At 60.3% G+C, this 230,686-nt stretch carries 194 protein-coding genes, 14 tRNA genes and 1 other RNA gene (2 of these 209 running past the window's edge); 93 read left to right on the top strand and 116 right to left on the bottom strand.

Annotated features, from left to right (window positions below; all coding sequences use genetic code 11):
* The 4 genes from I6L37_RS17470 to I6L37_RS17455 all read left to right on the top strand — a co-directional run.
* Window positions 1-1,017: the end of an FAD-binding and (Fe-S)-binding domain-containing protein gene (locus tag I6L37_RS17470; protein WP_216992529.1), read on the top strand. It extends 2,055 nt beyond the left edge of the window; only the last 1,017 of its 3,072 coding nucleotides appear in the window; the start codon falls outside the window, past its left edge; its stop codon occupies window positions 1,015-1,017.
* Complete coding sequence (locus tag I6L37_RS17465; RefSeq protein ID WP_216992528.1) at window positions 1,017-1,505, top strand: hypothetical protein; 489 nt, start codon at window positions 1,017-1,019, stop codon at window positions 1,503-1,505. The genes I6L37_RS17470 and I6L37_RS17465 overlap by 1 nt, the downstream gene beginning before the upstream one ends.
* A gap of 89 nt (window positions 1,506-1,594) precedes the next feature.
* The gene (locus I6L37_RS17460) at window positions 1,595-2,056 is read left to right on the top strand and encodes a hotdog fold thioesterase (RefSeq protein WP_042026542.1); all 462 of its coding nucleotides are present in this window, start codon (window positions 1,595-1,597) and stop codon (window positions 2,054-2,056) included.
* A gap of 180 nt (window positions 2,057-2,236) precedes the next feature.
* Window positions 2,237-4,129, top strand: a complete 1,893-nt coding sequence (locus tag I6L37_RS17455) for a DEAD/DEAH box helicase (protein WP_216992527.1) — start codon at window positions 2,237-2,239, stop codon at window positions 4,127-4,129.
* 46 nt (window positions 4,130-4,175) lie between these two features.
* Here the strand turns inward: I6L37_RS17455 and I6L37_RS17450 are convergent, their stop codons facing one another.
* From I6L37_RS17450 to I6L37_RS17310, 29 genes are all read right to left on the bottom strand, one after another.
* Window positions 4,176-5,717, bottom strand: a complete 1,542-nt coding sequence (locus tag I6L37_RS17450; protein WP_216992526.1) for an HD domain-containing phosphohydrolase — start codon at window positions 5,715-5,717, stop codon at window positions 4,176-4,178.
* A 1-nt stretch (window position 5,718) separates the two neighbouring features.
* Window positions 5,719-7,161, bottom strand: a complete 1,443-nt coding sequence (locus I6L37_RS17445) for an HD-GYP domain-containing protein (RefSeq protein WP_216992525.1) — start codon at window positions 7,159-7,161, stop codon at window positions 5,719-5,721.
* Window positions 7,158-8,291, bottom strand: coding sequence for an FIST signal transduction protein (locus I6L37_RS17440; protein ID WP_216994195.1), 1,134 nt, complete (start codon window positions 8,289-8,291; stop codon window positions 7,158-7,160). The genes I6L37_RS17445 and I6L37_RS17440 overlap by 4 nt, the downstream gene beginning before the upstream one ends.
* 208 nt (window positions 8,292-8,499) lie before the next feature.
* Window positions 8,500-9,963, bottom strand: coding sequence for an NADH-quinone oxidoreductase subunit NuoN (gene nuoN / locus I6L37_RS17435; protein WP_216992524.1), 1,464 nt, complete (start codon window positions 9,961-9,963; stop codon window positions 8,500-8,502).
* The gene (gene nuoM, locus I6L37_RS17430; protein ID WP_216992523.1) at window positions 9,960-11,498 is read right to left on the bottom strand and encodes an NADH-quinone oxidoreductase subunit M; all 1,539 of its coding nucleotides are present in this window, start codon (window positions 11,496-11,498) and stop codon (window positions 9,960-9,962) included. Before nuoM ends, nuoN begins: the two co-directional genes overlap by 4 nt.
* Before the next feature lie 97 nt (window positions 11,499-11,595).
* Entirely contained in the window at window positions 11,596-13,443 is a 1,848-nt protein-coding gene (nuoL, locus tag I6L37_RS17425; protein WP_216992522.1) for an NADH-quinone oxidoreductase subunit L, read from the bottom strand.
* Window positions 13,440-13,748, bottom strand: a complete 309-nt coding sequence (gene nuoK, locus I6L37_RS17420; protein ID WP_216992521.1) for an NADH-quinone oxidoreductase subunit NuoK — start codon at window positions 13,746-13,748, stop codon at window positions 13,440-13,442. Before nuoK ends, nuoL begins: the two co-directional genes overlap by 4 nt.
* Window positions 13,745-14,287, bottom strand: coding sequence for an NADH-quinone oxidoreductase subunit J (gene nuoJ / locus I6L37_RS17415; protein WP_216992520.1), 543 nt, complete (start codon window positions 14,285-14,287; stop codon window positions 13,745-13,747). The genes nuoK and nuoJ overlap by 4 nt, the downstream gene beginning before the upstream one ends.
* 10 nt (window positions 14,288-14,297) lie before the next feature.
* A complete protein-coding gene (gene nuoI / locus I6L37_RS17410) occupies window positions 14,298-14,840 on the bottom strand; it encodes an NADH-quinone oxidoreductase subunit NuoI (RefSeq protein ID WP_216992519.1) in 543 nt (180 codons plus the stop codon).
* A gap of 9 nt (window positions 14,841-14,849) precedes the next feature.
* Window positions 14,850-15,818, bottom strand: coding sequence for an NADH-quinone oxidoreductase subunit NuoH (gene nuoH / locus I6L37_RS17405; protein ID WP_042026528.1), 969 nt, complete (start codon window positions 15,816-15,818; stop codon window positions 14,850-14,852).
* Entirely contained in the window at window positions 15,815-18,544 is a 2,730-nt protein-coding gene (gene nuoG, locus I6L37_RS17400; RefSeq protein WP_216992518.1) for an NADH-quinone oxidoreductase subunit NuoG, read from the bottom strand. Before nuoG ends, nuoH begins: the two co-directional genes overlap by 4 nt.
* A gap of 41 nt (window positions 18,545-18,585) precedes the next feature.
* Entirely contained in the window at window positions 18,586-19,971 is a 1,386-nt protein-coding gene (gene nuoF / locus I6L37_RS17395) for an NADH-quinone oxidoreductase subunit NuoF (protein ID WP_216992517.1), read from the bottom strand.
* Window positions 19,968-20,510, bottom strand: a complete 543-nt coding sequence (gene nuoE, locus I6L37_RS17390; protein WP_254203503.1) for an NADH-quinone oxidoreductase subunit NuoE — start codon at window positions 20,508-20,510, stop codon at window positions 19,968-19,970. Before nuoE ends, nuoF begins: the two co-directional genes overlap by 4 nt.
* 75 nt (window positions 20,511-20,585) lie before the next feature.
* On the bottom strand, window positions 20,586-22,355 hold the full coding sequence (gene nuoC, locus I6L37_RS17385; protein WP_367948803.1) for an NADH-quinone oxidoreductase subunit C/D: 1,770 nt from the start codon (window positions 22,353-22,355) through the stop codon (window positions 20,586-20,588).
* A gap of 38 nt (window positions 22,356-22,393) precedes the next feature.
* Window positions 22,394-23,068, bottom strand: a complete 675-nt coding sequence (locus I6L37_RS17380; protein WP_124238268.1) for an NADH-quinone oxidoreductase subunit B family protein — start codon at window positions 23,066-23,068, stop codon at window positions 22,394-22,396.
* A gap of 29 nt (window positions 23,069-23,097) precedes the next feature.
* Entirely contained in the window at window positions 23,098-23,502 is a 405-nt protein-coding gene (locus I6L37_RS17375; protein ID WP_026457425.1) for an NADH-quinone oxidoreductase subunit A, read from the bottom strand.
* A 318-nt stretch (window positions 23,503-23,820) separates the two neighbouring features.
* Window positions 23,821-24,699, bottom strand: a complete 879-nt coding sequence (locus I6L37_RS17370) for a flagellar motor protein MotB (protein WP_216992515.1) — start codon at window positions 24,697-24,699, stop codon at window positions 23,821-23,823.
* Window positions 24,674-25,432 (bottom strand): flagellar motor protein, encoded by a 759-nt coding sequence (locus I6L37_RS17365; protein ID WP_042026519.1) that lies wholly within the window; start codon window positions 25,430-25,432, stop codon window positions 24,674-24,676. The genes I6L37_RS17370 and I6L37_RS17365 overlap by 26 nt, the downstream gene beginning before the upstream one ends.
* Before the next feature lie 237 nt (window positions 25,433-25,669).
* Complete coding sequence (locus I6L37_RS17360; protein WP_216992514.1) at window positions 25,670-26,890, bottom strand: DUF1254 domain-containing protein; 1,221 nt, start codon at window positions 26,888-26,890, stop codon at window positions 25,670-25,672.
* Between the two features lie 737 nt (window positions 26,891-27,627).
* A non-coding RNA gene (locus I6L37_RS17355) (RtT sRNA) lies at window positions 27,628-27,756 on the bottom strand.
* Window positions 27,757-27,960: 204 nt separating this feature from the next.
* Window positions 27,961-28,048 (bottom strand) — tRNA-Ser (locus I6L37_RS17350).
* A 177-nt stretch (window positions 28,049-28,225) separates the two neighbouring features.
* Window positions 28,226-28,843: a TPM domain-containing protein gene (locus tag I6L37_RS17345; RefSeq protein WP_216992513.1), complete on the bottom strand. Its 618-nt coding sequence runs from the start codon at window positions 28,841-28,843 to the stop codon at window positions 28,226-28,228.
* A gap of 21 nt (window positions 28,844-28,864) precedes the next feature.
* Window positions 28,865-29,614, bottom strand: a complete 750-nt coding sequence (locus tag I6L37_RS17340; protein WP_216992512.1) for a YgcG family protein — start codon at window positions 29,612-29,614, stop codon at window positions 28,865-28,867.
* On the bottom strand, window positions 29,611-30,216 hold the full coding sequence (locus tag I6L37_RS17335; RefSeq protein ID WP_216994194.1) for a LemA family protein: 606 nt from the start codon (window positions 30,214-30,216) through the stop codon (window positions 29,611-29,613). Before I6L37_RS17335 ends, I6L37_RS17340 begins: the two co-directional genes overlap by 4 nt.
* Before the next feature lie 78 nt (window positions 30,217-30,294).
* The gene (gene mepA / locus I6L37_RS17330; RefSeq protein ID WP_216992511.1) at window positions 30,295-31,035 is read right to left on the bottom strand and encodes a penicillin-insensitive murein endopeptidase; all 741 of its coding nucleotides are present in this window, start codon (window positions 31,033-31,035) and stop codon (window positions 30,295-30,297) included.
* Window positions 31,029-31,937, bottom strand: a complete 909-nt coding sequence (locus tag I6L37_RS17325; RefSeq protein WP_216992510.1) for an amino acid ABC transporter permease — start codon at window positions 31,935-31,937, stop codon at window positions 31,029-31,031. Before I6L37_RS17325 ends, mepA begins: the two co-directional genes overlap by 7 nt.
* On the bottom strand, window positions 31,910-32,734 hold the full coding sequence (locus I6L37_RS17320) for a transporter substrate-binding domain-containing protein (RefSeq protein WP_216992509.1): 825 nt from the start codon (window positions 32,732-32,734) through the stop codon (window positions 31,910-31,912). The genes I6L37_RS17325 and I6L37_RS17320 overlap by 28 nt, the downstream gene beginning before the upstream one ends.
* A gap of 2 nt (window positions 32,735-32,736) precedes the next feature.
* Window positions 32,737-33,534 (bottom strand): amino acid ABC transporter permease, encoded by a 798-nt coding sequence (locus tag I6L37_RS17315; RefSeq protein WP_216992508.1) that lies wholly within the window; start codon window positions 33,532-33,534, stop codon window positions 32,737-32,739.
* Window positions 33,527-34,306, bottom strand: coding sequence for an amino acid ABC transporter ATP-binding protein (locus tag I6L37_RS17310; protein ID WP_254203502.1), 780 nt, complete (start codon window positions 34,304-34,306; stop codon window positions 33,527-33,529). Before I6L37_RS17310 ends, I6L37_RS17315 begins: the two co-directional genes overlap by 8 nt.
* 97 nt (window positions 34,307-34,403) lie before the next feature.
* Between I6L37_RS17310 and I6L37_RS17305 the strand changes: the two genes are divergently transcribed.
* Window positions 34,404-34,946 (top strand): hypothetical protein, encoded by a 543-nt coding sequence (locus tag I6L37_RS17305; RefSeq protein WP_026456733.1) that lies wholly within the window; start codon window positions 34,404-34,406, stop codon window positions 34,944-34,946.
* Window positions 34,947-35,162: 216 nt separating this feature from the next.
* A complete protein-coding gene (locus tag I6L37_RS17300) occupies window positions 35,163-35,441 on the top strand; it encodes an RNA-binding protein (protein WP_026456734.1) in 279 nt (92 codons plus the stop codon).
* A gap of 79 nt (window positions 35,442-35,520) precedes the next feature.
* Here the strand turns inward: I6L37_RS17300 and I6L37_RS17295 are convergent, their stop codons facing one another.
* Window positions 35,521-36,420, bottom strand: a complete 900-nt coding sequence (locus I6L37_RS17295) for an aldo/keto reductase family oxidoreductase (protein ID WP_216992506.1) — start codon at window positions 36,418-36,420, stop codon at window positions 35,521-35,523.
* Between the two features lie 126 nt (window positions 36,421-36,546).
* On the opposite strand from I6L37_RS17295, the gene I6L37_RS17290 reads away from it, so the two are divergent.
* The 3 genes from I6L37_RS17290 (at window position 36,547) to ltaE (ending at window position 38,860) form a co-directional block, all read left to right on the top strand.
* A complete protein-coding gene (locus I6L37_RS17290) occupies window positions 36,547-36,954 on the top strand; it encodes a helix-turn-helix domain-containing protein (RefSeq protein WP_216992505.1) in 408 nt (135 codons plus the stop codon).
* 87 nt (window positions 36,955-37,041) lie between these two features.
* Window positions 37,042-37,743, top strand: coding sequence for an SDR family oxidoreductase (locus I6L37_RS17285; protein WP_216992504.1), 702 nt, complete (start codon window positions 37,042-37,044; stop codon window positions 37,741-37,743).
* A gap of 100 nt (window positions 37,744-37,843) precedes the next feature.
* A complete protein-coding gene (gene ltaE, locus I6L37_RS17280; protein ID WP_216992503.1) occupies window positions 37,844-38,860 on the top strand; it encodes a low-specificity L-threonine aldolase in 1,017 nt (338 codons plus the stop codon).
* A 66-nt stretch (window positions 38,861-38,926) separates the two neighbouring features.
* Here the strand turns inward: ltaE and I6L37_RS17275 are convergent, their stop codons facing one another.
* Genes I6L37_RS17275 through I6L37_RS17265 form a run of 3 tightly spaced genes read right to left on the bottom strand, consistent with a single transcriptional unit; the run spans window position 38,927 to window position 41,379 of the window.
* Window positions 38,927-39,358 carry a PAS domain-containing protein gene (locus I6L37_RS17275; RefSeq protein WP_042071613.1) on the bottom strand — a complete coding sequence of 144 codons (432 nt, stop codon included), beginning with the start codon at window positions 39,356-39,358 and terminating at the stop codon, window positions 38,927-38,929.
* 8 nt (window positions 39,359-39,366) lie between these two features.
* A complete protein-coding gene (locus tag I6L37_RS17270; protein WP_216992502.1) occupies window positions 39,367-40,386 on the bottom strand; it encodes a response regulator in 1,020 nt (339 codons plus the stop codon).
* A 54-nt stretch (window positions 40,387-40,440) separates the two neighbouring features.
* Complete coding sequence (locus I6L37_RS17265) at window positions 40,441-41,379, bottom strand: LysR family transcriptional regulator (protein ID WP_042028948.1); 939 nt, start codon at window positions 41,377-41,379, stop codon at window positions 40,441-40,443.
* Between the two features lie 840 nt (window positions 41,380-42,219).
* Here I6L37_RS17265 and I6L37_RS17260 point away from each other — a divergent pair.
* From I6L37_RS17260 to I6L37_RS17225, 8 genes are all read left to right on the top strand, one after another.
* Complete coding sequence (locus I6L37_RS17260) at window positions 42,220-44,175, top strand: bifunctional diguanylate cyclase/phosphodiesterase (protein ID WP_042028946.1); 1,956 nt, start codon at window positions 42,220-42,222, stop codon at window positions 44,173-44,175.
* Window positions 44,176-44,315: 140 nt separating this feature from the next.
* Window positions 44,316-45,881: an AbgT family transporter gene (locus tag I6L37_RS17255; protein WP_026457802.1), complete on the top strand. Its 1,566-nt coding sequence runs from the start codon at window positions 44,316-44,318 to the stop codon at window positions 45,879-45,881.
* Window positions 45,882-45,953: 72 nt separating this feature from the next.
* Window positions 45,954-46,679, top strand: coding sequence for an oxygen-insensitive NADPH nitroreductase (nfsA, locus tag I6L37_RS17250; RefSeq protein WP_216992501.1), 726 nt, complete (start codon window positions 45,954-45,956; stop codon window positions 46,677-46,679).
* Window positions 46,680-46,857: 178 nt separating this feature from the next.
* Entirely contained in the window at window positions 46,858-47,622 is a 765-nt protein-coding gene (locus tag I6L37_RS17245; protein ID WP_042028943.1) for a hypothetical protein, read from the top strand.
* Entirely contained in the window at window positions 47,616-48,170 is a 555-nt protein-coding gene (locus I6L37_RS17240; RefSeq protein ID WP_216992500.1) for a VOC family protein, read from the top strand. Before I6L37_RS17245 ends, I6L37_RS17240 begins: the two co-directional genes overlap by 7 nt.
* A gap of 196 nt (window positions 48,171-48,366) precedes the next feature.
* Window positions 48,367-49,245: an AraC family transcriptional regulator gene (locus I6L37_RS17235; RefSeq protein WP_216992499.1), complete on the top strand. Its 879-nt coding sequence runs from the start codon at window positions 48,367-48,369 to the stop codon at window positions 49,243-49,245.
* 272 nt (window positions 49,246-49,517) lie between these two features.
* The gene (locus tag I6L37_RS17230) at window positions 49,518-51,653 is read left to right on the top strand and encodes a TonB-dependent siderophore receptor (protein ID WP_216992498.1); all 2,136 of its coding nucleotides are present in this window, start codon (window positions 49,518-49,520) and stop codon (window positions 51,651-51,653) included.
* Between the two features lie 104 nt (window positions 51,654-51,757).
* On the top strand, window positions 51,758-52,549 hold the full coding sequence (locus I6L37_RS17225) for a siderophore ferric iron reductase (RefSeq protein ID WP_216992497.1): 792 nt from the start codon (window positions 51,758-51,760) through the stop codon (window positions 52,547-52,549).
* Between the two features lie 79 nt (window positions 52,550-52,628).
* On the opposite strand, the gene I6L37_RS17220 is transcribed toward I6L37_RS17225, so the two are convergent.
* Complete coding sequence (locus tag I6L37_RS17220) at window positions 52,629-53,543, bottom strand: LysR substrate-binding domain-containing protein (RefSeq protein ID WP_216992496.1); 915 nt, start codon at window positions 53,541-53,543, stop codon at window positions 52,629-52,631.
* 184 nt (window positions 53,544-53,727) lie between these two features.
* Between I6L37_RS17220 and metE the strand changes: the two genes are divergently transcribed.
* Window positions 53,728-56,007 (top strand): 5-methyltetrahydropteroyltriglutamate--homocysteine S-methyltransferase, encoded by a 2,280-nt coding sequence (gene metE / locus I6L37_RS17215; protein ID WP_216992495.1) that lies wholly within the window; start codon window positions 53,728-53,730, stop codon window positions 56,005-56,007.
* A 133-nt stretch (window positions 56,008-56,140) separates the two neighbouring features.
* On the opposite strand, the gene I6L37_RS17210 is transcribed toward metE, so the two are convergent.
* Window positions 56,141-57,058 carry a LysR family transcriptional regulator gene (locus I6L37_RS17210; protein WP_216992494.1) on the bottom strand — a complete coding sequence of 306 codons (918 nt, stop codon included), beginning with the start codon at window positions 57,056-57,058 and terminating at the stop codon, window positions 56,141-56,143.
* Window positions 57,059-57,214: 156 nt separating this feature from the next.
* Between I6L37_RS17210 and I6L37_RS17205 the strand changes: the two genes are divergently transcribed.
* The 4 genes from I6L37_RS17205 (at window position 57,215) to pflB (ending at window position 64,166) form a co-directional block, all read left to right on the top strand.
* A complete protein-coding gene (locus I6L37_RS17205) occupies window positions 57,215-58,648 on the top strand; it encodes a glycoside hydrolase family 1 protein (protein WP_216992493.1) in 1,434 nt (477 codons plus the stop codon).
* Between the two features lie 198 nt (window positions 58,649-58,846).
* Entirely contained in the window at window positions 58,847-60,607 is a 1,761-nt protein-coding gene (gene ycaO / locus I6L37_RS17200; protein ID WP_216992492.1) for a 30S ribosomal protein S12 methylthiotransferase accessory factor YcaO, read from the top strand.
* 381 nt (window positions 60,608-60,988) lie between these two features.
* The gene (gene focA / locus I6L37_RS17195) at window positions 60,989-61,837 is read left to right on the top strand and encodes a formate transporter FocA (RefSeq protein ID WP_042028928.1); all 849 of its coding nucleotides are present in this window, start codon (window positions 60,989-60,991) and stop codon (window positions 61,835-61,837) included.
* 46 nt (window positions 61,838-61,883) lie between these two features.
* A complete protein-coding gene (pflB, locus tag I6L37_RS17190) occupies window positions 61,884-64,166 on the top strand; it encodes a formate C-acetyltransferase (RefSeq protein ID WP_026456125.1) in 2,283 nt (760 codons plus the stop codon).
* Between the two features lie 298 nt (window positions 64,167-64,464).
* On the opposite strand, the gene I6L37_RS17185 is transcribed toward pflB, so the two are convergent.
* Both I6L37_RS17185 and I6L37_RS17180 read right to left on the bottom strand, forming a co-directional pair.
* Window positions 64,465-64,899, bottom strand: a complete 435-nt coding sequence (locus I6L37_RS17185) for a YcgN family cysteine cluster protein (protein WP_302057032.1) — start codon at window positions 64,897-64,899, stop codon at window positions 64,465-64,467.
* A 322-nt stretch (window positions 64,900-65,221) separates the two neighbouring features.
* Window positions 65,222-65,707, bottom strand: coding sequence for a cell division inhibitor (locus tag I6L37_RS17180; protein ID WP_216992491.1), 486 nt, complete (start codon window positions 65,705-65,707; stop codon window positions 65,222-65,224).
* Window positions 65,708-65,936: 229 nt separating this feature from the next.
* Between I6L37_RS17180 and I6L37_RS17175 the strand changes: the two genes are divergently transcribed.
* Window positions 65,937-66,134: a DUF4250 domain-containing protein gene (locus tag I6L37_RS17175; RefSeq protein ID WP_026456128.1), complete on the top strand. Its 198-nt coding sequence runs from the start codon at window positions 65,937-65,939 to the stop codon at window positions 66,132-66,134.
* 372 nt (window positions 66,135-66,506) lie between these two features.
* On the top strand, window positions 66,507-68,981 hold the full coding sequence (locus tag I6L37_RS17170; RefSeq protein ID WP_216992490.1) for a glycogen/starch/alpha-glucan phosphorylase: 2,475 nt from the start codon (window positions 66,507-66,509) through the stop codon (window positions 68,979-68,981).
* Between the two features lie 254 nt (window positions 68,982-69,235).
* Here I6L37_RS17170 and I6L37_RS17165 read toward each other — a convergent pair whose 3' ends face one another.
* Window positions 69,236-70,621, bottom strand: coding sequence for a DASS family sodium-coupled anion symporter (locus tag I6L37_RS17165; protein WP_042028921.1), 1,386 nt, complete (start codon window positions 70,619-70,621; stop codon window positions 69,236-69,238).
* Window positions 70,622-70,781: 160 nt separating this feature from the next.
* Window positions 70,782-71,216, bottom strand: a complete 435-nt coding sequence (trxC, locus tag I6L37_RS17160; RefSeq protein ID WP_216992489.1) for a thioredoxin TrxC — start codon at window positions 71,214-71,216, stop codon at window positions 70,782-70,784.
* A gap of 149 nt (window positions 71,217-71,365) precedes the next feature.
* Between trxC and I6L37_RS17155 the strand changes: the two genes are divergently transcribed.
* The 3 genes from I6L37_RS17155 (at window position 71,366) to I6L37_RS17145 (ending at window position 77,893) form a co-directional block, all read left to right on the top strand.
* Window positions 71,366-74,179, top strand: coding sequence for a response regulator (locus tag I6L37_RS17155; RefSeq protein WP_216992488.1), 2,814 nt, complete (start codon window positions 71,366-71,368; stop codon window positions 74,177-74,179).
* 149 nt (window positions 74,180-74,328) lie between these two features.
* Window positions 74,329-76,065, top strand: a complete 1,737-nt coding sequence (locus tag I6L37_RS17150) for an ABC transporter transmembrane domain-containing protein (protein ID WP_216992487.1) — start codon at window positions 74,329-74,331, stop codon at window positions 76,063-76,065.
* Between the two features lie 76 nt (window positions 76,066-76,141).
* Window positions 76,142-77,893 carry an ABC transporter transmembrane domain-containing protein gene (locus I6L37_RS17145; RefSeq protein ID WP_216992486.1) on the top strand — a complete coding sequence of 584 codons (1,752 nt, stop codon included), beginning with the start codon at window positions 76,142-76,144 and terminating at the stop codon, window positions 77,891-77,893.
* A gap of 74 nt (window positions 77,894-77,967) precedes the next feature.
* Here I6L37_RS17145 and I6L37_RS17140 read toward each other — a convergent pair whose 3' ends face one another.
* The 3 genes from I6L37_RS17140 to I6L37_RS17130 are packed head-to-tail and all read right to left on the bottom strand — an operon-like array spanning window position 77,968 to window position 83,616.
* On the bottom strand, window positions 77,968-79,446 hold the full coding sequence (locus I6L37_RS17140; protein WP_216992485.1) for an efflux transporter outer membrane subunit: 1,479 nt from the start codon (window positions 79,444-79,446) through the stop codon (window positions 77,968-77,970).
* The gene (locus I6L37_RS17135) at window positions 79,439-82,525 is read right to left on the bottom strand and encodes an efflux RND transporter permease subunit (protein ID WP_216992484.1); all 3,087 of its coding nucleotides are present in this window, start codon (window positions 82,523-82,525) and stop codon (window positions 79,439-79,441) included. The genes I6L37_RS17140 and I6L37_RS17135 overlap by 8 nt, the downstream gene beginning before the upstream one ends.
* On the bottom strand, window positions 82,522-83,616 hold the full coding sequence (locus I6L37_RS17130; RefSeq protein WP_216992483.1) for an efflux RND transporter periplasmic adaptor subunit: 1,095 nt from the start codon (window positions 83,614-83,616) through the stop codon (window positions 82,522-82,524). Before I6L37_RS17130 ends, I6L37_RS17135 begins: the two co-directional genes overlap by 4 nt.
* 162 nt (window positions 83,617-83,778) lie before the next feature.
* On the opposite strand from I6L37_RS17130, the gene I6L37_RS17125 reads away from it, so the two are divergent.
* Both I6L37_RS17125 and I6L37_RS17120 read left to right on the top strand, forming a co-directional pair.
* Window positions 83,779-84,705 carry a LysR family transcriptional regulator gene (locus tag I6L37_RS17125; protein ID WP_216992482.1) on the top strand — a complete coding sequence of 309 codons (927 nt, stop codon included), beginning with the start codon at window positions 83,779-83,781 and terminating at the stop codon, window positions 84,703-84,705.
* Between the two features lie 81 nt (window positions 84,706-84,786).
* Window positions 84,787-85,260, top strand: a complete 474-nt coding sequence (locus I6L37_RS17120; RefSeq protein WP_185378247.1) for a DUF4442 domain-containing protein — start codon at window positions 84,787-84,789, stop codon at window positions 85,258-85,260.
* 41 nt (window positions 85,261-85,301) lie between these two features.
* On the opposite strand, the gene ybcJ is transcribed toward I6L37_RS17120, so the two are convergent.
* Window positions 85,302-85,535, bottom strand: coding sequence for a ribosome-associated protein YbcJ (gene ybcJ, locus I6L37_RS17115; protein ID WP_026457996.1), 234 nt, complete (start codon window positions 85,533-85,535; stop codon window positions 85,302-85,304).
* A 240-nt stretch (window positions 85,536-85,775) separates the two neighbouring features.
* On the opposite strand from ybcJ, the gene I6L37_RS17110 reads away from it, so the two are divergent.
* The 3 genes from I6L37_RS17110 to pdxY all read left to right on the top strand — a co-directional run bounded on the left by I6L37_RS17110 (window position 85,776) and on the right by pdxY (window position 88,377).
* A complete protein-coding gene (locus I6L37_RS17110; protein WP_216992481.1) occupies window positions 85,776-86,342 on the top strand; it encodes a phaC PHA synthase in 567 nt (188 codons plus the stop codon).
* An 80-nt stretch (window positions 86,343-86,422) separates the two neighbouring features.
* The gene (locus I6L37_RS17105) at window positions 86,423-87,184 is read left to right on the top strand and encodes a DUF429 domain-containing protein (protein ID WP_216992480.1); all 762 of its coding nucleotides are present in this window, start codon (window positions 86,423-86,425) and stop codon (window positions 87,182-87,184) included.
* A gap of 329 nt (window positions 87,185-87,513) precedes the next feature.
* A complete protein-coding gene (gene pdxY / locus I6L37_RS17100; RefSeq protein WP_061477297.1) occupies window positions 87,514-88,377 on the top strand; it encodes a pyridoxal kinase PdxY in 864 nt (287 codons plus the stop codon).
* Between the two features lie 227 nt (window positions 88,378-88,604).
* On the opposite strand, the gene I6L37_RS17095 is transcribed toward pdxY, so the two are convergent.
* The gene (locus tag I6L37_RS17095) at window positions 88,605-89,612 is read right to left on the bottom strand and encodes an OmpG porin family protein (protein WP_216992479.1); all 1,008 of its coding nucleotides are present in this window, start codon (window positions 89,610-89,612) and stop codon (window positions 88,605-88,607) included.
* 424 nt (window positions 89,613-90,036) lie between these two features.
* Between I6L37_RS17095 and I6L37_RS17090 the strand changes: the two genes are divergently transcribed.
* Window positions 90,037-91,134 carry an ISAs1-like element ISAs1 family transposase gene (locus I6L37_RS17090; protein WP_010676219.1) on the top strand — a complete coding sequence of 366 codons (1,098 nt, stop codon included), beginning with the start codon at window positions 90,037-90,039 and terminating at the stop codon, window positions 91,132-91,134.
* Here the strand turns inward: I6L37_RS17090 and I6L37_RS17085 are convergent.
* The 11 genes from I6L37_RS17085 to cyaB all read right to left on the bottom strand — a co-directional run bounded on the left by I6L37_RS17085 (window position 91,120) and on the right by cyaB (window position 102,215).
* Window positions 91,120-92,118 (bottom strand): ABC transporter ATP-binding protein, encoded by a 999-nt coding sequence (locus I6L37_RS17085; RefSeq protein ID WP_216992478.1) that lies wholly within the window; start codon window positions 92,116-92,118, stop codon window positions 91,120-91,122. The two genes, I6L37_RS17090 and I6L37_RS17085, sit on opposite strands and share 15 nt — an antisense overlap.
* A 40-nt stretch (window positions 92,119-92,158) precedes the next feature.
* Entirely contained in the window at window positions 92,159-92,821 is a 663-nt protein-coding gene (gene pgmB, locus I6L37_RS17080; RefSeq protein WP_216992477.1) for a beta-phosphoglucomutase, read from the bottom strand.
* Window positions 92,814-95,144 carry a glycoside hydrolase family 65 protein gene (locus I6L37_RS17075; protein WP_216992476.1) on the bottom strand — a complete coding sequence of 777 codons (2,331 nt, stop codon included), beginning with the start codon at window positions 95,142-95,144 and terminating at the stop codon, window positions 92,814-92,816. The genes pgmB and I6L37_RS17075 overlap by 8 nt, the downstream gene beginning before the upstream one ends.
* Before the next feature lie 17 nt (window positions 95,145-95,161).
* A complete protein-coding gene (locus I6L37_RS17070) occupies window positions 95,162-96,577 on the bottom strand; it encodes a carbohydrate ABC transporter permease (protein WP_216992475.1) in 1,416 nt (471 codons plus the stop codon).
* Window positions 96,570-97,673: a carbohydrate ABC transporter permease gene (locus I6L37_RS17065; protein WP_216992474.1), complete on the bottom strand. Its 1,104-nt coding sequence runs from the start codon at window positions 97,671-97,673 to the stop codon at window positions 96,570-96,572. Before I6L37_RS17065 ends, I6L37_RS17070 begins: the two co-directional genes overlap by 8 nt.
* Entirely contained in the window at window positions 97,670-98,920 is a 1,251-nt protein-coding gene (locus I6L37_RS17060; protein WP_216992473.1) for an extracellular solute-binding protein, read from the bottom strand. Before I6L37_RS17060 ends, I6L37_RS17065 begins: the two co-directional genes overlap by 4 nt.
* Window positions 98,921-99,352: 432 nt before the next feature.
* A complete protein-coding gene (locus I6L37_RS17055; protein ID WP_216992472.1) occupies window positions 99,353-100,327 on the bottom strand; it encodes a LacI family DNA-binding transcriptional regulator in 975 nt (324 codons plus the stop codon).
* Between the two features lie 38 nt (window positions 100,328-100,365).
* A complete protein-coding gene (locus I6L37_RS17050; protein ID WP_216992471.1) occupies window positions 100,366-100,542 on the bottom strand; it encodes a hypothetical protein in 177 nt (58 codons plus the stop codon).
* Between the two features lie 44 nt (window positions 100,543-100,586).
* Window positions 100,587-101,093, bottom strand: a complete 507-nt coding sequence (locus tag I6L37_RS17045) for a GNAT family N-acetyltransferase (RefSeq protein WP_216992470.1) — start codon at window positions 101,091-101,093, stop codon at window positions 100,587-100,589.
* Window positions 101,094-101,253: 160 nt separating this feature from the next.
* Window positions 101,254-101,646, bottom strand: a complete 393-nt coding sequence (locus I6L37_RS17040) for an NUDIX domain-containing protein (protein WP_216992469.1) — start codon at window positions 101,644-101,646, stop codon at window positions 101,254-101,256.
* Window positions 101,643-102,215 carry a class IV adenylate cyclase gene (cyaB, locus tag I6L37_RS17035; RefSeq protein ID WP_216992468.1) on the bottom strand — a complete coding sequence of 191 codons (573 nt, stop codon included), beginning with the start codon at window positions 102,213-102,215 and terminating at the stop codon, window positions 101,643-101,645. Before cyaB ends, I6L37_RS17040 begins: the two co-directional genes overlap by 4 nt.
* Before the next feature lie 351 nt (window positions 102,216-102,566).
* Between cyaB and I6L37_RS17030 the strand changes: the two genes are divergently transcribed.
* Both I6L37_RS17030 and I6L37_RS17025 read left to right on the top strand, forming a co-directional pair.
* Window positions 102,567-103,412, top strand: coding sequence for a DUF5718 family protein (locus I6L37_RS17030; protein WP_201939881.1), 846 nt, complete (start codon window positions 102,567-102,569; stop codon window positions 103,410-103,412).
* 99 nt (window positions 103,413-103,511) lie between these two features.
* Window positions 103,512-103,985, top strand: a complete 474-nt coding sequence (locus I6L37_RS17025) for a GNAT family N-acetyltransferase (protein WP_216992467.1) — start codon at window positions 103,512-103,514, stop codon at window positions 103,983-103,985.
* Window positions 103,986-104,078: 93 nt separating this feature from the next.
* Here I6L37_RS17025 and I6L37_RS17020 read toward each other — a convergent pair whose 3' ends face one another.
* The 3 genes from I6L37_RS17020 to I6L37_RS17010 all read right to left on the bottom strand — a co-directional run bounded on the left by I6L37_RS17020 (window position 104,079) and on the right by I6L37_RS17010 (window position 106,153).
* A complete protein-coding gene (locus I6L37_RS17020) occupies window positions 104,079-104,405 on the bottom strand; it encodes a DUF4377 domain-containing protein (protein ID WP_216992466.1) in 327 nt (108 codons plus the stop codon).
* Between the two features lie 92 nt (window positions 104,406-104,497).
* Window positions 104,498-105,784 (bottom strand): citrate synthase, encoded by a 1,287-nt coding sequence (locus tag I6L37_RS17015; RefSeq protein WP_026456527.1) that lies wholly within the window; start codon window positions 105,782-105,784, stop codon window positions 104,498-104,500.
* Between the two features lie 153 nt (window positions 105,785-105,937).
* Window positions 105,938-106,153, bottom strand: a complete 216-nt coding sequence (locus tag I6L37_RS17010) for a hypothetical protein (RefSeq protein WP_124240398.1) — start codon at window positions 106,151-106,153, stop codon at window positions 105,938-105,940.
* A 64-nt stretch (window positions 106,154-106,217) separates the two neighbouring features.
* Between I6L37_RS17010 and sdhC the strand changes: the two genes are divergently transcribed.
* The 9 genes from sdhC to I6L37_RS16965 all read left to right on the top strand — a co-directional run bounded on the left by sdhC (window position 106,218) and on the right by I6L37_RS16965 (window position 116,760).
* Window positions 106,218-106,595 carry a succinate dehydrogenase cytochrome b556 subunit gene (sdhC, locus tag I6L37_RS17005; RefSeq protein WP_026456528.1) on the top strand — a complete coding sequence of 126 codons (378 nt, stop codon included), beginning with the start codon at window positions 106,218-106,220 and terminating at the stop codon, window positions 106,593-106,595.
* The gene (gene sdhD / locus I6L37_RS17000; RefSeq protein WP_026456529.1) at window positions 106,589-106,933 is read left to right on the top strand and encodes a succinate dehydrogenase, hydrophobic membrane anchor protein; all 345 of its coding nucleotides are present in this window, start codon (window positions 106,589-106,591) and stop codon (window positions 106,931-106,933) included. The genes sdhC and sdhD overlap by 7 nt, the downstream gene beginning before the upstream one ends.
* A 1-nt stretch (window position 106,934) precedes the next feature.
* Complete coding sequence (gene sdhA / locus I6L37_RS16995) at window positions 106,935-108,701, top strand: succinate dehydrogenase flavoprotein subunit (protein ID WP_026456530.1); 1,767 nt, start codon at window positions 106,935-106,937, stop codon at window positions 108,699-108,701.
* A gap of 17 nt (window positions 108,702-108,718) precedes the next feature.
* Window positions 108,719-109,435 carry a succinate dehydrogenase iron-sulfur subunit gene (locus I6L37_RS16990; protein ID WP_026456531.1) on the top strand — a complete coding sequence of 239 codons (717 nt, stop codon included), beginning with the start codon at window positions 108,719-108,721 and terminating at the stop codon, window positions 109,433-109,435.
* Between the two features lie 116 nt (window positions 109,436-109,551).
* Window positions 109,552-112,359, top strand: coding sequence for a 2-oxoglutarate dehydrogenase E1 component (gene sucA / locus I6L37_RS16985; RefSeq protein WP_042028891.1), 2,808 nt, complete (start codon window positions 109,552-109,554; stop codon window positions 112,357-112,359).
* Between the two features lie 37 nt (window positions 112,360-112,396).
* On the top strand, window positions 112,397-113,587 hold the full coding sequence (gene odhB / locus I6L37_RS16980) for a 2-oxoglutarate dehydrogenase complex dihydrolipoyllysine-residue succinyltransferase (protein ID WP_216992465.1): 1,191 nt from the start codon (window positions 112,397-112,399) through the stop codon (window positions 113,585-113,587).
* Window positions 113,588-113,695: 108 nt separating this feature from the next.
* On the top strand, window positions 113,696-114,862 hold the full coding sequence (gene sucC, locus I6L37_RS16975) for an ADP-forming succinate--CoA ligase subunit beta (protein WP_042071523.1): 1,167 nt from the start codon (window positions 113,696-113,698) through the stop codon (window positions 114,860-114,862).
* Window positions 114,862-115,734, top strand: coding sequence for a succinate--CoA ligase subunit alpha (gene sucD, locus I6L37_RS16970; RefSeq protein ID WP_042028888.1), 873 nt, complete (start codon window positions 114,862-114,864; stop codon window positions 115,732-115,734). Before sucC ends, sucD begins: the two co-directional genes overlap by 1 nt.
* Window positions 115,735-115,884: 150 nt before the next feature.
* Window positions 115,885-116,760, top strand: a complete 876-nt coding sequence (locus I6L37_RS16965) for a hypothetical protein (protein ID WP_216992464.1) — start codon at window positions 115,885-115,887, stop codon at window positions 116,758-116,760.
* A 297-nt stretch (window positions 116,761-117,057) separates the two neighbouring features.
* Here I6L37_RS16965 and I6L37_RS16960 read toward each other — a convergent pair whose 3' ends face one another.
* The 10 genes from I6L37_RS16960 to phnR all read right to left on the bottom strand — a co-directional run bounded on the left by I6L37_RS16960 (window position 117,058) and on the right by phnR (window position 130,802).
* Window positions 117,058-117,957: a DMT family transporter gene (locus I6L37_RS16960; protein ID WP_216992463.1), complete on the bottom strand. Its 900-nt coding sequence runs from the start codon at window positions 117,955-117,957 to the stop codon at window positions 117,058-117,060.
* A 454-nt stretch (window positions 117,958-118,411) separates the two neighbouring features.
* Complete coding sequence (locus tag I6L37_RS16955) at window positions 118,412-119,437, bottom strand: isoaspartyl peptidase/L-asparaginase family protein (protein ID WP_216992462.1); 1,026 nt, start codon at window positions 119,435-119,437, stop codon at window positions 118,412-118,414.
* 802 nt (window positions 119,438-120,239) lie between these two features.
* Window positions 120,240-120,764: a class I SAM-dependent methyltransferase gene (locus I6L37_RS16950; protein WP_216992461.1), complete on the bottom strand. Its 525-nt coding sequence runs from the start codon at window positions 120,762-120,764 to the stop codon at window positions 120,240-120,242.
* A gap of 727 nt (window positions 120,765-121,491) precedes the next feature.
* Window positions 121,492-122,913: an IS66-like element ISKpn15 family transposase gene (locus tag I6L37_RS16945; protein ID WP_032495448.1), complete on the bottom strand. Its 1,422-nt coding sequence runs from the start codon at window positions 122,911-122,913 to the stop codon at window positions 121,492-121,494.
* 271 nt (window positions 122,914-123,184) lie between these two features.
* The gene (locus tag I6L37_RS16940; RefSeq protein WP_216992461.1) at window positions 123,185-123,709 is read right to left on the bottom strand and encodes a class I SAM-dependent methyltransferase; all 525 of its coding nucleotides are present in this window, start codon (window positions 123,707-123,709) and stop codon (window positions 123,185-123,187) included.
* Window positions 123,710-124,430: 721 nt separating this feature from the next.
* Window positions 124,431-125,837: an FAD-dependent oxidoreductase gene (locus I6L37_RS16935; protein WP_216994192.1), complete on the bottom strand. Its 1,407-nt coding sequence runs from the start codon at window positions 125,835-125,837 to the stop codon at window positions 124,431-124,433.
* Window positions 125,838-125,855: 18 nt separating this feature from the next.
* Window positions 125,856-127,592, bottom strand: a complete 1,737-nt coding sequence (locus I6L37_RS16930; RefSeq protein WP_216992460.1) for a putative 2-aminoethylphosphonate ABC transporter permease subunit — start codon at window positions 127,590-127,592, stop codon at window positions 125,856-125,858.
* A complete protein-coding gene (locus tag I6L37_RS16925) occupies window positions 127,589-128,683 on the bottom strand; it encodes a putative 2-aminoethylphosphonate ABC transporter ATP-binding protein (protein WP_216992459.1) in 1,095 nt (364 codons plus the stop codon). The genes I6L37_RS16930 and I6L37_RS16925 overlap by 4 nt, the downstream gene beginning before the upstream one ends.
* A 272-nt stretch (window positions 128,684-128,955) precedes the next feature.
* Window positions 128,956-129,975, bottom strand: a complete 1,020-nt coding sequence (locus I6L37_RS16920) for a putative 2-aminoethylphosphonate ABC transporter substrate-binding protein (RefSeq protein WP_216992458.1) — start codon at window positions 129,973-129,975, stop codon at window positions 128,956-128,958.
* A gap of 119 nt (window positions 129,976-130,094) precedes the next feature.
* On the bottom strand, window positions 130,095-130,802 hold the full coding sequence (gene phnR, locus I6L37_RS16915; protein WP_216992457.1) for a phosphonate utilization transcriptional regulator PhnR: 708 nt from the start codon (window positions 130,800-130,802) through the stop codon (window positions 130,095-130,097).
* 253 nt (window positions 130,803-131,055) lie between these two features.
* Here phnR and phnW point away from each other — a divergent pair, with 253 nt between their 5' ends.
* The 3 genes from phnW to phnX are packed head-to-tail and all read left to right on the top strand — an operon-like array spanning window position 131,056 to window position 134,436.
* Window positions 131,056-132,198 carry a 2-aminoethylphosphonate--pyruvate transaminase gene (gene phnW / locus I6L37_RS16910; protein WP_216992456.1) on the top strand — a complete coding sequence of 381 codons (1,143 nt, stop codon included), beginning with the start codon at window positions 131,056-131,058 and terminating at the stop codon, window positions 132,196-132,198.
* A complete protein-coding gene (locus I6L37_RS16905; protein ID WP_216992455.1) occupies window positions 132,195-133,604 on the top strand; it encodes an aspartate aminotransferase family protein in 1,410 nt (469 codons plus the stop codon). Before phnW ends, I6L37_RS16905 begins: the two co-directional genes overlap by 4 nt.
* The gene (gene phnX, locus I6L37_RS16900) at window positions 133,597-134,436 is read left to right on the top strand and encodes a phosphonoacetaldehyde hydrolase (protein ID WP_216992454.1); all 840 of its coding nucleotides are present in this window, start codon (window positions 133,597-133,599) and stop codon (window positions 134,434-134,436) included. Before I6L37_RS16905 ends, phnX begins: the two co-directional genes overlap by 8 nt.
* A 145-nt stretch (window positions 134,437-134,581) precedes the next feature.
* On the opposite strand, the gene nrfF is transcribed toward phnX, so the two are convergent.
* The 7 genes from nrfF to nrfA form a co-directional block, all read right to left on the bottom strand.
* The gene (gene nrfF, locus I6L37_RS16895; RefSeq protein ID WP_216992453.1) at window positions 134,582-135,760 is read right to left on the bottom strand and encodes a heme lyase NrfEFG subunit NrfF; all 1,179 of its coding nucleotides are present in this window, start codon (window positions 135,758-135,760) and stop codon (window positions 134,582-134,584) included.
* Window positions 135,757-136,335 carry a DsbE family thiol:disulfide interchange protein gene (locus tag I6L37_RS16890; RefSeq protein WP_216992452.1) on the bottom strand — a complete coding sequence of 193 codons (579 nt, stop codon included), beginning with the start codon at window positions 136,333-136,335 and terminating at the stop codon, window positions 135,757-135,759. The genes nrfF and I6L37_RS16890 overlap by 4 nt, the downstream gene beginning before the upstream one ends.
* Window positions 136,332-138,287, bottom strand: coding sequence for a heme lyase NrfEFG subunit NrfE (nrfE, locus tag I6L37_RS16885; RefSeq protein WP_216992451.1), 1,956 nt, complete (start codon window positions 138,285-138,287; stop codon window positions 136,332-136,334). Before nrfE ends, I6L37_RS16890 begins: the two co-directional genes overlap by 4 nt.
* Window positions 138,288-138,461: 174 nt before the next feature.
* Window positions 138,462-139,418: a cytochrome c nitrite reductase subunit NrfD gene (gene nrfD / locus I6L37_RS16880; protein WP_216992450.1), complete on the bottom strand. Its 957-nt coding sequence runs from the start codon at window positions 139,416-139,418 to the stop codon at window positions 138,462-138,464.
* Window positions 139,415-140,095, bottom strand: coding sequence for a cytochrome c nitrite reductase Fe-S protein (gene nrfC, locus I6L37_RS16875; protein ID WP_201977909.1), 681 nt, complete (start codon window positions 140,093-140,095; stop codon window positions 139,415-139,417). The genes nrfD and nrfC overlap by 4 nt, the downstream gene beginning before the upstream one ends.
* Window positions 140,092-140,703, bottom strand: a complete 612-nt coding sequence (gene nrfB / locus I6L37_RS16870) for a cytochrome c nitrite reductase pentaheme subunit (RefSeq protein WP_216992449.1) — start codon at window positions 140,701-140,703, stop codon at window positions 140,092-140,094. The genes nrfC and nrfB overlap by 4 nt, the downstream gene beginning before the upstream one ends.
* A 51-nt stretch (window positions 140,704-140,754) precedes the next feature.
* The gene (gene nrfA, locus I6L37_RS16865; protein ID WP_216992448.1) at window positions 140,755-142,191 is read right to left on the bottom strand and encodes an ammonia-forming nitrite reductase cytochrome c552 subunit; all 1,437 of its coding nucleotides are present in this window, start codon (window positions 142,189-142,191) and stop codon (window positions 140,755-140,757) included.
* Between the two features lie 748 nt (window positions 142,192-142,939).
* On the opposite strand from nrfA, the gene I6L37_RS16860 reads away from it, so the two are divergent.
* Window positions 142,940-153,604: a retention module-containing protein gene (locus I6L37_RS16860; RefSeq protein ID WP_216992447.1), complete on the top strand. Its 10,665-nt coding sequence runs from the start codon at window positions 142,940-142,942 to the stop codon at window positions 153,602-153,604.
* A gap of 106 nt (window positions 153,605-153,710) precedes the next feature.
* Here the strand turns inward: I6L37_RS16860 and glpC are convergent, their stop codons facing one another.
* The 4 genes from glpC to I6L37_RS16840 form a co-directional block, all read right to left on the bottom strand.
* Window positions 153,711-154,913: an anaerobic glycerol-3-phosphate dehydrogenase subunit GlpC gene (gene glpC / locus I6L37_RS16855; protein WP_042028859.1), complete on the bottom strand. Its 1,203-nt coding sequence runs from the start codon at window positions 154,911-154,913 to the stop codon at window positions 153,711-153,713.
* A gap of 51 nt (window positions 154,914-154,964) precedes the next feature.
* Window positions 154,965-156,230 (bottom strand): glycerol-3-phosphate dehydrogenase subunit GlpB, encoded by a 1,266-nt coding sequence (gene glpB, locus I6L37_RS16850; RefSeq protein ID WP_216992446.1) that lies wholly within the window; start codon window positions 156,228-156,230, stop codon window positions 154,965-154,967.
* A complete protein-coding gene (gene glpA, locus I6L37_RS16845) occupies window positions 156,220-157,893 on the bottom strand; it encodes an anaerobic glycerol-3-phosphate dehydrogenase subunit A (protein ID WP_201939828.1) in 1,674 nt (557 codons plus the stop codon). Before glpA ends, glpB begins: the two co-directional genes overlap by 11 nt.
* A 233-nt stretch (window positions 157,894-158,126) precedes the next feature.
* Window positions 158,127-158,582: a YchJ family protein gene (locus I6L37_RS16840; RefSeq protein ID WP_216992445.1), complete on the bottom strand. Its 456-nt coding sequence runs from the start codon at window positions 158,580-158,582 to the stop codon at window positions 158,127-158,129.
* 143 nt (window positions 158,583-158,725) lie between these two features.
* On the opposite strand from I6L37_RS16840, the gene I6L37_RS16835 reads away from it, so the two are divergent.
* The 4 genes from I6L37_RS16835 (at window position 158,726) to I6L37_RS16820 (ending at window position 163,557) form a co-directional block, all read left to right on the top strand.
* Window positions 158,726-160,393 (top strand): methyl-accepting chemotaxis protein, encoded by a 1,668-nt coding sequence (locus I6L37_RS16835; RefSeq protein WP_042028852.1) that lies wholly within the window; start codon window positions 158,726-158,728, stop codon window positions 160,391-160,393.
* Between the two features lie 127 nt (window positions 160,394-160,520).
* The gene (locus tag I6L37_RS16830; RefSeq protein ID WP_042071475.1) at window positions 160,521-161,720 is read left to right on the top strand and encodes an ROK family transcriptional regulator; all 1,200 of its coding nucleotides are present in this window, start codon (window positions 160,521-160,523) and stop codon (window positions 161,718-161,720) included.
* 115 nt (window positions 161,721-161,835) lie between these two features.
* On the top strand, window positions 161,836-162,582 hold the full coding sequence (locus I6L37_RS16825; RefSeq protein ID WP_216992444.1) for a tRNA-uridine aminocarboxypropyltransferase: 747 nt from the start codon (window positions 161,836-161,838) through the stop codon (window positions 162,580-162,582).
* Between the two features lie 195 nt (window positions 162,583-162,777).
* Complete coding sequence (locus I6L37_RS16820; protein ID WP_042028846.1) at window positions 162,778-163,557, top strand: TSUP family transporter; 780 nt, start codon at window positions 162,778-162,780, stop codon at window positions 163,555-163,557.
* Here the strand turns inward: I6L37_RS16820 and I6L37_RS16815 are convergent.
* Together I6L37_RS16815 and I6L37_RS16810 are read right to left on the bottom strand one after the other, a co-directional pair.
* Window positions 163,551-164,432, bottom strand: a complete 882-nt coding sequence (locus I6L37_RS16815; RefSeq protein ID WP_216992443.1) for a LysR family transcriptional regulator — start codon at window positions 164,430-164,432, stop codon at window positions 163,551-163,553. The genes I6L37_RS16820 and I6L37_RS16815 overlap by 7 nt on opposite strands.
* A 57-nt stretch (window positions 164,433-164,489) precedes the next feature.
* Window positions 164,490-165,401: a DMT family transporter gene (locus I6L37_RS16810; RefSeq protein WP_216992442.1), complete on the bottom strand. Its 912-nt coding sequence runs from the start codon at window positions 165,399-165,401 to the stop codon at window positions 164,490-164,492.
* Between the two features lie 171 nt (window positions 165,402-165,572).
* Here I6L37_RS16810 and I6L37_RS16805 point away from each other — a divergent pair, with 171 nt between their 5' ends.
* The 4 genes from I6L37_RS16805 (at window position 165,573) to I6L37_RS16795 (ending at window position 169,204) form a co-directional block, all read left to right on the top strand.
* Window positions 165,573-166,457 carry a helix-turn-helix domain-containing protein gene (locus I6L37_RS16805; RefSeq protein WP_216992441.1) on the top strand — a complete coding sequence of 295 codons (885 nt, stop codon included), beginning with the start codon at window positions 165,573-165,575 and terminating at the stop codon, window positions 166,455-166,457.
* A gap of 51 nt (window positions 166,458-166,508) precedes the next feature.
* Window positions 166,509-166,631, top strand: a complete 123-nt coding sequence (locus tag I6L37_RS22190) for a hypothetical protein (protein WP_268746130.1) — start codon at window positions 166,509-166,511, stop codon at window positions 166,629-166,631.
* A gap of 77 nt (window positions 166,632-166,708) precedes the next feature.
* Window positions 166,709-168,349 carry an ATP-dependent endonuclease gene (locus I6L37_RS16800; protein ID WP_216992440.1) on the top strand — a complete coding sequence of 547 codons (1,641 nt, stop codon included), beginning with the start codon at window positions 166,709-166,711 and terminating at the stop codon, window positions 168,347-168,349.
* Between the two features lie 135 nt (window positions 168,350-168,484).
* Window positions 168,485-169,204: a hypothetical protein gene (locus tag I6L37_RS16795; protein WP_216992439.1), complete on the top strand. Its 720-nt coding sequence runs from the start codon at window positions 168,485-168,487 to the stop codon at window positions 169,202-169,204.
* An 88-nt stretch (window positions 169,205-169,292) separates the two neighbouring features.
* On the opposite strand, the gene glgX is transcribed toward I6L37_RS16795, so the two are convergent.
* Window positions 169,293-171,356, bottom strand: coding sequence for a glycogen debranching protein GlgX (gene glgX, locus I6L37_RS16790; protein WP_216992438.1), 2,064 nt, complete (start codon window positions 171,354-171,356; stop codon window positions 169,293-169,295).
* A 195-nt stretch (window positions 171,357-171,551) separates the two neighbouring features.
* Here glgX and I6L37_RS16785 point away from each other — a divergent pair.
* The 9 genes from I6L37_RS16785 to yjjG all read left to right on the top strand — a co-directional run bounded on the left by I6L37_RS16785 (window position 171,552) and on the right by yjjG (window position 174,974).
* A tRNA-Met gene (locus I6L37_RS16785) sits at window positions 171,552-171,628 on the top strand.
* A gap of 88 nt (window positions 171,629-171,716) precedes the next feature.
* Window positions 171,717-171,793 (top strand) — tRNA-Met (locus I6L37_RS16780).
* Between the two features lie 87 nt (window positions 171,794-171,880).
* Window positions 171,881-171,957, top strand: a tRNA-Met gene (locus I6L37_RS16775).
* Window positions 171,958-172,044: 87 nt separating this feature from the next.
* Window positions 172,045-172,121, top strand: a tRNA-Met gene (locus tag I6L37_RS16770).
* An 87-nt stretch (window positions 172,122-172,208) separates the two neighbouring features.
* A tRNA-Met gene (locus tag I6L37_RS16765) sits at window positions 172,209-172,285 on the top strand.
* Window positions 172,286-172,371: 86 nt separating this feature from the next.
* A tRNA-Met gene (locus I6L37_RS16760) sits at window positions 172,372-172,448 on the top strand.
* Between the two features lie 88 nt (window positions 172,449-172,536).
* Window positions 172,537-172,613, top strand: a tRNA-Met gene (locus I6L37_RS16755).
* Window positions 172,614-172,782: 169 nt separating this feature from the next.
* Window positions 172,783-174,282, top strand: coding sequence for a leucyl aminopeptidase family protein (locus tag I6L37_RS16750; RefSeq protein WP_216992437.1), 1,500 nt, complete (start codon window positions 172,783-172,785; stop codon window positions 174,280-174,282).
* A 14-nt stretch (window positions 174,283-174,296) separates the two neighbouring features.
* Window positions 174,297-174,974: a pyrimidine 5'-nucleotidase gene (gene yjjG, locus I6L37_RS16745; RefSeq protein ID WP_216992436.1), complete on the top strand. Its 678-nt coding sequence runs from the start codon at window positions 174,297-174,299 to the stop codon at window positions 174,972-174,974.
* A gap of 182 nt (window positions 174,975-175,156) precedes the next feature.
* Here the strand turns inward: yjjG and I6L37_RS16740 are convergent, their stop codons facing one another.
* Together I6L37_RS16740 and dusC are read right to left on the bottom strand one after the other, a co-directional pair.
* The gene (locus I6L37_RS16740) at window positions 175,157-175,525 is read right to left on the bottom strand and encodes a TraR/DksA C4-type zinc finger protein (RefSeq protein WP_026457127.1); all 369 of its coding nucleotides are present in this window, start codon (window positions 175,523-175,525) and stop codon (window positions 175,157-175,159) included.
* Between the two features lie 97 nt (window positions 175,526-175,622).
* Window positions 175,623-176,567, bottom strand: coding sequence for a tRNA dihydrouridine(16) synthase DusC (gene dusC / locus I6L37_RS16735; RefSeq protein ID WP_216992435.1), 945 nt, complete (start codon window positions 176,565-176,567; stop codon window positions 175,623-175,625).
* Window positions 176,568-176,743: 176 nt separating this feature from the next.
* Here dusC and I6L37_RS16730 point away from each other — a divergent pair, with 176 nt between their 5' ends.
* From I6L37_RS16730 to nfo, 5 genes are all read left to right on the top strand, one after another.
* Entirely contained in the window at window positions 176,744-177,130 is a 387-nt protein-coding gene (locus I6L37_RS16730; protein ID WP_042069200.1) for a YbaN family protein, read from the top strand.
* Between the two features lie 121 nt (window positions 177,131-177,251).
* Window positions 177,252-177,797 (top strand): adenine phosphoribosyltransferase, encoded by a 546-nt coding sequence (gene apt / locus I6L37_RS16725; RefSeq protein WP_042027371.1) that lies wholly within the window; start codon window positions 177,252-177,254, stop codon window positions 177,795-177,797.
* Between the two features lie 173 nt (window positions 177,798-177,970).
* Window positions 177,971-180,547 (top strand): DNA polymerase III subunit gamma/tau, encoded by a 2,577-nt coding sequence (dnaX, locus tag I6L37_RS16720; RefSeq protein WP_042069202.1) that lies wholly within the window; start codon window positions 177,971-177,973, stop codon window positions 180,545-180,547.
* A gap of 114 nt (window positions 180,548-180,661) precedes the next feature.
* Entirely contained in the window at window positions 180,662-180,991 is a 330-nt protein-coding gene (locus I6L37_RS16715) for a YbaB/EbfC family nucleoid-associated protein (protein ID WP_041210739.1), read from the top strand.
* 325 nt (window positions 180,992-181,316) lie between these two features.
* Window positions 181,317-182,159: a deoxyribonuclease IV gene (gene nfo / locus I6L37_RS16710; protein WP_042069203.1), complete on the top strand. Its 843-nt coding sequence runs from the start codon at window positions 181,317-181,319 to the stop codon at window positions 182,157-182,159.
* A 104-nt stretch (window positions 182,160-182,263) separates the two neighbouring features.
* On the opposite strand, the gene I6L37_RS16705 is transcribed toward nfo, so the two are convergent.
* On the bottom strand, window positions 182,264-183,169 hold the full coding sequence (locus tag I6L37_RS16705; protein ID WP_042069204.1) for a LysR substrate-binding domain-containing protein: 906 nt from the start codon (window positions 183,167-183,169) through the stop codon (window positions 182,264-182,266).
* A gap of 102 nt (window positions 183,170-183,271) precedes the next feature.
* Between I6L37_RS16705 and I6L37_RS16700 the strand changes: the two genes are divergently transcribed.
* The 4 genes from I6L37_RS16700 to I6L37_RS16685 all read left to right on the top strand — a co-directional run bounded on the left by I6L37_RS16700 (window position 183,272) and on the right by I6L37_RS16685 (window position 187,594).
* Window positions 183,272-184,252, top strand: a complete 981-nt coding sequence (locus I6L37_RS16700) for a TDT family transporter (protein WP_042069205.1) — start codon at window positions 183,272-183,274, stop codon at window positions 184,250-184,252.
* Between the two features lie 187 nt (window positions 184,253-184,439).
* Complete coding sequence (gene lpxM / locus I6L37_RS16695; RefSeq protein ID WP_042027363.1) at window positions 184,440-185,432, top strand: lauroyl-Kdo(2)-lipid IV(A) myristoyltransferase; 993 nt, start codon at window positions 184,440-184,442, stop codon at window positions 185,430-185,432.
* A 153-nt stretch (window positions 185,433-185,585) separates the two neighbouring features.
* Window positions 185,586-186,572: a lauroyl-Kdo(2)-lipid IV(A) myristoyltransferase gene (locus I6L37_RS16690; RefSeq protein WP_216992434.1), complete on the top strand. Its 987-nt coding sequence runs from the start codon at window positions 185,586-185,588 to the stop codon at window positions 186,570-186,572.
* Window positions 186,573-186,733: 161 nt separating this feature from the next.
* Window positions 186,734-187,594: a PA4780 family RIO1-like protein kinase gene (locus tag I6L37_RS16685; protein WP_042069208.1), complete on the top strand. Its 861-nt coding sequence runs from the start codon at window positions 186,734-186,736 to the stop codon at window positions 187,592-187,594.
* 98 nt (window positions 187,595-187,692) lie between these two features.
* Here the strand turns inward: I6L37_RS16685 and I6L37_RS16680 are convergent, their stop codons facing one another.
* The gene (locus I6L37_RS16680; protein ID WP_216992433.1) at window positions 187,693-188,184 is read right to left on the bottom strand and encodes a prolyl-tRNA synthetase associated domain-containing protein; all 492 of its coding nucleotides are present in this window, start codon (window positions 188,182-188,184) and stop codon (window positions 187,693-187,695) included.
* 198 nt (window positions 188,185-188,382) lie between these two features.
* On the opposite strand from I6L37_RS16680, the gene I6L37_RS16675 reads away from it, so the two are divergent.
* Together I6L37_RS16675 and I6L37_RS16670 are read left to right on the top strand one after the other, a co-directional pair.
* A complete protein-coding gene (locus I6L37_RS16675; protein WP_216992432.1) occupies window positions 188,383-190,812 on the top strand; it encodes a DNA polymerase II in 2,430 nt (809 codons plus the stop codon).
* Window positions 190,813-190,899: 87 nt separating this feature from the next.
* Entirely contained in the window at window positions 190,900-191,151 is a 252-nt protein-coding gene (locus I6L37_RS16670) for a DinI family protein (RefSeq protein WP_026456204.1), read from the top strand.
* Between the two features lie 227 nt (window positions 191,152-191,378).
* On the opposite strand, the gene I6L37_RS16665 is transcribed toward I6L37_RS16670, so the two are convergent.
* The 5 genes from I6L37_RS16665 to dcuC form a co-directional block, all read right to left on the bottom strand.
* A complete protein-coding gene (locus I6L37_RS16665) occupies window positions 191,379-192,179 on the bottom strand; it encodes a DUF2927 domain-containing protein (protein ID WP_254203501.1) in 801 nt (266 codons plus the stop codon).
* A 58-nt stretch (window positions 192,180-192,237) separates the two neighbouring features.
* Complete coding sequence (locus tag I6L37_RS16660; RefSeq protein WP_216992431.1) at window positions 192,238-192,741, bottom strand: M48 family metallopeptidase; 504 nt, start codon at window positions 192,739-192,741, stop codon at window positions 192,238-192,240.
* 131 nt (window positions 192,742-192,872) lie between these two features.
* Window positions 192,873-194,516, bottom strand: a complete 1,644-nt coding sequence (locus tag I6L37_RS16655; RefSeq protein WP_216992430.1) for a hypothetical protein — start codon at window positions 194,514-194,516, stop codon at window positions 192,873-192,875.
* Window positions 194,517-194,663: 147 nt separating this feature from the next.
* Window positions 194,664-196,319 (bottom strand): bifunctional UDP-sugar hydrolase/5'-nucleotidase, encoded by a 1,656-nt coding sequence (locus I6L37_RS16650; RefSeq protein ID WP_216992429.1) that lies wholly within the window; start codon window positions 196,317-196,319, stop codon window positions 194,664-194,666.
* An 87-nt stretch (window positions 196,320-196,406) separates the two neighbouring features.
* On the bottom strand, window positions 196,407-197,759 hold the full coding sequence (dcuC, locus tag I6L37_RS16645) for an anaerobic C4-dicarboxylate transporter DcuC (protein WP_026456207.1): 1,353 nt from the start codon (window positions 197,757-197,759) through the stop codon (window positions 196,407-196,409).
* A 277-nt stretch (window positions 197,760-198,036) separates the two neighbouring features.
* Here dcuC and I6L37_RS16640 point away from each other — a divergent pair, with 277 nt between their 5' ends.
* The gene (locus I6L37_RS16640; RefSeq protein ID WP_224212371.1) at window positions 198,037-198,420 is read left to right on the top strand and encodes a hypothetical protein; all 384 of its coding nucleotides are present in this window, start codon (window positions 198,037-198,039) and stop codon (window positions 198,418-198,420) included.
* Window positions 198,421-198,601: 181 nt separating this feature from the next.
* Window positions 198,602-199,201 carry a DUF922 domain-containing protein gene (locus I6L37_RS16635; RefSeq protein WP_216992428.1) on the top strand — a complete coding sequence of 200 codons (600 nt, stop codon included), beginning with the start codon at window positions 198,602-198,604 and terminating at the stop codon, window positions 199,199-199,201.
* Between the two features lie 70 nt (window positions 199,202-199,271).
* Here the strand turns inward: I6L37_RS16635 and mnmC are convergent, their stop codons facing one another.
* The gene (gene mnmC / locus I6L37_RS16630; protein WP_216992427.1) at window positions 199,272-201,290 is read right to left on the bottom strand and encodes a bifunctional tRNA (5-methylaminomethyl-2-thiouridine)(34)-methyltransferase MnmD/FAD-dependent 5-carboxymethylaminomethyl-2-thiouridine(34) oxidoreductase MnmC; all 2,019 of its coding nucleotides are present in this window, start codon (window positions 201,288-201,290) and stop codon (window positions 199,272-199,274) included.
* 90 nt (window positions 201,291-201,380) lie between these two features.
* Between mnmC and fabB the strand changes: the two genes are divergently transcribed.
* Window positions 201,381-202,592, top strand: coding sequence for a beta-ketoacyl-ACP synthase I (fabB, locus tag I6L37_RS16625; protein WP_124238491.1), 1,212 nt, complete (start codon window positions 201,381-201,383; stop codon window positions 202,590-202,592).
* A gap of 275 nt (window positions 202,593-202,867) precedes the next feature.
* On the opposite strand, the gene I6L37_RS16620 is transcribed toward fabB, so the two are convergent.
* On the bottom strand, window positions 202,868-204,553 hold the full coding sequence (locus I6L37_RS16620) for an aspartate:alanine antiporter (RefSeq protein WP_042026458.1): 1,686 nt from the start codon (window positions 204,551-204,553) through the stop codon (window positions 202,868-202,870).
* A 536-nt stretch (window positions 204,554-205,089) separates the two neighbouring features.
* Here I6L37_RS16620 and I6L37_RS16615 point away from each other — a divergent pair.
* Window positions 205,090-205,272 (top strand): hypothetical protein, encoded by a 183-nt coding sequence (locus tag I6L37_RS16615; RefSeq protein WP_216992426.1) that lies wholly within the window; start codon window positions 205,090-205,092, stop codon window positions 205,270-205,272.
* Between the two features lie 54 nt (window positions 205,273-205,326).
* Here I6L37_RS16615 and I6L37_RS16610 read toward each other — a convergent pair.
* Window positions 205,327-205,402 (bottom strand) — tRNA-Asn (locus I6L37_RS16610).
* A gap of 133 nt (window positions 205,403-205,535) precedes the next feature.
* Here I6L37_RS16610 and uvrB point away from each other — a divergent pair.
* The 3 genes from uvrB to I6L37_RS16595 all read left to right on the top strand — a co-directional run bounded on the left by uvrB (window position 205,536) and on the right by I6L37_RS16595 (window position 208,605).
* Window positions 205,536-207,548: an excinuclease ABC subunit UvrB gene (gene uvrB, locus I6L37_RS16605; RefSeq protein ID WP_216992425.1), complete on the top strand. Its 2,013-nt coding sequence runs from the start codon at window positions 205,536-205,538 to the stop codon at window positions 207,546-207,548.
* Window positions 207,545-207,802 carry a YkvA family protein gene (locus I6L37_RS16600; RefSeq protein ID WP_216992424.1) on the top strand — a complete coding sequence of 86 codons (258 nt, stop codon included), beginning with the start codon at window positions 207,545-207,547 and terminating at the stop codon, window positions 207,800-207,802. Before uvrB ends, I6L37_RS16600 begins: the two co-directional genes overlap by 4 nt.
* Window positions 207,803-207,954: 152 nt before the next feature.
* Window positions 207,955-208,605, top strand: coding sequence for a DedA family protein (locus I6L37_RS16595; RefSeq protein ID WP_216992423.1), 651 nt, complete (start codon window positions 207,955-207,957; stop codon window positions 208,603-208,605).
* 104 nt (window positions 208,606-208,709) lie between these two features.
* On the opposite strand, the gene dsbB is transcribed toward I6L37_RS16595, so the two are convergent.
* The 3 genes from dsbB to nhaB form a co-directional block, all read right to left on the bottom strand.
* Window positions 208,710-209,231, bottom strand: a complete 522-nt coding sequence (gene dsbB, locus I6L37_RS16590; protein WP_124238497.1) for a disulfide bond formation protein DsbB — start codon at window positions 209,229-209,231, stop codon at window positions 208,710-208,712.
* Between the two features lie 63 nt (window positions 209,232-209,294).
* Window positions 209,295-210,257, bottom strand: a complete 963-nt coding sequence (locus I6L37_RS16585; RefSeq protein ID WP_216992422.1) for an IS1595 family transposase — start codon at window positions 210,255-210,257, stop codon at window positions 209,295-209,297.
* Between the two features lie 113 nt (window positions 210,258-210,370).
* Complete coding sequence (gene nhaB, locus I6L37_RS16580; protein WP_124238498.1) at window positions 210,371-211,951, bottom strand: sodium/proton antiporter NhaB; 1,581 nt, start codon at window positions 211,949-211,951, stop codon at window positions 210,371-210,373.
* Window positions 211,952-212,283: 332 nt separating this feature from the next.
* Between nhaB and fadR the strand changes: the two genes are divergently transcribed.
* The 5 genes from fadR (at window position 212,284) to I6L37_RS16555 (ending at window position 217,059) form a co-directional block, all read left to right on the top strand.
* Entirely contained in the window at window positions 212,284-212,997 is a 714-nt protein-coding gene (gene fadR / locus I6L37_RS16575) for a fatty acid metabolism transcriptional regulator FadR (protein ID WP_042026044.1), read from the top strand.
* A 275-nt stretch (window positions 212,998-213,272) separates the two neighbouring features.
* Window positions 213,273-213,413, top strand: a complete 141-nt coding sequence (locus I6L37_RS16570) for a TIGR02808 family protein (protein WP_082037484.1) — start codon at window positions 213,273-213,275, stop codon at window positions 213,411-213,413.
* A gap of 179 nt (window positions 213,414-213,592) precedes the next feature.
* Window positions 213,593-214,150, top strand: a complete 558-nt coding sequence (locus I6L37_RS16565) for a YaeQ family protein (protein WP_216992421.1) — start codon at window positions 213,593-213,595, stop codon at window positions 214,148-214,150.
* A gap of 12 nt (window positions 214,151-214,162) precedes the next feature.
* The gene (locus I6L37_RS16560) at window positions 214,163-215,047 is read left to right on the top strand and encodes an AEC family transporter (protein ID WP_216992420.1); all 885 of its coding nucleotides are present in this window, start codon (window positions 214,163-214,165) and stop codon (window positions 215,045-215,047) included.
* Between the two features lie 179 nt (window positions 215,048-215,226).
* The gene (locus tag I6L37_RS16555; RefSeq protein WP_216992419.1) at window positions 215,227-217,059 is read left to right on the top strand and encodes a sigma 54-interacting transcriptional regulator; all 1,833 of its coding nucleotides are present in this window, start codon (window positions 215,227-215,229) and stop codon (window positions 217,057-217,059) included.
* A gap of 129 nt (window positions 217,060-217,188) precedes the next feature.
* On the opposite strand, the gene I6L37_RS16550 is transcribed toward I6L37_RS16555, so the two are convergent.
* From I6L37_RS16550 to I6L37_RS16520, 7 genes are all read right to left on the bottom strand, one after another.
* Window positions 217,189-217,265, bottom strand: a tRNA-Val gene (locus I6L37_RS16550).
* Window positions 217,266-217,296: 31 nt separating this feature from the next.
* Window positions 217,297-217,373, bottom strand: a tRNA-Val gene (locus I6L37_RS16545).
* 32 nt (window positions 217,374-217,405) lie between these two features.
* A tRNA-Val gene (locus I6L37_RS16540) sits at window positions 217,406-217,482 on the bottom strand.
* Between the two features lie 17 nt (window positions 217,483-217,499).
* Window positions 217,500-217,576: transfer RNA gene (locus tag I6L37_RS16535), tRNA-Val, on the bottom strand.
* Window positions 217,577-217,587: 11 nt separating this feature from the next.
* Window positions 217,588-217,664: transfer RNA gene (locus tag I6L37_RS16530), tRNA-Val, on the bottom strand.
* 172 nt (window positions 217,665-217,836) lie between these two features.
* Window positions 217,837-219,216: an MATE family efflux transporter gene (locus I6L37_RS16525; RefSeq protein WP_216992418.1), complete on the bottom strand. Its 1,380-nt coding sequence runs from the start codon at window positions 219,214-219,216 to the stop codon at window positions 217,837-217,839.
* 154 nt (window positions 219,217-219,370) lie between these two features.
* On the bottom strand, window positions 219,371-219,577 hold the full coding sequence (locus I6L37_RS16520) for a YaeP family protein (protein WP_026457486.1): 207 nt from the start codon (window positions 219,575-219,577) through the stop codon (window positions 219,371-219,373).
* 132 nt (window positions 219,578-219,709) lie between these two features.
* On the opposite strand from I6L37_RS16520, the gene I6L37_RS16515 reads away from it, so the two are divergent.
* A complete protein-coding gene (locus tag I6L37_RS16515) occupies window positions 219,710-220,327 on the top strand; it encodes a riboflavin synthase subunit alpha (RefSeq protein ID WP_124240205.1) in 618 nt (205 codons plus the stop codon).
* Window positions 220,328-220,471: 144 nt separating this feature from the next.
* Here the strand turns inward: I6L37_RS16515 and I6L37_RS16510 are convergent, their stop codons facing one another.
* From I6L37_RS16510 to I6L37_RS16495, 4 genes are all read right to left on the bottom strand, one after another.
* Window positions 220,472-220,675 carry a CPXCG motif-containing cysteine-rich protein gene (locus I6L37_RS16510; protein WP_026457488.1) on the bottom strand — a complete coding sequence of 68 codons (204 nt, stop codon included), beginning with the start codon at window positions 220,673-220,675 and terminating at the stop codon, window positions 220,472-220,474.
* Window positions 220,676-220,915: 240 nt separating this feature from the next.
* Window positions 220,916-221,575, bottom strand: a complete 660-nt coding sequence (gene hxpB, locus I6L37_RS16505; RefSeq protein WP_216992417.1) for a hexitol phosphatase HxpB — start codon at window positions 221,573-221,575, stop codon at window positions 220,916-220,918.
* Window positions 221,576-221,703: 128 nt separating this feature from the next.
* Window positions 221,704-222,882 carry a formate-dependent phosphoribosylglycinamide formyltransferase gene (purT, locus tag I6L37_RS16500; RefSeq protein WP_216992416.1) on the bottom strand — a complete coding sequence of 393 codons (1,179 nt, stop codon included), beginning with the start codon at window positions 222,880-222,882 and terminating at the stop codon, window positions 221,704-221,706.
* A gap of 88 nt (window positions 222,883-222,970) precedes the next feature.
* Window positions 222,971-223,858, bottom strand: a complete 888-nt coding sequence (locus I6L37_RS16495; protein ID WP_042070002.1) for a DMT family transporter — start codon at window positions 223,856-223,858, stop codon at window positions 222,971-222,973.
* A 225-nt stretch (window positions 223,859-224,083) separates the two neighbouring features.
* Between I6L37_RS16495 and I6L37_RS16490 the strand changes: the two genes are divergently transcribed.
* Window positions 224,084-224,671 carry an FMN-dependent NADH-azoreductase gene (locus I6L37_RS16490; protein ID WP_216992415.1) on the top strand — a complete coding sequence of 196 codons (588 nt, stop codon included), beginning with the start codon at window positions 224,084-224,086 and terminating at the stop codon, window positions 224,669-224,671.
* Between the two features lie 138 nt (window positions 224,672-224,809).
* Here the strand turns inward: I6L37_RS16490 and I6L37_RS16485 are convergent, their stop codons facing one another.
* From I6L37_RS16485 to I6L37_RS16470, 4 genes are all read right to left on the bottom strand, one after another.
* Entirely contained in the window at window positions 224,810-224,983 is a 174-nt protein-coding gene (locus I6L37_RS16485; protein WP_167335313.1) for a hypothetical protein, read from the bottom strand.
* 170 nt (window positions 224,984-225,153) lie between these two features.
* On the bottom strand, window positions 225,154-225,342 hold the full coding sequence (locus I6L37_RS16480) for a DUF4250 domain-containing protein (RefSeq protein WP_026458375.1): 189 nt from the start codon (window positions 225,340-225,342) through the stop codon (window positions 225,154-225,156).
* A gap of 2 nt (window positions 225,343-225,344) precedes the next feature.
* Window positions 225,345-225,809: a MarR family winged helix-turn-helix transcriptional regulator gene (locus tag I6L37_RS16475; protein WP_026458376.1), complete on the bottom strand. Its 465-nt coding sequence runs from the start codon at window positions 225,807-225,809 to the stop codon at window positions 225,345-225,347.
* Between the two features lie 170 nt (window positions 225,810-225,979).
* Entirely contained in the window at window positions 225,980-227,194 is a 1,215-nt protein-coding gene (locus I6L37_RS16470; protein WP_216992414.1) for a UPF0149 family protein, read from the bottom strand.
* Window positions 227,195-227,425: 231 nt separating this feature from the next.
* Here I6L37_RS16470 and I6L37_RS16465 point away from each other — a divergent pair, with 231 nt between their 5' ends.
* A complete protein-coding gene (locus I6L37_RS16465) occupies window positions 227,426-228,280 on the top strand; it encodes a S1 RNA-binding domain-containing protein (RefSeq protein ID WP_216992413.1) in 855 nt (284 codons plus the stop codon).
* Window positions 228,281-228,598, top strand: a complete 318-nt coding sequence (locus I6L37_RS16460) for a DUF1289 domain-containing protein (RefSeq protein ID WP_216992412.1) — start codon at window positions 228,281-228,283, stop codon at window positions 228,596-228,598. It begins immediately after the preceding gene.
* Window positions 228,599-228,640: 42 nt separating this feature from the next.
* On the opposite strand, the gene I6L37_RS16455 is transcribed toward I6L37_RS16460, so the two are convergent.
* Window positions 228,641-228,964 carry an HI1450 family dsDNA-mimic protein gene (locus I6L37_RS16455; protein ID WP_026457797.1) on the bottom strand — a complete coding sequence of 108 codons (324 nt, stop codon included), beginning with the start codon at window positions 228,962-228,964 and terminating at the stop codon, window positions 228,641-228,643.
* A 146-nt stretch (window positions 228,965-229,110) separates the two neighbouring features.
* On the opposite strand from I6L37_RS16455, the gene I6L37_RS22185 reads away from it, so the two are divergent.
* Window positions 229,111-229,239: a hypothetical protein gene (locus tag I6L37_RS22185; RefSeq protein WP_302056809.1), complete on the top strand. Its 129-nt coding sequence runs from the start codon at window positions 229,111-229,113 to the stop codon at window positions 229,237-229,239.
* A 3-nt stretch (window positions 229,240-229,242) separates the two neighbouring features.
* On the opposite strand, the gene mtgA is transcribed toward I6L37_RS22185, so the two are convergent.
* The 3 genes from mtgA to minE all read right to left on the bottom strand — a co-directional run.
* A complete protein-coding gene (mtgA, locus tag I6L37_RS16450; RefSeq protein WP_216992411.1) occupies window positions 229,243-230,019 on the bottom strand; it encodes a monofunctional biosynthetic peptidoglycan transglycosylase in 777 nt (258 codons plus the stop codon).
* Complete coding sequence (locus I6L37_RS16445) at window positions 230,004-230,330, bottom strand: HI1450 family dsDNA-mimic protein (RefSeq protein ID WP_216992410.1); 327 nt, start codon at window positions 230,328-230,330, stop codon at window positions 230,004-230,006. The genes mtgA and I6L37_RS16445 overlap by 16 nt, the downstream gene beginning before the upstream one ends.
* Before the next feature lie 193 nt (window positions 230,331-230,523).
* On the bottom strand, window positions 230,524-230,686 hold the 3' portion of the coding sequence (gene minE, locus I6L37_RS16440; protein WP_042012553.1) for a cell division topological specificity factor MinE. The gene runs 104 nt beyond the window's last position; only the last 163 of its 267 coding nucleotides appear in the window; the start codon falls outside the window, past its right edge; the stop codon is at window positions 230,524-230,526.

Below are 230,686 nucleotides of genomic sequence, written 5' to 3'. Positions count from 1 at the left end.
GTGGATGTGCCCACCTTCCGCTCCCGCTTTATGCAGCTTTACCATGGACGATATTTGCGCAGTCCCAAGGACTATGTCATCGGTACGGTCGAGAGCTACACCCCCTGGCTTGCCAGGGCGCCCAAGCTGGTCAACTTCTTCCTGGAAAAGGAGTGGGTTCAGAAGGCGACCGAGAAGAGCATCGGCATGGTGGACGTGCCGCTGGTGAGCGTGCCGACCCTGGCCGACGAGCTGCGGGACAACCGGGCCCGTTATTTCGACTTGCCCGGCCTCGAAGCCATGAGTGCCGAGCAGCGCCAGAAGGTGGTGCTCATCGTGCAGGATCCCTTCACCAGCTATTACGAAGCCCCCCTGGTGCGGGATCTGGTCAAGCTCGCCGGCAAGCTCGGCTACCAGCCCTATCTGCTGCCCTTCAAGCCCAACGGCAAGCCCCAGCACGTCAAGGGGTTCCTGCGCGGCTTTGCCCGTACCGCGGCAAGCAGCGCCCAGTTCCTCAACAAGGTGGCGGCCCTCGGCATTCCCATGGTGGGGGTGGATCCGGCCATGGTGCTCTGCTATCGCGACGAGTATGCCAAAGCCCTGGGGCCGGCACGTGGCGAGTTTCAGGTGATGCTGCCCCAGGAGTGGCTGCTCTCGTTGCCGGCTGACAAGCTGCCTGCTGGCAGTGGGAATGCGGGTGAGGGGAGTAACGCCGAGCCCTGGTATCTGTTCGCCCACTGCACCGAGAAGACCGCCAAGCCCTCCACCCACGGTGACTGGAGTACTCTGTTCAAGCGCTTTGGCGCTACCCTGCAACCGGTCTCGGTGGGCTGCTGCGGCATGGCCGGCACCTATGGCCATGATGCCAGACAGGTGGAGAACTCCAAAGGCATCTACGCCTTGAGCTGGGCCGAGCCGTTGGCGCGTCTGCCGCAAGGGCGCTGCCTTGCCACCGGTTATTCGTGCCGCAGCCAGGTCAAGCGGATGGAGGGCGATAAGCTCAGGCATCCGCTGCAGGCTTTGCTGGAACTGCTCTGATGCTGCGTTTTCCCAAACGGTTTCGGGTCCCCAAAGCCTACCGGACGCTCCGGTTCCTGCTGCTGCCCGCGACCCTGGGTCAGGCGGCGGTGGAGTTCGTCGCCATCTTGCGCGAGCGGGAGCAGCTCCATCAGCTGTTTCGGCCAAATGATGCCTGGCCCTCGGCCAACTTCAGCCTGAGCCAGCACGAAGGTGACCTGGAGTGGCAACAGTCGGAGTTTCTGGCCAAGCGCTCCTTTGCCTATGGCCTGTGGAGCCCGGACCGGGAGCCCGAGTTCTGGGGCGGGGTCTACCTCTATCCCTCGGTGCTGCCGGAGGTGGAGGTGGAGCTCTTCTTCTGGAAAGTGGCCGAGGCGCCCCTGAGCGATGCCGAGCTGGAGGCCGAGCTGCGCGACTGGTTGGCGCAGGTGTGGCGCTGGCAGCATCCCCGCCTGCCGGGGCGGGAGATACCCTTGTCCGAGTGGCCCGGTGTCACCTATCCCTGGTGAGCGAGGCGCTTTTTCTGTTTTGTTGCCCCGGATCGTTTGGTCCGGGGCGCTTTTCTTCGCTGCAATGAATCACAAGGAGTCCTGTTCTCATGAGTCAAGAGACGACCCCCATCTGGCGTAAATCCATGAGCCTAGAGGGGCTCAATGCCACCTCCCGCAATACCCTGATGGCCCACCTCGATATCGTCTACACCGCCTTTGGTCCTGACTGGCTGGAGGCCACCATGCCGGTGGATCACCGCACCCATCAGCCCCTTGGCATGCTGCACGGCGGCGCCTCCGTAGTGCTGGCGGAGACGCTGGGATCCCTTGCTGCCAATATGGCGGTGGGGCCAGACAGCTATTGCGTGGGACTGGAGGTGAACGCCAACCATCTGCGCGCCAAGCGGGAAGGGGTGGTGACGGGACGCTGCTCGCCGCTGCATCTGGGGGCGACCACCCAGGTGTGGCAGATTGAAATTCGGGATGAACGGGGACGTTTGCTGTGCACCAGCCGGCTCACCATGGCGGTGCTCAAGCACAAGCGGAGCAAGGACTCCGGCGAAGCGTGATCTGCAATAACGCACCATGAGTGCAAAATAAGCAAGCCATACTCGTCAGTTCCCTCTATAATTGCCAACGTCTTGAGAGGCTTATCACATTTTTCAAGACAGCAGAACAAAGTGGCGCTATAATCGCCGCCTTTTTGCTATTCCGCGGTGTTAGCCGCCTGCCTTAATCTGGAAGAATCTATGTCTGATACCGAACAACTGCCCCTTTTTAGTGAGCTTGGACTGGCCGCGCCCGTATTGAAAGCGCTGCAGGACGTGGGCTACGAGCGCCCGTCTCCCATCCAGGCCGCAGCAATTCCCCACCTGATGGCTGGGCACGATCTGCTGGGGCAGGCACAAACCGGTACAGGGAAGACCGCTGCTTTTGCCTTGCCTCTGTTGTCACGTCTGGAAGCCGGTAACCGCAACACCCAGATCCTGGTGCTGGCGCCGACTCGTGAACTGGCCCTGCAGGTAGCCGAAGCGTGCCAACGCTACGCTCACCACATGCCGGACTTCCATGTGCTGCCCATCTACGGTGGTTCCTCTTACGAAACCCAGACTCGCGCCCTGCGTCGCGGTGCCCAGGTTGTCGTGGGTACCCCGGGCCGCGTAATGGATCTGATCCGTCGCAAGAACCTGGACCTCTCCGGCCTGAAAGCCCTGGTGCTGGACGAAGCCGATGAAATGCTGCGCATGGGCTTTATCGACGACGTGGACTGGATCATGGATCAGTGCCCGGCCGGTCGTCAGGTTGCCCTCTTCTCTGCCACCATGCCGGAGCAGATCCGTCGTGTGGCCCAGAAGCACCTGAAGCAGCCCAAAGAGATCAAGATAGCGTCCAAGACTGCCACCGCGACCACCATCCGCCAGCGCTACTGGCAGGTGACCGGTCTGCACAAGCTGGACGCCATGACCCGTCTGCTGGAAGTCGAGTCCTACGAAGCCCTGCTGGTGTTCGTGCGTACCAAGAATGCCGCCGAAGAGCTGGCGAGCAAGCTGGCCGCCCGCGGCCACGCCTGTGAAGCCCTGCACGGCGACATCCCGCAGAAGCTGCGTGAGCGTACCGTCGACAAGCTGCGCCAGGGCCAGCTGGACATCCTGATCGCCACCGACGTGGTCGCCCGCGGTCTGGACGTCGAGCGCATCACCCACGTGGTGAACTACGACATTCCGTACGACACCGAATCCTACGTACACCGTATCGGCCGTACCGGTCGTGCCGGTCGTAAGGGCGAGGCCATCCTGTTCGTGGCTCCGCGCGAGCGCCGCATGCTGCGCGCCATCGAGCACGCTACCCGTCAGGCCATTGAGCCGATGAAGATGCCGAGCACCGAGGACATCAACCAGCACCGTCTGGCCAAGTTCAAGGAGCGCATCCGCGAAACCATGATGGGTGAAGAGCTCGAGATCTATCACAACCTGGTGAACGAGCTGATCGAAGAAGATTCTGCCGATCCGCTGGAGCTGGCTGCGGCCCTGGCCAAGCTGGTACAGGGTGATCAGCCGCTGCTGCTGGATGAATCCGTGCCGGATCCGCTGTTCAGCAACAACGATCGCGGTGGTTTCGACCGTCGTGACGGTGGCCGTGACTTCGGTGGCCGCGATTTCCACGACCGTGGCGATCGTCCTGCCCGTCGCATGCCGTCTCTCGAGCCGCGTCCGCTCAAAGACAACCCGGACGTGGAGATGGAGCGCTATCGCGTTGACGTGGGTGCCCACCACGGCGTCAAGCCGGGCCAGATCGTCGGTGCCATCGCCAACGAAGCGAACATCGAGAGCCGTTTCATCGGCAACATCGATATCGCCGATGACTTCTCCACCGTCGATCTGCCCAAGGGCATGAGCGCCGAGGTGCTGGAAGTGATCAAGAAGGCCCGTGTCTGCCAGCGTCCGCTGCAGATCACCCGCTACACCGAAGTGCCTGCCGGCGGCAACACCGGTGGCCGCCCGCCGCGCGGTGATCGTCCGTTCCGTGGCGACCGTCCTTTCAACAAGGATCGCCGCCCGCAGGGTGACCGCCCGTTCAACAAAGACCGTCGTGAAGGCGGCTTTGACAAGCGCAAGTTCGGTGGCAAACGCCGCGACAGCTGATCCCTGAATTGACCATCAAAAAGGCCGCTCATCGAGCGGCCTTTTTTTATCCGTTTGCAATGGCGGGGTTGCCCAGTTGCAAGGGGACGAAGTCGCCGCGATCCAGGATCCGCAAACAGGCATCGACCACCTCGGCATCGAGCTGGGTGCCGCGCATCTGGATAATCTGCTCTCTGGCCTGGGGGATGCCGAGAGAGGCGCGATAGGGGCGATCCGAGGACATGGACTCCACTATGTCGGCGACCGTGAGGATGCGTGCCTCCAGCAGGATCTCGTTGCCCTTGAGCCCCTGCGGGTAGCCGGAACCGTCGAGGTACTCGTGGTGCTGGTGGATCATCCGGGCGATGGGCCAGGGAAAGGCGATGTCCTTGAGCACCTGATAGCCGATCGCCGGGTGTTCCTTGACCAGCTCGAACTCAAGCTGGGTGAGGCGGCCCGGTTTGGTGAGGATCTCGGCGGGGACCTGGATCTTGCCGATGTCGTGCACCATGGCCCCCAGATAGATGCCGCGCAGCTGCTTCTCTTCCAGCTTCAGCTCCCGGCCGATGGCGTGGGCCAGCTTGGCCACATGTTTCTGGTGGCCGGCGGTGTAGGGATCCCGCTGCTCCAGCACGGCAGCGATGGCGCCCAGGGCATCTTCCAGTGCCAGCTCCAGCTGGCGGGCGTGCAATATCTTCTCCTGCTGGGAGCTCTGGTAAGCCTGCTGGGTATGGCGGGCCTGCAGACCATAGGCGAGATAGCCGGTCAGCTGGATGAAGAGCTCCTCTTCTTCCCGGCTAAAAAGCCTGGCCTGATCACTGTGGATGACCAGGGCGCCGGCCAAATCCTGTTGCAAGATCAGCGGTACCAGCAGGCGAGCACGCAGGAGGGCGGGCTCGTTGTCGGGCAGGCGCTGGTTGAGGCGCCGCTGCTCACGGATTGCCAGCTCCAGAGGCTTATCCTGCAGCCAGAGCGATTGTTCCAGTGTTTCGGCATAACCGGCACGGGCCAGCACGAGAGGGGGCTGACCCGGGGTCGGCGAGGCTTGCAACACGGCCACCAGCGGGAAGCGGCCATCGAAGGTGATGGCGTCGCAGAGATCCTGCAGCAACAGATGCGTATCTCCCGGCTTGAGCAGGGCGTGGTGGGCACGGCTGATGGCCTGCTGGGTCCAGCTGAGCTGCTGCAGCTTCAGTTGCTGCTCTTTTTGCTCGGTAATGTCTTCAAAGAAAACCCCGACGCCGACCACGGTTCCCTCGTCATCGTAGAGGGGAAACTTGGTGGTACTGAGCCAGCGGGACTCGCCGCCCTTGAGGTAGGGCTCTTCGGCGTGATGATTGACCTGCTGGGTCATGACCCGGATGTCATTCTCCCGATAGCGCTGCACCAGCTCCGGCGGGAAGAAGTCCTCGTCGTGCTTGCCAATGAGCTGCTCGACCGGCAGGCCGAGATCGCTGGCCAGCAGGCGGTTGCAGACCAGATAGGTGAAATGGATATCCTTGAGCAGGATCCGGTATGGCAGCTGATCCATCAACTGGATCAGCAGCTTGACGGAACCCGGGGCCTGCAGTGCGGCCAAGGCCGGCGTGGGGATCAGGATGTCGCTCATACTATCCTGCCTTGTCCATCTGTGGGGTGAAGCCATAGCCGGATTGCCAGAGCGAGAGGCAGACATTGACCACGCTCTCGTCGTAATGGATACCGGCATAACGGGTGAGCTCGGCAAAGGCATCACTCAGTGGCATGGCGCGCCGAAACGGGCGATGGGCCGTCATGGCCATCAGGGAGTCGGCTACCCGGATGATCCTGGCCTCGAGGCAGATGGCGCTCTCCGTGAGCCCGTTGGGGTAGCCGCTGCCGTCCAGATTCTCGTGATGCTGCAACACTATGGTGGCGATCGGCCAGGGAAAATCGATCTGCTTGAGGATCTCGTACCCGGCCTGGGGATGCTGCTTGATGAGGGCGAACTCCACGGGTCTGAGTTCACGGGGACGGGTGATAAGCTCGCTCGGTATCTGCAGCAGGCCGATGTTGTGCACCATGGCCGCAAGTCCCAGTCCGTCGAGCCTGTCCTGTGAAAGCTGCATTGCCTGGCCGATGGCCAGCGCCAGGTCGTGCACCCTGAGCTCGTGCCCCGCACTGTTGCGCTCCTTGTGGGTGATGGCGCTGGAGAGGGCGGAAATGGTCTGAAACAGCAGGTCGCGCTGGTGTTGTTCGCTCTCCTTGAGAAGGGTGATGTCCACCAGGGCTCCTATCATGCCCGCGATCGCCCCCTGATGGTCATAGAAGAGATCCTTGAAGCAGATCATTTCATAGTAGCGGCCGTGAACATTGGGCAACTTCAGCTCGATGCGCTGGGGCTGGCGGTTTCGCAGCAGCTCGGCATCCTTGGCGAGGTAGGCTCTGGTCAGGTTTTTGGGCAGCAGATCCTCGGCCCGCTGACCCAGCAGGTCGCTCTTGCTGATGCCGCTCAGCTGGCTGAAGGCCGGGTTGCAGCCAAGAAAGTGCCCTTCGACATCCTGATAGAAGACCGGGATGGGGATCGCCTTGAGCAGGGATTGATTGAAGTGCTGAAGATCCTGCAGCTCGGCCTGCTGGCGCAGGGCGAGCTGTTCGCTGTCCTTGCACAGCTGGATGGCGCGCGCCAGGTTGCCGAGCACGGGGTTGAACAGCTGGCAGATGGCGTGGGCGGGTTCTTGCTGCAACGAGAGCAGCAGGATGAGATATCCCCCCTCCACCTTGAGGCGATAAACATGATGGTAAACGCGCCGGCCAGGCAGCGGGAGCGGATGCGGCAGGATGCATTCGTCTCCCTCGTCTAGCCATGAGGGCAGCGGCAAGGAACTGCCGCACTGCCGGTTAAGGGCATCATCGCCGATCACCTTGAGCAGCCGGTAACCCGCCTCATCATGCTCCAGCACCATGCCGACCGGGGTACCACAGTGGTACATGAAGCGCTGCAGCACCTTGGTGAGCAGGGCATCCAGCGTCACTTCGCGACCGATGCAGAGCGCCAGATCGCAGACGATGGCCATGGCATGATCCTTGTTCATAGCCGCACCCCGTTGCACAGAATGGCGCCGTTATGGAACTGGGGATAATCCCCGCGGCGCACGTTGCCAATCTCGCCAAGGGAGAGGGCTCCGGCCAGCTCGCCAGCCCCCGAGGCGCTTAGCAGGGTCGCCAGCTCAGCGGCGCTCTGCTCCCCGAAGTGAAGCTGCCTTCCCGCGCAGTAGTAGACCTCCAGCAGGTGCACCGGTGTCAGATTTTGCTGACGGGCGAGGCGAGTGGCCAGTGCGGTAGCATGTTCGCTCGTACTCTCTGGTGCTCTTAGCAGGGTCAGTATGCTGTGATCCGGTACCTCGCCAGTGCAAAGCAGTGCCCCCTCCTGCGTTACCCCCACCGGGATCCTGACGATCACATCGTCATTGGCCCTGAGCAGGCCAAGGGGTATGTGCACGGCAAACTGATAGAGCTCTTCAGGCTGCAGGGTGTGCTGAAAATGCTGTTCGATGAGGCTTTGGTACTTGCCAAAGGCAGGTTGCCAGTCGATGAAGGCCACCTTGTTGTTTTCGCTGCTGGTGGCCAGCATGGGCTGGGCCGAAAGCTGGTAACCATGCTCGAGAAAGGGAAAGCTGTCACAGGGCAGCAGGGCGCAGGTGACCCCGCCTGCGATCTGGTTGTGGTTGTCAAACAGGCAGGGGATGGATTGAAACTGGCCACTGCCGGCATTGACCCCCGCATAGTTGACTCGGTTGGCGAGACGCAGGTAGAGCGCCTCCAGGGCCGAGGCGATGTTGGGGATCATGCAATCGAAGGTGAGAAACAGGGTTGGCGGCGTGGCGGCGGACCAGGTGGCCAGCATGGCTTCCACCGCCTCTGCTATCCCTTGGGCTATCTGTTCGGCATCGGCCCGGGGAGCAAGGGGAACCAGAGCGCAGTGATAAGGCTGTGGGCGGGGCAGCAGCCATGCGCCCCGGGAGAGCAAGCCCGGCCGGCCGAGCAGCTGGGGAAAGATGGCGCCATCCAGGGTAATGCTGAAGCGATTGCATTGCGCCTGCAGGAGAGGGACCTGCTCCCGATCCTGTTCGGCCAGCAAGAGGGTGAGCGTCGTTCCCTGATAGGAGGCCAGTAGCGCGGTCAGTGCTGTCGGGCTGAATTGATCAACATACTGTTGCTTCATCATCTGAACTCCATTCCAGACACTTATAACCATATCAATAGCAGAACCGGCAGGTGATATCTATCTCATTAATATCAGTAGAAAAAATGACAGGAATAAGAAAGCGGCAGGGCAGTTGCCTGGCATAAACAAGCAAGGTCGTGCGAAGCGGGACACGTTGCGGGAAGAGAAAACCGGCAGCCCGGGCTGCCGGTTTGAGGGAAAAGAATTACTGTAACACTACCTGCTGAAAGCCCTGCACCAGGCTGATGACTGGCTGGGGATAGAGCCCCAGCAGCAGTACCAGGACGGCGGAGAGCAAGACCACCACGCCGCCGGAGGAGAGCGCCCAGTCGGCGCTGGCATCGCGCTGCTGCATGCCGGGTTCGCGCAGATAGAGGGTCACCATCACCTTGAGGTAGTAAAAAAGCCCCAGGGCGCTGCCGAGCACTATGGCGCCGGAGAGCCACCAGAGCCGGGCCTCCACCGTGACGCCGATGAGGTAGAACTTGCCGATGAAGCCGAGGGTCATGGGGATGCCCGCGAGCGACAGCATCATCACGGTCAGCACCGCGGTCAGGTAGGGGCGATGCCAGAACAGGCCGCGATAGCTGTGCAGGGAGTCCGCATCCTTGCCGCGATAGGGGCTCGACATCATGCTCACCACCCCGAAGGCCCCCAGGCTGGTGAACAGATACATCAGCAGATAGACGCCGGCGGCCTCCACCGGCATCTGGCCGAAACGGCTCGCGACGATCACCGCCAGCAGATAGCCGAAGTGGGAGATGGAGGAGTAACCCAGCATCCGTTTGAGGTTGGTCTGCACCAGCGCCAGCAGGTTGCCGATGAGGATGGAGATGACCGCCATGGCCGCCAGCAGCCAGTGGATCATGGGGTCGGCCGCTGCCGGCACCGCCAGGTAGAAGCGCAGCAGCACGGCAAACACCGCCACCTTGCTCACGGTGGCCAGGAAGGTGGCCACCGGGGCCGGCGCCCCTTCATAGACATCCGGCGTCCAGAGGTGGAAGGGGGCCAGGGAGAGCTTGAACGCAAAGCCCACCAGCATCAGGCCAAGGCCTCCCATCAGCAGGGGATGGTGCGCCGGGCTCTGGGCCAGAGTCAGGCCGAGATCGCTGAAACTCAGGCTGCCTGCCTGGGCGTAGAGCAGCGCCATGCCGAACAGCAGGAAGGCGGTGGCAGCGGCGGAGAGCACCATGTACTTGATGCTGGCCTCCAGCGAATGGCGCTCGCGATAGGCATAGCCCACCAGCCCGAACATCGGCAGGGTCAGCATCTCGATCCCGATGAAGAGCGATGCCAGATGGCGGGAGCAGGCCAGCACCAGGCCACCGGCGGTGGCGATGAGCAGCAGCAGGAAGAACTCCTCCCGGTTGTCCGGGTAGGCTTTCAGCCAGGATTGGCCGAAGGTGCAGGTGGCAAGGGCGCCGACCAGCACCAGCCCCATGTAGAAGACGGCGTAGCTGTCTACCTGCAGCAGCGGGGTGACCCCCTGATCTCCCTGCGCCATCACGATGGGTAGCGAAAAAAGCGCCAGGTTGAGGCCGACGATGGTGACCGTATAGGCGGTGGTGATGCAGCGGCGCCAGGCGATGGCCAGCATCAGGGCCGCCATGGCACCTGTGGTCAGCAGCAGGGGCAGCAGGGCCAGCAGTTGGGAAGCGGTGAACGTCATTGCAGGGCTCCTGCGGTCGGCAGCAGATACCAGTGCAGCACGTTGATAAGGCTGCTGCTGGCGGTATCGAGCACGGGTTGGGGATAGAGGCCAAGCAGTACCAGGAGGCCTGCGATGGTGAGCATCATGGTCAGCTCACGGCTATCGAGCCCCTTGAGCACGCCCTCGTTCCTGGCAGGGCCGAAGCAGGCGCGCTGCAGCATGATGAGGGAGTAGACCGAAGCCAGCACCAGGCCGAAGGTGGCCACGGCGGTGATGACGGGGGCGACCTGGAAGCTGCCGATGAGAATGAGGAACTCGCCGACAAAGTTGCCGGTGCCCGGCATGCCGAGCGAGGCCACCGAGAAGAACAGCATGACGCCGGGCAGGTAGCGCAGCCGTCCCCACAGACCGCCCATCTGGCGCAGATCCCGGGTGTGCAGCCGCTCGTAGAGCTGACCGCACAGAATGAAGAGGCCGGCGGCGGAGAGGCCGTGGGCGATCATCTGTACCACGGCCCCCTGCAGGGCCAGCTCGCTGCCGGAATAGATGGCGATCATCACAAAGCCCATGTGGGAGATGCTGGTGTAGGCCACCAGCCGCTTGATGTCGGTCTGGGCGAATGCCACCACGGCGCCGTAGAGGATGCCGACTAGGCCCAGCACCATGGCGTAGGGGGCAAACTCGGCCGAGGCCTCGGGGAACAGGGGCAGGGCGAAGCGCAGCAGGCCGTAGGCGGCGGTTTTGAGCAGGATCCCCGCGAGATCCACGGAACCCGCGGTCGGCGCCTGGCTGTGGGCATCCGGCAACCAGCCGTGCAGCGGTACCAGCGGCATCTTGACCGCGAAGGCGATGAAAAAGCCCAGCATCAACAGCCACTGGACGCTCTTGCTCATCGGGGTATTGAGCAGCTCCAGATAGTTGAAAGTGAAGACGCCGGTGGCGTGCTGGTGTGTCAGTACCAGTCCTATGATGGCCACCAGCATGATGAGGCCGCTCGCCTGGGTGTAGATGAAGAACTTGGTGGCGGCGTTGATCCGCGACTTGCCGTCGGTGACCGAGTGACCCCAGAGCGCGATCAGGAAGTACATGGGGACCAGCATCATCTCCCAGAAGAAGAAGAAGAGGAACAGATCCAGCGCCATGAAGACCCCGAGCACGCCCCCCAGGATCCAGAGCAGGTTGAGGTGAAAGAAGCCGATGCGCTGCACTATCTCCTTCCAGGAGCAGAGGATGGCCAGCACCCCGATGAAGCAGGTGAGGATCACCATCAGCAGCGACAAGCCATCCACCGCCAGGTGCAGCGAGATGCCGAAGCGGGGGATCCAGGGCAGGCGCCACTCGGCGGCCCAGGCGGGGGCGAGAGTGGTGCCGCTGTCGAGCGCCGTGGTGGCGAGGGAGAAATCCCCTCCGAGCCAGATGGCGCAGGCGAGCAGCAGGCTGGCACCCATGGAGAGCAAGGCCACCCAGCGGACGAACTGCTCGCCGAGGCGCTCCATCTGCCAGCAGATCACGCCGCCGATAAAGGGAATTAACAAGATCCAGAGTAAGGTCACGGTATCAGCTCTCGTTCAAGTTCATATGAGGTTGCGTCCCCCGTTCCATCGGGGAGGGCAAGCAGGCTGGCTGTACGGGCATCGGTTTGGTCATGATTCACCCCAGCAGCAACAGGGCCAGCACCAGTGCGGCGCCGATCACCATGGAGGCCGCATACCAGCGCAGCTTGCCGCTGACGCTCCAGGCGAGCAGCCGGTTGCCGCGCAGGGCCAGCCAGGCTGGCAGGTTCATCAGGCGATCCAGAGGATCGCGGGCCAGCAACCGGGTCGCCAGCAGATAGGGTTTGACCCACAGCTGGTCATAGAGCCAGTCAAAGCCCCAGGCGTTGAACCAGAGCGTGCTGAGCAGGCGGCCAGGCGCGCTGTTGGCCACTGCCGTGGCCAGGCGGCGCTCGCCGAGGAACAGAAAGGCCGCCAGTGCAATTCCCGCGACGGCGATAATGGCGGAGAGGATCTCGAGGGCATGGCGCCCCTCTTCGATGCCATCGCCGGGCCCGGCCGGCAGCACTCCGGCCAGCGGCGGGGTGATCAGCGCCCCGATGCCGGTGGAGAGCACCAGCAGCACCAGCAGCGGCAGATGGTGGGCCAGACCATGGCCGGGATGGGCCTCGGTTTTCGCCTCACCGTGAAAGGCGATAAAGATGAGGCGGAAAGTATAAAGAGAGGTAAGGAAGGCCCCCGCGAGACCGGCCCACAGCAGGGCGCTCTGACCGGATGCCTGCACCTGCCACAGGATGGCGTCTTTACTGTAGAAACCGGCGGTGACCAGCGGCAGCGCGGCGAGCGCCGAGCCTCCCACCAGGAAGCAGGCATAGACCAGCGGCAGGCTTTTTCTGAGCCCCCCCATCTTGAAGATGTTCTGCTGGTGATGACACGCCACTATGACGGCCCCGGCGGAGAGGAACAACAGAGCCTTGAAGAAGGCGTGGGTCATCAGGTGGAAGATGGCCCCCTCCCAGGCACCGACCCCGAGGGCGAGGAACATGTAGCCAATCTGGCTCATGGTGGAGTAGGCCAGAATCCGCTTGATGTCGGTCTGCACCAGCGCGGCGAACCCGGCCAGCACCAGGGTAATGGCGCCGACCACGCCCACCAGATGGAGGATCTCCGGAGCCAGCAGAAACAGGCCGTGGGTGCGGGCGATCAGGTAGACCCCCGCCGTCACCATGGTGGCCGCGTGGATCAGCGCCGAGACCGGAGTCGGGCCCGCCATGGCGTCCGCCAACCAGGTCTGCAGCGGCAACTGGGCGGATTTGCCGACGGCGCCACCCAGCAGCATCAGGCAGGCCAGCGACAGGGCAGGGGAGCCCTCGGCAAACATCAGGGGGGCGCGTACCAGCAGCTCGTGGATGTTGAGGGTGCCCATCTCCCGATAGAGGAGGAAGAGGCCGATGGCGAGGAAGACGTCACCGACCCGGGTCACCACGAACGCCTTGAGGGCGGCGGCCCCGTTGTTGCGATCCTGGTAGTAGAAGCCGATCAGCAGGTAGCTGCACAGCCCTACCCCTTCCCAGCCCAGATAGACAAACAGCAGATCATCGGCCAGCACCAGGAACAGCATGCTGGCGATAAAGAGGTTGGTGTAGGTGAAGAAGCGCGAATAGCCCTCTTCCCCGCGCATGTACCAGGAGGCGAACAGGTGGATGAAAAAGCCCACCCCGGTCACCACTCCCAGCATGGTGAGCGACAGGCCATCGAGAGCCAGGCGGAACGTCGGCGTGAAGTTGCCCACCGCCATCCACTGCCACAGGGTCTGGAGGTAGACGCCCCCCGCGGGCGGATTGGCCAGAAAATCCATGGCCACCCAGAGGGTGGTGAGGGCCGACAGGCCAATGGAGCCCACCCCGATCAGGGCCGAGGTGCGCTCGCCAAAACGGCCGAGGGAGAAGGCCAGCAGCAACCACCCCAGCAGCGGAAACAGAAAGGTCAGGTATAGGAGGCTCATCCGCGCATCTCGCTCACAGTGTCCACGTTGAGAGTGTGGTAACGACGATAGAGCAGCAGTAACAGGGCGAGGCCGATACTGGCCTCCGCTGCCGCCAGAGAAATCACCAGTATGTACATGATCTGGCCATCGGCCTGGACCCAGCGGCTACCGGCCACCACGAATGCCAGTGCCGAGGCATTCATCATGATCTCGATGCTCATCAAGATGTAGAGCAGGTTGCGGCGGATCAGCAGGCCGCACAGACCGATGCAGAAGATCACCGCCGCCAGCAGCAGGCCGTGCTCCATGGGGATACCGTTCATTGCTGACCTCCTTCCTGAGATTGGGTGCGGGGCACCGAGAGCACCTCACCGCTCTTGTCCTCGCGCCCCAGGTGATAGGCGGTTACCAGGCCCGCCAGCAGCAGGATGGAGGCGAGCTCCACCGCCAGTACATAGGGGCCGAACAGGGCCACGCCCACCTCCTTGGCGGTGACCTCGCCGATGCCCAGCTGGCCGCCGGTCACCCCGAGGATGCCGTAGGCCAGAAAGCCGAGCAGGATGAGGGAGAGCAGGGCCGGACCGCCCCAGGTCATGGGGGTGAGCCACTTCTTCTCCTGGGCCTGGGCCGACCCCAGGTTCAGCATCATCACTACGAACACGAACAGCACCATGATGGCGCCGGCGTAGACGATCACCTGCAGGGCACCGGCGAAGGCGGCACCCAGGCAGAAGAAGATCATGGCCACGGCGATGAGGGAGATGATGAGATTGAGCAGCGCATGCATGGGATTGCTGGTGCTGATCACCCGCAGCGTGCTGTAAATGGCCACCAGGGCCGAGGCATAGAATGCCAGTTCCATGATTGACTCCTCAGGGCAGCAGGCTCTTGACGTCGATGGGTTTGGCCTCGCTCTCGGCATCCCCTTTCGGCTTGCCGTTGATGGCCATCCCGCTCATGCGATAGAAGTTGTAGTCCGGGTATTTGCCGGGGCCGCTGATCAGCAGATCTTCCTTCTCGTACACCAGATCCTGGCGGCGATACTCCCCCATCTCGAAATCCGGCGTCAGCTGAATGGCGGTGGTGGGGCAGGCCTCCTCGCACAGGCCGCAGAAGATGCAGCGGGAGAAGTTGATGCGAAAGAACTCCGGATACCAGCGACCATCTTCCCGCTCGGATTTTTGCAGCGAGATGCAGCCGACCGGGCAGGCCACGGCGCACAGGTTGCACGCCACGCAGCGCTCGTCGCCGTCGGGGTCGCGGGTCAGCACGATGCGGCCGCGATAGCGGGGCGGGGCGTAAACCGCCTGCTCCGGGTAGTTCAGGGTTTCACGGGGCCGCCAGGCATGGGAGAAGACCATGGCCAGACTGCGTAACTGGGTGCCGACACCCTGGATAATGCTCACGATTTTCATACTTGTGTCTCACTGCACATTCATCAGCACCACGGCTGCGGTGACCAGCATATTGATCAGGGTCAGCGGCAGGCACACCTTCCAGCCAAACGCCATCACCTGGTCAAAGCGCGGGCGGGGCAGGGAGGCCCGCAGCAGGATGAAGAGCACCATGAAGCAGGCGGTCTTCAGGGCAAACCAGATGAAGGGGGGCAACCAGGGTCCATGCCAGCCACCGAAGAAGAGGGTCACGATGAGGGCGGAGACCAGCACGATGCCGATGTACTCGCCCACGAAGAACAGCCCCCACTTCATGCCCGCGTACTCGATGTGATAGCCGTCGGCGAGCTCCTGCTCGGCCTCCGGCTGATCGAACGGATGGCGGTGGGTGACGGCGACCCCGGCGAACAGGAAGGTGACAAAGCCCAGGAACTGGGGCACCACGTTCCACAGGCCTGCCTGGGCTTCGACGATCTCCCGCAGGTTGAAGCTGCCGCTCTGGATCACTATCCCCATCAAGGAGAGCCCGAGAAACACCTCGTAGGAGAGGGTCTGGGCCGAGGCACGCAGGCTGCCAAGCAAGGAGTATTTGTTGTTGCTCGACCAGCCGGCGAACAGCACCGCATAGACCGCCAGCCCCGCGATGGCCAGGATGTAGAGCAGACCCACGTTGAGATCCGCCACGCCCCAGGTGGGGGTGAGGGGCACCACGGCAAACGCCAGGATGAAGGAGGTGAAGGCGATGATGGGGGCCAGGATGAAGATCCGCCGATCGGCGAAGGGCGGGATCCAGTCCTCCTTGAAGAACATCTTCACCATGTCCGCCGCCAGTTGCAGCAGGCCGAAGGGGCCAACCCGGTTGGGGCCATATCTGTCCTGCCACAGGGCGAGCAAACGGCGCTCGATGAAGCTCATGAAGGCGCCGGCCCCCACGATCCCCACCAGCACAATCAGCGCCTTGCCCACCTCAATCAGCAGATCCATCAGGGAATCACTCATGCGATCACCTCCTGCAGATTATCCACAGTGGCCTGGGCGAGGGCAGTCGGCAGGCCGTTCACCCCAAGGGGCAAGCCCACCAGGCCGGCAGCAAGCCGATCGCTCAGGTGAAGGCGCAATTGCCAGTGGCTGCCGCCCCAGGAGAGGGCCACCTGACTGCCCGCGCGCAAGGCCAGGCGCGCCGCATCGGCCGGGTTCAGCACCAGGGTGGGCTCGCCCATGCGGGCCTGGATGACCGGGCTTCTGGCCGAGAGCTCCTCGCCGCCGAACAGATGGGCATAGTTCACCACCTGCAGGGCAGATTGTGCCGCGAACGGGGCCGGGATGGCCTCGAACCAGCCCAGGGTCACTTCATCCGGTTCAAGCAGGCGACGGCCGGGATCCCCGGCGCGCAGATGGCCGCCCACCTCGTCCTGAAACTTGTTCCAGGCAGACGGCGAGTTCCAGCCCGGGGCCCAGGCGAAGGGCACCTGGGGCAGGGGTTGGCGCGCGCCTGCGTACCCTTCCATGGAGAAGTTGAAGGGGGAGTCGGGATCCTGCGCCACCCGCGGCTCGCTCACGTTCTGATCCGCCAGCATGGAGGTGCGACCGCTGTAGCGGTGAGGCTCGCGGGCCAGGCGCATGCCGCGAATGCGCAGGCCGGCGTTGGGGGCCGCTTCCAGCATGGTGGCCAGCAGCGGATTGGCGGCGGCGCAGGCCTGGCTTATCTGCTCATGGGTCTGCCAGCGCAGCGGCTGGCGTTTGATCGCCCCTTGCAGGGCAGCCAGCCAGCGCCACCCTTCGCGCACCTGGATGTCGGCGTCGTAGAAGGCGGGGGCATAGACCTGGAAGAAACGCTGGGCGCGCCCCTCCATGTTCACCAAAGTGCCGTCCGCCTCGGCAAAGCTGGCGGCGGGCAGCACCAGATCCGCCTGCTGAGCAGTCGGGGTGAGCTGGTGATCCACCACCAGCAGGTGCTGGAGGCGCTTGAGCGCCCCGTCGACCCGGCTGCGCGGGGCGCGGCGATAGAGATCGTTCTCCAGGGTCACCAGCGCCAGCTGATCTTCGCGTTCGATACGCTCAAAGGCCGCCTCCAGCGGCTTGCCGGCGTCGGCCATCATGGCGAGCCCGAGGGAGTTGACCTCCTGCGCCACCAGGGCAAGCGCCACCGCCTGACCGCGACCCTTGAGGGCGCGGGCGATATTGCTGGCCGCCTCAATCAGGGCTTCGGAGCTGGCGCCGGAGCCTGCGATAACAAGGGGCCGCTTGGCGCTGCCCAGCAGCTCGGCCCAGCGGGTTGCGTGCGCCTGTTGCTCGGGGGCGAGATCGGCGGGGGCGGGGGCCTCGCCGTCAAGCAGGTTGGCGATGGCAAAGCCGAGGCGCGCCTGATCGGCCGGAGCCCCGTGCCAGGTCTCTGTGGCCACGTCGTCAAGGCGGGTGGTGTCGAGACTGGTGATGAGCAGCGGATAGCGCTCGTTCTGGCCGAGGGTCTGCACCGCGGCAACTTGCCACAGATCGACTTTCATCTTGCGAGCCAGTTCGCGGGCTTTGCCCTTGACCGCCTGGCGCAGGGCCAGGGCGATGCGGGCGGCAGTCTGGGTGACGTCTTCGCCGAGCACCAGGATGGCGTCGGCCTCTTCCATGTCACGCAGGCTCGGGGTGCGAATACCGCCGTGCTGCAATATGTGCAGCATCTTCAGCTGGCAGGCCCACTCTGCCTGTTCGACGCCGCTGTAGAAATTCTCGGCCCCCACCAGCTCGCGCAGGGCGAAGTTGCTCTCCAGCGACGCGCGAGGGGAGCCAATGCCGATGACGCCGCTTGCGGTGCGCAGGGCATCGGCGGCGCGGTTGAGGGCGCCATCCACCGTGATGGCGAGCTTGTCGCTCCCCTCTTGCAGCAAGGGTTGGCGCGGCCGATCGTTCAGATTGACGTAGCCATAGCCAAAGCGGCCACGGTCACAGAGGAAGTAGTGGTTGAGGGCGCCGTGGAAGCGGTTTTCGATGCGGCGCAGCTCGCCGTAGCGCTCCCCCGGGCTGATGTTGCAGCCGACCGCACACTGCTGGCAGATGCTCGGGGCAAACTGCATGTCCCACTTGCGGTTGTAGCGCTCGGAGTGGGTCTTGTCGGTGAATACCCCGGTCGGGCATACCTCCACCAGGTTGCCGGAGAATTCGCTCTCCAGGGTGCCATCCTCGACCCGCCCGAAGTAGACGTTGTCGTGAGCGCCGTAGACACCAAGATCCTCGCCGCCGGCATAATCCTTGTAGTAGCGTACGCAGCGGTAGCAGGCGATGCAGCGGTTCATCTCGTGGGCCACGAAGGGGCCCAGATCCTGGTTCTGGTGGGTGCGTTTGGTGAAGCGGTAACGCCGGCTGTTGTGGCCCGTCATCACCGTCATGTCTTGCAGGTGGCAGGCGCCGCCCTCTTCGCACACCGGGCAGTCGTGGGGGTGGTTGGTCATCAGCCACTCCACCACGCTCTTGCGAAACTCTTTTGCCTCTTCATCTTCAATGGCGATGTAGCTGCCATCGCTCGCCGGGGTCATGCAGGACATGACCAGGCGACCGCGTGTGTCGTCGGCATTCTGGTACTGTTTGACCGCGCACTGGCGGCAGGCGCCGACGCTGCCAAGCGCCGGGTGCCAGCAAAAATAGGGGACGTCGAGACCCAGCGACAGGCAGGCTTGCAACAGGTTGTCCGCCCCGTCTACCTCGTACTCTTTTCCGTCTACATGAATGGTTGCCATACCTCTTCCCTGAAACCTGTTTGGTGAAATCTGTTCTGCGCTTACCAGCGCTCGCCCAAGAGGTTGGGCTGGATCCCTTTGAGCGGCTTGCGATTGTCGCCGTGGCCCTTGATCCCGGCCACGAACTCGGGGCGGAAATACTTGATGGCGCTGGCCAGCGGTTCGACGGCGCCGGGGGCATGGGCACAGAAGGTCTTGCCGGGGCCGAGGAAGTTGCACAGCTGCTCCAGGGTCGCCAGATCGCCGGATTGCCCTTCGCCACGCTCCAATGCCCGCAACAGCTTGACGCTCCAGGGCAGGCCGTCGCGACACGGGGTGCACCAGCCGCAGGATTCGCGGGCGAAGAACTCCTCCATGTTGCGCAGCAAACTCACCATGTTGATGCTGTCATCCACCGCCATGGCGAGCCCGGTGCCCATCCGGGTGCCCACCTTGCCGATGCCGGCGGTGTACATCTGGGCGTCCAGGTGTTCTGGCAGCAGGAAGCCGGTGCCGGCGCCGCCCGGCTGCCAAGCCTTGAGACGATAGCCGCTCTGCATACCGCCGGCGTACTCCTCGAACAGTTCGCGGGCGGTGATGCCGAAGGGCAGTTCCCAGACTCCCGGGTTGTTCACTCTGCCGGAAAAGCCCATCAGCTTGGTGCCGTGATCTTCCGAACCCGGCAGGGCCAATCCTTGATACCAGGGCACGCCGTTGCCTATGATGGCCGGCACGTTGCACAGGGTCTCGACGTTGTTGACGCAGGTGGGCTTGCCCCAGACGCCGCTGACGGCGGGGAAGGGGGGTTTGGCGCGCGGGTTGGCGCGGCGCCCTTCCAGGGAGTTGATAAGCGCCGTCTCCTCGCCGCAGATGTAGCGGCCGGCGCCGGTGTGAACGAACAGCTCGAAATCAAAGCCGGAGCCCAGGATGTTCTTGCCAAGGAGCCCCGCGGCCTTGGCCTCTTCCACGGCGCGACGCAGATGGATGGCGGCATCCACATACTCGCCGCGCAGGAAGATGTAGCCGCGGTAGGCCTTGAGGGCCCGGGCCGAGATGATCATCCCCTCGATGAGCAGGTGGGGCAGTTGCTCCATCAGCAGCCGGTCTTTCCAGGTGTTGGGCTCCATCTCGTCGGCGTTGCAGAGCAGGTAACGGATGTTCATGCTCTCGTCCTTGGGCATCAGCCCCCACTTCACCCCGGTGGGAAAGCCCGCGCCGCCGCGCCCCTTGAGGCCGGCATCCTTGACGGTGCTGACGATTTCATCCGGGCTCATCTGGCCGAGGGCCTTGCGGGCGGCCTCATAGCCCTGTTTGGCCTGGTATTCGTCCAGCCACACCGGCTGGCCGTCGTCGCGCAGACGCCAGGTGAGCGGGTGGGTCTCGGGGGCGCGAGGGGTGCGGTTGGCGGTGCCGAAGGAGGCGAGGGTCTTGCGCTGATCAAGGCTCATGGGTAAGCCTCCAGAGTCTTGAGCAGGCTGACGGGATCGAGCCCGCCATAGGTGTCGTCGTCGATCATCAGCGCCGGTCCCTTGTCGCAGTTGCCAAGGCAGCAGACCGGCAGCAGGGTGAAGCGGCCATCGGCGCTGGTCTGGCCGGGGGCGAGGTTCATCACCTCCTTGAGGCCGGCCAGCAACTGTTCGTGACCGTTGATGTAGCAGACCATGCTGTCGCAGACCCGGATGATGTGGCGTCCCACCGGCTGGCGGAAGATCTGGCTGTAGAAGGTGGCGACCCCCTCCACGTCGCTGGCGGGAATGCCAAGCTCGGCGGCGATGGCGTGAATGGCACCGTCGGGGACCCAGCCGCGGGCCTGTTGCACGATCTTGAGCGCCTCTATGCTGGCGGCACGGGGATCTTCGTAGTGGTGCTTCTCGTGTTCGATGGCATCGCGTTCAGCCTGGCTCAGGACGAACTCGTCCCGGTTGCTGTTGCATGCCCCTTGCCCCTGTGGGGTCTGATTATGATGACACTGACATTGCTGGCTCATGACTTGACCTTTGGTGGCTTGTCCCTTTACTGCGCGTCTCGTCTGTCGCCCCCTTCGCGAAGGGGGCGACAGGACTCAACGGTCCACATCCGACATAACGAAATCGATGCTGCCCAGATAGACGATGAGATCCGATACCATGCTGCCCTTGATCACCGAGGGGATCTGTTGCAGGTGGGCAAAGCTCGGGGTGCGGATCCGGGTCCGGTAGCTCATGGTGGAGCCATCGCTGGTCAGGTAGTAGCTGTTGATCCCCTTGGTCGCTTCTATCATCTGCAGCGACTCGGCCGCCGGCATGACAGGGCCCCACGACACTTGCAGGAAGTGGGTGATCAGGGTCTCGATGTGCTGCAGGGTGCGCTCCTTGGGCGGTGGCGTGGTGAGGGGATGATCCGCCTTGAAGGGCCCTTCCGGCATGTTCTTCATGCACTGCTCGATGATCGACATGCTCTGGCGGATCTCCTCGATGCGCACGGTGGCGCGGTCGTAGGCATCGCCATTGCTGCCCACCGGCACCTCGAAGTCGAACTGATCGTAGCCGGAATAGGGGCGCCATTTGCGCACGTCAAAGTTGAGGCCGGTGGCCCGCAGGCCAGCGCCCGTGGTGCCCCAGGCGAGCGCCTGTTCGGTGGTGTAGGCGGCGACCCCTATGGTGCGCCCGCGCAGTATGCTGTTGCGCATCGCCGCCTTCTCATACTCCATCAGCCGCTTGGGCAGCCAGCTCAGCAGATTGTCCTGGATGAGACGCTGCCACCCTTGAGGCAGATCGTGAGCCACGCCGCCGATGCGAAACCAGGCCGGGTGCATGCGCGCGCCCGTGATGGCCTCGATGATGGTGTAGATGCGCTGGCGGTCGGTGAAGGTGAAGAAGACCGGGGTCATGGCCCCCACGTCCTGGATATAGGTGCCAAGGAACAGCAGGTGGCTCTGGATGCGAAACAGCTCCGCCATCATCACCCGGATCATGTCGACCCGCTGCGGCACCTTGATGCCGGCGAGCTTCTCGACCGCCAGCACGTAGGGGAGATTGTTCATCACGCCCCCTAAGTACTCGACCCGGTCGGTGTAGGGGATGTAGCTGTGCCAGGACTGGCGCTCCCCCATCTTCTCGGCGCCGCGGTGGTGATAGCCGATGTCGGGCACGCAGTTGCGGATCTCCTCGCCATCGAGCTGCAGCACCAGGCGAAACGCGCCGTGGGCGGAGGGGTGGTTCGGGCCGAGGTTCAAGAACATGTAGTCCTCGTTCTCGTTGCCGCGGGCCAGGCCCCACTCCTCGGGCTTGAACAGCAGGTTCTCCTGCTCCATGTCCTGCTTGGCGGCATCGAGCATGAAGGGATCGAATTCGGTGGCCCGCGCCGGGTAGTCCTTGCGCAGGGGGTGTCCCTGCCAGCTTCTCGGCATCATGATCCGGGTCAGGTGGGGGTGGCCGTCGAAGGTGATCCCCAGCAGATCCCACACTTCCCGTTCGTACCAGTTGGCGTTGGGGTACTGGCCGGTGATGGTGGGCAGGGTCAGATCGCTCTCCAGCAGCGCCACCTTCAGCATCAGATCGCTGTTTCGCTCGATGGAGATGAGGTGATAGAAGACGGTGAAATCGCTTTGTGGCAACCCTTCCCGGTGGCTGCGCATCCGCTCGTCGGTGGCGCTCAAGTCAAACAGCATCACGAACGGGGAAGGAAGGGCGCGCAAGAAGCCCATCACGTCGAGCAGCAGCTCGCGGGAGAGCCAGACTACGGGCACGCCGGTGCGGGTGGTTTGCAGCGTGAAATGGTCAGCGCCAAAGTGGGCGAACAGTTCGCCTATCACCCTGGCATCCTGATGATCGCTTGGCTGCCACTGGGCCATGGTGTAGTTGCTTGGAAACTCTCGGGTCAATTTCATGGTCAGATCTCATCCGGCGTGCGCAGGTTGGTCACATTGATCCGCTCGCCGCGCTTGCGCTCTTTTTCGGCCTGCATCTGGGGGCGGTAGATCCCCTGATCCCCCACCACCCAGGAGAGCGGCCGGCGCTCCTTGCCGATGGACTCCTGCAGTAGCATGAGCGCCTGCAAAAAGGCCTCGGGGCGGGGCGGGCAGCCCGGAATGTAGACGTCGACCGGCAGGAACTTGTCGACCCCCTGCACCACGGAGTAGATGTCGTACATGCCCCCCGAGTTGGCACAGGCCCCCATGGAGATGACCCACTTGGGTTCGAGCAGCTGCTCGTAGAGACGCTGAATGACCGGCGCCATCTTGATGAAGGGGGTGCCGGCTATCACCATGAAATCGGCCTGACGGGGAGAGGCCCGGATTACTTCGGCGCCGAAGCGGGCGACGTCGTGGGGGGAGGTGAAGGCGGTACACATCTCCACGTAGCAGCAGGAGATGCCGAAGTTGTAGGGCCACAGGGAGTGCTTGCGGCCCCAGTTGACCGTGTCTTGCAGCACCTCCTCGAGACGCCCCATCATGATGCCGCGCGTCGCCTCTTGTGCCAGCGGGTCATCGACGGTCTGGCGCTGCTCCTGGGGGTAACGCTCGACGGGCGCATCCGGGTCAATCCGGGTCAGGGTGTACTTCATGGTGCAACCTCAAGGAAAGGATCTGTGATTCAGTCAGTTTTCTTGTCGTTTAGTGGCGCCTTGCGCGGCGACCAGTCCAGCGCACCGATGCGCCAGAGGTAGACCAGGCCGATGAGCAGCAAAACGATGAAAATGGTGGCCTCGATGAAGCCGACCCAGCCGGTTTCGCGCACCGACACCGACCAGGCAAACAGATAGAGCGCCTCGACATCGAAGATGACGAAGAACATGGCGACCAGATAGAACTTGGCGGAAAAACGCAGGCGGGCACTGCCGACCGAGTCGACACCGGATTCGAAGGGTTTGTTCTTGGTGCGGCCGTAGGCGCGCCCCCCCAGTACGGCGGCAAGACCGATCATTCCCAGGCAGAGGCAGATGGCAGCAACGACATAAATGGCAAAAGCCCAGTGTTGTACAGCAATATCGGCAAACATAGAGGTTTTCCCTAACCAAACTATTCATGCTACTTAACATTGATGTTACGTAGTATGACATTTCCGTACTGATTTACATGTCATTTTTGCCGCTTAATTATTAATCGACTGGTTGAATGTTAAAATTTGTTACGAACTTCAATTTTTTGATGAAAAGGTAGCAAATGAAAATGGCGGGACAGGGCGTGCGCCACCCAGCATCGATGAGTGTTTTAAATTGTGAAAGGGTTATTGCTGAAGTTGACAAGGGGCGATATGGAGGACTGGAAGGCTCGATCGGCATTCAGGAAAGTGATGCGGTTGATGCCTGTGTATTTATCAGGGTTTTAGCAGAGGAAGGGATTCTTCTGCAGCCTTGCCTTGGGAGAGGGTGATTTCGACCCTGCGGTTCGCCTGGCGGTGGGCTGAGGTGTCATTGGGGTAGCGAGGCTGGGTATCGGCCACCCCCTGGGCGACGATGCGTCTGGCGTCCAGTTTGGGGTTGCCGATCAGGGTCTGGACGATGGCGGCGGCCCGCAGCACCGACAGTTCCCAGTTGTTGCGATATAGCTCCACCGGCGCCTGGGAGTTGTCGGTGTGCCCCGTTACTACCACCCGCCCCGGGATACCGGTAAGGATGGTGCCAATCTTGTTGACCAGGGGGATAAACTGGGGCTGCAGGAAGGCAGAATCCGAGGGAAACAGCGCCTTCTCGCCGATGCGGATCACCAGCTGGCTGCCGAGCTGCTCAATTTCCAGATCCTTGGATTCGATCTGTGACTTGAGCTGCTGCTCAAGCTTCTGCTTGGTTGCCTGCACCCACTCCTGCTCCTTGGCCTTGTAGGGCCAGTCATTGGTAGGACTCGGTTGTTCAGAGGGGCCTATGGTTTCGTTGATGGGATCGGCGGCTGCGGCATGCTCAACTTTGTCCAGGATCGTCTCTTTTTGCGGCTCGCCGGGGGCTGTCTTCGAGTCGGGCTCCAGGATCCCGGTTCCTCCCTGCATCACGGGGGAGCCGGCCGGCGGCGAGATGAGACCTATCTTGCCCAATGACTCGATAAAGCCCTGGATCAGCACCCGGGTTTCCGACTGCTTGGCCATGGCGAAGGAGTAGAGCACCACGAACAGGGCAAACAGCAGGGTCATGAAGTCGGCATAGGAGACCAGCCAGCGTTCATGGTTCTCCGGTGCTTCAGCCTTTTTCTTTTTCGCCACCATGTGCTCCCAGATAAGGTTCGAGGGTCACCTGCAGGCGAGCCTGGGATTCGCCGTCCACGATGCAGAGGATGCCGGTCAGGGTCATCTCCTTGTAGTGGCGGATCTGATGGGCGAACGCCTTGTAGCGGTTGCCGAAGGGCAGGAAAATCAGGTTGGCGGCGGAGACCCCGTAGATGGTGGCGATAAAGGCCACCGCGATGGCGCCCCCCAGTTTGTCCGGCGCATCCAGCAGGCCCATGGCGTGAATAAGACCGAACACGGCGCCGACGATCCCCATGGTCGGGCAGTAGCCGCCCATGGCTTCGTAGAATTTGACGGTCTGTTCGAGATCTTCCTGTTCGAACTCGATCTCGTTTTCCAGCACCTCGTGGATCTTGGTCTTCTCGTAACCGTCCACCATCATCTGTACCCCTTTTCTCAAAAAGGGATCCTTGATCTCCTCGATCATCCCCTCGAGGGCCAGCATGCCGCTGCGTCTGGCATTGCCGGCCAGGTTCTCCAGTAACTGGGCCTGCTCATGCAGATCGAGCTTGAGAGGAGAGAGCAGCCATTTGAAGCGTTTCATCGTGCTGCCAACGACCGAGAAGGGGAATTGCGTCAATGCGGCGCCAATGGTACCGCCGATGACGATGAGAAACGCTGGCAGGTCGAGCAGCGCACTGGGGTGACCGCCTTCGATCATGTTGCCGCCAAGGATGGCGATCAGTGCCAGTACCAGGCCGATCAAACTCATCTGTTACCCGTCCATGAATGGTGATAGTGGCTAGTGTAGCTACTTAAGTGTCAGTTTTTCAAAACGATATCCAATCGGTGAACAAATAAATGAGCGATGGTGGCGGGGGCAATGAAGGGAAGAAAAAACGAGCCCGGATGTGACACAAGGGGCGCAACGCCAAGGAGAGAAAAAGGGGAGAAACAAAGAAGCCGCACAAGGCGCGAGCGCCCCTTGTGCGGCCATCCTGATCACTGGTTACTTGACCACTTCCAGTGCAGGGAAGGGGTATTTCCCTTCACGCACGTCCTTGCTCGGGCCGTACATCCTCATGATGATGTAGGCGTCTTTCTCCGGGATAGGCAGCCAGTTGGGATTGTTGGCATCCCCCTTGGCGCTCAACTCTATGGTGTACATGCCATCGGCATCGGGTTTGAGGGTCCGGTCGCCACGGCTGTGACGGTTGATGGCATTGTGCGCCATCAACTTGTTGTCGGTGGCATAGACGGTGAAGGACCAGAACTGGCTCACGTCCGGCGCCTTGAAGCGCATGCGGTATTTCTTGCCGTTGGCACCGTTGATGTTCTGGCCGTCCGACCCTTTTACCGATTGCAGGTAGACGGACTCTTCCGGCGGCAGCCCCCACTGGCCGAGATAGGTGCCTTCGGCAAACAGGTCACGCTTGCCATTTTGCAACTCGGCGCGAGTGCCCAGCAGCTCGCCGGCGTTGGTCATCTTGGGCGCCAGCTCGGCCAGGTAAGCCATGCCGAGTTGCTCACCCGTCTTGGCCGCCGCCGTCTGCTCCTTGGTGAAATCCTGTTTGCAAGGAGCCAGTCCTATGGCCTTGTACTGATCCAGCCACTGTTTGTCGGCCGTGCCCATGTCCCCTTCGCACAGGACGAAGTTGACCCGCTGCAGCCAGTCGGTCTTGGCCGGATCAGGCCATTGATGCACCTTGGGTTTGGGGCCCGGCACGCCTAGGTATTGGGAGAGGGTGCGGATGTTCCACTGATCCATGTAGCCGAGCGCTACCTTCTCGTCTTCCTTGCCGGTCGCCATGATGCGACCCATCAGTTTGATCAGGTTGGAGTTGACGCGAATGACCTCGGTCACGCTGGCGGGCACTTCCCCCTGCCAGGTATTGGAGGCAAACATGAAGCGACCGCCTTTCTCACCGCGCAGACGGGAGCCGATCATGGAAGTGGTGTAGTGGCCCATGTCCATGGTGTGCAGGATCCAGTAACGGCCCTTGTCCATGTCGGGCACGCTGACGATCACCGGCTCGGCACTGACATCCAGCCACCCTTGCAGATGCAGGGTGTCGTTGTTGATGGTCGGGTGAGAGGTATAGGTGTCGTCTGCGATGTGACGAATATTCTGGAATCGATTGAGGGGCGTATCGGTTTTTACTGCGGTTTCATAAAAAAACTTGTATGCCTCGTCCATTGAGTAGGCATAAATAAAGGCATCCTTCGCCATCTCGTCACTTATTTTTGCGTAGGCCGGCAATGCAGTCATCGCACACAACGAAACAGCCAAAACTGTTTTTCTAATCATGATGCTCTCCGTGTTGTAAAAACTCAGCCATCAAGAATGCTGATTTATCCCATGTGACATGAAGTGAACCATCTCACGCAAACAGCATTACATGATTATGCTTGGGCGTCCATGCGTGAAATTCAACCACCACAGGCAAATGATAAATTAGTCATCATTTGTTCCTGTCATCAAGGGAGGCCGCCCGGAAAGGTGCTCGGCGTCATCATGCCGGGGCACACGATCAAACATCTGAAATGCTCATAGTTGCTGGTTGGAGGAGTCAGCCGCGCTGCTTCACCTGCATAGACATGCTTTACCAGACTGGCTGTTCAACTGCTGCGTGGGGTGTAGATACAATCAAATGAGGAAGAGGGTGATAATTATTTTCTGGGTGGCAATAAAACCCAAGCATTTCCTGACGATCTAATAGAGCTTATTAATATTGTCAGGCTATGGAGTAAGACGGTTTATTTAAATTTGAGTCGACACCCTGAATAAATCCTATTTTTATAGCCTTGTTGTGGTCATTTTATGGTTTGCAACATTTCTGCTCCCAGTTTAATTATCATCAACCTCTTTTGAGCCAATAACACTTATATATCGGTGGGTTTTGCGATCATCGGGGTTGTGTGACACCCGGAGCCTTGGACGGCAAGGCTGTGGCTGGAGTATGGCTGCCGGGGTGAGGGAGGGATGATTCGCCACTGCGTGGCTCACCCCTTCGGGGCGGCCTGCGGCCGTTCATCGCAACTCGCTGCTCTGCTCGAACCCGACGAGGGTTCTCACCTTCCCTCTCGAAAGTCAGGGGGAGATACGAAAAAGGGCCCACCATAGGTGGACTCTTTCGAATTTGACGCTGGGTCGGGATTGATTCACGCCATCCCTGGCGCTCGCCCTCTGACCGTCCAGGCGGGCTATCCTGCCCGCCTGTCGAACAGGGTTCGAACCAAGCTGCCCACCATCGGATAAAGCAAAAGGCCCCGTCTTGCGACGGGGCCTTTTGCTTTATTTGGCGGTGAGGGAGGGATTCGAACCCTCGATACGTTGCCGTATACACACTTTCCAGGCGTGCTCCTTCAGCCACTCGGACACCTCACCAAATTTTGGTCTGTTGTTTAACGTGTTCAGCCAACACTGTGTTCGTCGCGCCGTTGCGCTGGAACGGGGCGTAATGTAGGGGAAAGGGCTGCCTCGGTCAACCACTTTTCCCCTTATTTTTCATAATCTTTATCGAACGCTTAACCCTTGAGCAGAATGCCGTTTTTTTACACCGGCTCAGGGCTTGTCCAGGATGATCAGGCTGTCAGGCAGCTCGTTCTGATCCCGGGTGGCGGGGAAGGCATCGCTCAGGATGGCGCTGGTGCGCTCGATGCACTCCAGAAAGCCCTGCTCGATCTCCTTGTTGCGCACCCGTGTTACGAAGTCATCAATGATCTCCTGCCACTGGGCGTTGTCGATGTGCTGGGCGATGCCGTCATCCACCAGGATCTCCACGTAGTGCTCGGCGGCCGAGACGAAGATCAGCACGCCAAGCCGGTCGCGGGTGCGATGCAGCCCCTGTTCGACAAACTGCAGTCGCGCCATCAGGGCGGCCCGGTGCAGGCGCACCCGTTTGGGGATCAGCCGCATCTTGATGGGGGTCCAGTGAAACAGGAGGCTCAGCAGCAGCCAGACCGACCACTGTACCAGCAGGATCTCGTACCAGCCGAGCCAGAAGCCGAGCTGGAACACCAGCAGCGGGGTGAGCATGGCCAGCAGGGCCGCCCAGAGGGTGGGAATGTAGCGATATCCATCGCTGGCCGGGGCCAGCACGGTCACCAGTTCGGCGTCCGTCTCCTGTTCTGCCTGTCTGACCCTGGCCTGAAGCGTGTGATAAAACTGTTTGGAAATCATCTTGTCGTCTCTTAATCCCTGTTACCAACCACCGGAGGCGCCACCGCCACCAAAACTGCCACCGCCACCGCTGAAGCCACCGCCTCCGCCGCTAAAGCCTCCGCCGGAGCGACCGCCAAAGGAGCCGGCCCCCAGTCCCCCGGCCAGGTAGGCCGATCGGCGACGGCGGCCCGAGCCACCTCCGCCGCCCCCTCCGCGCAGGTTATGGATCACGATCATCGCAATCACCATCAGGATGAAGAGCCAGGGGCCCTGGGTCGCATCCTTTTTCTGTGCGTCGGCAGGCTGATATTCGCCAGCCAGGGCCTGCATGATGCCCTGGCTGCCCGCCATGATGCCGGCCACCATGTCGCCCCGCTTGAAGGCGGGCAGGATCCGGGTCTGGATGATGTTGGCGGCGATGGCATCGGGCAGGGCCCCTTCCAGGCCGTAACCCACTTCGATCCGCACCTTGCGCTCATCCTGGGCGATCAGCAGCAGGACTCCGTTGTCTTTTCCTTTCTGGCCGATGCCCCAGTGACGTCCCAGCTGGTAGCCGTACTCCTCGATAGTCTCTCCCTGCAAACTGTCGATGGAGACCACCACCAGCTGTACGCCGCTGCGTTTTTCAAACGCGGCCAGTTGCTGGGTCAGCTGGTGGGCCTGCTTGCGGGACATCAGGCTCGCCTCGTCCACCACCCGCCCGCTCAGGGGCGGAAAGTCGGGAGCCGCCTGTAGCGCTGTGGTCCAGAGCAGCAGGCAGGCCAGCAGGATGCGCAGCATCATGGTCATTGGAAGCTCACCTTGGGCGCCTCATCGGCACCTGGCTTGGCGCTGAAGCTGGGTTTGGCTTCCAGATCCGAGTAGAGCAGCTTGTGCCAGATCACCCCGGGGAAGGTGCGGATCTCGGTGTTGAACTGGCGCACCGCCTCTATGTAGTCGCGGCGGGCCACCGAGATGCGGTTTTCGGTGCCTTCCAGTTGGGCCTGCAGGGTGAGGAACTGCTGATCCGCCTTGAGATCGGGATAACGCTCGACCACCACCATCAGGCGGGAGAGGGCGCTGGAGAGCTGGTTTTGCGCCGCCTCGAACTCCTTGAGCTGGGCCGGATCGCTCACCTGCAGGCTGCCGACCCGGGCACGGGCGTCGGTGACCGCCTTGAGGGTCTCCTGCTCGTGGGTGGCATACCCCTTGACGGTGGCCACCAGGTTGGGGACCAGATCGGCGCGGCGCTGGTACTTGTTCTCCACCTGTCCCCAGCTCGCCTTGACCTGCTCATCCAGAGTCGGAATGGTATTCATGCCGCAACCGGTCAGACCCAGCAGCAGGGTCAGGGTCAGCAGGGATCGGGTGGCCCTGCGCCAGAGAGATAGGTTCATCTTGTTGTTCTCCATTGAAATGGCTGGCAAATATCGGTTCACCATAACAGCTTGGGGTCGGCGGCGACAATCCGCGACGACACGCTGTGGTGACTATCCGCGACTGCAGCGGGCGGGCAAGACCGGCATCTTGTTGATGCCCGATACCCTGGGCAGCTGCGGCTTGTCCTTGAGCCAGGAGGCGAGCTCCTCCCCGCAGCCATTGCCGGGGGGAATGGGGGGCTGGGGCTGGCAATCCGGGCTGGCGGCAGGGCAGCGCAGGCGCACATGGAAATGGCTGAAATGGCCCACCCAGGGGCGCAGCTTGGCCACCCAGGGCTCGTGACCCGCCTGCTCACAGACGGCCGATTTGATCACCGGGTTGACGAAGATGCGTGCCACCTCGGGTTTACTGGCGGCCAGGCGCAGCAGGGTCAGCTGCTGCGGGCCAAAGCGCCCCGGCAGCATCTTGTAACTGGGCTCGTCGATGAGCGCCCACTCCCTGGGGGCATCCTGCTCCCACTTGCTGATGGGGCGGTTGGCCATGCGAAACCAGATATCGGCATCGAGGCCGGTCTGGTGGCTGCGATGGCCCGAGGTGAAGGGGCCGCCATGGGCCATCGCCAGATCGGCGATATAGAGATCCGGCAGGCCGGCCATGCGGCTCTGGTTGGCCAGCGTCTGCAGGTAATGAATAAGGTCGGGGTGGCCGTAGTAGCGCAGCCGCTTGGTACGGATCACCTGATAACCAGGCCCCTCCAGTGGCAGGGCCATGCCGTTTTTCAGGCAGCCGGCGGCATAACCGCCGATTGCCTCGGCGTGCAGGGCGGTAGCCAGTAACAGGGACGTCAGCATCTGTGTGCTCCTTGTCTTGCTTCGAGTCGGCTGAGGAGTGCGAACAGACTCAAACATATCAATAAATAGGCCGCTGCTACCAGCAGCCAGATCTCGTAAACCAGTCCGCTCGAGTTGGCCATCTCGGTGCCGACAAAGGTGAGCTCCTGCACCGAGATGAGGGAGACGATGGCGGTATCCTTCACCAGGGCGATGAGCTGGCCGGTGAGGGGCGGCAGCATCAGCAGCAGAGCCTGGGGCAGGATCACCCGGCGCAGCCGCACCCAGGGGGAGAGACCAAGGCTCTGCGCCGCCTCCCATTGCCCTGCGGGCACGGCAGCGAGGCCGGCCCGTACTATCTCGGCGACGAAGGCGGCGCTGATCATCCCGACGCACAGGGTGCCGGAGATGAGGTTCTCCCAGCGTGCCGGCGGGCCGAACAGCGCCTCCTGCCAGGGCGAGATGGCCGCGCTGCCGAGCCAGCGTGAGAGGCCGCTTGCCGGCAATAGCTGGTTGGCGATGAAAAAGTAAAAGATGAAGATAAACACCAGCGGCGGCAGGTTGCGGACAAGCTGGACAAACAGGGTGGCCGGCAGCACCAGCCAGGGGCGGCGGCTGAAGGTGGCCAGCCCGAGAGTGGTGCCGAGCAGCAGCGCCAGCAGCATGCCAAACAGGGCGATGCGCAAGGTGGTGAGCAGGCCGCTGAAAAAATAGGGCAGCTCACCGTGCGGGCCGCGGGTGAACAGCAGCTCGAAGGCCTGATGCCAGTGCCACTGATAGGCTACCCCGATATGGACGCGGCTGGCGAGCCAGGCCGCCGTCAGCAGCAAGAGCACGACAATCGCCCCATCCAGCCAGCCGACGTGGCGAATGGCCCCTCTTATCTTCGTCATCATCAGGGGTTGGCGACCTGCGCTTTCCATGCCAGCGACTTGAACCAGTAGTCATGACGCGCTTTGAGCCAGCCATCGGCCTGGCGGGCGTCGATCCACTCGTTGAACTGCTCGGCCAGGGCCCCGTCCTCTTTACGCAGGGCAAAGCCTTCGTTCCCCTGCGCCAGCGGGGTGGCGAAGGGCATGAAGAGGGCATCGGGGTGGCGCAGTGCCTCCTGCTCCGGTTTGGGGGAGGAGGAGAGAGCGCCGTGGGCGCGGCCGTTCAGCACCTCCTGAAACACCTGGGACTCGTCATCGAACTGACGCAGGGTTGCCTTGGGAAAGTTGACCTTGGCCACCTGTACCGGCGAGGCACCACGGCGCACCGCCAGGATCACCCCGCGCTGGTTGAAGTCGGCCAGGGTTTTCTTCTCGCTTGCCATGGATGTCGAGGCGGCCAGCTGAACGCCGGAGTGGGAGTAAGGGTGGGTGAAACGTACGCTCTTCTCCCGCTCGGGGGTGATGGTGAGGCCGCCGATGATGACGTCATATTTTTTCGCCAGCAGGGAGGGGATGATGCCATCCCAGGCGGTGGGGACGAACTCCACCTGCCAGCCGTTGTCGGTGGCGAGGCGACGGGCCACGTCAATCTCGAAACCGATCAGGGCTCCCTGTTTGTCCCGCATCGCCCAGGGGGCGAAGGTGGACATGCCGACCCTCAGGCTGCCGCTTTGCTCGATCTGGGCCTGGGTGGCGGAGGGCTGGGTGTCGGCCTGGGCGGGGGCAAACAGAGTGGTGGTCAGCAGCAGGGCTGCGCCCGACAGGGCGGTTTTGATGAATGATGTCATGGTTAACGTCCTTGTTGGTCCGGAGCAAGATGACGGGCCAGGGCCCGCGAACAGGCTGACAGGGTCAGCGTCAACAGCAGGTAGAGGGCGGCCACGGTAAACCACACCTCGAAGGTGAGAAAGGTGTCGGCCACCAGGGTGCGTCCCTCGTTGGTAAGGTCGAAGATGGCGATGACGCTCACCAGGGCCGAGTGCTTGATGAGCGACACCAGCTCGTTGGTCAGCGGCGGCAATATGATGGTCATGAGCTGTGGCAGGATCACTTTGCGCAGGGTCACGGCTCTGGGCAGGCCGAGGGCGTGCGCGGCCTCCCATTGTCCCCTGGGTATGGCCAGCACGCCTGCTCGCAACACTTCGGCGGTAAAGGCGCCCTGATAGAGAGAGAGGCTCAGCACGGCGCAGGCCAGTGGCGCCAGCCCCAGCATGGGGCCCAGCAGGAAGTAGAGAATATAGAGTTGCACCAATTGCGGCGTGGTGCGCACCAGCGCGAGATAGGCGAGGGCGAGCCAGGGGCCCAGACGGGAGGGGAGCAGGCGCAGGCTCGCCACGCAGAGACCGACGACCAGGGTACCCACCAGGCTGAGCAGGGCTACCTGCAGGGTGACCAGCAGACCATTTAGCAGCGGGCCGGCATAGAATTCTCCCTCATCCCACTCCCCGAGAAACGGCAACACCCGCGGCCATTGCCACTCATACCCCATCTGGCGGGCACCGCTGTAGAGGGCCCTGCCAAGCAGCAGGAGCAGGGCCAGGGTGCCGAGCAGCCAGCCGAGCGGGGAGAGGCGGCGCGCGCTAGCCATGGTAGCTGAGCACCTGTTCGAGAAAGGCCCGGGTGCGCGGGTGGGAGGGAGCACCAAAGAGCTGCGCCGGCGGGGCAGACTCGATGATCCGGCCCTCGTCCATGAAGAGCACCCGATCCGCTACCTGGCGGGCAAAGCCCATCTCGTGGGTGACGCAAACCAGCGTCATCCCCTCGTCCGCCAGCTCGCGGATCACGTCCAGCACCTCGCGGATCATCTCGGGGTCGAGGGCCGAAGTGGGTTCGTCAAACAGCATCAGCTCGGGCTGCATGCAAAGGGAGCGGGCGATGGCTACCCGTTGCTGCTGGCCGCCCGAGAGCTGGTGGGGATACTTGTCGGCCTGGGCCTGGATGCGCACCCGCTCCAGCAGCGTCAGGGCCCGCGCCTTGGCATCCGCCGGGCGCAGCCCCAGGGTGTGCACCGGCGCCACCATCAGGTTTTCCAGCACCGTCATGTGGGGAAAGAGGTTGAACTGCTGGAACACCATGCCGACCCGTCCTTGCAGCCGGCGCAGATAGGCGGGGGTAACGGGCTCGCCAAACAGGAACAGCTGGCCGCCGTCGATCTTCTCCAGGCCGTTGATGGTACGGATCAGGGTGGATTTTCCAGAGCCCGACGGGCCGCAGATCACCCACTTCTCACCCCGCTCTATGGTGAGATCGATCTGGTGGAGGGCCTGAAAATCGCCGTAGCGTTTGTTGACGCCACAAAAACGGACGCAAGGGGGCGTGCTGGTCAATGAATCGGTTCCATTGAGAGTCGTTGATGCCATGGTATTGATTTTGTGGGGACATGACAAAGAAAACCCCCTTGTCAGCGCCCTGATGGCTGTTCACAATGGCGCCATTTTTCGATGGCAGGAGTCTCTCATGCGTATTACATCCTTGCTGGCCTCGCCGGGGCTACACCTCTTGATGCCGCCGGTGGCCCGTTATCGCCTCGTTATCCTGTTGCTGTGGCTGGTGAGCTGGGGCGTGGTGGCAGCCTCTGTGTGGTATGGCCGGGAGGCCATGGCCCTGATCCACTGGGTGGGGCTGATCTTTGGCGGCATCACGGGCCTCATGGTGTCGCTGCCCCGTAGCTGGCAGCCCTGGCGCATGGCGGAGCTGGGCTGGGACGACGCTCATCTCTATCTGCTCAATGGCCCGAAGGACAAGGCGCTGGCACTGCCTCGCGATCGGCTGGTGGCCTTCGAGCGGGAGCGCAGGGTCGGCCATGATGGCCAGTGGCTCGACTTCAGCTTGGATCTGCAGTTGAGCGAGCAGGAGCTGGCCGAGGCCATGGCGCTGCTGGATCTCAGGCAGGAGTCGCTCCATCTGGTGAGCCCAGGTGTCTACCGTTTCGGGTTCAAACGCGCATGGCACGGCCGGCGCGCTTTGGCCCGACAACTGGCGACGCTGCAGCCGGGCTGAATCGACTATTTTCTCGACAATCCCGGACAAAGCTCGGATACTGCCAGTGACTCGAATTGATCTTGTCTGCATGTTCGCCCAAGAGATCAATCACTTGGGCCACTGTGCGGGGAAGGCCATGGCATGAAGCCCTGGCAGGTCCGGCATAGGGGTTGTGCCCTTACCGTTATGCCGGGAATTGCATAGAGAAGGCACCTTGAATCGAGAGTGGATGGCATGAAGATTTACGTAGGTAATCTGTCGTACCGGATGACGGCCGACGAACTGAAGACCCTGTTCAGCCAGTTTGGGCAGGTCGACAAGGTTGATATCATCATCGACCGCGATACCGGCCAGTCAAAGGGGTTTGGCTTTATTGAAATGCCGGTCAACGGAGAGGCCGAGAAGGCCATCGCCGACCTGCACGGCACTGAAGTCGCTGGCCGTACCATCACAGTCAACCAGGCCAAGCCGAAGACAGATGCCCCCCGTCGGCCGCAGCAACGCCATCGCTAAGGTGTTTCAATAACGCAAAACGGCATGGGATCTCCCATGCCGTTTTTGTTTCTGCGCTAGTTGGCGGCGGTCTGCCGACTCAGGGCACGTCGTAGCCCAGCGCCGCCTTGCGAATGCGGAACCACTGCTGGCGATTGAGGGTGATGGACTCCGAGGCCACGGCGGCGGCAATCCGTTCCCGCTTGCCGGAGCCTATCAGCGGCAACGGCTGGCTGGGCAGCATCATCACCCAGGCGTAGACCACCTGCTCGATGGTCTGGGCGCCCACCTCCTGGCGGATCTGCTCGAGCTCGCCGCGCAGACCCTCGCAGGCCGGATCGCTGAACAGTCGGCCGCCACCGAGGCAGGACCAGGCCATCGGCTTGATCCCGAGCTGCTGGCATTGATCCAGAGAGCCATCCAGCGTTCCCTCCTGATGGAGCGGCGAGATCTCCAGCTGGTTGGTGACCAGCGGGAAGGGCAGACGGGATTGCAGCAGCTCGAACTGGCGGGCGGTGAAGTTGGAGACCCCGGCATGCTTGATCTTGCCCGCCTGCGTGAGGGTGATAAAGGCATCCGCCACTTCGTCTGCGTTCATCAGGGGATCAGGGCGGTGGATCAGCAGCAGATCCAGATGGTCGGTGCCGAGCTTTTGCAGCGAGGCCTCGGCGCTGGCGATGATGTGCCCCTTGCTGGTGTTGTAATGATTGAGAGCGTGCTCAGGGTTGGCAGTGAGGGCGATGCCGCACTTGCTGACGATTTCCATCCGCTCGCGCAAGGAAGGCTCAAGGCGCAAGGCCTCGCCGAAGGCCGCCTCGCACTGGTAGCCGCCGTAGATGTCGGCGTGGTCGATGGTGCTCACCCCCAGATCCAGATGGTATTTCATCAGATCGAGCAGGGCGGTGGGGGAGAGCTGCCACTCCATCAGGCGCCAGTAACCCATGATGAGGCGTGAGAAAGTGGGGCCTTGCGGATGCAGGGCAACGCGGGATACAGACATGCATGACTCCTTGGCAAAACAGGAAGTAAAAAAGGGGCTGCCGGCATCTTGGCCTGATGAGAGGGACAAAGCAATAATGGCGCCAGGCAAGATTCGAACTTTGGTTCTGACAGGGGGATAGCTCAGGTGGAAGGGTTTGCCGAACGGTTGCAGAGTCTGATCGGGGAGATGAGCGTGAGCGCCTTTGCCCGCAAGGTGGGGTTGAGCGAGGCGCTGATCCGCAAATACCTGAAAGGGGCCGAGCCCGGGCTGGCACGGGCCAACCAGATAGCGATGGGGGCCAACTGTTCGCTGGAGTGGCTGGCCACCGGGTGCGGCTACCTCTACCGTCAGGCGGAGGTGGTGGACAGGGAAGCCTTGGGGGCGGCGCAGCTGCTGCTCAAGGAGCAGCGCAGCGGGCTGACTTTGCCCGACGAGGAAGCGCTGGTGACCCTGCTCGCCTACTACCAGTTTTTACGTACCCATAAAAAGGCGGACGGTTATCTCGATCTGGCGCTGGCGCGGGAGTTTGGCCGCCATCTGGGGGAGGCCTGACGGCGCGCGTATTACCATTTAGTCGGGTCACCACGGTCTGATTATTCTGATACGCTCTAAGCAAGTGAACGGTCCAGGGAACGGGCAATGAGTTACTTGATCCTCGGGAGTGGTGCGCTGGGCTCTGCGCTGGCAAGAGAGCTGATGAACAGGGGGGAATCCTTTCTGCTGGCGGGTCGCAGCTGCCCGGCCGGGATCGACCCCGGGGCCTGCTTCCCCATGCTGGAAGTGGACGAGCTTTCGTTCAGCGCCCTCTTTACCCTCTACGACACCGAGCCGCTCCCCCGGGTGGTCATCAACACCATTGGCTTGCTGCATGGTCTCGATTTCATGCCGGAGCAGCGGGTGGAGCAGGTTCATCCCAAATGGCTGTGTGACAGCCTGCTGGCCAATGCCTGGCCGACCCTGGCCCTGGCAGCCCATTTTAGCCGCCTGATGAGCCCGCAACATCCATTGTGGCTCTGCGCCATCTCCGATATCGCAGGCTCCATCGGTGCCAACGAACAGGGGGAGCGCTATAGCTACCGGATGAGCAAGGCGGCCCTCGACATGGGGGTGAAGAACCTGGCACTGGAGTGGGCAAGACGCTTCCCGCAGGCCGGGGTGATCGCCGTGGCCCCCGGCCTGATGGACTCCCCGATGAACAACCCCTTCCTGGACGAGCTGCCAGACACATCGCTGCAAGCCCCTGCCGAGGTGGCGGGCAAATTGCTGGATCTTATCGATAAACTTGCGTTGAGCCAGTCCGGCCAGCTGATCGATCTCGATGGACAGCCGCTACCCTGGTAGCGGGGCGGCAGACCTCCATGCGCTTCACAATATGATCATGTCACCCTTGCCAAGGAGGGGTGGCATGGCTACCGTCATCCCTCTGCCTAGGAGGGATCTCATGCGCTATATCGATTTACGAAGTGATACGGTTACCCAGCCCACCGACGCCATGCGCCAGGTCATGCTTCATGCCGACGTTGGCGATGATGTCTATGGTGAGGATCCGAGCGTCAATGCACTGGAGGCCTATGGTGCCCGTTTGCTGGGCAAGCAGGCGGCGCTGTTTGTGCCCTCTGGCACCATGTCCAACCTGCTGGCGGTGATGAGCCACTGCCAGCGCGGCGAAGGGGCCATCTTGGGGAGCGCAGCCCATATCTATCGTTACGAGGCTCAGGGGAGCGCCGTGCTGGGGTCGGTCGCGTTGCAACCTCTGCCCATGCAGCCGGATGGTACCCTGGCGCTGGCGGATATCGAGGGGGCGCTGGCACCCGACGATGCCCATTTTGTCCAGACCCGGCTCATCTGTCTCGAAAATACCCACAATGGCAAGGTCTTGCCGCTTTCCTATTTGCAGCAGATGGGCGCCTTTGTCGCCGAGCGGGGATTGAAGCTCCATCTGGACGGAGCCCGCCTGTTCAATGCCGCCATCGCCAGCGAGACCCAGGTCGACACGCTGGCCGCGCCGTTTGACAGCATTTCGATCTGCCTCTCCAAGGGGCTGGGGGCGCCGGTGGGCTCCTTGCTGGTCGGAGAGCAGGCGTTTATCGCCCGCGCCAGACGGCTGCGCAAGATGCTGGGGGGCGGCATGCGCCAGGCCGGGATCCTGGCTCAGGCCGGGCTGTTCGCCCTGGAGCAGCATGTGCACCGGCTGGCTGATGATCACCGCCGTGCCCGTCGTCTGGCCGAAGGGCTGGCCGCCTTGCCCGGTATCGAGCTGGATCTTGCCCAGGTGCAGAGCAACATGGTGTTCCTGCGCCTCAAAAACGGGGAGTCTCAGGCGCTCCTTGCCTTTATGAAGGAGCGTGGGATCCTCTTCTCCGGCTACGGTGAGCTGCGGTTGGTGACCCATCTGCAGATCAATGATGACGATATCGAAGAGGTGATCGACGCCTCTACCGAATATCTGGGGGCGTGAAAAGCATGGATAAACAATCAGGGCGCCGCGGCGCCCTGATTGTTTTGTATGTCGATTGAGGTGGCATCAGCCCTGGCGCTGCCCTGTCATCAGCATGGCTTCGTCGGTGGCGTCGTAGATCATCACGGCGATATGGGTCACCTGGCCGCCAAAATCCGCCAGCGGCACCAGGGTCAGGTTCTGGAACATATGGGGGGCCGAGCCCGTGATGGGGCGGTAGTTGGAGAAGCGCAGCAGATAGGGCTTCTGCTCCCAGGTGCTGAAGGCCCGGTTGTTGAGCTTGAACACCATGTTGGCCTTGCGCTCGAACCAGGCTCTGTCCACATCGGGGAAGAGGTCGAACAACACGCCATCGCGCACCTCACCCGCCAACCGGCCGCTGTGGCTCTCCATGAAGCCGTTCCACACCTGTACCTTGTACTCCTTGTCGAGCACTACCAGGCCGACGTCCAGGTTCTGGACTATGTTCATCAGCCAATGAAATTCACGGATCTCCATAGTCACTCCTAGAGCATGTGCATGATTTTGTTGTTCATGGTGGCGATGGAATCTTCGGTAAACAGCAGCAGCAGATCACACTGCACCGCGTAGTCCTGGATCCGGTAGTTGATCTCGATGGCCAGGGTTCGGCGCCAGCGGCTCTTGTTGGTGTTGATGAGCTCGTTGATGGGTCTGTGCTGGCCGAGTACCACGGGGTGGCCCTGGCTGAAGGGGGTATCGAGCTGGCTGGCGTAACCGCGTAAAAAGGCGCCGATCAGCACGTTGGCGGTGTCCATCAGCAGCTCCAGCTCGGCGGTGCGATCCAGCACCCCCTGGTGATTCATCAGGCGCGCCAGATCCTTGAAGCTGGAGTCGTGGAACAGGAGCAGGGCTTCACCTGCGATCCCGGCCCCGATAAAGCCCTGGCAGACGGCGGAGAGAGTATCCGAATCGGCTGCGGCCGAGAGGGCCATGTGCAGCTCGGAGACCTCCAGCACGTTGACGTTGGGAATGGGCAGCACCACGAAGGCGTTGAGCAGCCGGGCCAGCAGATCGGCGGCCTGGCCCATGGATACGTTGGCGAGCTCCTGATAGACGTCGCGGATCTCCGGGGTGATCTTGACGCCGGCATCGGCCAGCTCGCTCTCGGGCTGTGTTGCTGCGACGGGCTGACCGCTGGGGGCGCTATGCCAGAAGCCATGTTGCTTGAGCAGGGCGCACAGGGTTTCCGGCGAGGCGGGCTTTTTGATGAAATCGAGGGCACCCAGCCCCATGACCTTCTGGTAGGCTTCGGGCTGGATATCGCCGGAGACCACGATCACCTTGCTGCGAAGCCGCTCCCGTTGAAGGGTCTCCAGCACGCCATAGCCATCCATCTCCGGCATGGTGAGATCGAGGAAGATGAGATCTCCATGTCCCATCAACACCTGCTCTATCCCTTCAAGACCGTTGGCGGCGTAGTGCAGGTTGACGTTCCAGTCGGCGGGGAGTGCCCGCGCCAGCTGTTTGCGGGCAAACCCCGAGTCATCACATATCAATACATTCATGGTGCGTGGCAGGCTCTGTTGGCAAGTATTGCTATTAGTGTTGCCCGCTAACGCTCAGATGCAATGGGGGAGGGCATTTGCCTGTGAAAATTGATTGTCCCACTGCCGGTTGCGATAGCGTGCCGAGTATTTTTCAACAAATTCTGCAAACATGTTAACACGTAGCGGGGCGAACTGATGTTGGCAGTGCAGCATGTAGAGGGGCCGGTTGCCGGTTTGCCAGTCGGGCAGTACCGGCACCAGCTGCTCATCGTGGAGAAAACTGGCCACGTAGTGCAGTGGAGCATTGACGATCCCAAGATGCCGTCTGGCCGCCCTGACGGCTGCCTGGGTCTGGTTGACCGTCAACCTGGCCGGACGCTTGATGCAAACGTGCTGGCCATCCTTGTCGGTCAACTGCCAATGCTGGTGGGGCCAGCAGTAGATGAGATCGTGCTCTTCAAGCTGGTTGGGATGGGCGGGGGTGCCCTTCTTGGCCAGATAGAGGGGGGAGGCAAACAGGCCGTACTCGATATGACCGAGGCAGAGGGCGTTGGGCAAGGATTGGGGCAGTTCCCCGTTGAAGAACACCAGATCCCGATCGTTGTCGAACAGGTGCTGGTGATCATTGGTCTGGGTGATCTCGAACTGCACCTCGGGGTAACGCAGCCCGAATTCGGCCAGCATGTCGACCAGTATGGTATTGGAGATGGCCACGGGGGCCGCTACCCGGATCTGGCCGGTGATCTCCTCCTCCTTGCCCTGGATCTCGCTGGTGGCCTGCTCGATCTGGGCGAGGGGAGTGCACAGGCGCTCATAGTACCTGAGCCCTTCGTCAGTGAGGCGAAGCTTGCGGGTTGAGCGATGGAGCAGGGGGTAACCAAGGTGCTCCTCCAGTTGGGAGATGCGTCGACTGATGGTGCCTGTTGGCATGTCCAGTGCGGCTGCCGCGTGGGAAAATCCCCCTTCTTGCACCACCTTGACGAACAGGTAGAACTCTTCGATGTGTTTCATAAACGCTGTTCTGGGTGTAACAAGGGGGTCACCATAAAAAGAGCCTTTGCCCTTGGCAAGCGCAATTCAGCGTTTAATTGATCTGGGTTCTATTTCTGCTGAAACCTCTTTTATAACAGTGCTGCACCCGCATGCGGACTTGTTCGAGACAATTTTATCCACTCGTTTAACCGGGACAGCGAGGAGGTGTCTGGTTTCAACGTCGCTGGTATTCGCACCTGCACGGGATCTTGATGGCACTCAACACCGTGAGCATTTGTTCTAAGGTGATGGATTTATGAACGCCCTATATGTGATGGTGATCATATATTTCAAGTTTGGCTGGTAACTGGTCGCAAAGTAGCAGAGTGGTATATCAGAAACTGCTTAAGGAACGGATATTAACCGTATTGCCGTTTTTTTTGCCGCTTTGTCCAGCCAATTGGTTAATTAATGGAAAGTTGGCAGCATAAATTGACAGGAAATTTTTGAATTCAACAGTTTGTCAATCGAAAATATCCTGAAAAAAGTACCAAATTGTTTCAAACAGTGTCAGCTGGCTCACTCTTAGTGGTTGTTTTTGCTGATAAAAAAAGATAAAAATCGATATTGCAATTAACCTGTAATAACTAGGTTCTTGGCTGAGTCCTATTGTCGTTTCAGCATATCGCCATCCGTTGCCGATATCTGAAATGGTATTTTCTGCTCGAGGCCATCTTGATCAAATGTGGGCACAAATTATGTGCAGCCGGCATTCGACAGATGGCAGTGTGCGTTGTCTGTTGTTCGGTTAACCAGTGATCATCCAGTATGAATGACCTTGACCAGATGAATACCCTTGACGAACGGTTACTGAAAACGATGGATGTTCTGCATACCCCCATCTGGGTCTATGACATCGAGCATCACCATATTTTCTGGGCCAACAACGCCGCGCTGCCGGTCTGGGAAGCAACTTCCCTGGATGAGCTTCGCGCTCGCGATTTTTCTGCCGACATGGCTACCGCCATCGACCTCCTGTTGCAGCGCTACCTGGGGGATTTCAAACAGGGGCGCAGCTACAACGAGTGGTGGACCCTCTCTCCCAAGGGGGTCAAAAAGCAGATCTATCTGCGTCTTTCCGGTATCCGGCTGGCGGGTCGTCTGATGATGATGACCGAGGCGGTACTGGACTCCGATTCCCTCTATCAGGAATCTTCCCTCGCGACCGGGGATACGCTGGCCTGCCTGTTTGACAGCCAGGGCAGCTTCGAGAGCGGCAACTATCACTTCGAGATGTGCTTTGGCCGCAGCATCGAACAGCTTGCCCAGATCTTTCCCGGCAACGATGACAGCTTTTACCAGAAGCTCTCCCGCCTCGATGAAGTGGTCACGGAAGGGGAGTGCCGCACCCTCAAGGGGATGCGCTGGTTCCAGTTTCAATTCCGCTATATCCAGCAGGGAGCGCGGATCCTGCTCACCATGCGGGATATTACCGACCGCAAGCTTGAGGAGCTGGAACATCGCCACCTGGCCTGGCATGACTCCCTGACCGGCCTGCTCAATCGCTATGGGCTGATGAAGTCCCTGGAGGCCTACTGCGGGCTGGGGGAGCGTTTCGCGCTGGTGTTCATGGATCTGGACAACTTCAAGCTGGTCAACGACAACTATGGCCACAAGGCCGGCGATCGCTTGCTGGAACGGGTGGCGGGCAGGCTCAGGCAGATCTGCCCGCGGGATGTGGAGCTGGCCCGTCTCGGCGGGGACGAGTTTACCGCGCTGGTGCCTCTGGGCGGTCAGGCCGATCGGGCCCAGGAGGTAGCCGATCTGATGCTCTCCCAGATGACAAGGCCCCTGCAGCTCAACGGTTTGCCCGAGGTGACCATAGGGGGGAGCATCGGCATCGCCATCTATCCGGATGATGCCGACGATGGCGACAATCTCATCACCCGGGCCGACATGGCCATGTATCAGGCCAAGCAGATGGGGCGGCTGCGCTGGCAGCGCTTTACTCCCAGCATGCAGCAGACCCTGCAACGCAAGCTCAATCTCAAGCAGTTTCTGGCCAAGGCCATCGGCCGCCAGGAGCTGAGCCTCAGTTACCAGCCTCAGGTCGATGTGGCGAAAGGTCGTCTGACCGGTTATGAGGCGCTGCTGCGCTGGCACAGCCCGGTACTGGGCCATGTCTCTCCCATTGAGTTCATCCCCCTGGCCGAGGAGATGGGGCTGATCCGCGAGATTGGCAGCTGGGTGCTCACCACGGCGCTGGCACAGATGGCATCTTGGCAGCGACAATTCCACAAGCGGGTGCCTGTCTCGGTCAATCTTTCGGGTTTCCAGCTCTCCGCCGCCTTGCCGGAACAGGTGGCCCAGCAGCTCGCACTGCACGGGGTCGAGCCTTCGCTATTGACGCTGGAGCTGACGGAGACGGTACTGATGCTCGACATGAAAGGATGCCTCGACATCCTGGATGCCTTGAGCGAGCAGGGGATCAAGATCGCCATCGATGACTTTGGCACAGGCTACTCGTCCCTTGCCTACCTGAACCGGCTTCCCATCGACACCATCAAGCTGGATCGCTCCTTTGTGGTGGGCCTCAATTTGCCGGTGATCCGGGCCACCACCGCCATGGCCACCAGCCTGGGACTGGGGATCATGGCCGAAGGGGTGGAAGAGCCGCACGAACTGGCAGCCTTGAAGGCACAGGGGTGTCATGCCTTCCAGGGCTATCTGTTCAGCAAGCCCCAGACGGTGGCCGAAGTGGAAGCGAGCGACTTCACGGTTGAGTGTCAAATGGGAAGCTACCCACTGGTGGGAATTGCCTCGTTGATTGATTAATGTGCTGTGAATCGTGTTTTTGCAGTTTATAATGTTAAGTTTTTCGCAATTTAGTGCACTTTTTTGCTGTGCGTCATAGGACTTTTTAGCAGAGATTGCTAGCATGCGGCCTCATTTCATGGGAAAGGAGTACCGCAATAATGAGTCAAGCCGAAGTCCATGCCAGTCCGGGCAATCAATCCAACGGCTGGTTGAACCGCTTCCTGAATGGTGTCGAGAAAGCCGGGAACAAATTACCCGACCCCGCCATGCTGTTTCTTTATGCCCTGCTGATCGTCTGGGTCGGCTCCTGGGTGTTGTCGCAATTCCAGTTTGATCTGGTCAATCCCCGCACCGGCGAAGCCGTGGTCGTCAACAACCTGCTGACCGGTGCCGGCCTTGCCGAGTTCCTCTCCAGCATGGTCACCACCTTCACCGGGTTTGCCCCCCTTGGCATCGTGCTGGTCGCCATGCTGGGGGTCGGGGTTGCCGAGCAATCCGGCTTCATCAATACCGGCCTGAAAAAACTGCTGAAAGTGACACCGGCCCGTTTCCTGACCCCCATGCTGATCCTGGTGGCCATCGTCAGCCATACCGCTGCTGATGCGGGTTATGTGCTGGTGATCCCTATCGGCGGCATCATTTTCCACGCTGCCGGTCGTCATCCGCTGGCGGGGATTGCGGCGGCGTTTGCCGGCGTGTCCGGTGGCTTTGCTGCCAACTTCCTGCCCTCCGGTGGTGACGCCCTGCTGCAGGGGTTCACCCAGTCAGCCGCCCAGCTGCTTGACCCCGAGTACATGGTCAACACCCTGTGCAACATCATCTTTACCGGGGCCTCCTCCCTGCTGATCATCTGTGTCGGCTGGTTTGTCACCGAGAAGATCGTGGAGCCGCGCCTCAAGCATGTGCCCCTCAACGACGATCTGGAGAGTGCCGACGAGATGGGACGCTACAGTGCGCAAGAGAGCCGCGCCTTCAACTGGGCCGGATTTGCCATGTTGGCGGCCATCGCGCTGCTGGCCCTGGCGCTCTCGCCGGCGGATTCCCCCCTGCGTGCCGCAGACGGCTCGCTGACCACCTTCGCCGCCCCCGTGATGAAGTCCATCGTGCCGCTCATCTTCTTGCTGTTCATCCTGCCCGGTATCGTCTACGGCTTCGTGGCCGGTACCTTCAAGAGCGGCAAGGATGTGATCGATGCCATGTCGGCCACCATGAACAAGATGGGCTCCTACATGGTGATGGCCTTCTTCTGTGCGCTCTTCATCAAGGCGTTTGGTGATTCCAACCTGGGCACCCTGCTGGCCCTCTCCGGTGCCGAAGTGCTGCACGCTCTGGCGCTGCCGGGTGAAGTGACCATCGTCGGGATGATCCTGCTTACTGCCACCGTCAACCTGGTGGTGGGCTCGGCTTCCGCCAAATGGGCGCTGATCAGCCCGATCCTGGTGCCCATGCTGATGGCTGTCGGGATCTCCCCCGAGCTGACTCAGGCGGCGTACCGGGTGGGGGATTCAGCCTCCAACATCATCACACCCCTGATGGTCTTCTTCCCGCTGGTGGTTGTCTATTGCCAGCGCTATGTGAAGAGCACAGGTATCGGGACCCTGGTCTCCATGATGCTGCCATACTCGCTGGCCTTCCTGGTGAGCTGGACCATCTTCCTGCTGGTCTACTGGGCGCTGGGCTTCCCTCTCGGGTTGCAGGCCCCCTATGTCTATCCGGCCCCTTGATGGGGTGAGTGCGAGGGAGCCTTGGGCTCCCTCGTTTTTTTGGTTATGGTGTTACCTCATTTTGGAGGTGCCATGAATCCGACCATCGATCTCATCCTGTCCCATCGTTCCATTCGCCAGTTCAGCGCCGAGCCGATAGTGCCCGAGCAGCTGGATGCCATCCTCGCCGCCGCGCAATCAGCCGCCAGCTCGAGTTTTCTGCAGGTGACCAGCATTATCCGGGTGACAGAGCCGCAGGCGCGCACCCGGTTGGTTGAGCTTGCCGGCAACCAGCCTTATGTGGCCCAGGCCGCCGAGTTTCTGGTGTTCTGCGCCGACTACTATCGCCATACCCAGATCGTGCCCGATGCCAGAACCGGCTACGCGGAGCAGTTGCTCATCGGTGCCATCGACGGTGCCCTGATGGCGCAAAATGCCCTGCTGGCTGCCCAGTCCCTGGGCTTGGGCGGTGTCTATATCGGCGGTATTCGCAACCATCCGGTCGAGGTGAGCGAACTCCTGGGGTTGCCTCATCAGGTGATCCCGCTGTTTGGTCTCTGTCTGGGCCATCCTGCCCAGCAGCCGGAGCAGAAGCCCCGTTTGCCAAAGGCGCTGGTGGTGCATCAGGATCGCTACCAACAGACGCTGGATCGCGATTTGCTGGCACAATACGACGAGCAGATCCTGGCCTACTACCAGGCGCGCAGCAGCAATAACAAGCAGCAGACCTGGAGCAGCCAGATCCGCGCCATTCTGGGCAAGGAGTCCCGCCCCTTCATGCTGGGGTTCCTGCAATCCCGGGGCTTTAATCTCAAGTAATCATCCCGCTGGGCGATACTAAGGGGGTGGCCATGTCGGCCAGCCCCCAGATCCTGCCCTGAGACCGGGGACACAGCTTGATGACAAATCGTGGACACGGGGGTTCTGCAGGCTACCTTAAGTAGGTAAGCTGTTGTAGGATCACGCAATTGGATTGGGACAGGGGTTTGGACATCCTATGATTATCACTTTGGTATTGCTGTCTATTGGCGCGCTCCTGTTTTTGGTCATCGCCTATAACGTGGTGCAGCAATATAAGCAGAAGGCGGAGGCCGACAAGCGCCACGCCGTTGCCAGACACAAGACGGTGGCCGACGAGACCGAAGAGGTGCTGCTCAACGTCAATCTGGTGCCTTTCTCCAAAAACATGGTGCTGCTGCTGCAACACCGCATTCTCGACGCCTATCGCGCCATTGCCCTGTTGATGCCCAATACCCAGGTCAAGCAGCGGATTGCCGATGTGCAGACCCAGATCAAGAACGTGCAGGAGAATTACAGCAGTCAGGATGAAGGGCACTTCAAGACACCGGAGTCGGATCGCCAGGCGATCCAGATGCTGCAACTGGTCAAGAAGATGCGCGCCCTGCTGCGGGTCGAACACAACAAGGGCAAGATAGATCCGCAAGGATTTGCCCAGGAAGATCGCCGCCTCGAACTGATGCAGCTCAAGATCAATATCTCCAACCTGGTCAAGCGGGCGATGGATGCCCAGATCCAGGGTCAGTACGGCACCTGTCGCCAGCTCTATACCAAGGGGCTGTCCGTGATGGCGGGGGTGAGCGACAAGGATCCTTATCTGCTGGCGCGGGAAGAGGATATGCGTCAGGGGCTCATGGCTCTGGATGAGCTGCAGCAGCAAAACAGTGCCCAGGATCTGCAAAACATCAAGGACAGGGAGACCGACGAGCTCGATGTCCTGTTCCAACCCAAGAAGAAATGGTAACCATGTCTCACCCACTCGATTCCACACTGGGGCCAATGGCCCCATTTGTTTCTCAGCTTTTGACCGAACTGGCCGCCCTTGGCGTCAACATGACAGCTCCCCATATCGATCACCTCTGTTACCGTGCCGCCAATTTGTCCGAATACCAGTCTCTGTGCGAGGTACTGGCAGGAGCGGGGGAGTTGCTGGTGGAGGGGATGATTGGTGGGCGCCCCATCGCGACCTATCGCTTGCACCAGCCTGTCAAGGTAGGGGACGTCGAAGTGCCTTGCATCGAGCTGGCAGCCCCCAAACCGGGGCGTAGCCACCAGGCGGGGCTTGAACATATCGAACTGGTAGTGTCTTCGCTGGCGGCTTTGGTGGCGCAGTATCCGACCCTGCCGTTCAAGACCGGCAATATGATGGATGAGCGCAACCCGGACATAGGCCTGATGCTGCCGTCGGGGCAGATCAAATTCCACCTGCGCTCCCTGGCCGAAGTGATCGCCGAAGAGGTGGCCACCGGCGCCGTGGTGCTCGTTCCCGCCGATTATTTCTCCCGTGCGTAATTAGCCTTACCCCGTGGAATCGTGAGCAAGATTGCCAGCCGGGCAGAGCGCTGCACTTTTTACGGCTGGCAAGCGAATACCATCTATCCCGATGGGGTGGGTGCCTTGTGGCATACCTTGTGCCACACTGGCGCCCTGCCGGGAGTCCCCCGTAAATGACCCTCATGCTGCCATCACGGAGTGAGTTTCCAGCATCATGTCCTCGCCACACCCCGTCCCGTACCACTTCACCCGAATTGAACGGGTGCTCGACTACATCCACTCCCATCTGGATGAACCCTTGTCGCTGGAACAGCTGGCGGAACAGAGCTGCTGGTCGCGCTGGCAACTGCAGCGGATGTTTTTGCACGAAACCGGGCTGACGGTGGCCAGCTATGTGCGCGAGCTAAAGTTGAGCCTGGCGGCGGAGGCGCTGCTGTCGGGGCGGCAACGAGTGCTGGATCTGGCGCTTTGCTACGGTTTTGGCTCCGAGGTGAGTTTTAGCCGCGCCTTCAAGCAGCAGTTTGGCTGCTCACCGCTGGCCTATCGCAAGCGGGGACTGAGACTGGGGCTGCGTACCCCGCTGGTGAGGGCAGCGATGGCGGTTGCAAGTCCCCCCAAGCTGGTGCAGTTGCGAATAGAGAGCAAACCTGGTTTCACCCTGCATGGGATCAGGGGGCAGATCAGCGGTCTGTTTGCCGAGGCGCCCGATTTTCAGCAGACGGTGCCCGCCATCTGGCGGGCCTTGCGAGATACCGGTGCGCTGGAGAGGGCAAGGGAGCTGATCGGTGTCGTGGATGTCTCGGCGGCGGGCGTCATTTTGCCCTACTGGGCTTGTGTGGCAGAGGAGGAGGGGAGTGAATCTGCGCCGGGACTCACAGATCTGGCGATCCCGCCCCAGACCTATGCGGTACTCACCCACGTGGGCCCCATCAGCCAGCTGGGAGAGAGTCTCAACTGGTTTATTCTGCACTGGCTGCCATCTTCCAGTTATCGCGGGTTGGACGGGTTCGAGCTGGAGCGCTATGGCGTCGGGTTCGACGGCCAGCAGCCGGATGCCAGCATGGAGTACTGGTTGCCCATCTCACCGCGCTGATCACAAAGTACTCGAGGAGGCTGTCTGGGAGCGAGCCGCCGTCCTGGTGGGTACTGATCATCTGTCCATTGCCCCCTGCCTGACTAGATAGTCATTTGAATTCAAAGCCATTTTCACTCGACACGAAGGGTTTTCGGTTGAGGCTTTTTTGTCTGTTTTTCACCGCCTTGCCTGCCAACATGCCCCAAATTGTTAATTTCGGGACCAATTAGCGCAATAAAATGCAAATGAGATTTGTTACTATTAACGCGCATTAGGCAGTCGAGGATCAGATGCAATTTGTTCGCCCTACATTGACCGTGGTCGCCGCGACCATTTCCACCCTGTTGACCGGTTCCGTGCTGGCCGCCCCTGCCCAGCGTTCGCAGGAGACGCAGGCCGATGAGACCCTGACCGTGCTCGGTCAGACTTATCGCAACACAGCGACCAAGACCCGGCTCGACCCTATCGAGACGCCCCAGGCTATCTCGGTGGTGGACGGTGAGACGCTGGAACAGCGAGGTGCCAGTTCGGTGAGCGAGGCGCTGCGCTATGTGCCAGGCGTCAACACCGAGCTGCGCGGCGGCGCCGTCAACCGGCTGGATCTGTTCAACATCCGCGGCTTTGACAACTACCAGAATTTCTACGACGGCCTGCTGCTGCAGTACAACGAGTGGAACCTGCAACCCCAGATAGATCCGGTGGCCATCGAGCAGCTGGAGGTGTTCAAGGGGCCGACCTCGGTGCTTTATGGCAGTATGCCCCCCGGCGGCATGGTCAACCTTATCGCCAAGCACCCCCAGCGCGAGGCAAGCCATAGCGTGAACGTCGCCACAGGCACGGGCAATCTCAAGGAGATGAGCCTCGACAGCACGGGGGCCATCAGCGAGACCCTCGCCTACCGCATGGTAGGGCTGGCTCGTCAGAAAGAGGGGCAGGCAGTCACTTCACAGGAGGAGCGCTACGTCTTTGCGCCATCGCTGGATTGGCAGCTGGGCGAGCGCACCCTGCTCAACCTGAATCTCTACTACCAGCGGGACCCGGCGGCGGGCATCTACACGACGGTACCGGCCAGCGGCTCGGTCAAGGCCAATCCCCTGGGCCAGCTTGGCAGTGACACCTTCCTGGGGGACGAGCAGTGGAACCACTACAGTCGGGAGGTGACCCTGCTGGGCTACAAGCTGAGCCACGACTTCAACGATCGCTGGCAACTGCTGCAAAATGCCCGCTATATGGATGCCTCGGCCGATCAGCGCAACACCTACAACGGGGCGCTGGAGACGGATCACCGCACCCTGACCCGCAACGTCTATCTGACGGATGAAGACTCCCGCGGCTTTGTCATCGACAACCAGCTGGCGGGCAGGGTACAAACCGGCGCCGCCCAGCACAACCTGCTGCTCGGGGTCGACTACCAGTATCTGGATGCCCATGTGCTTTACCGGGATACCCTGGACTATTCGGCGCCCGCCATTGACATCTTCGCCCCGAACCACAACCAGCTGGTCTCGGTGCAGCCAACGTTCAACTATCAGGACAAGAAGGTGATCCGCCAGCACCAGAGCGGTCTCTATCTGCAGGATCAGCTGCGCCTCGATCGACTGGTAGTGATTGGCGGTGCGCGCTACGACAGCTACCGGATGGATACCGACAGCCACGCCCTCTATCAGGGGGCGGCGAGCCATACCCTGGCCACCGTGGATCAGAACAATCTCTCTTTGCGCCTCGGCGCCCTGTACGAGCTGGACGGCGGTTTCTCCCCCTATGCGAGCTATGCCGAGAGTTTCGAGCCGGTATCGGGGGCGGACAAGCATGGCAAGGCGTTTGAGCCGGCCACCGGCCAGCAGTGGGAGGGGGGCGTCAAGTACCTCTCCGATGACATGAGCAAGACGGCGACCGTCTCGGTGTTCCACATCACCAAGCAGCACGCGCTGGTGACGGATCCGGACAACCTCTACGGCCCCATGCTGCAGACCGGGGAGATGGTCTCCCGCGGCGTCGAGCTGGAGGGGAGGGTCGATCTCACCAGCCAGCTTGATCTGGCGCTCAATTACACTCGCCTCGATATGGAGATCACCCGCGATACCACGAGCCTGCAGGGCAAAACGCCGGTCTGGGTGCCCGAGCAGACCGCCTCCTTGTGGAGCAACTATCGCTTCGAGCGGGGTCTGTGGCTGGGGGCCGGCTTGCGTTATGTGGGCAAGGCCCAGCTCGATGCCGACAACAGCGGCACAGTGCCTGATTACCTGCTGATGGACATGAGTGCTTCTTATGATCTGGCGCACCTCAGCCAGCGTTTCAAGGGGGTGGAAGCCTCCCTCGTCGCCAGCAATCTGTTCGACAAGACATACTACTCCTGCTACGACCGGAACAACTGCTGGTTCGGGGCCGAGCGCAACCTGGAGGCTCGACTCAAATACGCATTCTGACCCTGCGCCCCGGAGATCGTCCGGGGCTTGCCAGCGCACCCTCTTATGCTCCATCAGCCCCGCGTTATCCGACCGGGGCTGATGGGGGGCGCACTGTGCTCGCCATGCCTACTCTGGAAGCACTGCGGGGAGCGCCTCGGGATGAGATAGCGGCGGAGCATCGGGCCCTGTTTGCGGCCGCCGCCAAGCTTATCCCGTCGCTGACGGGACGCATTCGGGAGGCGGAGGGGAGCGCTCTGCTGACGTCATCCTCGCCGATGGCGCCTGCCCGGGTGGCGGCCGAGCTTCACGCCTACTGGCAACAGGTACATCCGGAGGCGGGGCCAGCTTACTGGCTGACCCGCAGCTGGAGCATGCTCAGCTGGCAGTCCATCTATCTGGCCATGGTGGCCGTCTATCGCCAGGGGGCCGTGCCTGCGCTGGATAAGCTGGAACTGGACTATCGGGAGGGACTGGTCAGTGGCATGACCCTGCCGGTGGCGCCCATGATCAAGGGGGAGACAGAGACCCTGATCGAGGCTGCGGGCACACGGTTGCAGGTGCACTGGCAGGCACTGCTTGCGCTGCTGGGCGGAGTACAACGGTTGCGGCCCGGTTTCGTGCGCCCGCTCCTGGCCGATGATCTGCTGGCGGCACTGGTGCGGGTGCCGGACTTTTTTGCCGAGGTGAGCCGCGAGACGGTGGCGGCCCACGCACCGCTCTGGCTCGCCGCCTGCGCCCTGCCGGATAGCCATCTGGCGGGGTGGCGTCCGGCCTCGTTACCGCAGAATGATGCGTCCCCCGGCTATGTGCGTCAGCGTTGCTGCCTGCACTACAAGCGCCGCGATGGCGCGCTCTGCGGCAACTGCCCGCGGCGCCAGGAGAGCAAGAAGACAGGGGAGCCGGCCGAGCCATAGCCATCGATGCTTGGCTCGCCTTGCCTCTGGCAAACACCTGTTTCCGATATAGGCCGCCATTATGGCGGCCTTGTTATGTCTATTTCTGATCGCCCATCTTGCTGCGAATGCGGGCAAACAGGCTCTGCAGGCAGGCCTGATCCCGATCGGCGGCGCGCACCGCGCCATACATATGGCGGCGCACGCCATCCCCGAGTGGCCGTGTTTCGAGCAGCCCCTGGCGGACAAACTCGTCGCTGGCCCAGCGCGGCAGGGCGGCGACACCCAGCCCGGCGGCAGCCATCTGCAACATGACCGAGGTGTTGTCCACCGGCTTGCAGCGGGCGGGCTCCACCCCGGCCGGTTGCAGGAAGCGGCTGAACACATCCATCCGGGTGCGCTCCACCGGGTAGACCAGCAACACCTCCTGGCGAAGATCCTCTGGCGCGATGCACGCTTGCCGACAGAGCGGGTGATCCGGTGCCATCACCAGGGTGAGATCGAAGGCGAACAGCGGTTCGAAATGAAGATCGCCGCGGGCCTGCACGTCCGAGGTGAGCAGCAGATCGAGTTGGCCGCCGAGCAGGGCGGCCAGGGCATCGAAGCCCGGCACCGACTCCACCTCCAGATCCACCCCTGGCCACTGGCGGCGAAAATCAGGCAACAGCGGCAGCAGCCACTGGATGCAGCTGTGGCAATCGAGCGCCAGATGCAGGCGGCCGGCGTCACCGTTGTGCAGGGCCTGTAGCTGCTTCTCTGTATGGGCCAGGGCGGGCAGCACCTGACGGGCCAGGGTCAGCAGCTGGTTGCCCGCCGCCGTCAGCACCAGGGGCCGGCTCTTTCGCAAAAACAGCTCCAGATTGAGGCGGGCCTCCAACTCTTTGAGTTGGTGGGAGAGGGCCGACTGGGTGAGGTTGAGGGTGAGCGCCGCCCCGGCCAGCGACCCTTGCTCGGCCAGTGCCGTCACCGTCTTCAAGTGTTTGATCTCGATGCTTGAATTGCTTGGCAGCGCCATGACATGGCTCCTTGTGGCATCGGCTGAAGATGCGCTTGCGTGTCAGTTGAGGATTTCTTGAGAAGCTGTTGAAAAGGATTCAATAGCCAACGCCACCTTATCTTGTCATTTTGGATGTGTAAACATCTGGATGGCCAAATCATCCAGTTTCCCATCAGATGAACGAGCATAAGGAATTGGATTTATGACCCGAGCACATACCCTGGGCTTCCCCCGCATCGGCGCCAAGCGCGAGCTGAAATTTGCCCTCGAATCCTACTGGCGTGGCGAAACCAGCCAGAGCGATCTCATCGCCGTGGGCAAGAGCCTGCGTGAGCGTCACTGGCAGGCCCAACGCAGCGCCGGGGTCAACCTGCTGCCGGTCGGGGATTTTGCTTGGTACGACCAGGTGCTCGGCACCAGCCTGCTGGTGGATGCGGTACCGGCCCGTCACCGTCACGGCGACACCGATCTCGATACCCTGTTCCGGGTCGCCCGTGGCCGTGCGCCGACCGGCCCTGCCGCCGCTGCCGCCGAGATGACCAAGTGGTTCAACACCAACTACCACTATCTGGTGCCCGAGTTCAGCCGCGACCAGCGCTTCAAGCTGGGCTGGAGTCAGCTGTTTGACGAGGTGGAGGAGGCCAAGGCCCTGGGGCTGCCGGTCAAGGCGGTGCTGCTGGGCCCCGTCTCTTACCTGTGGCTTGGTAAGGAGAAGGAGAGCGGTTTCTCCCGCCTCGAGCTGCTGGAGCGCCTGCTCATCGTCTACCAGGAAATTCTGGCGAAGCTGGCGTCCCAGGGCGTGGAGTGGGTACAAATAGACGAGCCGGCGCTGGCGCTGGATCTGCCGGACGAGTGGCGACTGGCCTATCTCAAGGCGTATGAGCGCCTCGCCGGCCCCTGCAAGCTGCTGCTCACCACCTATTTCGGCTCTGTGGCTCACCAGCGCGACATCATCACCAGCCTCAAGGTCGACGGCCTGCACCTGGATCTGGTGGCCGCCCCCGAGCAACTGCAGACTCTGCTGCCCTATCTGCCGGCCCAGTGGGTCATCTCGGCTGGCGTCATCAATGGCCGCAACGTCTGGCGCGCCAACCTGCTCAAGCTGGCCCCGACCCTGAAGGCCCTCAAGGATAAATATGGCGAGCAGCTCTGGGTGGCATCATCCTGCTCCCTGTTGCACAGCCCGGTGGATCTCACCCTGGAGCAGGAGCTGGATCCACAGACCCGTAGCTGGTTCGCCTTCGCCCTGCAGAAGTGCTACGAGCTGGGGTTGCTCTCTGCTTATTTGGATAACAAAGAGCCGGATGGCGGGGATCTGGACAAGATCACGGCCTACAGCCAGCCCATCATCGCTCGGGAGTCCGACAGCCGGGTGCACAAGAAGGCGGTGCAGTCGCGCTTGGCAAGCCTCACCAACAGCGATTTTGATCGCCACAACCCCTATCCGGTGCGGGCAGAGGTTCAGCGCGCAGAGCTCAAGCTGCCACTGTTGCCCACCACCACCATCGGCTCCTTCCCGCAGACCCCGGAGATCCGCGTGCTGCGTCAGGATTGGCGGGCCGGTCGCATCGACAACGGGGCCTACGAGGCGGGCATTCAGGCCCAGATCAAGGATGCCATCCTGCGCCAAGAGGCCATCGGGCTGGACGTGCTGGTGCACGGCGAGGCCGAGCGCAACGACATGGTGGAGTATTTCGGGGAGCTGCTGGACGGCTTTGCTATCACTCGCTTCGGCTGGGTACAGAGCTATGGCTCCCGCTGCGTCAAGCCGCCGGTGATCACCCGTGACATCGACCGTCCGACCCCCATGACCCTGGAGTGGACCAAGTTTGCCCAGAGCCTGACCGACAAGCCGGTGAAGGGGATGTTGACCGGTCCCGTGACCATCCTCTGCTGGTCCTTCCCGCGGGAAGACGTGAGCCGCGAGCAGTCCGCCCTGCAGATCGGTCTGGCCATTCGCGACGAGGTGGCGGATCTGGAGGCCGCCGGCATCAAGATCATCCAGATCGACGAGCCGGCGATCCGCGAGGGTCTGCCCCTGCGCAAGCAGGATCATCAGGCCTACCTCGACTGGGCGGTGCGCGCCTTCCGCCTGAGTGCGAGCCCGGTGGTGGACAGTACCCAGATCCATACCCACATGTGCTACAGCGACTTCAACCTCATCATAGAGGCGGTGGCCGCGCTCGACGCGGACGTCATCACCATCGAGACCAGCCGCAGCCAGATGCAGCTGTTGGGGGCGTTCGAGCGCTTCAACTACCCCAACGAAATTGGCCCGGGGGTCTATGACATCCACTCGCCCAACGTGCCGAGCCAGGGCTGGATTGAGGATCTGATCCGCAAGGCCGCCAAGCAGATCCCGGCCGAGCGGCTCTGGGTCAACCCGGACTGCGGCCTCAAGACCCGCGGCTGGGAAGAGACCACCGCCGCCCTCAGCGTGATGGTGGAGGCAACCCGGGCGCTACGGGCCGAGCTGGCTTGAGCTACAGGACTTTTCCGGCCAAACAACACACGCAGGCTGTCGGTCTGAATCGACAGCACTGATAGCGACGCAAGAGAGAGGGAAGGCCACGGTCTTCCCTCTGTTTTTTCCGCTGTTTGGTTGTTGTGGACAGTCAGGATGGTGACAAGACCGGATCTGACCCCGGCAGCGCGGACTGTGCGGCGCCTATTCCTGTGGTTAGAGTGCTGACCGTCTGCCAGAAGGCGTCGATCAGCGGCCCCTTGCTGTGGGGTGGGCGGATAAGGCCAATGGTCCAGCAGGCTTCCCCCTCGGTCAGCGGCAGGGTCAGCACATCCGGGTGCTCTATGGTGGTGGAGGAGGGGACCAGGGTCCAGGCGATGTCGGCAGCGGCGGTGGCGACGCCGGCGGCGAAGTCGTTGACGTACTGGATATCGCGAAAACGCAGCCCGCTCTGGGCCAGGTAGTGCATCAGGTGATCGTAAAACGAGGGGGCCTTGTCCCGGCGCAGGATGGCCAGCGGCTTGTCCACCAGATCAGCCAGCTTGCTCACACCGGCGTAGCTCGCGGGCAGCACGGCGACAAAATGGGCCCGCACCACCGGCAGGCACGGCCACCCCTTGGGGGCGGGCAGGCGGCAGAAGCCGAGATCCAGCTTGCCTTCGCTCAGTGCCAGCAACTGATGGTGGGTGGAGAGATCGTTGAGCTCTATGGTCACCTGGGGGCGTTCGGCCCTAAATTGCGCGATGGCGGCGGGCACCAGCAGCTTGGTGGCGACCCCGAAGCCGATGCGCAGGGTGCCGCTGTTGCCGGCCAGCACGTCGCGGGCGCTGCGTGCTAGCTGCTCGCTGGCCGCCACCAGGGCGCGGGCATCCTCATAGAGGGCGCGTCCCAGCACGGTGAGACGGGTGCTGCTTGCGTTGCGCTCGAACAGCTCGCCGCCCAGCTCCTCTTCCAGCCGCCGGATCTGCTTGCTCAGCGCCGACTGAGTGACGTGCTGGCGCACCGCCGCCTGACCGAAGTGCAATACCTCCCCCAGGGTGACGAAGGCCTTCAGATCCCGCAACTCCATGTCGGCTCCTGTGATTCCTGTTTGGAATGTTGAATGGTTAAATTTGTCATTGGACGGAATTTTAGAACTGTTCGATGCTAATGCCAATTCCATTGGGCACCGCCAGTCGGTGCGATCAAGGTGGCCAGCCCACCGCCGCAGAAGGAGCAACCCCAGATGCATCACCACAAGTTCAACGACTTCCCGAAAGATTTTTTGTGGGGCGCCGCCTCCGCCGCCTATCAGGTGGAAGGGGGCTGGGACGCCGATGGCAAGGGGCCCTCGGTGTGGGATCGCTTCACCAAGCTGCCGGGCAAGACCTTTGAGGGGAGCAACGGCGACGTGGCGGTGGATCACTACCACCGCATGGAGGAGGACGTGGCGCTGATGGCCGAGATGGGGCTCAAGGCCTACCGCTTCTCGGTGAGCTGGCCGCGCATCTACCCGACCGGCCGTGGCGAGGTGAACGAGGCGGGGCTCGCCTTCTATGAAAAACTCATCGATACCCTGCTGGCCCACCAGATTGAGCCGGTGCTCACCCTCTATCACTGGGACCTGCCCCAAGCGCTGCAGGACGAATACGGCGGCTGGGAAGACCGGCGGATCATCGCCGATTTTGAGCGCTACTGTGTGACCCTCTATCAGCGCTTTGCCGGCAAGGTGAAGTACTGGGTGTCGCTCAACGAACAGAACTACAACCTGACCAACGCCTATCAGCTCGGCACCCATCCGCCCGCAGAGCAAGACCGCAAGCGCTTCTTTGCTGCCAACCACATTGCGTTTCTGGCCAACGCCAGGGTCATCAAGGCGTTTCGCCTGCATGTGCCGGGGGGGCTGATCGGCCCAAGCTTTGCCTATTCTCCCGCCTATCCGGCCTCGTGCGATCCCAAAGACATGCTGGCTTACGAGAATGCCGAGGAGTTCACCAACCTCTGGTGGCTGGATGCATATTGCTTTGGCCGCTATCCCCAGGCGGCGCTCGCCTACCTGCGGGAAACCGGCGAGGCGCCGGAGATCCTGCCGGGCGATCTCGAGCTGTTGCGGGAAGGAACCCCCGACTACATCGGCGTCAACTACTACTACACCCTGACCTATACCGACAACCCGCTCGGCGGCCAGACGATGCAGCGCATCAACACCACGGGCAAGAAGGGCACTACGCCGCCAAGCGGCATTCCCGGCCTCTACAAGACGGCGCCCAACCCGCACCTGGAGACCAGCAACTGGGACTGGGCCATCGACCCGACCGGGATGCGCATCGCCCTGCGCCGGCTCTCCTCCCGCTACGGCCTGCCGCTGATGATCACCGAGAACGGCCTCGGCGAGTTCGACAAGCTGGCGGCAGGGGACAGGGTGCACGACGATTACCGCATCGACTATCTGCGCAGCCACGTCAAGGCGTGCCAGGAGGCGCTGCAGGACGGGGTGGAGCTCTTGGGCTATTGCGCCTGGTCGTTCACCGATATTCTGAGCTGGCTCAACGGCTACCAGAAGCGCTACGGCTTCGTCTATGTTGAGCGGGACGAGCAGGGGGGCTCCCTGCGCCGTCTCAAGAAGGACAGCTTCTTCTGGTATCAGTCGGTCATCGCGAGCCAGGGCAAGCAGCTCTAACTCACCATCGCGGTGATCCCTCTTGCGCGGGATCGGGCGGCAGCCCGGTCCCGTTTACTGATCAATGTGGCGCCCTCATCGCCTCTCTCCTCTTTCTCCCTTCTGTTTGCGTCCGGCGCTGATTTTTGTCCTGCCAAAGCCGTTGACCCCTGCTATTATCTGCGGCCAAACATGAGCCAATAAAATCAGGACATTGTGATGACCGACCACACTTTTATTCCCGGCAAGGACGCGGCGCTGGAAGACTCCATCGAACGCTTCCAGACCAAGCTGCAAGCCCTGGGGTTTGATATCGAAGAGGCCTCCTGGCTCAACCCCGTGCCCAACGTCTGGTCCGTGCACATCCGTGACAAGGAGTGCTCCCTCTGCTTTACCAACGGCAAGGGCGCCAGCAAAAAGGCCGCACTGGCCTCGGCCCTCGGCGAGTACTTCGAGCGTCTCTCCACCAACTACTTCTTCGCCGACTTTTATCTGGGCGAGCAGGTAGCGAACGGTGATTTCGTCCACTACCCGAACGAGAAGTGGTTCCCCATCGAGGGGGATCAGCTGCCTGCCGGTCTGCTCGACTCTTTCACCCGCAAGTTCTACAACCCGGATGGGGAAGTGACCGCCGACATGCTGGTGGATCTGCAGTCTGGCAACGAGGAGCGAGGTATCGTCGCCCTGCCGTTCGAGCGCCAGTCCGACCATCAGACCGTCTACATCCCGATGAACATCATCGGCAACCTCTATGTCTCCAACGGCATGAGTGCCGGCAACACCAAGACCGAGGCCCGCACCCAGGCGCTCTCCGAGGTGTTCGAGCGTCACGTGAAGAACAAGATCATCGCCGAGGCCATCAGCCTGCCGGAGATCCCTGCTGAGGTGATCGCCCGTTATCCGGGGATCCAGGCCTCCATCGCCGCCCTTGAGGCCGAAGGTTTCCCCATCTACAGCTTCGATGCGTCCCTGGGTGGCCGCTATCCGGTCATCTGCGTGGTGTTGCTCAACCCGAGCAACGGCACCTGCTTTGCCTCCTTCGGTGCCCACCCGCGTTTCGAAGTGGCGTTCGAGCGTACCGTCACCGAGCTGCTGCAGGGGCGTGGCCTCAAGGATCTGGACGTGTTCGTACCGCCCTCGTTCGACAACGAGCAGGTAGCGGATCACCACAACCTGGAGACCCACTTCATCGACTCCTCCGGTCTCATCAGCTGGGATCTGTTCAAGCAGGATGCGGACTTCGAGTTTGCCGACTGGGATTTTCGCGGCACGTCGCAGGAGGAGTTCGATCACCTGATCGGCATCTTCCACGAGCTGGAGCAGCCGGTCTATATCGCCGACTACGAGCACCTGGGCGTCTATGCCTGCCGCATCCTGGTGCCCGGCATGTCCGACATCTATCCGGCCGAGGATCTGTTGCTGGCCAACAACACCATGGGGGCTCACCTGCGGGAAACTATTCTGGCGCTGCCGGCGCTGGAGTGGGATGCAGAGCAATACATGGCGCTGTTTGACCAGCTGGATGAAGAGGGGCACGACGAACGCACCCGGGTGCGAGAGCTGCTCGGCATTGCCGCCGCCAAGGGCACCGCTCTGCATACCCTGAGGGTTGGTGAGCTCAAGGCCATGCTGGCGCTGGCCGCAGGCGAGCTGGAAACGGCGCTCGATCTCATCGACTGGACCATGGAATTCAACCAGTCCGTGTTCCCGGCCGAGCGGGCCAACTACTACCGCGCCCTGCGCGCCTGTGTCGAGCTCTTCCTCGACGAGGAGCGAGACCCCGAGCAGTACCGCGCCGTGTTCGCCCGCATGTTCGGCGAAGATACCCTGGCCGAGGCTTGGGCCCACGCCAGTGGTAAGGCGCGCTTCCACGGTCTGGAGGCGGCCGATCTGTCGCTTGAGCAGTTCCCGCTGCACCAGAAACTGCTGTCGGCTTACGAAAAGTTGCAGAAAGCCAAACGCACCCACCAGTGGGCGTAAGGCTATAACGTGTTATAAAGGGGCCGTTCGGCCCCTTTTTTATGCAAAAGACAGAGTGTGATGCGTTATTCAAAGATGAAATAAAAAACAAAAAATACCCCTAAGGGGGTTGACGAAGGGGAGGGGGGTACAGGGTCGTCCCGCAAAGATATCTTGCCGATAATACTTTGAGGTGGATATCAATAAATTCTTTTAAATCATTATATTAAAAAAACAAAGCTTCTGTTTCAGCTGAAACCTGGTGTAAACTTATGGCTCTGCAGCCTTAAAATCTTTGTAGTAAAATTACATTCGCACACTGATAAATTTGATCAATGTCAATTTTGGCCATTTGCCCCTTTGTTATGATTTCGGCAGGCAAAACGTTCAGGTACAAAATAATTGAAAACTGAATCTCCATTCGATTGTCTCAAACCCGAAGCCATCGCAGCACTGGCTGAAGACATCACTTATGCCAAGGCCACCAAGCCGGCATACAAGGTCATTCCACTGGCCATTACCGCAGGCGCTTTCATCGCCATCGCGTTTATCTTCTACATTACGGTGACCACAGGCTCCTCTTCCATGTCATGGGGCATGGCGAAGCTGGTCGGCGGTCTCTGCTTCTCCCTTGGTCTTATTCTTTGTGTGCTGCTCGGTGCCGAGCTGTTCACCTCCACCACCCTGACCCTGGTGGCCAAGGCAGCCAACCGCATCAGCTGGGCACAGCTGTTCAAAAACTGGGGCCTGGTCTACTTTGGCAACCTGATTGGTGGCCTGCTCATGGTGGGGCTTATCATCATGTCGGCGGAATACACTGCGGCAGATGGCCAGTGGGGCCTCAACGCCCTGAAAGTGGCCCAGCACAAGATCCACCATACTTTCTTTGAAGCCGTTGCCCTTGGCATCCTGTGCAACCTGATGGTCTGCCTTGCCGCCTGGATGGCATTTGGTGCCCGCAGTGCCACTGACAAGGTCGTGGTGATGTTGCTGCCGGTTGCCATGTTCGTCGCCTCCGGCTTCGAGCACAGCATCGCAAACATGTTTATGATTCCGGTTGGTATCGCGATTCACAGCGTGGCCAGCCCGGAATTCTGGCAGGCTATCGGACAGGATCCGGCAAGCTTCGCCGATCTGACCGTATCCAACTTTGTCCTACACAACCTCATCCCTGTTACCATTGGCAATATCATCGGTGGTGGCGTCATGGTTGGTTTGACTTACTGGTTTATCTTCCGTCGTCATCATTAAGGATGATTGCGGGATACTACATCAATACCGTGTGAGGTAATGAAAAATGGCAGAACTTAACGAACAGTTCCAAAAAGCATGGGAAGGCTTCGCGGCCGGTGAATGGCAGACTTCTGTCAACACCCGTGACTTCATCCAGAAGAACTACACCCCGTATGAAGGTGATGAGTCCTTCCTGGCTGGCGCGACCGAAGCGACCACCAAGCTGTGGGACAAGGTCATGGAAGGCATCAAGATCGAGAACCGCACTCACGCGCCGGTTGATTTTGATACCGACCTGCCCTCCACCATTACCGCACACGATGCCGGTTACATCGATCAGAGCCTGGAGCAGATCGTTGGCCTGCAGACTGACAAGCCGCTGAAGCGCGCCATCATCGCCAACGGCGGTATCAAGATGGTCAAGACTTCTTGCGAAGTGTACGGTCGTCAGCTGGACCCGATGGTCGAGAAGATCTTCACCGAGTACCGCAAGACTCACAACCAGGGCGTGTTTGACGTTTACACCAAAGACATCCTGAACTGCCGCAAGTCCGGCGTCATCACCGGTCTGCCGGATGCCTACGGTCGCGGCCGTATCATCGGTGACTACCGTCGTGTTGCCCTGTACGGTATCGACTTCCTGATGGCCGACAAACTGGCCCAGTTCAAGTCCCTGCAGGAAGATCTGGAAAACGGCGTCAACCTGGAAGCCACCATCCGTCTGCGCGAAGAGATCTCCGAGCAGCACCGTGCTCTGGCCCAGATGAAAGTCATGGCTGCCAAGTATGGTTGCGACATCTCCGTACCGGCCAAGAACGCCAAAGAAGCCGTACAGTGGACCTACTTCGCCTACCTGGCGGCAGTCAAGTCCCAGAACGGTGCAGCCATGTCCTTCGGTCGTACCTCCAGCTTCCTGGACATCTATATCGAACGTGACCTGCAGAAGGGTCTGATCACCGAACAGGAAGCCCAGGAGCTGATGGACCACATGGTCATGAAGCTGCGCATGGTTCGCTTCCTGCGTACTCCGGAATACGATTCACTGTTCTCCGGCGACCCGATGTGGGCCACCGAGACTCTGGCCGGTATGGGCGTTGATGGCCGTACCCTGGTCACCAAGAACAGCTTCCGTATGCTGAACACCCTGTACACCATGGGCCCGTCCCCTGAGCCGAACCTGACCATCCTGTGGTCCGAGAAGCTGCCGGTCGGTTTCAAGAAGTACTGTGCCAAGGTATCCATCGAGACCTCTTCCGTTCAGTACGAGAACGACGATCTGATGCGTCCGGACTTCAACAACGATGACTACGCCATCGCTTGCTGTGTGTCCCCGATGATCGTAGGCAAGCAAATGCAGTTCTTCGGTGCTCGTGCCAACCTGGCCAAGACCATGCTGTACGCCATCAACGGCGGTATGGACGAGAAGATGAAGCTGCAGGTCGGTCCGAAGACCGAGATGATCACCTCCGAGTACCTCGACTACGACGAAGTGATGGATCGTCTGGATCACTTCATGGACTGGCTGGCCAAGCAGTATGTAGCGGCCCTGAACATCATCCACTACATGCACGACAAGTACAGCTACGAAGCCTCTCTGATGGCGCTGCACGATCGTGACGTGTATCGCACCATGGCTTGCGGTATCGCCGGTCTGTCCGTTGCTGCCGACTCCCTGTCTGCCATCAAGTACGCCAAGGTCAAGCCGGTACGTGATGAAGACGGCGTGGCCATCGACTTCGAAATCGAAGGCGAATACCCGCAGTTCGGTAACAACGACGCTCGCGTCGACGACATCGCCTGTGACCTGGTCGAGCGCTTCATGAAGAAAATTCAGAAGCTGAACACCTACCGTGGCGCCGTGGCTACCCAGTCCGTGCTGACCATCACCTCCAACGTGGTGTACGGCAAGAAAACCGGTAACACCCCGGATGGTCGTCGCGCCGGTGCGCCGTTCGGCCCGGGTGCCAACCCGATGCATGGTCGTGACCAGAAGGGTGCGGTTGCCTCTCTGACTTCCGTTGCCAAGCTGCCGTTTGCTTACGCCAAAGATGGTATCTCCTATACCTTCTCCATCGTACCGAACGCACTGGGTAAAGACATGGAAGCCCAGAAAGCCAACCTGGCTGGTCTGATGGACGGTTATTTCCACCACGAAGCCAACGTAGAGGGTGGTCAGCACCTGAACGTGAACGTGATGAACCGTGAAATGCTGCTGGACGCCATGGAAAACCCGGAGAAATATCCGCAGTTGACCATCCGCGTATCCGGTTATGCCGTTCGCTTCAACTCTTTGACCAAAGAGCAACAGCAAGACGTCATCACCCGTACCTTCACCGCTTCTCTGTAATCGAGAACACGTGATTAAAAACCGGCGCCCAGGTGCCGGTTTTTTTATGCTTGCCATTCAGGGGGCGGGAGGATTTTCTGCCTCTGCCTCTGCCTCTGCCTCTGCCTCTGCCTCTGCCTCTGCCTCTGCCTCTGCCTCTGCCTCTGCCTCTTACCGTTACCGCTATCTCAGGCGCTGACAAAGGGATGGGTGAGTGCGGCAGGAAAGAAGGGGATGGCTGACGAAAAACGGGAGAGAGCAAAAAGGGCTGCATGGGCAGCCCTTGGTCTAGCTTGATGTATGGCGCTATGCCTTGGGCTCAGCTTGCCCAGGTGATGATATGGTCGGCCCACTCACCGGCATCGACCTCATGGATGACTTTGCCCCGTACCGATTGTCCGGCCTGGTGCATGGCAGAGCGGCTGCCGGTGATAAGGGGATGCCAGGCCGGCAGGGGATTGCCTTCTGCCAGCAGACGATAGGCGCAGGTTGAAGGCAGCCAGTCATACTCGGCGATCTTGTCGTGCGTGATCTGCAGGCAGTCAGGCTCGTTTTTGAATCGATTCAGGTAGTCAGAGCACTGGCAGGTCTTGGTGTTCAGTAGGTTGCAAGCGACATTGGTGAATACCAGCTCTTCGGTGTCTTCATCGATAAGTTTGTTGAGGCAGCACTTGCCACAGCCGTCACAGAGGGATTCCCATTCTGACTCGGTCATCTGTTGCAGACTCTTGGTCTGCCAAAAAGGGGCTTGCATCATACTGCTCACTTAATACACCTGATAAAACGCGTGGTTATACCCCTTGTTACCTCACATTTCAAGGATGACGGCCCATTGCCAGTGGCATGTGCTTTCCAAGGGCAATGGCTTGGCTCAAAAGAGCCTTGCTCTGATCCGCAAGTTGTTATCGCCGAGCTCCATCTCCATCCTTACCGCTTCCATCATTTATGGCGATGACCTATCTCTTGGCGAGAAGCCGGCAGCGTTGATTCACTGCATTTTGTCCCGGATTACAGCAATATGCCGTTGGCTCACTGCCTAGTTTTCTTTGGTCGAGTCTCGCCATAGTCGGTTTTTGTCAGTGATTAAGGTAGATATCCTGTTCTGCATAGGCGATCTGGGGCTTGGCTGCTCTTGGCGTCACGTCGCCCAAATAACGGATGAATACGCCAGATTGCTGTTCCAGCCGTTGCAATTTGGCGTGATCCAGTTCGATCGCTTCGGGTAACCAGGTGAACACGGCGGCACAATGGCCAGAACCGAGGCTGCGCTCCAGCGTCTGCTGCCAGTTCTTGATCTTGGTGCTGTGCACAATCAAGACCCTGGCTGGATCAAGTCCCTGTTCCTGCAGATGGAGAGCAGCAGGGCGGCCTGGCGGGGCGATCAGCAGGATCCATCCCTTGGTAGGAATTGATTGCGTACCCAGTTCTTTGTGCAGCGGTTCATCAGACAAGAAAGACGCGCGAGCGTGAGTCGGTCCCGCTTTGCAAGCCGTTCTGGTTGGCCAGGGATTGCTCATGGTACGGGTCATTCCATAGAGAGGTGAGTGCTGGGGCTGGTTCATCTACGCATCCTGTATAAAAACTCAAGCTGTATGCGCATACAGTAGTTCTGTCCTGTGACTCTGACAAGGCATTTTTGCCAAAAAATGTGATGCCCTTGGCAGGATGGGAGAAAAAGATACTGATTTATCAGGAAAATTTTTTTAAAAGCAGTGGTCGTTTTTTATTCGATGGACAAATGGAATGGAACCGCCCATGGTTATACAGGGTTAATGTAGGGGAGGTGACGTCATGGATATCAGTACTTTGCAGCGTCTGGATGCCAACATCTTGTTGGGCATCATCAATGAAAAGCTGAGACTGGAGTGTGACGGGCTGGAAGAGCTGCTGGCTTATTACGACATGAGTGAGGAGCAATTGGCGAACAGGCTGGGCCAGATTGGGTATCACTATGATCCCTTGACCAACCAGTTCAAGGCTCATCCCTGAACAACGGGGGATATCGTGTTGGCTTCATATTACATTTTGGCGCATTGAAATCGCTTTCAATGCGCCATTTCATGGCTTATTTTCAAGGATTTTCAAGACTTGGCAACCTCTGAAAACCTATTCATATTTAATTATTTTTACGATTGCGTTAACTTATTGATTTTTATGGTTTTGATTGGTTTTTAAAAGAATTTTAAGGAAAGGGTTTTCATACTTTTCTTGCATTTCCCGTGGGGTAAAGTGTGACTTGCGTTAACTTTTAATTCAGCTGCTTTCGTTAGTATTCTCACGCCGGTAAATATTTGAGATAACAACAGCGCCGGACCCGTTAACCGGGATAACAATTTTATTTGTAACGAAGGAATATGGTTTATGGCTACCAAGAAGAAGACAGACCAGGATCTCCAACTGGATAAAGATCAGCTCAAGGCGAGTATCGTGCGTCACCTGCGTTCTACCTTGGGTACAAGCGAACAGAAAGCTTCTCCCGAAGCGTGGTGGAAAGCCACCGCTGCGGCCGTCAACGAACAGGTGTACGAGCGCCTGACCCGCACTCAGCAGACTCACTTCAAGAAAGACACTCGTGCGATTCACTATCTCTCTGCTGAATTCCTGATGGGGCGTTTGACCTCCAACAACCTGCATAACCTCTCCCTGTACAAGATCTGCGAAGAAGCGCTTGGCGAGCTGGGTCTGGAACTGACCGATCTCTGCGAGCAAGAGCCGGATATGGCCCTTGGCAATGGCGGCCTGGGTCGACTGGCTGCCTGCTTCATCGATTCGCTGGCGACCCTCAACTATCCGGCCGTTGGCTACGGCATTCACTACGAGCACGGCCTGTTTCGTCAGGAAATTCAGGATGGTCGCCAGATTGAGCGTCCGGACTCCTGGCGTGAATATGGCAACCCCTGGGAGATCTGCCGCCCGGAATCGGTGCAGGAGATCCCGCTCTACGGCTACGTGGAAACCGTGTTTGGTGACAAGGGCGGCCTGAAGAAGGTGTGGCACGCCGGTCGCAAGATCAAAGGGGTGCCCTGGGATATCCCGGTGGTTGGCTTCGGCGGCCACACCGTCAACATCCTGCGTTTGTGGGAATCCCGTGCTTCCGAGTTCTTCGACTGGGACGTGTTCAACGCCGGTGGTTACATCGACTCCCAGGCCGAGAAAGCCCAGGCCGAGACCATCTCCAAGGTGCTCTATCCGAACGATGATACGGATGCAGGCAAGGAGCTGCGTCTGATCCAGCAGTACTTCTTCTGCGCCTGTTCCATCAAGGACATCCTGCGCCGCTACAAGCGGGTGCACGGCAGCGACTTTGGCAATTTTGCCACCCAGATTGCCATTCAGCTCAACGATACCCACCCCACCGTGGCGATCCCCGAGCTGATGCGGGTGCTGGTAGATGAAGAGGGGATGGACTGGAATGCCGCCTGGGATATCAGTTATCAGGTCTTCTCCTACACCAACCACACTCTGCTGCCGGAGGCGCTGGAGAAGTGGTCTGTCAGCCTGTTCGAGAAGGTGCTGCCGCGCCATCTGGAGATCATCTATGAAATCAACGCCCGCTTCCTGAATGATCTGGTCGAGCCCAAGTGGCCGGGCAACGATGCCATCAAGGCCAAGCTTTCCATCATTGAAGAGGGGAGTGTGCGCAAGGTGCGCATGGGCAACCTGTGCGTCATCGGCTCCTCCAAGGTGAACGGCGTGGCCGAGATCCACTCCAAACTGGTGAAGGAAGATCTCTTCCCCGAATATGCCGAGCTGTGGCCGGAGAAGATGTGCAACGTCACCAACGGCGTGACCCCCCGTCGCTGGCTGCTGGCCTGCAACCCGGAACTGGCCGAGCTCTACAACGAGGTGGTGGGTAAAGAGTGGCCGCTGCAGCTCGACAAACTGCGCAGCGTCACCAAGTTTGCCGACGACAAGGCCTTCCAGCAGCAGTTCATGACCATCAAGCGTCACAACAAGGAGAAGCTGGTCAAGGTCATCAAGGCCGAAACCGGCATCGACGTCAGTGCCGAGGCGATCTTCGACGTCCAGATCAAGCGTCTGCACGAATACAAGCGCCAGCAGCTGAACCTTATCCACATCATGGCGCTCTACCGTCGCCTGCTGGCGAACCCGGACTACGACATGCACCCGCGGGTGTTCATCTTCGGCTCCAAGGCGGCGCCCGGCTACAAGCTGGCCAAAGACATCATCTATGCCATCAACAAGTTGGCGGAGCGGGTCAACAATGACGTGCGTATTCAGGGCAAGCTTAAGGTGGTGTTCATGCCGAACTACCGCGTGAGCCTGGCCGAGAAGCTGATCCCGGCGGCCGACGTTTCCGAGCAGATCTCCACCGCAGGTTACGAGGCATCCGGTACCGGCAACATGAAGATGGCACTGAACGGCGCCATTACCATCGGCACCCTGGACGGGGCCAACATCGAGATCGCCGAAGAGGCCGGTGCCGAAAACTGCGCCATCTTCGGTTTGAACGTGGACGAGGTGAAGTCCCTGAAGGGGCACGGTTACAACCCCTATGACTTCTACTATGCCAACTCCGAGCTCAAAGCCGTGCTGGACTGGTTCGATACCGACTACTTCACGCCGGGTCGCCCGGGGGAACTCTCCTCCATCAAGCGTTCCCTGCTGGAAGGGGGCGATCCCTACCTGACTCTGGCAGATTTCGCCTCCTATTCGGAAGCGCACAAGCTCATCGATACCTGGTATCGGGATCCGGCGCTGTGGGCGAAGAAGGCGATCATCAACTCGGCTACCATGGGCAAGTTCAACTCCGACCGTTCCATCCAGGACTATGTGGATCGGATCTGGAACCTGAAGCCCTGCAGCATCGGCTGACAAGAAAGCAAACCCAAACCCCCGCCATGCGGGGGTTTTTTATTGGGCGTGGGCGACTTTGGTTGGTGTGAACGCGGGAGAAAGGCCAACTGCCCAACTGTCACCTCCAGCGTGAGGTTCTGGTATTTGAGTGCGAGTGACGTCCGATGACGGGGCTGAGAACGGGAGAAAAAGGTGCGCACTCCAGGAGCGTCGGTAGGCAAGAGAGGCAATAAAAAAGGCCCCGTCAGGGGCCTTGGCATACATGGGTTAACTCAATGGAGTATGTCGCCCATGAAGTAGGCAAGCATAGTCAGGATGACAGTGAAGACCAGGTTCAGCACCAGGCCTGCTCGCATCATTTCACGCTGCTGGATGTGGCCGCTGGCAAATACGATGGCGTTGGGCGGCGTGGCGACAGGCAACATGAAGGCACAAGAGGCACCGACGGCGATCAGCACGGAGACGACGATGGGCGACACCCCCAACGCTTCCGCAACGCCGGCAAACAGGGGCACCAGCAGGGCGGCGGTGGCAGTGTTGGACACCAGCTCGGTCAGGAACACCACGAAGGCGGTCAGGCACAGCAGGATGACGAAGATCGGCATGGCGGCGAGACCGTTGGAGAGGTGCTCCGCCAGGAAGGCGTTGGCGCCGGTCTGCTTCAGGATGGCGCTCAGGGTCAGGCCACCACCGAACAGCATCAGTACGCCCCAGTCGGTATTCTGGTTGATGTCATCCCAGCTGGCCACCCGGCTGATGGCAATAGCCAGGATGGCGCCCATGGCGATCAGGGTGTCGAACTGGGGAATGCCTCCCAACGCCTTGGCGATGGGTTGTGAGCCAATCCACAGCAGGACTGTGGTCAGGAAGATGCACAGGGTCACCTTGCGCTGGCCGGTCCACTGGATGGTCACCTGTTCGGTGCTGACCTGATGGGAGAGATTGGGGCGCGTCACCAGATAGAGCAGGCCGATACCCACCGGCATGAAGATGATGACTACGGGGATGCCGAATCTCATCCAGTCGGTAAAGCCAAGACCCATCTGGGCTGCAGCGATGGCATTGGGGGGGCTGCCGACCAGGGTGCCGATCCCGCCGATGCTGGCGCTGTAGGCGACGCCCAGCAGGACGAAGACCAGGGTGCGGCGATCCTTGTGAATGTCGAGGCCTTTTAGCATACCGAGGGCCAGCGGCATCATCATGGCGGCGGTGGCTGTGTTGCTGATCCACATGGAGAGGGCCGCCGTGATGGTGAAGAGTACCATGGAGGCCCAGCCCAGATGTCCCTTGGCGAGCTGCATCACCTTGGCGGCGATCTGGGTGTCCAGCCCCTGTTTGGAGAGGGCGGCTGCCAGGGCAAAGCCCCCGAAGAAGAGGAACAGGACGGGGTTGGCGAAGTCCGTCAGGGACTTGCTCATGTCAAACACCCCGAGCAGGGTGGCGAGTACAGGAATGGACAAGGCCGTGATGGTGATATTCACCGCTTCGGTCAGCCAGAGGATGGCGATGAAGATCAGGATGGCGAGGCCCTTGTTGACCATGGGGTCAAACGGAAGCCAAGCCAGCATGGCACAAAGCAGCAGGACATCCAGGATCACGATCCCTGATTTGATGTCCAGCCAGCGTGATGGCACTGAGGGTACAGCAGATGTGTGCATAGCATTCTCTCGGTTAATTTATGGTTGTTGTTGTGTTGCCGAGATTACATTCATTCACCTGTTTGAAACAGTGTGGTGTGCTGGAAATCTGCCTCTATTCACAAATTACGGACATGAAAACAAAGTTTAAAACAAACAAAAAACCATATCGCAACATTAATTAAACATCTTGAAACTGTTCCTGCCACTGTTTGAACATGCTTTTTGGCAATGAGCCATTGATCTGGGCCAGGACCTTTCCTTGCCTGAATACCATCAGGGTGGGAATGCTGCGAATGGCGTAGCGTGCGGCCAGGGCAGCCTGTTGTTCGGTATCCACCTTGACGAACCGCAAACCCGGTTCAAATTCGTGCGCCACATCGTGGAAGACGGGGGCAAATTGTTGGCAGGGGCCGCACCAACTGGCCCAAAAATCGACAACCACCGGGATATCGGACTGGATCAGGGTATCAAACTGCGCCTCTTGTCCGATGCAGGGGGTCTGGCTGAACAGGGGAGACTTGCAGTGACCACAGTTGGCAGACAGGCTGAGCCGGTCTTGGGGCAGGCGGTTTCGTTTAAAGCAGTGACTACAATAAGTAGTGATAAATGACATAATAAGCTCCGGTGTGCTCGATGCTGCGCGAAATATTGTCACCAGTTCAGGGACATATAACGGTAACATGGTGACTGGCCGGTGTGGATCATTCACTTCGGGATAAAAGTGACAACGGCCGTATCTGCGACCTTGAAATGAGAGACGGGATGAATAAAGGATCACGGAAGAACCGTGTTGTGCTGGGGCTGATTGTTGCCTTGTTGCTCGCCTTTTCCGGCTACTGCTGGCAGTTGCTCAGCTGGCAGCAGCAGGCTCAGGAGCTGAATACGGCGGCCGAGGTGGTACTCAACCGTATCAATTCGGATACCGTCTATCTGCTGGGGCGGGAAAAGGCCAACGATGAAAGTGTTCAGCAGCGGCTTGGTCAGCTCTCTTTTACCCTTGATGGGTTCGCGCGCAAGGTGCGCAGTGATCCGGACAAGACCCACGCCCACCTCGCCAAGGCGCTGTTGCAGGATATGGACTCCTATCTGATGCAACTGGCCCGATTGCATGCCATGGAGATGTCCATCAGGTACATGACGCAGCCATTTGAACGCCAGTTGCAAAAAGTGCGTGAGCTAGGTGCGACCGACAGCCTATTGCAGCGGGATGTGCATGAGCTTGCGCAATTGAACGGTTATCTGCAACACAGCTGGGATCAGAACGAGCAGCAACAGCTGCTCGCTTTGCAGCAGCAGCTCGCCTCCCGCTATCACAACCGCCCCTGGGTCATGAATCTGCTCGAACTCAGTGAAGAGATGGCCCGTCAGGTGGTGGGCTATCACTCTCTGCGTTACCAGTTGATCGACATGCATGTGAGCGACAGCCTGGTGCGCTGGAAACAGGGCAAGCTGGAGCGGGCCTCTGCGCTGATGAGCCACTTTTATTTGATGGTGCTGTTGGGGGCGCTCATCTGCTTCGGACTGGTGGCCGCAACCTTGTGGCGCCGCAACCAGAAGCTGAGCGAGCTATCACGCCAGACCGGGTTGCTGGCGCAGGCCAAGAGCGATTTTCTGGCCAACATGAGCCATGAGATCCGCACCCCCATGAATGCCATTATCGGCTTCAGTTCGCTGGCATTGCAGACCGAGCTGGATCAGCAGCAGCGGGATTACCTCGGCAAGATAAAATCCTCCTCCGATACCCTGCTGCTCCTTATCAACGATATCCTCGATCTGACCAAGGTGGAGTCCGGCAAGCTGACGCTGGAGGAGATCGATTTCGACCTGAGCGAGCAGCTCGACTCGCTGGCGGGCATGTTTGCCGATCTGGCCGAACGCAAGCATATCGAGGTGATCATTCGCAAATCTCCCGAGGTCCCGCTCTTCTTGCGTGGCGATCCCCTGCGTCTGGGCCAGGTGCTGGTCAATCTGGTCAACAACGCCATCAAGTTTACCGAACGTGGCGAGGTCGAAGTCTCCATCGAACTGGCCAACCTGCATCCGATGCGGATCCGTTTCAGTGTGCGGGATACCGGGATCGGTATCGCCGAAGAGAAACAGGGCCAGTTGTTCCAGGCCTTTACCCAGCTGGAGGCGGGCAATACCCGCAAATATGGTGGCTCGGGACTGGGTCTGAATATCTCCCAGCGCCTGGTCGAGCTGATGGGGGGGCGGATCACCGTGCAGAGCAAACCGGGCGTGGGTTCCCTGTTCCAGTTCGAGATCCCCATGGCCCAGGCCATGTACGGTGTCGCCGGCCACAGAGTCTTCTTCGAGAACCAGCCGCTGGTGATGGTGATGGATGACAACGAGCTGGTGCTGGAACTGGCCAGGGATATTCTGAGCCGTGCCGGCATGCGCGTACTGGCGGTCAACACCCTTTCCCGTGCCCGCCAGGTGCTGCGCGAAGAGGGACCGAGTCTGCGACTCGCCATCCTCGACTGGCGCATGGGGCAGGAGGATGGTCTGGATCTGGCGCTTGAGATGTCCCAGCATCCCCAGTGGCGTCAGATTCCCATCCTGATGATCAGTGCCTGGGCCAGGGAGGGACTGCATGCCCGAATGGAGGGGCTGGGGCTGACCCACTTCCTGGCCAAGCCGATGACCGAAAATGCCTTGCTGGCCAAGGTGGATGAGCTGCTCAACGGCAGTGCCTACGACCACCATATCCGTCAGGCCGAGGCGCAGGGGGAACAGCAGTACTTCAAATCCCTGCTGCAGGGGACCCGTGTCTTGCTGGCCGAGGACAACAGGGTCAACCAGCAACTCATCATCGAATATTTGCGCCGGGTCGAGGCTGTGGTGACCGTGGTCAACAATGGTCGGGAAGCGGTGGAACGTGTCTCCGAGCAACCTTTTGACGTCATCTTGATGGATTTGCAGATGCCGGTGCTCGACGGACTGGATGCGACCCGTCAGATCCGCAAGATGGTCGACAAGCATGACGTCCCCATCATAGCCCTGACCGCCAGTGCCATGCCCGGTGACAAGGAGCGTTGTCTCGGGGTCGGGATGAATGGTTATGTGACCAAGCCGGTGAGCAAGCTGGATCTTTACAACAACCTGCTGCAATGGGTGAAACGCCAGGGGAGCGAGCAGAGTGGCCTGCTCGAGGTCAAACCGCCGGACATGATGGGGATCCTCGATCTGCAGGACGCGCTCAAGCGACTGGATCAGGACAAGGAGGCGTTGCAGATCCTGTTCAAGCTGTTCATGTCGGAACACAAGGACGACCTGTGGGAGATCCGCTCCGCCCTGCGTCGCCAGCAGCCCGAGATCGCCAGCAAGTTGCTGCACACACTCAAGGGAGTCTCTGCCAATATTTCGGCCTCTCGCTTGCAGATGGTGGCAGGAGAGCTGGAGTGGCGGCTGCGGCAAAACGAAGTGCTGGAGGATGTGGATCTGGAGCAGTTGCAAGCTGTCTTTAGCCAGACGCGGGAAGAGGTATCCCACTTTCTGCTCACGGGCGAACAGCATGAAAATTCGTATGGTGCCTATTCCCTGGCAGATGATCGCATGTCTCAGGGGATCAAATAGTAATTATTCTCAACCCTTCCGGTTCGGGATATGATTAGCCTTCATTCGAGTCGCCTCCAGCCGGAGGCGACTGTTTCCTTTCTTCCTATTTCGAGGCATCCCCATCACTGCCCAGACGGGCGGGCTGGTGGACGCCAAAGGTCGGTGGTGTGAGCGTATTTCTACGATTGGGCTGGTTTTTCAAGGAGCAGTGGCGGCGGTATCTGATCGCCATCACCCTGCTGATGATGGTCGCCATACTGACGGTGATCCCCCCCAAGGTGGTGGGTTGGGTCGTGGATGGTATCGCCAAGGGGGGGCTGGATAATGACACCCTGTTGCGTTACCTGGCCGGACTGTTTGGCCTTGGGTTGCTCATCTATCTGCTTCGTTACGTGTGGCGGGTGATGTTGTTTGGTGCCTCCTACCGGCTGGCCTATGTGCTGCGCAATCGCCTGTTTGGCCACTTCACCCGCATGAGCCCCGATTTTTACCAGCGTCACCGTACCGGTGATCTGATGGCCCACGCCACCAACGACATCCAGGCGGTGGAGATGACCGCCGGAGAGGGGGTGCTGACCCTGGTGGACTCCATGATCGTCGGCATCCTGGTGCTCTCCATCATGTGCAGCCAGTACTCCTGGCAGTTGACCCTGCTCTCCTTGTTGCCGCTGCCTGTGATGGCGTTTTTCATGAACCGTTTTGGCAAGCAGATCTACAAGGAGTTCAAGGCGGCGCAGGGGGCCTTCTCCCGACTCAACAACAAGACCCAGGAGGCCCTCTCGGGTGTCCGGGTGCTCAAATCCTATGCGGTGGAATCCCTGGAGGATCAGGGGTTTGCCGAGCTGACCCGTCAGGCGGGGGAGCGCAACATGGCGGTGGCACGCATCGATGCCAAATTCGATCCCGTCATCTATCTGTGTATCGGCTGCTCCTACTTCCTCGCGGTGGCGGGGGGCAGCGCCCTGGTGCTTCGCGATGAACTGACCCTGGGGGAGCTCACCAGCTTCACCATGTATCTTGGCCAGCTGATCTGGCCCATGTTTGCCATCGCCTGGCTGTTCAACATCATAGAGCGGGGCAGCGCCGCCTATTCGCGTATCGAGAGTCTGCTTGCCGAGCGCAGCGACATCGAGGACCCAGCGCAGCCACAGGCGCTAACCAGTGCGTTTCCGCTCAGTGCATGCGGGGTGGGCTACCGGCTGGAGCAGCGCGACCTGTTGCAGGATATCGATTTTACCTTGCAGCGGGGCGGCATGCTCGGCGTGGTGGGGCGCACCGGCGCGGGCAAGAGCTCGCTGCTCAAGCTCTTGATGCGCCTGGCCAACCCGAGCGCCGGGCAGCTCACTATGGGGAGCGTGCCTATCGAGCGGCTGGCGCTTGGCGAGCTGCGCCGCCAGTTTGCCTATGTGCCGCAGGAGCCATTTCTGTTTTCCACCACCATCGCCGCCAACATTGCCCTCGGCAGGCCGGACGCCAGCCAGGAGGAGATAGAGCGGGTGGCCCGTATCGCCTGTGTTCACGATGACATCGTCCGCTTCCCCAAGGGATACGAAACCGAGGTGGGGGAGAAGGGGGTGACCCTCTCCGGCGGTCAGAAGCAGCGGCTCGCCATTGCCCGGGCCCTGCTGCTGGAGGCGCCCATTCTGGTGCTGGATGATGCCTTGTCTGCGGTGGATGCCCATACCGAACAGCAGATCCTGCACGCCCTCAAGGCTCATCGCCGCACTCTGATCCTGGTCAGCCACCGGATGACGGCGGTGGAGCAGGCCGACGAGGTCCTGGTGCTGGATCAGGGCCATGTCAGCGAGCGGGGCCGCCACGGTACCCTGATGGCCCACAATGGCTGGTATGCGGATATGGTCCGTTACCAGCGCCTCGAACAAGACGTGGAGGAGAGCCTGTGAACCCGGCTATTGAACGGCTAATGAATGACTTGTTGCGCCCGTCTTGCGCCCCTGAAACACGCAGTGGGGAGTGTTTGTGAATCCAACGATTAAACGCCTGCTGGCTTATTGCGCCCGTTATCCAGCCTGGCTGACTCAGGCCGGTATTTGCTTGCTGCTGGCCACCGGTGCCGAGGTGGCTGGCCCTCTGCTTATCAAGCTCTTTATCGACGACTATCTGGCGCCGCGCCGGTTGGAGTGGGGCATGATCGCCGCCATCGCTGCGGGCTACCTCGGCCTGCAGGTGGTGTCGGCTGCTGGTTTTTATCTGCAATCCCTGCGCTTCAACCGCATCGCCCAGGCGGTGGTACAGACTCTTCGTGAGCAGGTATTCGCCACCGCCATCCGTCTGCCTGCCAGCTACTTTGACAAGCATCGCTCCGGCTCGCTTATCTCCCGCATCACCAACGACACCGAAGCGATCATGAACCTCTATGTACAGGTGATTGGTCTCTTGGTGCAGAAGGTGGTGCTCCTGTGCGGCATCCTCATCTCGATGGCGCTGCTGGATCTGCGCCTGATGCTGGTGTGCGCCATGTTGCTGCCGGCGGTGGCCGGGGTGATGTGGCTCTATCAACGCTTGAGCGTGCCCGTGGTGCGGGCGACTCGCAGCCTGCTCTCCGATATCAACAGCCGCCTCAACGAATCCTTGCAAGGGATGCCGGTCATTCAGGCCATGGTACAGGAACAGCACTTCGCCAATGTCTTTGCCGGGGTCAACCAGGAGCACTGGGCCGCCAGGCTCAAGAGCCTGAAGATCAACGGCATCCTGTTGCGCCCCCTCATCGATCTCTTCTACATGATGGTGCTGATCGGGCTGCTGGCGCTGTTTGCTCATGAAGGGTTGAGCGCGGGGGGCGCCATCCAGGTGGGGGTGCTCTACGCCTTTATCAGCTATCTGGGGCGGATGATCGAGCCCCTCATCGAGATGACTAACCAGCTCAACCAATTGCAACAGGCTATGGTGGCCGGGGAGCGGGTTTTTGCCCTGCTCGACGAAACTCGTGAGAGCACGGCGGGGGACGCGGTGCCCCTGCAGGGACGGGTCAGTTTCGAACGAGTGAGCTTCTCCTACGACGGTGAGCAGCAGGTGCTGCATGAGGTGAGCTTTGCCGCTCGTCCCGGCCAGATGCTGGCGCTGGTGGGTCACACCGGCAGCGGCAAGTCCACCATCATCAGCCTGCTGATGGGCTTCTATCCGCTGGATCAGGGCACCATTCGCTTCGATGATCACCCCATGGAGAGCTTGTCGCTCTCGGCGGTGCGTCGCAGCATAGGGCTGGTGCAGCAGGATCCCTTTATCTTCGTTGGGACTCTGGCAGAAAACCTGCGTCTGGGGCGTGACGGCATCGAGGATGGGCGGCTCTGGCAGGCGCTGCGCGACGTGCAGCTCGCCGATTTTGTCAAGCGTCTGCCAGCAGGGCTTGAGACCCTGATGGAGGAGGGGGGCAAGAACCTCTCCGCCGGTCAGCGCCAGCTGCTTTCGTTTGCCCGTTCCCTGGTGGGGGATCCGCGCATCCTCATCCTGGACGAGGCGACCGCCAGCGTAGACTCCCAGACCGAGCTGGCGCTTTCCCAGGCGCTTTCGGCGGCGCGCCGTGGCCGCACCACCATCGCCATCGCCCACCGCCTCTCCACCATCGTCGATGCGGACGAGATCCTGCTGCTCTCTCGTGGTCAGGTGAGCGAACGGGGCACCCATGGCGAGCTGATGGCGCTCGGGGGGCACTATGCCCAGCTGTTCGAGATGCAGAGCCAGGGGGCCTGGCTCGAGGAGAAGCGGGCCTGAGCGCGGGTCAATTGCAAGGAGTGAAAACGACATCACCGGCCATGGGCCGGTGATGTCGTTTTTGTGAGGTGCTTTTATCCCTGGCTCGGGGCAGGTTGGGGGATTTCCCAGTCTCCCCCCAGGGCCTTGTGCAGCAGGACCACGCTGGTGGCGCTGTTAAGCCGCGCCACGATTTCGGCATCCTGCACGCTGTTTTGCTGGCGCTCGGCGTCCAGCACCGAGAGGTGGTTGACCAGACCGGCCCGATAGAGGGCCTTGGCCTTGGTGAGGGCGGTTTGCGCCTGTTGGTTCGCTTCGCCCAGATGCTGGCTGTATTGCAGGCTGTTGCCGTAGGCGATTAAGGTGGTTTCCACCTCGTTGAAAGCGCTGTTGACCTGGTTCTGGTAGGCCAGCGCCGCCTCTTTCAGCCCCGCCTCCTGGATTTTGACCATGGCCTCGCCGCGGCCGCCGTCGAACAGGTTCCACGACACACCGGCGCCAAGGGCCCAGGTGGTCGAGCCCGATTCGAACAGGGAGCCTGTCTCGCCGGAGACCAGACCGGGGGCTCCGGTCAGGAACACCTTGGGATAGCGGTCGGCGATGGCCGCGCCCACTTCCTGATTCTTGGCGGCAATGGCCCGCTCGGCGATGGCGATGTCGGGTCGACGGGTCAAGAGCGACGCGGGCAAACCGGTCGGCACCAGCGCCTTCATGCTCGGCAGAGGGGCAGGTGTGAAACGGGCCTTGGTCTGGCTGACGGGCTCCCCCAGTAGCACGGCGAGCCGGCTTAGGTGAACGCTCCTGGCCGTCTCCAGCATGGGAATGCTTGCCTTGGCGGTGGCAAGGCCGGCGCGGGCATTGGCCACATCGAGTTCCGAGCCGTAACCGGTGCGCTGCAATGATTCGACCATGGCCAGCGTCTCCTCTTGCTCGCGCAGGTTCTTGGTGGCGATGGCGATGCGCTCCTCGGCGCCGCGATATTGCAGGTAGTTGCTGATCACATCGGCTGTCATGGCGGTGTTGAGCCCCTGGCGCATGATCTCGGCCTGCTCGGCGCGAATGGCGGCGGCCTGGCTCAGGCTGTCGATGCGACCGAACAGGTCCAGCTCCCAGGCGGCATTGATCCCGACAAACGTCTCGGTGGGATCGCGGTCCATCAGCTTGGCCGTGCCTCCCCCGAGCGCCGGGGGCAGAGCGATGCCACTCACCGCCTGTCCCATCAGCGCTTCGTTTTCGCTCAGGCGGATGTCGGCATAGCCGGCTCCCAGGGTCAGGGTTGGTACCTTGAACGACGCCACGGTGCGCTGGTAGGCCTGGGCCGCCTGAATGCGCTGGCTTGCGATCTTCAATGTGATGTTCTGGCGCTGCGCCCTCGCCACCAGATCGTTGAGTTGGGGGTCGTGGAACTGGGCCCACCAGGTGTGGCCGGGTTCACCCTCTGTTGTGGTGCCCTGAGCTCCCTGATTGAGATAGACGCTGTTGAGGCGGCTCTCGGGGGGCTGGTAATCGGGGGCCATGGCGCAGCCCCCCAGCATGATCAGGGTCGCAATCGCGCCCATGCTGCGCTTATTCATGGCGGTTTTCCTCTTCGGTAATCTGTTTATGGGCTGTGGCTTCAGCTTGTTGCTCCGCCCGGAAGAAGAGCATGTAGAGCGCAGGCATGATGAACAGCGAGAGCGCGGAGGCCGCGACCAGACCGCCGATGATGGTGGCCGCCATCTGATCGAACAGGCTGTCGGTCAACAGCGGCACCATGCCGAGCACCGTGGTCAGTGCCGCCATGGAGATCGCCATGGTGCGGTTGAGGGTTGCCTCCTTGACCGCCTCGGCGATGGTGCGGCCACTGCGCCGTTCCAGCTCAATCTGATCGAGCAGCACTATGCCGTTTTTGATGATCATGCCCGAGAGGCAGATCATGCCGACGATGGCCATGAAGCCGAATGGCTTGTCAGTGAGCAACAAGGCCCAGATGATGCCAATCGATGCCAGCGGCAGCGTGGTAAAGATGATGATGGGCTGACGATAAGCGTTGAACAGGGCCACCAGTATGATGAGCATCATCACCGCCGCCTTGGGGTTCTGCTCCATCAGATCGTCGATGGAGCGCTTCTCGTCGTAATACTCGCCGCCCCAGTGCATCTCATAACCGGCGGGCAGTTTGATGGCTTCCAGCTGGGGGGCTAGTTCCTTGCGTACCTCGGAGGCGGTAGTTCCCCCCTTCACGTCGGCCTGCACCGTGATGGCCGGGAGCCGGTTGCGGCGCCAGATCATGCTCTCTTCCCCGGTGATCTCGATGCCGTCGATGACCTGGCCAAGCGGCACGCTGTGCTGGCCGAGGACGGATCGCACCGGCAGGCTCTCCAGGTTTTCCAGGGAACCGTTGGCGCTGCGCAGCTTGATGGGGATCATGTCGTCCTGATGGCGCAGGGTGCCTATCTGTACTCCTTCGGTGGCACGGCTGATGGCCAGGGCGATATCGGTTCGGGTGACGCCCGCCTGGCGAGCGGCCGCCTGGTTGATGATGGGAGTCATCACCTTGCTCTCCTGACGCCAGTCATCACGGATGTACTTGGTGTCGGGATGGGCCTGCAGGATGGCTTGCGCCTGTGCCGAGAGTTGTTTGAGCACCTTGGGATCCGGCCCTTCAAAGCGGGTCTCGATGCTGAACTTGTCCTTGGTGGCCAGCTTGAGCGGGCGGAATCTGGGTTCGGCATAGGGGAAGCGGCTTGCGAGCCAGGCATCGCCCCGGGCGACCAGCGGTGCTATGTCGTCAAACTGTTTGGTGTTGATCAGGATCTGGCCGTAGCTCTGATCCAGCGGCTCCGGCTCTATGGTCACCGAGAAACGGGGGGCGCTTTCGCCCATGTAGCTGGAGATGCTTGCCACTTCGGGTTGCTGCAACAGCCACTCCTCGATCACCTTCATATCCTGGGAGACGTTGTCGATGCGACCGCCGCTCGGCAGCCAGTAGTCGAGGAAGACGATGCTGCGATCCGAGCTCGGCATGAAGTTGACCTTGAGCAGGGGCGCGCTCAGCACGGTGAGCAGCAGCAGGGGCAACACCAGGGCAAGGGCGCTCTTGGGGTTCTCCACCGTCCAGTTGACAGCCTGGTGATACAGGCGGGCCGCCTTGCTCTTGGGCGCGCTGCTCTCATCCTGGTCAGACGCCTTGATGAAGGCCCAGCACATCAACGGGGTGACTACCATGGCGACTACCCAGGAGAGCAGCAGGGAGCTGCACAACACCTGGACGATGGAGAGGGAGAATTCCGCCGAGTCGGTCTGGGAGAGCAGCACGGGAGCGGTACCGAGGGAGGCGATCACGGTCGCCCCCAGGAGCGGCAACGCCATCTCCTGTACCGACTCCTTGACGGCGGTGGTGCGTTCTATCCCTTTGCGCAGCTTGGCGGCAAACAGATCCACGATGACGATGGCATTGTCGACCAGCATCCCGAGCGCCAGGATAAAGGAGCCGAGAGAGACGCGCTGCAGATCGACCCCGGTGAGGTTCATATAGACCAGGGTGAACAATATGGTCAGCAGCAGGCTGGCCCCGACGATGGTGGCGCTGCGCCAGCCCATGAAGACCAGCAGCACCACCACCACGATGACGATGCTCTCGATCAGGTTGAGCACGAAGTTGTTGATGGACTTCATCACCTCGGTGGGTTGGTAGGCGATGACGCCAACCCCGGTGCCAAGGGGCTGCTCGGCCTCGAATTGCTGCAATACCCGGGTCAGTTCGTCGCCGATGCTGACCACGTTGATCCCGTCCTGGGGGCTGACGGCGAGGGTGATGGCCTGCTGGCCGTTGTAGCGACTCTCGGTCAGGGCCGGGCTCTGGTAGGAGAGATAGACATCGGCCACGTCCCCCAGGCGCAAGGTGCCTGTGCCAGCCCCGGGCTGCCCCGTGGTGAGCATCAGGTTGCGGATATCCTCCACGTTACGGTACTGGCCGCTCTGGGCGACGCGCAGGTTCTCGATGCCGAGGTGATAGTCGCCGGTCTGCACCGGGACGTTCTGGCTGTTGAGCTGGGTGACAAGCTCAGCGAGGGAGATGTGGCTCTCGGCCAGGCGCTCATCGGAGACATCGATGTTGACCACCTGCTCGTTGACCCCGTGCAGTTGCACCTTCTTGACTCCGGGCACTGCCTTGATCCTGCGCTGCAGTTCGCGGGCCTGATCTTTCAGCTGATGCATGGGAATGTCATCGCCATAGACGGCGAACAGCATGCCATACACCTCGGAGAACTCGTCCTGCACTATGCTGACCTGGGCCTGGACGGGCAGCTCCAGCTTGACGTCCTGGATCTTGCGGCGCAGCAAGTCCCACTGCTGGGGCAGCTGGTCGGTGCCATATTTCTCCTGCAGATCGACGAAGATCATCGAGCTGCCGGGACGGGAGAGGGATCTGAGTTTCCACAGCGATCCCATCTCCTGGATCTTGGTCTCTATCTTGTCGGTGACCAGCTGTTCGACCTCCTGGGCGGTGGCGCCCGGGTAGAGGGTGACGACGACGGCGCTCTTCACCGTGAAGGAGGGGTCTTCCAGCTTGCCCAGATCGAAATAGGAGTAGACTCCCGCGATGGCGCACAGGGTGGCAAAGAAGATGACGAAGGTCTTTTGCCGGATGGCGAACAATGAGAGATTCATGACTGCCCATCCACCTGGTTGATGACGGCGATGGCCTGACCCTCTTTGAGCAGAGCGCTGCCGGCGGTGACGATCTGATCGCCTGCGTTGAGTTCACCCTCCACACAAAGGGTGTCGTGGCGCTGGCTGACGATGGTGACGGGCACGTGGGTGGCCGCCGCGGCCTTGATGGCCACCACCTGGGGTTGTCCACCCAGGCTCTTGATAGCCGTGGCGGGCAGGCAATAGATGCGCTCGCTGGCGGGCAGGGCCAGCTCGACGTTGATGGATTTGCCGGGCACCAGCTCGGGCGAGTTATCCAGCAGTTTGAAAGTCACCTTGTAGGTGCGCTTGAGGGGATCCGGCAGGCTGGCGATCTCGGTGCTGACTGCCTTGACGCTGGCCTCCTGGCGATACCAGGTTACATTGGCCTGCATCCCGCTTCTCAACTGGCCAATCTGTTGCTCCGGCACGTCGACCACGGCATCGAGCTCGGTCGGCTGGTGCAGGGAGAAGACAGGCTGGCCCGGCGAGGTTTGCTCGTGCTCCTCGATAAAGCGCTGGCCGATGATCCCGTCAAACGGCGCCTTCAACTCGCTGTAGGCGAGAGCGTCTTCGGCTTGCTTGAGGGATTGTTGCAGCATCTGGACCCGGGCATTGGCCTGGTTCTGGGCGCTGGTGGCGCGCTCCAGGTTGATGCTGGCCATGGCCCTGTCCTGCACGGCCTGACGGGTGCGGCTCAGTTCGACGACCGCCAGCTTGTAGGCGGCTTTCGCCTCGCCAAGCTGGGCCTTGATGGCATCTCGCTGAACCCGGAAATCATGGGGATCGAGGCGTGCAATCACCTGTCCTTCACTGACCCTGTCTCCCTCCTTGACCAGGATCTGCTCCAGGGTGCCCGGCACACGAAATGCGAGGCTGGCACTCTGGTGCGACTTGATCTCGCCGCTGAACTTCAGGCTGTAGAGGCTCTTGCTGTCGGAGAGCTGCATGGCATTCACCGGCCGCGGCGGCTTGACCACTTCGGTGGCCGTGTCGGTGCCGCAGCCGGCGAGCAGGCCTCCCAGTATGAGTACCGAGAGGCAAGGAGGGGAAAACAGGGGGTATTGCATGGGAAAATCCAGTTATTCAGGTGTGATGGATATATGTTATCGAATCCAATTGGTGAGATAATCAGGGCGAAATTGTCATCACTGTCTCAATTTTTGTGACAATGATGAAATGAGGGACGCAGCCGACGTGTTGCGGGGCTGGATGAAGAGGCGGGAGCCGAGATGAAGATCGACGATCTCAAACTGTTTTTGTCAGTGGTGGAGCTGGGGGGCTTTACCAGTGCCGCCGATGCGCTGAATATTCCGCGCTCCAACGTGAGCCGACGGATAAAGGATCTCGAGGACGAGCTGAATGTGAAGCTGCTGACCCGAACAACCCGCCGGCTGACCATGACTTCGGTGGGGCTGGAGTATTACAACAGCCTGCAAAACATCATTCCCATGCTGGATCACACTCATGAGCAGATCCGGACCCAGAGTCACGAGCCTACCGGCAACATCAAGATTGGCCTGCTCAATGAATCCGACATCTTCATCCACGATCTGCTCAAGCGCTTTTTGGAGAAATACCCCAAGATCAATATAGAGCTGCACCTGAGCGGCGTCGGCTACCGGGATATCTTCAACTACGGCCTGGATGCCAGCATCCATATCGGCGTGGTGAACGATGGCAGCTTCGTCGCCAGGCCCATCATGCCCTTCACCCGCAAGCTCTATGCGACCCCCCACTATATAGAGCGGCACGGCAGACCTAAGTCCCTCGAGGACCTGCACCGGCACAATGTGCTGACCCTGCGACTGCCGGATGGCCAGCTGGACAACCGGCTGATCTTCAATCGGGGCGAGGTGGTGATCCACAGCAGGGTGATCTCGAACAGCTCCTATTACATCCGTCATGCGGTTTTTCAGGGGGATGGTATCGGCATCTTGCCGGAGATCATCGTCAAGTCGTTCGTCGAGAGCGGCGAGCTTATCGATCTGCTGCCGGAATATGAAACCACCCTCGACAACATCTGGTTGGTCTATCCCGGCAAGAAGGGGCTCTCCTACGCGGCGCGCCTCTTCATCGACTACATCCTGGCGGAGATGGCGAGCCTGCTGCCCGAGCAGAAGCCGCGGCAGGTGGCGGTGAGAGCGCCCCGCGAATAGCAGGTGGTCGCAGTTGCCTTGAATCCGGCGAGCCATGCTGGCAACATGTTGTTTACATCAACTCATCGGATCAGTTTGCATATGGACTTGCAACGTTTGAAAGCCAACCTGTCGCTGCGGCTGTTTGCCTGGCGCTATATTCCCGTCATCGGATTTTGTGCCCCTGTCATCGAACAGATGGACGCGCGGGCGCTGCGCATTCGTATCCCGCTGGGCTGGCGTACCCGCAATCACCTCGGCAGCATGTATTTCGGGGCGCTCGCGACCGGCGCCGATCTGGTGGGTGGCCTGCTGGTGATGGAGAAGGGGCGGCAGCGGCGCAAGAAGGTGCACTTTGCCTTCAAGGATGTACAGGGGGAATTTTTGAAGCGGCCCGAGGGGGATGTGCAGTTTGACTGCGCAGCGGGGGAGGAGATCGACGCCATGATTGACGAGTCGCTGGCGAGTGGTCAGCGCATCAACCGCCCCATCCGGGTGGTGGCCACCTGCCCGTCGCTAAACGGGGATGAGGCGATGGCGCGCTTCGTGCTGACGCTCTCGATCAAGGCCAGCTAAGTTCAAGGAAGAGGGCGCGCCTCTTCCATCAAAGGCGGGGATCAGCCGATTTGCGGGCTCATTCCCTCTTTGACCACCACCTTCATGCCATTGAAGTTGACCACCTGCTCGGCCACGATCTTGCAGCGCTTGCGGGTTTCAACCTGACCGTCCACTTCCACCAGACCTTCGGCGATCAGCGCCTTGGCGGCGCCGCCGCAATCGGCCCAGCCCTGATGCTTGATCAGATCACACAAGGCAACGAAGGGGTGACCTTCGAGCAGAAACGTTTCCATGGGAAATCCTCTAAATGGATGAATGCCGAAACAGCAGGGCGGCCATTTTAGGCAGTTCAGGCAGGCAAGGAAAGGGAAGGGCGGTCTCACGATGGAAAAAGTGGCCTCAAATATGTGGTCCTGCTCATGGAAGCGCGCCTGATCGGACGCATGGTGACGCAACCCGTCAGACCCGGTATGCGCTGATTTGTGCTTGTTGTTAGGATCCTCACACTATTCAAATGACTCAAGGAACGTCCCATGACTTTTTCTTCCCGCGTGTTGCTCGCCTGTGGTGCACTGACCCTGTGTGGCGTGGCCCAGGCCAGTACGCCAGTGCAATTTTCCCTGCCCGGCGTCAATCTGCCTGCGTCCCATCAGGTGGAAGGGGGGAGAGCCTCTCTTCTCTATGGCCGTACCGGGCAGGTGAAGGGGATCGACCTGCCGATCTTCGCTCTCTCCGACGTGGATCAGTTTACCGGTTTGCAGCTTGGGGTCTTTCTCGGGGCCGGGCGGGTGCGCCACCAGTTTGGCGGGGTGGCCATCAACGCGGTCAACTGGCATGACGGGCAGGATACCGGCGTCAACCTGGGGTTCGTCAACCTGACCAACAATGTGAAAGGGCTCAACTGGGGGGGCGTCAACATAGCCCGGGGCAATGCGCTGGCCAACGTCGGCTTCATTAACTATGCCGAACGTACCACCTTCCAGATTGGCTTTGTCAATGCGACCAAGCATCTGGACGGGTTGCAGATCGGGCTGGCCAACTATGCCGAGAACGGCGTATTCCCCATTCTGCCGCTGGTGAATTTCCAGAAATCCTTCTGACGGCATAATCCGTTTTGCGTTAAGGGCCGGCGCTGATTACCCTGTGCCCCTTGAACCCGCGACAGGTGAAGAGGTAACAGATGACGGCAGGGCAGATGAGCGCAATCGGAATTGGCTGGGATGTGCGCGGCTGGCAGGGCAGTGCCCAGGCGGTCGCCGTGGTGGGATGGCGGTCGCAAGGCGACACCCTGCACTGGCTGGGTGTCTCGCCGCTGTTTCGTTTGAGCTCGCGGGTGGCGCCGGATCTTGCTTCCTTGCTGCGTCCGGCCCTGCAAAACGAGCTGACCCTGATGCAGGTGGAAGCCTGTTCGCACCTAGCCCTTGGCATTGATGCGCCGCTCGCCTTCCCGCGTGCGCTGGGAGATCTGCTTGCCGGCAAGACGCTCTCCTGCGCCGTGCCGGAGCGTGAAATAGACAACCCTTACGCCTATCGCGACTGCGAGCGCTGGCTGCACCAGCAGTATGGCAAGAAGCCCCTCTCGGCCACCTTCGACCGCCTGGGCAACAACGCGACCCTGGCCCTCTCCATGCTTCCCCACCTCGCGGATCTGCAACTGGTTCCCAAGGTGCAGGAGCGGGCCGAGCGCGCCGTGCTGGAAGTCTATCCGGCTCCGGCCAAACAGGGAGGAAAGGCCTCGGCAGCGCGCCCCGAACTGGCCGCCTTGCTGCCAGAGGGGGTGGTAGCAGGCACAGATCGTTACGACGCCGCCCTGTGCGCCCTGATGGCGCTGCAATATGCCGCTGCTGGCAGGGTGAGCCAATTGCCACCTCTGGTGATGCCACCCGCCGGGATGGCCCGCGACGAAGGCTGGGTCTATCACTTCAACACGTCCTGCGCCTGATAGCGGGCAGACTCTGATCCGCCCCGTTTTGGCGGGGCGGGCAAGTGCGCACCAGCTGGCATCATGCTGGTAGACAACGTTGACCGGAGCGTTGAAATTCAGTGGTGATATTTTGCTCGCATATGCCATCAAACAAGAAATGACATTCCCCAACTCAATGCCTGTTAACACGAGGCAGCGTTACAGAATGTCGCTTGGCAAGCGCCAAATTGGTCAATTCGTCTGCAGTTGACGATTTTTCTTGTTGTTCGTGCCAGAGAGTGGTGGTGCGTCACTCTCTTCATCCGATATATTGCTTTTTCTCCTGACTCTTCTGTGTGGTGGTGCCGATGAAACGCATTCTCTCAATCCAGTCCCATGTGGTGTTTGGCTGTGCCGGCAACAGCGCCGCCGTGTTTCCCATGCGTCGTCTCGGCATGGAGGTGTGGCCCATCAACACGGTGCAATTTTCCAACCACACCCAATATGCCCAGGGGTGGCAGGGGATGGCGATGCCTGCCGGCCATATCAGCGCCCTGATCGAGGGGCTTGGCAATATCGAGGTGCTAAGCCGCTGCGACGCCGTGCTGAGCGGCTATCTGGGATCGGCCGAGCAGGGGGATGAGATCCTGACTGTGGTTCGGGCCGTCAAAGCCGCCAATCCAAATGCCATCTATTTCTGCGATCCCGTGATGGGCCATCCGGAGAAGGGATGTATTGTTGCCCCCGGTGTTACCCGTTTTCTCACCGAACAGGCATTGCCGGTCGCCGACATCATGGCCCCCAATCTGCTGGAGCTGGAGACCTTGTGCGACACCCATCTGACGGATCTGGCCCAGACCCGTGCCGCCGCCCATAGGTTGCTGGCCCGGGGCGTGAACATGGTGCTGGTCAAGCATCTTGGACGGGCAGCCCAAGACCCCGGCCGCTTCGAGATGCTGCTGGCCACTTCCGAGGGGGATTACCTCATCGCCCGTCCGCTCTATGAGTTTGCCCGCCAGCCGGTGGGGGTCGGGGATCTTATCAGTGCCCTGATGCTGGCCAATCTGCAGGCAGGGTTTGATGCGGTGAGTGCCTTTGAACGTACCAATGCGGCGGTGGATCGAGTGCTGCAGGAGACCTGGCGGGCCGATGCCTATGAGTTGCAACTCATTGCGGCGCAAGGCGCCTTTGCCGAGCCGGTTATCCAGGCCCGTGCCGAACGACTGGCGTAAGGAAGAGTGTTGGGATGGCGGTGAGGCCTGTGTGAGCGCAGTGACCTGGGCTCGGATAATCAAGTCAATTAACTGGACAGGCATGCCGCTTTCTCAAGACAGTGCATCCCCCTGATGGGGCAAGCAGCTTTTTGGCGCGTAATGGGTAGCGATTCTCATCAGACGAGAAGCTGGGGAAACTCGTCATTTGGATCAATCAGTCAATTTGTGTGGCTGCCAGCTTGAATTTAGAAGTTGTAATTGACACCCATGATCAACAACGGAATATAACCACCGAAACGCCGGTTGTCACCATAATTATCAAAAGAGATATTCTTGTAGCTAAATTCACCAAATAAGCTCCAATTTCTATTTAACTTTAGATTAGTTGCCAAACTATACTTGGCATATTTTTCACGCCATATTTTATTACCGTTTGTATTATTGTCCTTTTTAAATTCACCAAACTCTCCCCATAATGAAGCGCTCAATTCCCCCCAGTTATAAAATACACCTGGTTTAATAAACCACTCTGTTTCATTTTCCTGTTCCTGGTCACCAGCCTTTGGTGACCATAATCCCTCTTGATAGCGAAAATTAAGCCATATGCCACTGCGCTCTGATAGTTTATAGGCAAGGCCTGGTTCAATTTCCCAGTAAGAAAAGTCACCAGTATTTCGCTTATACTGAATTTGATAAAGTCCATAACCATTAAAAGTAAGATTGTCACTAATGTTATAACCACCGAAAATTTTAACCTCTGGCATTGTTCGTTTATCCAGACTCTCTTGTGCTAATTTCACTCCCCAGCCATAATATCCATCATCAGTGTTATAAGCACGATTAGCGTAAATTTCATTAATAGAATTAACACCACGGTTATAATCTGCATGTGTTAGGGGACCACTATATAACTCTTCTCGGCCAGAATAAAATCCTACATCCCAACCAGGCAGATCATCATGACGGAAATTACCTTGGGCTAACGTTATTTTGACTTTTCCTTCGGTAACGCCATCCTCTCGCTCTATATGTTCCACCTCAACGTTGGAGCCAAGCGAACCGTGGAAGCTGGAATCGGATTCTGGTTTTTCTCCCAAGGCAGACATTAACTCGGCAATGGAGTATTCACGTTTGAGCGCTTCTATTTGAGCTTTTAATTTGTTATCTCGTATAGTTTTATCAGCACCCGCTATCGCTTGGTTATAAAATAGTAAGCCAGTAATGCCAAAAATAGCATAAGCGAAATAATTCATCGATTTGCTCCTGAGTATCAAACTAGCCTGAACGTTTTTTAAGTATTGATTTTATTGGTGTGTCAATATGCAAGTTGTGGTAACAACAACGTGGCCTGTAATAATAGGTTATGCCATGTTATTTAATCTGGAGGATAACTGAATAACCAAGAATCAACTCATACTCGCCCCCGGCGTGATCGGCTGTGTCATGCTCAGGCATCTTTTAAATGCGATACCTTTATTATTGAATAAATGACATTTTTCTGCAGAGATTTGAATTTTCAGGTTCTGATTGACTGAATGTTGAACGGTACCAGGCACACGGATCAGCAGTTTATGATCACTCCTCTCCAAGCCAGGGCGGGATCGCACTTTGTTAATGAAATTTGAACAGGCAGATCGTCTGTGATCTAATCGCGTCTCCATGCAGGAGGCACGCGCTATGACGTTGATTGAACACCTTACCCTTGTCGAAGAAACTCGCTCTGAGATCAATCGTAAACATAACCTGGTTGATGTCATGTTCCTTGTCATCAGTGCCATCATGAGTGGTGCCGAGGGCTGGAATGACATCGAAACCTATGGCGATTCAAAGATCGATTGGCTGCGTCAGCATCGCCCCTTTGCCAACGGCATCCCGCGGCGTCACACGGTTGCCCGCATTCTGCGCTGCATTGTCATCGATACCTTGCTTGAAGCGTTGCTGTGCTGGGTCAATGAACAGCGCACTCATCAGGGCAAACCCATCATTGCCTTTGATGGCAAGGTGTTACGCGGCTCCTTTCGGGGAAATGCCAAGGATGCGCTTCAGTTGGTCACGGCTTACGATACCGAAAATGGGCTGGTGTTAAGCCAGAAAGCAACCCCTAACAAGAAGGGGGAAATCGAAACCGTCAAAGATATGCTGGACATTCTTGAGCTAAAAGGAGCCGTTGTCACACTCGATGCGTTGCATTGTCAGCGTGAGACACTGGAGAAAATCAGCGAGAAGAAGGCTCATGTAGTGGTACAGGTCAAGAATAATCAACCGAAGCTGTATCAAGCGGTTCAATCGCAATTCCAGTCACTGTTTGACGCCCAGAAAGAGAAGATTGTCGTCGAGCACAAAGAGAGTGGACATGGCCGCCAGGAAGAGCGTTATGTGTTTCAATTAAAAGCCAAATTACCGCCAGAGTTGACGGAGAAATGGCCGACAATCCGCAGCATCATTGCCGTTGAGCGTCACCGCAGCGCCAACGGAAAAGGAACGGTAGATACCTCTTACTATGTCAGCTCGTTATCCCCCAAGCACAAGCTGCTAGGGCACTATATACGGCAGCACTGGCGGATAGAGAACAGCCAGCATTACATTCTTGATGTGGTGTTCAACGAGGATGCTTCCAGGATAGCGATGGAGGATGCGGTCGAGAATATGGCGCTATTCCGGCGGTTCGTATTGAATATCGTAAAACAGAGCAATTGTGGTGCTCGAAGTCAGAGAAACAAGCTAAAAAGAGCCGGCTGGAATGACGACTATCGGGCTCAGTTATTCTTTGGTTAAAATATCAACAAAGTGTGCTCCCGCCCTGCTCTCCAAGCGGGTATAAATCAGTGACTCTGTTCCCAGTCGCTCTATACCTTCAATCATGGTAGTCACTCCGTGATCATCAATATGAATATCCTCCGGGCGAATTCCCAATGTCATCATGGCCCCTGTAGTAGCAGTGGATAATCCAAGGTCTACATCAACGTCGAATGAATGATTACCTACCATAACGCTAGCTTTACCGGGTCGGGTAGCGTTGAGAGTTGCTGGCAATAAATTCATTTTTGGTGAGCCGATAAACCCCGCCACAAATAACGTCTGTGGGAAATAGTAGATATCCAATGGTGAGCCGACTTGCTCAATCACTCCTTCATTCAGTACCACTATTCTATCTGCCAGTGTCATCGCCTCGACTTGGTCGTGGGTAACATAAATAATGGTTGAATTGAGTTTTTTATGATATTCGGACAACTGTCGCCGCATCCGTACTCGCAGTGATGCATCAAGATTGGACAAAGGCTCATCTAATAAAAAGAGTCTGGGGTCCCGGGCAATTGCCCGACCAATGGCAACTCGTTGACGTTGTCCACCCGATAATTGGCTGGGCCGCTGTTTGAGCAAACTGCTGAGCTCCAGCATATCGGCAACACGCTTGACTCGGGTTTGAATCTGCTCACGGCTGCTCTTTGCCATTCTTAGACCAAAGGCAATATTTTCATAAACTGTCATGTGAGGGTAGAGCGCATAGGATTGGAAAACCATGCCAATGCCACGAGCAGTGGGTGACAGATCATTGATTGTTGCTCCATCAAGGCTCATATGTCCGGAACTTATCTCCTCCAGCCCGGCAATCATGCGTAGCATGGTTGATTTGCCACAGCCGGAAGGACCAACAAATACCGTGAATTGACCCTCTTCGATAGTCAGATTTGCATCCTTGATGACATGGGTGCCGTCAGGATAAATCTTATTGATATTGCTTAGTTCCAGCTTGGCCATATCTTTATCCTTATGGTTATCGACTGCATGAACGGTTGAATTATCCCGGCATCATATTTGGCTCCGCGTTTTCGAGCACAGTGGTAAGGTCAAATGTTGCAGTGTCATTAAAATGCCAGTCGGCCTGGCCAACTCGCGCTCTCGGACCTATCCCCACAACCTGCATACCGGCAGCTCTGGCTGCATGAATACCAGCCTCGGCATCTTCCATAACAATGCAATCACAGGTATTGACTCTCAATTGTCCAGCCGCATAAATAAAAATGTCTGGCTCTGGTTTGCTGCGAACTACAGACCAACCGTCACAAATAGCATCGAATAGTGGAATGAGGCCCAACTGATATAGAACGTAGCGCGCATTCTTGCTCGCGGAAGCCACTGCGACTTTAATTCCTCGGGCGTTTAGTTCCAGCAATAAAGAACGAATACCTGGTAAAATGTCTTTTTCAGAAAGACTTTCCAATTGCTCCAGGTAATATTTATTCTTGCGAGCCATCAACACGGTCGTCTGTATTTCAGAGAGTTTGGTACCAGCCAGAATAATGGATAGCGATGTCCGGCGAGAAACGCCCCGCAGTTGCTCATTGATCTTGCGATCGAAGTAATAACCCTCTTCATTTGCCATACGCAACCAAGCTTGAAAGTGCAATTCAGCCGTATCGGTGATGACGCCATCCAGATCAAAAATAAATGCCTTACACATGGAATATTACCTCAGTGCTGTCAATAGTGCGGTCTTGACCGGCTATTTCAATGGAGAGGGACTTGCCGGGTTGGCGGTGAATAGAGATAGTTTTATGATCCACGCTTATTTCCAAACGTTGACCTTTATAAAACAGCGGGAAGTTAATTTGTTGCCACTCTCTGGGTAAATTTGGTTTGATGCACAACTTATCATCCAGCAAACGGACTCCGCCAAAGCCGAGTACTACGCATTGCCAGGTTCCCCCCATGGAGGCAGCATGAATACCGTGATCGGAACTTTTCATGTTTTGGCCAAGATCAATGGTGGCCGCCTGGCGAAACAGTTGGTAGGCGTATTCTGTGTGACCCATGTCGGCAGCCAGTACGCAATGGGTTGAGAGACTCAGGGAAGAGTCATGCAGGGTCTTTGGTTCATAATAATTCCAGTTGGCCAATTTGGTTTCCAGGTCAAACATGGACCCCAGCAGGAAAAACAGCATCATGATGTCGGCCTGCTTGGAAACTTGAATCTGGTTCACTTGATCCAGGTTATAGTCCTGAAAAAGGCCTCCGACAAATGGCTGTTGCTTGTATTTGGTCAGATCGATGATCGCTTTTTGCAGGTAGGTATCATCTTGCGCAATGACCTTGTCTTCCGTTCGTGGTTGGGGAAGATAGATATTATCGACTCGTTTTCGCCAAAGAGTAGGGTCGAGAGTCAGATTGGCATTGAGCTTGGCCAGCAGCACCGGGTTATCCATTGACAGTGTATCGTAGCAGCGGATTGCCAATCGGATATTCTCTGCCGCCATATAATTGGTAAATGCATTATTATCAACATGCTCTTTGTACTCATCCGGCCCGATGACGTTACAGATGCCCCACATATTGCGATCTTCTAGCCAGTCGAGGCGGCTGCACCAGAAGGTAGCTGTATCGAATATAATTTCATAACCCATCTCATCCATGAATAGCTGATCGCCGGAGAGCTGGTAATATTGCCATACGGCATTGGCGATATCACAGGTGATATGTTGTTCAATAAATCCAGACCATATTTTGGTGGATTGACCCGTTATTATGTCTACCGCCCCCCATATAGGGGTGACCTCCTCACCCGTCAGGGCTGATTCCCACGGGAACTGCACGCCCAGATAGCCATTGGCGCGGGCTTTTTTACGCCCCTCAGGCAGCGTTCGGTAGCGATACGTCAGTAGACCACGGGCAACGTCGGGCATGGTGTAGGTGAAAAATGGCAGCATAAACACTTCTGTATCCCAGAAAGTGTGCCCCTTGTACCCCTCACCAGAGAGTCCCTTGGCCCCTATGCTGAAACGGGTGTCATGCATCGGGCAGAAGATGTTTAGCTGATAGAGGGCAAAGCGTATCGCCAGTTGGTCAACATCAGGTCCGACAATGGTGATATCCATGCTGTTCCAGCATTTTGCCCATTCGTTCTCACTGGCCGCGAGCAGGACATCGAAGCGCTGTTTCGCGCACGCTTTGAGGTGGGCCAAGGTGTGATCGCGCAGGGCTTGCAGCTTATAACCTGGCGTATCGAACTCCTTGTCACGGGATGTGTGCACGATCCCCAGCTTGTCGAGGCCAAAGGTGTCACCCGCCTTTAACTCGCATCTGATGCCGGTCCACACCTTGCGGCGTGCCATGACGAGTGTTGGAGTCAGCTCAAGCTCGCGACCGTTGAGTTCATAGCGATGGGTAGTGACAAACACAAAGTCGATGCCGCTTTCGGTGGTGCGTTGCAGCAGTTCGACATAGCGCTTGTCATAGAAGCGCTTTTCGCCTTCGTGGAAGTGTTGTGCCCCCGAGTTGGTGAGCTGGGCATCAATCCCTGAATGGATCTCCACCTCGGCGTCGCTATCGATGGCCTCGATGTGCACGGAAAACGCTATCAGATGCAGATCCACCATGGAGATAAAGCGACGAAAGCACAGGTGAAAGCGCTTATTGCCTGGGCTGGTCCAGGTAAAGTCACGAATGAGTTCACCGTTTTTTACATTGAGGCGTCGGGAGTAATTAGCAACCTTGCCTTGTTCAAGATGAAACCGCTCACCATCGATAAATATTTCAATGGCACTCATATCGGCGGCATTTGGCAGTTCGGTAACTTCTGCTTGGTCAAACTTGTTGAAGGTGCCTGCAACAAAGAAATTGCGCGTCTGGCCGACATACTTTTCTTCTGTGGCACTGCGTGCGCTCATATAGCCATTACCCTGGCTCATGAGCACTTCGCATTTCCCCTGATAAGCGGGCTTGAACTGTGTCTCTTCAATAACCCAATTTTTCAGTTCTGCTTGCCCGGCATCGTAGCGCATGAACATGATGGAGAACCCTCATCCTAACCTTTTACTGCGGAAGACATTGCGTTGCCGACGAAGTGACGCTGAAAAATGATAAACACGACCAATATGGGAATAGTTGAGAGAAATGCTCCCGCAAGAATGGATTCCCAATCACCCACTGCACCATAGGAGTTGCGCAGGCTGAGCAAACCAACGGGAAGGGTAAAGGCTTCTGGCGGACTGTTAATCACGACCAGGGGCCAGAAAAAATCATTCCATGCCCCTTGGAATCCTAAAATGGTGACGGCCAATATGGCTGGTTTTGCGAGCGGGATAAAAATTTTCCACAAGATAATAAAGGGACTCGCACCATCAATAATTGCGGCCTCTTCAAGCTCTTTTGGAATACTTTCAAAAAACTGTTTCATTATCAGCACCTGCACAGATGCCACCACTGCCGTGATGACAGCCCATGGGGTGTTGAGCAAGCCTATATTGTTGTAAATCAAGTAGTTGGAAATGAAGGTAACCTGCCCAGGGAGCATGGTGCTTAATAGCATGAAGGCGAATATGGCGCGCGCCCCGGTGAATTTGAGACGTGCCAGGGCATAACCCGCAGTGCAGGCAAAAAACAGGGTCAACAGCACTTTCCCGAACGCAATCAGGAATGAGTTGAGGGTCCAGCTCATAAACAGACTCTTGCCGGTGTCAAGGCTCACAGATTCAGTGATGACCCGCACATAAGAGCGAAATACATAGCCAATCACGCCGGGAGCCACATTATCCCAGACCGCGATCCGCCCGCGACGTTCCATGCGGCTCGGAGCCAGGGTGCTGTCGATCAACACCTGAGAAACTGGGGCTCTGATATTCAGGGGGAGGGTAGCTATCTCGGGACCATGACCCCGATATTTGATAGTAAACGCCCAAGTCTTGCTATTGCCCTCTGTACTGGTCTCTATTTGGCCGCGGCGCTGGATAAATTTGACTCGGCGTTGGTTGTCTATCAGTTGTGGCGAACTGACGATGGCATAGTCGGCGGCAAAATCTTTGGCGGTCACGGCAGCCATGCCGGCGCCAGGGCGGCGGCGTGGTACTTCGATTTGAGGTTCCGTTAACGGTGTCCCGATTTTGGCGGCATAGGTCACGGTGAACTTGATGTCGGCGCCAGGAGCAAAGCCACCAAAGAAGGGTGCCTGGGCCCCATCTCTTCCCAATTGATAAGCGGCCACCCAGTTAGCGGGCTGGACTTGGGCAAAGTTGAAGTGAAATGGCTGCTCCAGCGAATCATCTTTGAGGCTGGCGAGGAAGGCCACCACGAAGGTTCCCAACATCAAGGTCGCGACCATCAACAGGATCCCATAGACCCAAGCGACCTTGGCCCAACGACGTCGGGCATGAAATTGGGCAATCTGCGCCCTGTTGGCGGCATCGATTTTGTCGTTGTTTTGTGCCACATCCCAATCAGGCATTTACCTTCTCCTTTACACCGAAAGTCTTTTGCAAATAGACCACGACCAGTGTCAGCAGCGCCAATACCGTGGCGGCAGCGCTGGCCATGCCGATTTGCGGTGTCTCCCCTGGCGGAAAGGTATTGTGATAGACGTAATAGGCCATGGTGATCCGCGATTCGAGGGGGGCAATGGGGGCAGAGGTACCCATCAGTGCTACTTGATCAAACATCTGCAAGGTACCGATGATACTGAAGGTGATGACCACGAAAGTCACAGGTGCTATTTGTGGAATCGTGATGTACCAGTGCTGTTGAAATCTATTGGCACCATCGATATAGGCTGCTTCATATAATTCGTCAGGAATGCCTTGCAGCCCGGCAAGAAATAGCAACATGAAAGTGGGGATAGTCGTGTAGATATTTTGGATGACAATCGCCCACAAGGTCAGCGGCATTGGTCCGATTTTTTCATGAGTGTTCAGCCAGTTTATTTCAATAATCTGTTTTGTTTCACTAATGAGGCCAAAGCCAGCGAGAGTTAATGTAACCATAGCCGCAATGAGGCAGGCTAAAAAAGCCCACGCAGGTTCACATATACCGGCGGGTAAGCCACGTCTGCGATCACGCATTACCAGCATCAACTGAATAATGAACGCACAGAGGAGGAAGGTCACTATGTATGGGGCATAGCTGAAGATGTCACTGATAAGTCCGTTGAGAAAACCTTTCTTTTGATATATCCAGATGAAGATAATGGTGACAGCCGCGCTTGATAATACGCAGGGTAAATAGAAAGCGACCTTGAAAAAGCTTTGTCCATGAACCTTGTTGTTCACCAAAATGGCAAGAGACAATGCAAGCACTGTTTGTACAACAGTAACAAATAATGAAAACCAGATTGTATTTGATAGCGCGGTTAAAAACAGATTATCACTCAATAGATTTTTGAAGTTGGCAAGTCCAACCAAGACTGCTTCATTGAACAAGTCATATTCGGTGAAGCTGAAATAGAGGGTGCGAATGAGCGCGTATAAAAAGAAAATGACCAGTGTCAGCAAGAAAGGCCCTATCAGAAGCCATCCATAGATCTGTTGATTCCGTTTGAGCGAATTCACTTCATGCTCCTTTTTTCAGCCATCGCATCGTATTTTTGTTGGGCGATTTTAATCGCCTGCGCTGGCTCCATCGGACCCAACAGCACGGCCGTCAGTGCTTCATTGATGGGGGTTGACCATGCCAAACCATACTCATCGAAGGCGTAAGGCTCGATATAACCTCGACTGGCACCATCAAAGATTTTTTTGGCGAGTTGATTGGATGGGTCGGTTTTGGAGAAATAAGGCGAGTTGGCCAGATCTTGACGGCTTGGTAGGGCCAGACCTGAATCCAGGACCCACTCCTGGGCCTTTTTACTGGTCAGGATTTGCACCGCTTTTTCAGTTGCCTCCATGTTTTTGCTGTTGGCATTGAGCCCCCAGGCGACGCTAAAGAGCAGATTACCGCGCTGACCTGAGACCGGGTCTTTTGGCATCAGGGTGGTGCCATAGAGGAGGTTGTTCGCATTGTCACGGAGATAACCACTGATCCAGTTGCCTTCAAAGGTAATGGCCGTTTTTTCAGTAGCGAAACAGCCACCGCTCCAGATTTGCCCCAGGTCGGTTGATAAAATGCCGACCTTATCTTTGGTTACCAAACCAGTATAAAACGTAAAGGCCCGTTCGAAATTGGCATCCAGAATGGTTTTGCCGTTTTCATTGAAGGGTTTCCAACCTGTTGCCAAGGCAAAAGGGGCGAAGCGGTTGTAATCAGGAATAATACAGATGCCTGATACTTCTGTTCCTAGTGCGGCCTGGACGGCAAGTAATTTTTCACGTAACTGATCCCAATTATCGTCATCCGTGGGATAGGCTACTTTGGCATCATCAAAGACATCTTTATTGTATAGCAAGGCAAGGGTGTTGAAGTCTTTGGCGATACCGTACAGTTTCCCTGCGCTGAAGGCCTGGTTCAAGTTTGGAATAATAGACTCGGACAGTATTTTGAGTGAGGGGCCGATTGCAGCGACCTTGCCAGAATTGATCAGTGGCGTGGCAAATACCGTATCAATATAAAATGCATCTGGTGCCGTATTGGCCGATAGTGAGTTGATAATATATTGAGAGAAGTCGCCTTCAATAGGCAGATATTTGACCGTGATACCTGCGCGTTTGAGTTCATCGACCATGACTTCACTGACTAATTTGTTGACAACCACGACATCGTTACCACCCCATCCGGCAATGGTCACCTCAGTGGTATTTGCCGCTATTGGCAAGGCGGTCCAGCATGATAGTAACAGCAACCCCAACGTTGACTTGTTCATTCTCACCGCCTCCCTGATTTGAAAAATTGAGAAACATAGTCGAGAAACAGGTCATGACGTAAAAATCTCCTTTTATTACGTCAACGATGCCAGCAGGGAGATGGTTTTTACCTTGTCAGGATCCCATAAAATTTATTTTCGTTTTTTTACGCAAAAATATGCGACGCCAATCACTCTAAAACGCGATTCATGCCGTTTTCGTCCCTGCCGATGAGGTTATGCATGGCAGTCTTGCTGGTGAGTGAGAGTTCACTCGGCCATCCAGAGAAATATGGCGGCAAGCCGGTAACAAGTTGGTAGGAAGAGGACGGGATGGCTCCAGTGATCCGTATCTGCAACGGATTGGATGAGCAAGGTGAATGGCGTGAAGCCAGCTTGCTTCAGATGCAGTAGAGATCAGAGCCGGGGGACGCGCTGGGCTCAGCCTGGTGACTAGCTGGTTTGTCCCTGTTTGAAGGTGACGGATACCAGGGCGCCAACCGGCGGTTCCCCTGCAATGGCCAAATCGATGAGTGCCGCCGTCCGCTCAGCTAGTTTGGTCATATCCTGCTCAATGGTCGTCAGTTCGTCAGCCAGTCCAGGTAAACCATCATAACCAACCACGGCAAACTGCTTTGGCACCTCATACCCGCGATCTTGCAAGGCGGTGATCACGCCGATCGCAGTCTCATCGCAGGCACAGACAAACCCCTGATATGTTTCCAATTGTGCGGTTGGCAGTTGCATGAAGTGGCGATAGGCCGCGATGTCCACGACAGGGTGTGTGCCAGTACACAACTCGCGGATCGGCAATTCATGGTTGGCCATCACGGAGAGGTAGCCCTGATATCGGAATTGATAGCCGCCACCACAGGTTGTCGGTGTGACAAAGCCAATGTGCGTGAGACCTTTGCCTATGAGGTGCGAAGTGGCGGCGCGACTGCCATGAAAGTCATCGGGGGCCACCCAAAATGAGCCTTCTGACATGCCGATGCAGACATAGGGCTGGTGATGTCGGCGGCAAGCCGAGATGCGAGGGTCACAAGGGGTGATACCGAGCAAGACCACCACATCCACTTCGGGAAGGTTTTCCCCCTCAAAGCTGATTGGTACCAGACGGTATTTGAGGTGATCGATGGCAGTGGCAAGTGCCGGCCAGAGCATTCCCAGATAGCGAGAGGACTTGGCCTCATGGGGACCAAGCGAGAGTGCAATGCTCATCAAGGGGATATTGGTTGGCGCCTTTTTGCTCGGCGGGTGCAATCCCAGCTCCCGGCATACCGCCAGTACCTTCTGGCGGTTTTCTGCGCTGATCCCGGGTTTGTTGTTCAGTGCCCGACTGATGGTTGCGATCGATACGCCAGCCACCTTGGCCACATCATGCAATGTGGTTTTTTTCGGCTTCACGTCACCGCTGTTTTTGGCCAACGCTCCCCCCTCATCAGAAAGGTTTACTTGAGCGCCATTTAAAGCGAAAAATTTTCAATGGTAAACAGCGGCAGACGGGCAAATTGCGGAGCGGCGATCTGCACATCCCCATGCTCTTCTGAATATTTGCAGGGAAAGCCATCTTTTTGCTCCCTATTGAGATACAGCACCATTGGCGCCATCAGGCCGATAGAGTGGGGGATACCCAATGGCAAATGCCTTTCACCGGCAGGGACATTTGCCATATCGGCAGGGAAGATCAGAGTGACTTGTAGAAAAAGAGGGTAGCCGCCAGGCTGCCGTCGGCACTGAGGGCAAAGTCCGGGATCTGGCCCGCCTCCTGGTAGCCCAACTGGCGATAGAGGCGGGATGCCACATCCCCGACCCGGGTATCGAGCACCAGCAGACTGCGCTTGGCCTCGCGAGCGCCTTGTTCCATGGTGTGCATCAGGGCGCGGCCGATGCCCTTGCCACGGGCATGGGTGTGTACCATCAGCTTTTCCACCTCGGCCCTGTGCCGGCCGTTCGCCTTGCTGCAAAGCGCCAGCTGGATGGCGCCGACCGGCTGGCCTTCCTCGAGGGCAACCCACAACTTGCGCTTGCCTGCCGCCAGCTCCTCCTCAACCCCTTGCCAATAGGCGTGTCCCTGTGCCTCGCTCAAGGGAGGCAGGAATCCCACCGAGGCGCCGCTGGCCACGCAATCTTGCAGCAAAGTGATGAGGGCTGGGGCGGATCCTGTCGTGCTGTCCAGTTCAACGATATTCATGTGACGTCCTTGTCAAAAGGGGCAAGCCTGCAGGCTCGCGTCGGGTCATATCCATAACAGGCGCCGTTTGGCATTAGCCATCGGCGCCATGCCTTGGTGCTATTTTCCGGGTCTGTGTCGCGTCGCCCATTCTCGGGCGTTGGCGCGCGGCAAAACGCTGTCAGCGGATCAAATGTTGCTCGGCCAGCCAGGCAAACAGCAGGCGGGAGACGGGGGAGACCTCATCGAGGTGGCGGCTGTCGAGCCAGCGCAGCTCGGCGATTTCGGTCGACGCCGTGGGGGTGCCATTGGCCTCTCCCGTGTAGCAGCGCAGCCTGACTTCGACCCCGGCCGGCTTGCCGTCGGCCTGGGCACTGAACTCGCAGGCAAAGCGCAATGTGTCCGGCTGCAGGGTGACGGCCAACTCCTCTTCAATTTCGCGAACAAGCGCCGCTTCATCGCTCTCTCCCGGCTCGCGCTTGCCGCCCGGGATGTAGTAGATGGATTTGCCGTGGGAGCGGGCGCAAAGTAGCTGACCCTCCTTGAAGGTCAACCAGGCGAGTTTGTCGATCATGGCAATGTGTTCTCCGGTTGAGTGGTGACTTGTTCGCACAATGTGCGATAGGAGCTGTGTTCCAGCTGGGCAGGGGAGAGGCCGAGTTGTGTCGCCAGCGCCTGCAGCTGCTGGCGATATTCGGGCTGTGCGGTCTCGTCATCGGTCATGATGGCCAGCTCGGCGAAGTCGCCGAGTCCTTCCAGATGATCCAGGGTGACGTGGAAGGGGCCGACAAAATAGATGCTGCGCCGTTTTTCAATGTTCAACACCTGCCGGTAGCCCAGGGTATGCAACATGCTGACGGCCTTGTCGGTGTCGGTGATGTTGACTGCCTCGCAGCGATCCGGCTCGGGCCCTTTCACTATCCAGAGGCGGATGCCGGAGGGCTGCATGGTACGGATCACCAGGCTCTTGCCCTGTGCGGCCAAGGTGTGCTCTGGCGTATCGAAATAGCTGTCCCGCTCCCGGTTATCTTCCACCATCACCTGCGGAGTGAGGGCCGCCAGCGCCGCGCGAAAGGCGTCGCTGTCTGCCAGCCGGTACTTGAACTCGACTTCGAAGCGGCCCTGAAAATGTGCCTGTGACATCAAGGGGTTCCTGTCGATTTGAACATGAATGACAGGCAGCCTAGCAAAGTTGGTCGACCGGCCCAAGGGGTTGGCGAACGGAATGCAGAAACACGCTGTTTCTGGTGACGGAGCCTGTTTCGATGAGAGTAACCGACGCTTTGTCAATGAAAGGGGATGGCGCGCTGGAAAGCCATTACAGGCGCATCTCTTGGCAAAGGAGTGGATGCGGGCGTAAAAAGTCGCGCTGGCGCACAGGATGGGGCTGGCAGGCTGGGCGCAGGCGGAGCCCTGTGGTTTAATCCCTGCCACTTTGGCGGTAGTCGACCCGAGTGTGACGGCGACGCTGCGTTGACATATGCAGGTGAAAGAATGCAGATAACAGCACAGAACAACTTTATCGGATTGGGGGTGGCGGGCAACTTTGCCGGTCACCTGGAGCAGGCTGGCGAGGCCTCGGATTTCGTGGCCGTGGTGGTGCGCGATACCAGCGCACCCAAGGCGCTGTTCCCTTTCTATGTGCCGGGCCATCCGGGTCAGCTGGGGGTCTTCCCCTTGAGCGGCGATGCCATCTTCCTGCCACAGGCGGCGATCACCGGCGACGAGAAGGTGCAGATCGAGCCCGAAGTGGCGCTCTGGTGTGAGCTGGAGTACGCCGGAGATCAGGTGGTGGCGATCCATCCCCGTGCCTTTGGGGCCTACAACGACTGCTCCATTCGTCGCCCCAACGCCAAAAAAATTAGCGAGAAGAAGAACTGGGGAGCAGAGAGCAAGGGGCTGGCGGCCAGACTGCTGCCCCTTTCCGGTTTTGCGGCAGGCTGCGAGCTCGATGACTACCGCATAGCCTGCTATCTGGAGCGGGATGGCGAGCTGCACGCTTATGGCATCGACAGCGCGGCGGTGGATTACAGCTATTTCCACGGCCAGTTGCTGGAGTGGGCCATCGACAAGTTCAATCATCAGCAGGATGAGGGGCCGGCCGAGCATATCCAGGGGTTGCTGGCCCAGGCGGGCCGCCCGTCCCATGCGCTCATCAGCATAGGGGCCACCCGCTATACGCCGTTTGGCGAGACCCACTTCCTTCAGCCCGGCGACACCGCCTGCGTACTGGTCTATCCGGGCAGCCGTTACGGTGAGGCCGATATTCGTGACGCGATCCGCTCCCGCCAGTTTGCCCCCGACATGTCGGTATTGCTGCAGGCAGTCAGGAGCCGCTGATCCGGGCGCGCCTTGTAGGCGATCTCCCCTGTTACGCTTGCGCGGGCATGACGGGCGCTCTCTGACATGGCCTGTCGCTTACCGGAAAGGAGCTGGAGCATGGTGAACATCAGAGGCTGTACCACGGACGATCTGGCAGGCTTGCTGGATCTCTATCGGGAGCTGCGTCCCCACGATCCTCCCCTGAGTGGCGAAGGGGCGCGCACGGCCCTGGAGGCGCAATTGGCAGAGCCCCGGGTGCGGCTTATCGTGGCCGAGGTGGACGGGGAGCTGGCCGCCACTTGCCAGCTGGGGATGGTTCCGACGCTGACCAATGGGGCCAGACCGTTTGGCATCATAGAGCATGTGATCACGGCGGCCCGCTTTCGCCGCCGTGGCCTGAGCCAGAGGGTACTGGAACAGGCGCTGGCCATCGCCTGGGAGCAGGATTGCTACAAGGTGATGCTGCTGTCGGGGGAGGGGCGAGAAGGCGCTCACCGGCTCTACGAGAAGCTCGGCTTCAAGGCCGGGATCGAGCGGGGATTTGTCATCAAACAGGCGGATGTGGAGAAACAAGGCGCATTGCCCGGGTAAGGCTTGCTGACAGGTTTTTGGAGACAAAAACGGGGAGGGGTTTGATACCCTCCCCGTTTTTACTCGGATAGTTGTCAGCGTTGCCGGCAATCCTTATTTGCTGGCTACCTTGCTGACCACCTCGATCAGCTGATAGCGCAGGGATGGGGCATCGGCCGGCACATTGGTGAGCCGCTCCTTGCTGACGGTGAGCTGGTAGCGATAGCCCGGCTCGAACTGGAAGCCTTCAATTTGCTGATAGAAGAGGGTCCAGGGTTGTTGCTCGTCGCTGCGCACCTGCATGCACTTCATCGGGCCGACTCCGACACAGTGCACCAGCTGGCTGTTGACGTAGAGTGTCTCGCCCTGGGAGGGAGCTGGGGTGCTCTGGCAGGCAGAGAGCAACAGGGCGGCAGTGGCACCGAGGAACAGGGGTTTCATGACGGACTCCTTCAAATCGAAAGGGGCATTAGAACGGCAAACAAAAAGGCGGTCAATGACCGCCTTTGTAACAAGCCGTGTCGACGGGCGCCTTAACGCTGGTCGATGGGGACGAATTCCCGCTGCGGATGACCGGTATAGAGCTGACGCGGGCGACCGATCTTCTGATCATCATCCGAGTGCATCTCGTTCCAGTGGGCAATCCAGCCGATGGTACGGGAGATGGCGAAGATCACGGTGAACATGCTCATCGGGATGCCGATCGCCTTCATGATGATGCCGGAGTAGAAGTCCACGTTCGGGTAGAGCTTCTTCTCGATGAAGTAGGGGTCGGACAGCGCGATGCGCTCCAGCTCCATGGCCACGTCCAGCAGCGGATCCTTGATCTGCAGCTCGGTCAGTACCTCGTGGCAGGTTTCGCGCATCACGGTGGCACGGGGGTCGTGGTTCTTGTAGACCCGGTGACCGAAGCCCATCAGGCGGAACGGATCGTTCTTGTCTTTGGCGCGGCCGATGAACTCGGGGATGCGATCCACAGTTCCGATCTCTTCCAGCATGCGCAGGCAGGCCTCGTTGGCGCCACCGTGGGCCGGACCCCACAGGGAGGCGATACCGGCCGCGATACAGGCAAACGGGTTGGCACCGGAGGAGCCAGCCAGACGGACGGTGGAGGTAGAGGCGTTCTGCTCGTGATCAGCGTGCAGGGTGAAGATGCGATCCATGGCGCGCTCGACCACGGGGTTGACCTTGTACTCCTCGGTCGGCACACCAAACATCATGTGCAGGAAGTTGCCGGCGTAGGAGAGGGCATTGCGCGGCTGCATGAACGGCTGGCCAATGGAGTACTTGTAGCACATGGCGGCCAGGGTCGGCATCTTGGAGAGCAGACGGAAGGCGCAGATCTCGCGGTGCTGCTCGTTGTTGATGTCGAGAGCATCGTGATAGAAGGAGGACAGGGCGCCGACCACACCGCACATGATGGCCATGGGGTGGGAGTCACGACGGAAGCCGCGGAAGAAGAAGGCGATCTGCTCGTGCACCATGGTATGGCGGGTCACGGTACGCTGGAAGTCGGCGAACTGGGCCTTGGTGGGCGCTTCGCCGTACAGCAGTATGTAGCAGACTTCGAGGTAGTTGGACTCTTTGGCCAACTGGGCAATGGGGAAACCACGGTGCAGCAAGACACCCTGATCCCCGTCAATGTAGGTAATGGCAGATTTGCAAGAACCGGTAGCCATAAAGCCGGGGTCAAAGGTGAAATACCCTTGAGCACCCAATTTTCTGACATCAATCACATCCGGACCGACTGTGCCGGAGAGGATCGGCAATTCGACCGGATCTTTTCCGGGCAGGTGTAGGGTGGCTATCTTATCAGCCATAGCACGTCTCCTTTGCTCTTTATAATTTGGTTCCAGTCCTACTCTATTACGACTTTCATGACGCTGGCAAAGGTTGTCACCCGTACCAAGGCCGGCTGGAGCGCCTTATTTGAAACAGAGTTCCCTATCAATGTCAATTTAGCTGAATGGCCATTACGGAATTGTTAAATTAAATATGCGATCCGGTTTGCGCTTTTGGTTTTCTTTGTAGCTATTTGATTGTCTTCGGTTAAGCCCATCGATATACTGCGCCACGTGGGTCATGGCTGCTGGTGTTTGAAACGCTTTGGCAAAGCCTGATGTGAAACCGAAAACACGATTTTTGGCTTTTTCAGAGTGTTTTGGTAACAAATAACCAACAATCACCATCCCGTGCCCTCAGGAGTGAGTTAAAACAATAACTAACGTGCTCAATGGAGCTGAGTGGGCAAGCGTGAAAAATAAACAGAGACCGGTCAACCTCGACCTACAGACGATCAGCTTTCCTGTCACTGCCATTGCATCCATCCTGCACCGTGTATCAGGGGTTATCACCTTTGTTGCACTGGGCATCTTGCTGTGGATGCTTGGTACTTCACTCGCCTCTCCCGAAGGGTTTGAAACAGTGGTTGCCATCACGGACAACTTCCTGGTCAAGCTCGTGCTGTGGGGGATCCTGACTGCGCTGGCATACCACATAGTGGGCGGCCTGCGTCACCTGGTCATGGATATGGGCTATTGGGAAGAGCTGGAATCCGGTAATCAGAGCGCCCGTGTGGCCTTCGTGATCACCGCGGTTTTGGCAGTATTGGCGGGAGTACTGGTATGGTAACCAATTCTGCAACCTTCGGGCGCAGCGGCGTTCACGATTACATCCTGATCCGCGCCACCGCCCTCATCATGACCTGTTATGTCCTCTACCTAGTGGGCTTTGTCGCCTTCAATGACATTACCTACGAGGTGTGGACCGGCTTTTTCGCCAACACCTTCACCAAGGTTTTCACCCTGTTGACCCTGCTGTGTGTGCTGATCCATGCCTGGATCGGTCTGTGGCAGGTGCTGACTGACTATATCAAGCCAGTGGGGCTGCGCGGTGCGCTGCAATTCGTGCTGGTGGTGGTGCTGTTTGTCTATCTGATGACGGGTTTCGTCGTGCTGTGGGGTGTGTAAGGTGACTATTCCAACTCGTGAATTTGATGCGGTCGTGATTGGTGCCGGTGGTGCCGGCATGCGCGCCGCGCTGCAGATTGCCCAATCCGGCAAGAGCTGCGCTTTGTTATCCAAGGTTTTCCCGACCCGTTCCCACACCGTTTCCGCCCAGGGCGGGATCACGGTCGCCCTGGGCAATGCCCATGACGACAACTGGCAGTGGCACATGTATGACACCGTCAAGGGCTCCGACTATATCGGTGACCAGGAAGCGATCGAATACATGTGCAAGACCGGCCCGGAAGCCATCTATGAGCTGGAGAACATGGGTCTGCCCTTCTCCCGCTTCGACAACGGCCGGGTCTACCAGCGTCCGTTTGGTGGTCAGTCCAAGAATTTCGGTGGCGAGCAGGCCGCCCGTACCGCGGCGGCTGCCGACCGTACCGGCCACGCCCTGCTGCACACCCTGTACCAGCAAAACGTCAAGAACAAGACCACCGTCTTCTCCGAGTGGTATGCGCTGGATCTGGTGAAGAACCAGGACGGCCACGTGGTGGGTTGTACCGCCATCGACATGGAGAGCGGCGAGGTCGTCTACTTCAAGGCCAAAGCCACCGTGCTGGCCACCGGCGGCGCCGGTCGCATCTACCAGTCCACCACCAACGCCCACATCAATACCGGTGACGGCGTCGGCATGGCCCTGCGTGCCGGAGTCGGCGTGCAGGACATGGAGATGTGGCAGTTCCACCCCACCGGCATTGCCGGGGCAGGGGTACTGGTGACCGAAGGGTGCCGTGGTGAAGGCGGCTATCTGCTGAACAAGGACGGCGAGCGCTTCATGGAGCGTTATGCACCGAACGCCAAGGATCTGGCCGGTCGCGACGTGGTGGCCCGTTCCATCATGATCGAGATCCGCGAAGGCCGTGGCTGTGACGGTCCCTGGGGCCCGCACATCAAGCTCAAGCTGGATCACCTGGGCAAGGACGTACTCGAATCCCGTCTGCCGGGCATCTGCGAACTCTCCCGCACCTTCGCTCACGTAGATCCGGTCAAGGAGCCGATCCCTATCATCCCGACCTGCCACTACATGATGGGCGGCGTGCCGACCAACGTGAATGGGCAGTGTCTGACCCAGGACAAGAACGGCAACGATGTGCCGGTAGTCGGTCTGTTTGCGGTAGGCGAAATTGCCTGCGTCTCCGTACACGGCGCCAACCGTCTGGGTGGCAACTCATTGCTGGATCTGGTGGTGTTTGGTCGTGCCGCCGGCATGCACCTGGTCAACACCTTGGGCGAGATGGAGCACGGTCGCGAGGCGTCCGAGTCTGATCTCGATGCCGCCCTGGCCCGCTTCAACCGCTGGGAAAATACCCGCAGCGGCGAAGATCCGGTACAGATCCGCAAAGACCTGCAGCGCTGCATGCAGAACAACTTCTCCGTGTTCCGCGAAGGGGAGGCGATGGCCGAAGGCCTTGCCGAGCTGAAAGTGATCCGCGAGCGCCTCAAGTCAGCCCGTCTGGACGACACCTCCAGGGAGTTCAACACCCAGCGCATCGAGTGCCTGGAGCTGGACAACCTGATGGAGACGGCGTTTGCCACTGCAGTGGCGGCCAACTTCCGTACCGAGAGCCGTGGCGCCCACTGCCGCTTCGACTTCCCGGATCGCGACGATGAGAACTGGCTGTGCCACAGCCTCTATCATCCGGACACCGAGTCCATGACCCGTCGCGCTGTCAACATGTCTCCGAAAACCCGTGAGGCATTCCCACCCAAGGTGCGGACTTACTGATTGCGGAGCCAAACAAGATGAACGTCACTTTCTCTGTCTACAGATACAATCCGGATGTTGATAACGTCCCCCATATGAAGGAATATCGTCTTGATATTCCTGAAGGTTCCGACATGATGGTGCTCGATGCACTGATCCAGCTCAAGGAGCTGGATCCCACGCTCGCCTTCCGCCGCTCCTGCCGCGAAGGGGTCTGTGGATCTGATGGCATCAACATGAATGGCAAGAACGGTCTTGCCTGCATCACCCCGCTCTCCGATCTGCTGAAGAAGGGCAATACGGTGGTCATCCGCCCCTTGCCCGGCCTGCCGGTGATCCGTGATCTGGTGATCGACATGACCCAGTTCTACACCCAGTGGGAGAAGGTCAAACCCTTCCTCATCAACGATGACAAGTTGCCGCCCGTGCGTGAGCACCTGCAATCCCCCGAAGAGCGCGCCAAGCTGGACGGCCTGTACGAGTGCATTCTCTGTGCCTGCTGCTCCACCTCTTGCCCCTCCTTCTGGTGGAACCCCGACAAGTTCATCGGTCCGGCCGGGTTGCTTGCAGCCTACCGCTGGCTGGCAGACAGCCGCGACACCGCGACCACCGAGCGACTGGGTAATCTGGACGACGCCTTCAGCGTGTTCCGCTGCCACGGCATCATGAACTGCGTGAACGTCTGTCCCAAAGGCTTGAATCCGACCAAGGCCATCGGTCAGATCAAGTCGATGTTGCTCAATCGGGCTGTTTAGTATCCGGGCCAGCCAAGCACTGGCCCGACTTCTGGATAGCCATCCTGACCGTGTAAGGGATGGCTATTTAAACCCTACAAGCTGCTGCGCAGTAACAAGAAGTACAAGGGATAGAAATGCATAACGGCGTGATGAAGGCCTGGTTGGAGTCATCTCACCTGGCTGGTGCGAATGCAAGCTATATTGAGGATTTGTACGAATCCTTCCTGGAAAACCCCGAATCCGTATCCGATGAGTGGCGCAGCCTGTTCCAGGACCTGCCGCAAGTCAATGGCCATGCGGTTGAACAACCCCACTCCCAGGTCCGCGATTATTTCCGTCGTCTGGCCAAGGACGCTTCCCGTTTCAGTGCCCCCGTCTCCGATCCCCAGGTGGATGCGAAGCAGGTGCGGGTGCTGCAACTGATCAACGCCTTCCGTTTCCGCGGCCACCAGAACGCCAACCTCGACCCCCTGGGTCTGTGGCAGCGCGAGCCCGTTGCCGAACTGGATCCGGCTTTCCACAACCTGCAGGGCGCAGACATGGAGGCCACTTTCAACGTGGGCTCCTACGCCATCGGTCCCGAGACCATGGTGCTCTCCGATCTCTACGCCTCGCTGAAGAAGACTTACTGCGGTTCCATCGGTGCCGACTACATGCACCTCACCTCGACCGAAGAGAAGCGCTGGCTGCAACAGCGTCTCGAATCCATCGAAGGGACGGGGAGCTATACCCTCGAAGAGAAGACCCGCTTCCTCGAGAGTCTGACCGCCGCCGAAGGGCTGGAAAAATACCTGGGGGCCAAGTTCCCCGGTGCCAAGCGTTTCTCCCTGGAAGGGGGCGATGCCATGGTGCCCATGCTCAAAGAATTGATCCGCCGCGCCGGTGAGCAGGGCTGCAAAGAGGCCGTCATCGGCATGGCCCACCGTGGTCGCCTGAACGTACTCATCAACGTGCTGGGCAAACGCGCCCAGGAGCTGTTCGACGAGTTTGCCGGCAAGCACGGTGAATCCTGGGGTACCGGGGACGTGAAGTACCACATGGGCTTCTCGTCCGACTTCGCGACCCCGGGCGGCAACGTCCACCTGGCGCTCGCCTTCAACCCGTCTCACCTCGAGATCGTCAACCCCGTGGTCATCGGCTCCGTGCGTGCTCGTATGGATCGCCGTGGTGACAAGGATGGCTCGACCGTGCTGCCCATCACCATTCACGGTGACTCCGCCATGGCCGGTCAGGGCGTGGTGGCCGAGACCTTCAACATGTCCCAGACCCGAGCCTATGGCGTGGGCGGGACAGTGCGCATTGTCATCAACAACCAGGTAGGTTTCACCACCTCCTATCACCGCGACCTGCGCTCCACCGAATATTGCACCGACATCGCCAAGGCCGTTCAGGCCCCCGTACTGCACGTCAACGGGGACGATCCGGAGGCCGTGGTGCTGGTGACCCAGATTGCCCTGGATTATCGCAACACCTTCAAGCGCGACGTGGTGATCGAGCTGGTCTGCTACCGTCGTCACGGCCACAACGAGGCCGACGAGCCGAGCGCGACCCAGCCCTTGATGTACCAGAAGATCAAGCAGCACCCGACCCCGCGCAAGATCTACGCCGATCAGCTGGTGGCGGAAGGGAGCATCACCCAGGAGCTAGCCACTACCTTGGTCAACGACTATCGCGACACCCTGGATCGGGGCGAGCGGGTGAGCAAGGAGTGGCGCCCGATGGAGCTGCACTCTGTCGACTGGACGCCCTACCTCGGTCACGACTGGAATATGCCTTATGACAGCACAGTGCCGATGGATCACTTGAAGGCCCTCGGCGAGCGGGTGAGCCAGTATCCGGCGACCCATGTGCTGCAACGCCAGGTCGAGAAGATTTACGAAGACCGTCGCCTGATGGCCGCCGGCGAGAAGCTGCTGGACTGGGGCTTTGCCGAGACCCTGGCCTACGCCACCCTGGTGGACAAGGGCTCTCGCATCCGCTTCACCGGTGAAGACTCCGGCCGTGGCACCTTCTTCCACCGCCACGCCGTGCTGCACAACCAGACCGATGCCAGCACCTATACCCCGCTGTGCAATCTGCACGACGAGCAGGGGCCGTTCGAGATTTACGACTCCGTACTGACCGAAAACGCGGTACTGGCGTTTGAATATGGCTACGCCAGCGCCGAGCCGGCCGGTCTCACCATCTGGGAAGCCCAGTTTGGCGACTTCGCCAACTGCGCCCAGGTCGTGGTCGACCAGTTCCTCTCCTCCGGTGAGCAGAAGTGGGGCCGGATGTGCGGTCTGACCATGCTGCTGCCCCACGGTTACGAGGGCCAGGGCCCGGAGCACTCCTCCGCCCGTCTCGAGCGCTATCTGCAGATGTGTGCCCAGCACAATATGCAGGTGTGCGTGCCGTCTACCCCGGCGCAGGTGTTCCATATGCTGCGCCGTCAGGTGGTGCGCCCGATGCGCCGTCCGCTCATCGTGATGACGCCCAAATCCCTGCTGCGCCACCCGCTGGCGGTGAGCAAGCTCGAAGAGCTGGCCGAAGGCACCTTCCAGAACGCCATTGGCGAGATCGATGCGCTGGATCCGAAAGGGGTCAAGCGCGTGGTGTTCTGCTCCGGCAAGGTTTACTACGACCTGCTTGATGCCCGTCGCAAGGCGGAGCAGCAGGACGTGGCCCTGGTGCGCATTGAGCAGCTCTACCCCTTCCCGGAAGAGGAAGTGCGGGCCATCCTGGCCGACTACAGCCATGTCACCGATTTTGTCTGGTGTCAGGAAGAGCCGCAGAACCAGGGCGCCTGGTACTGCACCCGTCATCACTACGACAGCGTGCTGCCAAGCCATGCCCGTCTGCGTTATGCCGGTCGTCCGGCCTCGGCCTCACCCGCCGTCGGTTACATGTCCGTCCACGCCAAGCAGCAGAAAGCCTTGGTGGAAGATGCCCTTACCCTGTAATAAGCCTCTGGCATAGAAGTAAAAAGGAACTGATTAGATGACTATCGAGATCAAGGTACCGGACCTGCCGGAATCAGTGGCAGATGCCACCATCGCCACCTGGCACAAGAAGCCCGGTGATCTGGTTGCCCGTGATGAAGTGCTGGTTGACATCGAAACCGACAAGGTGGTGCTGGAAGTGCCGGCACCGCAAGCCGGTGTGCTGGGGGATATTCTGGAAGCGGAAGGGGCGACCGTACTCTCCCGCCAGCTGATCGCCATGCTCAAGCCGGCTCCCGTGGCCGGTGAAGAGACTGCCGAGAAGCCGGTGGAAGTAGTGGCCGATGACGCCGTAGAGGGCTTGAGCCCCTCCGTGCGCCGCCTGATCGGCGAGCACGACATCGATGTCGCCAAGCTGTCCGGCACCGGCAAGGGTGGTCGCATCACCAAGGAAGACGTGGAAGCCTACATCAAGGGGCTGAGCAAGGCGGCTGCCGCTGCCCCGGTCGCCGCTGCAGTGCCGGCTGCACCTGTGGCGACCCTGGCCGGTCGCAGCGAGAAGCGCGTGCCCATGACCCGTCTGCGCAAGCGCATCGCCGAGCGTCTGCTGGAGGCCAAGAACACCACCGCCATGCTGACTACCTTCAACGAGATCAACATGGCGCCCATCATGAAGCTGCGCAAGCAGTACGGCGAGATCTTCGAGAAGAAGCACGGCATCAAGCTCGGCTTCATGTCCTTCTACGTCAAGGCGGTCGTGGAGTCCCTCAAGCGTTATCCGGAAGTGAACGCCGGGCTGGATGGTGACGACATCGTCTACCACAACTATTTCGATGTAAGCATCGCCGTCTCCACCCCCCGTGGTCTGGTGACCCCGGTGCTGCGCGACTGCGACAGCATGAGCCTGGCGGACATCGAGAAGGCCATCAAGGATCTGGCCGGCAAGGGCCGCGACGGCAAGCTGACCGTGGATGAGCTGACTGGCGGCAACTTCACCATCACCAACGGTGGTGTGTTTGGCTCCCTGATGTCCACCCCGATCATCAACCCGCCCCAAAGCGCCATTCTGGGCATGCACAAGATCCAGGACCGCCCCATGGCCGTCGACGGCAAGGTCGAGATCCTGCCGATGATGTACCTGGCGCTCTCCTACGATCACCGTCTCATCGACGGCCGCGAGTCAGTGGGCTTCCTGGTCTCCGTCAAGGAGCTGCTGGAAGACCCGACCCGTCTGCTGCTGGACGTCTGAGTCAACCCGAGCGTAAGAAAGATAACAAGGGGCCCTTGAGGCCCCCATACAGGGGATTGAGAAACCTCTGCCCCGGACGGAAATACCTACAACACGGATAGAGCATCTATGAATCTGCATGAATATCAGGCAAAACAGCTGTTTGCCGAGTATGGCCTGCCGGTCTCCGAAGGTTATGCCTGTGCTACCCCGCAGGAAGCGGCCGAAGCGGCCGACAAGATTGGCGGCAACACCTGGGTCGTCAAGTGCCAGGTCCACGCCGGTGGTCGCGGCAAAGCGGGCGGCGTCAAGCTCGCCAAGAGCAAGGACGAGATCCGTGCCTTCGCCCAGCAGTGGCTTGGCAAGAACCTGGTGACCTACCAGACCGATGCCAACGGCCAGCCGGTCACCAAGATCCTGGTGGAGTCCTGCACCGACATCGCCAAGGAGCTGTATCTCGGCGCCGTGGTCGATCGTGGCAGCCGCCGCGTGGTCTTCATGGCCTCTACCGAAGGTGGCGTGGAGATTGAAAAAGTCGCCCACGAAACCCCGGAACTCATTCACAAGGCCACCCTGGATCCGCTGGTGGGCCCGCAGCCTTATCAAGCCCGCGAGCTGGCCTTCAAACTGGGTCTGGTCGGCGATCAGATTAAGCAGTTCACCAAGATCTTCATGGGCCTGGGCCAGATGTTCCTGGATTGCGACTTCGCATTGCTGGAAATCAACCCCCTGGTCATCACCGACAAGGGCAACCTGCATTGCCTGGACGGCAAGATCAACATCGACGCCAACGCCCTCTATCGCCAGCCCAAGCTGCGCGAGATGCACGATCCGTCTCAGGATGACCCCCGCGAAGCGCACGCCGCCCAGTGGGAGCTGAACTATGTGGCCCTCGATGGCAACATCGGCTGCATGGTTAACGGCGCGGGTCTGGCCATGGGTACCATGGACATCGTCAACCTGCACGGTGGCTCTCCCGCCAACTTCCTGGACGTGGGCGGTGGCGCCACCAAGGAGCGCGTGACCGAAGCGTTCAAGATCATCCTCTCCGACAGCAACGTCAAAGCCGTACTGGTCAACATCTTCGGTGGCATCGTGCGCTGTGACATGATCGCCGAAGGCATCATCGGCGCCGTGAAGGAAGTGGGAGTCAAGGTTCCCGTGGTAGTGCGCCTGGAGGGTAACAACGCCGAGCTGGGTGGTATCAAGCTGGCCGAGAGCGGCCTCAACATCATTGCGGCCAAGAGTCTGACCGATGCCGCGCAGCAAGTCGTCAAAGCAGCGGAGGCCAACTGATGAGCGTTCTGATCAACAAAGATACCAAGGTGATCTGCCAGGGCTTTACCGGCGGTCAGGGTACCTTCCACTCCGAACAGGCCATCGCTTACGGTACCCAGATGGTTGGCGGCGTCTCCCCGGGCAAGGGTGGCACCACCCACCTGGGCCTGCCGGTGTTCAACACCGTCCGTGACGCCGTGGAAGCCACCGGCGCCACCGCTTCCGTCATCTATGTGCCGGCCCCGTTCTGCAAGGACGCCATCCTGGAAGCCATCGATGCCGGCATCAAGCTGATCGTCACCATCACCGAAGGCATCCCGACCCTGGATATGCTGGACGTGAAAGTGAAGCTGCAGGAAACCGGCGTACGCATGATCGGCCCGAACTGCCCCGGCGTCATCACCCCGGGCGAGTGCAAGATCGGCATCATGCCTGGTCACATCCACAAGCCGGGCAAGGTCGGTATCGTGTCGCGCTCCGGCACCCTGACCTACGAAGCGGTCAAGCAGACCACGGACGAAGGTTTTGGCCAGTCCACCTGCGTCGGTATCGGTGGTGACCCCATCCCTGGCTCCAACTTTATCGACATCCTGGAGATGTTCCAAAACGACCCGCAGACCGAAGCCATCGTGATGATCGGCGAGATCGGCGGTAACGCCGAGGAAGATGCGGCCGCCTATATCAAGGCCCACGTCACCAAGCCGGTGGTCTCTTATATCGCGGGTGTCACCGCGCCTCCCGGCAAGCGCATGGGTCACGCCGGCGCCATCATCTCAGGTGGCAAGGGTACCGCCGCCGAGAAGTTTGCCGCGCTGGAAGATGCCGGTGTCAAAACCGTCCGCTCCCTGGCCGATATCGGCAAGGCACTGCGTGAAGTGACCGGCTGGTAATTGTTCCTAGCCTGTTATATCTAATAAAAAATGCCGCCTTAAGGCGGCATTTTTTATGAGTAAATATTACAGGTGATTTTTTATCAATCGCACAGTTGAATCCACCAATTTTGCCCCCATAACGGTCATAGCAGCCGTGGGGGGGGGATTATGGACCAAAAATTTGATGATGTGATAAAAGGCTTTAGTAATAAACAACAGCGTGTTTACAAAAAAATACAAGGTATTCTTGGCTCTGATGTTGCTGCTGCCTTAGTTAGTATGCAGGGCGTTAGCAACACATCACAGCAAGAGATTGATTTTGTGGCTAATCTAATTTCTTCTTTTGCTCCATATCAAATTGTCTCATACAAAAGAGTGCCAACGTCTCTCGTGCTAGAGGCTGTCGTAAACAGAACGTATAAACTACGTGTTTATCCACAGTATTCGGTTAGGCAGCCTGATACCTGCCGAACTTCACGAAGCAAGAATTGGTTTGTAGACGTGGTGCTTGAACTATTTGCAACCATAAATAATATTGAGCATCAAATAGGTATTGTTGGTTATGAGTATGACGGTCATATAGGCCATTATGTTCAGGATGGCGTTAGAGATGCATACGTCCGTGACGCGGGAATTTTACAAGAAAAAGGCTTTAACCCTGTGAGGGTTTCTCCAGAAGGTTGGAAGGCAAATCCAACCCACTACATAAAGTCTTTAGGAAAATATATACAGCGATCTATTATTCAATTTGAACGAATCCAGTCAAATACAGCTTTTTCATTAAAAAATAAGTTTACAGGGGGTGATGAAATCTATGAGGCGCCTGTTACATGTGCCTTGTGTAATGGGGCTGGAAAGTTTGGTGGAAATGATTGCCCATGCTGCAAAGGAATGGGTTCACTGTCAAGACACCGTAATGAAGCTATAAATTTAGAAAAATATGAGGTAAATGCATGTCCGAAATGTATTGTAGGTTCGACTCGATGTAAGGCCTGTAAAGGCACAGGAAAACTCTCACGTGAAGAAATGTTAGCAATAAATTAGCCAAAATATCTCGTATGTTGGGCTAAAAATGGTGGGTTGGTGCTTCACGAAGTGAAGCCCAACGTTTACCGTGGAATATACCTGTAAATCTGTTTTACGGCTTTGCAACATCTTTGCTTATCCCGCTCTGGTTGGCGCAATAATGCTCGTCTGTTGGGCTTCGCTGCGCTCTGCGCCAACCTACAAGTTACGCTATCGCCCTGAGTGACAACGCGTGGGGTCGAATAGGCGCGTCGGTTCGAATTGCGGAGCGTAATCGGACGTTCGAGGTGAGTAATATCATGCTCCGCCTGATAGTCAGTTTGCTCCTTGCTTTACGCTGATGGTCTTGGGGCTTTCACGGCTGGGTTTGATCAACTGGTAGATGCCGCCAGCCAGCGGCAGGATAAAAAGCAGGGAATAGGGGGAGAGGCTGCGCCCGGTGACCACCGCCTCCAGCGCCACGGCAATTACAGGAAAAATCAGAAAGCAGAGCGAGGCCTTGAACGGGGAGACCAGGGCATTGAGCCTGAAATACGCGACTATCCCCCCGACCCCTGCGATGCTGCCAAGATATAGGACGGCGAGCAGGGAGGAGAGCTGCATATCGGCGAGCACCAAAGGTTCTGTCACCAAACCGGCTATCAGCAACAAGAGGGAGGCAATCCCGCTGGGGATGGTGCTAAAGGTGAGCACATGAATATGGCCAAGTCGGTGTTGCTTCAATATATAGATGATTGCATGCAGCAGCACGGCCCCTGTGAGCAGCACAATGCCAACGAGATAGTTGCTACCCGAGACATCCGACTCTATCGAGATAATACTGGCGAGGCTCAACAAGGTTACCAGCAGGGCCAGGATCTGGCGCAGGCTGAAATGCTGCTTTGTGATGAAATACGAGAGCAGCATGATGGCGATCGGCATATAGCTGAAAATAATGGCAGCAAGACCCGATGAAATATATTTTTCTCCCTCCAGCATAAACCAGAACGGAATGGCAAAATAGAAGAGGGCTACGATCGGCATATAATGCCGTTTCCCCCTTGGAAACAGCAGTGGCACATTATCCTTGCGCGCGATAAGTATCAACAAGGGAGACATCACCATAAAACGTAGTGCGGTAGCCGTTAACGAGGGGATGGATTGTCCCGCAATGGCCATCGCAAGCCAGGTGGTGCCCCAGATCAAACAGACAGAAATAAATAATGTTTTCTTCATATAATGCCTGCCCTCTATATGAATTATTTAAAATGCAGAGAGAAGGCTAAACCTTTGGCTATACTCCAAGGTCAATCTCAATATTGTGACAAGTTGTGATAGTCTGTGGTTAGCTGTGACAATGATCGTAAACCGGAATCGCTATTTTCCGGGCATGAAGAGATGGTAGATAATTAAATAGTCGATGGCGACCAATAGTGACGTGATGCGAAACTAGTTCATTGACGTATTATTATCCCTGATAATGAGACCAGAGCGACAAATGCCGACCATCAGGTCGGCATGCTTTATGGTTGTGATAAACGCCTGTCTATCGGCATTGCGGGGCAGGGGTTCTTGGATCAGCCTGTATCGAAAACCGTGAGGTTCCCACCTTTTGACGGTGAATGACCTGCGGCACCCGGCTTGAGGTAGCACTTTGTCCGCAGGTCACTCTCAAGGTGTGATAACGAAATCACTCCCCAAACAGCGCAATCTCTTTTTTGCCATCGTTGCCAATCGCACCACGATACATGCCGACCGTATTAAAGAGCATGGTGTAGTTGCCTTTGGCATCCAGCACAATGACTCCGCCACTGCCATCAATGGCTTTCACTTCATTGAGCGCATTGGCTGCCGCTGTTGCCAGAGGGGCTTTGTTGTATTTCACCTGTGAGGCGATATTGTACGCCGTTACGGTGCGGATAAACTTCTCGCCACTCCCTGTGGCTGATACGGCCACCGTATTGTTGTCCGCGTAGGTGCCTGCTCCAATCAGCGGAGAATCGCCAACCCGGCCATAACGCTTGTTGGTCATGCCGCCAGTCGATGTACCCGCCGCCAGATTGCCTTCTTTATCCAGGGCGACGGCCCCCACGGTTCCAAATTTGTAGTCATACATCAGCGGATCGTAGGTGTAAGCCGATTTGCCATCGTGATCCAGCACCACCTGCTCTTTTTTAATGGCCTCTTGCAATTGCTGCCAGCGATAGTCAGTGCGGAAATAGGCGGGTTCAACCGTCTCCAACCCTTCTTGCTTCAGGAATACCTCTGCGCCTTTGGACACCATCAACACATGGGGGCTGCGCGTCATGACGGTATAAGCGGCATTGATCGGATTTTTAATGGTGGTCACGCCAGCCACCGCACCTGCCGCCAAGGTTTTACCATCCATGATGGATGCATCCAGCTCGTTGCGACCATCATGGGTAAAGACAGCGCCTTTACCTGCATTAAACAGCGGAGAATCTTCCATCACGTTGATGGCCCGCTGCACCGCCTCCAGACTGGCGCCACCGCTTTCCAGCACTTTGTAACCCGCCTGCAATGCTTCATCCAATTTGGCTTTGTATTCGGCCTCCTGTTGCGGCGTAATGGTCGCTTTGGCAATCGTGCCGGCGCCGCCGTGGATCACCAGGCGAATGGGTGGCTCGGAAGCCAGTGTTGCTGCAGAAAATAAGGAGGTTGCCAGCAAGGCAGACGTGAGTAACGAAAGTTTCATTGCGCATCCTTGTATGTTTTATTGGTTGGAAAGAAAACATGGAATTAAAGCAGCGCACCCAAGATATATGATGTAACTCGTATGCCTTATTTCCTCATAGATGTGGCTCGTATACTTCTATTCACCCATAAAAACTAAAAACGGCCACTCTGGCCAGCCACTATCGATATACAACGACCAAGATAATGATCAGGCGGTCTCATATTTTAAAGGGGCCACACCCCTTATGAACCCATATCCTGATTTAATCAACCATGTCTCCAATCCATCCTGTATCGCACCTTAAGATCGCTAAGGGAAAGAATATGACCCTGTATGGCTGGGAGGCCTAAATAACAGCAAACAGGCGGGCAAAATACGGCACTGAATAAATTGGGCCCGCCCGGAAATTGACGACAGTCATGCAACGCACTGTGCGACAATTTCTGGTGGCATTCATGGTACTTCCGAATTTCACCCACGACTTAACCCATCCAGCCAATATTGAAGCTTCTGACTATAGAGGATGCTGAAAAGCAGTCGGTGATATTTTCGGATACAGAAGTAATGAAATACGGAAAAATTCCACCTTTGGCCTTGGCCACATCGAAGCTGAGATAGTGTCTGACCATCAAGCATCAGTGCGGATATTAGTCAGGCTTGGCCTCTATCGGGAGGGACGTGGCATATTGGCAGCCGCAACCCTTTATGTCGCAGGTTGGACTTGATGCCGGTGTTGCCACGGTCGCCAACTGGCATAAGCAACCTGAGTTGTTCGCAGCGGCAGAGCCGGAATCAAGTCCAAGGTGTGATTGCAAGCCGGCTATTTTCCTTCAAGGGAGCCGAAGCTGCATTGATAGACCCAGGCTGGCGGCATATTGAGCCAGACACGGCGGCGTTGCCAGTCAAAGTGATGGGACAGTTCGCGCTCTATCTGCGAGGTGTACTGGAACTGGATAAAGTACCCCCCAGGATGCAGGGATGCCTTGACCCGGGCCAGCACAGCCTGCCGCTGGGCGGGCGTAAATGCCAGCAGGGGCAAGCCGGAGAAGATCACCTCATAGGATTTGTTCAGCTGTTGGGCGGGTTGCATGCAGACCTCCAGCCTGGGATCCGGGATGGTTTCCAGCACAGAGATAAAGCCTGGGTGGATCTCGTAGGCATCGAGCCTGGCATTGTCAGGCAGCGCCTGTAACAGCGTGCGGGTGAGCACCCCGGTCCCCGCACCCAGCTCCGCCACATACCTGGCCCGCTGCAGATCAATGCCTGCCATCATGCCGTCGCAGAGCCACTGGGAGGATGGCCAGACAGCCCCTACGTCCCGGGGGGAGCGAACGAACTGCTTCATAAAGGACAGCGATGAGCGCGCGTGCCTCACGTATTTCTTCATGGATCTCATGGCCCCTTCCTCCAGGATACGAGGCGTGGCAACACTCCCCACAAGCACAACACGCCTATCCCCCAAACCACCCACAGCAGGGCAGAAGCAAATGGCAGCAGCATCGGGTAAATCTCCATCGCCCAGCTGACCCACTGAGTTGGGATAGGTAACCCTCCCTCGGGCCAAAACGTCGCCGTAGTACTCGCCAGCTCCCCTGACTCGAGACTTGCCACCTTGTCCAGCGCGGCAGACACCCATTGAGGCAGAACTTGTAGTAGCCAGTAAATCCCCCAAATGAGCCCACTCCATAGCGTGACCAGGGTTATTTTCCACACATTCTTCATTGCTCCTCCAGATCTCGAATAGGGTGGGATATGGCCCTGTATGGCTTAGGGCGCGTGAGAGAAGCTAAACGTTGGAGCTATATCCAATGTCAAGGGAGGGTTGTCAGGGGCGAGGAGAGATGGCGGTCATCCAGTGCTGGCTACGACAGTTTCAGGAGGCGTTGGTGGTGGGCTCGCATTGCCAGCCTGTTGGCCTCAACGCAATATGCCGACCCTGGGGCCGGCATGGTGGGGGGTTGACAATTCTTCTAACCGGGGCGCATTCGAACGGGCTTTGCCATTTGCACCTGGGGCCGTATTGGCTGCGTGACCAATGGGCAATGGCGCAATGGAAATGGAGGGGTATCTATTCACCAGGACGGGGTTGACGGCATCAGTTCTGCCGGGATGGGATAATCTGTCTTCTCGATGCACGCCCTGACCACGGCCCTCAACCACTCCTGTGGGCAGCGGCCCAATCGCTTGCCGGTCTCCACCAACGACAGGATGCGCTGGCGAAACAGCTCGCCCCGGTGAGACCACACGCCGTAGCTACCCTTGCGCCAGAGCACATAGCCACGCAGCGCCCGCTCCGCCTCGTTGTTGGTCAGCGCTATTTCGTCGTCAGTCATAAACCGCCACAGCATCTCGTCATCCCGCAGCAGCAACTGGCATCGTCCACGGTAGCGTTTGCTGCACAACAGGGCGCCGCGCTCCAACTGGCTTCGCCAGCTTTGCCGGTAACGCGCGAGCCTGCGCAGGTATTTCTGCTTGCTCAACGCACCGCTTTCCCAACGGTGCCGGGTACGAAACACCGCATCCGCCAGCAAGACCAACCGGGCACCGATGGGCTGGTTGCACTGCTCGCTACTCTCGGCGATGGCCACGAGATTGCGGGCCACGTGGGCCCAGCACAGTTGCCGCTGGTCGGCGTCGATAAACCGGTAGCCGGCGTACTGGTCGGTCACCAGCACCCCGTCAAACTCGGCGCCCAGCAGCCGCTTGGCCGCCTCCTGACCACGGCCATAGGCCGTCATGAAGCAGACGGCTATCTTGCTCAGCGCCAGCCACATCCAGCGGCGCTCTCCACCCCGCTGATGCCGGGTCTCATCGGCATGAACGTGGGTGGCCGTCTGCACCTGCTGCTTGATGGCCTGGTAGGTCGGGGTGAGCATGGCACTCACCCGCCCCTGCGCCTCACTGATGGCGCCCCGGCTAAAACTCAGGCCGAAATGCTGTTTGAGCTGCTGCTGTATCTGGCTGACGCTCTGGTGAAACTGGCCGCTTTGCAGCGCGATGTAGCTGAGCAGATTGGCCCCCATCTGGCTGCTGCTGACGTTGTCTGGCAGTGCGGCCTGGGTCGTGCCGATACACCGTGAGCAGGTCGCACGATACAGTTGGTGTTCGGTGACGAGATAGCTCACCTCGGGCAGCTCGAACACCTGATGAACCTGATAGGGTTTGGCATGGGCCACCATGTCCCCGCCACAGCAAGCGCAATCGGCGGCAGGGTAATGCGGGACCAGGGTCAGGCGGGCATCAAGCGGATGCCGCTCGCGGCGATGTCCCTTGTGACCGGGCTGCGCCCCCCGTTGCTTGCCGGACGCCGGACGCTTGCGGGCCGGCGGCGGTGCACCGGGGCCGTCGCTGGAAGGCGGCTTGGAGGAGTTGCCGCTGTGCTGATTGAGGCGGTCCTCCAGCTCGGCGATGCGGTCGAGGAGCTTATAAATCAGCTCGTTGGCCTGCTCCAGAGTGGTGGGCATTCCCGCGGAATGCATGGTGTTTTTGCTCATGGGGGGAGCGTATCTAAGGAGCAGGATCAAGCAAGCAGGAAAGTGGGATCAAGAGACGATCGTCTCATTTTTCCTGTGTCAATACTGTTCCGGTGAATACTTACAGGCTTGGCCTCTATCGGGAGGGACGTGGCATATTGGCAGCCGCAACCCTTTATGTCGCAGGTTGGACTTGATGCCGGTGTTGCCACGGTCGCCAACTGGCATAAGCAACCTGAGTTGTTCGCAGCGGCAGAGCCGGAATCAAGTCCAAGGTGTGATTGCAAGCCGGCTATTTTCCTTCAAGGGAGCCGAAGCTGCATTGATAGACCCAGGCTGGCGGCATATTGAGCCAGACACGGCGGCGTTGCCAGTCAAAGTGATGGGACAGTTCGCGCTCTATCTGCGAGGTGTACTGGAACTGGATAAAGTACCCCCCAGGATGCAGGGATGCCTTGACCCGGGCCAGCACAGCCTGCCGCTGGGCGGGCGTAAATGCCAGCAGGGGCAAGCCGGAGAAGATCACCTCATAGGATTTGTTCAGCTGTTGGGCGGGTTGCATGCAGACCTCCAGCCTGGGATCCGGGATGGTTTCCAGCACAGAGATAAAGCCTGGGTGGATCTCGTAGGCATCGAGCCTGGCATTGTCAGGCAGCGCCTGTAACAGCGTGCGGGTGAGCACCCCGGTCCCCGCACCCAGCTCCGCCACATACCTGGCCCGCTGCAGATCAATGCCTGCCATCATGCCGTCGCAGAGCCACTGGGAGGATGGCCAGACAGCCCCTACGTCCCGGGGGGAGCGAACGAACTGCTTCATAAAGGACAGCGATGAGCGCGCGTGCCTCACGTATTTCTTCATGGATCTCATGGCCCCTTCCTCCAGGATACGAGGCGTGGCAACACTCCCCACAAGCACAACACGCCTATCCCCCAAACCACCCACAGCAGGGCAGAAGCAAATGGCAGCAGCATCGGGTAAATCTCCATCGCCCAGCTGACCCACTGAGTTGGGATAGGTAACCCTCCCTCGGGCCAAAACGTCGCCGTAGTACTCGCCAGCTCCCCTGACTCGAGACTTGCCACCTTGTCCAGCGCGGCAGACACCCATTGAGGCAGAACTTGTAGTAGCCAGTAAATCCCCCAAATGAGCCCACTCCATAGCGTGACCAGGGTTATTTTCCACACATTCTTCATTGCTCCTCCAGATCTCGAATAGGGTGGGATATGGCCCTGTATGGCTTAGGGCGCGTGAGAGAAGCTAAACGTTGGAGCTATATCCAATGTCAAGGGAGGGTTGTCAGGGGCGAGGAGAGATGGCGGTCATCCAGTGCTGGCTACGACAGTTTCAGGAGGCGTTGGTGGTGGGCTCGCATTGCCAGCCTGTTGGCCTCAACGCAATATGCCGACCCTGGGGCCGGCATGGTGGGGGGTTGACAATTCTTCTAACCGGGGCGCATTCGAACGGGCTTTGCCATTTGCACCTGGGGCCGTATTGGCTGCGTGACCAATGGGCAATGGCGCAATGGAAATGGAGGGGCCTATTTATCCGCCTTGCCCGCCGCATCGGCGAGTTTGGCCAGTTGTTTGTCATACCAGGCCACCGGGCGGTTTTCATCTTCCGCCCGCTCCTTGCGCCGGATGGCGTTGCGCACCATCATGGCCCCCAGCCAGCGAAACGGCTCGGGCGGAAAATAGCCGCGCGGACCGCTCACCAGGGCGCAGTCGCGCCACGGCTTGTCCTCCTCCCGCACTTCATCGCGCACCAAGGCTGCCAGGATCTGGCCGCCGATCCAGCTCTGCGCCACTCCGTTGCCAGAATAACCGAGGCCATAGACGATATTGGGTTGCCCTCGCCAGTGGCCGAAGAAGGGGAGGCCATCTACCGAGCGGTCGGATGCGCCACACCAGCTGGCGGCGATGGGCACCTCTTTGAGCGCCGGAAAGAAGCGGTGCAGGGTGCGGGTGAGGGGGGCAAGATAACGGCTAGGCGCATCAAACTCGGCCAGATGGCGGTTGGCAAAGGCGAAGGTGTTGCCCCCCTTGCCCAGCATCAGCCGCCCTTGCGGAGTGGAACGGTAATAGTGCACAAAGGTGCGGCCATCCACCACGGTGCGGCCGTGATTGAGCTGCTGGTCGGCCAGGGCATCCGGCGCGGGGTCGGTTATCAGCATATCGGAGGAGACCAGCACTATGCTGCGGCGAAACTCGCGAAAGTACTGCACCATGGCGCTGTTGAGGGCCAGTATTACCTTGCGGGCGTGAACGATGGCCTCTGGCGTCTGTACCCGTGCAGGTTGGCCCCCTTCAAGGCGCTGCATGGGGGAATTTTCATAGACCTCTACCCCCAATTCCCGCGCTACCCGCAGCAGGCCACGTACCAACAGCGCCGGTTGCACCGAACCGGCGTGGGGGCTGTAGAGCCCCTCCAGATGAACGTGGGAGCCGCTTAGCCCCGCCAGTTCACTCTCCTCAATGATCTGCCACTGGTCAAGGCCGGCATGCTTCAGCGCCTGCAATACCGGCTCCATCAGGCCGCGCTGGGCCTCGCTGGTGGCGGTGTAGCAGGTGCCTTCGACCCTCAGTTCCGCGTCTATCTGGCGCGCTTCGCAGAAACGAGCGATCTCGTGCACTGCCTGCTCCGATCTTTGCACCAGCCAGGCGGCCTGCTGTTCGCCAAACAGGCGCTTTAACGTCAAATACTTGGCCGACCAGGTGAGCAGGCAGCCGCCGTTGCGCCCGGAGGCGCCACTGCCGCAGCGATCTTTTTCCAGCACCAGGATGCGTAAGGCAGGCTCGGCCTGTTTAAGGGCGATGGCGCTCCACAGTCCGGTAAAGCCGCCGCCGACGATGCAGACATCGACCTCGTGGCTGCCGCTAAGGGGCGTGGGTGGCGCGGGCTGTTCGACGGCCAGGGCCTCGGCCAGCCAGAAGGGGAGAGTGGACATCATGACTCCTCGACAAGGTTATGGGTGGCGCCAGCGCTGGGTGCGATCCAGCAGGGCGCGGCTCAAAAAGAGCTGGAGCAGCTTGACGGTGGCTGCGGCCAGCAGGATCAGGGTGGCCATGGCGGCGGCCGCGGCGGTATCGCCGGAATCCTCCATATTGAGCACGGCGATGGAGGCGAGCACGCTGTCGCTCGAATAGAGGAAGATCACCGCCGAGGTGGTGGTCATGGCGTTGACGAACAGATAGATGAAGATCTCCAGCAGTGCCGGCAGGGAGGCGGGCAGGGTGACGCGCCAGAACGCCTTCCAGAGCGGGATTCGCAATGAGATGGCCACCAGCTCCAGCTCCTTGGGCAGTTGCTTGAGGCTGGTCAGCGCCGTCATATGACCCACGGTGTAGTAGTGGATGACGCAGGAGAGCACCATCAGCGGCAGAGTGCCATAAAGAGTGCCAAAGAGCGGATTGCCGTTGAAAAAGAAGATGTAACCGAGCCCCAGCACCATGCCGGGCACCGCCAGCGACAGCATGGCCAAGAGGTGCAGCAACTGACGCAGCCATGCAAAGTGGCGTCCCTTCTCCTGCGCCCAGGCCAGCACCATCACCAGCACTGTGCCCACAAGGGCGGTAAAAAGACCCAGCTGCAAGGTATTGGTAAAGGGCTGCCAGCCGTAGACGCTGTTGCTGTCAAAGGCGTAGTGATCCAGCGTCAGCCCGAGGTTGTAGGGCCAGAACTGCACCAGGGAGCCATAAACCGCCATGCCCACCAGCGCCAGAAACAGCAGGGCCCAGAGAGTGCACCAGCCGAGGGCCAGCAGATCCCGCAGCCGATGGGGTTTGGGGCAATAGGGCACTGCCTTGGTACTGCTCTGCTCCTGCATCTTGCTGCGCACCCTGTGCTCCAGGGCAAAGCTCAAGAGTGCCGGCAGCAGCAGGGTGACGCTGGCAACGGCACCGAGGGAGAAGTTCTGCATCCCGATCACCTGCCGGTAGATATCGGTGGCCAGCACGCTGTACTGGCCGCCAATCACCTTGGCCACCCCGAAGTCGCAGATGGTAAGGGTGAAGACGGCGATGGCGGCGCTCAAAAGGCCATAACGGGCGGTGGGCAGGGTGACGGTGACAAAGGTGCGCCAGCCGCTGCTGCCCAGCACCCGAGAGGCTTCATAGAGGCGGGCATCGCTCTGACCGAGCGCCGTGATCAGGATCATCAGGGCGTGGGGGAAGCACCAGAAGCCCAGACCAATGACGATGCCGATAGGACCGTAGATGCTCTCGCCGCCGAGCAGCCCCTTGGCGATCCCCTGATTGCCAAACCAGTAGACCAGACTGATGGCGGGCAACAGGGAGGGCATCAAGAGCGGAATAAGGCCGATGAGGCGAAACAGGGGCTTGCCCGGCATGCAGGTGCGGGTGAGGGCATAGGCGTAGCCAAAGGCGATGGTCACCACCAGCGCGGTGATCAGCACCCCGAGCCAGAGGGTGTTGCCGATGGTGTGCCCCAGATGAGGGGAGTCGAAATAGGCGCTGAAGTTGGCAAGCCCCACCCAGAGGCCGTTCTCATCCTGCAGGCTCTTTTGCAGCATGGTGAGCAGCGGTAGCAGCAGGCCGCCGGTGAGCAGGGCGATGCCGAGCACAAGCAGCAGGAGCTGCAGCAGCTGATCCCGGCTCCAGCCACGACACAGCCGCTGCCAGCGGGAGGTGCGTTGCGCCACGGTTGACGGCGACAAGGGGGAGGTCGCGAAGGGGGCGTTCATGGGCGCTCTCCTTCAAACAGCTGCATGGCCCCGGCGGGCCAGTGCAGCGAGCAGCGCATGCCGCTGCGCCAGCCACTTTGTTCGTGGCGGGGCAGCTCGTGGGTCGGGCGCTCCACCAGAATTTGCTGCGGGCCCAGATAGGTGTCGGCGGTGCAGATAAGGCGCTGGGCGGCGCCGAGAAACTCCACCTGATCGATCTGCGCCTGGATGCCATGTTGACCAAGATACGGCTTGCTCGGTGCACCCAGGGTGATCGCCTCGGGGCGGATCGCCACCTGCAATTTGCTGCCGGCCGCAGCCCGGTTGGCGAGCTGCAGCGGTTGTTCGTTGAGGCGCACCTGGCTGGAACTCAGCACCAGGGTGTCGAGGAAGTTCATGGTGCCGACAAAGCTTGCCACGAAGCGGCTGGCAGGTTGGTGGTAGATCTCCTGCGGGGTGCCCACCTGCACGATGCGGCCGCCCTCCATCACCACGATGCGATCGGCCATGGTGAGTGCCTCTTCCTGGTCGTGGGTCACCATGATGGTGGTGATGCCAAGGCGTTGCTGCAGGGCGCGGATCTCGCTGCGAAGGTGGGTGCGCACCAGCGCATCCAGGGCGCTGAGGGGTTCGTCGAGCAGCAGCAGGCCGGGGGAGAGGGCGAGTGCCCGGGCCAGCGCCACTCGCTGCTGCTGGCCGCCGGAGAGCTGGCTCGGGTATTTGTGGGATTGGGCTGTGAGATCCACCAGTCCCAGCCAGTGATCGACCCGCTCCTTGATGAGATCCCGGGCCAGCCCCTGATTCTCAAGGCCGAAGGCGATGTTATGGGCCACCGTCAGGTTGGGGAAGAGGGCGTAGGACTGAAACACGATGCCAAAATCGCGCTGCTGGGGCGGCAGCTGGGAGATATTGCGTCCCCCTTGCCAGATCTCGCCGCTGTCCGGCAGATCCAGCCCGGCGATGGCTCTGAGCAAGGTGGTTTTGCCGCAGCCGGAGGGGCCGAGAAAGCAGATAAACTCCCCAGGCTCAATGGTCAAAGAGATCCCCTTGAGGGCCTGAAAGGCACCGAACTGTTTGTTGAGGTGTTGGATGTCCAGATAGGGCTGGGTCATGGTGCGACTCGCTACTGATTTGGTATATACCAGTTTGCGGGTGAAATATGACGGTTGGGTGATAGCGGGATGACGGCTTGATGACAGTCAGATGACATCGGGTCGCCAGCGGGTGGCTTGGTTGCGCGCAGATGGGTGGGGGCACACCAATTGAAGGCAACGCAAACACGGGAGGTTGAAACCCAAAAGCGAAGGCCAACCTGGGTTGGCCTTCGACAAGCAGTTTATTGGCAGCAATGTGTCTGGCGTGAACAAACCGCAGCCCTTCACGCTTACTGCTTGGCTTCGGTCTTGCCGTCGAAGCTGGCGCTCCACTGGGCCAGGATGGCATTGCGCTCGCGGGCGGCCCAGCCAAAGTCGTTGTCGATCATCTGACCCTTGATATCCGCCGGATAACCCGCTCTCGGTTGGGCCACATCCGGAATGGCGACCACGGCGAACGACTTGTTGTAGAGGGCGTTGGCCTGCTCGGTGGCGGCAAAGTCGAGCAGCTGTTTGGCTGCATCCAGCTTGGGAGTGCCCTTGATGATGGCGGCCGCCTCCATGTCCCATCCCGAACCTTCGCTCGGGAACACCACCTCGATGGGGGCGCCCTTGGCCTTGAGGCTGGTGGCCGGGAAGTCAAAGGAGATGCCGATCACCGTCTCGCCGCTGGCGGCCAGCTTGCAGGGGGCCGAGCCCGAGTGGGTATAACGGTCGATGTTCTGGTGCAGGCCGTTCATAAATTGCCAGCCCTGCTGCTCCCCCATGGTCTGCAGCCAGCCGGCGACGCTCAGGTAGCCGGTGCCGGAGGAGCTGGGGTTGGGCATGATCACCTTGCCCTTGTAGATGGGCTTGGTGAGATCGGCCCAGCTGGTGGGGGCCGGGATCCCCTGTTTCTTGGCCTCTACCTTGTTGAAGCAGATGGCACTGAAGAAGGCGTCCAGTCCTATCCAGTGCGGCTCGGCCTTGCTGTCGCGAAAGCGACTGTCGAGCTTCTCCAGCCCTTTCGGCGCATAGGCACTCAGCATCTGCTGCTGGTCTAGCTGCATCAGGCTGGTGGCCGCCAGACCCCACACAACGTCTGCCTTGGGTTGGGCTTTTTCCGCCAGCAGGCGGGCGGTAATGACGCCGGTGGAGTCGCGCACCCACTTGATGTTGATGTCCGGGTGCTGGCGCTCGAACGCGGTTTTCAGCTCGCCGAGCTGCTCCGGCTCAAAGGCGGTGTAGACGGTGAGATCGGTCGCAGCCAGTGCCGGGGCGGTCATGGCAGCCAGCACGGCGGCGGCCAGCAAAGGGGTTCCCTGTTTCATCCTCTTCTCCATTTTGGTTGGCTTGGTATAAACCAGATTGGTCGAAAGAGAGGCTAGGGGATCTTTGTGACGTTCAGGTGACGGCCCCGTGACGTTTTGCCGCGCGCAAGTTGCGGCACTCAATCCTGGGTATCCACCTCGATCTCCAGACTGTCGTGGCGCCAGTACTCCAGATCAAAATCGAGCACCCGGCCGTGTTGATCGAAGTTGAGTCGCTCGAGGCGCAGGGCGGGCAGGCCGGCGGTGGCCCCCAGCGCCTTGGCCACCTCATCCGGCAGGGCGGTGGGAAAGAAGCGCACCTGCATGCGGGCGTAGTGAAGATCGTAATGGGCCTGGTAGATCTCGGTCAGACTGCCGTTGAGATCCAGCTCCAGCAGGCCGGGCACCCGCGCTGGCAGGCAGTGGTTCTCGCAGTAGCAGATGGCGCGCCCGTTGGCATAGCGCAGCCGCTTGAGCAGAAACAGGCTGTCGAACGGCTTGAGCTGCAGCCGCGCCATCAGCGCCGGGGGCACCGCCTGGCGGCTTTTTTCCAAGAGCTCGGTGCGCGGTTCGCCCCCTTGCTCCCGCACTATCTGGTGAAAGTTGGAGGTGCGCCTGGGGTTGAGACTGAAACGGGGCGGGGTGACGAACCAGCCCCGGCGATCCTCCCGATAGATAAGACCGCTCGCCTCCAGCTGCACCAGTGCCTCGCGGATGGTCACCCGGGTGGTGGCGTAGAGCTCCCCCAGCAGCCGCTCGGAGGGGAGCTTGTCGTTGGGGGCCAGGCCCCCCGCCAGGATCTGGTTGGCGAGGGCATCCTTGATCTGCAGATATTGCGGTTTGCTCATGAAAATCCCTGGTTGTGCAATGAGTTGGGCAATGGTTTGGGCACGGGTTCAGTCATCTGCCCGGTCGTTAAACTGCGGCGTTCAACTGCATTGGTAGAGACCAGTGTTGCCCCTGTGGTTCAGGCTTCCTAGATTATCGCGATCCCGGCGCTGAAAATGAATTTTTTGTTGCACATGGCGCCACCCCTTTGACCTTGGCGGGGCAGTTACCCACAATGTGCTCATTCTGGTATATACCAAAAGGAGCGAAGTCATGACCCAGATCCCTGCGGCCCCCGCCGCCGTCGATTACCTGCTGCTGACCCCGGGCCCCCTCTCGACCACTGCCACTGTGCGTGCCGCCATGCTGCAAGACAGCTGCACCTGGGATGCGGACTACAACCAGGGCGTGGTGGAGCCCATCCGCCGCGAGCTGGTACGCCTGGCTACCACCCCGGAATATGAAAGCGACTACAGCGCCGTATTGCTGCAGGGGAGTGGCAGCTATGTGGTGGAGAGCGTGCTGGGCTCGGCCATCGGCGCCGACGAGTGTCTGCTGATCATCAACAACGGCGCCTACGGTGCCCGCATGGGGGAGATGGCCCGCTGCCTTGGCCTGCGCCACCACGAGCTCGACTGCGGCGAGACGACCCGCCCCGAGCCTGTGGCTATCGAGGCCATGCTGGCGCGCCACCCCGAGATCACCCATCTGGCCATGGTGCACTGCGAGACCACCACCGGCATGCTCAACCCGCTCGACGAGGTGGCTGCGCTCTGCCAGCGCCGCGGTATTCGCCTCATCGTCGATGCCATGAGCAGCTTTGGCGGCATCCCCATCGACATGGGACGCCTTGGCATCGAGTTTCTCATCAGCTCCGCCAACAAGTGCATCCAGGGGGTGCCGGGCTTTGGTTTCGTTATCGCCCGTCGCGTGGCGCTCACGGCCTGCTCCGGTCGCGCCCGCTCGGTCTCCCTCGACCTGCACGCCCAGTGGCAGACCATGGAGCAGCAGGGGGGCAAGTGGCGCTTTACCTCGCCCACCCATACCGTGCTCGCCTTTGCCCAGGCCCTGCGCGAGCTGGACGAAGAGGGGGGCATCGCCGCCCGCCATCAGCGCTATAGCGAGAACCAGCGCACGCTGGTGGCGGGGATGGTTGCGCTCGGCTTTGCGCCGCTGCTGCCAGAGAAATGGCAATCTCCCATCATCACCGCCTTCTACTCTCCGGCCCACCCTGATTACCGCTTCGCCGACTTCTACCAGCGACTCAAGGCACAGGGCTTTGTCATCTATCCGGGCAAGGTCTCCCAGGCCGACTGTTTCCGTATCGGCAATATCGGTGACGTGACGCCAGAGCGGGTGCGCGATCTGCTCGCCGCCATGGCCAGCGCCTGCTATTGGCAGGAGAACATGCGATGACCAGCATGGCGCCTCACGGTTGCGATCTACATGGCAGTGGCCGGGCCGACAGCGAAGGGGATATCAACCTTGGCGAGGGGCGGGCGCGTTGGTGGGCGGCTCAGAGCGAAGATGTACAGGCCGGATTGGCGGAGGATAGCCGCTACTTTCTCCATCAGGCCCTCTCCACCCCCTGTCTGGATCTGATTGAGGGGGTGCAGGGGAGCTGGCTGACCAGCTTATCTGGCAAACGGTACCTCGATTTTCATGGCAACAGCGTCCATCAGCTGGGTCACGGTCACCCCAGGGTGGTGGCCGCGGTGCAGCAGCAACTCGCCGCTCTGCCCTTTGCGCCCCGCCGCTACACCCATCAGGTCGCCATCGACTGCGCCCGCACCCTGGCCGAGCTGGCCCCCGGCGATCTCAACCGGGTGCTGTTCGCCCCCGGCGGCAGCGAGGTGGTGGGGATTGCCCTGAAGCTTGCCCGCTTTATTACCGGCAACAGCAAGGTGGTGTCCCTCTGGGATGCCTTTCACGGCGCCTCTCTCGATGCTATTTCGGTCGGCGGCGAGGCCTGTTTCCGCGCTGGTATGGGCCCGCTGATGGCCGGAGTGGAGCGCATTCCGCCGCCCACCCGCTATCGCGGTGTCTGGTATCGCGGGGAAGGAGATGACCTGCACTACGCCGATTATCTGGAGTACGTCATCGAGAAGGAGGGAGGAATCGGCGCCTTTATCGCCGAGCCGATCCGCAATACCGATGTACAGGTGCCCTCGAAGGCCTACTGGCAGCGGGTGCGGGAGATCTGCGATCGCCACAAGGTGCTGCTGATCGTCGACGAGATCCCCAATGCCCTGGGGCGCACCGGCCACTGGTTCAGCTTTGAAGAGTTCGGCATCGAGCCCGACATCATCTGTCTGGGCAAGGGGTTGGGGGGCGGGGTGGTACCGTTTGCGGCGCTCATCACCCGCGACCGTTTCAATCTGGCCGCAGCTATTTCGCTCGGTCACTACACCCACGAGAAGAGCCCTATCGGCTGCGCGGCGGCCCTTGCCACCATCAGTACCATCCGTGAAGAGGGGTTGCTTGCAAAAGCGCAGGAGGATGGCCGCTTTATGGCGGCAGAGCTTGCAGCGCTTGCCGAGCGTCACCCGCTGATAGGACAAGTGCGCGGTATCGGTATGCTCTGGGCGCTCGATCTGGTGGTCGATCACCAGAGTCGCACCCGCAATAGCCTGGCCGCCGAGCGGCTGCTCTACCGCTGTCTGGAACTGGGGCTCAGCTTCAAGGTCTCCCAGGGCAATGTCATCCAGCTCTCGCCCCCACTCAACATCGCCCGTGCCGACCTGGTGCGCGTCATCACCATTCTCGATCGCGCCCTTGGCGAGATCACGCTTTCACCGAAACAGGAACACCACCATGACTGACTTGCAGATTGCTGTAGACCCGACCACCGACGTAGAGGCGCTGATCCTCGACTGGGCTGGCACCGTCGTCGATTTCGGCTCCTTCGCCCCCACCTCCATCTTCGTCGAGGCCTTCGCCCGCGCCTATGACTTTCCCGTGACTCTGGATGAGGCGCGCCAGCCCATGGGGCTGGGCAAGTGGGATCATATCGCCGCCCTGGGCCGTCTGCCCTCGGTGGATGCGCGCTGGCAGGCCCGCTTCGGCCACCCCATGAGCCACGCCGAGGTGGACCACCTTTATCACACCTTTATGCCGCTGCAGATTGCCGCCGTGACCCGCTTTGCCGCCCCCATCCCCGGTGTGCTGCTGGTGCTGGATGCTCTGCGGGGGCAGGGGATGAAAATTGGCTCCTGCTCCGGTTATCCCCGTCCGGTGATGGAGGCGCTGGTGCCGGCAGCGGCCGATCACGGCTATCGGCCGGATCACTGGGTCGCCACCGACGATCTCAAAGCCGGTGGTCGCCCCGGCCCCTGGATGGCGCTGGCCAACGTGATTGAGCTGGGCGTGAGCGCGGTGCATCGCTGCATCAAGGTGGATGATGCCGTGCCCGGTATCAGCGAAGGGTTGAACGCGGGCATGTGGACGGTGGGATTGTCGGTTTCCGGCAACGAATTTGGTGCCACCTGGGACGAGTTTGCCGCCATGAGCGAAGCCGAGATCGCCGCCCGGCGCGCACCGGCTGAGGCCAAACTGCGGGCGGCGGGGGCACACTATGTGATTGATACCCTGGCCGACATCGCCCCGGTCATCGCCGATATCAACCGCCGTCTGGCGGCAGGCGAGCGGCCATAAGCTAGCCTTGGCAAGACATCCCCTTGGCATTGAAAAGCAACACGCCCCCGTATGGGGGCGTGTGTGTATCCAACGTAAAGGGGAGGGGACGATGAGGTGGCCACAGGATGGCGGTTTATCTCTGGTCGCACCCCCAATCTGGCGGTTATCCCCCCATCATCCTCGCGGTCTGAATGGCCTGAATAAGGGCGGCGCGGTTGATGCGGGGGCGCTCTTCATCCAGCAGTTGTTGCCACAGGGCGATGGCTTCGCGGTAGCGGGCGTGCAGGAAGTGATCGGAGGCGAGCAGCATCAGGGCACTCACTTCCCCCTTGTCGAGCTCAAGCGCGGCATCGAGCAGGCGGCGGGCCTCGGGCGTGAGCTGCTGGCCCGCCTGGTAGTAGCGCACCGTCGCCTGGGCGGCCAGGGTGGCGGCGCTGGCCCCCCCTTCGAGCAGCGCCAAACGTTGGTAGGCAAGCCAGGCATTGTCGTATTCATCCCGATAGAGATAGAGCTGGCCGAGCGCCGCCCAGCTGTCGAGATCGGCGGGATTGGTCTGCAGCTTCTGATGCAGATCCCCCAGCTCCTTGTCCTGCAGATCCCGGGGGCTCAGGCCCGCCAGGGGATCGGGGCGCGACTGATGCGCTTGCCACGCCTGATAGCGGCCTGTGCTGGCGTAAAAGCTTGCGAGCCCTGCCAGCAGCAGAGCGCCCAGCAGCCAGACGTAGCGGGCATGGTGGGCTCTGGGGGCCAGGGCCAGCCGGGCCCTGAGCGCCTGCTCGGGGACCGGGGTGGCATTGGCCAGATTGGCGGCGGTCAGTTCCCGATAGAGGGGAAGATTGGGGGAGAGCCCGGCTTGCTGCTCGGCCATGATCCGGCGGTTCAGCGCACCGCGATGATCGACACCGGCGCGGCCTGTGTCGCCCTCAATGGCAATGGCTTGAGCCCCCTTGATCCTCAGGCGGCGGCCGAGCGTCAGCAGTGCTAGCCCCAGCAGCAGGGCAGGACCGCCCCACAGCAGCGCCGTGCTGGCCTTGAAGGGGGGATCGTAGCGCACGAAGTCGCCAAATCGACTGGTCATGCGGGCGATCACCTCTTCATCGCTCTGCCCCTCGTCGACCCAGCGGTAGACTTCGAGGCGCAGATCCCGCGCGATGGGGGAGTTGGACTCCACCAGGTTCTGGTTTTGGCACTGGGGGCAGCGCAGGGCGCGGGCGAGATCCTGGGCGCGGGTCTGCCGCTCGGGGTGGCGAAACTCATAGGTATCGACCCCGCTGGCAAACGAGCTCGCACTCAGGCACATGCCGAGGAGCAGCAGGGCAGCGGCAAGAGGACGGCACATCATGACTGTGTCTCCCGAGTCGATGAGGCCGTACTGGCAGCCTTTATTTGCGCGTTGGCGCGGGCCTGGTCGAGCAGGGGCACAAACTGGCGCTGCCAGATCTCCTGGGTAAGCAGACCCGTGTGGCGGGTGAGCAGGGTGCCGTCGGCATCGAACAGATAGGTCTCCGGCGTACCATAGACGCCGAGCTCCAGGGCAAGTTTGCCGTCCGGGTCGGCCAGCACGGCGCGATAGGGGTTGCCTGCCTCCATCAGCCAGGCACGGGCCGCATCCCCCTTGTCCCGATAGTTGAGGCCATAGAGGGGCACTGCACGTGCCAGCTCGCCCAGCAACGGATGCTCGGCGCGGCAGTTGGGGCACCAGCTGGCCCAGACATTGAGCACAAAGGGCTCCCCTTTCAGGCTGGCGGTGTCAATGGCCGCCCCTCCCAGCAAGCTCTCACTCTGCCAGGCCGGCAGGGTGCGGCCCAGGGTAGCCTCATCCTGGCTGTAGGGGTTGTTGCCAAGGCCGAGCAGGAGCAGGGCGCCGAGGCCCAGGGTCAGGATCAGGGGCAGAAAGAGGCGCAGGCGGGATCTCATAGGGACTCCTGTTCGAGACGGGGGCGAGGCGAGGTGGCCGCCGCCGGGCAGGAGGCCAGCAGGGGACGGCGGGCAAGCAGGCGCAGTGCGCCACCCGCCATCATCAGCATGCCCCCCAGCCAGATCCAGCGCACCAGCGGCTTGTAGTGCAGGCGCATGGCGTAGGCGTGTGGCCCCATCTTCTCGCCAAGCACCACATAGAGATCGCCAAACAGCCCCCACGCGATGCCGGGCTCGTTCATGTTCATGGTGCGCACGCTGTAGTGGCGCCGCTCCGGCATCAGGCGGGCCACCTCCTGCCCCCCCCTGTGCACGCTCAGGGTGATGCGCTCGGCGGTGTAGTTGGGGCCGAGCAGCGGCTCGCTTCCCTCATAGCGAAACTCATAGGCACCGAGCCGGTAGGGCTTGCCTGCCTCGAGCACAGTGCCACCCTCCTGGCTGTAGTGGCTTACCTGAGCGATGCCGAGGGCGCACACCGCCACCCCGAGGTGGGCGAGCAGACTACCCAGCCGACTGGCCCTTCCATTCCCTTGTCTGAACGAGAAGTTCATCAGCAGGCTGGCCACCAGCCAGAGGCTCAGCACGTTGGCGACCAGTCCCATCCAGCGCAAGGGGCCGAACTCCCGATAGGCGAGAGTCAAAAGCCCCCCGCCCAGCAGGCCGAAGAGCGGCGGCAGCCAGCGGGTAAGGCGGGTGTCATTACTCAAGCCCTGCCAGCGCAGGCGCGGCAGCTGGGTCATCAAGGCCATCAGCAGCAGGGCCAGCGGCACGAAGATGGTGTTGAAGTAGGGAGCGCCCACCGAGAGGGCTCCCAGATGGAGGGACTTGAACACCATGGGGTAGAAGGTGCCGAGCAGCACGCTGGCACAGGCCACACAGAGCAGCAGGATGGCGGCGCCGAGCAGCCCCTCCTTGGACAGTAAGCCGAAGCGGGCGTAGGGGGCGCGGGTGTCGGCCCGCAGGGCAAACAGGGTCAACGCTGTTGTGAGCAGCAGGCCGAGCAGCAGCAGCAGGGTGAGGCCGCGATCCGGATCCACCGCAAAGGCGTGCACCGAGGTGAGCACGCCGGAGCGCACCACGAAGGTGCCGAGCAGGCTCAGGGAGAAGGTGAAAATGGAGAGCAGCAGCACGGCGTGACCGTAGGCGCCGCGCTTCTCGCATACCACCAGGGCGTGCAAGAGGGCTGTGCCGAGCAGCCAGGGCAGCAGGGAGGCGTTTTCCACCGGATCCCAGAACCACCAGCCGCCCCAGCCGAGCTCGTAGTAGGCCCACCAGGAGCCGAGCACGATACCGGCGGTGAGAAACACCCAGGAGCCGAGCGCCCAGGGGCGGCTCCAGTGGGCCACGGCCCCGTCGAGCCGGCCCGAGTGCAGCGCCGCCATGGCAAAAGCGAAGTTGACCGCAAAACCGACGTAACCCAGATAGAGCAGCGGCGGGTGCAGGATCAGGCCGATATCCTGCAGCATGGGGTTGAGGTCGCGCCCCTCCTGCGGCCCCGGAAAAATCCGATCGAAGGGGCTGGAGAAAACCAGGGTGTAGAGGGCAAAGCCTCCCACAATCAGTCCCATAATGGCCAGTACCCGCACCAGGATCAGCGGGTCGACCCGCCTGGAGCACAGCGCTACCAGCGCCCCCCACAGGGCCAGCGCGAAGACGAAGAAGAGCATGGAGCCCTCGTGGCCGCCCCATACCGCCGCTATCTTGTAGCCCAGGGGCAGGGCGCTGTTGGCGTGCTGGGCCACATAGGTCAGGGTGAAGTCATTCTGGGCAAAGCAGATCCCGAGCAGCACCAGGGAAGCGCCAAGCAGGGCGGCATTGAGCAGTGCCAATGGCCTGGCACAGCCGAGCAAGGGGGGGGAGGCGAGCCGCAGCCCGAGCCAGGGCAGTAACCCCTGCATCAGGGAGAGCAGGGTTGCCAGCAACAGTGAGAGATAGCCGAACTCCGCCAGCACACAACCTCCAGGTTCACTCTTCGATGTCATTCATGTCATGGCACACACGCCGCGTCGTCTCCCGTTTGGCGGGGGCTCGGCAGGCAGCGGGTGTGGCATCACCAGAAATCCATTGGGCCAACAACAAACCAGCGCCAGTCGCCCGAGGGGCGGCTGGCGCTGGTGATCATACCTTTAAACAACCGTCATCTGGCCGGCATAAAGCACGAAGTAGCGCAGCAGCAGGATCCCCACCAGGGTCAGGCTGCACACCAGCACCAGATGGCCGCTCTTCTCTCGCAGGGGAGCCGGGGTCAGGAAGGCGATCAGCTGGGGCAACACCATGCCGATACCCACCACCCCTACCCAGAACACCTGGGCCCAGAAACCGCTGCCGATGGCGGCCCACATGGCCACCTCTTTCTGGCCGCCACCGAAGTAGAGGCCGGTAAAGAAGCAGACCAGCAGCAGGATCTCTACCGCCAGCATAGGGCGCTCGAAGCGGTGCACGAAGCTGACCCCCTGGCTGTGGTGGTTCTCCTTGAACAGGGTCACCGCCAGCAAGATGGTAGAGGCGATGCCCGAGCTGATGCCCGAGACCAGAAACAGCACCGGCAATACCGGGTTGTTCAGCAGCGGATAGGTCTTGAGCGCCGAGAGCAGGAAGCCGGTATAGGCTCCGAGCAGCACCGCCAGCAGCAGCAAGACGGGGGCCAGCAGCCGCTCAAGGCGGGCGAGCCAGGCGATCAGGCCATCCACAAAGGCGAACTTCTCTTTGAAAAAGCGGACGCGCAGCCCCTCGATCTCGCTTCTGAACACCACCGCCAGCCAGGCGAACAGCACTGCCATATAGAGCTGGAACAGCATGACCCCCATCGACATCACGGAGTCGAACTGGTAGTGGAACATCAGCTTCCAGAAGGTCCAGGGACGAGCCAGGTGGAAGATAAGGATCAACAAGCCCAGGATCACGCTCGAGGGTGCCAGGATGGCGGTCGCCTTGATGATACCACTCTCGCTGCCAGCCCCCTTGCGGCGCAGCAGCACAGCCAGGGTGGCGGCCCCGGCGGAGATGCCGAGCAGGAACAGGTAGATGGCGATCGGCCAGTTCCAAACGAGAGAGGGGAAGTGAAATGCCTCTTGCATCGTCATGACTTTATCTCCCCTTTGGGCACGCGGTACATCTTGGGCGAGGTGCCGAGCGCCTGCTTGTAGCGATAGGTGGTCTCCTTCACCAGCCGTTGGGAGAGCGGGCTGTTGGGATCATCCAGGTTGCCAAACACCAGCGCCTTGGTGGGGCAGGATTCCACGCAGGCCGGCTCCTTGCCCTGGGCCAGGTTGGTCTTGCGGCAAAAGTCGCACTTGTCGGCGACCCGGGTGACCGGGTTGATGAAGCGCACCTGATAGGGACAGGCGGCCAGGCAATACATGCAACCGACGCACAGATCCGGGTTTACATCGACGATGCCATCCTCCATACGGATATGGGAGGCGCCAGTCGGGCAGACGTGGACGCAAGGGGCGTTGTCGCAGTGCTGGCAGGACTTGCGAAAGAAGTGGTACTCGGCGTCGGGATACTCGCCGACGGGGCCGGAGCGGATGATCTCGAGGCGCGAGACCCCCTCCGGCACCTGGTTCACTTCCCGACAGGCGTCCATGCAGGCGGTGCAGCCGATGCAGGCCTGCTCGTCATGCAGCATGCCGTAGCGCACCCCGTCGATGGTCTGGGTGTGGGCGAGGGAGCTGGCGAGCGAGCGGGTCGGCCCCGTCATCATGATGAGGGCCCCGGCGCTCATCCCCGCCATGAATTGACGGCGAGAGCAGCTCATGATGCCTCCTTGCCCGGGGCCACCTTGGCCTGGTTTGCCTCGACCTTGGCCTTGGCCGCCTCATGCTGTTTGCTGTGGCAGTCGACGCAGAGCTTGATGCGGGATTTTTCCGGGATCCCCACCATGGGCTCCTTGGCCGGGTGCAGGGCGTGGCAGCTGGTGCAGGTGAGCTTGGTGGCGTGCACGTCGTGGGCCCAGAGTGCCTCGCGCAGGGGTTTGGGTTCGTGGCAGCTCATGCAGACGCTGTTTTGCTCCACGATGGGGTACGCCTCGGTGCTCTTCTTGTCGCTAAAGCTGTTGCTAAAGCGCATCACATCCTTGACCCCTTCCCTGTGTTTGGGCGAGGGCTGGCCGTGACAGTTGGTGCAGGTCACCGGTTTGAGGTTGTTGGGATTGGTCGCCTTGCCATGCTTGCCGTGCATGACGTCGTCCTGATCCTTGTGGCAGTCGGTACAGGCCTTGTCGGCGCTGCGCAAGAATTCCACCTCGTGGGTGGAGGGCACGGCGGCAGGAGCGGTTGTCTGCTCGGCGGCCTGGCCCTGTACGCTGGTCAGCAGCATGGCCGCCATCAGCATCAGTCGTAAGAAATCCATCGTCAAATCACCCATATGAAGCCTCCATCCTGCTGCGGGCCCGACCGGCGGGCCCGCAGGCATCGGTTACTGTGCCAGCCGGCCGGCCGCTTTGGCCTCGGCATCCCAGGCGGGAACAGTGGTCTTGAGGAACTGGGCCTTGTCGCTGTTGAACTGCTTCATGTCCATGCCAAGGGCGGCCTGGGCCTTCTCCTTGGTGGAGATGTCAGGAATGGCGATCTCCTGGCTGATCCCCTTGGCGGCCAGCAGGCGTGCCAGCTTGGTGCGGGCGTCGGCGGCCTTGTCGAGGGCACTGCCCAGGACCTTGAGGGCCACTTCCGGGGCATGCATCTGTACCCCGTGGGAGGCGATGGCATAGTCCCAGCGCCACTGGGCGTGACGGATGTCTTGCAGGATATCTTTCATCTCGGCGTCGGTCGCGCCGGCATCCCAGGCGGCCTTGGCTTCAAAGTGGGCGCGCACCAGCTGCTTCTCGACCTTGAGCTTGGTCTCGACAACGGCGTCTTTGCGCTGCTTGACGATGCCTTGCAGCATCTCCTTGCTCTGGGTGTGGCAGTTGCGGCAGGTCTGCTCGAAGCGATCAAACGGGTTGCCAATCTTGTGATCCGTGTAGACCTTGCCCTGTTCGTTTTGCACTTTGGGCATGTGGCAGTCGACGCAGGCCACATTGTTCTGGCCGTGAATGCCGGCGCGCCAGGTTTCGTACTCTGGGTGCTGGGCTTTGAGCATGGGGGTCCTGGAGACGGCGTGGGTCCAGTCGGAGAAGCCCAGTTCGTCGTAGTAGGCCTCCATCTGCTCGACCGAGGTACCATCATCCCAGGGGAATTTCACCGCCTTGGTGGGGCCGGTGAAGTAGTACTCCACGTGGCACTGACCGCACACCTGGGACTGCTGATCGAAGCGACCCTGCTCCTTGAACGGCTTGCCGATGGCGGTCATGGCCCGATCGGCATAGGGGCGGGAGAGGTGCAGGGCAGGCTTGCCCTCCTTGAACTCTTTCGAGGCGGTGTCATGGCAGTCGGCGCAGCCGATGGTGTTGACGATCTCCGGGCCGCCCTTGGCCCACATCCCCTTGAAGTAACCATCCTCGCCTTGCTCGTCGATCACCCGGGCCACGTCCGGGCTCTTGCAGCTCCAGCAAGCCATGGGCAGGGGGCCATCTTCGGCGGTTTTCGGTGCGCCGGTGCGCAGGGTCTCGCGCACGTCGGTCAGGGCATAGAAGTGACCGCGGGGCTTGTTGTAATCCTTGGCAAAGGCGTAGCCGGCCCAGAGCACCACCATGTTGGGATCCTCGGCCAGGGCGTCGCTGCGCTCCTTGCTGTCGCTGGTGGCTTTCCAGCTGCTGAACTGATCGGCGTGATCCTTGGCAAACAGTTCGTTGCGTGCCTCTATCTTGCCCTTGGTGCTCTCTTCGGCCTGAGCCCAGCTGCTGCCAAGCAGACCGGTCAGTAGCAGGGCAGCGAGCCCCAGCCTGGTTTGTTTGTTATGTGAACCCACGATCATCACTCCCAGATAAATGTCTTGGTGCGGTCTGACCCGTTCCATCTTGTTGCGTGGACATCAACACCCGCAGGGCGCGGGAGTGGGCAGACCAATCTCTTGTTGACGGTGAATAAACCGATTTTTTATGCGATTGCTCGCCGAATACATTACCAAATAGGTATAAGCAATGATGATTTATCGGGAGTGGGTTTGCGCTAGATCAATCGTCGCGGGAGGCAATCGGTCGAAATGAGATCTCGGTTAAATTTTTGCTGGAAACACCATGGCTTGTCAGGGGGTTACCCGCTCTGGTGGTGAAGGCCCAAGGGCCGATCAGGGGCACTCGTTTTCTGAGTCACACGACTCCAATGTGGCTTTGACAATCATACCTGGTTGGAGCGCCAATCTCCGCTTATGGCTTATTTATTCATTTTTAGGTAGGAGAGACCCAAATTGACCATGGTGGAGACGGGTTGAAACAGCACTATCTTCAAGCATTGGACGCCTGGAATCTGGCCTATCTGACGACAAATATGATCGCATGGCAATGAACAGTTCAGTCAGTAATGGTGCGTAAGACGTGCCATTTGAGGCCTGCGTGACAGTTCAAGGTCCCTCATATGCACAACATAGTAAGTAACGGCCATTTTTTAGGGGTTTATGTCGAAAATAGTGAAAAGAAGCGTGATGGCGATTGCTTTATGATCGCTCACCAGATGAGCACCCTGTTGACACCCGTGTGCTTGATTCCATTCTTGCCGGAGGTGGTATGGCAGAGTTGCAAATTGAAAAATCCACGGTGATCGCTCGAGTCGAGGGCCCCGCGTTTGTCATCAGTGCAGATGGTTCTGTCACACCAGCCAAGGCCGGGATGGCGCTGGTTCCCGGTGATCGCCTGCAAACGGCGCAAGGGGCGCAGGTCGAGATGGCCGACCCCGAAGTGCCAGCAGAGCCTGAGGCACAGGCCAGTGCCGCCGCAGTCAACGGCAACGAGCAGCCGCTGGATCCGGATCTCGCTTCGTTGCAAGAGGCCATTCGTCAGGGGATCGACCCGACCCAGCAGTTCCAGGAGACGGCTGCGGGCAATGCCGCCGCGGGGGCTGGCAATGCCGGCGGGGTTGCCGGCTCCAGCCAGGGTGGCTTCGTCATCGTCGATCGCACCAATGATGCCACCCTGGCCGAGGCCGGGTTCGATACGGATCATGGGGCCTGGGTTGCGACCGATGAGCTGCTTTTTTCCGAGGCGCGCGATTTATTTGCGGCCATCACCATCACAGAACCCCAGACCGACGACAACATCATCAACGGCGCCGAGGCGACCGGGGTCATCATCCGCGGTACGGTGGACGACGTAGAGGTCGGCCAGCCGGTGACCGTGACCCTGACTGATCAGGCGGGCAACTCGCTGACGGTGACCACGGTTGTGCTGCCCGGGTTGGTTTGGGAGGCCAACTTTGGCGATCTGACCGGCAAGCTGGTGGATGGCCCGCTCACCATACAGGCGGACACCCAGGATGTATCGGGCAACCGTGCCAGCGATCTCGGCCAGACTCTGCTCGATACCATCACCACCATTACCCTGGATCTGGCGGACGAGAGTGACACGGGCGCCAGCCAGACCGACGATCTGACCCGCGACAATACGCCACTGTTGCAAGGCAAGGGGGAGCCCGGCGCTACCGTGACCCTCTCCCTTGGCGGCAATGTACTCACCGTGCTGACAGTAGATGCGGCGGGCAACTGGCAGTACCAGCTCCCCAATACCCTGGCCGATGGCGATCATGCCTTTGAGGTCAATGCGGTGGACATCGCCGGCAACCGTGCCAGCGATACCCTGACCGTGACCGTCGACACCCGGGCCGGCATTGATATCGACGATCTCGACACGGCTCTTATTCTGGGTCAGGGCGGTGTCACCCTGAGCGGGACGACCACGGAAGTGGAAGCCGGTCAAAGCGTCACCATCACCCTCATCGGCCAGAATGGGGAGACGCTTTTGAGCGGTAGCGCTCTGGTGGGCAGTGATGGCCGCTGGCAACTCGCGGGTCTGGATCTCTCCGGCATTACCGGACCCTATGAGGTGCGCGCCGAGGTGACCGATCTGGCGGGCAATCGGGTGATCGACGGCGCTCCCCTTATCGGGCAGAGCGATACCCTGACTCTTGCCGAGGCGGATCTGGCCAAGGGGCCCGTCAGTGCCACCGGCTCCCTGCATACCGGTGCCGGCCTGGATGGCAACCTGCAGGTCGGGTTTGCCGTCGATCAGAGCGCCCTTGAGGGACTGGGCCTCAGCAGCCATGGCTCACCCCTGAGCTATCAGACCAGCGGCCAGACCCTCACGGCCAGTGCTGCCGGGGTCACCGTCTTTACCCTGACCCTGGCCAATGACGGCAGCTATCGCATCGTCTGGAACCAGAGCCTGGATCACGGCCAGGACAACCTGAGTCTGCCTTTCAACCTCGAGTATCGCGACAGCGACGGGGATCTGGTTCGAGCTACCCTAAACGTCAATCTGGTGGACAGCACGCCCCCCGATTTTACCCTGCCATCCATCACCCTGACCGAGGATGCCTTTACCGACGCCGGGGCCGTGGTGGGGCAGAGCCACTTTGTGGTTGGTCACCAGGCCGATCCCCTGCTGGCGGACTCCGTCATCTTCGCCGATCAGGGCGATACCCTGACGCGCCTCAATGGCAGCGGCATGAGCAGCGACGGCCATGCACTCACCTTCGAATTTTCCGGGGATCGCCTGCTGACCGGCTACTACCTGGATGGCAATGGCAAGCGGGTCGAGGTGCTCAAGGCCGGGCTGAGCGCCAGCCAGTTCGGCAGCGATGTCGATGGCACTGTGACCGTCACCCTCACCGGCCCGCTGGATCATCAGGGGAGCGATGCGCTCTCATTGGGGCTTAGCGTGTCGGCCAAAGAGATAGATGGGGACGAGACCCGCGCCGATCTGGTAGTGACCGTCAACGACGGTGTCGACCCGAGTCTAGGCATCGACAGTGGTGTGACGCTGCAAGAGGGGTCGGCAGGTCAGACCCTGGATGGTCAGCTGCCGGTCACTGTGGGCAGCGATCGCCTGGTCTCCCTTAACTTCGAGGCAAGCCAACCCAGGCTCGACGGCCTCACCAGCGGCGGCAAGCCGACCAGTTACCAGGTGAGCGGCAACGTTATTACCCTGCTGGATGCGGGGGGCAAGAGCATATTGACCGTTACCCTGGATCTCGATGGCAAGTACCATCTCCGGCTCGATGGCGTGCTGGATCAGCCTGTGGGTACCAATAGCGTCAACCTGGGATTGCAGGTGCAGGGCACCGACTTTGACGGGGACAGGAGCAACCTCGGCACCCTCAATATCCATATCACGGATGGCGTGCTGCCCCAGGTCGATTCGGTCTCCCTGACCCTGACGGAAGACAGCGACTGGAGCGCGGCCCAAACCCTTTCGGGGGATCTCAATATCACCGCGGGCAGCGATCCGCTCAGCAGCATCACCTTCGATGCCAGCCAGCCCGGGCTGCAGGGGTTGACCTCCGGCAAGCAGAGCGTCGCCGTTACGGTGGCCGATCACCTGATCGAAGGGCGCACGCCGGATGGCCAGCTGGTGTTCACGCTCACTCTTGGCAACGATGGCAAATATGGCTTCACCCTTTATCAGCCGCTCGATCAGGGCAGTGCAGATAGCCTGCTTAAAGCCGCGTTTACCCTGCTCGACAGCGACGGTGATACCGTCTCTTCCAGCTTGAGCGTCGCCATCGGTGACGGGGCCAACCCGGTGATCAGCGCCGTGACCGGCACCGCCATCACAGAGATGGCGCAAGGGGAGGCCGCCGCCGTCAGCACCATGAGCTTTACCGTAAGCCATGGCTCAGATGCGCTTGATGCGAGCAGCCTGAAGTTCGACCTCTCGGCGATCCAGAGCACTCTGGATAGCAAGTACAGCAGTCACGGCAGTCCAGTCACCTTCACTCTGGATGCCAACGGCGATCTGGTGGGCACCAGTGCGGACGGTCGCGAGGTATTGCGGGCCGAGCTCGATCTGGTGGAGAGCAATGGCAACTGGAGCGTCACCAGCAAAGTCACCCTGAGCGGTGAGCTGGATCATCAGGGCAACGAGTCGTTGGATCTGCCGCTGGCGGTGACGCTCGCGGATAAAGATGGGGACCGGGCCTCTATCCAGTTGCCACTGGTCATCAAGGATGGCGGCGCCCCCGCCTTTGTTGCGGGTAGCGGTGTCAGTCTGGATGAGAGCAACCTTGACGGCCATAACCCTCTCACCGGCACGGGCCAGTTCCAGATCAGCGCCGGTTCGGATCGGGTTAGCGAGGTGTCGTTTGCCGATCCTTCCGAACAACCGGCGCTGACCGCCCTGGGTCAGCCGGTGAAATACGAACTGGTGGATGGGGATCCTGCCATCCCGGGCAGTCAGATCCTTAAGGGTTATGTGGAGGTGGCTGGTCAGCGCATCGAGGTGTTGCAGGTGGAACTTGTCGGCAAGCTCGACAACGCCGCCAGCAACGGTTTCGACTACAAGGTGACCCTGTTCGAAGGGGTACATCAGAGCGCTGGCAACGCCACCGAGCTGCCATTCAAGGTCAATGTCATTGACAGCGACAAGGGATCTGGCAACAACGACAGCACCACGGGCACCCTCAACGTCACCATTGCGGAAGGGGGCAAGCCGACCTTGACGCTCACCGGCGTGACTCTGGAAGAAGGACGCTTTGATGGCGTCAACTCGAGCGCGGATGATCAGCAGGATACTGGCAAGATCACCATCAAGGCGGATTCCGATCCCGTGACGGATGTGCGCCTGACTCTCTCCGGCCAGGTGCTGGATGCCGATGGCAATCCCGTCACCCACAACGGGGAGACCCTCACCTGGCAGGAAGTGCCGGGCAGCAACGGCCACGCCTTCCAGGCGATTACATCAGACGGCACCCTGGTGCTGAGCGTGACCCTGCCGAGCGTGCCGGGGCGCATCGAAGCCCATACCGAGGCTACCCTGGCTTATCAGGTGACGGTCCATACCAACCTGGATCACAAGGCGAGCGACACTCTCAATCTGACCCTGCCGGTACAGGTCACCGACAGCGATGGCAGCGTGATCACAGGTAGCACCACGGCGGAGATCACCGATGCGGCCGACCCCGTGATCACCGCCATCGAGGGGGTGACCGTCAAGGAGTCGGATCTCAACGGAGGGAGTGGCCAGCATGGGGGTACCAGCCCGTCAGGCACGGGAGAGGTTGCCATCGGCCAGGTGACGATCGCCGTCGGGAGTGACAGGGTTGCCTCCCTGCAACTGGATGTGGCCCGCTTCAACGCCCTCAATACCCTCACGTCGGGAGGCAAGGCGGTCACCCTGGGCGCAGACAGCCAGCCGGGTGTCTATCTTGGCAAGGACAGCGCAGGCAAGCTCATCTTCAAGCTGACCCTGGATGTGTCCGGCCGCTACACCTTCGAGCTCACTGGCAATCTGGATCACAGTGTCCAGGGCAAGGATCTGCTGGATATCCAGCTGCCATTGCAGGCGCGGGACAGTGACGGGGACCTCAGTGCCGAAGTGATTGGCCATGTGAGCGTGCAGGACGATGTGCCCGTGGCCGTGGATGCGAGCAAGACCCTGAATGAAGGTGCGAAAGTGACCGGCGATCTGCTGGCACCCGCCAGTGAGGGGGCGGACGATGCGGTGGTGAGATCGGTGACCATCAATGGCACCGAACACCCCATCGCCGCCAGCGGTAACACCACCATTGCGGTTACCGACAGTACGGGGCAAATCATCGGTACTCTGGTGATCAAGGCTGAGGGTAACTACAGCTTCACTGCGAAATCCGGCATCGATCACAGCAACAGTACCCTGGTGCAGCAGATAGCGTTCCATCTGGTGGATGGGGATGGGGACACCGATGATGGGGTATTGACCCTGACCATCAAGGACGAGGCTGGCAAGCTCACCGTGAGTGCGGTCACCGGCCAGGAGGATGCTGGGGCGAGCGATCCGGGCCAGGGTATCCCCATCACCATGAACCTGGATGTGGGGGATTTCGATCGGGGTGAGCATGTGGAGCAGTTGCTTATCCAGGCGCCAGCCAATGCCCAGGGCACCTTCTATTTCAACGGCGTCGCACTGACCACCATCACCCAGGGTGGCAAGACCTGGTATCAGGTGCCGCCCGCGGCCATGGTGGCGGTGGCCAACACTGATGACAAGTTCCAGCTCACCGGTGTCACCTTCGTGCCAAACCACGACTATTCGAGTTACAACAACGGAGGCAGTCCGTTGAGTTTCCCGGTCAAGTTGCAGGTAGGTGTCACGGAGGGGAGCAAGCCTTCGGTGCTAAACGGCAATCTGGACATCACGGTACAGGGCATTGCCGACAAGCCGGTATGGGATGGCAGTAGCGACAAGCACTACAGCATCAATGAGGATGGCAGTGGCGTTGCCCTCAACGTGCATGCCAACCTCACCGACATCGATGGCTCCGAGACCCTGAGCTACCAGATCGAGTGGGCCTCCGGCCAGGGGGCTCTGACCCTGAACGGTAAAGTGCTCACTCCGGGGGCGAATGGCCTCTATACGGTGGCCGGTGGTGACATCAACAAGGTGACCGTGGTGCCCGGTAAGGACTACAGCGGTGACATCAAGCTGGTGGTGACTCCGGTGAGCACGGAGAAGACCCCGGTGGTGACCGGCAAGGAGACGGCCCTCGGCGATCCGCTGGAGGTGGTGATCAACGTCAATCCGCTCGCCGATGACGCCAAGCTGACCGTGCGCGAGATCCAGGGTAAGGAAGACACCCTGCTCAACCTTGGCAGCAAGATAGTGCTCGGCCATCTGGGGGACACAATCGATGGCTCCGAGCAGTTGTTTGTCCGTATCAGCGGCCTGCCCGCCGGCGCCACTCTGCTACTCGGCGGGGTGGCGGTCACCCTGGATGCCAACGGCTACTACGAGGTGCCCTACGATCGTATCGGTGAACTCAAGCTGCAGCCGCCGAAAAACAGCAACGTCGATTTTGATCTGGCCATCAAGGGGGTGGTGAAGGATACCGCCATCCTGACCGATGACAACGGCCAGATTCATACTGTGGTCAACGAGAAGGAGACCGGTAGCCTGAGCCTGCACGTGGATCTGGTCGGGGTCGTGGATAAACCGCATTTTGACCTCAATACCACGGACTGGACCCAGGAGGGCGACGGCTACACCATCACCATCAAGGAAGATGGCCGGGCGCCGCTCGACTTTCGGCTGGAGTCAGGGGAGAAGGTTGACACGCCGCTCGACACCTCGGAGAGCCTCAATCTTGTGCTGGAAGGCTTACCGGCCGGGGCCAAGGTATTTGACGGCAGCGGCAAGGAACTGACCCTGACTTTCGCCGGGCTTGATGGCCAGGGCAATCCCCTCTATCAGGTGAATGTGTCATCCCTTGGCAATCTGCAGATCCAGCCGCCTCCCAACAGCACCGCCGATATACACCTTATCGGCCATGTGGTGGTGACCGAAAACGACGGGGATCACAAGCGCTTCGATGTGCCGCTCACCATCAAGGTGGAGCCCGAGATCGATGCCGGCGACTATGCCAAGACCAGCCATGGCCTGGAAGATGAGGTTGTGGTGCTCGACTGGCGTCCCGACCTGAGCGACAGCGCCGAGCATGTCACTCGACTCAGCCTTTCCGGCATCGAACCCGGTTATGAAATCTGGATCCGGGTCGGGGGAGTGGATACCCAGTTGACCGTGAACGGTGGCGCCGTGGACTTGAGCGACGCCGACCTGCAGAACCTGCTCAATGGCGGCCAGCTGTTGGTCAAAGCTCCCGAAGACAGCGACAGGGACACCCGCATCCAGAGCCATGTCACCATCACCCAGCATGATGTGGACTCCAGTGCCACCGCCCAGAAGGTGATCGATGGCACCCTGCACGTGGATATTCGGGCTGTGGTGGAGCCCGATGGCCAGCTGGTACAAACCGGCCAGCTGGATAGCCAGGACGGGCATGATATTCCGCTCAAGGATGTGTTCACCTTCGAGGATCTCGATCCCAGCAGCAGTGAGGTCATCGACTATCTGGTCATCAGCGACTTGCCGCCGGGCTTTGTGGTGGTGGGAGGCATCAGCGATGGCAAGGGCAACTGGACAGTGCCGAACAGTGCTCTTGGCAGCTATGCGCTGCATGCGCCGGACGGCTTTACCGGTACCGTCACCTTCAAGGTCAGCGCCAGGGTGATCGATCTTGGCGACAACGGCGAGGGGGATATCAGTGTGCCTGTGTACCGGGAGCTCAACGCCAGCGCCGAGTTCCATGTCGCGAGCAACGGCAGTCAGGTGGCCGCGACTATCGATTTTGACAACACCAAACCCATCACGGGTGTCGAAGACCACAGCGTCGATTTTGGCGCCCAGCTGAGGCAACTGGCGACCCTGGGCAACACGGACAACGGCGATGACGAGCTCAGCATCGTCATCACCGGCTTGCCAGCCGGCGTCAATGTGCAGGGGCTCACCTTTGACTTTGTCAACGGCGAGTATCTGATCAAATTACCTAATGGCCTGAGCGATCTTGACAGCCTGACCCTGACCCTGCCAGAGGACTACGCCGGTGATGGTCTGCATTTCAATGTGCGGTTGGTCAACACGGATACGGTGAGTGGCGACACCAAGGTGGTGGAGAAGGACGTGTCGCTCTCCATCACCCCCGAGGTGGACGTCAACGGTGGTCGTGATGGCATGCCTAGCCTGCAGCTGGATGTGAAGGATGTGAACGGTGACGGCCAGCCGGACAATCTGGAAGACACCGAGATCCACCTCGATCTCTCGGTGAAACTCGCCGATATCAGCCCTTCGGTGACCAATGGCGGTCTCGAGACGGTGGAGCGGGTGACGGTGACCGTCGATGCCAGGTACGGCCACTTCCTCGATGGCAATGGTAATCCCGTCCAGTCGCTGGTGGTGGATGCCAACGGCCTCAAGGATCTGGTGTTTGTGCCCAAAGAGCACTTCAGCGGTCAGGTGCCGCTCGCGGTGACGGTGGATATTCTCGATACCGCCACCACGGGCACGGATCACGGCAGCTGGAGTGGCCAAGTGAATTTCGAGGTCAAGCCGGTCAATGATCCGGCGGCGCTCACCGTGCACGACGTGACAGGTGATGAGGATGGCAGCGTCAGCCTCGCAGGTTTCGATGCCGCCCTGGTGGACAACGACGGCTCCGAGCAGATAGTGGCGCTGCAGATAAAAGGGGTGCCCGATGGCTTCACCCTCTCGGCCCCCGCGGTCAACAATGGCGGCGGCGTCTGGCAGGTGCCGGTAGGCACGGATTTCGCCAAAGTGACCCTGATCCCGCCTGCGGATTTCAGCGGCAGCGTGGATCTCAGCCTGAGCGCCTTTACTCTGGATCAGGGGCTCACTCTGCCCCTTGAAACCAGCGGCAGCTTCACCGTCACCGTCAACCCGGTAGGGGATCCCATCGTTGCCGATATTCAGGACAAGGCGAGCGGCACGGAAGGGGATGTGATCACCCTGAACCTGGGGCTGGAGACCCGGGATAGCCAGGCCACCGGTGGCAGTGCTGGCAATGTGCACGAAAACGGGCCGGAGCAGGTCCGCGTGACCATCGAAGGGGTACCGGGCGGTGCAGAGGTGCGTCTGCCAAACGGGATCGCCGGCACTGTGGTTGATCTCGGGGGCGGCGTCTGGCAGATCACCACGGATGGCGGCAAGCTCGATGCGGTGGAGCTGGTGACCAACGACGCCAACGGTGCTGTGGATCTCAAGGTGACGGCCCAGAGTCTGGACAACGGCGCCCTCGGCCCCGAGGTGGGCGGCAACATCCATCTGGATATCAGTCCGGTCAACGATGCGCCGGTCAATGTGCTGCCGACGGATCCCCAGGTAGCGCAGGAGGATACCCCCTTCGTCATCCGGGGGCTGCAGGTGAAGGATGTGGATGCGGGTAACAGCCCTATCGAGGTGCGACTCTCGGTCGAACACGGCACCCTCAACCTGCCGGCAGGCAGCGGCGTGACCGTGGTCGGCAATGGCACCGGCTCCCTGGTGCTGACCGGCACCCTGGCCGATCTTAACGCCTTGCTCAGTGGTGGTGTGACCTATCAAGGCATCCAAGACTTCAATGGCCAGGAGCGGCTTACCATGGTCACCGATGATCTTGGCAACACCGGCAGTGGCGGGCCCCTGAGCGATACCGATGTCTTGCCCATCGAGGTGCAGGCGGTCAACGATGCCCCGGTCAACCAGGTGCCGGCCAGTTTGTCGGTCAAAGAGGATGGCGCTCTCTCCCTCTCCGGCATCAGCGTGAAGGACGTGGATGCGGGCAGCGCTCCCATCTCCATGACGCTGCGGGTCGAGCATGGCATCCTGACCCTGCTGGGAGCGGCTGGCGCCGTCTCGGTGCAGGGGGCGGGCAGCAACGAAATCCTCCTGGTGGGCTCATTGAGCGACATCAATCAGCTGCTCGACAGCCAGCTGCACTATGAGCCGGCGGCGGATTTCTGGGGGCAGGACAACCTCACCATCACCACCTCGGATCAGGGCAACACCGGGCTTGGCGGCGTCATGAGCGACACGGATCAGGTCCCCATCACGGTGACGGCAGAGCCGGATATGCCGACCCTGACCGTGGGAGCCCACGAGATCATCGCCCTGCAGGGAGCGGTGATCCCCCTTGGCCTCAACGCCAGCGTGGTAAACCCGGTCGACGGCGAGCTCGCCATTCGCATCAGCGGCCTGGGCAGCGCCCAGGTACAGGATGAACAGGGCCAGATGGTCGGTCAGGCCGACGGTCAGGGGGATTGGCTGATCCCCGGGGATCACTCGGTGCCGCTTTATCTGAGCGGCCTGACGGCGGGGGATCAGGTGCTGGGAGTCAGCGCCGAGTCCACTGCGGGTGGCACCACCCTTGGCACCCAGCTCGACACCATCACTATCCATACCCAGAGTGGCCATGAGCTGCTGGGCTCGGCTCAGGGGGACTGGTTGTTCGGTGCCTCCGGAGATGATCGCCTGCTGGGTGGACAGGGCAATGACATCCTCACCGGGGGGGCTGGCAGTGATCTCTTCGTCTGGCAGAAGGGGGATGAGGGGAGCGCCAGCCTGCCCGCCATCGACACCATCACCGACTTCCATCCGGAGGAGGGGGACAGGATCGATCTGGCGGACATGCTGAGCGGAGTCAGCAGCAACAGTGTCGATGGCCTGCTTGGCCACCTCTCGGCCTCGGTGACGGCTGGCAGCAATGGCCTCAGCGATGTGAATCTCTCGGTCTCGCCGGCCGGGGATGGCCAGGTAACCCAGCAGATTACCTTGAAGGATGTGGATCTCGGTAACTGGGGCCTGACGGGGACAACGTCCCACGACATCCTGCAGAACATGCTGGATAACCATAGCCTGATCACCCAGCACCCCTGAGCGGGGGAGCTGCCATAAAAAGAGCCGGCAAGTGCCGGCTCTTTTTTTATCTTTTTGATCTTCTTGGTTTTCTCTTTGTCTGACTTATTGAGTATCTGATCGTCCGTCAGGCCAGCGCCTGAGCCAACAGATGGATGGGATGCTCGCAGCGAAACGCCGTGCTCATCTCGATCTGCCACTTGCAGGTTTCGCAGTCGGTGATGACCAGATCCGGTCTCAGGCGGTTTATCTGATCAAACAGCCCCTCGCCGATGGTCTGACTGGTCTCGTAGTTCTCCGACTTGAAGCCGTAGGTGCCGGCGATGCCGCAGCACTGGGACTCCAGCACGGTCACCTTGACCCCCGGGATGGCACGCAGCAATTCGAGTGTGTAGATGACGCCCCCCATTTTCTCCATGTGGCAGGGGGTGTGGTAGGCGATGTGCAGCCCGAGCGGCTTCATGGCCGGCTTGTTGCCCTTGTAGAACTCGTTCCACAGGAAGCGGGTTACCAGGGAGATACGATCGCGCACCTTGTGGTTGTCCTGCTCCAGCAGGTGGGGGTATTCATCCCGCAGGGTGAAGCCGCAGGTGGAGGAGGTGGTGAGCAGCGGCATCTCGTTGCCAAGCAGGCTGTTTTCCAGCTGCTTGATGTTGAAGGCCGCCTGCTGTTTGGCCTTGTCCATGAAGCCGTTGGCAATCAGCGGCACGCCGCAGCACTTCTCTCGCTCAAGCAGTTGCACGCCGATATTCATGGCGTTGAGCACCTGCACCAGCTCCTTGCCAAGCTGAGGGTGGTTGTAGTTCACGTAGCAGCCGTGGAAGTAGGCGACCTGGCGGGCAAAGCTGGCCTGGGTCTCCTTCTGCTTCTTGTACCAGCCGCGGAAGGTACCTTGGGAGTACTTGGGCAGATCCCGGTGGGAGGAGACCCCGAGCGCCTTGTCCAGCACCAGCTTCATCGGCTTGAGGCCGGTAGTGAAGTTGACGACTGGGGCCATCAGGGTGGACATGCTGCCCATCAGATCGGTGTGGGAGAGCACGAATTCGCGGATCCCGGGTTTGAAGCCGCTGTATTGATGCTTGGCCTTGGCGATGATGTCGCCGATGCGCACGCCGCTCGGGCAGGCCACCTCGCAGCGTTTGCAGTTGGTGCAGTACTTGAGGGCGCTGTCAAAGAGCTCGGGGCTCTTGATCCGCAGCCGCTCCCCGTCCGGGCCCGCCTGCTTGGGGCCCGGGTAGGCGGGATTGGCCTTGGCCACCGGACAGTAGGCGGTGCAGACGGTGCATTTGATGCACTGATCGAAAGTTTGGTTGGCGTGATCCAGTAGCATGTCAGTTCTCCTCCCGTCGAGTTTGAAGGCACGGGATATGGGGCGAAATCATCATTGGGCTGAACTCAAAATGTGGCCGGCGGCCTGCCAGCCGGTGGCAACGGCAACCCCGGAACCTGACCCCTCTTTTATGGGGTCATAGTGCGCCAGTACGCTGCCCGCCCCATAGAGGTTGGCGAGCGGCTTGCCGCCGCGCAGCACCCGCAACATCTCGTCGGTCTTGACCCCGAAGCCCATGAAGGGATGGTGGTCAAACAACCGGCGACCGGCCCAGGCGTCGCGCTCTTCGAGGCTCAATACGTCGGCATCGAAGATGGGCTCGCGAATGCCGCGCAGGCGCGACTCCAGCCCGCGGCTGAAGAAGCTGCCGGAGGCGAGCACGAAGTTGTCCGCCTCGAACAGCTGATCATCGCCGTTCTGGGTGTGCACGCCGACGACACGGTTGCCCTCGTAGCGGGCGCCCAGCACCCGCTCACTGGTGAGAAAGGTGCCACCAAGGGCGATGAAACGGCGTTTGAGGGCCTCCTGCATCCGCATGCCGATAAGCGATGGCGGCATGGTGGCAACCTCCCGGATGGTGCAGCCGGTGCGCTTTTCCAGATCGCTCAGGCGCGGGCCGACCAGCCCCAGCGACAGACAGGCGGGCAGTACGATATGGCGGCAGCCGGGTTCGCCGCACTCCATCACCATGCGGCTGATCTCGCGGGCCAGATCCGCCAGCAGATGGTGCTTGTCGCACAGGCGGGCGATGTCGGCGGAGCGAAACTCGTGGGGATTGCGGCTGAACTCGGCCAGCTGGGGAATGCGAATTTCACCGGTCAGGATGCGGCAGTGGGCAAAGCGGGGGTGGGTGGCTAGATTTGCCGCCGCCAGCGCCGGGTGAAAGTCGCGAAAACCCTCCAGGGTGGCCAGCAGCAGGGTATCCGGCACGGGGGCATCGGTGACGCAGGCGCAGGTCTCGGGGGAGAGCCAGGTGGATTTCAGGGTGCCGATGGGGGTCAGGCGCTGGTGGTTGTGCTCCTGGCGAAACAGCGACAACCCCTCTTCTGCGCAGTGGCGCTGCAGATCGGCGAGGCTCGCTTCGATATGGGTCATCCCTACCTTGCCGTAGGGGTGATGAGGGTTGGCAGCCATGAAGGCAGGCAGGGCGGCGCGGGGATCCCCCTCGCTCTCCAGCAGATCGACCGAGCCGGAGGAAAAATGCAGGGCACTCTGGCCGGAAGCCATCAGCAGCGCCTTCTGGCCAGCCTCGGCCAGACGCAGGGCCGCCGAGAGGCCCGCCATGCCGCCGCCAATCACTATGGTGTCAAATTTCATGGGGCGTCTCCTCGTTTGTCTCTGTGGCATGGCTCTGGGGGGCGGCGTCGCTCACCAGACGGGGCGTCGTCCATTCACTCAGGCCAAACAAGCCTTCATAGATCCAGTAGGTAAATTCCGCCTCGCGCAGGGCATCTCCCCAGAGCACGGGGCGGGTCCCCTTGTAGCGCTCCTCCAGGAACTGGCGCAGCATGACGCAGGCCTGGCGGCCATCGGCCTTGCCGTACTCCTGCATCAGGCCGGCGGCGCGATAGGCGCACAGCTCACCCTGACAGGGGCCCATGCCCAGACGGGTGCGACGGCGCAGATCCACCAGGTTGTCCACGTCGAGCTCGCGCAGGGCGTACTCGATTTCGCCGGCGGTCACCATCTCGCATTCGCAGATAAGGGCGTTGGCCTTGGGATTGTCACGGAAGAAAGCGATGACCCGCTCGCCATGGCGATACTGGGCAGATCCTTCGGCCGGTGCCGAGAGGCCGGGAGCGGAGACCTTCTCCGGATCCCGCGAGCCGGGCAAGTTGAGCTCGGCGGTGCGGCACGGTTTGCTGTTGCCCAGTTTTTTCGCCAGCAGATCGGTGGCCCACTCCGCCATCAAGCGATAGGTCATCAGCTTGCCGCCGGTGATGGTATTGAAGCCCTGCAGACCATCGCGTTCGGCGTGATCGAGCAGCACGATACCGCGGCTGATGTTGCGGCCCGACTCGTCACCATCCACCGCCACCAGGGGGCGCACCCCGGCGTAGGCCCGCAGCAAGCGGGTGCGTGCCATGATGGGGGCGAGCTTGATCCCCTCGCGCAGCAGCACTTCCACCTCTTCCGGCTCCACGGTGAGCTGATCAATCTTGTTGTAATCGATGCGGCTTGAGGTGGTGCCGATGAGGGAGATGGTATCGCCCGGCACCAGGATGTCGGCGTCCGCCGGCTTGCGGCAGCGGTTGAGCACCAGCTGGTTGATGCGGTAATCCATGATGAGCAGGGAGCCCTTGGCCGGGAACATGCGGATGCCGAGATCGGCGTATTCGCAGATCTGCTGGCCCCAGATGCCGGCGGCGTTGATCACTTCCTGACACTCCACCTCGAACGCCTCGCCAGTGCGGGTGTTGATGGCCTTGACGCCGTGCACTCTGTCTTGGGTACGCAGCAGCCCCAGCACCTTGCTGTGGGTGAAGATGCGGGCGCCGTGCTCCTTGGCGTCGAGCACGTTGGCGGCGGCGAGGCGGAAGGGGTCGACCGTGCCGTCCGGCACCTGAACTGCCCCTATCATGGCCGGGTTGGCATTGGGTTCGAGCTGCAGCGCCTCGCGGGGATCGAGCTGACGGGTCTCGATGCCGGCCAGGGCGCAGGCGTCCATGAAGGTCTTTTGAAAGCCGATGTCATCTTCCGGCAGGGTCAGGAACAGGCCGCCGGTGTCTTCCACGCAGTGGCTGGCGATCCGCTTGAGGATGCGGTTCTCCTGAATGCACTCGCGGGCGGACTCCTGATCCGTCACCGCGTAGCGGGCGCCGGAGTGGAGCAGACCGTGGTTGCGCCCCGTGGTGCCGGCGGCGATATCATCCCGTTCAAGGAGGATGCAGTCGATGCCGCGCAGCGCACAATCGCGCATGATGCCGGCGCCGGTGGCGCCGCCGCCTATGATGACGACTTGTGTGGTTATTCTTTTCATTGTGCCCGTCTCATCTCTTCCAGATGAGGCCAGTGTGGCGCACTTTTGAGTGAAAATGTTTGATGTTGGCCAAGTTAATGTTCGCAAACGCTCATCGTGATGGCCATTTATGAGCATTATGTGACAATGGTCACGCTGTAAATGTATCCTGTGTGGTGATCCCATCCGGCCAGCCAGATATGAAAAAGGGGCCTTGTTGCCCCTTGTTCTGCTTGCTCATGCTGTTTGCGTTGTCAGCCGCAGCACTTCTTGAATTTCTTGCCGCTGCCACAGGGGCAAGGATCGTTGCGCCCGACCCTTGGTTGCGCCGGATCCTGCTCGCCATCGGTATAGACCCAGCGCTCCTGGTAGCGCACGAAGCGGGATCGCTCGTGCAGGCAGTGGCGCTCATCTCCTTCCAAGAACCAGGCCTTGAACTCCACCATCCCGGTTTCATCATCCGGGCCGCCCTGGCTTGCGAGGATCTCGAGGCCATCCCAGCGGGTGTCGGTTTGGGAGAGCTCGGTCGCGGTCAGTCCATTCAGATAATCAGGGTGCCAGCTATGGACCAGATATTCCCCCAGACCCAGCACAAAGGCGCTGTAGCGCGAGCGCATCAGCTGCTCCGGGGTGTCGGCGGGGGCGCCATGGTGGAGCGCACCGCAGCAGACATCGAGAGAGAGGGTTGAACCGCAAGGACAATTGTTCATGAAAAAGGGGCTCCGGGGCCGGTAACACATCAATGGGGGCATTTTGCCAAAACCGGCGCCCGCCAACCACTTCCAATGGGGCCTGTCTACACTCTCAAGGTGGGAACACATCACTACAACAATATGTCGCAAGGATGATAAAGATGACGCTGAAACAGAAAATACTGCTGTTAGGGGCCGTGCCCGTTCTGTTGATGGCCCTGGTGGTCAACCTGAGCAATTACCTGCTGTCAAAAAGCGATCTGGAGAGCAGCCTGGTGGTTGCCAGAGAACGGGCGATGAATGAGCGCAAGGCCCTGCTCGACAGCTACATCATGCTGGCGAAAACCGCCATCGCCGATGTCTACGCCCAGCCCGATACCCCGGAGAATCGCGAGAAGGTAAAGTCCATACTGCGCCCGCTGCGCTATAACAGCGACGGCTACTTCTTCGTCTACGACTTTCAGGGCTCGGTGATACTCTTGCCCCCCCGTCCCGAGATGGAGGGCAAGAATCGCTGGCAGGACAAGGATGCCAAGGGCAAGCTGCTGATCCAGGAGATCGTCAAGGCGGCCCGTGAGGGAGATGGCTTCTCAGAATACTGGACCGCCAAGCCCTCCATCGGACGGGATGCGCCCAAGCTCTCCTACAATGTGGTGCTCGACAAATACCAGTGGATCATCGGTACCGGTTTTTATATCGACGACATCGACACCGAGCTGGCGGCGCTGCGCACCCAGCGCGAAGAGAGCATGCACGAGTCGGTGCGAAACAGCGTCTTGCTGATCCTGCTGGTGCTGGGGGTGACCCTGGCGGTGACCGTGGTGATCGGCAACCGGGTCTCCCGGCCGCTGGTGGATGCGGTCTCGGCCCTCAACGACATCGCCGACGGGGAGGGGGATCTGACCCAGCGCCTCAAGGTGCAGAGTCAGGATGAAATCGGCCAGCTGGCCACCGCCTTCAACCGCTTCGTGACCAGGATCCAGTCGGTGGTGAGCCAGGTCGGGGAGACCAGCAACCATCTCTTCGTCGCCGTCGACAAGCTGCACCATCTGAGCGAGCAGGTGGATCACCAGATGCAGGGCCACAGCCGGGAGACGGATCAGGTAGTCACCGCCGTGACCGAGATGAGCTCGACCGCCCAGGAGGTGGCGTCCAGTGCTTCCAATGCCGCCAATGCCACCAGCGATGCGGCGCGTGAATCCGATGCTGCCCGTGGTGTGGTGGGGGGGGCCATCAACAGCATCAACCGGCTGGTCGACGAGGTGCACACCGCCTCTGATGTCATCGAACAGCTGGCTCAGGAGACCGCCAAGATTGGCACTGTGGTGGAAGTGATCCGCGGCATTGCCGAGCAGACCAACTTGCTGGCCCTCAACGCGGCCATTGAGGCGGCCCGGGCGGGAGAGCAGGGGCGCGGCTTTGCGGTGGTGGCGGACGAGGTGCGCTCGCTTGCTGGCCGCACCCAGCAGAGCACCAAGGAGATCAACGAGATGTTGCAGCGGCTGCAAAGCGGCGTCAAACAGGCGGTGGAGGTGATGCAGGCGAGCGAGGACCGCAGCCAGGAGACAGTGCAGGAGGCGAGCCATATCGCGAGTTCTCTGGACAGCATGGTGTCGGCGGTCAGCACCATCAACGACATGAATATCCAGATTGCCGCGGCGGCCGAGGAGCAGCATGCGGTTTCCGAGGAGATCAACAAGAACCTGGTGGCCATCCAGCACATCGTCGGTGAGTTGGCCAACGGGGCGGAGGAGTCGAACAACACGACTCGCGAGCTGGCCGATACCGGGGACAAATTGCGCAAACTGGTCTCCCAGTTCCGTTACTGACTCTCTCTGGCCCCAAACCGGCGCCAGTTCAGGGCGGCCTGCTCCCGTGCAGGCCGCAGTTTATTTGGGAATTGGCCAATAATGTGTGAAAATCAGGGCCTTTGTTTCCGTGCTTGACCCATATCCTATGAATGAGATCGTGAAAGGCAGTATCGACTTGATCCGGCAGCTCAACTACGGCTTGGTGTATGCCAGTCTGGAAGAGCACAAGGAGCTGTCGCGCACCGATCTCTCCCGCCTGACCGGTCTCTCTCCTGCCAGCATCACCAAGATCACCCGCGAGCTGCTTGACGGCGGTCTGGTGGTACCCTGTGGCGAGAGCTCGGTGGGGCGGGGTCGACGCCAGACCCTGCTGCGCATCAACGAGCGCCGCTTCCAGTTTCTCTCCATGCGTCTCGGGCGTGGCTACGTGGACATGGCGTTGTTCGACTTCACCGGCCGCTCCCTGGCCCGCCAGCGCCACCTCTTCAGCGAGGAGGAGCGCGGCGATCTGCTGGGTAGTCTGGTGCATGCCATCAAGGCGTTTCTGCCCAAAAAGGCCCTGAGCCTGGCCTGCATTGCTCTCTGTCTGCCGGGGCAGGTGGAACGCCACTCCGGCATGGTCAAGCACTTCCCTTACTACGATCTGCACCACTGGCCGCTGGGGCCCACCCTGCAGGCGGCGTTCGGGGTGACCGTGCTGGTCAGCGGCGACGTGCGCACCTGGATCCAGGCCGAGCGGGAGTGGGGGGCGGCCAAGAACTGTTCCGATGCGGTGCTGGTGTTCGTTCACAACGACATCGGTGTCGGCATGGTGGTCAACGGCCAGCTTATCGAGAGCGAGAATGCGCTGCTCGGGGATCTCAGCCATCTTCAGCTCGAACCCTATGGCCAGCGCTGCTACTGCGGCGGCTTTGGCTGTGCCTGCACCCTGGTGACCAACCAGGCGCTGGAGGCGCAGTACCGGGACCTGCGCGAGCGGATGCAGGAGTACGATCTGCCCGAGAGTGTCAACATTCGCGAGCTGTGCGAGCTGGCGCTGGCGGGTAACAGCCTCTGCCAGGACATACTGCACAAGGCGGCGGGCCGCCTCTCCCGGGTGCTCTCCAACCTCATCTGCCTGCTCAATCCGGGCAAGCTGCTGCTGGGCGGGGAGATCACCCGCGCCGATCGTCTGCTGTTCCCCATGCTACACCAGTCGCTGGCCAGCCAGCTCCCCACCGACTATCTGGTACGCCTGCAGATCGAATCCACCCACTTCTACGAAGATCCCACCAAGCCCACTTCGGTGCAGGTGCACAAGGCGCTGCGCGACGGCAGCCTCTTGCTGGAGCTGTTGCGCGGCTGAAAAGCAGACAGAACGGCAGGGAGTGCTGTTCTGAGACCGCACAACTGGGTACAATCCTGCGCTTTGCGGGGGGCCTGCGCGGCCCTCTGTATGTGACTCCATTCAGTGAAGCAAGATGACCTCTGTTCCCGATCATGCCGTCAATCGCCTGCGGGCCTGGCGCAAGAGTATCTCTACCCGACCGTTTCTCGCCCGTGGCGGCACCTTGCCCCGCTGTCCTGCCTGCCAGCTGCGCCATGACTGGTGTGCCTGCGCCTGGCGCCCCGAGCTCAAAGCCGAGGCCGGCTTCTGTCTACTGATGTACGACAGCGAGCCGATGAAGCCCTCCAACACGGGGCGTTTGATTGCCGATGTGCTGCCGGATTCCACCTGGGCCTTTCTTTGGTCCCGCACCCAGCCTCATCCCGAGCTGCTGGCCCTGCTGGCGGATCCTGCCTGGCAGCCCTATGTGGTGTTCCCCGATTGCGAGAAAGATCCGGCGCGGGTGACCGGAGAGGTGGTTTTGGCACCGGGCAAAAAGCCGCTCTTCATCCTGCTCGACGGCACCTGGCCCGAGGCGCGCAAGATGTTCAACAAGAGCCCCTATCTGGACGGCTTCCCCGTGCTTGCCATCAGGCCGGATGCGCTCTCCACCTATGGCATGCGGGTGGCCAATTGCGACGAGCACCTCTGCACCGCCGAGGTGGCGGCCTGCGTGCTGGAGGTGGCGGGCCAGCCCGCGGTGGGTCAGGCGCTGCAGCTCTGGTTCAACCTGTTCAGCAGTCGTTACATGGCGGGGCGGGTGAGTCGCGCTCCCGGCGAGGATGAAGCCCCCCTGCTGCAGGCCCTGTCGGCCATAAGGGAGAGGATGCAGGAGCCATAAGGCCACCGCAGCCAGCCATGGGGCGGGGAATATATTGATGAAAATCAGGAATGGGTTGTCTGACACTGTTTCGTTAGATTCATGGACTCACCCTCGCTAGGATAGCGTCCTGTACCCAGTCTCTGGTTGGTCGCCACGCCAAACGCCCCTGGTCCGGCGCCGTGGCGCTCGCTCATCATCTCACGAGGTCTAAGGATGGAATTGGAACTGTTAACCCTGGTCGCCCTGTTTGGCGTGGCCCTTGTCGCCGGCTTTATCGATGCCATTGCCGGAGGCGGCGGTCTGCTGACGGTACCCGCCCTGCTGGCCACCGGCATGCCGCCAGCCCTGGTGCTTGGCACCAACAAGCTGCAGAGCAGTTTCGGTTCCTTCTCCGCCACCTGGTTCTACGCCCGTCGGGGGTTGCTGGAATGGTCCATGATCTGGCCTGCGGTGATCTGCACCTTCATCGGGGCGGCGGCGGGCACATTGGCGGTGCAGACCATAGATGCCGCTGTGTTGGAGCGGCTGCTGCCCTTCCTGCTGATGGCGTTTGCCTGCTACTTCCTCTTCTCCCCCAGAGTGAGTGATGCGGAGAGTACCCGCAGGCTCACTCCCATGGTGTTTGCCCTGCTGGTGGGGGGCGGGGTCGGTTTCTATGACGGCTTCTTCGGGCCCGGCACCGGGTCATTCTTTGCCATCGGCTTCGTGGCGCTGGCCGGTTTTGGCATGGCGCGGGCCACGGCGCACACCAAGTTGCTTAACTTCACCTCCAACATCGCCTCTCTGCTGTTCTTTGCCCTGGGGGGCAAGGTGGTGTGGAGCGTCGGCTTTGCCATGGCCCTTGGTCAGTTCATCGGCGCCCGTTTCGGCTCCAAGATGGTGCTACAAAAAGGGGTGAAGCTGATCAAGCCCCTGCTGGTTACCGTTTCCCTGTTGATGTCCGCCAAACTGGTCTGGAGCCAGTATCCCGAGCTGTTCGCCTGGGTTTATTGAATGACTCCTGACAGGGGCTGAAAGTGGACGCGCAGCGCGCTCACCAGCTGGGCGATCCGCGCCCGCTTCAGGCTGTTTGGCCGGTAGATAAGGTGCAGGGGGCGTCCCAGCCCCGGCAGGGGACGTGCCTTGTGACCCTGTTCGCCCACCAGGGTCAGCAGGCCCGCCGGCAGCAGCACCGGCCCTATGCCCGCCTTGGCCAGTTCGATCAGCGCCAGATAGGAGTCGAGCTCCATGACAGGTGCCAGCCCGAGTTCAGCCAGCGGTTCGCGCAGATAGCTGTTGGAGGGATTCTCCAGATCCATGGTCAGGATCTTGCGCATGTCTCTCGGTTCTCCTTTCCCCTGATCCGGCGTTGATGCCGCTTGCTGATCGTCACCCACCAGATAGAAGGGCTCCTCCAGCAGCAGCTCGGCCCCCAGCCCGTGGCCGGGAGGCAGCCGGCCGGCGCAGATGCCAAGCAGGGCATCGCCGCTGCGCACCCGCGCCAGGATCACCGGGGTGTGGTGGGTGGAGAGGGCGAGATGGGGATCGCGGCGCAGGTAGTCGTGCATGAAGCGGGTCAGGTAGCCCGCCAGCAGGGTCTCGGAGCAGGCGATGGGCAGCGGGGTTTGATCCGTCAGGGGCTGGTTGTCCGCCAGCACCCCCTTGATCTCCGCCAGACTCGGCGCCACCCGGGCGAGCAGCTCCAGCGCCTGCGGGGTGAGGCGAGTCTGGCGCCCGTCCGGCTCGATGAGCTTCTTGCCAAGGCGTTGCTCGAGCTGGGCGATCCGCTTGCTCACCGCCGACTGGCTGATGTAGAGCCGGCTGGCCGCCTTGGCCATGGTGCCCTCGCTCGCCAGCAGACAGAGCGTCTCCAGCCCTTCCAGTAACATATCGCCTCCCGTCATCTCCGTTGGAAGGCGTTACCTTAGGGGCTGGCGGGGTCGGGATCAAGCACCCTTCACCGCCCTGACCGGGCGCAGGCGCCACTCCCGCAGGGGCGGGGCGAAGATCACCAGATTGCCGATGAGGCTCACCACCACGCCCACCACAGAGACCGTCTGCCAGACGAAGCCCTCGTAGAAGGTTGAGAGGGTGAGGGCCACCAGAGGAAACAGCACGGTGGCGTAGGCCGCCTTGCTGGCGCCAATTCTGCCCACCAGGGTGAGATAAGCAGTGAAGGCGATGACTGAGCCAAACAGGGCGAGATAGACCATGGCGGCCAGATAGTGGCCATCGGTCGGGATCACCAGCGACTGGCCGAGCAGGGTGACCCAGCCCAGCAGCAGTACCACCCCGTACACCATGCCCCAGGGCACCAGCTGCAGCACGTGATAGCCCTGGCGCTGGCCCCGGGCCGACACCAGGTTGCCCAGCGAAAAGCAGAGGGTACCGCCGCAGGCCAGCAGGAACCCCTTCCAACCGTTTGCACCCAGTTGCGCATCCGCCAGCACGGGCCAGAACAACAGCAAGGTGCCAAGCAGACCCAGCAGCGACCCCTGCAGCCAGCGCAGCCCCGGCCGCTTGCCTTCGAACAACCAGAGATTGATCCCGTTGAAGATGCTGGCGCTGGCGAAGATCACTGCCGACAGGCCGCTCGGGATGTAGAGAGTAGCGTGGTAGAAGCAGAGAAAGTTGGTGGAGAACAGCAGAGCGCCGAGCAGGGCGGCGTAGCGCTGGCCGTGCCAGGGCAGGCGCGGAAAGCGGCCGCTGGCGGTCAGCAGGGCAAACAGGGCCAGCGCCGCCAGCATGAAGCGATAGAGCACCGACACCTCGATGGGGATGGGGCCGAGCTGCCAGGCGATGGCGATCCAGGTGCTGCCCCAGATAAGGACGGTGGCAAGGTAGAGCATCAGATTCATGGGGGATCCCGCTGTCAGAAGAAGTGAAGATCAGCATGACGGCCGCTCGAGGGGGCTGGCTTGCATCATCTTGCGGTTTTTCATCGCCCCTGGCTGTCATCCCGGGGCGCTGTCGGTAAGATGGATGGCATGCGCACCGGCGCTGTGGGCTAACGAGGGTAACGGGAAGAGATGAAGAGGGCAGGGGTATTCGATGCATTGGTGAGCACTGGCGCCCGGCTGGAGGATGCCTGCTGGCTGGAGCCTGGCCTTGGCGTCGCCAGCTGGCGCAACTGCTACGATCAGACCCGCTACCACAAACCGGGGCACCACACGGTGAGCGTCTATCTGCAGGGGGGTGAGCAGACCGAGCGGCTCGACGGGCCGGGCGGCCACGGTGGCACCGGCAAGGTGTGCATCATGCCGGATCACCACAGATCCGAGTGGTTGGTGCGCGAGGAGTTTCGCTTCTTCCACCTCTACTTCACCCCGGCCCACCTCACCCGTATTGCCGAAGAGGTGTGTGACAAGGAGGGCCGCCATCTGCAGCTGGTGGACAAGACCTTCATCGACGATCCCCTGGCGGCGACCCTGGTCCAGACCCAGCTGATGAAGCTGGAGTGGCAGCATGGCATCGACAAGATGGCGCTCTCCCACGGCGCCTGGATGCTGATGCTGCACGCCTACCGTCACCATACCCTAGAGGCGCCGGGCCTGCCGCCCCTGCGCGGGGGGTTGGCCCCGGCGGTGATCCGGCGGGTGCAGGAGTATCTGCTGGCCCATCTGGCCGAGCCGGTGACCCTGGCTGAGCTGGCGCAAGAGGCGGGGCTCAGCGAATACCATTTTGCCCGCATGTTTGCCCAGAGCCTGGGTTGTCCTCCCCATCGCTATCTGCTGGAGCTTAGGCTCAAGCGGGCCAAGCAGCTGCTGGCAGGGAACGAGCCCCTGGCCAGCATCGCCATCCAGTGCGGTTTCTCCTCCCAGGGCCACTTTGGCAACCGTTTTCGGGAGGCCTTTGGCCTCTCCGCCGGTCAGTGGCGGGCCCAGTTGTCATCTCCCTGTCACAGACATGCGTGAGACTCGGGGCCAGGAGAGGGGCGTTCCCTCTTCATGTTGACAGGAGTCGCCATGAATCATCGCAAACGCCAGATCCGTACCCGTCATCTGTGGTTCAATCACTGGAATGCCCCAGAGGGGCGTATTGCCGCGCCCACCCCGCCCGAACCTGCAGTGCCTCACAGTTCCCGTTGAAAATCCCGACTCGCCGATAGGTTTTTTGCGGCAACTTTGCCACTATTGCCCCATCAGGATGAAGTGGACATGGCTGCATGTTTCTGGAACGTATTGAAGTCAAAGGGTTTCGTGGCATAAATCGGCTCTCGCTCGGGCTGGATCACACCACGGTACTGATCGGAGAAAACACCTGGGGCAAATCGAGTCTGCTGCGGGCACTCTGGTGCCTGCTGGGGCAGGATGCCGAGCCCTACCAATTCACCGCCGAGGATTTTCACCAGCCGGAAGACCCCGAGCTCGAACCGGCTCGCCATCTGCAACTGGTGCTCACCTTCAGTGAGCACAGACCCCAGATGTGTCTGCATTCGCGCCGCCTGGCACGCTTGTGCCCCGCCTGGGTGCTGCACAAGGACAAGTTCAACCGCATCCACTATCGTGCCAGCGCCGAGCTGCTGGATGACGGCGCCGTGGTGACCACCCACGATTTTCTCGATGGCATCGGCAAGAGCTTGCCCATCGACAACAGCCGGGAGCTTATCTGCCTGCTTATCACCATGAACCCGGTATTTCGTCTGCGGGATGCCCGCAGCGCCCGCCACGGGGTGGAGACGCTGCAGTGGGGGGATCTGTCGGATAACCGCCTGAGTCATCTGGCCGACAAGTTGATCGACGAGCCCCAGCGCATTGGCGAGCCCGAGCTCAAAGAGGCGCTGCAGGCGGTGCGCCAGTTGATGGATCACTACTTCAACGCCCTGGCCCCCATCAAGAAGAACAAGCCGCGCAGTCAGCGGGACATCATCAATCGCCCCATGACCCTGCGCAACCCGGGCAACTTGCACACCCTGCTGCGCCACGCCGATAACCGGGCGTTGCAGCTCGCCATGGCGGGCATGGCGGCCACCCTGCTGCAGGCGCGTGGCAACCGCGAGCTGGAGGAGGGCGCGCGCCCCATCATGATCCTGGAAGACCCCGAGAGTCGCCTGCACCCCACCATGCTGGCGCTGGCCTGGGGCCTGCTGGAACAGCTGCCGGGCCAGAAACTGCTCACCACCAACTCGGGGGATCTGCTCTCCTCCCTGCCGCTCAACCAGGTGCGACGGCTGGTGCGCCGGCAGCAGGACATCGTCTGCCACCAGATTGGCGGCGAGCGCTACAGTAGCGATGATCTGCGCAAGATTGCCTTCCACGTGCGGATCAACCGCCCCATGTCGCTGTTTGCCCGTTGCTGGCTGCTGGTGGAGGGGGAGACCGAGATCTGGCTGCTCTCGGAGCTGGCCCAGATCTGCGGCTACAGCCTGCGGGCGGAAGGAGTGCGGATCATCGAGTTTGCCCAGTGCGGCCAGTCACCGCTCATCAAGGTGGCCCGCGACTTTGGCATTGAGTGGCATCTGCTCACCGACGGCGACGAGGCGGGGGTCAAGTATGCCACCTCGGCCCGCTCGCTGCTCAAGGGGGAGCGGGAGCGGGATCGCCTGACCCAGCTGCCGGCGGCGGATATAGAGCACTACCTCTATCACAACGGCTTTGAGGGGGTGTTTCGCCGCGAAGCCGGGGTGGGCGGGCGTACCATGCTGAGTGCCAGCCACATCATCAGCAAGGCGATCCACAAGCGCAGCAAGCCGGGCATGGCGCTGGCGGTGGTGGAGGAGGCAGAGCGGCTCGGTGCCGATCACATACCGCCAGTGCTGCGCCAGATGTTTTCCCGGGTGGTGGCGCTGGCTCGCGGCCAGGGCTAAGGCCGTACACCTCCCAAGTCGGTTGCCGCAGATCCGGAACATGCACAGAGATTGGGGATAGGGGCGGGTTTGGGTATACTCGCCCCCTCTCTGGCGCCGTGAGGGCGCCCGTTGCAACTCTCTGCTGGAGGCGTCATGTTCGTCCAACTCCCTTTTTGGCTCTTTCCCCTGACCGGCCTGATGGCGCTGGGGGCGCTGATCGCCCTCGGCATCGTGCTGTGGCGCGGTGATATCTGTCCGGGCCAGCGCTCCAGGATCAGCCAGCAACTCTTCTCCATCTGGGTGATCACCGGCCTCTCCCTGATGCTGGCCGTCGAGGCCAATGCCGCCAGCTGGCTCATCTGGTGTGGCGGCGCGAGCCTGGTGCTGGGGATCTGCCTGTCGCTGGCCCAGTCACGGCTGGAGGGCAAGCGCTCCGTGCCGTCCACCCTGCTCTGGCTGCCGGCGCTGCCGCTGGCCCTCTATGGCGTGGGGCTGCTGCAGATCCAGGGCTGGATCAGCGGCCTGATGCAGATGTGCATGCTGGGGGCGGCCTTTGCCCACCTGATGCTGCTGCGGGCCCGCCATCGTCTGCAGGCGTTCAACACCCTGCTGCCGCTGGCGGGGCTGGCGGGAGCCCTCATTAGCCTGATCTGGCTGGCGGTGCTGGTGGGCTGGCAGGGCAGTGCCGCCAACCTGGATGATCTCATCCCGGCGGTGGTGACCCAGGCGGTGTTGCTGGTGGCCTCCCTGCTGCTCTGGTTCAGCCCTATCTACCAGCGCAAGGAGACGGCTCCCGTGGTGGTCTCGACCTCACTGTGCGGGCTTATCATCGCCCAGATCGCCGCCACCAGCGTGCTGCATCAACTGGTCTGACGCGACCGCTGATCTGGCGTGACAAGGACCAAAAAAGCCCCCCGAGCCTGGCTCGGGGGGCTTTGTCGTTTCTGGATATTTACGGCATCTAGTAAAAGTCATCGGCCCCGCAGATAAAGAGGCAACTGCTGCGGGGCTGAGCCAAGTACTCCCGGGTCAGTCCCTGCAGCGGCATGCCGAAGGTGCAGATGTCCTGGGGCGAGGGCAGGGCGGTATCCAGGATCCGGCGCCAGTAGCCACCGACCCCCTTGGGGGGGCTTGGCAGGTTGAAGGTGAGCGGCTCCCAGTAGGCGTTGAACAGTACATAGAGGGCCAGCCGGGTTTCGCTTGAGAGGGCCGACATGGCGATGGCGTGGGAGTGGGAGCCGAAATCCGGCTGCATGGCGTTGACCCCGTGCCAGCAGATCTCGCTGTGGCGCAGGATCTCGGTGAGCGAGAGCGGCATGCTCTCCTGCTCCGGGCGCTGGAACAGGTGTTTGCGATACTGGATCAGCTCCTTCATGAAGCGGAACATCTCCTGACCGCTGGTGGTGGGTTGCCAGGGCATCCAGCAGGTGTCGTTGTCCTGGCAGTAGCCGTTGTTGTTGCCCTGCTGGCTGCGCAGCACCTCGTCCCCCATCAGGATCATGGGGGAGCCGACCGAGAGCAGGGTCGCCACCATCATGTTCTTGGCCTGGCGCACGCGCAGGGTATTTATCTGGGGATCGTCCGTGGCCCCTTCGTGGCCGTGGTTCCAGCTGAAGTTATGGTCACAACCGTCGCGGTTCTGCTCGCCATTGGCCTCGTTGTGCTTGCCGTTGTAGCTGGTCCAGTCCCACAGGGTGAAGCCGTCGTGGCAGGTGACGAAGTTGATGCTCTTCTCGGGATCCGCATGGTGGTAGTGGTAGATGTCCGGGCTGCCGCACAGCCGCTCGACAAAGGCAGTGACGCTGTTCTCGTCACCGCGCAGAAAGCTGCGTACATCGTCCCGAAACTGGCCGTTCCACTCACGCCAGCGGGCGCCTGCCAGAGAGCCTACCTGATAGAGGCCCCCCGCATCCCAGGCCTCGGCGATGAGTTTGATGTCGGCGATGTTGGGATCCGTGTCTATGGTGCGCAGGGTAGGGGCGTTGGCCTGGGGCTGGCCAGATTCGTCCCGGGACAAAATGGCCGCCAGATCGAAGCGAAAGCCATCGACGTGCATCTCCTGGCGCCAGAAGTGGAGGCTGTCCATGATCATCCGGAGCACCACCGGGTGGGCGCCGTTGAAGGTGTTGCCGCAGCCGGAGTAGTTGGTGTCCCTGTGCTGGTTGTCGAGGATGTAGTAGACCTCGTTGTCGATGCCGCGAAACGAGAAGGTCGGGCCATCCTCGCCCCCCTCGGCGGTGTGGTTGTAGACCACATCCAGGATCACCTCGATATTGGCCCTGTGCAGCGCCTTGACCATGTCGCGAAACTCGGTGAGGGGATCATCGCCGCAGGCGTACTGGGCGTGGGGGGCAAAAAACGACATGGGGCTGTAGCCCCAGTAGTTGGAAAGCCCCTCGGGGGCATCCTGGGGATCGAACTGGAACACTGGCAGCAGCTCGACGGCGGTGACGCCGAGAGATTGCAGATAGGGGATCTTCTCAATCAAGCCCAGATAGGTGCCGCGCAGGGCAGGATCGACACCGGATTGCGGCGATCTGGTGAATCCTCCCAGGTGCAACTCGTAGATGACCGAACGGGAGAGAGAGTGGGCCGGCAGCTTGTCATCTTCCCAGTCGTAGTCGCGGGTATCCACCACCCGGTTCTTGGCGCAGCAGGCCAGATTGCTGCCGGGGCGGGCGGCGGCCCGGCGATCATAATGGGGGCCCAGCTCTATGCTGCGGCCGTAAGGGTCCAGCAACACTTTTTCGCTGTCAAAGCGGGTGCCGCAGTAGGGACGCCAGGGCCCCTGGATGCGGTAGGCGTAACGCTGGCCGATCGCAATGCCCTCTATATGGATGTGCCAGTAGTAGGCGGTGCGGTTGAGTCGGGGTGAGAGGGGGATCACCTCCGGAGTGCTGTCTTCGGGGCTGGCAAAGAGCAGCAGTTCAACCCGGCTGGCCAGCCGGGCCCAGATGGCGAAATTGACGCCGTGCTGATCAGGGGTGGCCCCCAATTGACGGCAATGGCCGGCGGAAATACGCATAAGATACCTACCCAAGGTGGCAAAACCGATCCCTGCTTAGTGTAGTGCCTGCCCCTGGCTCGGACTCGTTTGCCTGAAAAAACAGCAAGATGCCGTGAAAGTCCCCACCTTTTGTCCAATTAATCCCCTAATAAACTTTTTTTGATAGATTTACTTGCAATCTGTGCGTTGGCGCATATTATTGGCCACCTCGGACGCGGGGTGGAGCAGCTCGGTAGCTCGTCGGGCTCATAACCCGAAGGTCGTCGGTTCAAATCCGGCCCCCGCAACCAACTTTTTCGTCGGTGTGTCTGCCTGTTTTAGGCAGAGATGCAGACAAACGCCACAGACAACTGCTCGGTCTGCTGGTGACAATTCGGACGCGGGGTGGAGCAGCTCGGTAGCTCGTCGGGCTCATAACCCGAAGGTCGTCGGTTCAAATCCGGCCCCCGCAACCAACTTTTTCGTCGGTGTGTCGCCTGTTCAGGCAGAGATGCAGACAAAACGCCACAGACATCTGCTCGGTCTGCTGGTGACAATTCGGACGCGGGGTGGAGCAGCTCGGTAGCTCGTCGGGCTCATAACCCGAAGGTCGTCGGTTCAAATCCGGCCCCCGCAACCAACTCTTTCGTCGGTGTGTCGCCTGTTCAGGCAGAGATGCAGACAAAACGCCACAGACATCTGCTCGGTCTGCTGGTGACAATTCGGACGCGGGGTGGAGCAGCTCGGTAGCTCGTCGGGCTCATAACCCGAAGGTCGTCGGTTCAAATCCGGCCCCCGCAACCAACTTTTTCGTCGGTATGTCGCCTGTTTAGGCAGAGATGCAGACAAAACGCCACAGACATCTGCTCGGTCTGCTGGTGACAATTCGGACGCGGGGTGGAGCAGCTCGGTAGCTCGTCGGGCTCATAACCCGAAGGTCGTCGGTTCAAATCCGGCCCCCGCAACCAACTTTTTCGTCGGTATGTCGCCTGTTTAGGCAGAGATGCAGACAAACGCCACAGACATCTGCTCGGTCTGCTGGTGACAATTCGGACGCGGGGTGGAGCAGCTCGGTAGCTCGTCGGGCTCATAACCCGAAGGTCGTCGGTTCAAATCCGGCCCCCGCAACCAACTTTTTCGTCGGTGTGTCGCCTGTTTTAGGCAGAGATGCAGACAAAACGCCACAGACATCTGCTCGGTCTGCTGGTGACAATTCGGACGCGGGGTGGAGCAGCTCGGTAGCTCGTCGGGCTCATAACCCGAAGGTCGTCGGTTCAAATCCGGCCCCCGCAACCAACGCCTTCTTTATTTTCTTTTATCAATTCCCTCTGATGACGCAACGCCCACGATCTCGCTGTCGTGCAGGCGAATATTGTCGTTTTCGGCCGATGGTCAGGACAAAACTGGCCGCAGCCGCCCTTTGTTCGGTATCATCAGGCATCTCTTATGGATGAGGCGCCTTCCCGTGATCACTCCCTTTACCTATCTTCCTCCCGCTATCGATACCCTGGATGCCAGCCTGAGCGAAGTGCTGGCACAGCCCCGGCCGCTGCAGCTGCTGCTTCTCGCCGAGGAGCACAAGGAGTCGCTGCTGGCTCGCCCCGAACTGGCCGGTGTCGCGACCCAGCTGGCCCTTGGCAAGAAGGCCCCTTTTACCCTGATGCAGGGCGGCAGCCTGCTGCAGATCTGTTTCGTGGCCGGCAATGTGGCACGGGATCATCGCCTGTACAAGCAGATCCGGGAGTGGACGAGCTCCTTGTCCGGACTTAAAGTCGAGCGGGTCGGCCTGCATCTGGAGGGGTTTACCCCCGCAGAGCGCAGCATGCTGGCCGAGCTGATGATATCGGCCTTGCTGGCCGCCAATGTCCCGCTGCCCACCAGCAAGAGCCGCGGCGAGGCTGGCTGGGCCTATCAGCAGATCCGGGTATCCCCTGCGGTGGTGCTCGATCTGGCCCGTCTTTACAGCGAGGCCGGAGGCAACGGGCTGGCGCGTCATCTGGCGGTGCTGCCGGCCTCCGAGCTGACCGCCGCCAGTTATCGTGAATTCGTCAGCCAGCTGGCCCAGGAGGAGGGGTGGCAGTGCCATCACTATGATCAGGCCCAGCTGGCCGAGCTGGGGGCGGGGGCATTTCTGGCCGTGACCCGCGGCTCGGAAGACAACCAGGGGGCCCTGGTCAAACTCAGCTATCGCCCGCCCCAACCGGTGCGGCGCCTGGCCTTGGTGGGCAAGGGAATTTGCCACGACTCCGGCGGCTACAACCTCAAGGTCTCCGGCAGCATGTATGGCATGCATCTGGACATGGGGGGCAGCGCGGTGGCGCTGGGGGCGCTCTACGCCATCAGCCGGGCCCGCCTGCCCTACGAGGTGCACTGCTGGCTGGCCATCGCCGAGAACCACATCGGCCCTCATGCCTATCGGCCGGGGGAGGTGGTGACGGCCAGCAACGGCCTCACCATCGAGGTGGTGGATACCGATGCCGAGGGGCGCATGGTGCTGGCGGATGCCTTGGCCATGGCGGTGCAGGATACCCCGGATCTGCTTATTGACTACGCCACCCTGACCGGCGCCTGCAAGCGGGCGCTCGGCAGCCGTTACAGCGGCGTTTTCACCAACCGCAGCGAATGGCTGACGCCGCTGATCGGCCTGGGACAGCACAGTGGCGAGCGGGTCTGGCCCTTCCCGCTGGATGAGGACTATGACGACAACATAGAGAGTGAGTGGGCTGATCTGCTGCAGTGTGCCCCCGGCAGCTCGCCGGATCACATTGATGCGGCCCGTTTCCTCGCCCATTTCGTGCCCGAGCAGACTCCCTGGGTGCACCTGGATCTGAGCGGTTTTCGCAGCAAGGGGGGCAATGGCGTGGTCGCCAGCGAAGTAACCGGGTTTGGCGTGCGCCTGACCCTGGATCTGCTGGCAAGCCCCCTCGGCAGGGCACAGGCCCGCGCCGCCACACAACCTGAATGATGACAAGGATCCCCGTGAAACAACCAAGTTATGACTGGGTGCTGTTCGATCTGGATGAAACCCTGCTCGATTTCCCGGTGGCCAGGGCGCTGGAGCAGACTCTCCAGCACTATGGCGTTACCCCCGATGCGGCCGATATGGCCCGCTATCACGAACTGAACCATGCCCTCTGGCAGCAATACAACAACGGCGAGATTGATGCGGCGACCCTGCAGCAAACCCGTTTTTCCCTGTTCGCCGGGCAGGTGGCGGTTGACCCCATGGCGATGAACAACACCTTCCTGACCCGGATCATTGCTCTGAGCAACCCCCTGGATGGGGTGGTCGAGACCCTGCTGCAACTCAAGGATCGTGTCCGAATGGGGATCATCACCAATGGTTTCAGCGTGCCCCAGCGGGGTCGCCTGGACAAGCTGGGCTGGGATCAGTGGTTCGAGCCGCTGGTGATCTCAGATGAAATTCAGGTGACCAAGCCGGCTCCCGCCATCTTCCAGCACACCCTGTCCCTGATGGGGCAGCCGGATCCGTCGCGGGTCTTGATGGTGGGCGACAATCCCAAGACGGATATTGCAGGAGCGGCGGCGCAGGGGCTGGCGACCTGCTGGTACAACCCGGCCAAAGCGTCGCATCCGTGCGAGGCAACCCACGAAATTCACCATTTCTCCCATCTCTCCCGCATCGTGCTGGGGTAACCCGGGCGGACAACCAGCAAGCGGGGAGGCCAGAGGCTCTCCCCGTTTTTTTCGGGTGTCAGCGAGCCCGGCCAGCCATGCGAGATGACAGCAGGGGTGTTCCTACGCAGGACGAGGCGAGCGGAATGGATTGGGGATGGGATCGCGATGGCGGTCGTGAAGGTGCACCCTGGGTGCATCCCTCACAGTTCGTGGGCGTGGAATCCCTTGCGATAGCGGGCTTCACAGCGGGGACAGCGCTGCAGGGTCGGATCCTGCTCCAGCTGTTCGATGGCGAGAGGTTCTTCGCAGTCGGAGCAGAGACCATAGAGGCCGAGATCCATCTGGCAAAGCGCCGCATCGATCCGCTTGAGGCGCAGTACGCTCTGTTCCACCTTGGGCAGATCCAGCCGGCTGGTGAGTTCGACCAGCTGATCCTGTTCGCAGTGATCGACCCGTTCTGCCCAGTCGTCACGGCGCGAGGCTTTGAGCTGAGCGATCAGCGTTTCACGTTCTTGAGCCCAGTCGGACAGCAGGCGATTACGCCAGACAGCCAACTGTGCTTGCGTCATTTCACACACATTATCCCCCACAGGACATACCACAGATGCGAGGCAGTATAGGGAACGGATAAAGCTATCAAGATGACATGCGTCAAGTTAAACGTGGTTAGCCGTGGGTTTTGGCCGCTTGCAGCAAGGCATCGCGAATGGGAGCGGTCTCTTTCAGCACCCGGATATCACGAAACAGCAGATCGGCCTGCGGGTATTCTCGCTTGAGGTAGCTGAACCACTGCTTGATGCGGCTGGGATAGTAGTCGGCCTTGTCGCTGGCCAGATCCTGCTCGGTGTAGCTCACCATCAGCTGCAACACTTCGCCCCAGCTCATGTGGGCGCATCCCGTCTTCATCACGTTGGCGAGGTTGGGCAATGAGATGGCGCCGCGGCCCACCATGAGGGCATCACAGCCGGAGACCCGGGCGCAGGTCAGGGCATCAGCATGGTTCCAAATCTCGCCGTTGGCGGTGACGGGGATGGGCAGGGCGCGGCGAATGTCGTCCACATATTCCCAGTGGGCGGGGGCCTTGTAACCTTCGCGCTTGGTGCGGGCGTGGACCGCGAGCTCGTCGGCGCCGGCCTGATGAACCGCCCGGGCATTGTCCAGGTAGAGTTCCTTGTCATCGTAACCGAGGCGGATCTTGGCGCTGACCGGCAGATGAGCGGGCACCGCCTCTCGCACCGCCTTGACGATGCGATAGATGGTCTCGGGTTCTTTCAACAGCACGGCGCCCCCCTTGCTCTTGTTGACCGTGGGGGCGGGGCAGCCGAAGTTGAGATCTACCCCGGGGGAACCGAGCTCGATGGCGCGCAGCGCATTTTCGGCCAGCCATTCGGGGTGCTGTCCCAGCAACTGCACCCGCACCGGGGTGCCGGCGCGAGTCTTGCCATCCTGCAACAGCTCCGGACAGAGGCGGTAGAACACCTTGGCAGGCAGCAGCTGATCCACGACCCGGATAAATTCACTGACACACAGGTCGTAATCATTGACGGAGGTGAGCACCTCCCGCATCAGGTGATCCAGCACCCCCTGCATGGGGGCCAAAATAACGCGCATAACCGGTTCCGAAGGCAAGAATAAAAAAGAGCGCAGATTGTAGTGGGAATGGGGGGCGCTGTCAGCCGTTGGCCGGCGAGAAAACCCGCACCTGCATCGCGAGGCGCAGGCAATTGTGCCAGCCGTGAGTCAAACTCTGTTAGGCTTGCACCAGGCAATAGATATGAGGGGTTTGCATGAAACGTTGGTGTCTGATGGTATTGGGCTGGCTGGCATTTGTGACCGGTATCGTCGGCATCGTCTTGCCGTTGCTGCCGACCACCCCCTTCATGTTGCTGGCGGCGGCCCTGTTTGCCCGCTCATCGCCGCGCTTTCATCACTGGTTGCTGACCCACCCCTGGTTCGGCCCGCCTATCGTCGACTGGCAGCAGTATCGCGCCATTCGCCGGCACGCCCGGCGGCGGGCCGTGCTGTTCATCCTGCTCACCTTTTCGGTCTCCCTCGCCGTGGTGCCTCTGCTGTGGGTCAAGGGGCTCCTGCTGGTCATCATGGCTGTCCTGCTTGCCTGGTTAATGCGCCTGCCGGTGCTGGAGTCAGTTGCAATGGCGAAGTTAAGTCCCTAAGCTATTGCGGCAATAATGCTTGGAGTCGGCCCGTCATTTTTGCATGACGGGCCTTTTTATTTTCCCGCAGACGGGAATTGAGAAACGGCCACTCCTGGGTCAAAAAATAAGCGGTTAACAAATGAATCCGGAAACTCTGAAATTTATCGAAGCGAGCATCAAGACCATCCCCGACTATCCGAAGCCGGGCATCATGTTTCGCGACATCACCAGCCTAGTAGAGAACGCCGAGGCGTTCAAGGCCACCATCGATCTGCTGGTCGAGCACTACCGTGATCAAGGTTTCACCAAGGTTGTCGGTACCGAAGCGCGCGGTTTCATCTTCGGCGCGCCGGTTGCCTGTGCGCTGGGCGTCGGTTTCGTGCCGGTCCGCAAGCCGGGCAAGCTGCCTCGCGAGGTGATGGAAGAGTCCTACGAGCTCGAATACGGCACCGATACCCTGCAGATGCACACCGATGCCATCGTAGCCGGTGACAAAGTGCTGGTGGTGGACGATCTGCTGGCCACCGGCGGTACCGTCGATGCGGCCGTCAAGCTGATCCGCCGCGCTGGCGGTGAAGTGACCGATGCGGCCTTCGTTATCTCCCTGCCTGCGCTGGGTGGCGATGCTCGCCTGACCGCCGCCGGCGTCAAGGTGCTCTCTCTGGTCGAATTCGACGGCGAGTAACCCCTCTTCGGGCCCAACCTGCCGGTTCGGGCCCGGTTGCAAACCGGTGCCTTGGTGGTGTCGGTTTGAAAATCAAGCGATCCCTCCCGCCTCGGTCGATAGCCGATACAGCAGGCCCCGCATTTGTGTTAGCATCCGGCCTCAATGCCCTGTCTTCCCAGCATGATGGATTTATGAGCTATCAGGTTCTGGCGCGTAAATGGCGCCCCCATACGTTTGAACAAGTGGTAGGCCAGCAACATGTGCTGACCGCCTTGACCAACGCCCTGGATCAGGGACGACTGCATCACGCCTATCTGCTGAGCGGTACCCGCGGGGTCGGCAAGACTACCATCGCCCGCATCCTGGCCAAGAGCCTCAACTGCGAGCAGGGGATCAGCAGCCACCCGTGCGGCGTGTGCGACACCTGCCGCGAGATCGATCAGGGCAACTTCGTCGACCTGCTGGAGATCGACGCGGCGTCGCGCACCAAGGTGGAAGATACCCGCGAGCTGCTTGATAACGTGCAGTACCGTCCGGCCCGTGGCCGCTTCAAGGTTTACCTCATCGACGAAGTGCACATGTTGTCGCGCCACAGCTTCAACGCCCTGCTGAAAACCCTGGAAGAGCCGCCCCCCTATGTGAAGTTTCTGCTGGCGACCACGGATCCCCAGAAACTGCCCATCACCATTCTCTCGCGCTGCCTGCAGTTTCATCTCAAGAGTCTGGATCAGACCCAGATTGCCAAGCAGCTCGAATGGGTGCTGGATCAGGAGGGACAACCCTTCGAGCCGCGCGCCCTGTTGGCCCTGGCCAAGGCGGCCGACGGCAGCATGCGCGATGCCCTGAGCTTGACCGATCAGGCGCTGGCCCACGGCAACGGCAGCGTGCGTCTGGATAGCGTACTGGCCATGCTGGGAACCCTGGATCACCGTCATCTGCACCAGCTGCTGGAGGCGATCCTGCGCCAGGATGCGCCGGCCACCATGGCCAAGATCACCGAAATCGCCACCCTGGGCCCCGATTTTGATCAGCTCCACGCCGAGCTGGAAGGGCTGCTGCACCGCATCGCCATGGCCCAGCTGCTGCCTGCCAGCGTGCAGGAGCAGGGAGCGGATGCCGATGCCCTGCTGCAACTGGCCAAGGCCATGAGCCCGGAAGAGGTACAGCTCTGCTACCAGATCGTGCTGGGGGGGCGCAAGGACTTGCCCTGGGCCCCCGATGGCCGCACCGCGCTGGAGATGACCTGCCTGCGGATGCTCGCCTTCTCGCCCCGGCGCGAGGTGCTGCATCCTGCCAGCCTGAGCGCCTTGCCGCCCTCCATGGCGCCCGCGCCAGTGGCTGAGATGGGAACCCTGCCGGGAAAGCTTCCGGCCGCTGAGCATGCGGCGCTGCCAGCCGCCAGCGAAGCGGCGAGCGTTGCTGCACCCAACCCGCAGGCTGCGGCACCGGTTGTCGAGCCTGCTGAGGTCGCGAGCCCCGAGGAAGAGGCGCAGGCCGCCGAGCTCTTCAGCCAGCAGGATGAGTTGATGCGCGAAGCGGCCGGAATGGGGTATCAGCCTGATGTTACGCTGTCGGATGACGCCGTTTCTTCGGGCGAACTTCAGATATCGACTCACGGGGATAACTCGGGGCAGGGGACGGATCCTTTGGCAAGCGACCCTGCCGGACAGACGCCAGCCATGGTTGTACCTGTGGCCTCGACGGCTCCTCAGGTTGAGGCCGAACCGACCCCCGTGTCGATGGTTTCGAGCATGCAGAGCCTGCTTGGCAAGCGCAACATGCTGCGCAGTCGCCAGCGGGGTCAGGACCCGGTCGCGACGACGCCCGCGCCACGAGCGGTGCCCGTGGCTCCGGCTCGCTCCGCCGCCGCGATGCCTGCCGCGCCCGCCATCCCGCCGTCGCAGCCTGCGCCTCAGCCCTCACCCCAACCCCAAAGCCGCCAGTCGGCCGCTCAGGGGGCGCCCGCCATGGGTCAGTATGGGGAACTGCCGCCGGTGGATCTCTATGCCGATGGCTATGACGAGGGGGGCGATAACGGGGACTATGAAGAGTATCTGAGCCAGAGCTTTATGGCCTCGCCCATGCCGGCGCCTTCCGCGGCTCCTGTCGGTGGAAACGCTGCCGCCCAGGTCAGTCAGTCGGCCCAGGCGAGCGATCTGCCCCCCTGGGATCTGGAGGGGCAGCCAAGCTATCAGCCGGGTGTGCAGGCCGCACCTGCCGCCGCCGAGGTGCCGCCGCCTGCGACAGCCACGCCGGCACCGGTGGCCGACAGCGAAGCGGCCCAGCCAGTGATGGAGACCATCGACTGGGATGAGCTCGAGAGCGACGATATTCCGCAAGAGGGGGAGGCGAGCCGCCTTATCCCTTCCTCCCTGCTGAGCAATTGCGGCGACCCCTGGGCCGAGCTGATTGCCCACACGCAAGTGGGTGGACGGCTACGCCAGCTTGCCATCAACTCGGTGATGACCCGGGAGGGGGACAGGGTGCTACTGACCCTGAAGCCCGAGCAGCGCCACCTGGTCAGCGACAAGGCGCGCGCCGATCTGGCCGAGATCATCGGCCCCGCCCTCGGCCAGCCCGTGCAGGTGGAGGTGACCCTGGGCGTGGTGCCTGAGCAGGAGACGCCCCTCGAGATCGAGCATCGCCTCTATCTGGGGGTACGCGAACAGGTGACCCGGGATCTCGAGCAGGATCCCAATATCCAGTTTCTGATCCAGCGGTTTGGTGCCGAGCTTCACAGAGAGAGCATCGAGCCCCTCAACCGCTAACTTCCATGGCCGGGAGCCTGCTCCCGGTTGAAAAGCCGCTTGGCTGTCCCCATCTAGGACAGACAAGCCCACAGCCCGGCGCTGGATGCCGGATTTCAAGACGAGAGACGACATATGTTTGGTAAAGGTGGAATGGGGAACCTGATGAAACAGGCCCAGCAGATGCAAGAGCGCATGCAGAAGATGCAGGAACAGCTCGCCCAGATGGAAGTGACCGGCGAAGCCGGCGCAGGCATGGTCAAGGTCACCATGACCGGCAGCCACAGCGTGCGTCGCATCGAGATCGATCCCTCCCTGATGGAAGATGACAAGGAGCTGCTGGAAGATCTGGTCGCCGCTGCCTGCAACGATGCCGTGCGTCGTGTAGAAGAGCAGAACAAGACCAAGATGGGAGAACTGACCGGTGGCATGCAATTGCCGCCAGGCTTCAAGATGCCGTTCTAAGGCGCTTCTCGCCACGCATTCCCGCTCCCCGTCGTGACAAGCCGAGGTTTGACTGCCTGGCTTGACAGCATAGGGGGAGATGGCCGAGAAGAAAGGAACGCAGCCGCCGCGCAAGCGACAAGGCTGCGTTTTTTTATGCCCGCTCACCGTATCTGGCCGTTGCTACCGCCGTCCAACCTGCATTGCCGATGCCGGCTATCGGATATCCCGGTTTGGCGAGGGCGGACGGGATCGGCATAATGGCGCCTTATCAGAAAGGCTCCATCCTCCGCATACCCGTTTGCAGGCGCAAGAGAGGATGGACTGCCACCCCAGAGGAGATCCCATGAAATATATCGGAGCCCATGTCAGCGCCAGCGGCGGGGTGGAGAACACCATCGCCCGCGCCCAGGCCATCGGCGCCAACGCCTTCGCCCTGTTTACCAAGAACCAGCGCCAATGGCAGGCTGCCCCCCTGTCCGAGGCGAGCATTCGTGCCTTCAAGGCGGCGTGCGAGAAGGGCGGTTTTCTCCCCGAGCAGATCCTGCCCCACGACAGCTACCTCATCAATCTGGGTCACCCCGACCCCGACGCGCTGGCCAAGTCCCGCGATGCGTTTCTCGACGAGATGAAGCGTTGCGAGCAGCTGGGCCTTTGCTACCTCAACTTTCATCCCGGCAGCCACCTCAAGCAGATCCCCGAGGCCGTGAGTCTGCGGCTCGTGAGCGAATCCATCAACTGGGCGTTGGAGCGCAGCCAGGGGGTGACGGCGGTGATCGAGAACACCGCGGGGCAGGGTACCAACCTCGGCTGGTCGTTCGAGCACCTCGCCACCATCATCGAGGGGGTGGAGGACAAGAGCCGGGTCGGGGTCTGTTTCGATACCTGTCACGCCTTCGCCGCCGGTTACGATCTGCGCACGCCAGAATCTTGTGCCGAAGTCTTTGCCGAGTTTGAGCGGACGGTTGGCTTTCGGTATCTGAAGGGGATGCATATCAACGGCGCCAAGTGCACCTTTGGCAGCCGGGTCGATCGTCACCACAGCCTGCGGGAGGGTAATCTCGGCGAGGCGGTGTTCCATCACATCATGAATGACGATCGTTTCGATCGCATTCCACTGATCCTCGAGACCATAGACGAGTCCATCTGGGGTGAGGAGATCAGCTGGCTGCGCAGTCTGGCGAAGTGATAGTCAGCGAGAGCTAATCAAAGAGAGGGAGCCGCGGCTCCCTCTCTGCTTTTTGCGTTTTCGCCATTAGCGTGTTGGTTTGCCACCGGAGCTCTGGTCGAGCGTTACTCCGCGCGGATTACCTCGGCATCGTTCACCTGCGCCCGACAGAAGTGGATAAAGTGGCGCAGGGAGGCGGAATGGTATTTCTGCTTGTGCCAGATGAGGGAGAGCTGGCGCGGGAAGCGCTGCTCGAGGGGCAACACCACCAGACGCCCCGCCTGCAACCGGTCCGAGACCGCGAGGCGGGAGATGAAAGAGATCCCGAGCCCTTTTTCCACCGCCAGCATCACGGCCTCCAGGGTGTTGAGTTCGAGCCCGGCCTGCCAGCGGGGCAGGGCAGGCTGGATCTGCTGGATAAACTGTTCGCGGCTGCCCGATTGCAGCTCCCGCAGCACCCAGGTTTCGTCAGCCAGCCGGGGCAGGGTGAGGGTACCCTGGTTGGCGAGGGGGTGATCCGGATGGGCCACCACCAGCATCTCGTCCTGCAGCCAGGGTTCGGCGATGAGATCCGGGTGATGGTTCTCCCCCTCGATCAGCGCCAGATCCAGCTCGAAGTTGGCCAGCGCATGGCAGAGTTTGTGGGTATTGGTGATGGTCACCTTGGGGGGCAGTCCCAGCTCCTGCTTGCGGCTCGCCAGCAGGGTAGGCAGCAGGTAGTTGCCAATGGTCTGGCTGGCACCGAGGCGCAACTGGCCGCTCGGCTCGGCATCCGGGCTGAACAGGTTTTCGATATCCTGCATCCGGGTCAGCAGCTCTTCGGCGGCGGGTTGCAGCAGACGTCCCTCGTTGTTGAGCTGCAATCCGGGGTGGATGCGATCAAAGAGCGGGGTTCCCAGCTGGCGTTCCAGCTCCTGCAATGACTGGGAGACGGCACCCTTGCTCAGGCAGAGCTCGTTGGCGGCCAGCCCCAGGTTGCCGTAACGGGCGATGGTGGCGAAGACCTTGAGTTGTTGCAGGGTCAGCTTCATGGTGTTTGATCTTCCTGAACATATGATTCAATTCATTTGGATATCCTAAACGACATACGGCCATTATCCTATCGCCATCGTCTGATAGAGAAAGGTGTCGTCATGATCGCAAGAACCCGTAAATCCTTAGGCAAAGCTCCGACCCCCATGGCGGGTCTGGCGCTTGGCATCGCCAGTCTCGGTTGGTGTTGGGAAAATGCCGGTCAGTTCGATGGGCGTATGCAACTGCTGGGCGCCGCTGTGGCCGCCGTGCTGCTGCTGATCCTGACCTTCAAGTTTTTGCTTCATCCCCGTCTCTTGTGGCAAGACCTGGCTCACCCCGTGGTGGGTAGCGTGGTGCCTACCTACGCCATGGGGACCATGGTGGTGTCAAAAGCGCTGGGGATGATGGCGCCGCAGGCGGGTGAGACACTCTGGCTGTTTGCCGTGGCCATTCACCTGATCTTCCTGGCCACCTTTATCTGGCACCGTGCCAAAGAGTTCGAAATTCACCACATGGTGCCGAGCTGGTTCGTGCCGCCGGTGGGCATTATCGTGGCTGACGTCGCCTTTCCGGGCGGCCAGTTTGCCGCACTGGCCAACGCTCTGCTCTGGTTTGGCATCATCTGCTACGGCCTGATGCTGCCGCTGATGCTCTATCGCCTCATCTTCAGTCATGAAGTACCGGATGCGGCCAAGCCGACCATCGCCATTCTGGCGGCCCCTGCCAGCCTCTCCCTGGCCGGTTACCTGACCGTCAGCCAGGATCCCTCCCTGCTGCTGGTGGCCGTGTTGCTGGGGATCGCCATCCTGATGACCGGCATTATCTATCTGGCCTTCATCAAGTTGCTGCGCCTGCCGTTTTCCCCCGGCTATGCGGCCTTCACCTTCCCGATGGTGATCGGCGCCACCGCCTTGTTCAAGGTGGCCAACCTGGTCAGTGGCTGGCCGCAGGCGGCACACTATGTGGAGCAGATCAGATTGCTTGCCCACGTCGAGCTGGGAATTGCGACCGTGATCGTCGGTTATGTGGCTCTGCGTTATCTGATGTTCTTCCTGCCGCAGCGGGAGCCAGCAGTCGAGGGAGACATGGCGCATCGCTAACCCCGTTTGATGCTCTGCCGCCCATGATGAAACAATCGTCAAGATGCCCCGCCAAGCGGGGCATTTTTCATTATTTTGTCGCAGATTAATGAATTCACGGCACTTTTATTCGTTTGTCTGAGAATTCACTGGTATTACCTGTCAGGCCAACTACAATGCCTCACCACTTTTCGCTTGACTCCAATCGATGACCGTCCAAGAAGACCCCGTATTTCACGCCTCTTTCAAACCCCGTTTGTTGCATCCCCGTTACTGGTTGAGCTGGCTGGCGCTGGCGATCTTGATGGTGCTGGCCTTTGTGCCGGTTCGTCTGCGGGATCGCCTGGCCGAAGCTTTGACGCCCCTGGTGTTCCGTTTTTCCAAAAAACAGATCTATATCGCCAGAACCAACCTGGCTATCTGTTTTCCCGAGAAGAGTGCGGCCGAGCGGGATGCCATTGCGATGACCTCCATCCGGGTCGGCCTCAAGAGTCTGCTGGGATTTGGCGAGTTCACCGTGCGCAGCCCCCGGTACCTGATGAAGCGGATCCAGGTCAGCGGCTGGGAACATATCGAGGCCGAGCGTCAGGCCGGTCGTCCGGTGATCCTGGTGGTGCCCCATACCTGGCCGGTGGATGCGGCCGGTTACTGCTTCACCCAGCGTGGCGTGCCCATGTGCACCATGATGAAGCGTGCCCGCAATCCGGTGTTTGACTGGCACCTCAACCGGGCCAGGGCCAAGAATGGCTGCCGGGTCTACGAGCGCAGCGCCGGGATCAAGGCGGTGATCAGAACCATCAAGGGGGGGCACAGCTTCTTCTACCTGCCGGATCAGGATCACGGACGCGAGAAGAGCATCTTCGTTCCTTTCTTCAACTATCCCAAGGCGACCCTGCCCGCCCTGCCACGACTGGTGCAGGTGAGTGGTGCCAAGGCCGTGCCGCTGCTGGCGGGCTACGATGAAGCTGCTCACTGTTACCGCTTGGAGATAGAAGCACCGTTTGACAACTATCCCACCGAGGATGTGATAGCGGATACCCGGCGGATGAACGACATGGTGCAACAGCAGCTCACCCGCCATCCCGGCCAGTACATGTGGTTTCTCAAGATCTTCGATACCCGCGAACATCAGGAGGGGCCGGATGGCCTCTATGAGGCGGGGATCCAGCGGATCCGCAAGGGGTTGTCACCCCAACCCTGATTTACTTCGTTGCAAAAATGGCCCCATGTGGGCCATTTTTAATTATTACTAGTCCGATCAGTGCCTTGCCATCGGCGATGGGGTGCCCCCGGAGTAGAAAAAAATGTCAGGATAACTACAATAACCGTTTGTTTTTATGAACCGAGGGCAGGTATGTCCGCATCCGATCCGGTATTTGATACCTCATTCCAAACCCGCCTGCTGCACCCCAAATGGTGGGGCAGCTGGTGTGCCCTGGGGCTGCTCTCCCTGCTGGCCTTCATCCCTGCCAGATGGCGGGATCGCTTCGCCGATCTGGTCGCACCGACCCTGCTGCGGGTCTCGAAAAAACAGGCCTACATCGCCGATACCAACCTCAAGATCTGCTTTCCCGAGCTGGATGTGACCGAGCGCCAGGCGCTGCTGCTCAAGTCTATTCGGGTCGGCCTCAAGACCTTCATGGGCTTTGGCGAGCTGACATGGCGCAGCCGTGCCAGGTTGACCCGCCGCATCAAGGTGAGCGGCTGGGAACATGTTGCAGCCGAGCAGGCGGCAGGCCGGCCGATGATCCTGGTGGTGCCTCACACCTGGGCGGTGGACATGATTGGCCGCTACTTTTCCCTGATGGGGATAGAGATGTGCACCATGATGAAGAGCCCCAAGGATGCGGTATTTGACTGGTACATTAACCGCGAGCGGACCAAGGGTGGCAAGGTGTACGAGCGCAGCGTCGGCATCAAGCCCGCCATCAAGGCGATCCGCAGCGGGGCCAGCTTTTTCTACCTGCCGGATCAGGATCATGGCCGCGAGGCGAGCGTGTTTGTGCCCTTCTTCGGTCATCCCAAGGCGACCCTGCCGGCCCTGCCCAAGCTGGTGAAACTGGCCGGCGCCAAGGCCGTGCCCATCTTTGCCAGCTATGACGAGGATGCCGGTTGCTACCTGCTCGAAATTGAGCCGCCGTTCGACCCTTATCCCGGCGACGATCTGCTGGCCGACGTCAACACCATGAACCGGATGGTCGAGCAACAGGTGGCGCGCCATCCCGAGCAGTACATGTGGTTTCTCAAGATCTTCGAAACCCTGGAACACCAGGAGGGGCCCGATGGCCTCTATGAGGCGGGGATCCGGCGCATTCGTGAAGGCTTGCCGCCCGACCCTTGATCCCATGGCCCCCTTGCGGGCCATTTTTGTGGCCGAAGGTGCGCGCCGCAGTGGACAGCAAAGGGTCAAACAGGGGATAACTGTGGCCCACGAACAAACAAGGAGCGGGGAAAGAGGCGAGATGATCTCTTTCGGCGCGCAAATAGGGTGAAAGGGCGGTCATGAAAATTCCGAATCGAATCCAGCCCCTGGTGGATGATGGCCTGGTGGACGAGGTCGTCAGCCGGCTGATGAGCGGCAAAGAGGCCGATGTTTATGTGGTGCGTTGCGGCGACGAGATCCGTTGCGCCAAAGTCTATAAAGAGGCGTCCAAGCGCAGCTTCAAGCAGGCTGTGGTCTATCAGGAGGGGCGCCGGGTGCGCAACAGCCGCAATGCCCGGGCCATGGAGAAGGGCTCAAAATACGGTCGCAAACAGCACGAGGAGGTGTGGCAGAACACCGAGGTGGACGCCCTGTTCAAGCTGGCCGCCGCGGGTGTGCGGGTACCCAGACCTTATGTCTGCCTTGATGGCGTCTTGCTGATGGAGCTGGTGACCGACGCCGACGGCAATGTCGCCCCCCGCCTCAACGATGTGGCCCTCTCTCGCGAGCAGGCACTCATCGATCACGGCAAGGTGATCCGCTACGTGGTGCGCATGCTTTGCGCCGGCCTCATTCACGGGGACCTCTCCGAATTCAACGTGCTGGTGGACGAGCAGGGCCCCGTCATCATCGATCTGCCCCAGGTGGTGGATGCCGCCGCCAACAACCAGGCCAGGGCCATGCTGGAGCGGGACGTCAACAACATGCGCAACTACTACGGCATGTATGCCCCCGAGCTGTTGAAAACCCGGTATGCCGCCGAGATGTGGGCGCTGTTTGAAGAGGGCAAGCTGACCCCGGATAGCGAGCTGACCGGCCTGTTTGAAGAGAGCACGGCTGCAGTCGATCTCGATGCTGTGCTGCACGAAATCGAGAGCGCCGAAGAGGAGGCGCTGGCGCGCCAGGCGCGGATGCGAGCCGAGCAGGAGGGGAGTTACTGACCCCTGCCTTGTCACCTAAAAGAGCGCCATCAGGCGCTCTTTTTGTCGGGCGTGTCACGGGCAATTGACGTCTAGACGAGGTCACAGGGCGAAGTGTGTCAGTCAGCCCGCTCGGGCAGTGCCATGACATTCGCCTGACGTCCCAGGTGAGCCAGCAGGCGGCGTACATCGTCGAGCTTGATGATCAGGGTGGCGGTATTGACCAGCGGATGGCACTGCACCTGCTCGGCCTGCCAGATGGTCTCGTCCACCACCAGCTCCACCGCTTGTTCCGTGTCGCGCACTACGGCCAGCAGGGTCACCGAGCCCGGGGTGAGGCCGAGGGCAGCCTCCAGTCGCTCGGGGGAGCCAAAACTCAGGCGCTTGACCCCGAGGCGAGCGGCCAGCGCCTTCAGATCGACCCGGATCGCCTCCGGGGCCACCACCAGAAACAGCCGCTCGCTTTTCGGATCGCGCAGGAAGAGATTCTTGGTCTTGGCGGCGGGCAGGTCGGGCAGCAGGTCGCTCGCCTCCTCGCAGGTGAAGACGGGAGCATGGTCGAAACGCTGGTAGGGAATGGCCAGCCGATCCAGCAGGGCATAGAGGGCCACAATGATCTCCTTGTGTTTGAGGGTACCGATAGCTGAGTACCAAAGCCGGGCAAGGCGCCGCAGGCAACCGTGCCGGCGTCGTAGGCGAAAGACCAGCTTACCAGCTCGCCCCTTCGCGTACAGCCGCTCTGGCGATTGCGGGCCGGTACTGTATGAACGTACAATACTCCCATTCCAGGACAGACCCCGTTAGCTTGTATGACCGAGTTCCAGCCCACGCCCCCGGCGATGCCCCCCCAGGAAGGTTTTATCCTGACCCGTCACGGGCGGGATGTGCGTGGGCGCGGCGCGCCGGGGGAGCGCACCGAAATCGTGATGTGGCTCTGGAGCGAGCAGGGGCCGGTGCGGCTGGTGGTGCCGGGGCAGGAGCCGGTCTTCTTTCTGCCGCAAAGCCATATGGCGGAGGCCGCCGAGCTCTTCAAGGGGGCCGGAGTGAGCGGGCGGTTTCGCCGCCTGCCGATGCACACCTTCGATGGCCGCGCCGTGGTGGGCTGCTATTTTGCCACCCTGAGCGCCTTCCACCGCGCCATCGAGTTGCTGCTCATTCGCGGGCTGGAGCACTTCGAAGCGGATATCCGCTTGCCTGAGCGTTTTCTCATGGAGCGCTTTATCACCGCCGGGGTGCGCTTTGGCGGCAAGGCGGTGAGAAAGGGGGGCAAACAGGGTTACTGGGAGGTGCAGGAGGCGCGCTGCGCCCCTCAAGCGGTGACGCCCGCCCTCTCCTGGGTGTCGCTGGATGTGGAGTGCGCCATGGACGGGGCCCTCTTCTCGGTGGGGCTCTACAGCCCCGAGGATGCGCGGGTCATCATGATAGGGGCCCCGGAGGCCGGCGCCGAAGAGTGGGAGACCCGGATCGAATGGGTGGTGGATGAGGATGCTTTGCTCAGCGCCCTGGAGGGGTGGTTTAGCCGCCACGATCCGGATCTGGTGATCGGCTGGAACGTGGTCAACTTCGACTTTCGCCTGCTGCTGCGCCGGGCCGAGCTCAACAAACGGCGGCTGCGGCTCGGGCGCGGGCGGGAGCTCTGTTTCTGGCGCTCCTCCCGAAGCGATCCCCAGACCGGCAACGTCATCATCCCGGGGCGCATGGTGCTGGACGGCATCGATACCCTGAAAAGCGCCACCTGGCAGTTTGCCAGCTACAGCCTGGATGCGGTGGCGAGCGAACTGCTCGGGCGCGGCAAGGATATCGAGGATGTGGCCAACCGGGGGGAGAAGATCACCGAGCTGTTTCACTCCGACAAGGAGGCGCTCGCCCGCTACAACCTGGAAGATTGCAAGCTGGTGTGGGAGATCTTCGATTTCTGCCACCTCATCCCCTTTGCCATCGAGCGCGCCTCCCTCACTGGCCTGGAGCTGGACAGGGTCGGAGGCTCGGTGGCGGCGTTTACCAATCTCTACCTGCCGCGACTGCATCGCGGCGGCTACGTGGCCCCCAATCTGCCCGCCGACGGGGGGCTCGCGAGCCCTGGCGGCTATGTCATGGACTCAAAACCGGGCCTCTATCGTCACGTGCTGGTGCTCGATTTCAAGAGCCTCTATCCCAGCATCATCCGCACCTTCTGCATCGATCCCATGGGACTGGTGGAGGGGTTGCAGCATCCCGACCACGCCATTCCGGGTTTTCGCGGCGCCCTGTTCTCCCGCGAGCGGCACTTCCTGCCGGATCTCATCGCCACCCTGTGGGCGGCGCGGGATCGGGCCAAGGCGGCCAGCAACAAGGCGCTCTCCCAGGCCATCAAGATCATCATGAACTCCTTCTACGGGGTACTGGGGTCGGGGGGCTGCCGCTTCTACGATCCGCGCCTTGCCTCTTCCATCACCTTGCGCGGTCACAGCATCATGCAGCAGACCCGGGAGTGGATAGAGGGGCAGGGGTTCGAGGTGATCTATGGCGATACCGACTCCACCTTCGTCCATCTGGGGCGCGAGACCAGCGCCGAGCAGGCGGACGAGATCGGCCGACAGCTTGCCCGGATGATCAACGACAACTGGACGGCGCTGATCCGGCGCGAGTTCGATTTGCCGAGCCATCTCGAGATCGAGTACGAGACCCACTACCGCCGTTTTCTGATGCCCACCATTCGCGGGCTGGAGAAGGGCAGCAAGAAGCGCTACGCCGGCCTGGTGGCGGCGCCAGGAGGTCAAGAGGCTGAACGTCTGGTGTTCAAGGGGCTCGAATCGGTGCGCACCGACTGGACGGCGCTCGCCAAGCAGTTCCAGACCCGCCTCTATGAGATGGTATTTCACGATGAGGATCCCGGCAGCTATGTGCGAACCATGGTGGACGAGACCCGGGCCGGTCGGCACGACGATCTGCTTATTTATCGCAAGCGGCTGCGGCAAAAACTCGAGGAGTACCAGAAAAACGTGCCACCTCATGTGCGGGCGGCGCGCCTTGCTGATGAAGAAAACCTGCGCCGCGGTCTGCCCCAGCGCTACCAGCACAGGGGAACCATCGCCTACCTGATGACCCTCAACGGCCCCGAGCCGCTCGAATACCGGCGCAGCGCCATCGACTACGAGCACTACATCGACAAGCAGCTCAGGCTCATTGCCGACGCCATCCTGCCCTTTATCGGCGAGTCGTTCGAGCGGATCTGCGGCCAGCAGCTGGACCTTTTCTAGGGGGCATTTGCTCCTTTCTCTACCAGGCTCTTTACTTTTCAAAAGCACTGTATAAAAATACAGTCAATCATCATGGAGAAGTATCCTATGCGTCTGGAAATCATCATCGACAAGAAACATCAGATCCCGACCTCCACCATGGAAGCGCTGCGCCAGGAGCTGCTCAAGCAGCTGGGGGAGAAGTTCCCGGATCTGCATGTACGGGTTGCCCCGGGCAGCACCATGTCCCTGACCGTCAGCCGCGCCAGCAAGGAAGAGAAAGAGCTGGCCGAAGCCATGGTGCAAGAGGTGTGGGAGAATGCCGACAGCTGGATGCCGGAGGAGAGCCTCGCCTCCTGAGCTGTCAGCAAGCTTGCTGACGCGGGGGCTGCACGGGGCTGTGAAAGCAAAGCGTATGCAGAGGAAAGCACAACGAACGGAGACGCCTGCGGGGCGGTTGGTGTTGTCATACGGGTTTCTCGCACTCGAGGGCGCCCCTGAGACGACATCCCTGAAACAAAATAACGCAGCCATGGGCTGCGTTATTGTTTTGAGCGGATGGGGCAGGGACACGGGTTGATGGTGACTCAGAGTCCGGCCCAGCTTTTCAGGCTCTGCTGCTGTACCCGGCGGTTGGCCTCGCTTATCTCCCCCTGGGCGCGCAGCGCTTTGATGGCCACGGGCAGGGCGGCTCTGACTTCCTCGCGGTTCATTCCCGCCTTGAGCGCCGGGTGGTAGGCGAGCTTGAGCAGCACATAGTCAAGGCCGGTCAGGAAGCTGTCGACACTGTGGTCGTTGAAGATGGAGGGAAATACCTTGTCGGAGTCGTTGGGCAGCCCCATCACCTGGGTGAACTCCTCCACCACGCAATCGAGAAAGCGCCCCTTGGCCCGGCTGTAGTCCACCGGAATGATGATGGTGGCACGGCTGATCTCGTGCTGCTTGTTGGTGGCGAAGTTGGCCAGGCAGAGCCCCTCCTTGAGGGCCATGCTGACGGACGGATCACCGCCCATGGTGCGGTTTGCCCAGCTTCTCATCCGCTGGTAATCGGTCATGATCAGGGTCAGGTTGGGATTGTCGTTGACCAGGGTGATGGGGTGGCCCGTGATGCGGGCCAGATGGGCGGCTTGTATCTTGACTACTTCCGCCTGCAGCGGCTTGTCACCCGATTCGTTGACAAGCTTGAGGCGCACGGGTTGTTGCCAGCGGGCGAAGCGGGTCTGTTTTGCCTCGCCATACTCCCGCTCCATGGCGATGGTCATGAAGCTCTCGATAAGGTAACTGTCGCTTTGCCAGCGCTCGGTGGCGCTCACGTGGGGCCAAGGCAAGGAAAGCAGTAAGGCAAGCAGCAGGGCGAGCCTGCACCACCCTCTGTGGTGAAGGGTCATCACTCGTTTTACAATGCACATCAATGCCATGATCACCCCCAGCCCTCTGCCTGGCCGATCAGCGCCTGGCCCGCTCCAGATCCCGCCAGGTGAGCCAGAGCCTCAAATCAAACTCCAGTTGATGATAGTCCGGCTCCATGTGCTGGCAGAGCTGGTAGAAGCCCTTGTTGTGATCCCTCTCTTTGAGATGAGCCAGCTCGTGCACCACTATCATCTTCAGGAAGGCGGGGTGCGCCTCCTTGAACAGGGCGGCGATGCGGATCTCGTTCTTCGCCTTGAGCTTGCTGCCCTGCACCCGGCTGACATAGGTGTGCAGGCCGAGGGCATCCTTGATGACGTTGATCTTGCCATCGAACACCACCTTAGCCAACGGCGCCGAGCTCTTGAGGTAGCGATTTTTCAGATCCATGGTGTAGGCCAGCAGCGCCTTGTCGCTTTGGACCTGATGACTGTCCGGATAGCGCTTGGCCAACATTTCCCCGAGTTTGCCCGCCGCGATCAGCTGCTGCACCTGGGCCTTGAGAGGCTCGGGATAGCCCCCCAGATAGGTCAGTTCCACCATGTGTGTCACCCGTTACATCCAAAAAGAGCGCCATTGTAGTCATCGCGAGCCGGCTTGCCTACCGCCGGCAGGCCGCAAAACGCAATGAAAAGGGCGGCCATCATGGCCGCCCTTGTTGTATCTGAGAGCCGTCAGCGTCTGCGATAGAGCCCCGGGTCCACCTCTTCATACCGGCTTGTCAGGTACTGATAGAAGGCGAGGTGGGAGGGGGAAGTGGGCTTTTTCAGCTCCTCGCTCACCCGTTCCGGCTTGGCGATGATGAACTTGGGTTGCTGGCGCTGGATATCGGCCAGCACCCGCTCGCGCACGTCATAGGGCGGGTTGACGTTGGCGAAGAAGAGGTAGGCGGACGCCGGCTGGCGATCGGTCCAGAGATAATATTGCGGCTGGATGCCGTCGACCCAGATCTTGTCGCTCGGGGTTGTTTCGGCTTTGATCCGATCGACCCGCACCTGAGCCGGTGGATTGAAGGGGCGGCCCTTCTGGGTGCCTTCCCAGGCGTTGTTGATCATCAGCATCAACATGGCCAGGGTGGCGAGCCAGGGGGTGGTGCTGCGCACATCCCAGGCACGCCACAGGGGCACCAGGATCAGCACAGGCAGCGCCCACAGCAAGCTGTTACCGAGCACTTCGTTTACCCGCGCAAGGGACCACTCCTTGGTGCTCCAGCCATAGCCGAGCTGCTGGGCCAGCAGCCAGCTGGCGGTGAGCACCACCAGAGAGATGCACAGCAGTCCCATGGCATCTGCCTGCTGTTCGCTGCGATCCAGCAGCACCGCCAGCGGCAGCAGACCCAGCTGCAGGTAGAGCACATCGTAGTGATCGAACACGTGGCCGGAGACCGAGTTGGCGATCAGGGTGAACAGCACGCCAAACAGGGTGACCAGCAGCACGGGGAGGTACCACTCCTGGCGGCGGCCCAGCATCAGCAGGATGAAGGGGGGTAGCAACATGATGAGGCCGGTGCGAAACAGCCCTACGGCCCCGACGGCGGGGGAGACGCCGTTGCCGTAGCTCCCCTCGAAGAAGATGTCGAATGCGTAGTATTTGAATGCTGCCAGCAGATCGTGCTGCTGGAAGTAGGCGTAGAGCGGGCCGCCGATGAGCGCCAGCCCCAGCAGGCTGGAGAGCAGCAGCAAGAGGGCGTCACGCCACTTCTCGTGCAGGCACCAGTGGCAGAACAGCACCAGATACCAGCCACCCCAGAAGGCGCCATTGTTGGTGCGCATCCAGGCGACGATGGCGAAGGTCAGTGCCGCCACCAGAGCGGGCCACCACTCGAAGCGCTTGTCCAGCAGCAGGGTGATGAAGGCCCACTGGGCGATGAGGGCCAGATGAAAGGTCCAGTCCTCGGTCATGTTGCCGTAGTAGTAACGGGTGCCGTAAAGCGCCAACACCGCCAGCATGGAGCCGAGGCGTGCCCGAAACGACAACCCCAACTGGGCAAAGGCCTGCCAGCTTGCCAGTAGCCCAAGCCAGCAGAGCCCCCACTCCAGCGCCCAGATCCCGACAAAGCCACCGAGGCGATAGCCCAGCGCATCGAGGGCGAAAATCATCGGCCCCTTGATGTCGATCATGTCCCGGTAGAGCACGCCCCCCTCGCTCCACATCTTGCCCATGACGGCAAACAGCGAGGCGTCAAATCCTGGCGCCATGGCGTAAAACAGGGGGTTGCGCAAACTGAAGAGCAGCGCCAGCAGGGCGGTCATGAGCACCACGACGGGTTTGACGCCCGGGTTGACACGAGGGGGAGTGAAACGAATGGAGTGAGTCATGAAGTCGCCTGCTCCTGCAGCTGGTCTTGAAAGCGGGCCTATCTTGCCGAGGCCGCGAGTCCGATGCAATGGGGCAGGCCCGTGCGGGGCAAATATTCTCGTAAATGGCCTGATCCGGGGGCGGATCAGGCCATGACACCCTGGTTCTCAGGGATTGGCGGTATGGTATTCGACCAGCGGTGGCTGGATGGCGAGGGTCGACAAGTGACGGGCCCAGCGGATAAAAGCGTCCGCCAGGGTGATACCCAGCTCCTGATTGTGCTGGGTCAGGGTACGGGCCAGCGCCGTGTAGCCCTCCTTGCCGGAGGCGGTATAGGCGCTCGATACCCCGCGATAGATCTCATCGGCCTCGACCGGCAGCCAGTTGCCGGGGGAGTGCTCCCACTCCAGCCGGGTGATGCGTGCCCCCTTGGGCCGCTCGGCCCGGTAACAGAAGCGCACCCCGGCAGTGTAGGGGAAGCTGCCGCTGCCATTGCCGGCCACGCCGTTGTTGGTGGCGTTGTCAATCGCCCCCTCCAGTGCCTCCGCCAGCTCGTAACCATGGACCCGATAGAGGGTGAGGGGGATGGCGAAGGGGAGCAGACGCCCGGCGATATCGGCCTCGCTCAGCGGGCCCTGCTCCAGCGAGCAGCGCACGCCCCCTGCATTGTGCAGGGCAAAATCCACCTGACCGACCTGCTCGCGCGCCGCTACCAGCATGGCCCGGGCGACCAGTGGCGCCACCTGGCTGCCATTTGGCAGCAGGGCATCCGGCAGGCGCTGATGCAGCAAAGGAGTGTCGAGGTGGGTGACGATGCGCTGGGTCATGGTCTCGATCTCCGGCCGGTAGCGTCTGGCCAGATGCTGTTCCACCCTGGCATCCGGCTCGCAAAAGAGCAGCCCGGCGGGGACGTCACCCGCAAACGGCCAGGGCTGCCAGGGCAGCCACTCCAGTTGTCCCCGGCTTTGTACCACGCGGCCCGCCTCGTCGAAGGTCAGCTCGCACACTCCGAGACAGAGGGCGCTGTGCCCCGCATGCAGGATGGCGACCCCGTTTTGCATCAGGGGATACTCCCCTTCGCTTGGCAGTCCCAGCGGCGCCAGATCTCCCAGCAGGCTGTGGGTGTGGCCGCCGATGATGAGGCTGAGCTGGGGGAATCTCTCGGCCAGCAGCTTGTCCTGCTCCAGCCCGAGGTGGCTCAACAGCACGATATGGTGGATCCCCTCTTCCTTTATCTCGCGCAGCACCCGGGTGAGGGTGTCGGCCACGGCATGAAAGCGGGTGTGGGGATCCGGGTTGGCAATGGCGGCCATCTGGGGCAGGGTGATGCCGAGCAGGGCAAACGGCACGCCGCCCAGTTCACGGCGATGCCAGGGCTGGTGGGCATCATAAAGGTGGGGCAGATCCCAGAGCCCGAGGGGCGTGTCGTCGGGCTCCTGGCTGTTGTCCAGGTTGGCGGCCAGCACGGGAAAATCGAGTTGGCGCAAAAACTCCACCAAGGGGCCATTGCCCAGATCGAACTCGTGGTTGCCGATCACCATGGCATCGGGTTGCAACATGGCGAGCAGGTCGGCGTTGGCGCGACCTTTGAAGCGGTTGAAATAGAGCGAGCCCTGAAAGGTATCGCCACCATGCAAGAAGAGGCTGGCCTGGCCTTGGCTGGCGGCCTTGGCACGCAGTTGGGTGAGCCGGGTCAGGATCCGTGCATAACCGCCGCACTGGGTGCGCCACTGGGGGTGACCGACGGGAGAGAAGCTGATCGGTGCGCCGTCGAAATGGGAGTGGCAATCACTGAAGTGGGCAAGTTGAACCGTAATACTCATCTCGGTCCTCCTTAGGGAAAGAGGCACCGAGTCTACTGCAACAGGGGGGCAAGATACCAGCCCGGCAGGCGCCGGGCTGGTGGGGGATCAGGCGGGGACCATGATCTGGGTGGCGAGGATCACCACCAGCAGGCCGACGGCGACCGGCATGCTGGTGCGTTTGACCACCTCGAACGGGGAGAGTTTGCCCATCCCCGCACAGGCGACCACCACGCCGGAGACCGGCGAGATGGTGCGGCCCAGGTTGGATGCCTGCAGCATGGGGATCACCAGGTACGCCGGGTTGATGCCCAGGCTGCTGGCCAGGTTGGGAATAAGCTCTACGAAGGCGTAGAAGGGGGCATTGCCCGAGCCGGTGGTGAAGGCCGCCAGGGTGGTGATCACCACCAGGGAGAGCATCATGATCAGGCCGCCCGAGCCCAGATCCTGGGCATGGGTCAGCAGGGTGTCGATGAAGCCGATGGTCATCAGGCCTTGGGCAAAGACGCCGGCACCCACCAGCAGCATGACCACGCCGGCGAAGGCATCCGCCATGTTGCGCCAGCACACCTGCAGGCCGTCCAGCAGCTCCTTGCCATTGCGCACGCGGATCAGCTCCAGCAGGCTGGCCAGCACCATGCACATGACGATGATGGTGACGATATCCAGCTGCGGTCCCCATTTGCCGTCAAACACCAGCACCCCGATGATGGGAGTGAAGGGGAGGATGGCGTAGAAGGCGGGAGCCGAGGTGATCAGATCACCCGGTGCCACCGGTTCGTTGTGTTCGCCGGATTTCTGATCGAGGTAGCGCTGCCAGAAGAAGTGGGTCACCGCCATGCAGGCGATAGCCACCAGTGAGATGGGCAGGGTCAGCTTGAAGGCAAAGTCCAGCAGCGGCATGTTGGCGGCCTGCGCGGCCATCACCACGTCACCGGAGGTGGGGGCCAGAATGATGGCTGCCGGGGAGGCGCAGACGGCTGCCGCGGCGCCACGGGAGATCCCCATGTTGACCATCAGCGGGAACAGGGTCGCCATCAGCAATACCCCGAGACCGGTGGCCGAGCTGACCGCCAGGGACATGGCGCAGGCGACCAGATAGGCGGCGACCAGCAGGATGTAGGGGGACTTGATGAAACCGAGGGGCTTGCTGGCCAGCTTGACCAGTATGGTGTTGGCGCCAATGTGGCTCATGTAGCCGGCAAAACCGCACAGCACCATGATCAACATCCCCAGTCCACCCCCACGGTCATTGAGCAGGAAGCGGACGTATTCGAAGATGTCGGTTGCCAGGTAGCCGGTGCTGGCGACCTTGCTTGGCAGGACGGGTTTGCCCATCAGGGCGGTGACCAGCAGCAATAGCAAGCCACCGCTGAGCAGCACGCCGGTGGCGGAGTATCCCTTGAAGATGGCACGGCCCACCACCAGGGTGACCAGGGTGCCGATAACGAGTTCCAGCATATATAGCCTTATTGGGTAGGTGAAAGTGGCATAAGTCTATTCCTATGGGGGTAATCCCGCGACAACAAGCCGGTAGTAGTTTGCTCCACATCAACATTTCCCAGTGGAAACAGCATTTTAAAAGGAGAAAAGCACTTTACCTGGTGGTTATGACTGCCTAATCTGACTCTAATTGTGTGGTTTTTAGGGTTTATGTATTTTGAATTTGCAATTTTACAGAATTAAACTCTGTTTAATTTGTGCTTGTTTGATGTTTATGCCAAATCGAGTGTTGGCAATGAACAACGACGGTTTTCACCAGACGGGTCCTTGTCAGGCGATCGCCATGCGACACCTGACGGCAGCCCGCGCCTACGGCGTGCTGATGGTCGCCGTGGGAGAGGGTCCCCGTTTCGCGGCCCTGATCACCGGCATGACGAGTGATGATTGTCTCTCCCGGCAGGCCATGCGAGTGGATGGGGTGGTGCTGTTGACCATCCCCCAATTTTATCCCCGGCGAGGGAAGGTTGGACTTTGCGAGTTGTGGTTACGAGATCGGGCAGATCGCCGTTTTTTTGCCAACCGCATTGAAAATGATCATTTCATTCAGATAGATGGTCATGACATCAATGTGAAAAATTATCACCTTAGCTGGCGCAGAATAGCCGGATCCAGGCGATAAAATTGTCAATTTCACCCTTGGTGCCCAGGTAACTCACGGAACCTGTGAGCGGGCTCAGATTTCTGAACAATCATGGTATTGCGCAGCATCCTGGTCGCACATAGGCTATAGCGTTATCTATGTGGCACCCGTTTCGGCGCGGTTGCTGTTTCGTCCGTGCAATCAAGGAAGGTAGTCTGGCATGGTCAGCAAGTTTCATAACATGATGGTAGGGATCGGGTTGTTGTTGCTGCCGCTGGCGAGCCAGGCGCAAACAGTCAGGCCGCAGGTGGTGCCCGAATCCCGCATCAATGTGCGTTTTTATGACGTCAATGCAACCAGCCCGGACCAACTGGTCAACGCCATCGTTCAGAGTGCCCCCAGGGTGAATGGCAAGGTGGTACTGGGCAAGGCAAGTTATCAGGTGGATTGGCAGCTCGAGACGGAGCAGCTGCCGGGGCGCTGCCAGCTTACCCAGGTCACTGTCCTGACTCAGGCGACCGTGCTGCTGCCCCGCTGGAGCCAGAACCGCAACAGCACGGGATCTGCCCGCGACGACTGGGCCAGGGTACTCTCCAGCATGTTCGAGTATGAATCCCGCTTCAAGGAGATGGTGCAGCGGGGCAGCAGCCTGGTGGGCGGTGCCATCGCGGCCCTGCCGAGTCACGGCGATTGCCAGGCCTTGCGCTATGCCGCCTGGGCGGCGGGCAGCAAGGAGATGGAGAAGATCCGGGAGCGCATCGATGCGTTTCAGGAGCAGACCGGTTATGGCGAGCGTTTTGGCGTGCGCTGGCCCAATTAATGGATTGATACCGACGACAACAAGGCCGCCCATTGGGCGGCCTTGTTGTTTATGGCTGGTAGTGAGGGATTCAGGCCAGCGATTTGCCCTTGAGCAGCTTGCGCACCCAGTAACGAGCCGGGTGGAGCGCCTCCAGCAGATCGGCTGCCAAGGGGAGGGGATCGCCGCAGATCTCGCTGGCCAGCAACTCGCCGCACAGCGGTGCCGAGCACAGGCCCCGGGAGCCGAGGGCGCCCAGTACATAGAGACCCGGGTAAAGTGGCAGCGGCGCGGCATCTTGTCGATCCCCATGCAGCCCGGCGTAATGATCCGCCAGCCCCTGCAATCTGGCCACGGGGCCGACCACGGGCAGGTGATCCCGGCTGGCGCAGCGTACCCCGACTCGCGCCTCATTACCGCTTATGTCTACCTCATCGGGCCAGGGCTGGCCAGGCAAGCAAGCTTGCAATCTGGTCCGGTTCTGGACCTGTTCATCGGCGCGAAATTCGAGGCTGGTCTGGTTGCGACCATAGCTGGCCCCGATACAGTGATGCGCGTTGTGGGCCGGCGTGAGATAGCCGTCGTAGCAGAGCACGGTCTTGAGCTGGCCGAGCGCTGGGCTGGTCGGAATATGGCTCACCTGACCGCGCACCGGATAGAGCGGCAGTTCGGCAAAGGGGAGCAGGGCGGGCAGTTGGTGGCCGGCGGCCACCACCAGATTGGGGGCCTGCCAGTGGCGACCGTCATGACTCATCACTTGCCAGCCGTCGCTTTGCTCGCCGATGCTAACCACCCGGGCGCCGTACTCCACCAGCAGCAGGCCGCTTGTCTTGGCTTCCTCGATGGCTGCGCGGGTCAGATCGGCCGGGCAGAGCCAGCCTCCCAGCGGATAGCTGACCCCGGCATGGCCCGAGGGCAAACCGCAAGCCGCTTCGCTTTCTGTTGCAGATAATGGGTGCATCAGCTCGGGCGGAAAGGGGCCCTGGCTCATCTTGGCCAGCTTGGCAGCGGATTTATCGTCATAACCGAGCTGGGTGACGCCGCACAGGGAAAAGGCGATGGGATGTCGTTCGGCCAGGGCCAGCAGTCGGCTTCTGGCAAAGCCGAAGGCGAGCGAATAGAAGCGCGACAACGCGTCGTGATCGCCGTTAAGGAGCGGATACAAGGCCCCTTGCCGGTTGCCGGAGGCGCCGCAGGCCGGCTCGCCATCTTCGCACAGGAGTGTCACCTTGCGGCCCCGCTCCACCAGGGAGAGCGCCGTCATGGCCGAAGCGATGCCGCCGCCTATCATCAGCACGTCCCCCTCCCGCCCGGCCGGGCGGGCATACCAGGGAGCTATGGTCTGCTGTGGCTGCTTGTCTATCCGCTCGCCGGCCAGCATTTCCCGCTTGCTGCCGTGGCCCTTCACCTTCTTCATGGCAAAGCCGGCGGCGATGAGTCCCCGGCGCACGAAACCGGCGCAGGTAAAGGTCGAGAGGGTGGCGCTGGGGCGGGCGAGACGGGCGAGGCCGTCGAACAGATCCTGAGTCCACATTTCCGGGTTTTTAGCCGGCGAGAAGCCGTCCAGATACCAGGCATCCACCAGACCGTCGGCCTGATGGGGCACCTGCGGCAACATGTCCTTGATATCGCCGAACCAGAGATCGAGGCAGATGCGGCCGCTGGCAAAGTGCAGGCGGTGACAGCCGGATACCGGCAGGGGCCACTGTTTGACGAGATCCTGGCTGAAGTGTGCCAGCTCGGGCCAGGCGTCCAGTGCCTTGCGCAGATCGTCCCGGGTCAGGGGGTATTTTTCGAAACTGATGAAGTGAAGACGCAGGGCGTTACCGGATTGGGACGTCTGTTCCAGGAAGGCTTTCATTGTCGCCAGAAAGTTAAGACCTGTACCGAAACCTGTTTCACCGATCACGAAAGTGTCACCATCATGGTGCGAAAATCGCGCTGGCAGCTGATTTTGCTGCAAAAAGACGTAGCGGGTTTCACTTAGACCGTTATCATTGGAAAAGTACACATCCCCGAAGTCACTGGAGACTGGAGTACCCGCCTCGTTCCAGTCCAATCGGGCATGATGTAAGGATGTTTGACTCACGTTTTCCTCGGCTCGCGTCACAAAATCGCGGGCATTCTACGTGAAAGCAGACCAGTTTGGCAGCCGAAAGCGGGTAGACTTGGCGCCAGTTTTTCCAGACGAGATGAATTAATGAGAAGAGCAGTGATCACCGGTATCGGCGTCATCTCCAGTATCGGCAACAACAAGGAAGAAGTGCTGGCCTCCCTGAAAGCAGGCAAATCCGGCATCACCTATTCCGAGCAGTTCGAGCAACACAACCTGCGCAGCCGTGTCTGGGGTAACATCAAACTCGATCCGTCTGAACTGATCGACCGTAAAGTCATGCGTTTCATGGGTGACGCTGCGGCCTATGCCTATCTCTCCATGCAGCAGGCCATCGCAGATGCCGGCCTGCCGGAAGATCAGGTCTCCAACGAGCGCACCGGCATCGTGACCGGCTCCGGCGGCGCCTCCGGCAAGAACACCTCCGAGTCTTGCGACATCGCCCGCGAGAAAGGGGTCAAGCGCGTGGGTCCCTACATGGTGCCGCGCACCATGTCCTCCACCACCTCCGCTTGCCTGGCTACGCCGTTCAAGATCAAGGGTGTCAACTACACCATCAGCTCCGCCTGCGCGACCTCTGCCCACTGCATCGGCCACGCTCTGGAACTGATCCAGCTCGGCAAACAGGACATCGTCTTCGCCGGTGGTGGCGAGGAGCTGGACTGGTCCTCCACCATCCAGTTTGACGCCATGGGCGCGTTGTCTACCAAATACAACGACTCCCCGGAAAAAGCGTCCCGTACCTATGATGCGGATCGCGACGGTTTCGTCATCTCCGGTGGTGGTGGCATCCTGGTGGTTGAGGAGCTGGAACACGCCCTGGCCCGTGGTGCCCACATCTATGCCGAGATCACCGGTTACGGTGCGACCTCCGATGGCTACGACATGGTGGCCCCGAGCGGCGAAGGCGCCGTGCGTTGCATGAAGATGGCGATGCAGAGTGTCGGCAAGGTGGACTACATCAACACCCACGGTACCTCTACTCCGGTCGGTGACACCAAGGAGCTGGAAGCCATCCAGACCCTGTTTGGCAGCAACGCGCCCAAGCTCTCCGCCACCAAGGCGATGACTGGCCATGCGCTGGGCGCCGCCGGTGTGCACGAGGCCGTCTACTCCCTGCTGATGCTGCAACATGGTTTTATCGCCCCCAGCATCAACATCGAGAACCTGGACGAGAAGGCCGAAGGGCTGCCCATCGTGCGCGAGTACGAAGAGGCTGACCTCAATACCGTCATGTCCAACAGCTTCGGCTTTGGCGGTACCAACGCCTCCCTGGTGTTCAGCAAGTTCAAAGCCTGATCATCCGGTTGATATAAAAAAAGCGCCTCAGGGCGCTTTTTTTGTGGCTGCGATTTGTTTGGCTGTTGTAGAGCCAGCAGAGCCAGCAGAGCCAGCAGAGCCAGCAGAGCCAGCAGAGCCAGCAGAGCTTGTCATATGCCGAGCTGGGCGGGGAGTTGTGAGTGGTCCTGCTCAGGTGGATCACCCCACAAGTGCTAAGGGGAGACGATGACAAGAAGGGGAGCCACTGGCTCCCCTTCTTACGTTAATTGGTTGCAATGACAAGATAAGGGCGGCTAGAACCAGAAGCCGATGATAAAGGAGCCCGCCAGGGTCAGCATGACGTTGGCCACCGCATAGGTGCCGGCGTAGCCGAGCGCCGGAATGGAGCTGTTGGCCGCTTCGTTGACCACATCCATGGCCGGGGCGCAGGTTCGCGCTCCGGTGATAGCGCCGAGCAGCAGGGCCGGGTTCATCTTCAGCACCCAGACCCCGAACAGATAGCCTACCAGCACCGGCAGGGTGGTCACCAGCATGCCGGACAAGAGCACCACGCCACCCACTTCGCTCAGGTGATCCAGAATGCCGCCGCCGGCCTTGAGACCCGTACTCACCATAAAGACGGCGAGGCCGAGATCCTTTGCCAGACGCAGGGCGCCCGGTGGCACATAGCCGACCGTGGGGTGATTGGCCCGCAGATAACCCATCAGGATCCCGGCCAGCAGCAGGCCGACGGCGTTGCCGAGGCCAAACTCGATCTGGCCGAATACCAGGGAGACGGAGCCAATCAGCAGCCCCAGCACGAAGAAGGTGGTAAAGGCCACCAGATCCGTGGTCTGACTGTGGATGCTGATAAAGCCGATCTTGTTGGCCAGTAGCTTGACCCGCTGCTTCTCGCCGCTGATCTGCAGCACGTCGCCTTTTTGCAGCATGATGTTGCGATCGAACGGCATCTCGATCTGGGAGCGCACCACCCGGTTGAGGAAGCAGCCCTTCTCGGTGAGATTCAGCTCCACCAGATGGCGACCCACCACGGCGTCGTTCTTCACCACGATTTCTTCTGTGACGATCTGCAGGTCAAGCAGGTTGCGGTCAAACACCTCCTTGCCGTTGCGGTAGTTGACGTCGAGCTTCTCGTGGCTTTCGGGGTAACCCACCAGGGCGATCTCGTCCCCTTCCTGGATGACGGCGTCACCGTCGGGGCTGGCCAGGATGCCGTTGCGGCGGATCCGCTCCACATAGCAACCGGTGTGGGGATAGATGCCGGTCTCGCGCAGGGTGCGTCCCCCGATCCAGGCGGCGAGCTCGGGGCCGACCCGGTAGGCGCGAATGATGGGCAGATAAGTCTTGCGATTGTCGCTGTCGGATAGGCCCCGCTCGCGGGCAATCTTCTGCGCCTCGGTATTGAGGTCGAGGCGTGCCAGCGAGGGGAGATAGCGCACCACCAGCATCAGGCCCACCAGCCCCACCAGATAGGTCAGGGCGTAGCCGATGCCCATGTTGTCGAGCACCGACTGCATGTCGGTCTGGTGAGGGAGGTTGAGCAGGCCGCTGCGCAGGGCATCCTGGGCACCGACCAGCGCCGGGGTCGAGGTGAGTGAGCCCGCCAGGATGCCGGCGGCCATGCCTGGCCCCAGATTGAAGAATTTGGCCAGCCCCACGGTCAGCAGCAGGGCGCTCAGCAAGATCACCAGGGTCAGGGTGATGTAGTGGATGCCATCGCGCAGGAAGACGCTGAAGAAGTGGGGTCCGGCCTCAATGCCCACACAGAAGATGAACAGCATGAAGCCGACGTTTTCGGTGGAGGTGGAGAACTGGAAGCCCATCTGGCCAAACAGCAGGGCGGTGAAGAGCACCCCAATGGTGTTGCCAATCTGGAAGTTGCCGAGGCGCACCTTGCCCAGCAGCAGGCCGAAGGCCAGCACCACGAACAGGAGTAGGGAGTCGCTTTGATGTAGCAGTGTCACGAAATCTATGGTCATGCCCGGAAAAACCGAGGAAAAAAGTGGGGCGGACATTGTGCCGGATCTGTCACCAATAAAGAAGCGCAAGGAACCGATTAATCAACAGTTACGAGGGGCTGTGACGGCTTGCCAGAGAGGGATCGGGAGCGTATCGGTGCAAAGGTGGCGATTTTTGCTGTTCAGACCCGTGTCAATGAGTGAAAAATGCTGACGAAAGGGGGAGCTGGACAGTGAGGAGGATAAGTTTAGATTCTGCTGTTGGCCCGCTTTGGAAGGAGCGGTTTCAGCAGATTCAACCGGTAGCGAAACAGGGTGATCTGGGAAGCAAACGACCATCATGTTGGCTGCTCGCCCAGTACTGCTGGGGTAGACAAAAGATATCTGCAAAAAGGAACAAAAGTGTCGTTTGGGCAGGGGGGAGGGGGGCATGTACAAAACAGCATAAAATCAGGTTGCCCCTCGGAGCATGGCCCGAAAAGCCGTGATAACGGGTGAACCCGCATCGGGACAGGGTTTGCTGCAGTTACCCACAGAATCTGTGGATAACCCTGTTTATGAATCCTGTTCATCGGCCCGAAAGCCGCGCCAATACTGGGCTGCAAGGGCTGTACAAAAAATACCGCATGAAAAATGTTTACATTAAAATCAAATACTTAGATGCAACAGAAGAAAACTCTGAAGAGCCGTACGCGGTGAAAAAGGGGATCGTCAGCAGCAAGAAGGATCTTGTGCATTAAAATTGGCAGAAGAGAGCACTAAAGTGGATAACTTGCACCGAGATGGTGAGGAATTGGCTCCCCCGACTGGACTCGAACCAGTGACATACGGATTAACAGTCCGCCGTTCTACCGACTGAACTACGGGGGAACATCAGGCAAGGAGGAGCATCATACAGAAGGCACCCTCAGGGGTCAAGCCATCGAGGGCATCATGGTGCGGGTGTACCGGTGCGGATCACTCGGTTACACTGCTCTCTTGCTGTTTCGTGTCGGGAGTCTCCATGAGCAAGTTGTTCAAATTAGCCAGTCAGTTTCAACCCGCCGGGGATCAACCCAAGGCCATTGCCCAGTTGCTCGACGGTATCGAGTCCGGCCTTGCCCATCAGACCCTGCTCGGGGTGACCGGTTCGGGCAAGACCTTCACCATGGCCAATGTCATCGCGACTCTCAACCGCCCGACCATGATCCTGGCTCCCAACAAGACCCTGGCGGCCCAGCTCTACGGCGAGATGAAGGAGTTCTTCCCCGACAATGCGGTGGAGTACTTCGTCTCCTACTACGACTACTACCAGCCCGAGGCCTATGTACCGACCACGGACACCTTCATCGAGAAGGATGCCTCCATCAACGATCACATCGAGCAGATGCGGCTGTCGGCCACCAAGGCCCTGCTGGAGCGGCGCGACGTGGTGATCGTCGCTTCGGTGTCGGCCATCTATGGCTTGGGGGATCCGCAGGCCTACCTCAGCATGATGCTGCACCTCAAAGTGGGAGATGTGATCAACCAGCGGGATATCCTGCGCCGTCTTGCCGAACTGCAATACACCCGTAACGACATGGCCTTCCAGCGCGGCACCTTCCGGGTGCGGGGGGAGGTGATCGACATCTATCCCGCCGAATCGGACAAGCTGGCCCTGCGAGTGGAGCTGTTTGACGAGGAGGTGGAGCGCCTCTCCCTGTTCGACCCGCTGACCGGCGCCATCGAGCAGACGGTAGTGCGCTACACCATCTACCCCAAGACCCACTACGCCACTCCGCGCGAGACCATCCTCGGTGCCATTGAACATATCAAGGAGGAGCTTAAAAGCCGTCGTGAGCAGCTGTTGTCGCTCAACAAGCTGGTGGAGGAGCAGCGGATCAGCCAGCGCACCCAGTTCGACATGGAGATGATGCAGGAGTTGGGCTATTGCTCGGGCATCGAGAACTACAGCCGCTACCTCTCCGGCCGCGCGCCGGGGGAGCCGCCGCCCACCCTGTTTGACTATCTTCCGGGGGACGGCCTGCTCATCATCGACGAATCCCATGTCACGGTGCCGCAGATCGGCGCCATGTTCAAAGGGGACAGATCCCGCAAGGAGACTCTGGTGGAGTACGGCTTCCGGCTCCCTTCCGCGCTCGACAATCGCCCCCTCAAGTTCGATGAATTCGAGGCCCTGATGCCGCAGACGGTGTTTGTCTCGGCAACCCCCGGTCCCTACGAGCTGGAGAAGTCCGGCGGCGACGTGGTGCAGCAGGTGGTGCGTCCTACCGGTTTGCTCGATCCCGAAGTGGAAGTACGCCCGGTGACCACCCAGGTGGACGACCTGCTCTCCGAAATCCGCCAGCGGGTAGCGGTGGAGGAGCGGGTGCTGGTGACGACGCTCACCAAGCGGATGGCCGAAGATCTGACCGAATATCTGGCGGAGCACGGCGTCAAGGTGCGCTACCTGCACTCGGACATCGATACTGTGGAGCGGGTGGAGATCATTCGCGATCTGCGTCTCGGCACTTTTGATGTGCTGGTGGGGATCAACCTGCTGCGCGAAGGCCTCGATATGCCGGAGGTGTCCCTGGTGGCCATCCTGGACGCGGACAAGGAGGGCTTCCTGCGCTCCACGCGTTCCCTGATCCAGACCATAGGGCGTGCGGCGCGCAACCTCAACGGCAAGGTCATTCTCTACGGGGATACCATCACCAACTCCATGAAGGTGGCCATCGAAGAGACCGAGCGGCGCCGCGCCCTGCAGCACGCCTACAACCTCGAGCACGGCATCACGCCGAAGGGGCTCAACAAGGCCATCGGCGATGTGATGGACATGGGGGGCAGCCGCAGCGCTGGCAAGGGCGGCAAGGGGAGTCGCAAGGCGGCCGAGCCACAAGGGGAGTACCATGTCCGCTCCGCCAGCGAGATCGCCAAGGAGATCAAGCGGATGGAAGAGCAGATGTTCCAGCATGCCCGGGATCTGGAGTTCGAACAGGCGGCGGCACTGCGGGATCAGATCCAGCAACTGCGCGGCGAGCTGATCGAATCATGAGTACTCGACGCTGGCTCATCTGGCGGCGCCTGCGTCGCCTCTATCAGGGCTTTCGCCATCCTGCCACCCCCTGGTGGGCCAGGGGGCTGGTGATCCTCATCCTGCTCTATGGCTTGAGTCCGGTTGATCTGGTGCCGGATCTTGTACCGCTGGTTGGCTGGCTCGACGATGCGACCCTGCTGCTGCTCCTGTTGTGGGGTTGGGAGCGCTGCTTGCCAGCCTCGGTACGTGATGGCCTGGAGGAGGGCTCCTGACGGGCTTGTAACCCGTATCAACGCGGCTTGGGAGCCGAAAACGGTTTTGTCTGGCTTTTTTGTGGAAGGGGAAGAATGAGACCTGTCTCGTGATTGTGACCCTGCATGGGTTGGCGTAGACTCCACGCCGTTCACCTCATGAGTATCAAAAAATGGATCTGATCCTGTTTGCTATCGACTTTATCCTGCACGTCGACGTTCACCTGAAAGAGCTGTTTGAAAACTATGGCATCTGGGTATATGCCATCCTGTTCCTGATCATCTTCTGCGAGACCGGACTGGTGGTCACCCCTTTCCTGCCGGGGGATTCCCTGCTGTTTGCCGCCGGTGCTCTCACCGTCGACAGCGTGCTGGATGTGCACACCCTGGCCGGTGTGCTGACTCTCGCCGCCGTGCTCGGCAATGTGGTCAACTACACCATTGGTCACTTCTTCGGCGAGCAGCTGTTTCGCAAGCCGGATTCAAGAATCTTCAGGCGGGACTATCTGGAGAAGACCCGAGGCTTCTATGCCAAACATGGCGGCAAGACCATTATCATCACCCGTTTCTTGCCGATTGTGCGTACCTTTGCACCCTTCGTGGCAGGCATGGGGGCCATGACCTATCCGCGCTTCCTGGCATTCAATCTGGTGGGCGGACTGCTGTGGGTGTTGTCGTTTGTCTATGCGGGCCACCTCTTTGGCAACCTGCCGCTGGTGCGCCACAACTTTACTCTGCTGATCTTCGGCATCATAGGCATCTCCCTGTTACCCATGGTGGTCGGGGTGATCCGCGCGAAAATGAGCCCGGCGCAGGCGAGCTGAGTTGCATAATCACAGTGCCTGGGCAAGCAAGACAAATAAAGTAGGGGAGCCATAAAGGCTCCCCTACTTCTGTGGTACTTGTGCTAGCGCGCAGGCCGGATGCCTCAACTACAGCAGCGACCCTTCACCAGATTGCCGATGGCCACTACGGTAAACACCAGCAGGTAGGCGGCGAAGATGGCCACCAGCCACTGGGGCATGGAGAAGCTGAGGAACTGCCAGGTGATCTCGCTGCAATCCCCATCCGGGAAGAAGAGCCAGGGGATCCATTGATCGAGCGGCGCCCAGCTCGGGAAGTCGGCATAAGGGCTGCAGACGTTGAACGGGGAGGGGTTGACCTGATAGTCGACATGTTGCAGCGCCAGCTGGAGACCGCGAAAGGCGCTGTAACCCCATAGCAGCATGGCGCTCCAGCGCAGGTACCACTTCTCGGGGGCAATCATGCCGAGCAGACCGGCGCAAAGGACACCCAGTGTCGCAAGCCTTTCGTAGACACACATCACGCAGGGATGCAGTCCAAGTATGTGCTGGAAGAAAAGCGCACACAGTTCGAGGAACAGGGCGGAGGTCGCCAGCAGTCCCCAGGCCAGGCGGTTGCTGGCCAAGCGGCGGAGAAACGCGATCATCTCATTGATCTCACAGAAGAAACAGTGGCTGAATTAGAGCAGAGCAGGGGACAAAAGAAAAGGCTATGTCCCAATTACGTGTTGCATGGGGCGCCCCAGCGCCTCATGCAAACACGCTTTGATATTCACACTCCTTCCGTAACGCTCCAGCATCCTGCGCCAACCCAGATAGTTCTTCAGGTAGTGGGTCGCCACACCATGAAATCGCTCCATCCACGCTTTCAACCGATGGTGATACCCGTTCACGTGCTGGATGTGATACGCACCGACCACTCGCTCGCCCTGACGATTGTGCACCACCTGATGTGTCACTCCCTGTGCCTGGCTGAAACTGGCATACACTCCCGCACCATCGCTACACAGCACCGCCTCCGCTGACACCAGCGGCTTCAAGAGCGCTATCACCGTCTCGGCATTCATCTGCTCCATCTGAAAATCCGCATGATGGCCTGCCCGGTCTTGCACCACCATCACCGGGATGTAATCCGACCCGGTGCCACGGGTTCGTCCTTTACCACCACGATGCCGTGGCGGACGCGGCAGTCCCCGTTGCCCCTTGAACGACTCGAGGAAGAAGGTCTCATCGACCTCAACGATGCCCTCTTCCCGTGTGGCTTGATGGCCTGCCATCGCCCGCAAGAAGCGATGGCGCCAGAGGAAGGCGGTGTTTTTGCTGACCCCGCAACGCATTGCTGCCTGGCGAACGGTCAGTCCTTCGATGAGGGCTTGCGCGTAGTCTTCCCAGCACTGGGCTTTGCGCAACCTGGCCAGGGGAGTTTTGGTGAGCACGGAGCTGGTGCGCAGGCACAGTTTGCAACGGTAGCGGCGCAGTCCCCGACTCCAGCCCCAGGGTGCCAGCTGAGCGGTTTCGGCCTGACAATGAGGGCAACCGCTGCATGCTGGTAACTGGGTATTGAGCGAGGTAATGGGGTGTGGAGACATGAGCTCCTGCCGGGCAACACGGCGTTGGCGCAGGGTCAGCTGAGGAAACAGAGACAACAAGTGTTGAAAGGCGGGGGTATCCATGATGGTAGACCTCAAGGTGATGGCCTACTTCAAGATTAGCCTTTCAACACGTAATTGGGACAGCGCCAAAGAAAAGGGCCCTGGCGGGCCCTTGTTATTGGAGTACGACAGGATCAGTGTAGCGCCGGGGCGACTACGGCAGCCCCCTGCGGAACAATCAGCCAGCCCTGCTGGTAAAACCATTCGGTCAGGGGCGCCAACACGGTTTCCACTGCGGCGAAACCGACCAGACCCAGCACCAGGGTGTAGGGCAATGCCATCCACACCATGCGGCCATAGGAGAGGCGAAGCAGGGGGGCCAGCGCCGAGGTCAGCATGAACAGGAAAGCAGCCTGACCGTTCGGGGTGGCCACAGATGGCAGGTTGGTGCCCGTGTTGATAGCCACCGCCAGCAGATCGAACTGTTCGCGGCTGATGGCTCCATTGAGCAGGGCCGTTTTCACTTCGTTGATGTAGACGGTGCCGACGAAGACGTTGTCACTGACCATGGAGAGCAGGCCGTTGGCCATATAGAAGAGCGCCAGTTGGTGATCCGGATCTGCCGAGAGCACCCACTGGATCACCGGCTTGAACAGCTCCTGATCGATGATCACGGCCACTATGCTGAAGAAGACGGCAAGCAGGGCGGTAAAGGGGAGCGCCTCTTCAAACGCCTTGCCGAGGGCATGCTCTTCGGTGATGCCAGTCAGGGAGGTGGCCAGCACGATGACGGTGAGACCGATGAGGCCCACGGCCGCCAGATGGAGCGCCAGACCGACGATTAGCCAGACGGCGATCACCGTCTGGGCTATGAGCTTGGCTCTGTCCTGTTGGCTGCGTTTTGCCTCTTCATAACGGTTGTACTCCTCCATGATCTTGCGCACGTTGACGGGCAGGCGGGTGCCGTAGCCAAACAGGCGGAAGTGCTCGACCAGCACGCAGGTGAGCAGACCACAGATGAAGACCGGCAGCGATACCGGCGCCATGCGGATGGCAAATTCGCCGAAATGCCAGCCGGCCTGTTCGCCGATGATGAGGTTCTGCGGCTCACCCACCAGGGTGCAGACGCCCCCCAGTGCCGTACCGACGGCGGCATGCATCATCAGGCTGCGCAGGAAGGCGCGAAAATCGTCGAGATCCTGGCGGTTGAGTTCCGCCACTTCCTGATCATCGGTATGGTCGTGATGATGACCAAACTCCTTGCCGGAGGAGACCTTGTGGTAGATGGCGTAGAAACCGGTGGCCACGCTGATCACCACGGCAATGACCGTCAGGGCGTCGAGGAAAGCGGAGAGGAAGGCAGATACCAGGCAGAAGGAGAGGGAGAGCAGTATCTTGGAGCGCACTCCGATCAGCAGCTTGGTAAACACGTAGAGCAGCAGCTGTTTCATGAAGTAGATGCCCGCCACCATGAATACCAGCAGCAGCAGCACTTCTATGTTGGCGACCAGCTCATGCTTGACCTGGTCGGCTGATGTCATGCCGATCAGCACGGCCTCGATGGCAAGCAGACCGCCCGGTTGCAGGGGATAACACTTGAGGGCCATGGCCAGGGTGAAGATGAACTCGACAACCAGCAACCAGCCTGCAATGAAGGGGTCGAAATGGAAGGCGATGGGGTTGATGATCAGAAACAGCAGGATGGCTTGTTTATACCACTGTGGCGCATTGCCCAAGAAGTTCTTGGCAAATGCCTGCCCTAGGCTTATTGGCATGATGATGGGTCTCAGCGTTGTTGTTAGGATCTGCGTCTATGCAGTCAAGGGTACTTGACCTGTACGTCCGGATGTTGGCCCGTATCTATATAATTACACGTGATTTTAATCAAAAAGCGGAACGATTATATACAAAGGTTGGGCCAAGATCTTGGGAGTGATGGTTTTATCACCACATAACCAGCGCTGACTGGCACCGCTATCGATTTTTAACACAAATTAATAACATTTTCTTTGCCATATGTGAGCAGAGGACTGACCTTCTGCTTGCCAGCCTTCCTTGCTTTGATATGATTCGTGGGCCTTTTTACGTATTACAACAGAGTCATTTCATGGTCATAAAAGCGCAGAGCCCTGCAGGGTTTGCCGAGGAATACATCATCGAGTCCATCTGGAACAATCGCTTTCCTCCCGGATCCATTCTGCCTGCAGAGCGTGAATTGTCCGAGCTGATCGGGGTGACACGCACAACCCTGCGGGAAGTGTTGCAGCGTCTGGCCCGTGACGGCTGGTTGACCATACAGCATGGCAAACCGACCAAGGTAAACAACTTCTGGGAAACCTCCGGTCTCAATATTCTGGAGACTCTGGCCCGTCTGGATCAGGACAAGGTGCCGGATCTGGTCGCCCAGTTGCTGTCGGCACGCACCAACATCTGCACCATCTTCATTCGTGGTGCCATCCGTAACAATCCGGAGCAAGCCGCCGAGATCCTGCGCGGCGCCGCCGAAGTGGAAAACACGGCCGAGGCCTATGCCGAGTTCGACTATCGCCTCCATCACCAGCTGTCGTTTGCCTCCGGCAATCCCATCTATGCCCTGATCCTCAACGGATTCAAGGGGCTGTATAGCCGGGTAGGGCGTTACTACTTCTCCGACAAGCAGGCGCGCGAAACTGCAGACACCTATTACAAGACCTTGTTGAACCTGGCCGAGACCCACGATCACGAAGCAGTCTTCATGACGGTTCGCCAGTACGGCATCGAATCCGGCAAGCTCTGGACGCGCCTGCGTCAGGACATGCCGATCGACCTGTGTGACAACTGAGTCACCTCGTCAGCCTCTCAAGAACGCGCCTTTGGCGCGTTTTTTTATGCCCGTTTCCGGTTTCCGTCTTCTTGTCAGGGTTGTCAATGACAACTAATTCCTTGAGTTGGAAGGAAATACACACTAAAAATTGATCTAGCGCAAATATACCCCGCATTTATTACTTTGGTGGCATAGGACTCAGCAACGGGTTAGGGTCAAATAGACTTATCAAGAGCGGAGATACTATCCGCCGAAAAAGGAACACGCATTTCACAGGACGAAAGGACCACATTATGAGTCTGCTTGAACACACTATCTGGACCGTATTGGGATATGGGGTCATGCCCTTTATCTTCCTGAGTGGGTTTGTAGCCGTGGCAGTCACCTGCTGTGTGCTGCTCAACGCCTTCGGGGTCGAGTCCGCCGAGAAGTGAGTCGCTTCTGCAATGCCGCCAAATGCCAGTCTTCGGACTGGCATTTGTTTTTTCAGCGCCTTTCGAAGCTGGTGTGGCCAATTCTTTGATTTCTGTGGTCGAACCCCGTCGCCAATTTGATTACACTGGCGCCCGTATCTCCATTCACGTGTCTCTTACCCAGGTTTTCAAGGTTTTTTATGGCTCTCAAGGCAACCGTATTCAAGGCCCAGATCAGCTTGTCTGACATGGATCGCAATCTGTATCAGGACTTCTCCCTCACCCTGGCGCGCCACCCTTCCGAAACGGACGAGCGGATGATGATCCGGCTGGCGGCGTTTGCCTGGCATGCCGCAGAGCGACTGGAATTTACCAAGGGTCTCAGCGCCGACGATGAACCCGAACTTTGGGAAAAGAACTACTCGGACGAGATTGAGCTCTGGATTGAACTGGGACAGCCCGACGAGAAGCGCCTCAAGAAGGCCTGCAACCGGTCGCGCCAGGTCGTGCTCTATCTCTACGGCGGGCGTGGCACCAGCGTCTGGTGGAAGCAAAACCAAGGCAAGCTGAGCCTGCATGACAATCTGAGCATCATCGAACTTGCGGAGAGCCAGACCCTGGCGCTCACCGCCATGGTGGAGCGTACCATGCAGCTCACCTGTACCATCTCCGACGGCCAGCTCTGGATCAGCAATGGCGCCCAGGAAGTGACCCTGGATCCGCTGCTGCTGATGGGCAAGCCGGCCCGCGAACTGTAACGGCATCCGCCCGTGTTCAGCGCCCTGCTTAATATCGTCATTCCCGTGTTCGGTGTGATCGGGCTCGGCGCCCTCTATGGCAGGCTGCGACCGGGCGGGGCGCTTGGCTATGTCAACCTGGCCAACATAGAGCTGTTTACTCCGGCGCTGGTCTTCTCGGCACTGGTCAAGTACCCACTGGCGCTGGGGGATAATCTGCCGCTGATCGGGGCAGGGGCCCTGGTGATCCTGCTGCCCGGGCTCTTGCTCGCTCTGCTCAGGCTGGACGGCGTCGAGCGGGCGGCCCTCATTTTGCCCGCCATGTTTCGCAACACCGGGAATTTGGGCATCCCCCTGATGGTGCTGGCCTTTGGTGAACAGCAGTTGGGGGCCATCGTCATCCTCTTTGTGCTCTCCAACCTGCTTCACTTCTCGGTCGGCATGTTTATCCTGTCGGCCAATACCTCCCGCTGGCTCTGGCTGCGCAGCCCCGTGCTCTGGGCGGCCCTGGCTGGCTTGCTGGTGGCCAACCTGCAGATCCCGCTGCCTGAATATCTGGTGACGACGGTGTCGATGCTCGGCCAGATCTCGGTGCCGCTGATGTTGTTTGCCCTCGGGATCCGCCTGATGGAGGGGGAGCTGGATCACCTGGGGCTGGCCCTGCGCTGCAACCTGCTCTATCTGCTGGCCGGTGGTCTGTCGCTCTTGCTCGCCATCTGGCTGTTGCCCCTCAAAGCTGAATGGATCCCGCTGCTGATGCTGTCGGTTTCTCTGCCCCCAGCGGTACTCAATTACATGCTGTGCGAGCAGTACCGCTGCCAGCCGGAGAAAGTGGCCAGCATAGTGCTGGGGGGCAATCTGCACTCCTTGCTGGTGATCCCGCTTTCGGTCTGGCTGGCGCTGCACTTGCCATCATAAGCAGAATACAATTCTGATAATTTACCATTTTGTCGATTTTGTGGCTGTTTTTTAGGCGCAAGTTCGGCCCCTCCATTTTACTTTTCGTGATCCCCTCCCAAGTTGTGTCCGTTGAAATCCCTTAGTATCTGGCCAGCATGACTCCCTTTAGGGGGAGGTAATTAAAAAGGGAGCAATGGATGCGCGTCGTGAATACCCCCTGTCTGCTGATGCAGATCCAGCCCACCATCTTGCGCTTTGCCAAGATGCTGGCCAGCTTGCTGCAACTGGAAGTCGAGATTGTCGACGACAATCTGGTACGGGTGGCCGGAACCGGCCCCTATGGCAAATTCTTCGGTCGCCAGCTGGAGGGCGACTCCAGGCTGCTGCGCTACGTGATTGAAAACCAGCGGGAAAAGATCGTCACCCATACCAGTGACGACCCCGTGTGTGATGGCTGCAGCTGCAAGGAGAGTTGCCGGGAGCGGGCTTTCCTTGGCATCCCCATCATGGTGGAGGAGCGCTGCATCGGGGTGATCAGCCTGGTGGCCTTCAACCCCGAACAGCAGGAGCGGCTCAGCAACAATCTGCAGGATGTGTGCGACTACGTGCGCCACATCTCCGCCATCTTCGTGGCCAAGCTGTTCGACTCCCGCGGCCTGTCAGACGGGGTCAACAAGGTGTTTCTCGATCTGATGGCCAACATGGATCAGGGCTGCCTGCTGCTCGATGACAAGAGTCAGGTGCGCTATGCCAACGAGGTAGCGCTCAAGCAGCTGGGCTGCAAGCAGGAACAGTTGCTGGGGCGCGAGCTTGGCATCCGGCCGCTCACCTTCGCCCAGCACGGGCGAAACGGCCATCTGCAGCACATTATCACCCTTGAGGATCGCCAGGAGCTGATCATCGGCCAGTTGCACCATGTGCAGGGGCAGCAGCTGTTCCTGATGGCGTTTCACCAGTCCCACTCCGGCCAGGTGCGCGAGCCGGACGCCGATCACTGCATTGAGCAGCTGATCGGCGAGAGCAAGCCGATGCGCACCCTCAAGCGGCTGCTGCACCGGATCGCTCAAAGCCCCTCCAGTGTGTTGATCTGCGGGGAAAGCGGGACCGGCAAGGAGGTGGTGGCGCGTGCCGTGCATCGGCTCAGTCCACGCAATGGCAAGCCCTTTATCGCCATCAACTGTGCCGCCATCCCCGAACAGCTGCTGGAAAGTGAATTGTTTGGCTATGTGAAGGGGTCCTTTACCGGTGCCGCCAGCGGAGGCAAGCAGGGGCTGATCCAGGCCGCACATCAGGGTACCCTGTTTCTCGACGAGATAGGGGACATGCCCCTCACCATGCAGGCCAAGTTGCTGCGGGTGCTGGAGCTGCGGGAGGTGACCCCCATCGGGGCCAGTCGCCCGGTGCCGGTGGATATCCGCATCATCGCCGCCACCCACCAGCATCTCGATCAATACATCGCTGAAGGCAAATTTCGCGAGGATCTCTACTACCGGATCAACGTGATCCCGCTCAATCTGCCGCCACTGCGGGAGCGGGAAGGAGATGTAGAGCTGCTGACCCACTATTTCCTCAACCTGCACACCAGCCGGATCGGTATCGTCTACCCGGGGTTGACACCCGAGGTGATGGCCCTGCTCAAGGGCTATCGCTGGCCGGGCAACGTGCGTGAATTGAGTAACCTGATGGAGTATCTGGTCAACGTCACTCAGCCGGGGGAGGTGATCGATGCCACCCTGTTGCCCCCCAACATCATCCGTAACCAGCTGGGGTCGCTCCCGGCCGAAGAGGGGCGGATCCCCGTCACCGTGGTGAGCCCGTCCGCCAGTCTGCTGATGCCGGCGAGCGTGGATGCGGCATCAGTGGCTGCCCCGCAGCCTGCGGAGAATGGCCTTGAGAACATGGAAAAACAGATGATCGAGGAAACCCTGATGCGTCTTGGCAACAAGAAGCTGGCCGCCCAGGCCCTGGGGATAGGGATTGCCACCCTGTATCGCAAGATAAAGAAGTACGAGATCACCGTGCAGGCCTGATGGTCAGGCATGGTGCAACGGGCCCGCGTCATGATATGGATGGCGCGGGCTTTTTCTTGGGTACACGAATGACGCAATGGAAGGGCAGGGAATGCAAAAAGCCCGCTCGATGAGCGGGCTTTTCTAATCTGGTGCGTCCTAGTGGATTCGAACCACCGACCCCCACCATGTCAAGGTGGTGCTCTAACCAGCTGAGCTAAGGACGCAGGGTGCGCAAGGCGACTTTTTGCAGGGGAGTGGTGGGTTTAATTGGATTCGAACCAACGACCCCTACCATGTCAAGGTAGTGCTCTAACCAACTGAGCTATAAACCCACATCTTAGTCTGCAAATTTTTCAAACTGTTATGGTGCGTCCTAGTGGATTCGAACCACCGACCCCCACCATGTCAAGGTGATGCTCTAACCAGCTGAGCTAAGGACGCATAACAGTGTTTCATGATGGTGCGTCCTAGTGGATTCGAACCACCGACCCCCACCATGTCAAGGTGGTGCTCTAACCAGCTGAGCTAAGGACGCATCATGAAAAGTGGTGGGTTTAATTGGATTCGAACCAACGACCCCTACCATGTCAAGGTAGTGCTCTAACCAACTGAGCTATAAACCCACTTTGCGAACCGGGTCAGGAACCCGTTTCACCACGCCAGCACTGCTGGCGTGGTCGGCATACTACCCATGCCCCCCAAGGCTGTCAACAGGCCGCACTCACAAAGGAGACTGTTTGCCCAGTTCTTGCGCAGCCTGTTGATTTTGCAGGCGAGTTTCGTCGTCTCCCGCCCTTATTGGGCCCGGGACAGGCTGGTGCAGGCCTCCGGAGTGGCAAAGCGCCCGTAGATGTAACGCAGCCTGGTTCCCAGCATCAGGGCTGCGCTGGTAAGGCCGACAATAAAGCCAATCCAGAAACCTTGCGGCCCCATCTTGGGCACCACCCAGTCGGTCAGCCCCAGGATCATGCCGGTGGGCAGCCCAAGTCCCCAGTAGGCGACGATGGTGACGTAGAAGATGGCCTTGGTGTCCTTGTAACCGCGCAGCGCCGCGGCGGCCACCACCTGCACCGAATCGGATACCTGATAGATGGCGGCGAAGAACAGCAGGGTGGCCGCCAGGGTGATCACCTGCAGATCCTCTGTGTAGATGCCGGCAATGGGTTCGCGCAGCAGCACTGTGAGGGCGGCGGTGGCGGCGGCCACGCTCATGCCCAGCATCAGACCGGTGCGGGCGGCGACCCGGGCGTGTTCCGGCAGGCCTTCTCCTATGCTGTGACCGACCCGGATGGTGACACCCACGCCAATCGACAACGGCAGCATGAAGACCAGGCTGGAGAAATTCAGGGCGATCTGGTGACTTGCCACTATCTCGGCCCCGAAGGGTGCCAGCATCAGGGCCACCACGGTGAACAGGGTCACTTCGCAGAAGATGGCCATGGCGATGGGGAACCCGAGCCGGAACAGGCGCCAGAGCCGACTGCCATTGGGGGCGCACAACTGGGAGAAGAGGCGGATTTCGGCGAAGTGACGGGAGAGCTTCACATAGAGGATCATCGCCAGCAGCATGGCCCACAGCACGATGGCGGTGGCGACGCCGCAGCCGACGCCGCCGAGGGCCGGCATGCCCAGATGGCCGTAAATGAAGACGTAGTTGGCGGGAATATTGACTGCCAGCCCGACGAAGCCGATCACCATGGTCGGCATGGTGTGGGAGAGCCCCTCGCTGAAGTTGCGCAGCACCTGGAACATCACGAAGGCGGGCAGACCCCAGAGGATGGCGTGAAGGTAACCTGTGGTCTTGGCCGCCATCACGGGATCCACGTCCATGAACTGCAGCGCCAGCGGGCTGAAGTAGAGCGCCACCATGGCGACCGGGGTCACCATCAGGGCCAACCAGAAGCCCTGATGCACGGCCGGGCGCACCTCGTCCCGTTTGCGGGCCCCGTTGAGCTGGGAGACGATGGGAGTGAGCGCCATGATGATCCCCTGTACCAGCAGGATGATCGGCAACCAGAAGCTGGAGGCAACCGAGACGGCCGCGAGATCCACGGCGCTGACCTGTCCCGCCATGACGGTATCGACAAAGTTCATGGCGATCTGGGCCACTTGGGCGACCAGAATGGGGCTGGCTAGACGAACGAGTTGCTTCGCCTCGGACCAATAACGTTGCACTGACACCTCCGAGTGGATCAGAAATAAAAGGGAAAGAACGGGTATCGGAAAGGGCCTCTGCATACCAGGACGCGGCATGCAGAGGGAAAGAGGGTCATTCTAGCCTGAAATCGGGCGTCGGAGAAACGTTTGGCGCTCCGGCTTGACGGGCAGATCAGGCGTCTTCGTGATCGCTGATCAACAGATTGGCGGCGGCATAGGCCGCTTGCTCGCGCAGCTCGGCGGGCACCCGCTCATCGGAGGCGACGGCGTCGAGGGCCCGGATGGCGGCGGCGATGGCCTTGGGCACATAACCCTGTTCGCCGGAACCTATCTGGTTGTAGGCGATGCGGATAGCCTCACAGCATTGATATACCTGCATAAATTTTCCTTGTTGAGCCTGGGATGCATGGCCGCCACTATAGCGAGCCCGGGCCGTCTTGTCAGCGGTTGCGCTTGTCTGGCGACCAGCGCGAGGTTACCCTGCCATTTTTGTTGTAGCAGGAGACGAGACATGTTCACCGGCATAGTGCAGGGGACCGCCGAACTGGTGGCCATCGACGCCCAGTCCAACTTTCGCACCCATGTGATCCGCATGCCGGACCCGGACTGGGGGGAAGGGCTGGTGCTGGGAGCATCCGTAGCCCACAACGGCTGCTGCCTCACCGTGACCCGGGTGGAGGGGGAACTGGTCAGCTTCGATCTGATGCAGGAGACCCTGCGCCTGACCAATCTTGGTGCCTTGCAGGTAGGGGACAAGGTCAACGTGGAGCGGGCTGCCCGCTTCGGCGACGAGATCGGCGGTCACGCCATGTCCGGTCACATCATGGGCATGGCGGAGGTCACCTCGGTGATCGACACCCCCAACAACCGCCAGGTGTGGTATCGCCTTGATCCCGCGCTCATGAAATATGTGTTGACCAAGGGCTATATCGGCATCGATGGCATCAGTCTGACCGTGGGCGAGGTGAGGGGCAACGAGTTCTGCGTCCACCTCATCCCCGAGACCCTGGCTCGCACCAACCTCGGCTGGGTCAAGGCGGGCTGGCGCACCAATATCGAGATCGATCCCCAGACCCAGGCCATCGTCGATACGGTGGAGCGGGTGCTGGCGGCCCGCGAAGGCCAGTGAAGAGCGTGTTGCCACTGCAATGAAGAAGGGCCTGCATGATGCAGGCCCTTCTTGTTGGTATTCATTTCTGACAAATCTTGGCGGACAGGGCCTGCGCCGCGCCGTCGGTTGATACAACGGCAGCGTCCTTGGCGTCACAGCCAATCAGAACAGCTGTTCGTCGTCGGCATCCACAAACAGTTGCAGGCAGTTGCGCGCCTCATCCCGGTGCAGCCGAAGATGGATGGGGTTGCAGCAGGCCATGCAATCTTCATAGAACTCCTGATCCCCCTGGCTGGCATCCAGCTCGACCCGGGTGTGATGACCACAGTGGGGGCAGACGATGCGCTTGCTGGTGTACTCGATCATGATGACCTCCTCAGGCCCGTGGGCCGCCTCTTCTTGAGTTGATTCTAGCCCTCCGGGAGGGCGTTGACCGCGAGCAAGCGCACGTTTATGACAGGGATCAAACACAGGTGAGGGGTCTGCTCAGCAGAGGCGAAAGAGAGGGGAAGTCTGGTCAGTTAAGGCCCCTTCTTTGGAAGCGAAGGGGCGGGAAAACGCGCTTGCGAGCGTATGCCACTCAGCTGGCCAGCACCTCTTTGTGACTTATTTGACCCAGCGGGCCAGCATGTCGGCATCCAGCTCGGTGAGAGAGCGCAACTGATGATCGGCAATGGCCAGACGCGGATCGCCCACTAAAGCCGGATCCGGCACGATCAGCGCCTTCATGGAGGCCGCCTTGGCCGCCAGCAGACCGGTGAAGCTGTCTTCGATGGCGAGACAGTGCACCGGCTCCACCCCCAATTTCTCGGCGGCGTGGATATAGACATCCGGGTGCGGCTTGCCAAAACGCTCCACCTCGGCGGAGTGAACCGCCAGGAAGCGATCGCGGATACCGAGCTTGCCGAGCACCGCCTCCACCATGGCAAAGGGCGAGGAGGTGGCAAGACCCACTTTAAGTCCTTGCGCCTCGATAAGATCGAGCGCTTCCAGCACGCCGGCCTTGGCCTGGCCTTCGCTCAGGATCAGGGCGTTGACCCTGTCCAGGATGCGCTGCACCACCTCTTCCTGGCTGGGGCCGCTCCAGGGGCGCAGCCGATACCAGTGGGCTACCAGCTGATCGATGCGCACGCCTATGGTCGATTCGCAATCCTCGACCGAGTGGGGATGACCCAGCTCGGAGAAGACGGCCATCTGGGCCCGTTGCCAAAAGGGTTCCGAGTCGATCAGAACACCATCCATATCGAAGATCACGGCAGCTAACATCTTGTACTCCAGACAAAGGTGAAGGGGGGATTATAAGGCGGACTCGCAAATGAAAAAGGGGCATCGTCATGCCCCTTGCGCTGGATCATGCTGGCAAACGTTTGATTTCGTGTGCCAAAAAAGTGGGCTTAGAACAGCACCTCAACTCCGGCCGCGACTGCTTTGGCTTGTTCTACCGCCTCGCTGCACTGTTTGGCACGCGCCAGTGCCACCCCGAGGCGACGGCGACCGGCGATCTCCGGTTTGCCGAAGAGGCGCAGCTGGGCACCCGGCACCAGAGCCAGCGCCTCGCCGATCCCCTGATAACGGATATCCTGGCTATGGCCTTCGCGCAGCACCACGGCGGAGGCGCTCGGTCCGTACTGGGTGATGGTACCGATGGGCAGCCCCAGGATGGCGCGCACGTGCAGGGCGAACTCGGAGAGATCCTGGGAGATCAGGGTCACCATGCCGGTGTCGTGGGGGCGGGGGGAGACTTCGCTGAACCACACCTCGTCGCCCCTGATGAAGAGCTCGACCCCGAACAGGCCATAACCGCCGAGGGCCTCGACCACCTTGGCCGCTACCTCTTTGGATCTGGCCAGCGCCAGTTCGCTCATCTGCTGGGGCTGCCAGGATTCACGGTAGTCGCCATCCTCCTGACGGTGACCGATGGGATCGCAGAAGTGAATCCCGTCCACGGCGCGTACCGTGAGCAGGGTGATCTCGTACTCGAAGGGCACGAAACCTTCGACGATCACCTTGCCTCGCCCGGCGCGGCCCCCCTCCTGGGCATAGGTCCAGCTCTCCTCCAGCCTGGCGAGATCGCGCAGCACGCTCTGGCCCTTGCCAGACGAGCTCATCACGGGCTTGACCACGCAGGGCAGACCGATGGCGTGCACCGCGGCGTCAAACTCTTCCCGGCTCTGGGCAAAGCGGTAGGGAGAGGTGGGCAGACCCAACTCTTCGGCGGCGAGCCGGCGGATCCCCTCCCGGTTCATGGTGAGCTGGGTGGCGCGGGCATTCGGTACCACCTTGACTCCTTCCTGCTCCAGCAAAGCCAGGGTATCGGTGGCGATGGCCTCGATCTCGGGGATGATGAGGTCGGGCTTTACCTCGGCGACCAGGTCGCGCAGGGCGGCGCCATCCAGCATGTCCAGCACGCGGGCATGGTGGGCCACCTGCATGGCGGGGGCATTGGCATAGCGGTCGGCGGCGATCACTTCGATCCCGAACCGCTGCAACTCGATGGCGACTTCCTTGCCCAGTTCGCCGGAGCCCAGCAGCAGGGCACGGGTGGCGCCGGAGCGGGTTGCGGTTCCAAACATACGATCTCTCCTGATGTCGATGGTCACATTGTTGCGGTCACTATTGGCGGCCAATAGCGGACAAAAAAAGAGGCACGCATGGCGTACCTCAGGAAACGGATTTGCTGGCGCGCTGCTCCAGATGAGTCAGCAGCGTGACGGCACCAATGATGATGGCGGCGCCGAGCCACAGTCGGCCCGGAGGGGCCCAGCCAAATACCAGCCAGCCGGCCAGCACGTTCATGGGCAGCTTGGCAAAGTCGAAGGGCTGCACGAAGGAGGCCTCCGCCACGCTGTAGGCGCGGGCGATGGACATCTGGGCCAGCGCCGACAGCACTCCGGCCAGGGCGACCAGTTGCCATTGATCGGCCGTGGGCCATTGCCATTCCGGCAGAGCCAGCATGGCATTGAAGGGGGTGCTGAAGATAAGCAGGTAGACCACTATGGTGTGGGACGACTCGCTCGCCGCCTGATAGCGCACCAGCAGGGAGTAACCGGCCCAGAACAGGGCGGCGGCCACCGGCAGCAGGGAGGCCCAGCTGAAATCGTCGGTCCAGGGGGCCAGGATCACCATGGCCCCGGCAAACCCCGCCAGGGTCGCCAGAATGCGGGCCCGGCTCACCTGCTCCTTGAGCAGCAGGGCCGACCCCAGGGTGGCAAACAGGGGAGAGGTCATCAGCAGCGCTATGCCCTGCCAGATGGGGACGGGCACGGCCAGCGCCCACAGCCAGAACTGGATGCCGATCACCGCTAGGGCGACACGCAACAGGTGCAGCCGGAACTGGTTGGTCATCAGGGACTGGCGCAAGCCGTGGCGAACCAGCCAGGGCAGCAGGCAGATCAGGGCGATCAGATACTGGTGAAAGGCGACCTGGGTGGAGGCGAGGCCGAGTTTGAAGCTGACATACTGGCTCAGGCTGTTGACGGCGGCGAAACAGAGGCCAGCCACCATCATCCAGACTGCACCGGCAATGGGAGAGTGCCGTGAGGGTGCCATGGGATCCGGGTCACTGAAAAAAGTGCGGCGGATCATAACGGCAATCGTTTGTTATGCCAAGGCGTGCGGCCCGGGAAGTGCGCTCTTTGGCGAGGAAGTGGACCAATATCAAAAATTTTGAACAAGTTGAGCATCTATTTTCGCTATCTGTATAGAAGCCCAATGTTTAGAGTGACCTCCATCGACAGCCACACTGTTCAACTGACAAGCAAACGGAGCGTCATCATGGCCAACATCCTCGTACTCAAATCCAGCATCCTGGGTCAATACTCCCAATCCAACGCCCTGATCGACGGCTTCCTCGCCGATCATCAGGATGATACCGTCACAGTGCGTGATCTGGCGGCCCTGAACCTGCCGGTGCTGGATGGTGAGCTGGCCTCCGGCCTGCGTGGTGGCGAGAACCTGAACGAGCGTCAACTGGCCGTGCTGGCCCAGTCCGACGAGCTGATCGCTGAATTGAAAGCAAGCGATCTGGTGGTGATTGCCGCCCCCATGTACAACTTCAACATCCCGACCCAGCTGAAGAACTGGATTGACCTGGTGGCTCGTGCCGGCGTGACCTTCCGCTACACCGAGACCGGTCCGGTCGGCCTGGTGGAGAACACCCGGGCCCTGGTGATCAGCCCCCGTGGCGGCATGCACGTCGGCAGCGCCACCGATCTGGTGACTCCCTACATGCGTACCGTGCTGGGTTTCATCGGCATCAAGGAGGTGGACTTCATCTACGCCGAGGGTATGGGGATGGGGCCGGAAGCCCAGAGCAAGGGGATGGAAGCGGCCAAGGCGCAGCTGGAGAGCCTCGCCGTCTAAGCCGACCTGCCCGTCGCGGTTTTCGGATAATGACAAACGCAGCCATCTGGCTGCGTTTGTTTTTTAAAGGAGGCGGGTGACACAAGGGTTGGGAGAGAAGAAAAGCCCTTTAACGCCAGAGGCAAGAGAGTCGGGCCGTCAATCCATGATAAAGCGGCGACAGCCGCGGATCAGCACCAGGAATACGGCCACCAGCAGGGCGCAGAGCAGGGTGGTCAGCCACTGTTCACCATCTTGCGGCAAGTAGGGAATAAACAGGCTGATCATCAACAAGGCGGCGAGGCTGATCAGCAGGTTCTGTCGGGTCATCATCTTGGGTCATCCTTGGTTTGCTTGCCTGAAACGAATCTAATGCCCTCTTGTGACAACCTGATGTATCCATCCATCAAGCCGTCGGGGCTTCCCTCTGTTGGGGGATCCTCCGACCATATCAGGTTTTGGCCATGGAGCCAGCGCCGCGGCCGGCTCTGTGATCCCGATCCCTATCTGAATTGCTTCTGATCAGGCTGGTAGTGGAAATCGCCGCTGGCGAGTCTGGCCTCCAGAGCCGCTTTATCGAGATCCTGCGCCTTGCAGAGATCATCCAGATCGTCATAGCGATCGCGCAGCTGCATATTGATCAGGCTCAGCAGCATGTTGACGTCCATGGTGGCGAATTTTTTCAGATCCATGGTTATTGCTCCTTGTCCAGGGATTGCAGCTGTTCGATGGCGGCGCTGACGGTGTGCAGATGCTGGCGGATCGCCTCGCGGGATTCGCTGGGCAGGTAGTCGGTCAGGGTGTGCTGCCAGCTTCCCGCCTCACTCTTGAGCTGTTGGAAGAGGGAGAGGCCCGCATTGGTGAGGGAGACCAGGCTGATGCGTTTGTCCTGCTCGCTGCTCTCGGTAAAGATGATCCCCTTCTCGGCCAGACGGCGGATCTCGCGAGAGATGCGCACCTTGTCCATGCCGCTTGCCTCTACCAGCTCTTTCTGGCTGATGGGGTAGTGGGGGCCGAGCACCATCATCAGGCGCCACTGGGGCACGGTCAGTTGATAGCGCTGTTCGTAAAACTGCTCGAAGGTATCCCGTAGCATCTCGGCGGCGTGAACCAACTGATAGGGCGGGTAGTGGGCGAGTAAAGCGATGATTTTTGACATATTACACCCTGCTGTGACAGCTGCATCTGGTGCAGTTTCTTTTGATACTTTGACAATGATGATACGAGACTAACGCGGATTTGTCTGACCCGGCAGCGATGAAATGTGCGGTGGCGCACGACATCCTGCGAAAGCCGGGTCAGTCAGGCGGGTTTTTAATCCGGGTTTGTTCAGCCTTTGCGCAACCAGAGCAGGGCCTGGTGCTTGAGCCAGGCATCGCGGGTATAGAGGGCGTAGAGCGCCGCTTCGTCACGGCTGCCCGCCTGCCAGCTGCCGGGCTCCTGCTTTGGCAGCTTGCGCTGACCGAGCAGGCAGGCCGGGATGTGCGGGTTGGCATTGATGGCGGCCAGCAAATGCTCCCTGGCCGCCTCGGCGCCTTTTGTGGCAAACACCATCAGTGCCTTGTTGTAGAGCAGCCAGCTGGAGGCTTCGTCAAAGCGCACCAGCAATCCGGCCAGCGCCTGCCAGTCTCCCTGGCGGGCATAGAGGGTGGAGAGGTGATAGCGGCAACCCGGCTCGTCGGCCTGGCAGAGGGTGAGCAGATCCAGGTATTCGGCCCTGGCCTCAGCCAACTGGCCCAGCTGCAGCAGGCAGTCGGCGCGGCCGGCTCTGGCCGCCAGCAGCGGCCGGGCTTCGTGTGAACTCCAGGCGTGTCCGGCGATCTGTTGCCAGAAGGCATCGTCAAACAACGGGCTGGCATCGGCGATGATCTTGTCGAACCAGCCCAGACGCACCTTGTGATCCCGGCTGGCATCGGCCAGGGCGAACCACTTTTGCCACTGCTCGGCCTGCTCGCTGTCCAGTGCCACCTCGGCGCTGGGGGCAGCCTGGTATTGATCCAGATTGAGCAACTGGTTGAGGGCGGTCTTCATGTGCTGGCGCTGGCGTTTGCAGAATTCGGCAAACGGCAGATCGCTGGCGGCAGCGCTATAGAGCATCTGCGCCATGGGCTTGTCACGAAACAGACAGAGCTCGGCCGCGAGGCTGAATCTGTGCTGGGTGGTGAGATCGTTCAAATCCTTTGGCTTGGGCCAGGTGGCAAACCCCTGACTAAACCCGTAGCACCATTGCCCGAGGGGATGCTGTTTGTCGAATACCTGCTCGGGATCGTCACTGGGCAGGCGACACTGGCTGGGCAGGGCCAGTTGCTCTTCATCGGCCAGGCTCTCCAGCTCCGCAATCAGATGGTGCAGCGCTTCGGCGCTCTTCTCATCCAGCTCGGCATCCTGCTCCAGCAAACCGGCCAGCGGCTGCTGCCAGTCGGGCTGCTCCGGTCCCACCAGGCGGGCGCACAAAAAGCCGTGCAGGGCAGGGTAGGTCATGTCCTGTGCGCTGTGTTGCTGGATCCATTGATTAAGATGGCGGGTACGAGTGGATGGGTTCATCGACGACTCCTCTGAATTTGAACAGCCGCGAAGTCTACCTAAATGTGGGGTTATTTGCAGTAAAAGCCCGCCTGCATGGCGATTTTATCGCCTGTCTGGAGGCGAAATGCACCAAAGACGAGGCCCTGCGTTGCGATGGGGACTAGGCCGGATCGCCCGTTTTGGGGTAACATGCGCGGCCATCAGGGCCCTGATCCAGCTGGCCCATTCGGTAAAGAAAAAGAGAGCACCATGATACAGATTGGCAAGATGAACACCCTCAACGTCGTTGAACTCGAAGACCGTGGCGCCTGGCTCGCGGCCGGGGAGTACGGTGAACTGCTGCTACCCAGGCGCCAGCTGCCGGAAGGGGTCAAGGAGGGGGACGATGTGCAGGTGTTCTTCTATCTGGATGCTGACTGCGAGCCGGTGATCACCACCGACAAGCCGTTTGCCATGGTGGACGAATTTGCCGGCCTCAAGGTGGTCAACGCCAACAAGATCGGCGCCTTCCTCGACTGGGGCATGAAAAAGGATCTGTTTGTGCCAAGCCGCGAACAGAACAAGCCGATGCAGGTGGGGCATACCTATCTGGTGCGCCTGATGCTCGATCACGAAGGGCGCATGGTGGGCACCAGCCGTCTGGAGCGTTTCCTCAGCACCGCCAAACCGCCCTTCAAGGCGGGGGACGAGGTGACCGCTCTGCCAGGTGAACACTCTCCCTTGGGCATCAAGGTGATCGTCAACGGCCAGTACCCGGGCATGCTGTTTCGCAACGAGATCTTCGGCCGGGTGATGACGGGGCGTCCCCAGACCGCCTGGGTCAAGCAGGTGCGCGAGGATGGCAAGCTGGATCTGACCCTGCAAAAGCCGGGGATGGCCAAGGTAGATGACGCCGGTGAGCGCATCCTGGCGCGGATGAAGAAGCAGGGCGGCAGCCTGGCGGTAGGTGACAAGAGCGAGCCCGAGCTCATCTACAAGCTGTTTGCCATGAGCAAGGGTACCTTCAAGAAGGCCATCGGCGGCCTCTACAAGCAGGGCAAGATCGTCATCGAAGACAACTGCATTACCCTGACTGACGCTGCCCAGGACGGGGAGCAGGAGTAAGTGCCGAGCCCCTGCATCGGTGCGTGCCGGGCGAAAGATGGCCTCTGTCTCGGCTGTGGTCGTACCCTCACCGAGATAGGTCACTGGTCGGCGATGGAGAGCGAGGCCCAGCTGGCGGTGATGGCCGAGCTGGATGGCTCGAAAAGCACCCATCTCTGCCCCGGCTGCGGAGAGCCGGCCTACTGCGCCGTCTCCGCTGGCGCCACCATAGATGAGTGTTGGTGCAGCCAGCTGCCGGCCCTGCCCATGAGCGAGGCTGGCGCCTGCTGGTGTCGCCGCTGTCTGGCCAAGGCCATCGCGGCCCAACCCTGGATGTGAGGGTTGACAGTAAAAACGAGAAAGGCGCCGAGGGCGCCTTTTTTATGCCTGTTGCTGGCGATGCCAGCGTATATGAACTTCATTTTCCTGCATCAGCCGGGGCAACAGGAAGGTGGCGAAGATCACCTCGAATTCATCCTGATGATCCAGCAAGCCGACCCACACCTCTACCCAGCGTTCCATGTCGACCGGTTCGCCCAATTCTGTGGACCAGTCTGCATTGGGCAGCGTCGCCTCGACGGCGCCACGCTTTTCAAACTCCAGGGTGATATCGACAATTTGCTCAGGGGCCAGCATGTCTGCAGCCTGTTCGAGAAACTGATCATAGGCCCATTCGACCAGCTGATCCGGGGTACGCTGTTCCATGAAATCACTCCAGATTCGTCGGGGTTCGCTACTGTAGCAAGGATTGGTACCGGCGGCCAGACCAGTGCGCCGGCAGACGGGCGGGTCTGTCCAATTGGCCCCGGTAGGGGTATGGTTAACACGCAGCCATGCAGGGGAGTCAGAGGATGAAACCGCGAGGACGACGACGGCAGATCAAGCGACGGCGGGAGACCTGGTGGTGGCACTATCTGCCGCTTCACCGCGAGACGGTGGGTGGCCATCTCGGCCCCCCGGCGCCTCTCGACGCCGGTTAGTCATCAATCGGCCTGCTGGACCCGGGTCAGGGTGATCTGGCCGAGCTGGCTCATCTGGCGGCGGATCCAGGCCGAGCGCTGCTGCACATAGGGTGAAGGGGGATTGACCTTGTAGCGCCAGGGGTTGGGCAGCGCCGCCGCCAGCAGGGAGGCCTCGTAACGGGTTAGTCTTGCAGCCGGTTTGCCGAAGTAGTGTCTGGCCGCCGCCTCGGCGCCATAGATCCCCGGCCCGAACTCCACAATATTGAGATAGACCTCAAGGATGCGGGACTTGTCCCAGCCCAGCTCCATCAACAGGGTAAACCAGGCCTCCAACCCCTTGCGCAGGAAGCTGCGATCGCTCCACATGAAGAGATTCTTGGCCGTCTGCTGGCTAAGGGTGCTGGCACCGCGCACCCGGCTGCTCTGCTGATTGTGCTTGAGGGCGGAGCTGATGGCATCGAGATCGAAACCGTGGTGCTCGGCAAAATGCTGATCCTCGGCGGCGATCACCGCCAGCTGCAACTCGCGGGAGATCTGCCCAAGCGGCACCCAGTCATGCTTGACTTCAGCCACCTTGGCAGGGGGAAACAGCGCACGCTCAATGCGCCAGCTCCACATGGGCGGATCGATAAAACGCAGCAGTGCCACCGAGCCGACCGACAACAGCAGGGCGGCCAGCAGCAGCTTGCCCAGCCACCTTAAGAGGCGTTGCACCAGTGTCGGCCCCACGGGATCAGGCTCTGATCCCCAGTCGTAGTGATCCGGATCATCGGGATCCGGAATTATTGGGGGAGCCATTCGATGTGGCAGAACTTCTCGTCGACACGGCGGGAGAGCAGCATACGGGCGAACAGGTGTTCGTACTCTTCTTGCTCGTTGCCAAGGCCGACCCAGATCTCGGCATAGTCGGCATCGCTGACCTCAAATCCCACGTCCACTTCCCAGTCGTCAGCCGGATCGGTTTCCGCCAGCAGGCCCCGGTTGTTGAACTCCTGGTTGAAGAGGGTGATCTCCTGCTCCGGCAGGTTGTCGGACGCCAGCTCCATGAAGAGTTCGAGGGCGGTGTCGAGCAGTTCCTCGACGCTGTGCATTTCGGCATTCAAAGACATAAACGGTCGATTCCAGAAAAGGGGGACAAGTGACCGGACGGGGCAAACCCGATGGTCGCGGCTATTCTAGCGATCGTGCGAGCGGTTGGCGAGACGGGGTGGGTCATGAGGGGGAAATAGTGATGATAAAAGACCGGATCCCGCCAAGGATCCGGTCTTTATTTGGGAAAAAGGTCACGCATAGGGCGTCAGCTCATCCCTTCTTGTCATCGGCGAAGGTGATGTTGAGCTCGAGGACCGACAGCTCATCACTCTTCTGATCCAGCTGGACGGTGATCTTGTCCGGATCGATGTTGACGTATTTACGGATCACATCGAGGATATCCTGCTTGAGCTGGGGCAGGTAATCCGGCCCC

It is taken from the genome of Aeromonas sp. FDAARGOS 1407 (assembly GCF_019048725.1).
GTDB classification, from domain to species: Bacteria; Pseudomonadota; Gammaproteobacteria; order Enterobacterales; family Aeromonadaceae; genus Aeromonas; species Aeromonas enteropelogenes.
Note: the sequence above shows the minus strand (reverse complement) of the source record. Positions and strands in the feature narration are given on the sequence as shown.

Bases quoted from the DNA above. Each gene is read 5' to 3' on its own strand.
- I6L37_RS17465 (WP_216992528.1), top strand. From the start codon at position 1,017: ATGCTGCGTTTTCCCAAACGGTTTCGGGTCCCCAAAGCCTACCGGACG.
- I6L37_RS17460 (WP_042026542.1), top strand. From the start codon at position 1,595: ATGAGTCAAGAGACGACCCCCATCTGGCGTAAATCCATGAGCCTAGAG.
- I6L37_RS17455 (WP_216992527.1), top strand. From the start codon at position 2,237: ATGTCTGATACCGAACAACTGCCCCTTTTTAGTGAGCTTGGACTGGCC.
- I6L37_RS17450 (WP_216992526.1), bottom strand. From the start codon at position 5,717: ATGAGCGACATCCTGATCCCCACGCCGGCCTTGGCCGCACTGCAGGCC.
- I6L37_RS17445 (WP_216992525.1), bottom strand. From the start codon at position 7,161: ATGAACAAGGATCATGCCATGGCCATCGTCTGCGATCTGGCGCTCTGC.
- I6L37_RS17440 (WP_216994195.1), bottom strand. From the start codon at position 8,291: ATGAAGCAACAGTATGTTGATCAATTCAGCCCGACAGCACTGACCGCG.
- nuoN (WP_216992524.1), bottom strand. From the start codon at position 9,963: ATGACGTTCACCGCTTCCCAACTGCTGGCCCTGCTGCCCCTGCTGCTG.
- nuoL (WP_216992522.1), bottom strand. From the start codon at position 13,443: ATGAGCCTCCTATACCTGACCTTTCTGTTTCCGCTGCTGGGGTGGTTG.
- nuoK (WP_216992521.1), bottom strand. From the start codon at position 13,748: ATGAACGGTATCCCCATGGAGCACGGCCTGCTGCTGGCGGCGGTGATC.
- nuoJ (WP_216992520.1), bottom strand. From the start codon at position 14,287: ATGGAACTGGCATTCTATGCCTCGGCCCTGGTGGCCATTTACAGCACG.
- nuoI (WP_216992519.1), bottom strand. From the start codon at position 14,840: ATGAAAATCGTGAGCATTATCCAGGGTGTCGGCACCCAGTTACGCAGT.
- nuoH (WP_042026528.1), bottom strand. From the start codon at position 15,818: ATGAGTGATTCCCTGATGGATCTGCTGATTGAGGTGGGCAAGGCGCTG.
- nuoG (WP_216992518.1), bottom strand. From the start codon at position 18,544: ATGGCAACCATTCATGTAGACGGAAAAGAGTACGAGGTAGACGGGGCG.
- nuoF (WP_216992517.1), bottom strand. From the start codon at position 19,971: ATGAGCCTTGATCAGCGCAAGACCCTCGCCTCCTTCGGCACCGCCAAC.
- nuoE (WP_254203503.1), bottom strand. From the start codon at position 20,510: ATGAGCCAGCAATGTCAGTGTCATCATAATCAGACCCCACAGGGGCAA.
- nuoC (WP_367948803.1), bottom strand. From the start codon at position 22,355: ATGGCCCAGTGGCAGCCAAGCGATCATCAGGATGCCAGGGTGATAGGC.
- I6L37_RS17380 (WP_124238268.1), bottom strand. From the start codon at position 23,068: ATGAAGTACACCCTGACCCGGATTGACCCGGATGCGCCCGTCGAGCGT.
- I6L37_RS17375 (WP_026457425.1), bottom strand. From the start codon at position 23,502: ATGTTTGCCGATATTGCTGTACAACACTGGGCTTTTGCCATTTATGTC.
- I6L37_RS17370 (WP_216992515.1), bottom strand. From the start codon at position 24,699: ATGGTGGCGAAAAAGAAAAAGGCTGAAGCACCGGAGAACCATGAACGC.
- I6L37_RS17365 (WP_042026519.1), bottom strand. From the start codon at position 25,432: ATGAGTTTGATCGGCCTGGTACTGGCACTGATCGCCATCCTTGGCGGC.
- I6L37_RS17360 (WP_216992514.1), bottom strand. From the start codon at position 26,890: ATGGCGAAGGATGCCTTTATTTATGCCTACTCAATGGACGAGGCATAC.
- I6L37_RS17345 (WP_216992513.1), bottom strand. From the start codon at position 28,843: ATGATTTCCAAACAGTTTTATCACACGCTTCAGGCCAGGGTCAGACAG.
- I6L37_RS17340 (WP_216992512.1), bottom strand. From the start codon at position 29,614: ATGACCATGATGCTGCGCATCCTGCTGGCCTGCCTGCTGCTCTGGACC.
- I6L37_RS17335 (WP_216994194.1), bottom strand. From the start codon at position 30,216: ATGGAGAACAACAAGATGAACCTATCTCTCTGGCGCAGGGCCACCCGA.
- mepA (WP_216992511.1), bottom strand. From the start codon at position 31,035: ATGCTGACGTCCCTGTTACTGGCTACCGCCCTGCACGCCGAGGCAATC.
- I6L37_RS17325 (WP_216992510.1), bottom strand. From the start codon at position 31,937: ATGGAAAGCGCAGGTCGCCAACCCCTGATGATGACGAAGATAAGAGGG.
- I6L37_RS17320 (WP_216992509.1), bottom strand. From the start codon at position 32,734: ATGACATCATTCATCAAAACCGCCCTGTCGGGCGCAGCCCTGCTGCTG.
- I6L37_RS17315 (WP_216992508.1), bottom strand. From the start codon at position 33,534: ATGGCTAGCGCGCGCCGCCTCTCCCCGCTCGGCTGGCTGCTCGGCACC.
- I6L37_RS17310 (WP_254203502.1), bottom strand. From the start codon at position 34,306: ATGGCATCAACGACTCTCAATGGAACCGATTCATTGACCAGCACGCCC.
- I6L37_RS17305 (WP_026456733.1), top strand. From the start codon at position 34,404: ATGCGTATTACATCCTTGCTGGCCTCGCCGGGGCTACACCTCTTGATG.
- I6L37_RS17300 (WP_026456734.1), top strand. From the start codon at position 35,163: ATGAAGATTTACGTAGGTAATCTGTCGTACCGGATGACGGCCGACGAA.
- I6L37_RS17295 (WP_216992506.1), bottom strand. From the start codon at position 36,420: ATGTCTGTATCCCGCGTTGCCCTGCATCCGCAAGGCCCCACTTTCTCA.
- I6L37_RS17285 (WP_216992504.1), top strand. From the start codon at position 37,042: ATGAGTTACTTGATCCTCGGGAGTGGTGCGCTGGGCTCTGCGCTGGCA.
- ltaE (WP_216992503.1), top strand. From the start codon at position 37,844: ATGCGCTATATCGATTTACGAAGTGATACGGTTACCCAGCCCACCGAC.
- I6L37_RS17275 (WP_042071613.1), bottom strand. From the start codon at position 39,358: ATGGAGATCCGTGAATTTCATTGGCTGATGAACATAGTCCAGAACCTG.
- I6L37_RS17270 (WP_216992502.1), bottom strand. From the start codon at position 40,386: ATGAATGTATTGATATGTGATGACTCGGGGTTTGCCCGCAAACAGCTG.
- I6L37_RS17265 (WP_042028948.1), bottom strand. From the start codon at position 41,379: ATGAAACACATCGAAGAGTTCTACCTGTTCGTCAAGGTGGTGCAAGAA.
- I6L37_RS17260 (WP_042028946.1), top strand. From the start codon at position 42,220: ATGGATGTTCTGCATACCCCCATCTGGGTCTATGACATCGAGCATCAC.
- I6L37_RS17255 (WP_026457802.1), top strand. From the start codon at position 44,316: ATGAGTCAAGCCGAAGTCCATGCCAGTCCGGGCAATCAATCCAACGGC.
- nfsA (WP_216992501.1), top strand. From the start codon at position 45,954: ATGAATCCGACCATCGATCTCATCCTGTCCCATCGTTCCATTCGCCAG.
- I6L37_RS17245 (WP_042028943.1), top strand. From the start codon at position 46,858: ATGATTATCACTTTGGTATTGCTGTCTATTGGCGCGCTCCTGTTTTTG.
- I6L37_RS17240 (WP_216992500.1), top strand. From the start codon at position 47,616: ATGGTAACCATGTCTCACCCACTCGATTCCACACTGGGGCCAATGGCC.
- I6L37_RS17235 (WP_216992499.1), top strand. From the start codon at position 48,367: ATGTCCTCGCCACACCCCGTCCCGTACCACTTCACCCGAATTGAACGG.
- I6L37_RS17230 (WP_216992498.1), top strand. From the start codon at position 49,518: ATGCAATTTGTTCGCCCTACATTGACCGTGGTCGCCGCGACCATTTCC.
- I6L37_RS17225 (WP_216992497.1), top strand. From the start codon at position 51,758: ATGCCTACTCTGGAAGCACTGCGGGGAGCGCCTCGGGATGAGATAGCG.
- I6L37_RS17220 (WP_216992496.1), bottom strand. From the start codon at position 53,543: ATGGCGCTGCCAAGCAATTCAAGCATCGAGATCAAACACTTGAAGACG.
- metE (WP_216992495.1), top strand. From the start codon at position 53,728: ATGACCCGAGCACATACCCTGGGCTTCCCCCGCATCGGCGCCAAGCGC.
- I6L37_RS17210 (WP_216992494.1), bottom strand. From the start codon at position 57,058: ATGGAGTTGCGGGATCTGAAGGCCTTCGTCACCCTGGGGGAGGTATTG.
- I6L37_RS17205 (WP_216992493.1), top strand. From the start codon at position 57,215: ATGCATCACCACAAGTTCAACGACTTCCCGAAAGATTTTTTGTGGGGC.
- ycaO (WP_216992492.1), top strand. From the start codon at position 58,847: ATGACCGACCACACTTTTATTCCCGGCAAGGACGCGGCGCTGGAAGAC.
- pflB (WP_026456125.1), top strand. From the start codon at position 61,884: ATGGCAGAACTTAACGAACAGTTCCAAAAAGCATGGGAAGGCTTCGCG.
- I6L37_RS17185 (WP_302057032.1), bottom strand. From the start codon at position 64,899: ATGCAAGCCCCTTTTTGGCAGACCAAGAGTCTGCAACAGATGACCGAG.
- I6L37_RS17180 (WP_216992491.1), bottom strand. From the start codon at position 65,707: ATGAACCAGCCCCAGCACTCACCTCTCTATGGAATGACCCGTACCATG.
- I6L37_RS17175 (WP_026456128.1), top strand. From the start codon at position 65,937: ATGGATATCAGTACTTTGCAGCGTCTGGATGCCAACATCTTGTTGGGC.
- I6L37_RS17170 (WP_216992490.1), top strand. From the start codon at position 66,507: ATGGCTACCAAGAAGAAGACAGACCAGGATCTCCAACTGGATAAAGAT.
- I6L37_RS17165 (WP_042028921.1), bottom strand. From the start codon at position 70,621: ATGCACACATCTGCTGTACCCTCAGTGCCATCACGCTGGCTGGACATC.
- trxC (WP_216992489.1), bottom strand. From the start codon at position 71,216: ATGTCATTTATCACTACTTATTGTAGTCACTGCTTTAAACGAAACCGC.
- I6L37_RS17155 (WP_216992488.1), top strand. From the start codon at position 71,366: ATGAATAAAGGATCACGGAAGAACCGTGTTGTGCTGGGGCTGATTGTT.
- I6L37_RS17140 (WP_216992485.1), bottom strand. From the start codon at position 79,446: ATGAATAAGCGCAGCATGGGCGCGATTGCGACCCTGATCATGCTGGGG.
- I6L37_RS17135 (WP_216992484.1), bottom strand. From the start codon at position 82,525: ATGAATCTCTCATTGTTCGCCATCCGGCAAAAGACCTTCGTCATCTTC.
- I6L37_RS17130 (WP_216992483.1), bottom strand. From the start codon at position 83,616: ATGCAATACCCCCTGTTTTCCCCTCCTTGCCTCTCGGTACTCATACTG.
- I6L37_RS17125 (WP_216992482.1), top strand. From the start codon at position 83,779: ATGAAGATCGACGATCTCAAACTGTTTTTGTCAGTGGTGGAGCTGGGG.
- I6L37_RS17120 (WP_185378247.1), top strand. From the start codon at position 84,787: ATGGACTTGCAACGTTTGAAAGCCAACCTGTCGCTGCGGCTGTTTGCC.
- ybcJ (WP_026457996.1), bottom strand. From the start codon at position 85,535: ATGGAAACGTTTCTGCTCGAAGGTCACCCCTTCGTTGCCTTGTGTGAT.
- I6L37_RS17110 (WP_216992481.1), top strand. From the start codon at position 85,776: ATGACTTTTTCTTCCCGCGTGTTGCTCGCCTGTGGTGCACTGACCCTG.
- I6L37_RS17105 (WP_216992480.1), top strand. From the start codon at position 86,423: ATGACGGCAGGGCAGATGAGCGCAATCGGAATTGGCTGGGATGTGCGC.
- pdxY (WP_061477297.1), top strand. From the start codon at position 87,514: ATGAAACGCATTCTCTCAATCCAGTCCCATGTGGTGTTTGGCTGTGCC.
- I6L37_RS17095 (WP_216992479.1), bottom strand. From the start codon at position 89,612: ATGAATTATTTCGCTTATGCTATTTTTGGCATTACTGGCTTACTATTT.
- I6L37_RS17090 (WP_010676219.1), top strand. From the start codon at position 90,037: ATGACGTTGATTGAACACCTTACCCTTGTCGAAGAAACTCGCTCTGAG.
- I6L37_RS17085 (WP_216992478.1), bottom strand. From the start codon at position 92,118: ATGGCCAAGCTGGAACTAAGCAATATCAATAAGATTTATCCTGACGGC.
- pgmB (WP_216992477.1), bottom strand. From the start codon at position 92,821: ATGTGTAAGGCATTTATTTTTGATCTGGATGGCGTCATCACCGATACG.
- I6L37_RS17075 (WP_216992476.1), bottom strand. From the start codon at position 95,144: ATGTTCATGCGCTACGATGCCGGGCAAGCAGAACTGAAAAATTGGGTT.
- I6L37_RS17070 (WP_216992475.1), bottom strand. From the start codon at position 96,577: ATGCCTGATTGGGATGTGGCACAAAACAACGACAAAATCGATGCCGCC.
- I6L37_RS17060 (WP_216992473.1), bottom strand. From the start codon at position 98,920: ATGAACAAGTCAACGTTGGGGTTGCTGTTACTATCATGCTGGACCGCC.
- I6L37_RS17045 (WP_216992470.1), bottom strand. From the start codon at position 101,093: ATGAATATCGTTGAACTGGACAGCACGACAGGATCCGCCCCAGCCCTC.
- I6L37_RS17040 (WP_216992469.1), bottom strand. From the start codon at position 101,646: ATGATCGACAAACTCGCCTGGTTGACCTTCAAGGAGGGTCAGCTACTT.
- cyaB (WP_216992468.1), bottom strand. From the start codon at position 102,215: ATGTCACAGGCACATTTTCAGGGCCGCTTCGAAGTCGAGTTCAAGTAC.
- I6L37_RS17030 (WP_201939881.1), top strand. From the start codon at position 102,567: ATGCAGATAACAGCACAGAACAACTTTATCGGATTGGGGGTGGCGGGC.
- I6L37_RS17025 (WP_216992467.1), top strand. From the start codon at position 103,512: ATGGTGAACATCAGAGGCTGTACCACGGACGATCTGGCAGGCTTGCTG.
- I6L37_RS17020 (WP_216992466.1), bottom strand. From the start codon at position 104,405: ATGAAACCCCTGTTCCTCGGTGCCACTGCCGCCCTGTTGCTCTCTGCC.
- I6L37_RS17015 (WP_026456527.1), bottom strand. From the start codon at position 105,784: ATGGCTGATAAGATAGCCACCCTACACCTGCCCGGAAAAGATCCGGTC.
- I6L37_RS17010 (WP_124240398.1), bottom strand. From the start codon at position 106,153: ATGGTGATTGTTGGTTATTTGTTACCAAAACACTCTGAAAAAGCCAAA.
- sdhD (WP_026456529.1), top strand. From the start codon at position 106,589: ATGGTAACCAATTCTGCAACCTTCGGGCGCAGCGGCGTTCACGATTAC.
- I6L37_RS16990 (WP_026456531.1), top strand. From the start codon at position 108,719: ATGAACGTCACTTTCTCTGTCTACAGATACAATCCGGATGTTGATAAC.
- sucA (WP_042028891.1), top strand. From the start codon at position 109,552: ATGCATAACGGCGTGATGAAGGCCTGGTTGGAGTCATCTCACCTGGCT.
- odhB (WP_216992465.1), top strand. From the start codon at position 112,397: ATGACTATCGAGATCAAGGTACCGGACCTGCCGGAATCAGTGGCAGAT.
- sucC (WP_042071523.1), top strand. From the start codon at position 113,696: ATGAATCTGCATGAATATCAGGCAAAACAGCTGTTTGCCGAGTATGGC.
- sucD (WP_042028888.1), top strand. From the start codon at position 114,862: ATGAGCGTTCTGATCAACAAAGATACCAAGGTGATCTGCCAGGGCTTT.
- I6L37_RS16965 (WP_216992464.1), top strand. From the start codon at position 115,885: ATGGACCAAAAATTTGATGATGTGATAAAAGGCTTTAGTAATAAACAA.
- I6L37_RS16960 (WP_216992463.1), bottom strand. From the start codon at position 117,957: ATGAAGAAAACATTATTTATTTCTGTCTGTTTGATCTGGGGCACCACC.
- I6L37_RS16955 (WP_216992462.1), bottom strand. From the start codon at position 119,437: ATGAAACTTTCGTTACTCACGTCTGCCTTGCTGGCAACCTCCTTATTT.
- I6L37_RS16950 (WP_216992461.1), bottom strand. From the start codon at position 120,764: ATGAAGCAGTTCGTTCGCTCCCCCCGGGACGTAGGGGCTGTCTGGCCA.
- I6L37_RS16945 (WP_032495448.1), bottom strand. From the start codon at position 122,913: ATGAGCAAAAACACCATGCATTCCGCGGGAATGCCCACCACTCTGGAG.
- I6L37_RS16940 (WP_216992461.1), bottom strand. From the start codon at position 123,709: ATGAAGCAGTTCGTTCGCTCCCCCCGGGACGTAGGGGCTGTCTGGCCA.
- I6L37_RS16935 (WP_216994192.1), bottom strand. From the start codon at position 125,837: ATGTCCACTCTCCCCTTCTGGCTGGCCGAGGCCCTGGCCGTCGAACAG.
- I6L37_RS16930 (WP_216992460.1), bottom strand. From the start codon at position 127,592: ATGAACGCCCCCTTCGCGACCTCCCCCTTGTCGCCGTCAACCGTGGCG.
- I6L37_RS16925 (WP_216992459.1), bottom strand. From the start codon at position 128,683: ATGACCCAGCCCTATCTGGACATCCAACACCTCAACAAACAGTTCGGT.
- I6L37_RS16920 (WP_216992458.1), bottom strand. From the start codon at position 129,975: ATGAAACAGGGAACCCCTTTGCTGGCCGCCGCCGTGCTGGCTGCCATG.
- phnR (WP_216992457.1), bottom strand. From the start codon at position 130,802: ATGAGCAAACCGCAATATCTGCAGATCAAGGATGCCCTCGCCAACCAG.
- phnW (WP_216992456.1), top strand. From the start codon at position 131,056: ATGACCCAGATCCCTGCGGCCCCCGCCGCCGTCGATTACCTGCTGCTG.
- I6L37_RS16905 (WP_216992455.1), top strand. From the start codon at position 132,195: ATGACCAGCATGGCGCCTCACGGTTGCGATCTACATGGCAGTGGCCGG.
- phnX (WP_216992454.1), top strand. From the start codon at position 133,597: ATGACTGACTTGCAGATTGCTGTAGACCCGACCACCGACGTAGAGGCG.
- nrfF (WP_216992453.1), bottom strand. From the start codon at position 135,760: ATGATGTGCCGTCCTCTTGCCGCTGCCCTGCTGCTCCTCGGCATGTGC.
- I6L37_RS16890 (WP_216992452.1), bottom strand. From the start codon at position 136,335: ATGAGATCCCGCCTGCGCCTCTTTCTGCCCCTGATCCTGACCCTGGGC.
- nrfD (WP_216992450.1), bottom strand. From the start codon at position 139,418: ATGACGATGCAAGAGGCATTTCACTTCCCCTCTCTCGTTTGGAACTGG.
- nrfC (WP_201977909.1), bottom strand. From the start codon at position 140,095: ATGAGCTGCTCTCGCCGTCAATTCATGGCGGGGATGAGCGCCGGGGCC.
- nrfB (WP_216992449.1), bottom strand. From the start codon at position 140,703: ATGGGTGATTTGACGATGGATTTCTTACGACTGATGCTGATGGCGGCC.
- nrfA (WP_216992448.1), bottom strand. From the start codon at position 142,191: ATGATCGTGGGTTCACATAACAAACAAACCAGGCTGGGGCTCGCTGCC.
- I6L37_RS16860 (WP_216992447.1), top strand. From the start codon at position 142,940: ATGGCAGAGTTGCAAATTGAAAAATCCACGGTGATCGCTCGAGTCGAG.
- glpC (WP_042028859.1), bottom strand. From the start codon at position 154,913: ATGCTACTGGATCACGCCAACCAAACTTTCGATCAGTGCATCAAATGC.
- glpB (WP_216992446.1), bottom strand. From the start codon at position 156,230: ATGAAATTTGACACCATAGTGATTGGCGGCGGCATGGCGGGCCTCTCG.
- glpA (WP_201939828.1), bottom strand. From the start codon at position 157,893: ATGAAAAGAATAACCACACAAGTCGTCATCATAGGCGGCGGCGCCACC.
- I6L37_RS16840 (WP_216992445.1), bottom strand. From the start codon at position 158,582: ATGAACAATTGTCCTTGCGGTTCAACCCTCTCTCTCGATGTCTGCTGC.
- I6L37_RS16835 (WP_042028852.1), top strand. From the start codon at position 158,726: ATGACGCTGAAACAGAAAATACTGCTGTTAGGGGCCGTGCCCGTTCTG.
- I6L37_RS16830 (WP_042071475.1), top strand. From the start codon at position 160,521: ATGAATGAGATCGTGAAAGGCAGTATCGACTTGATCCGGCAGCTCAAC.
- I6L37_RS16825 (WP_216992444.1), top strand. From the start codon at position 161,836: ATGACCTCTGTTCCCGATCATGCCGTCAATCGCCTGCGGGCCTGGCGC.
- I6L37_RS16820 (WP_042028846.1), top strand. From the start codon at position 162,778: ATGGAATTGGAACTGTTAACCCTGGTCGCCCTGTTTGGCGTGGCCCTT.
- I6L37_RS16815 (WP_216992443.1), bottom strand. From the start codon at position 164,432: ATGTTACTGGAAGGGCTGGAGACGCTCTGTCTGCTGGCGAGCGAGGGC.
- I6L37_RS16810 (WP_216992442.1), bottom strand. From the start codon at position 165,401: ATGAATCTGATGCTCTACCTTGCCACCGTCCTTATCTGGGGCAGCACC.
- I6L37_RS16805 (WP_216992441.1), top strand. From the start codon at position 165,573: ATGAAGAGGGCAGGGGTATTCGATGCATTGGTGAGCACTGGCGCCCGG.
- I6L37_RS22190 (WP_268746130.1), top strand. From the start codon at position 166,509: ATGAATCATCGCAAACGCCAGATCCGTACCCGTCATCTGTGGTTCAAT.
- I6L37_RS16800 (WP_216992440.1), top strand. From the start codon at position 166,709: ATGTTTCTGGAACGTATTGAAGTCAAAGGGTTTCGTGGCATAAATCGG.
- I6L37_RS16795 (WP_216992439.1), top strand. From the start codon at position 168,485: ATGTTCGTCCAACTCCCTTTTTGGCTCTTTCCCCTGACCGGCCTGATG.
- glgX (WP_216992438.1), bottom strand. From the start codon at position 171,356: ATGCGTATTTCCGCCGGCCATTGCCGTCAATTGGGGGCCACCCCTGAT.
- I6L37_RS16740 (WP_026457127.1), bottom strand. From the start codon at position 175,525: ATGACGCAAGCACAGTTGGCTGTCTGGCGTAATCGCCTGCTGTCCGAC.
- dusC (WP_216992435.1), bottom strand. From the start codon at position 176,567: ATGCGCGTTATTTTGGCCCCCATGCAGGGGGTGCTGGATCACCTGATG.
- I6L37_RS16730 (WP_042069200.1), top strand. From the start codon at position 176,744: ATGAAACGTTGGTGTCTGATGGTATTGGGCTGGCTGGCATTTGTGACC.
- apt (WP_042027371.1), top strand. From the start codon at position 177,252: ATGAATCCGGAAACTCTGAAATTTATCGAAGCGAGCATCAAGACCATC.
- dnaX (WP_042069202.1), top strand. From the start codon at position 177,971: ATGAGCTATCAGGTTCTGGCGCGTAAATGGCGCCCCCATACGTTTGAA.
- I6L37_RS16715 (WP_041210739.1), top strand. From the start codon at position 180,662: ATGTTTGGTAAAGGTGGAATGGGGAACCTGATGAAACAGGCCCAGCAG.
- nfo (WP_042069203.1), top strand. From the start codon at position 181,317: ATGAAATATATCGGAGCCCATGTCAGCGCCAGCGGCGGGGTGGAGAAC.
- I6L37_RS16705 (WP_042069204.1), bottom strand. From the start codon at position 183,169: ATGAAGCTGACCCTGCAACAACTCAAGGTCTTCGCCACCATCGCCCGT.
- I6L37_RS16700 (WP_042069205.1), top strand. From the start codon at position 183,272: ATGATCGCAAGAACCCGTAAATCCTTAGGCAAAGCTCCGACCCCCATG.
- lpxM (WP_042027363.1), top strand. From the start codon at position 184,440: ATGACCGTCCAAGAAGACCCCGTATTTCACGCCTCTTTCAAACCCCGT.
- I6L37_RS16690 (WP_216992434.1), top strand. From the start codon at position 185,586: ATGTCCGCATCCGATCCGGTATTTGATACCTCATTCCAAACCCGCCTG.
- I6L37_RS16685 (WP_042069208.1), top strand. From the start codon at position 186,734: ATGAAAATTCCGAATCGAATCCAGCCCCTGGTGGATGATGGCCTGGTG.
- I6L37_RS16675 (WP_216992432.1), top strand. From the start codon at position 188,383: ATGACCGAGTTCCAGCCCACGCCCCCGGCGATGCCCCCCCAGGAAGGT.
- I6L37_RS16670 (WP_026456204.1), top strand. From the start codon at position 190,900: ATGCGTCTGGAAATCATCATCGACAAGAAACATCAGATCCCGACCTCC.
- I6L37_RS16665 (WP_254203501.1), bottom strand. From the start codon at position 192,179: ATGACCCTTCACCACAGAGGGTGGTGCAGGCTCGCCCTGCTGCTTGCC.
- I6L37_RS16660 (WP_216992431.1), bottom strand. From the start codon at position 192,741: ATGGTGGAACTGACCTATCTGGGGGGCTATCCCGAGCCTCTCAAGGCC.
- I6L37_RS16655 (WP_216992430.1), bottom strand. From the start codon at position 194,516: ATGACTCACTCCATTCGTTTCACTCCCCCTCGTGTCAACCCGGGCGTC.
- I6L37_RS16650 (WP_216992429.1), bottom strand. From the start codon at position 196,319: ATGAGTATTACGGTTCAACTTGCCCACTTCAGTGATTGCCACTCCCAT.
- dcuC (WP_026456207.1), bottom strand. From the start codon at position 197,759: ATGCTGGAACTCGTTATCGGCACCCTGGTCACCCTGGTGGTGGGCCGT.
- I6L37_RS16640 (WP_224212371.1), top strand. From the start codon at position 198,037: ATGAACAACGACGGTTTTCACCAGACGGGTCCTTGTCAGGCGATCGCC.
- I6L37_RS16635 (WP_216992428.1), top strand. From the start codon at position 198,602: ATGGTCAGCAAGTTTCATAACATGATGGTAGGGATCGGGTTGTTGTTG.
- fabB (WP_124238491.1), top strand. From the start codon at position 201,381: ATGAGAAGAGCAGTGATCACCGGTATCGGCGTCATCTCCAGTATCGGC.
- I6L37_RS16620 (WP_042026458.1), bottom strand. From the start codon at position 204,553: ATGACCATAGATTTCGTGACACTGCTACATCAAAGCGACTCCCTACTC.
- I6L37_RS16615 (WP_216992426.1), top strand. From the start codon at position 205,090: ATGAATCCTGTTCATCGGCCCGAAAGCCGCGCCAATACTGGGCTGCAA.
- uvrB (WP_216992425.1), top strand. From the start codon at position 205,536: ATGAGCAAGTTGTTCAAATTAGCCAGTCAGTTTCAACCCGCCGGGGAT.
- I6L37_RS16600 (WP_216992424.1), top strand. From the start codon at position 207,545: ATGAGTACTCGACGCTGGCTCATCTGGCGGCGCCTGCGTCGCCTCTAT.
- I6L37_RS16595 (WP_216992423.1), top strand. From the start codon at position 207,955: ATGGATCTGATCCTGTTTGCTATCGACTTTATCCTGCACGTCGACGTT.
- dsbB (WP_124238497.1), bottom strand. From the start codon at position 209,231: ATGATCGCGTTTCTCCGCCGCTTGGCCAGCAACCGCCTGGCCTGGGGA.
- I6L37_RS16585 (WP_216992422.1), bottom strand. From the start codon at position 210,257: ATGGATACCCCCGCCTTTCAACACTTGTTGTCTCTGTTTCCTCAGCTG.
- nhaB (WP_124238498.1), bottom strand. From the start codon at position 211,951: ATGCCAATAAGCCTAGGGCAGGCATTTGCCAAGAACTTCTTGGGCAAT.
- fadR (WP_042026044.1), top strand. From the start codon at position 212,284: ATGGTCATAAAAGCGCAGAGCCCTGCAGGGTTTGCCGAGGAATACATC.
- I6L37_RS16570 (WP_082037484.1), top strand. From the start codon at position 213,273: ATGAGTCTGCTTGAACACACTATCTGGACCGTATTGGGATATGGGGTC.
- I6L37_RS16565 (WP_216992421.1), top strand. From the start codon at position 213,593: ATGGCTCTCAAGGCAACCGTATTCAAGGCCCAGATCAGCTTGTCTGAC.
- I6L37_RS16555 (WP_216992419.1), top strand. From the start codon at position 215,227: ATGCGCGTCGTGAATACCCCCTGTCTGCTGATGCAGATCCAGCCCACC.
- I6L37_RS16520 (WP_026457486.1), bottom strand. From the start codon at position 219,577: ATGCAGGTATATCAATGCTGTGAGGCTATCCGCATCGCCTACAACCAG.
- I6L37_RS16515 (WP_124240205.1), top strand. From the start codon at position 219,710: ATGTTCACCGGCATAGTGCAGGGGACCGCCGAACTGGTGGCCATCGAC.
- I6L37_RS16510 (WP_026457488.1), bottom strand. From the start codon at position 220,675: ATGATCGAGTACACCAGCAAGCGCATCGTCTGCCCCCACTGTGGTCAT.
- hxpB (WP_216992417.1), bottom strand. From the start codon at position 221,575: ATGTTAGCTGCCGTGATCTTCGATATGGATGGTGTTCTGATCGACTCG.
- purT (WP_216992416.1), bottom strand. From the start codon at position 222,882: ATGTTTGGAACCGCAACCCGCTCCGGCGCCACCCGTGCCCTGCTGCTG.
- I6L37_RS16495 (WP_042070002.1), bottom strand. From the start codon at position 223,858: ATGGCACCCTCACGGCACTCTCCCATTGCCGGTGCAGTCTGGATGATG.
- I6L37_RS16490 (WP_216992415.1), top strand. From the start codon at position 224,084: ATGGCCAACATCCTCGTACTCAAATCCAGCATCCTGGGTCAATACTCC.
- I6L37_RS16485 (WP_167335313.1), bottom strand. From the start codon at position 224,983: ATGATGACCCGACAGAACCTGCTGATCAGCCTCGCCGCCTTGTTGATG.
- I6L37_RS16480 (WP_026458375.1), bottom strand. From the start codon at position 225,342: ATGGATCTGAAAAAATTCGCCACCATGGACGTCAACATGCTGCTGAGC.
- I6L37_RS16475 (WP_026458376.1), bottom strand. From the start codon at position 225,809: ATGTCAAAAATCATCGCTTTACTCGCCCACTACCCGCCCTATCAGTTG.
- I6L37_RS16470 (WP_216992414.1), bottom strand. From the start codon at position 227,194: ATGAACCCATCCACTCGTACCCGCCATCTTAATCAATGGATCCAGCAA.
- I6L37_RS16465 (WP_216992413.1), top strand. From the start codon at position 227,426: ATGATACAGATTGGCAAGATGAACACCCTCAACGTCGTTGAACTCGAA.
- I6L37_RS16455 (WP_026457797.1), bottom strand. From the start codon at position 228,964: ATGGAACAGCGTACCCCGGATCAGCTGGTCGAATGGGCCTATGATCAG.
- I6L37_RS22185 (WP_302056809.1), top strand. From the start codon at position 229,111: ATGAAACCGCGAGGACGACGACGGCAGATCAAGCGACGGCGGGAGACC.
- mtgA (WP_216992411.1), bottom strand. From the start codon at position 230,019: ATGGCTCCCCCAATAATTCCGGATCCCGATGATCCGGATCACTACGAC.
- I6L37_RS16445 (WP_216992410.1), bottom strand. From the start codon at position 230,330: ATGTCTTTGAATGCCGAAATGCACAGCGTCGAGGAACTGCTCGACACC.